Raw genomic sequence first — 230,686 nt, forward strand, 5'->3', positions numbered from 1 at the left:
AAAGTCACGGACAAGTGGAATCGCTTCGTCCAGATGTGTCTCGAGCAGCCAGTGACCGGCGTTGTCGATGAGATGCAGTTCAGCGTTCGGTAAATCGCGTTGATAGGCCAGGCAAGACTCCTTGGGCATGTATCCGTCCTGTGGTCCCCAGACAATCAGGGTAGGGGGTTGGTATTCACGCAGATAAGCTTGGTAACGTGGAAACCACTCCAGATTATGCTCCAGTTTCTCCATAAGCGCGACCGACACAGCCCTGCGAACGGGCGTGTCCATTAACGGCCAGTGCAGTTTCCAAAGGTCCGGCGGCACTTTCGCGCCCACCTCCTTTGACACTTCGCCAATAAACTCTTTTTGAAAGCCTTCTTCGCTGACGGCTTCTTCGAGTGCGCGGTGGTTTTCGGCAGATTTGTCATTCCACCAGGCTTTTATTGTCGAGTATTTTGGTCCCAGAACGTCTTCGTAAATGTCGCCGTTTTGAATGATAAGGGCCGCTATCCTTTCGGGATGCGCGATCGCGTGCCGTAGGCCGATCTGGGATCCGTAATCGTGAAGCCACAAGATATAGCGGCGCAGGTTAAGAGCGTCGGCTACCTGTTCAAGAACCTCGGCATATGCATCGAAATCATACCCGAATGAAGAAGGTTCCGGTGTATGGCTATAACCGAATCCGGGCCAGTCGAAAGCTATCGTTCGCCACTGATCGGACAGGGCTGGCATCAGTCGTCGAAACTGATAGGACGAACAAGGATAACCGTGCGGAAGCAGCAAGGCTGGAGCATCTGCCGGTCCCGCTTCACGCAAGAAAATTCTGTGCCCACCAATTTCGGCATATCGGTGTATAACTGCGTTATGCTGCATATCAATTACCCCAAACCTGGACCATTTAAACGTCAATAAATGGTTGGGGTTCCGTTAAGTACCCTGCAACACGTCAGATCGCTGATTTAATACCCGTATAGTTGGCATCCGCGGGAGCTGTCTTATGAGACATTAAGCTCAATGTGCCCAGTAAAATTGCCACCGCAATGTAAACGGGACCAAGACCAACTTTTCCACCCACAAACCGATGATCGATGGTGCCAGCAAAAGAGTAAGGCAAAGTGCTTCTCAGGCCTTCCGGATATCGTTCGTCGGCGCTATTGAGTTAGCTTGAATTTGTTTTCGGAACGGGATGGTTAAACGTGCGACCTACAGTGCAGGATGTGGCGAGACAGGCCGGTGTCAGCCTTGCTTCAGTTGATAGAGTGCTTAATCAACGCCCTGGGGTGCGCGAGAAAACGATTGCGAAAGTTGAAGCTGCGATTTCGAAGCTCGGTTATATCAGAGACGTCTCTGCTGCGAACTTGGCAAAGCGGCAGATTTATCGCTTCGCGTTTGTAATACCAGAGGGAGCTAACAGCTTCATGCGGGGATTGGAGGCCGAAATCGAAGCAGTAAAGCAACATTCAGCAAATGATCGTACGGAGATTTCGATTTATAAAGTCCCCCCTTTTGATGGGCGGGCACTGGCGGCTACGCTGGATGGCCTGGACCCCGCTCGTTACTCCGGCGTGGCGGTTGTTGCAACGGAAGCTGTGGCTGTAAGAGATGCGCTGGCCCGGTTGCGCCGGAACAACGTTCCAGTCGTTACACTTGTTTCAGATGTACCTTCTTTCCAGTGTGATGCGTATGTTGGCATTGACAATGTTGCGGCTGGACGCACTGCTGCCAGACTCATGGGCAATTTTTTAGGTGAAAAGTCGGGAAAGATTGCGCTGGTTGCGGGGTCAATGCTGGTTCGGGATCACGTGGAACGCCGCATGGGATTTGAGCAGGTCATTCGTAGCGATTATACGCGTTTGGAATGCTTGCCGGTAATCGAGGGCAAGGATGACGGCCAACTGGTCCAAAAATATCTTAGTGAATGCCTGAGGATGCATAGTGATGTCGTCGGCGTATATAATATGGGCGCGGGCAATCGCGGTCTCATTGAGGTTTTGTCAAAGAACGGGGCTAGCAAGGAGCGCGTGGTTGTTGCCCATGAATTGACGGAGCACACACGACGTGCCCTTAATGCTGGCATTGTGGATGCCATCATTCATCAAGATGCCGGTCATGAGGTGCGCAGCGCTCTACGTATATTGAAAGCACGCATTGATAAAACACCTTTGCTTGCCGGCCAGGAAACCATTCGAATTGAAATTTACCTAAATGAAAATTTGTCCTGAACGGTATCGCCAAGAAACCGCTTGAGGAAGTAGCCGAACGAAGCTCGCATTCTTCAAACAGCGATGGATACATTACGTCATCTGTCCTTTGCACGTATGACTGGCGTACCTCAAATAGCGCTAATCTTATCTTTACAGCCTAAAATTAGTTGAGGGTATTTTCATTGCCCCACGGCAAAATAACCCCAGGTTGAGCGAATTGACATTGAAAAATAACGCAATCGTTAGCTTTGCGAGGGATTAACATAAAACGACTTTATGTCTCTAAGGGATTGACGTGCTAAATAGAATGAGGTACGTACCTCAGTATTGTATGGTTTGTTGATTTTCCTGGAAGTGTCGGGGAGAATAGGGCGCATTCTGAGGAAAGAGTCTGGCTTCCGGCATGTTGCTGCTGTGAGACAATCGATTAGGCTTCTTGGGATTCAGATGCATAAGGCCGTGTCTCTGAAATCCGTACCGGGCTGCAAGAGGATCAGCGGCTGGTGCGGTTGGCGAAATTATCATTTTGTGGATTGAAAAAACAACGGACCGGCGCAATCAGGTTTTCCACTTGCTCGTCTTGGTGATGAGCGGGCAACGTCCAGTGTGGGTTCGAAAGTAAGCTTTGTTTGCGTTCAGTTATTGTCGCACCAGCTCTCTAAAATCATGCAATTTGTATATCGTGGGAGGAAGTGATGGTTAAGATAATTGCAATGCTGACGAACAACAATCTGACTGTTGAAAACGCCAGGGAAACGTTCGGACGCCGTCCTGGGATGTGAGCCGGAGACAATCTTAAATGTTTAAAGGCGGTCACCGAGAGAAGTGAGTGACGGATTCTCCCGCACTCACATGCCGCTGACAGCCATTCGAACTGCGCACCAGTACCCAATATGAATTGCTGATGCGCATGAAAACCCGGAAGGTAGCAGAAGTAATGTCAATGACGTTTGGTATTGTAGTTGGAAGCCGGGGATTTTTCCCAGGTCACCTTGCGGCTACAGGTCGTGATCATATGATCAGTGCTGTTGAAAAGGCTGGCCATAAGTGCACCGTCCTTGGCCTCGAAGACACCCAGCATGGTGCCGTGCAGTCATTTGAAGATGCTAGAAAATGCGCAGCTTTGTTCAAGAAGCATGCTGATGATATTGATGGAATAATCGTCACGCTTCCGAACTTCGGGGAAGAGCGGCCAATCGCCGACACCATCCGCCTGTCGGGGCTGAAGGTACCTACCTTGATCCAGGCCACCCCGGATGATCCGCAAAAAATGTCGATTCAGTGGCGCCGTGACAGCTTCTGCGGAAAGATGTCGGCCTGCAATAATCTGCGACAGTACGGCATTCGCTATTCACTCACCAAATCTCACTGCGTAGACCCGCTCAGCGATGAGTTTCAAGATGATCTTGCGCGTTTTTCGGCGACCTGCCGTATTGTTGGTGGTTTGCGGGGCTTGCGGATAGGCGCAATCGGCGCACGGCCACAAGCCTTCAATACAGTTCGTTACAGCGAAAAACTTCTCGAGGCGGCCGGAATTTCGGTCATCACGCTCGATCTTTCAGAGATTTTGGGGCGGGTGTCTCGCCTTGATGATGGCGCTTCGATCGTCACAGACAAGGTCAATGCGATCAAAAACTACATTACAGTTGAAGGTGTGCCTCATCCGGCCATCCTCAGACAAGCCAAGCTTGCGGCGGTGACAGAAGAGTGGATGCGGGAGGTCGATGTTTCAATCAGCGCGATTCAATGTTGGACGTCATTGGAAGAAAACTATGGCGTCGTGCCTTGCACAATGATGAGCATGATGAGTTCCAAATTGATGTCCAGTGCATGTGAAGTTGATGTCTGTGGCCTCATAGGCATGCATATGTTGGCACTTGCGTCCGGGACGCCGAGCGCGCTTCTCGACTGGAACAACAACTATGGAACGAACGCTAATAAAGCCGTGTGTTTCCATTGCAGCAACCTGCCGAAAGAATTCTTTAAAAACTACAAAATGGACTTTCAGGAAATCATTGCCGGGACGGTTGGCAAAGACAATACCTATGGAACGGTGGACGGCTTAATAAAGTCGGGGCACATGACCTATATTCGTGTGAGCACGGATGACACATCCGGGCGCATTTGTGGTTACGTTGGAGAAGGAAAGTTCACCGATGATCCGCTGGAAACGTTTGGTGGCGCTGGCGTTGTTGAAATTCCCAATATGCAAAAGTTGCTGCGTTATATTTGCGAAAACGGCTTCGAGCATCATGTGGCGGCGAATTTTTCTTCCGTCAGTGAGGCCATAATCGACGCTTCACGTCAGTATCTGGGTTGGGATTTCCATCTCCACGAATGAAAAAATTGAAAACCACGCAGGTGGTTGGGAGACGGCGCCAGTCCACCCGTCCGGTTTCTTCTTAAAAGTGTTGAGCGCCACTATCCGAATGTTCTTGATAATGGAGGGTAGCATGACAGCAACGATCCACAAGCCGACGGAGTCGGCAAGATGGTTTTTGCACGTTGGTGTTGCAGATCCGGGCGTATGGGACGAGTTCATTGACGATGACGATGACGATGACGATGACGATGACGATGCGATTGCCGCAGCCTCGATTCAAGCTTTGGTGCTGCATGAATCGGAAGCAACTTCGATCGATGGTAGCTTGCTACCGAAAAGCGATGCAGACACCAATAAATATTTGAGCTGAGCCCATGTTCAAATCAGCACTTCCTGCGGTTCGGCGAACTCTTCGAACACAAATTAGATGGTAGAACAAATGCAAGATCGTATTTTTGGGCAAGTCAACGGTGTCGATATCCATGAGGTCACTCTACGCTCGGATGGGGGTGTGGAGGCAAAGATCCTGACATGGGGGGCCGCAGTGCGCGATTTGCTCATCCCCACGCCTCTGGGAAAACAACGGGTTGTCATCGGCTTTGATACAATTGACGACTATACCGCCGATACTGCTCATGCCGGCACAATCGCTGGTCGTTTTGCCAACAGGATTGCCCAAGGCCGTTTTGAACTGGATGGCAAAGATTATCAATTGCCACTTAATCAAGATGGAAAGCATACGCTACACGGCGGTGGTGACGGTCAAGGCTTTAGCCGCAGGCCTTGGAGGCTCGAGGCGCACGACGCGTCATCGGTAACGATGTCACTTCAATCTCCGGACGGTGATGCCGGTTTCCCCGGCAGCCTGGATGTTCAGTGCGTCTATCGATTGTTGGACCCCGGGACCTTGAAAGTCGAGTTGACTGCCACGACGGACGCGCCGACGCTCTGTAATCTTGCCAGCCACGGTTACTTTAATCTTGAGTTGCCAGTTGGATTCAAAAACGCTCCCGTACCAAGCGCAATTGATCATGAGTTTTTAGCAGAAGCCGACTTTTACACTCCAGTTGATCACGATCTAATTCCAACCGGCGAGATACGCTCGGTTTATGGAACGCCTTTTGATTTTCACAAGCCAAGACCTTTACGAAACCAACAGAAGGTCAACTACGACCTGGGGTTCGTTCTAAGAGAGACGGTCTCCGCAGATAAAAAACTGATACATGCAGGAACGTTGTCCGGGCCCAAGACACGCATGGCCATGGATGTTTATACGACCGAGCCACACCTGCAATTATATGATGGCGGAGCGTTCAATGGCCCGGCTGTGGGTCTCGATGGAGCCCGCTATGGAAGGCATTGCGGTATCTGCCTGGAACCGCAGCGTTATCCGGATAGCCCTAATCGAAGTCATTTCGTCGGTGCGGTGTTGCGGCCGAATGAAACTTATCGACAGGTAACGGAGTACAGATTTCGGACATTTTAACCGCCGATGAACTGACGTTCGACCAACCCATAAGACGCTAGGTTGTGAAAGCAAATGAAGGGACGGAACAGTGGCAAACGAAGACGATGACTTGGTGATGATGTAAGCTGTAGCCGAAGCGACGGCACCGGCGGCTGGACGGCTGGCCATGTCATATTTGACGCAGAATAGACCCTTGGAAATTGAAACCAAGGGACCGCAAGACTTTGTGATAGCGGTTGATAAATCAGTCGAATTGCTGATCCGGAACAGGTTGCATCAAGCATTTCCCCATCACGCCATTTTGTAGTTTGGGTCCTGGACCCCATCGACGGTACTTCGAACTTCATGCGCGCTCGTCCGAGCTGGTGTGTGTCGGTCGGTGCTACCATAGAGGGTAAGCCAATGCTTGGCGTCATCTTCGACCCTGTTAAAGATGAGTTATATAGCGCGGCCGTGGCGACTCGTAACGATGATCCGATAGCGGTCAACAAAGATGCGACCCTCAACAAATCAGTGTTCGGCGTGGGCTTCACATCGGGCAAGAGCGGAACAGCGCATGCCCAGCAGATCAGCCATATTCTGTTTCATGGCTGTGAGTACCGTCGCTTTGGCTCTTCAGCCATGATGCTTGCTCATGTCGCCGATGGTCGGCTGGCCGCTTGTCAGACTAGAATTCTGTTGTGATTTTCTGACTGTTAATAGGTGAAGCGCTTTCGGCTCTACTGATTGCGTACTCCCATGGTTATGGCCGTGTGATCATGGATCTGGCTCTGATCCTTGCTGCCTTTCGATAGGATCGTGGAGTAAGGCCGGTTTCCATTCTGAAATAACGGTTGAAATTGGACAGATTATTGAAGCCCGCTTCGAAGCAGATATCTGTGATCGACATTCCAGTTTCCGCCAGCAAAGTGCGGGCGCGCCAGACGCGCACCGAGCGGCTATAGGTGGAGAAATTCATACCTGTCAGCCGTCCGAAGGCGCGGGAAAAGGCGGAAGGCTCGAGACCCACACGCTCGGCTACCTCGTGCATCTTCGCGCTAGGACTGGATTGCATGATCTGGATGGCTTGATCGATCCTGCGATGACGCCTGTCGGACAATTGGTTGTAGAATGAGATAAAATGCTCACTGGCAAGAAGCCGCTTTTGTGGGGCGGTCTCAATGCTGTTCAGTATTTCGATGAAGAGTCCGAGCCCTGCTGCTCTTTCATGTTCGTGAAGGTCAAGGATTCTTCTACCGATTTCCAGAGCTGCCGGCCCCATGATTTCGATACCGCGTGCGGCAAGTGGTTTCAGACGGTGGAGAACATCAAACTCCGGACAGACCGCGCGTATGTTCATTAGCGCTTCTGCATCGAATTGCAGCACCAGATCGCGTCCCGGCAGATGCGGCGCGCCTGGTGTGATCCAGTTGTGCGGAAGGTTCGTACCAGTCAGCATCAGATGCCCCGGTTTAAAAGGACCGATATAGTCACCGACATAGGCAAAGCCCGAAGCGTCAGGAATATAGTGGATTTCCCATTCAGGATGATAGTTCCAAATGCAGATTGGGTTTGGATAGTCATCCCGGCGGATGAGGTAGGACATGCCGCCAGGCAGGGTGATTTGCTCTCGGGTAGCGGTAAATGTATCCGAAACGGAATGTGGGAAATCTGATGCAATTGGCATTCATCAAGTCACCTTATATGCGAAGAATGTCAAAATAGTATTAGTTCTCAGTCAAAAAGCAAACTAGTTCCGATGACAAGTCCAGTCACAATGGGTCCCGTAGACGGCGAGGGAGTTTTGCCGTTCGAGGGAGGATACCATGACATTCAACAGACTCCGCGCTGGCTGCGCGGCAATTGCAATCTTTACGGCGTCCAACGCCTTTGCCGCTGCTCAGTGTAGCGACGATGTACGCGTCCTCGCCCAGCCACGCGATGGACTAACGCTGCTGGAAGAGCACGTGGACGAATTCGAGAAATTGTCCGGCGCAGGATTTGAAATCAGCTACCTTAACGAAAACGACCGTCGCGCAAAGTCGCAGGCTGACGCATCCACCGTCGGTAGCTTTGACGTCTACTATGTCGATGAGGCAAACCTCGCCCTATTCGCATCTTCTGGCTGGATCGTGCCGCTCGATGGCTATTATCCCGCCGACTACGACTATGCCGATTTCGATGCGGGTATGCGAGCAGCCGCGACCTATGAAGGAAAGCAATGGTTCGCACCCATACAGGGCGGTGGCGATCTGATGGTCTATCGGACGGATCTTCTGGAAAAAGCTGGTATCGCGCCACCAAAAACGTGGGAAGAGTATCTGGCTGCCGTCAAAAAACTGCACGACCCCGACAATGGCGTGTACGGAACGGCTCTGCGGGGACAGCGGGGCTCGGGTGCCAATGTCTGGCGCTGGATGCCATTGTTTAAGGCATATGGCGGGGAGTGGTTCAAAGATGGAAAGCCGGCATTTAACTCAGAGGCCGCACTGAAAGCTACACAGGCTTATTTGGACCTTTTCAAATATTCCGCTCCCGGAACGCAGACCGGATCCTGGGACGAATCGACTGGTGCATTCCGCGCTGGCAAGGTCGCCATTATCATTGAATCCGCCCCCCTTGGCGGCATGTCGGTAGACAAGGCGCAAAGTCAGGTGGCTGATAAAGTAGCCTTCTCTGTGCCCCCAACGCCGCTACCAGGTGGCGGTTATGCCCATGGCTTTGCCATCGCCGCAAAAGCCAATGCAACCGAGGAGAAAAAAGCCTGCGCCGGTCTGTTCATTGCTTGGGCGACCTCCAAAGAGCAGGAAGCGCGCCGTCTGGCGGCGGGGCAACCGGGTGAGTTGACGCGCACCAGCACCTACCAGAGTCCGGAATATGCCGCTACCTTTGGTCAGAATCTTGCTGACGCGATGGCTCAAACGGGAAGCCGAACACAGGTAACCTTCTGGCAAGATCCGCGCTGGCAAGAACTGGGTAATCAATGGGGGATCATGCTCGAAGAGCTCATTACCGGTAGCCGCAAGGATATTAAGGCAACCCTCAACGAGCTTGAGGCTTTCGCCACCAAGCTTTGATACCCGTCAGCCTTTACCAAGGGCGCGCCGTAGACGACGCGCCCGACCCTGTCAGTTGAGGATTTTTGCCATGCGCCGCAGGCGTTCGCTGCCTTACGTTTTTCTCGGCCCAACGTTGGTCATACTGATTGTTCTGGCGCTCGTGCCGACGATCTATGCAATCAATATTTCATTGCAGAACAGAACCCTGGCACAGCCGCAGGCCGATTACGTTTGGTTCGCCAATTATATAGCCTTGTTTTCCGATGCCCGTTTTCTCAATGCTTTGTGGGTGTCGCTCAAATGGGAAGTTGTAAGCGTCACAGCAACTATGTTGACGGGCATCGCGCTCAGTATCGCCATGTTTGAGGCGACTGGTCCGCGGGTGCGGAATATCCTGTGTGTCTTGTTTATAATTCCGGTCCTCTTGCCACGCGTCTGCGCTGCCTTTGTTTGGAAATTCTCTTTTCATCCTTTGTATGGCGCTTTGACCTGGCCTGTACGCGAACTCACGGGCAGTACGCCAGATATCCTTTCCACGCCGCTCGGGGCACTGTTTGCAGTTGCATTCGTCGACGTCTGGCAATGGGGGCTTTTCTTTGCGGTAATTATTCTCAAGCTTCTGGAATCGCTTCCTCCGCAGCCTCTGGAAGCCGCACGCATCGATCGCGCGACGCGCTGGGAAGTCCATCGCTACGTCACACTTCCGATGCTGAAGGCTCCGCTTATCAGCCTGCTTCTGGTCAAGGCGATCGAAAGTCTGCGCTCCTTCGATCTGGTTTATGTCATGACACGGGGCGGCCCAGGCATCTCGACGGAAACACTCGACATGTATGCCTATTCCCAGGGTTTCATTGAATCCGGCAAAATCTCATATGCCTCATCAATGGCAGTCATCATGATGGTACTGACCATCGTCACCTTCACCTTTACCTGGAAGAGGCTGAACCGATGAAACTGTCCACATTGCTCCTCAGGCTGATGCTGATATTAGCGGCTGCCTTCGTGGTCCTGCCGTTACTATGGACTTTGCTCAACGCTTTTAAAACCAATGCCGACCTGCTGGTCAGCACGCCAAAACTCTTCTTCCAGCCGGTCTGGGATAATATGAGCTACGTGCTGAACCGGCGCTCGGTCGCTCGCGCGCTCACCAATTCACTCATCATCTGCACAAGCGCCGTCGTGCTTGGGGCCGTCCTTGGCATTCCTGCCGCCTATGTTATTGCAAGATTCAAAAACCGCCTGACAGCTGAGGCGCAGTTTTTTGTTCTGTCGCTGCGCTTTCTGCCACCGGTGGCGATTGCAATTCCGATGCTGGTTATCTGGCTGGGCCTCGATCTCTACGATACCCGCTTATCCCTGATCGTCACCTATTTGATTGTCACGACTTCAATCACTATCTGGTTGTCGATTCCGGCTTTTGAAGGTGTCAGCCTGCATGTCGAAGAGGCCGCCAGAGTCGATGGATTAGGCCCCTACGCCACTTTCTTCCGCATCGCTCTTCCGATTGTCCGCTTTCAGGTTTTCGGTGCCGTTGCCTTTTCCTTTGTGCTTGTTTGGAACGAGTTTCTTCTCGCCATGATGCTCACTACATCCAAGGCAAAGACTCTACCAATCATTGCATCTGAAATGTCACAGCTCGGCATGAATGTACCTTGGGGCATTCTCAACGCGGCCGTCGTTCTCTTGTCCTTGCCACCTCTCATTTTGCTTGGGGTAATGGCGAGTGGGCTCAATGCCGCATTCTCCAAAAAAACTAATCAAGGTTGAATCTCATGAAAGCACTTGTCCTCGAGCGCGTTGGTGAACTTACGCTGCGCGATATCGATCTGGCCCGAACGATGGGACCAGATGATGTACGCGTCCGTCTCCATACCGTCGGAGTTTGCGGCAGCGACGTACATTATTACACCCACGGCCGCATCGGTAATTTCGTGCTCAATGAGCCTATGGTTCTGGGCCACGAGGCCGCAGGTACCGTGACTGAAGTCGGTGCCAACGTCGCGCATCTTAAGGCCGGTGACCGGGTGTGCATGGAGCCGGGAATTCCCGATCCCTCATCGCGTGCTTCGCGTCTCGGCCTCTACAATGTCGATCCCGCCGTTACTTTCTGGGCAACACCGCCGGTGCATGGTGTGCTCTGCTCGGAAACCGTTCATCCAGCCGGATTTACCTACAAGCTGCCAGACAATGTGTCCTTTGCCGAAGGAGCGATGGTCGAGCCCTTCGCCGTCGGCATGCAAGCCGCAGCACGCGCCCGCATTACCCCTGGCGACACGGCAGTTGTAACAGGTTGTGGTACAATCGGGATCATGGTTGCACTGGCAGCATTGGCCGGCGGCTGCTCGCGGGTGCTGATTTCGGATGTTTCCCCGATCAAATTGAAACTTGCGGAAACTTATGACGGCATCAGTGGGATCAACGTGCGAGAAACGAACCTCGTCGATGCAGTTGACGCTGCCACAGGTGGCTGGGGTGCCGATATAGTATTCGAATGCTCCGGTGCATCAGCCGCTATCGCCGATCTTTTCAAAATCGTGAGACCTGGTGGAACCGTGGTCCTCGTGGGCTTGCCAGTTGAGCCCGTCCCGATGGATATTGCTGCTGCATGCTCACGCGAGTGTCGGATAGAAACCGTGTTTCGCTATGCTAACGTCTTTGATCGCGCCTTGGCTCTCATCGCCGCCGGAAAGGTCGATTTGAAGCCGCTCGTCTCGGGCACGTTCGCATTTGAGGACTCTATTGCGGCCTTCAAGCGCGCTGCCGAAGGACGTCCGGAAGATGTGAAGCTGCAAATCATCCTGGACGGGGAGGGGAACTGATGGCGACCGTTGAATGCCGTGGAATCCGCAAAGTTTATGGTTCGGTAGAAGTCATGCACGATTTCAACCTTAAGATAGATGACCATGAATTCGTCGTCTTTCTCGGGCCCTCAGGTTGTGGCAAGTCAACGATGCTGCGCATGATCGCCGGTCTCGAAGAAATATCGAGCGGTGACCTTCTAATTGGTGGTCAACGTATGAACGACCGCGATCCTGGAGATCGCGGTATCGCTATGGTTTTTCAAAATTACGCGCTCTATCCACATATGAGCGTACGGGAAAATATTGTATTCGGTCTGGAACGTGCCGGCGTTGCAAAAGGCGCGATCAACGAACGCCTTGCTCCGGTTGTCGAGGCACTTGGTCTTGGCATCTACCTGTCCCGCAAACCAACGGAACTGTCGGGCGGCCAGCAGCAACGCGTGGCGATCGCGCGCGCTATGATCAAAACTCCGGAGGTTTTCCTCTTCGACGAGCCGTTGTCTAATCTGGACGCAAAACTTCGCGGTAGCTTGCGTGTCGAGATTGCGCGCCTGCACCGGGACCTTAAGACGACGAGCATTTACGTTACGCATGACCAGCTCGAAGCAATGACACTTGCTGACAAGATCGTCTTGATGAAGGACGGGCGTATCGAGCAGATGGGCACGCCTGAAGAAATCTACCAATCTCCCGCCACCTTGTTTGCCGCCGGTTTCATCGGAACGCCAAATATGAACTTCCTGAAATTGGAGGCGCTTAATGATGGGATTGGCGATTCTGGTGCCAAGTTCAAGGCTCCTTTTGCGATCAGGCCTGGCCCGGTTACCGTAGGGATCCGACCAGGAGCATTTCAACTGACTGATGAAGGGGGTGGGTTACGCGGCCGAGTCGAGCGTAACGAGTTTCACGGAGAGACGAGACTTGTGACATTGCGCAACAATAGCCATGAGATCAGCATTGCTGTACCCGCGGCTACCGCCATCAAGGAAGGTGATGTTGTGGGCATAGATGTTGCCGCTCACGAACTGCACCTTTTTGACCCCGAAACAGAAAAACGATTAGAAGTGCACAAAGTCGCGTGATGAACGGACTAACGTTTGAAGCTTTGGCCCGACAGCTAATAATTTCCCGTCGACAAGCTTCGGTGGTTTGTATCTTCAGTAATATTATAGAAGCCAATGCAGGCCGACGGCCACAATAATCGCAGCTATCGCATTTGCCATAATATTTGGCTCTGAGCATAGGTATTGTGCGGTCGAAAAACGCAACGCAAGAATGAAAGAAAGTTTATGCCTGTTCTGGTGCTCCTTCCGATTATTGTCATTCTTAATTATGCATTGGCGTGGCATGCCACAGGCGGTTTAAGAATAGGCAACGTCCTCGCGGGCACAACATGTCTGCTAGTCTGGCAATGGTATGCGGGCGAAATGTTTTTGATGGATTTTTAGTCTTCGAGCACTTTTTTGCATCCTATTAACGTACTTAGCCGTGCCACAAGTCGCTTTGGCTTTGTTTGGTACGCTTTAGCGTCCGAGTAATGCGCGAAGTCCCGGCACCGTTACCCAGAGTTCTCAAAACGACACAACTTTTGCCCAGAATCCTACTCAACTTAAGGTTGACTGGGAAAGATGAGTATCTTAGTCAAGAAAAGTCGGCGGGGGATTCGCTGGCAGACGCGTAGTGTCAAAAGCTGGGGATTTTTCACGTGGATGTTTTCGCGAGTTTCGATGCTTATCGCCGCAAGGATCGGCACACATACGTAACCTTTTCTGTTTCTCATCCAAGTCTTATTAAACGACGGTTACTATGCCTATCCCGGACGATGTTGGGAGTGGGGATTATTGGTATCTCGTCCGCGCAGGCGCAAGAAAGTGATACCATTCTTCTTGATCCTATTACGCTGCGTGTCGAAAATGCTTGGGGATCTGTCGACGGGTTTGTTGCTACCCGCAGTGCGACTGGCTCCAAAAGCGATACGCCGCTGATTGAAAACCCGCAGTCGATCTCGATCGTTACGGCGGATCAGATGAAGGCACAGCGGGTGGAGAGCCTGGGCAATGCGCTTCGTTACACTGCCGGTGTCGCAGGGGAATTGTGGGGCAACGACACGCGTGGTTATGGTCTGCAAATTCGTGGATTCGGTGTATCGGACGAGGCTTTTTATAAGGATGGCTTGCGGCTGAAGGGAACGGATTTTGCCACCTTCCTGTCGCTTGACCCTTATGGTGCCGAACGCCTGGAAATATTGCATGGCCCAGCCTCTGTCCTTTATGGCCAGAACAGTCCCGGCGGCATTATCAACTATGTAAGCAAGCGCCCAACTGGCGAAACGTTCCGGGAAATCGAAGTCAGTGCCGGTAGCTTCAACCGCTATCAGACACAGTTTGATATGGGAGGTGTCTTCGACAAGGACGGCGTGCTGAGTTATCGGGTGACAGGCTTGTTTCGTAATGGTGAAACCGGTGTAGATTTTGTCAACGACGACCGCATCTTTATAGCGCCCTCGCTGAAGTGGCAGCCCGATGCCGACACCAGCCTGACGCTGCTTGCCACCTACCAACGTGACAAAACAGGCTGGGGTATCCAATTTCTACCCGCCGATGGCACTGTCTTTCCGGGGCTGAACGGCAAGCGTTTGCCGAACAGCCGCTTTGTTGGCGAACCGGGTTTCGATGAGTTTTCTCCAACACTTGCCATGGCCGGTTATGAGTTCGAGCACCGGATGAATGACACATGGCTCGTTCGGCAGAACCTTCGCTATTCTTATCTTAGCAATGATAAGCAGCTTGGCGTGTTCGGCGGCGGGGCCAATCCCAATCCTGATCTTTCTCCTGGCCTTGATCCGGACGGACATACCTACCACCGCTATGTCGACGCCGGGAGCTCAACGCTCGGTAATTTTTCGGTCGACAATCAGGCTCAGGCCGAGTTCGATACAGGGCCGCTTGCACACACGCTGCTGATGGGATTCGACTACCAGTACACCGATTACAAGGATTGGGGTGGCTCGGGAACAGTTGCACCGCTTGATGATATCTTTAATCCCGTCTACGGCGCCCCGGTGTCCGATATCATTTCTTACAAGGATACCAGCACTCGTCAGTGGCAGGCCGGTCTCTACGCGCAAGATCAGATCAAGTATGATAATTGGGCGCTTACATTCGGCGGTCGACAGGATTGGACAAAAAGCACAATACTCGACAAGCTTTCGCACAGCGAAACCGAGCAGTCTGATAGTGCATTCACGGGCCGGGTTGGCCTCGTTTATCTCTCTGACACCGGCCTTGCACCCTATGTCAGTTATTCAACATCATTTTATCCGACATTGGGCACGGGAAGTGGCGGTGAAACCTTCAAGCCGGGAACTGGAGAGCAGTACGAGGTTGGTATCAAATATCAGCCAAAAGGCTGGAACAGCTTCGTAACCGTTGCTGCCTTTGATCTTACCCGTGAGAACGTCTCGCGCACTATTGGCAATGAGCGTTTCCAGACAGGAGAAATTCGCTCGCGGGGTATTGAGGTTGAAGGCGTTGCCAGCCTCGATTCCGGTTGGGATATAAAACTTGCTTACGCCTATACAGATATGGAGATTCGCGATGATGGCGAAGGCACAGGTGGCAATATGCCTTCCGGCGTGCCGCGCCACCGAATGTCGCTGTGGGGCGACTATACGTTCAAAAGTGGCGTGCTCGAAGGTTTCGGCGCGGGTGTTGGCGCCCGCTATATCGGATCAAGCTTTGGCGATGATGACAATTCTTTCAAGGTGCCGTCGGCAACACTGGTCGATGCGGCCATCCACTATGACTGGAAGAACATGAAATTCCAGCTCAATGCCAGCAACCTTTTTGACAAGCAATATGTTGCCTCCTGCTTCAATCGCACGTCCGGTTGCTTCTATGGAGAGGGCCGCAAGATTACGGGCTCGGTGAAGTATCGCTGGTGAACGGGACACGAACATATAACAAACGATCCATTTGCCTCAAATACCCAACACGGCGGCAATGTATCGGAGGGCTTGCGGCAATGTTGGTTGCCCAAATTCCGGTCGCGCGTGCAGCAAATAGGCCGCGAGTGGCTTGCCTTGAATGGGCCTCGGCCGAACTTGTCGTCTCGCTGGGTATCCAGCCTGTAGCGGTAGCCGATCTTAAAGGTTACCATGACTGGGTTGTGGCCCCCCGGCTGTCTGATGACTGTCTTGATTTAGGCTCCCGTGGTGAGCCCAATCTTGAGGTCTTGCTCAAGCTCAATCCTGATATGATCGTCAGCGCTCATGGCTACGGACTCGAGGGAGGTCCATTTGCGAAGATTGCACCGTTGCATACGGTAGCACTTTACGACGGCACCGGCGGGACACCATATGGTCAGGCCGAGAGCGAGACGCTGAGATTAGCCGAGAGGCTTGGTCGGGAAATGCAAGCGCGTGAGGTGATTGAAAACACGGCAGCTACGATTTCCAGGGCCAAAAAGACGCTGGCGGACCAAGGCAGCAGTCCGCTCGCTGTGGTCAGCATGTTCGACGATCGGCATGTGCGTGTCTATGGCAGGTCGAGTCTTTTCCAGGACGTACTGAACAGGCTTGGGCTTATCAATGCGTGGACCGGAGAAACCGGAAGTTGGGGGTTTTCGACGATGGGTATCGAGGAACTTGTGGCGATCGGTAACGCGCGGCTGATCTCGCTCGACCCGATTCCGCCGCATGTGAAGGTCAGGATCGAACAAAGTACGCTGTGGAAGAGCCTCCCTTGCGTCAGGACAGGCAATGTTACAACAATTCCTCCTGTCTGGCCGTTCGGCGGGCTGGCCGCGGCCGCCCGTTTCGCCACGCTGCTTGCGCAAACATGACGGTCATGCAACTGACAAAAAAGACAACGCGGCGGAACACTGGAATATGGTTTCTTCCTTTGCTCGTTGGCATTCCCGCGTTCATCGCCGCATCCCTCAGCATATCCGACCTTCTGCGACTGCTGCCCACCGAGTTCTGGTGGCGTGCGATCAGCAATGCCGACTTTACTGATCCCCGGCAGCTGCTTTACCGCCATGCTTTCCTGCCACGTCTTGCAATCAGCCTGTTGGTTGGGGCTGCACTCGGGCTTGCTGGCACGCTGTTCCAGCAAATCCTGCGCAATCCTCTTGCCGAACCGACAACAATTGGCACCAATGCAGGTGCCAGTGTCGCTTTAACTCTTGCGACCCTCTATGCGCCGTGGATGTTGGAACATGGACGGGAGTGGGTGGCTATCGCCGGTGGCACAATAAGTACACTGATCGTTTTCGCCTTGGCGTCGGGACGCGGTTTTTCTCCAATAAGGATCATTATCGGGGGGCTGATCGTCAGCCTCACCTTCAGCTCTGCAAGTGCCTTCTTGATGGCTGCCAATCGCGAATATTCCCAGGAATTGTACATCTGGCAGAGCGGATCACTTATACAGAACGGCGATGCCACGGCTTTTGCGCTGGCGCCCTGGTTGTTGGCGGGCGCGGCAGCGGCCTTCCTGCTGGTACGCCCATTACAAATTCTTGATCTGGCTGACGAGGGAGCGTCGAGCCTGGGCAACAACCCGACTTTGACACGGATGACGGGATTGGCGGTTGCAGTGATTCTTAGCGCTATCGCCACAGCGGCTGTTGGCGTCATCAGCTTTGTGGCCTTGGCAGCGCCGGTTCTGACTCGGCTTGCCGGTGCGCGGACGTTGCACCAACGCGTGATCTGGGCACCGCTTTTAGGAGCTTCTCTACTGTGGCTGACTGATCGGGTTGTGCAGATATTGCCATTTGTGTCGGAAATTCCTGCCGGTACTGCAACAGCGTTTCTTGGTGCGCCGTTGCTGTTGCTGCTGCTACCGAAGTTGCGCATCGCGCCACACAAAAACGGAGATGCGCCATCAGTGTTCCGCCGGCGCAATGGTTTGCCCTGGTTGCTGACCGGCCTTTTAGTACTCGGTTTTTTCCTCTGTCTGAGCCTTGCCGCCGGGCGTGATATTAATGGCTGGTATTGGGCTACATCCGATGAACTTGGCTATCTCTTGCCCCTCAGGGCGCCAAGGGTTGTTGTGGCACTGTCGGCGGGCATTATGTTGGCGTTTGCAGGTGTAGTAATCCAGCGCATGACCGGCAATCCAATCGCGGCACCTGAGGTGCTGGGCATTTCAGGCGCCGCCGCCCTCGGTGTGCTTTTGCTGTTTGTTTCAATGGCGAGTTTTAGTCGTCCGGCAATGTTCCTGGCTGGATTGGCGGGGGCGCTTGTTAGCCTGCTGCTGATTGCACCGATGGGTTATCGAAAGGCGTTAGCACCCGAGCGACTGCTGCTCAGCGGTGTTGCCGTGGCCACAATGGCATCGGCGGCATCGGCGATCGTTTTGGCCAGCGGAGATCCGCGACTGGGTATATTGTTAGCCTGGTTATCCGGTTCGACCTACACGGCGACAGCAGATGATGCCATCACCGCGGGGATCATCACGGCTATTCTTGTGGGGATTGCACCGCTGACCGCGCGCTGGCTGGAGATATTGCCGCTGGGCATGGCCGCTGCGCGAGGAGTAGGTCTTGGGGTCGATCAGGTACGAATCATCCTGCTCGTTTTGATCGCAACAGCAACAGCGGCGTCGACCTTGATTATTGGACCGCTGAGCTTTGTTGGTTTGATGGCACCGCACATGGCACGCGTCCTCGGGTTTCAAAGGGCCTTGCCTCAACTTGCCGCCGCGGGACTCGTTGGCGGGCTCATGCTCATGCTTGCGGACTGGGCCGGCCGAATGCTCATCTTCCCGTGGCAGATACCTGCCGGGCTTCTGGCTGCACTTGTGGGGGGACCCTATTTCATCGCGCTGATGAGAACGCGTCGTTCGTGATATCGCATGGCCAGAATGAAATTTTGGCTAAATGACTTACAATAACAGCGGGATATTGTTGGGCAAAGTGGCTGATAGCGATGTGCGCTATAATAGCCGGAATTGATGGCATATAGGTTGATAGGCCTCCGGGAATATCTTCAACATTCGAGTGGTTTGCGTAGTTCTGTCCTGACATGATTGTGGGGTGTGAATGTATAAATGGCATAAATTACTATTGGCTGCTTGCATCGCTATTTTGATAGGATTTGGCTATCTGGCCAAATCCGACTACGAAACATCGGATAACAGCGGCAGGGCTTTTTCTACGGCACAGGAAGCGGCTCGAAGCGTTAAATAATCTCCAAGCCCCAGCGCATTTGCCCATTTTCATCGGTTCTGCTGTTCCACAGCAAATCAAGATAGAGCGCCGTCAGCGCCAGAGTGCTTGTTTGAATAACGAGACTATATTTTCACAGCATTGGACGATACTATGAATTTAATTTCATTTTTGCCGAATGCGCGTTCAGCGTTTACTCTTTTAAGGCAGCAGGGCTAAATGAACGAGGATAAATCGAAACTGAGGCGGCCTATTACAGTGCTTCTTGTACAGCCAGACGTTATCCTGAATTTCTTTATCTGCGAATTCCTTGAAGAGGCAGGTTTCAAAGTTTTTGATGTAGCTACGACCGATGAAGCCATGGCCCATTTACAACAGCATACGGAGATCAGTGCCGTTATCGCCGAGTATGCACCAGGGAAAACCACGGACGGTAGCTTCATACAAAGGACAGCTATTCAATTTCCGCAGATGGCGCTCGTTGTTACGATTGACGACGGTATCATTGCAACAGATTTGCCCGTGGACGTAATGCTGTTGGCGAAACCGTTCGAACCGGAAATGGTGGAAGAAATTCTGAGCTATTTCTTAGATAAGTTCCAAACAGGACGAGAGCGGTTCTCTAATTTGCCAATGACCGCGAGCCAAGAGCGGTCTTCATAATTCGTCGCTGAAGTGCGCCCTCTGGTATGCGAGGCAAACGAATTACGTGCCGCTGCCCCCCATGCTCCTGCTTGCAAAAAATTAATCCGTTGCAAATTGTTGCTATAAAATAGTGAAAACGATAATCGCCAAAACACGGCCGGGGCCGCACAATGTTCACAAGTAATTATATGTTTATAGGTGTTTATTCTGACTCGCTGCAGTTTTTCTCAGTTGTTTCGACTCGGCGCCGATCATTTCCAACATTTACAACTTCTGATTTATATGGTTTTTTCGGTCAGAAGTTGGCATGAAGAGTGTCACCGGCTTCAAGCGTCCCGAACGCTAACGAGTTGGCGAACCTTACAATGCTTTTAACCAAGACATTCCAAATCAACGTTGCTCAATGAGGAGTTGCGTATCGCTTGCCCACTTTCCGGCAAGGGAGACGCATGACGTTGAATACAAATTCAGGTGCCCGCCTTACACATGAATACGTCGATAAGTTCTCATTCTCTGGTACATCTCGACCGTTCGAATTCTTCCGGAATATTAAACACAATTCCAGAAAGTGTCGGGCCCAGATTTGAGTCAGCTATCGGCGGAGTTATTAAAGCTACCAGATCAGCAGGCTCAATGAGTTTTCACACGAGCGTGGATTTTGCCAGTATTATGCTTTCGCCGTCACCTGGCATGGAAGCTGCGTTTGCGAGCGACAGGACACATCAATTCAATGCGCCTGCGGGGGCTGTCGTCATTAACCCTGCGGATATCGACCGAACCCTCCGCTGGTCGGGCATGAAAAAGAATGTCGCAGTGGCGTTTGGACGGGATGCCTATGCAGCCTTGGCAGCCACCGAACTTGATGGCAACAGTTGGGATCTCCGCCCTCCAAAATTTGGTCACGTTGATCTTAGGGCACTTCGTATTGGTACCGCGATGGCAAAGGAATTATCCGCCATCGCTGTCAATCCAGTATATCTAGACGCTTTGATGACGGTGCTGGCCGTTCATATCATCCGGACTTACTCGGCACATAAAACAACAAGGCCAATGATGCAGGCGCGGCTTCCCGGGCATCAGGTGAAGCGCATTCGCGAATATATTCATCAAAATATGGCAGAAAATATTTCCATACTTTCGATGGCCAGGATTGTTCAGTCTTCACCCAGTCATTTCATCCGGGCTTTCACGCTAACTTTCGGTATGCCGCCACATCAATATCTTACCAAGGTTCGTCTTGAGGAAGCGGAGACGTTGCTGACGCAAACCAATCTTCCAATCTTTGAAATTGCTCACCGGTCAGGTTTTTCCAGTCAAAGCCATCTCACAAACACAATGAAGCGCCTCAAAAATCTTACACCCGGCCAGATTCGGGCCGCCGGAAATGCCGGGTTCAGCGAGTGACATATTTGTTACTAGATAAATCGAATTAGTTAGAAAAAACTCATTCGAAAGGTTTATTTGCGCACGATTCTGCAATTGCGGCTTTTCTGTGTAATGACTTTGTTCAAAAATTGACCTGTCAATAGCTCCGAGCGGCCATAATGGACCGCGGGGAATTTCGCTTTGCGATGGGGGGCGTATGACAGATTTCTGCAATCATGATTCCAATTGGCTTTGCCAAAGATGAGTCAGATGCAGTCTTCTGACATCGAAGTTTTTGCTCCCAAAATCGAAGCGGTTTGGTCTGTGATTGATAAGCAGTATGCGGGCCGCATGAGCGCAGCAGAGCTTGATCATCTCTTTGCATGTTTTGTTTTGGGGCTCACCACACCGCGGTTTGGAGAGGCCGAACCTGCTTCCCATTATCAAATCTGCCAGTCGCTGGTTTCGATCAAGCTTCCGCCGGAGCGCACCGAGGCTGCGCTTCATACTGTACCGCCAGCGTCCCAACCATGGATCGAAAATGCCCGGTCGCTCATCGAGAGCAAGGGCGAGCGAATAGGAAGCGCGTTGTCTCAACGCGCAAATGTCACCGAAGAACCTGCAGGCGAAGATGCGAATTCCAGCGCCCTGGAACGCCTGGTCAAAAGCGAGGAAACGCAATGATTGAATACATGCAACGTTCTGTTCAGCGTATTTTCTGCCTTGGACTGTCCAGCGACCGGAGCAAAGACAGCGCCTCCCACCGGCGTCGATTGATGGCGATCCTGCGCCTGGCACATCGCGTTCTTGGCGTTCGGCGCAAGGGCCTTGGCCTCGGAATGTTGGGGGTAGGCGGCAATCTGCGTTCGACCACAGCGATCGGCGCGCTGGCGACGATTATCGCACTCGACCTCTCCGGAACTGCCCATGCGCAGTACCAGGCTGGCGGCGGTTCGGCGACAGGCGGCAACGCCGTCGCCATCGGTAACACTGCCACAGCGAATGGCAATAACAGCGTGGCGCTCGGCACCGCGAATTCCGCAACTGGTGACGCGACAATTGCTATCGGCTATTCGATGACTGTCAATGGCCTCAATTCGATCGGCATAGGTGTCTTCGCAGGCGCGAACGGCGTCAACGCGCTGGCCATCGGCGGCAACGCCCAGGCCACAGCGGATGGAGCAACCTCCATCGGCGTCAACTCCGTTGCGCGCGCCGGTGCAGCCGCCTTGGGCCTCAACGCCCGGGCGGACGGCGTGAACTCAACGGCGGTCGGTTATGTCAGCAGGGCAACCGGACTACGCGCCACCGCGCTCGGGTTTGGGGCAACCGCATCCGGACTGGATGCCATTGCCCAAGGCAATTCCGCTGTTGCAAGCAATCAGAACGCCATCGCCATTGGTTTCCAGGCCACCGCGACCGCAATCAACGCCGTCAATCTCGGCAACCGAACTGTTGCAGGAGGGGGCGCCCTTCAGGAGAGCGCCATTGCCATAGGCACGGACGTATTGGCATCTCAGGTCGATGCCACTGCGATTGGCCGCCAAAGCCGGGCGACGGGTACAAGTGCCACAGCAATGGGGCGGAACGCCAGCGCTTGGGGTAATCAGTCCATCGCGCTCGGCCTTGGTGCAATCGCAGGCGTTCAGGCCAACACGGCTCTGCCCAACAGCATTGCGATCGGAACCAATGCCGTTTCATCCGGAAACGCCGGTACCGCAATCGGCACTGCTGCAAATGCAACGGCCGATTTTGGCACAGCGCTCGGCAATCAGGCCCTCGCAAGTGGTGTCGGTGCTCTCGCGGCGGGTTCGGGAGCGCAGGCTACCGCCACCTCCACCACGGCGCTCGGCAACAATGCCACAGCGACTGCCTTGAATTCGATCGCGCTGGGACTGGGCGCTGCCGCCAGCGGAATCAATAGCGCAGCTCTCGGCGTCAGCGCGGTTGCCAATGGCCAGAATGCCGTTGCACTCGGCATCGCCGCATCCGCATCGGGGCTGAATTCCATCTATCTCGGCGCGCGCACTGTTGGAGCAGGCGCCAGCGGGGCGAGCGCCATCGGCATCGGCACGGACGTGACGGCGTCGCAGGCTGACACAATCGCGATGGGACGCGCAAGCCAAGCAACGGCAGCCAGCGCGATCGCCATGGGCAATGCTGCAGTAGCAAGCTCGGCCGACTCCGTAGCAATCGGCACCAGGGCCAATGCAGGCGGCGGCAAGTCGGTGGCTATCGGCGCGGACAATATCGCTTATGGCGACGGCGCAGTGTCAATCGGCGATCCGAGCTATGCCAGCGGCACCGGCGCCTTCACCGGCGGCGCGAACAACATCGCCAATGCGGATGGCACGGCAAGCGCTACAGCAGCCAATATGGCCAATGGCGCGGTAGCAATTGGCAACAGTAACGTTGCAATTGGCCAAGGTTCGGTTGCACTTGGCAATACGAGCCGCGCAGGAGCAGCTGGCTCCGTTGCCCTTGGTGATACAGCGGTTGCTAACAATGCAGACGATGTTGCATTGGGATCAGGTTCCGTCACGGACGTAGCCGTGGGTACGGCCAGTACAGTGATCGCCGGCACCACCTATAATTTCGCTGGAACCGCAACGCCTACCTCCACCGTGAGCATTGGTGCTGCTGGCGCAGAGCGCACACTCACCAATGTGGCTGCCGGTCGCATTGGTGCTGCTTCCACCGACGGCATCAACGGTTCGCAGCTGTTTGCGACTAACCAGGCAGTCGAAAGTGTTGCGACGACGATCACCAATATCAATAATGGTGCCGGCATCAAGTATTTCCATGCCAATTCGACCCTGCCCGACTCGCAGGCAATCGGCATGGATTCTGTCGCAATAGGTCCAAATGCCGTGGCTAATAATGCCGGTGACGTGGCGATAGGCCTCAATTCGGCAAGCGGCGTGACGACAGCAGTTGGCGGCACCACCATCGGCGGCGTGAACTATGCCTTTGCCGGAGGCGCGCCGGCCGGTGCGCTCTCCGTCGGTTCCGCGGGCGCGGAACGCCAGGTGCAGAACGTCGCGGCGGGCCAGCTCTCCGGCGCCTCCACAGATGCCGTCAACGGTTCGCAGCTCTTCGCGACCAACCAGCAGGTAACGACCAATACGACCGACATCGCCAATCTTGGCGACTCCATCGGCGACATCGGCGATACGATCAACAATATCGCAGGCGATACCTCCACTGCCTATACCGACGCCAATGGCGACGGCATCCGCTATGTCCGCACCAATGACCGGACGCTGGCGGTGAGCGACTCGTCGGCACAGGGGGTTGGTTCGACCGCCGTCGGCTACAATGCCACGGCGATTGCCGAAAGTTCGCTGGCACTTGGACGGGAGAGCCAGTCCACCATCGTCGGCGGTGTGGCCCTCGGCTCCGGGTCGGTCTCGGACCGTGCGCTGGCGCCTGCAACGGGCCAGATCGCGGCGGGTCCGACGAACTTCATCGAATACAACACTACCGACAAGTCGCTTCTCGGCGCGGTTTCTGTCGGCACGGCCACATCCTATCGCCAGATCACCAATGTCGCTGATGGTACGGACTCGCAGGACGCCGTGACAATACGCCAGCTGCAGGGCGCCATCGCTTCGGTTGCCGCAACGCCGTCCAAATATTTCCACGCCAATTCGGTCGCCGGCGACTCTCTCGCCGTCGGTGCGGAATCGATCGCCGTCGGCCCGACCACCGTCGTCAATGGCGATAATGGCGTCGGCATCGGCAATGGCGCGATCGTCGATCAAACTGCACCCGGTGGAACGGCGATCGGGCAGGGCGCTCATGTGTTCCTTGCTGACGGCATTGCGCTCGGCACCCAGGCCACAGCGGCCGGTATCCAATCGGTGGCCCTTGGCGCCGGTGCCGCCAGCAACCACATCAACAGCGTCGCCCTCGGTTCGCAATCGGTCACAACGGTCGGGGCACAGACCGCCTATACTGCATTTGCACTTGCAGCTCCGCAAACTTCGTTCGGTGAAGTCTCGATCGGTGCGGTCGGAGCCGAACGCAAACTGACCAATCTTGCGGCAGGTTCCGCCGAAACGGATGCGGTCAATGTCAGCCAGTTGCGCGGTCTGGGCACGCAGATCACCAACAATCTCGGTGGCGGCTCCGTTGTCAATCCCGACGGCACAATCACCGGCCCGACATACAATATCCAGGGCGGGAGCTATACGACCGTCTATGATGGGTTCACCGCTGTGGACGCGAGCCTCACAAACCTGAACAACCAGATCAACAATGGCGGCGGCATCAAATATTTCCACGCCAATTCAACGTTGGCCGATTCATCGGCGACGGGTACGGACAGCGTGGCGATCGGCCCGGAAAGCATCGCCACCGGCACCGACAGCCTCGCGGCCGGCCATGGGGCGGCAGCAACCGGAGTGGGCTCCGTGGCGCTCGGCGAAGGCGCTCAGGCGAACAATGCCAATGATGTCGCCCTCGGCTCTGGATCTGTCACGGAGACGGCTGTCGGAACCGCCGGCACCACCATTCGCGGCAAACAGTATGATTTTGCTGGAACGACGCCTGTGGGGACAGTCAGTGTCGGCGCTGACGGAGCCGAACGGACAATCACAAACGTAGCAGCGGGACGCATTTCCGCGGACAGTACAGACGCGATCAATGGATCACAGTTGCATGCCACCAACTCCGCGATTGAGGATTTAGAAGGCGGAATTGGAAACATCAACAACAACGCCGTCTTTTACGATATCAAAGACGGCAAAAAAACAAATAATATCACCCTTCAAGGAGGTGATGTTAATGCACCGGTTGTCATTTCCAATGTTGGAAAAGGCGTTGCCGACAATGATGCCGTCAATGTCTCGCAGCTCAAGGAAAATGTGACCTACGCCATTAAGACATCGAACGACTACACAGACAGTGTCGCAACGACAACTTTGAATGAGGCCAACAGCTACACGGATCAGAAATTCGGGCAGCTCAATCAGGAGTTTGACTCGATCCGGGACGAAGCTCGCCAAGCCGCAGCCATCGGCCTCGCCGCTGCTTCATTGCGCTATGATGATCGGCCCGGAAAGGTCAGTGTGGCGGTGGGCGGCGGTTACTGGCGCGATGCCGGTGCTCTCGCCTTTGGTACAGGGTATACAAGCGAAAACGGCCGGGTACGTGCAAATCTCTCAGGTACCACGGCCGGCGGCCATTGGGGTGTGGGAGCCGGTCTCAGTTTCACGTTGAACTGAGGCAATGATGCTGCGACGTAGCTCATTCTGGCTCCTCGTTTCGCTGGCGCTCTCCAGCCTGTCCTGTCCGGTTGCGGCAGGGCAGGAGGCTAAGGCGGGCTTCCGGATCAAGCCTTCAGACGTGGTGCCGCCAGCCGATGTCAAGCTGGGCGACTATCAGCGGACCATACGTCCTTTCGAAAACTGGACATTGATCTGCGACGAGAAGGTCAAGGCGCGCCAGAGGGTCTGCAATGTCACGCAGACCATCGAGAACCAGCTGGGGCAGGTCGCCTTCAGCTGGTCGCTCGCCGCAACGAAGGAAGGCAGCCCATACATGATCGTGCGTACTGCGCCGATCGCGGATGCGGATGCGCCATTGGCGCTGGCCTTCGAGGGCCGCAAGGAACCTGTCAAAATACGGCTCGACGGCTGCAACCAGGCCGTCTGCGTTGGCATGCTGCCGGTCGGCCCGATCATGCGCGACCAGATATCGAAGAAGTCTTCCCCAACGATTTCCTATGCGACTAGAACAGGCAAAACAATCAGTTTGGTTGCGCCCTTAAGCGGCCTTTCCGCAGCCGTCGAGGCGATCAATTGAAAAGGTACAGGAATGACCCAGCAATCGATCCATGACAGGATAATGTCGCGAAAGACAAATGCTGAAGCGCCGGCTACCATCGCCGCTGCACCATCGCACAATTGGTGGAAGAAGGCTACGCTTTCGCTGCTCGGTATCACGGTCCTCGGTGCGGCGGGCTATGGTGCGACACGCTACGGCATTCTCGACGCCGTCCTTTCGCCCCCCGCCATCGCCGATACGCCGCAGGCAGGCGCCAATGCCGCGGAGTCACCGTTCCGGCAACATGCCAAACAGGCGCGCCTGCTCGCCTGCTCAAATGTCTTCCCGGGTCTTGGCGCCCTGCTAACAGATGGATCGCAATATGGCGTACAGTCAATCTGGAACAATGAGAAGCCGGACCGGCATGCGGTCCAGGCGCTTGTCGGCATGAACTATGCCACCGAAGGATATACCGGCATCGCGGCGGGTGTCGTCGTCGCGGCGCCGACCGGTTCCGATTGCGAAGGCTCGATGGTGCGGGTAGCGCCTTTCCCCGTGCCATGCGCAGACATGCCGGGCCGGCTGCCCCAGGGCAGCAAGCTCACCAACAATCTCGCTCAGGTCAGTGTCTATGAGCTGCCGAACAATGGCGGCAATGCGATGCTGCTGCCCAGCGGAAATAACTGCGTTGTAATTTCCGTCGCCTCTGCGGCCGGAACAAATGGAGGCAAGCAATGAGATTTCGTTTTGCCATCGGAGTGATGGGAGCTCTCTTACTGTCAACCACCCACTTGGTCGCTGCGGACCTAACTGCGACTGAAGTGCCTGTTCCAGCAGATGTCGAGGAGCGGGGGATCTGGGCTGCTGTTGCCTATTCAGCAGTGGACGGAATACACGGCTTCTTCTGGGGCGCTGACAAGCGCCAGGAGGCAACCGATCTGGCGATGAAGCACTGCGAGAATGACGGCGGTAAAAATTGTGAGGTCGTGGAAGTATTCCGCAACCATCGCCATTGGGACGATGACGATAATACGGGATTTCCATACAAACATTGTGGTGCACTTGCCGTGGCCAAAGAGAAAAAGCTGACTACGGTATGGGGAGCGAGTTCCGCTGTAACCCGCGATGAAGCTGAGGATGCTGCGACGCGTATTTGCGAAGCCGGTGGCGCTACATGCAAAATTCGCGAATGGGTTTGTACATGAGCCGGGCGCTGCTCGCTATTACCGGTCAATCACCACCGAGCCATTCGTTCAATTCAACTTCCGATCGCTCTAGCCCATTATAATTGATCAGCTTGCGCATAAGGGCGACGGCAACTGCACGTGCACGCAGATTGAATCGCCCATCACGGCCGTCTCCGGATGTTTGATAAACCCCAAGTTTCTCGTAAAGTTGCTGCAGCCGGTTTTGCACGCTGCGGAGTGAAATATTGCGACGAGCGGCTATTGCCCGGTCAGTCAGTCCTAAGGCGACATCAATGAGAATTTCGTACTCGATATCATTTACGCCTTTAGCCTGACCAAGGCTTTTTTGCTGCATTCCGCGCACCTCGCGATCAATGACACATTGTGCCTCGATAAAAATGCTGCGAAGTGCCAGTTTCAGGCGTTCCTCCGATGCAGATTTGAGCACATAGCCAAAGGCAGCGCCGTCCGGAACTATGCGAGCAACACCGCGCACATAGGCTTCATCTGAATAATTGGACCAGAAAAGAATCCGCGTGTCGGGCCGCTCTTTCCATATTGTGCGAGCTGCTTCGATGCCGTTTCTGGTCTGCATTTGAAGATCCATGACAATATGAGCTGACTTATGGTCGCGTGCCATTCTCTCGCCGATCATGCCGTTGTCAGCCTCAAAAATGACTTTGCATTCCGGTAGGGCAGCATTGACCGCATCACGCAGATAAGATCGATGGAGTGAATCATCCTCGACGATTAGTATTTGCATCCCATTCTCCTTAAAATTCGCGATCAGGTACAGCGGCTGTTGGCAGATGAACGACGACGCGTGTTCCGACATTGTCCTGGTTGGGTCCGATCGAGAACTTTGCAGAAATCAGCCGGGCTCTTGTCTTCATGTTGTTGATACCGCCGCCCGCGCGGCGGCGCGTTTTTAGGCCGCAGCCGTCATCCACGACTTCTATTGAGATGCCGTCGACCTGTTCAAGCAAACGTACGACAATATTATTTGCACGGGCATGGCGAATAACATTGTTGATCGCCTCCTGGGTGATGCGGAAGAGAGCGATAGATACGGTCTGATCCAGCTGGTCGATAACGCCATTCGTCTCGTCAACCAGTTGCTGCCGAAGCCCGGAGCCACTGTCACGGATGGAACGGTCCAGGTGATTTTCTATGGCTTGGCTGAAACCAAAAAGCTGAAGCACCGAGGGTTTCGCCTCTTCTATAATTTGCCGCAGATCCTGCATGCTGTGCTGCAAACTTCGCGCAACCGATTCAAGTTCGTCACCGGACACGACCTGTTCGCCGGCCAGTCGCTCCAACCAGCGCGCCAAGCGGGTGAGATCGGCCAATGTCTGATCATGCAAGTCCATGCCAATGCGTTGGCGCTCGCGCTCCAATGCCTCCGTAAGGTTCAGAGCGCCGAGACGCAGTGCCTCTTCCCTAACCCTTGCTTCAGCCTCCACGATCGCTGATTTTTGCGCTTGATCGGCAGCACGCAACGCAAAGAAATAGGCAGATAAAAGATCGGCGATGGATCGCGCATTGTCGACGTCTTCCATTGTATAGAAGTGTTTTTGATGGGAAGAACAGCTCAACGCTCCAATAATATCCCCTTCAACTTTTAGAGGGAGGTGGATGCGACTTCGCAACCCCTGTTCGAAGGCGGGTTGAATGAATGCGCCCTTGAAATTAAATCGTGCATCCGTCAGTGCGTCGTCAGTCAGCATATAGGGCACCTCACCCCACAAGAGGGCGCGGATGGGGCTTTGGGAGACCAGTGCAGGCGGATGAGTGCCCCATGCCGTTTCCAGTCCAGTCTCGTAGGCTGTGTGGTATTTTCCTCCATGCCTAATAATGCAGACATCAAGATGATCGTGCGGGATGATATGCGCGATCTCCACTGCCACCGCGCGGATTGCGGAATGGAATTCTAGCTGACCCGCCAGTAGCCGCGAAATTCCGATATAGTGATCAAGCAATGCCGCCGGTGCCATCTTCAACATTCTGCATTCCCTCCCGCAAATGTATTCCTCCGTGGCCCACGGGCTATAGCGAACATCATGTTCATTTGCATAAAGCGCCAACTCATATGGGCCCGTCTTGCGTGATCCCGCATATTTTTCGGCATATCCCGCAAAATGCCTGCCGTAAAACGCCTATACAAGCTCGACAACGTAACTCATCTTGCAGGATCAAAGGGAGAAGAATTCGACAGGAGGAGTTTCGATCAGAAGAAACGCTGATCGGGATCTGTTCGAAAAACTAGCTTAATCTGGGGAGAGAGAAATGAAAACTACCAATGTTCTTTTGGCGACGATAGCGCTCGTCTGTACTGCAGTGCCAAATCTGGCAATCGCAGATACCTCGGCCAAGAAAATTGCCTTGTCAAACAATTATGCCGGCAATTCCTGGCGGCAGGCCATGCTGACGAGTTGGACAAAAGTTGCTGGTGACGCGGCCAAAGGCGGTATTGTTGCCGCAGCTGATCCATTCACGACTGCCGAAAATCAGGCGACGGAGCAAGCAGCACAAATTCAAAACATGATCTTGCAGGGCTACGATGCCATCGTCATCAATGCAGCGTCACCCACGGCGCTAAATGGTGCTGTCAAGGAGGCATGTGATGCTGGCATCACGGTGGTTTCCTTTGACGGTATCGTAACGGAGCCGTGCGCCTGGCGCATTGCGGTAAACTTCAAGGAAATGGGTCGCAAGCAGGTCGAGTATCTTGCCAGTAAAATACCCAATGGCGGCAACCTTCTGGAAATTCGTGGTCTCGCCGGAGTTTCTGTCGACGATGAAATTTCAGCCGGAATTCACGAGGGTGTCAAACAATTCCCGCAATTCAAAATCGTTGGATCAGTGCATGGAGACTGGGCGCAGGATGTAGCCCAGCGTGCTGTTGCCGGTATTCTTCCAAGCCTGCCTGAGATCGTCGGTGTTGTCACGCAAGGTGGTGATGGTTATGGAGCGGCGCAGGCATTCGAGGCCGCTAAACGCCCTACGCCTGTGATTGTCATGGGCAATCGCCAGGACGAGCTTGTCTGGTGGAAAAAACAAAAGGATGCCGGCAATTATGAAACCATGTCGGTGTCGATTGCGCCCGGTGTGTCGACATTGGCATTCTGGGTCGCGCAGCAAATACTTGATGGTAAAGAAGTCAAGAAGGAATTGACCGTACCATTCCTTCAGATAGATCAAGACGATCTGGAAGCCAGCTTGAAAACGACCCAAGAGGGCGGCGTCGCCAATGTGGAGTATTCGCTTGAGGACGCCCAAAAGGTAATTGCGTCGACCAAATAGATTTCGTCATACGATAAAACCAGCTCTGCCTGATTGTTATGTCAGGCCGAGCCTTTCGCAGTATTGAGGATTTTGCCGCGTGACGAATACCAGACCGCAAGATGCCGTGATGGAAGTGAGGGATGCCAGAGTAAGCTTTGGTGCAGTCAAAGCCCTTGACGGCGTAACGCTTGCAATTCAGCCCGGTGAATGCATTGGGCTGGTAGGCCATAACGGTGCGGGAAAATCCACCATCGTCAATGTCATTAATGGCGGTCTCACGCCGCATGAGGGACGCGTTGCACTTGGCGGTAAGTTTATTGAAAAATATAATGTCAAGGTGGCCCGAGACCACGGAGTGCGTTGCGTCTTTCAGGAACTGTCGCTATGCCCCAACTTAACAGTTACCGAAAATACCCGCATCATGCATCGGAGCCTCGCAGGTTGGGGCTGGCGGAAAAAAGCACGTGCTGTCGTTCGCGCAAAGCTTGATGAGATTTTTCCCGGTCATCGCATTCCCGTCGGGGCGCTCGTTGGCGATTTGACCATTGCGGAAAGACAGATGGTGGAGATCGCTACGGCTTTTTCCGAAGTGACGCAAAAGGTAAGGCTTATTATATTGGATGAACCCACGTCATCTCTTGACGCAGGGCTTGCCGCGCAATTGTTGGCATTCGTGCGCGCATTTGTCAAAACCGGTGGTTCGGTCATTTTCATATCGCATATCCTCGGCGAAATACTTTCAACATGCGACCGGATCGTTGTTATGAAGGATGGCAAGGTGGTTGCAGCCAGACCGTCCGAAGGATGCACGGAACATAGTCTGGTCGAATCCATGGGCAGCGTGGTCAAAGGACCGTCCGCAAGGTCCATTCGAGAAATTAATACAGGCGAACCAGTGCTTTCAGCGGTAAGGCGCGCAGGCCAAGGATTGCCACTCAAGGCGCATAGAGGCGAAATCATCGGATTGGCTGGCCTTGGCGGCCACGGCCAGACCGAAACTCTAATCGATATTTATCTCAAGCAGAGCGGCAATTGGGTACGTGAGCGAGCACCCAAGGTCGCCTTTATCGCTGGGGACCGCCGTCTCAACGGTGTATTTCCTTTATGGAGCATCATCAAGAATATGTCGATCGGTCACCTGCCAGACCTTTCAACAAAGGGTTTTATCCGACGGCAGGACGAAGCGAAACTCGTCGAAAATTGGAAATCCAAGATCGAAATACGGACCAAGAATGTGGAAAACGATATCCTGTCGCTATCGGGAGGTAACCAGCAGAAGGTGCTGTTTGCCCGTGCTCTCGCGACAAGGGCGGATGCGGTCTTGATGGATGATCCGACTCGCGGTGTCGATATCGGAACGAAGCAGGAAGTCTATTCAATCTTGCGATCGGAAGCGGACAAGGGGCGTACCTTCGTATGGTATTCCACTGAGATGGATGAAATCTGTCTATGTGACCGTGTTTACGTGTTCAACAGCGGGGTGATTGTTGCAGAATTGACCGGAGACCAGGTAACGGAGAAGAATATTCTTGCTGCGTCATTCAGGAGCGCGGCAGCATGACAAATTGGTTCACACGCGACGCCATTCGTCTGCTGATTCCCGCCCTGTCGCTTACTCTTCTTCTGCTGGTGATCTTTTACCTGCAGCCACGCGCAATGAGCTACAATGGCTTAAATCTGTTGTTCAATCTTGCTGTGCCAATCGCGCTGGCCACGATTGCTCAGATGCTTATCATGACAGTCAACGATCTTGATCTTTCCATGGGAGCCTTTGTCAGTTTTGTGGCGTGCGTTGTGGCCACATTTCTCAATACAAATCCTTTTCTAGGTGTTGCCATTCTGGCCGCCGCAATTCTTGCTTATGCCGCTCTTGGTGTTCTCATCTATGTGAGAAACCTTCCTTCTATCGTGGTTACGCTTGGCATGAGCTTTGTTTGGGGTGGGTTAGCAGTTCTAATTCTGCCCGCGCCTGGTGGACAGTCACCGGTTTGGTTGCGGGCATTGATGGTTTCCAAACCGCCTTTGGTACCCTTGGCAATTATCGCCAGCATTCTCGTTGCTGTTTGCGCCCATTTTCTCATTATGCGCTCCTCACTCGGTGTGGTCTTGCGCGGGGTGGGCGGCAATTTTCGTTCCGTTGAAAGGGCAGGTTGGTCCATTGTACGCGCTCGCGCCATTATCTATGCGCTTGCAGCCTTCTTTGCCATTCTTGCCGGCTCGGCGCTCGTGGGTCTTACAACCTCGGCCGACGCCAATATTGCCCTGCGATATACATTGCTCTCAATCGCTGGCGTTATTTTGGGCGGAGGCGAGTTCGTCGGTGGCAGGGTCTCTCCAATCGGGGCCGTTATTGGTGCGCTGACATTGACACTGGCCGGTTCATTCCTGTCTTTTCTCAGAATATCGCCGGACTGGCAGATTGGCGCGCAAGGCATGATCCTGATTATTGTTCTGGCCCTTCGATTGTTGTTCAACCGGCTTGAACGGCGAGGAAAATCCGCATGATTTCGATTAAGCTCTTGCTGGAAAAGCCATGGATATGGTCCTTCGTCGCAGCGGCAATCGTCTGGTTTGTCACTATCATGTTCACTGGTGGAGCAAGCGCATATGGGCTCTCGCAAGCCGCACTTACCTTCGCGGCATTTTCAATTATCGTCGGCATCGGCCAGATGTTTGTGTCATCACGCTCGGACCAGGCAATATTGATCTCAGCGTCCCGGCAACGATGACGCTGTCAGGTACTGTTGCATTAAAGCTCATGGGCGGCGCGGATTCCATGGTGGTGCCGGGTTTGCTCGTCGCCGTTGCAATCGGTGTCGCTGTTGGCGTGGGCAATTATGGTCTGATCAAATTGCTGCGTATTCCACCAATCATTGCTACGCTGTCGATGAGTTTTATTGTGCAGTCGACGGCAATCTGGACCAATCGCGGACTGCGGATCAAACCACCGGCGATTCTTGCCGATTTTACCACATCCATGACGCTGGGTGTTCCCAACGTTGCCTGGATTGCGCTCGGTCTTTCCATCGTTGCCTATTGGCTGTTGCAAAAGTTGATTTACGGCCGGTGGGTTTCTGCCATCGGACAGAATATACTGGCGGCCCGCATGACCGGGATCCCGGTCGACGGCGTGCGCATTGTTACCTATGTTCTGTGCGCGGTTCTGGCCTCGGTATGTGGCTTCCTGCTGGCAAATTTTTCGGGTGGAGCCGCGCTCAATATGGGGTCGGAATATCTGCTGATGTCCATCGCCGTCGTCGTTATTGGTGGAACAGCAGTTGCTGGCGGAAACTCCAACGTTCCGGGCATATGGGGTGCCTCACTTTTCATGTTTCTCGTTGTTTCGATGCTCAACACCTACGGGTTTGACGCCGGCATTCGCCTGATCATGACCGGTATTATCATCATCGGCGTTATCGTTCTTGCCGGTGGCCACAACTCTGATCAACGTTAAAACTGGTGTACCTGGAATGATCAATACAGCGCTTTATGAAGTCCATGATCAACGCTTTACCGGCCTCATTGTAGGTAGTGCGGTGCTTGAGGAACTGTACTCATCTTGCCGTTGGGCTGAAGGGCCAGTCTGGTTCAATGATAGCAACAGCCTTTTATGGAGCGACATCCCGAACCAACAAATGTTGCGGTGGATTCCTGACGGTGGCGTTTCGGTTTTCCGGTCACCGTCCAATTTTACCAATGGCAATACACGGGACCGGGAAGGCCGCCTCATATCGTGCGAGCACGGCACGCGCCGTGTCACGCGCACGGAAGTGAACGGAGCCATCACCGTTTTGGCCGACCGCTATCTCGGCAAGTGCCTTAATTCTCCCAATGATGTCGTTGTTCATTCGAATGGCTCTATATGGTTCAGCGACCCGACTTACGGAATACTCTCAGATTATGAGGGTTACAAATCTGAACCCGAACAATCGTCACGCAATGTTTATCGGCTCGATCCTGCGAGTGGTGACCTATCTGCCGTGGTGACAGATTTCCTCCAGCCTAACGGTCTTGTTTTTTCGCCCGACGAAAGCTTGCTCTATGTGGCGGATTCCGGTGCAAGCCATACAGATAGCGCCCCAAGGCATATCCGTGTCTTCGATGTTGTGGACGGGAAGACCTTGAGCAATGGTCGCGTCTTTGCTCATATCGATAATGGCATTCCCGATGGCATCCGCGTTGATTTGAATGGGAATCTTTGGTCAAGCGCTGCTGATGGTGTTCACTGCTTTAGTAGTGACGGGACGCTGCTCGGCAAAATAAAGGTCCCGCAAACAGTTGCAAACCTCACTTTCGGCGGGGCGAGGCGTAATCGTTTGTTTATAACTGCAACGCAGTCGCTCTACTCGATCTATGTGACAACGACGGGCGCGCAACAGCCATAGCACGATTGAAACTGAAGATATTCAAACGGCGCTCTGTGCCGGATTTCGTTACTCCAAATCAGCAGGAGCGGTGGATCAATTTTACCGACCAACCGCACCTGACGTATGGATTCCCACTTGCCGCGTAACTCCTATTACAGGAGTAACTATCGCCGGTAGATATAGAAAATTCTGCTATTGATTCAGAATGGGGATACGATAGATCGCTCCATCACCCCACGTGGCCGTGAGCAAGGATGTACCGTCAGGTGCCACGACCAACCCGACCGGACTTCTCAGTCCATCGGCAACGACGCGTAATTTCCCTTCGGGCGATATTTCCTGAATGGTTGTTCCTCCATAGTCGACCACAAAGACACGGCCGGTCTTCGTCATTGCGACGCCAGGGCCGGGTGCGCCCAAAGCCTTACCTGTTTGAATGCGGGAACCGTCCGGGCGCACGAGCGTGATGTCACCGTCGATGTTGGAAACAACATAGCCGCCGTCCGGTGTTTGAACCGCCCCCACCGGCGTTCGCAAGCCCTCGATGATGGGCTCCAGTCGACCGTCGTCATTCACCGCGAGTATTTGATTGGTACGGCGATTGGCAATTAGAAGCTGTCCTGATCTGTCGAAGCCGATTCCGGCTGGTGTCGCAAGGCCTGCTACATATGTGCTTCGTTCTCCCGCTGGCGTGAAACGATAGATCTCGTTGCCGGAATAGGATGCAACATAAATAAATCCGTCGGGTGCGATCGTCAGCCCGGATGGACCGGAAATTCCATCGGCGAAGATTGTACGATTGCCGGCCGGGTCGACCCGGGAGACGCGTCCTGCTCCCCATTCTGCCACGAACAGGTTTCCTGTATCATCAAAAGCCATGCCGACTGGCGAACTGAACCCTTTCCAGAGCTTCACAGGTGCAGCTTTGTTTGCATAGGCGGAAGTTGCCGTTATCTGCAAAAGCAAAACAACTATGGCGAGAGGTGCCAAATAGCCAATTACAGAAGGGCGAATGAGCTTCATCATGCCGTGCGCTCCTGCGTTTTGGGGAAGCGTCGGGCGAATACTTCCTTGGCGGCGAACAACCCGTTAAGTGCTGCCGGGAAACCGGCATAGACGGCCATTTGCATGATGATTTCGGTAATTTCATCTCGGCTCAGTCCGACATTTAATCCGGCCTCGATGTGAACCTTCAATTGTGGACTGGCATTGCCCAGCGCCGTTAACGCGCCAATGGTGGCAATTTCGCGAGCGCGCAGATCAAGGCCAGGGCGGCTATATATGTCCCCGAAAGGAAATTCGAGAATATAGCGAGCAAAATCGGGGGCTATATCCGCCAAGGCAGCGATGACATTGTTTCCGGCTTCACCGTCGATCTCAGCGAGTGCGCGCTGTCCGCGTTCCAGTCGGCTTTCGCCGGCGTTCTGGGAGTGCTGTATCATGTTCCTTCATCCTCTGTTCCTTGCCGGCATATCCGGCAATCTTGGTGTCAAGGATAAGAAGGCAGGCTTGGAGATCGGTAACGTGGGCGCGAACGAGATCGCGATGCTGTTCCAACAGCTTGCAACGCTCCGCTTCTGTTTCGACACCCCGCTCCCTCAAAGCTGCGTAATGCAGCATGTCCCGGATCGTCATTCCAGTCATTTTCAAGCGACCAAGAAACTGAATCCAGATTAGGATTGTTGCGTCGTAGTCTCGTTGCTTCGATTGGTCTCTATCCGCATACGGAAGCAGCCCAATCCGCTCATAGTAACGGATAGTGTGGGCCGATAGTCCCGAACGCTTCGCCAGTTCGCCAATCTTCATTATTACCTTCTTCACCACGACGCATTGGAGGGTAGGGGTTAGAGTATACTCTAAGTCAAGCGACGAAATGACGATTTTAAATATTGCGTTCAAACAATGATTCCAGCGCGATGTGAGCCTAGTCTCCGCCCCCGAGTCCGGGGTTTGTCTTTGCACCGGAGAGATATCTTTGGCTGAGAGCAGACCTGAGCGCGCCGGTCGTAGGCGTCGTCCCTTGAGGAGGGGCGACCACGCACATACTATCTTCCTGCAGCGATTGAGAAAGATTTACCAGTATCGGCGTTCAGTTCAGCCTCTACGTTCTTTTTAATCGCAATGCTTTTGGTAGTCTTGGAGTCATCAGCCATTCTTGCGGCGCGTACATATCAAGGATATCGCTCATGCCCAATCCAATTGTTGTTGGTCTCTCCGGCAACTTCAACCGCCCTTCCAAAACAAGATTGCTCGTCACAAACACCGTCAATCGGATCAGTCGGCAATATGGCCTGGCGGCTGAGATTTACGACCTGATCGACCTGGGAGACTCTCTTGGGTCCGCCCGCCATGTCAGCGAGCTCAGTTCTGAAGCCGGAAAAATTCTCGACAGAATTATAGCGGCTGATATCCTTGTGGTAGGCACACCGACCTATAAGGGCAGCTATGCCGGGCTCTTTAAACATTTCGTCGATTTACTCGAGCCGCTTGCCCTGAAAGGCAAGCCAGTAGTGCTTACGGCTACTGGTGGTAGCGATCGGCATGCGCTAATCGTCGAACACCAGCTGCGACCCTTGTTTGGTTTCTTTATGGCTCATACGCTTCCGACTGGCGTCTTTGCTGTCGATCGCGACTTCCTCAATCATGAGATCATTTCAGAGCATATCCACGCGCGGATCGACCAAGCGGTTGAAGAAGCACGGCCATTTATCGGCCAGTCAGTCGCCGTAAGAACTCTCAGTGCGACGGGGTAGTTCTGAGCTTTCCCGTTTGAATGGAACACTGCATGACGATCGTCGATCAATGGCCTGTTCGAGTGCGATCAGTGCGCTTTCATTTTGGATGTAACCCATGTAGTTTTTCAATCATTTACGGCAGATAACGCGATCAAGTGGGCCCAGTCGATTGAAATCGCACTTTCACAAGCAGATAAAACCCAACGAAGCATTTACCCGCAAAGCAATTGCATCGGATTGCTCGTGGTTAAATATGCCAGAAATAGCCAGCGCTCCGGCCAACCCGGAACTGTATGCAAGGGCTTATTTGTCTGACCCCGTATTCTGGTGGTGGTCAACGAACAGCTATACAGTGGAAGAATGCGGGACCGTACTAAAACGCGTCCTGAGTTTGATTGATCAAGCCCGGCTGCCGGACCATGAACAAGCGCTCGCTCAACTGGGTGTTGGACCGCTGGAAAGTATGATGTCAGAATCCTTGCTTGATATTCTGGAATGCTGGGTGCCATTCAAAGAACCAATGCGTTATGCGCTCAACAGTGTGCGTTTTGAAACCCAACCACTCGCCGTGCAACTGCGGTTTGAGACATTGATGGACCGCTCGCGATAAACCTCGAATGATCCATGACGCGTGTTCGGTAGTGGCGGCAGGTGATGCTCCTGCGATCATCTTGGATGCCCGATTGTATGTTGCAAGCGTCTCGAACAAACCTTTAGACATTATAGTCCTTCCCGTGTCCCATTTGTTTGATGATAGTTGAAACAGGTATGCGCGCAAGCAGTGCCTGAATCCCGCAAAAGCACGGCCGTACGTAAGCCAATTCGAACAATCTCCCTAGATCAGCGTTGGAACAAAGAGAACCAAACTCGGACGATGGCCGAGTTGTGAGCAACTGAGAGTGAGCGTGACGGCTTTATAAGAAGTAGGAGAGGTCAAATGTACGTTATCATGGGTGGTACTGGCCATGTCGGTTCTGCCACAGCAACTGAACTATTGAATTTAGGTCACGCCGTAACAATCGTCACTCGAAATGCCGATCAGGCCGCAGGATGGCGCGCGAGAGGAGCCGACCTTGTTGAGGCGGATGTCGAAGACGTAGCATCGTTGCGAGCAGCATTCCGCCGCGGTAAACGAGCGTTTTTACTCAATCCGCCAGCCGATACGGCACGAGATACGGACGTCATCGAACGACGTACGGTGGCCAATATTCTTGCCGCGCTTGATGGCGCGGGATTGGAGAAGGTGGTTGCAGAATCTACGGGCGGCGCACAACCTGGCTATCGCATTGGCGATCTCAATGTGCTTTGGGAGCTCGAAGAAGGATTGCGTCACCAACCTATCCCCGCGGCGATCAATCGCGCTGCATACTACATGAGTAATTGGGACGGGTTGCTGGATAGTGTGCGGACAAGTGGAACGCTTCCCATCCTGTTTCCCCCCCATACAATGATTCCCGTGGTTGCTCCGAGCGATTTGGGCAAAGTAGCCGCGCAAAGACTTCTTTCCGGCGTCGATGACGTTGATGTTCGTTATATTGAGGGGCCAAAACGTTATTCGCCTGAAAACCTAGCAGAAGCGTTTGCGAATGCGCTGGGTCGGCCTGTTGAACTCGCAATCATACCGCGAAAGGATTGGAAGCAGTCTTTTCTGGAGCTGGGCTTTTCTGACCGTGCCGCAGAATCCTACACGCGTATGACAGAATTGAGCATTGATAAAGGCTTTGATATGCCGGATGATTCGTGGCGCGGTCAAACATCGTTGGAAACCTACATTCGCAGCCGTGTAGAAGTGTTATGACTGAACGACACGATAGGCTCGTGAACGGGCCGAACGGCCATTACATTTTGTGATCGGGGGGCAATCGCGCAACGCATAACCTACCCTGTAATAAAAGCTGCCAACAGAAACACCCTGTTTGACTAGATTTTGTTGCTGGATTTCAGTCAGTTTGTAAAATCGCTTGCTCAGAGAATCTTGCTCCAGTTCATGCCGTTTCAAGCTGATGAGGATCGCATTATTTCCCTGGAAATCTTTCGGCCGAAACCAATAATTGTACATCAGGCTATTTTTACCCAGGACGCCGCTGCCAACCGAACTTTTTATCGGGTCTTTTGACAGGCGATTATAGAAGGCGAGTTGGCTGGCAAGAAAGTATCTGTCCATGCCAATAAGGAGCACGGGTTTGCCGCTCTGATATTCAACCGCGTTTTGAATCAGTCCAACTTCATGCCCCAACTCCTGCCACGCTACGGGAAGGGTACGAATTGTCCCGATGGAATGGGTCATGGGCAATCCGATAGCCAGGTAATGCAGGCCCAACCCATAGATGACGAATGTCGAAGCTACCGTGGGAGCCCACAATCGCCGTAGCGTCACTGCAAACCGAGATCCGTCAGTAGATGGTTTGACGATTGCAGCAGAGATTGCCGGCACGATCGCGAGCCAGACTGGCCCTGTCCAGTTTAACTTGACGCTGTGGAAGAGGCTGAATGCAATGAAGACTGAAAGCGGAACCAGCGTATATGCTAAAACGAAGAAAGACCTGCGGATACTTATCAAACCCTTGCTTTTAAATCGAAATTCAAGATTTATGAGCGTGGAAATTGTCGCAACCAGCCCGAACGGAGTGAGCAGGATTGCGACGCTGCCTATCAAGGCGGGAAATGAAAAATTATACGGGCTCCCCAGCCGCCGCGTGCTCTGGAAAGCGAAGGAAACCCATTCATTTGTCGCGTTCCAAATGATCACGGGTGAGAAGAGTAGCACAGCAATAGCTGCCGCGATGTAGGGCTCTGGTCGTCGCATCCAATGCCGAGAGACAACGTCCAGGCACAGGAAGGCGAGGGTGGCAGGTCCGAGCAGAACAATCGTGTATTTGGAGAGCATTCCAAGACCAACACAGGCACCTACGCCAAACCATGCGCCACGTTTGTTACCCAAAAAAGATCGCTCCAAGAAATAAAGCGCTCCAGCCCAGGCGGCCGTAAGAGGTGCGTCGGGCATCATCATCATGCCGGTTGAAAAGAAAAACGGTAGCGTTGATATGAGAAGTAAGCTGACGAGCGCGGCAGATTTTCCAAACAGATTTCGTGTCAATAGAAAGACAAAGGTAGCTGTTGCGATCCACGCAACATAAGCGCCGATGCGTACACCAAATTCGGTGTTGCCAAATAGACTCGTGCCCAACCAGATCAACCAGGCGACCATTGGAGGGTGATCGAGATATCCAATATCTAGGTGTTGCGCATAATTCCAATAATAAGCTTCTTCCGGGATGAGATCCACAACTCCGAGGAACGTCAGTCGAAGCATAAGGGCGTATCCCGCAATGCCGATGGCGGCTACGCGCCATGAGATATCCGGCGCCAAACTGGATGTAGGGGATGGGTAAACAAAGAAAGCATTGCCGAGATAATTTACGATTGCAGCAACTCCGATAGCGAGGATTAAACCGGCTAAAGGAGGCCAATCGAGGAGGTGAACGGTGCAGGCGATGATGCCGCCTCGTAGCGAGAAAGCCAGCAGGCAGATAGCCGCGAACCGGGCAAGGCGCGTCCAATCCTGCTTCGTGCTTTGAGAAAAGGCCCAACGGGAATTGAGATTATAATTGATAATTGCAGCGGCAGCGAAACTGATCGCGTGAGATTGGCCAAGACTAAAGCCGTAGGCAATCAAAACTTGGAACAACACGATATCCGCTGCGAACCCGATCAGCCCTACGCCTGCAAAACGCCCGGCGGTGCCAAATGAAATATTGCCACCGCCCAAGACCAGCAGACGGCGCATGTAGCTGATCAAATGCTTAAGGCCGATCTTTGATTGCCCTAAAGCTCTGTCATGGAAAATAATAGGTATCTCGCTGACGCGGAAAGTATGCCCGCCAGCTGCAATGACTTCCAGTCCGATTTTGAAACCCGTAGCGTCAGGATCTACCGCTAAAAGATGTTCCTTTCGAACCGCGAAAAATCCGGACATTGGATCGCTTAATTCGGTAATCGGCCAAGCTAATGCGCCGCCAAGACGTGATAAAAGCCGACGTGATCCAGGCCAGCCCGGTGTTGCTCCCCCGGACATATAACGGCTGCCGACAACCATATCGCTCGTGCCTGCTATAATTGGGCCGATCATATTGGCAATCTGATCTGGCGGGTGGCTCAGATCAGCATCCATTACCACAATAATGCTACCATTGGCCCCTCGTGACGCTGCCAATACATCCCCCGCCAATCCTCGCATGCCATCTCCGCAGATGAGCCTGACCGGAGAGTCAAGTTCCCAAGCGCGAACGCGCTCCAATGTCCCGTCTGTTGAACCGCCATCGGCGACAAGAATTTCATATATTGTATCAGCGGTAGGCTGGGAGGTAATCGACGACAATAACACGTCAATATTGTCGACTTCATTGAGTGTAGGGATGATAATGGAGACAGGTTGAATATACTTCATATTGTTTGGACTCAGTAAAGGACAGCAGAAATGCTTCGTTGGTCTTCGATTCCATCACGGGAGCGATGCGAAGCTTGGCGATGAAAATGATTTGACGCGGCGCGCTATTGCGATCCGAGCAGCGTCGCTGGATCTGCGCGACATCGAAATTGCCGTGTGAAGCGCTGATATCTGCTGCGAAGGGGCTGTCTGGGATTTGTCATTTTTACTCACCATTTTTAGTCGCCACAGGGTGGCCTTTTGATGAGTATCCGGCTGGAAGCAGGCTTCTTTCGCGAGATTTTATTTAGATATATTTCATGATGTAGGGATTTGTTTCGGCCGGCAGACAGGTTTTATAGCCGAACAGTAATTTCGTAGTCGCCAATCAGGAGGCGCCGAAAACAATTGTGTGATACCAAGATTATTTTAGCAGCAAGTAGGAGCAAGTTGCTGGAAGCTACGAGAAGCTTGTGTCTGATACTGTCTGATACATCGCACGCAGGCGACGTTGTTTTGAATCAAAAACATGATTCTTTTCAAGTTTTCCCGGATCACATGGCAGACTTATGTGAGCGACCAAGCCAGACGTACTCTTATTCTTCAGAAGAATGGAACCGCCATGACCTTTGACAATATCCTGCACAATTGAAAGGCCGAGACCAAACCCACTCGTAGAACGAGCGGGACTGACTTTGAAGAATGGTTCGAACACTGTGGTTTGAAGCTCCACCGGTAGCCCAGGACCATCATCCGAAACCTCAATTGCCAAGGCACCATCTCCTGATGACACAAGTGACACAACAACATGCGTGCCAAACTTGGTCCCATTGTCTACCAGGTTGGTAATGGCGCGGCTTAAGGCGCGAGGCTTGCAGAGATAGGCCAGACGGTCTGGGCCTGAATAGCTTACATTGAAGCCCACATCTGCGAAATCAGAACAGACGGTACTGAGAAGGCTGGGCAAGTCTGAGCGCAACGGCGCTTCGGAAGATACTTCCTTGCTCAGATAGGTGAGGGTTTCCCTCATCATCCCATTGATCGTGGCGATATCACTTAACATCAATTCGCGTAAAGCACTGTCTTTTGAGCGCTCGACGCGGAGCCGCAAGCGAGTGAGCGGCGTCCTGAGATCATGCCCGATGGCGCGCAGCATCCGGGTTCGGTCATTCATCATGCTGCGCAACCGGCTACGCATGTCATTCAGAGCACGGGCCAGTGCAACAACTTCTTGTGCACCGCGCTCTTCGAAAGGTCGATCAGGACCCTCTTCTGCGCTTAATACCAAAGCGGCTGCGGAAAAACGCGACAAGGGAGCGACGATCATACATCCGGCATAAAAAGCCAGAAGGATTACCGGCACCACAATTGCCAAAACTTTCAAAACAGAATTGAAACGCGTTTCCAGCGACCAGAATTCTTTTGGTTCCGGGCGGATTGCAAAGGCTAAGGATTCAGTGGGAGTTATTTTGACCAGCAGGACATTGTCCACGTCTGCCGATCCCAGCGCCGTGGGGAACTTGCCTGTCAGCGCGTCGCGGACTCGCGTGCCAAGACCGGTTGTCTGATCCATGTTCGAGGCTGCTTTTTCAAACTCAGCATTGCCAACTTTTTCGACTGGTATGTCGCTGTTGGCTGTCACCTGCAAAACTATATTGCGGTTCTCGGGAGTTTTTGCTGCCAGAAACTGATTTACCACAGTTTCGATTCTGATAGCGGTTGAACGGTGATAGGGCACTGAATCATCAAACACGAGAGGCTCTGTCACGACACCCATCGCGCAAGCAATCAAAATAGGTGCAATTGCTAGCGCGATAATCTGTCCGCGAATGGTATCGAGATTGGACGATTGCAGCATTACACACGCTCCACTTTCGGCGTGAAAAGATAACCGGCGAGCCGGACCGTTTTGATGAGACTAGGCTCTCGAACATTTGGCTCTATTTTTTGCCTCACCCTGCTGACATGAACGTCGATACTGCGCTCGACAGGGCCTGCTGCACCGGCATGCGTCAAACTCAAGAGTTGTTCGCGGGTAAGCACCTTGCCGGGATTCCGGCAAAATGCGAGCAGCACGTCAAATTCTGCCGTTGTCATTGAGATGTGGACCCCATTGGGATCACGTACCCGCCGCAATATCGGGTCAATCCGCCATCCTTCAAATTGCAAGGGGTCCTGTGTTTGGGGGCTGGCAGAAGTGTACGACGAGCGTCGAAGCAGGCTTTTAATCCGCGCCAGAAGTTCGCGCGAGTTGAATGGTTTGGTAATATAGTCGTCAGCGCCCAATTCAAGGCCAACGATACGATCAATATCATCACTGAGGGCCGTTAGCATTATGATGGGAGTTGTCGCCTGTGCACGCAGTCTGCGACAAATACTGAAACCGTCCTCACCGGGGAGCATGACATCCAGAATAATAAGATCGAATGATTGCTCGCGAAGCAAAACTTCCATTTCCACCGCAGAACCCGTGGCAACAGCGTTAAAGCCATTGTCCAGCAAGGTTTCTATGACCATGTTCGCGATCTCGGGGTCATCTTCCACGAGAAGCACTCTTGCAGACTGATCCAAGACTGTCACACGCATGTGAATATTCATTCCCCAGCCCCCAAAACCATAATTCGGTGTGAGGGTAAATAATGTCCCATGAATGGCGTTATGGTGTCATTCGGAGCCACATTTGGTTGCGTTGAAAATTAGGATGGAAATCATGTCGAGCGGCGAACTTCGCAAACCGTAACATTGAATAATTTTGTCACCCCCGGGCTAGAATTTATAGCCAAGCATCAGCATCGCTGACGGTTGAAATGCATCTTGTACGATTGGACTGTCTGCCGCGTCACCGACCAGATAACCCACACCTATCTGTCCTTGGATGAGCCAACTTTTCTCCGTGACATAAGTAACGGAAGCTTCAAGGTCGACACGTTTGAAACCTGCGCCTGCATCATATGCGGCAAGACCCGATCGGGCTGACTGCGCTGAGGTCACCCCGAAGTATGATTCCATATGATTGGCATCAGCCCAGGTTGCTGAGGCGCCAGCGGAGAAAAGGAATTGCCTGTAGGAGTGCGAGACACTTGCGCCGACTGTTCCTACCAGACCCTCGCTCCCTCCGATTGTTTTATCGAAAGACGTAAACAGTTCGACCGGTCCTAGCTCGTACGCTAACTTCCCGCCAATTACGGCTCCGGCATCAACGTCGCCCAACCCTTTCAGATGATCGCTGTCATCTTCCTGTCGGCCTGCCTCATATCCGACCTTTGCCGCGAAACTAAAGTTTTGATGACGGTAAACATCGATGGAAATTCCGCGGGGATCGACGGTCACATGCTCGCCAAAAGTTGCTGAAAACATTGGAAAGGGCTGAACTTCAAATTCATCCGATCCTTCAAATTTCGGCGCATAGATACCACCTGCGCCGATTACAACGTTCCATTTGTTAAGGCGATCCTTGACTTTCTCGAAGCGACTTGGATTGATACGTTCCGGGCTCACTTCGTCGAAGGTTTCGGCTGCTGCCTGCAACGGACACAAGCTGATAATACCCATCACGGCGACCGAGAGTGTCAGTCGAATGTCAGAATAAACTTCTTTGGTGATTGGCATACAAAACTGCTCCTGAGATTTCAGAGGGGTATTGCCCAACTCGCGGCCGTCTGCCCTCATTCATCAGGAATACCCCATTTGGTATTTTCAGGGATTTTGTAATGTTAAGAAATGTTGCGCAAATATGGGCTTCATGTGGCAACTTTGGTAGCTCTTGAAGCCATTCTGCTAAAAAAGCGACGGTTGCACAGACGGTAAAATGCCGTGCAACGGTCGCCTGATCAGGCCGGACATTGCAAAAACTTGGTAGCCATCGCAATGGCCGGTTATCTTACTGTGAGAGCCCAGACCTATCGTGATCCATACTGCCTGACTTGCACTGATAATATCCCGATGCGCATGATTTAGCGGCGGGATCGAGATTGACCTTCCTGGGCGTCCAGGAATTGTAACTTCCGCATCCGCTGGCGACCAACGCACCTAAAATCGCTGCGGCTGTAATTAGTTTTCTCATAATTATCTCCCAATCGGCCCGCTGCCGCGATCCCGCATAACAATAGATTTGTTTGTAGTCGAGTCCGGACTTCAAGGTTGGAAGGCAAGTCTGAACCTCTCAGGCTCCTGGGAGGCAAACTTGTCAGTGGGATTTTGGCCAAAACTGTCAGGTAGCGAGCACCAAATGTCTTCCAGGTGATGCTCCAACGTGTGGGGGCACTCCTTATGCATCGGCTCGATTAAATTCCTTCCGAAGCTCATGCTTTGCAGCTTCGAGTACGTGCTTCTGCTTTTCCGGGAGATTTTTGCCTGCCCGATTGATGTAAAATGTCAGCATCGACATCGCTGATCGATAGGGAGACGATTTGCGGCGATCAGATTTTTCTGCCGATAGTTTAAGCGAATATGCAATTTCTTTCGGATCGTCGGATCGAAATATATCTTGTTTAAGATCCAGAGCATCGCTGTGTTCAGTGACATCCTGGGACCACTTTTTCTTTGAGCTGTCTGGCATTTTTTCACCTGCATGACGTTGAACGAATTGGGAATCCAGCATGTGTTTCAGTAGTAACCCGCGCATAGCACAAGTGTTCCCGCTTACCGTTCGCAGGAGCTATCGGAGCTCATGACTGCATGTGGCTGTGAAAGGCAGTAGCGAAGAACGAGGGTTGGAACATATTAGTGGCCGAAGTGGTTAATCAAGCATGGTGAAAACGTAAGCAGATTTGCGATGTCTATACCACTCACCCGTAAGCCCAAACGACCGCCTGCATTTCAAGAAGAACATGCAGAAAGCTCTTCAATCTCAAGTTTGCATGACGATGCAAAAAACTGTGAACGATGCGATCTGTATAAAGACGCCACACAAATCGTATTCGGAGAAGGTCGAGAAAATGCAAAGGTTGTTCTAGTTGGTGAGCAACCTGGCGATCGTGAAGATCTCATGGGAAGACCATTTGTCGGCCCCGCTGGAAGGCTTCTTGACCAATGCCTGCACGAAGCGGACATCGATCGGTCGGCCTGCTACGTGACGAATGCGGTCAAACATTTTAAGTTCGAACAACGCGGCAGGCGCCGCTTGCATGCACGTCCGAATGCCGGTGAGATCAAGCAATGTGCCTGGTGGTTAGGCGGCGAGCTCGCATTGCTTAAGCCCAGACTGGTTGTCGCGCTTGGTGCTACCGCCTTATATTCCTTGATGGGACGGTCGGTTCAACTGACTAAAGAACGAGGCAGGATCCATACTGCGACGGATGGAACGCCTGTCTTGGTGACAATCCATCCTTCTTATTTGCTGCGCATCCGGGACCGGGTCGACAAGGAACAGCAAAGGCATAGTTTTATTAAAGACCTTCAGAGGATTGTTCAGTTCCTTAATTAAACAAGCGGAGGTTGATCACGGAACCGGGTCCCGCTTGAACCATTGGAAGAACGGAAACCCGGTGAGGCAGTCATGTTTGATTTTGTACGTGCCCGGAAGCGGATGGTCGATGTGGATATCACCGGCCGAGGTATAAGTTCACATCATGTGTTGCAGGCCATGCAAAAAGTCCCACGCGAGCAGTTCGTCGATGCTTGGCTTAAGGAAAGCGCCTATGAAGATAGGCCGTTGCCGATCGCGGAGGGGCAAACGATCTCGCAGCCATATATTGTTGCTGTGATGCTTGAGGCCGCCGACATCAAGCCGGAAAGCCGCGTGCTCGAAATTGGCGCGGGCTCAGGATATGCAGCCGCAGTTATGAGTAGAATTGCAGAACAGGTCTACACAATAGAACGGCATGCGGTGCTGGGAGAGTCAGCCCGAAAACGCTTCGAAAAACTTGACTATGACAATATTCAGCTCAGAATTGATGATGGGACAAAAGGGTGGCCAGAAGCTGGGCCGTTCGATGCAATAATTGTTGCAGCCAGTGGACAGAGTGCGCCACAAGCCTTGAAAGAACAATTGAAGATAGGCGGCAGACTCATCATCCCGCTCGGTGACGAATTTCAGTCTCAAGAACTTGTTAGGATGATCCGTATCAACAAAGTTCGATTCGACGAAGAGTCTCTTGGGGCCGTCAGGTTTGTGCCGCTGTTGGGGAAGCGGGGATAGCCCGAATTAGAAATACCGGAAATTCTGAATCGAACGCGTCGCGGGAACTTGTTACAACCGGTCAACGTTCACGTATCAATTCCATTGTATGTGAGCGCCGAATGTCGAAACCTGACCACAATACCCTTAAGCAATCCCACATGCCCTTCAAACATGGTGCGAGTATATTACCCTCAGTAAAAATCGACAGCTACAATCTCCGCATCCGCGATAAAGACGGATTTATTGGCGACAAGGCAAACAAGGCGGCGTTCCTGGAGAAAGTTGATTACTGGCGCAAACAGGTTGACAGTCATGCTGCCGCAAAGCGGCTCAAAATGAAGGACATCTCCAAAACCGATATCGACAAGATACTCGGCGGTGACGACAAATTAGCTCAGGCGATCATCTGGTTGGCCATTCATGATTTTGCAACCGACTTGTCCGACGTAATCAACCGGTTTCTCAAGGAGAAAAAATGGGAAAAAACCGAACGGATTGCCGTGGGAGGTGGTCTTAGCGAAAGTGCAGCCGGACAATTTGCAATTGCCGAGGCGATGGTGCGACTGAATTCCCTTGGTAAAAAAATCGAATTGAGACCGATCGAACATTTGCCTGACGAGGCGGGCCTGATTGGTGCCGTCCATCTTGTGCCTGCGTGGGTGCTGAAAGGCCACGATGCCATGGTTGGTGTCGACATAGGAGGCACAAATATCAGGGCAGGCATAATTACATGGGAGACGCGAAAAAAAAGCCCGGATATCTCGAACGCAAAGGTTTGGAAGATGGACCTCTGGCGCCATGGCGAAGAAGATCCATCACGTGGCAAAGCACTGAAGCGGTTAATTAAAATGATTAAGGTGTTGCTGGAGAGCGCTGAAAAAGAAAAGATAATTGTCGCTCCTATTGTTGGGATTGCTTGCCCGGGGCTCATTGAGAGCGATGGGTCAATCGCCGCGGGCGGTCAAAATCTGCCGGGTAACTGGGAGGGAGAATCTTTCAATCTGGCGCGGGAAATTGCCAGTTCGATCCCAGAAATCCAGGGCAAGGACACGTTTGTTGTAATCCATAATGATGCAGTCGTTCAGGGGCTTTCCCAGATACCGTCCATGAAGGATGTCCGCCATTGGGGAATCCTGACAATTGGAACCGGGCTTGGCAATGCAAAATTCACGCACAACCCATGAGGAATTCAAGTTCTGTTTGCCTGCAGAAGCTTGGCTTGGATCTCATGCCCAAGGGAGTGCTCTTCGGAAGATAAGGCTGCCGGCGTAGCAGCGAGATGCCAACCTAATGCCAGGTCTACCACCATCGCCATGCTCTCGAGATTGGAGCGACTGAGTGTGATGGGGCTCTCAGCAGTTATTTCACCGATTATGGGCTGCAGTTTAAGCGCTCGAATATGTTGAGGGTCGTCGCTATCGGCGAGCCGATGTGCTGCTTCCGCATATAATCTTTTGAGCAAGACGCACTGTGCTTGGTCCAAATTCAATACAGGCATGAAGTCCTCCACTTCATCCAACGAACAAGACAATCTAATGTTCCATACTCGTTGTCGCTGGCTGGCGTAGGTCCTTTCCCGCAGTTGCCATGTCTGAAAGCCATCATGCTCCTGTTTCAGTATCACTTGCAGAAACCGGTTTGGATTCGGGCGATCCTTTGAAGCGGAGATAGATCGAGAGCACGACCAACATTGCTGTTGAAAAGAACTCGGACTGCCAGTTTTGAAAGGATTCAAACCAGAACTGTGAGCTGACGAGATGCTCGATCAACGTCCGGGCCGGTCCATCATGCATGGCAGCTTGGGAATTATGCGATGCATGACTGGCGACAAGATGCCCAATAAATGATGTAACAAACAAAAAGAACAACGCAAGTCCAAGGGAGTAACGATAAATCCAACGTAAAATGTAAGACTGCCGCATCCAGGCCGGATAGGTATCGCGGCTGGAGGTATCCGAAGCCGCATCTTCGGCTGAATCCGGATCGAGCGATTCAGCCGATCCTTTTTGGAACAGCAACGCTGTCAGCGTGACGTAGAAACACATTTGCAGCCATTCGCTTTCCCAGTTTTCAAATAAAGCCGAAAGAAAGGACTCGTCCTTCAGGTAAGCGAGAAGTGACATTGACGGCAGTCCATGACTAGCCAGTTCTGCATTCTCCTGGTGCCAACCCGATATCCACATTCCCAGCATGCTGCCCAGGAAAGCCACTATAAGAACGATGGTCAGGCCATTGTTCTTGAAGAATTTTTTCATTCGAATACTCCCGATGAGTTGGAAGGTATGTCAATGTGAAACAAATCTGCGGCTGTGTGGTTCCGCGCGGAACTAATCGGAAGCTACCAATTTTCCGTAGCTGGATGATTTGGTATTGTTGCGCCACATGTCACCCACGGTAGTCTGGCCTGGTTATTATAATTATATGCGGGAACTGCGAGTTCTGGTTCATCCAGAGTCCCTCCATATAGAGCAACTTCATCGGACTTATCGTAGATCAGTATCAGAGGCGTGCCGCAGGAAAAACAAAAGCCTCTCGTTGCCAAAGGGGAAGACCGGCGCTGTTTGGGTTGCGCTGACACCCAATGGAGATTGTCTGCTTTAACCCAACTGAGAACAGCAAACGCACTTCCGGTTGCACGACGGCACATGTCGCAATGACATAAGTGGGTCCGTTCGATTGCAGCAACGCGATACCGAACTCTCCCGCAGAGACACCCGCCGTGTAAATTTCCCGCCTGGCCGGTCATATGCCTATCCCATCAAGAGGCGCCCATGCTGTGGCAAGGGCGCCTCTGATTTTTACTGCGACATGTACACAACTTTGCGATCTTTGGTCGATACGATTATGGGCCGTTTATCGACATATACGTAACTATAGTCCGGGGCATCCGGAATGGGTACAAGCTCAACATCCTCTGGAACAGCCGTGCCCATAGTCAGGTCTTCTTCAACCACGATGGGGTCGGTCGGATGTGCGATCACATAATCACGCGCAGTCTGGGGCACTTCCACAATAACCGTGTCTTGCGCAAATAGCGGACTGGTACTCAACAACAGGGCAGAAATCGTTACTATAATTGTGCGTTTCATGGTCTTCCTCCTTTTGCTCTCCCTTCGAATTGGAAAACAACCCACATGCGGGAAGGTTCCACCTGTCGGAACATGGCGGGAGGTTGATGTCGTACCGCTATGAGGGTTCGGTAAGAGCCGTTAGGTGCTGTGCAATATTCTGGCGGCTTTGACGGCAGCGGTGGCACGGTTTTCGACGCCCATCTTGATATAGACTTGTTCAAGGTGTTTGTTGACAGTCCTGGCGCTCAATCCGAGAATATCACCAATGTCTCGGTTTGATTTGCCCTTTGCGATCCATAAAAGAACCTCAGCTTCCCGTGCAGTCAATCCGAAGTGCTGGCGCAGCAGTTCATCTGGGCTGGCCTGATTGGCGAGGGTTAGCCGGAACAAATATTCATCTGAGGTGAGGGCACCAAGATAGCTTAGCTGCAGTCCCCCTTGCTCTCCGGGGATTGTAATGGGGTTGGCGTCTTTGTGACTTTGTTGCCGGGTCAGCCATGCCGCGACGCTTACCGAAAGTGCCTTATAGCCCGCTTGTGTGCTGCCCATGGTCAGCTCGATCAGGTGGTTTGCCTGCGGGGTGGACCAGCGCAGTTGGCCATCTTTTCCAATTGCAAGAAGGTGGCGACCAGCGGCATCCAGCGCTATGCGCGCATTTTGGGCGGCGCGAGCATTGGCAAGGTGAACTCTGATTCTTGCCTGTAGTTCATCAATATTGATCGGCTTTGTCAGATAGTCCACGCCACCGGACTCAAGTGCATGGACGATGTGCTGGGTCTCTGAAAGACCTGTCATGAAAATAACCGGCACCTGGGTAACCGAAGCTGTGGTTTTGATTCGTGTGCAGGTTTCAAACCCGTCCATCTCCGGCATTATCGCATCCATCAAGATGATATCGGGTGTTATACGTTCGACAACATTGAGTGCGGCGTGGCCCGACGTTGCAATCAAAACAGAAAAACCCGATTGCTCCAGCGCGTCCGTCAGAAACCCAAGGGTTTGCGGCGAGTCGTCGACAATCAGGACAATATCGCGCGGATTGGTTGGCTCACTCACCTCTGATCGCCTCTTCCTGATTTTCGAATGTGCGAAGGAAACGGTCATATCCTGCCAGATCGAACATCTGAACGAATTGCCCCAGGGCCTCAGTAAACGCCCGGTTGTCTTCGATTTTCGCCAACTCGGCAATCTTTGTCTCAATGCCGCGGATGTACCCAATCTCGCCAAGATTGATCAATTCACGTACATGCGTTTCACCGGGACTGACCAGTTTACGCGGTATGAGAGATGGGGGCGATGTCGCATCAGCATAAACCCACTCCAGGCCCAGAAGCTGTGCGATCTTGTTTTGAAGCTGCCGAAGGTCAAAAGGTTTTGCGAGTGTGTCATTGTGGCCAGTTGGCCCGCCTGTGGGCGCTGCATCGCCTATATTGGCTGAAAGCATAATAATAGGCGAAAGCTCGCCAGCTTCGCGCAGTCGTCTTACCAATTGCCAACCATCCATTTGCGGCATGGAAATATCAATCAGGAACAGGTCAGGGACGACCCCCTCGATAAGCGTAAGGCATTCTGGTCCGCTGGCAGCAGTTAACACGATGAAATCGAGAGGAACGAGTATCTCTCGCACCAATTCACGATGATCTTCATTATCGTCGACAACAACGATAGTGCGACGCTGCCCGGTGTAGCTCCGAATTTTTCGTGGCAAGGGCTGCTGTTGATGCGGGTGTGTTATGGCAGAAAGCATCAGCCTGATCCTGAATGTAGATCCTTGCCCATACGTGCTGGAAACCAAAATCTCGCCGCCCAACGTTTCGGTTAATAGACGGGTGATTGTGAGGCCAAGGCCGAGGCCCGGCATTGGTTGAATGTTCTCGGCCTCTCCTCGCTGAAAAGGCTCGAAGATACGTGGAAGATCTGAGTCTGAAATTCCTCGACCGGTATCCAAAATCGTAAATGTTGCGACCTGACTGCGGTAGGTCACATCGAATAGAACACTTCCGCTTGTCGTGAATTTGATCGCATTGGACAAGAGATTAACGAGGATTTGCCGAAGACGCTTTTCGTCCGTCCGGACATAGGTCGGCAAATTGCTTGAACGTTTATGCTTGAAGATCAGTTGCTTGGCATCAGCCTGTGGTTGAAACATCTGCACGATCTGATCCAGAAAGTCGCTAAGATTGATCTCATTGGAAAAGACCTGCAACCGGCCGGCTTCGATGCGTGAGATGTCGAGCAGTCCGTCAATAAGCCCTGACAAATGATCTGCGCTTCGCTTGATGACGCGAATTGCCGACTGGCGTGGAGCAGGGATTGTTTCGTCTCGTTCCAGTATTTGTGCGTAGCCAAGCACGGCGTTCAACGGGGTGCGCAGTTCGTGACTCAGACCGATCACGTACCTGCTTTTAGCGCGATTGGCGGCCTCGGCCGCGTCCTTTGCGTCCTGAAGAGCGGCGTCCGTTTTCTTATGAGCGGCTATTTCCTTTAACAAAAGGGTGTTCTGGCGCGAAGATTCTTCCTCGGCAACAACACGGCTGTCATGTGCCAGCACATAGAACCAACAGGCTATTCCCGTTACCACTGCGAATACAAAAAATACGATCAACAGCGTCCGGTCTACAACGCCCGATGTTTCAGCTGGCCCTCCCGCCTGATGGGCTATCATGGTGAGAATTATACCGATTGCCGTCAGGGCGATGATGACAGAAGTTCCATACCGCCCCAGTCGCGATGCAAGTGCCTGGATGATGCGTTGCGGCAAAAAAGAGCGAGCCACGATAGCGACCTGTGCGTTGAAATTTGCGTTAGGTTTGCACATGTCATGGCAGCGACTGTCGAGTGAGCAGCAAAGCGAGCAGATCGGAGCGCTGTAGGCGGGACACCAAGCCATGTCCTCGGGTTCAAAATCGTGCTCGCAAATCGAACATTTGAGTGTCTGCAGCGTTTTCCAAGCCCGCCGAGGTTTCCGCACAAGATAGTATTTCCCCTTGGTTTGCCAAGCGATCAGTGGCGAGACGATGAAAGCTACAATAAGCGCTATGAAGGGCGCGAGCGCTGAGGCCATTTCACCGAAAAAACCGAAATGCGCGATCAGCGATATCATTGTCGCCGCAGCCATCGTTCCGAGGCCCACCGGGTTAATGTCGTAAAGATGGGCACGCTTGAATTCTATGCCAGGCGGGGCCAGTCCGAGTCGTTTATTGACAAAAAGGTCAGCAGATATGGCGCAAAGCCAAGCCATGGCAATAAGCGAAAAAATACCTAAAGTCTCTTCAAGCAATCTATAGATGCCAAGTTCCATCAGCAAAAGCGCAATTGCAACATTGAACAGCAGCCAAACCACGCGACCGGGGTGACTATGCGTAAGCCGGGAAAAGAAGTTCGACCAGGCCAATGAACCCGCATAGGCATTCATCACGTTGATTTTAAGCTGCGATACCACAACAAAACCAACCATCAGCATCAACGCCAAAGTTTCGGAGTGCGTGACATAACCGAATGCAGTCAGATACATTTGTGAAGGGTCTGACGCGCGATCAACTGGCACGCCGCTGCTTAGTGTGAGAACCACGAGAAACGAGCCGGCGAGAAGTTTCGGGGCACCGACTAGGACCCAGCCGGGGCCGGCAAGAAATACTGCAATGCGATGTCGCAGTTTTCGCTGCCCTTTGGGCGGCAGAAAGCGCAGGAAGTCAACTTGCTCGCCGATTTGAGCCATCAGGGCCAAGATTACTGCACTGGCTGCACCGAACTGAGCCAACACAAAAGGGGCGCTTGTTCCAGGGACAGCAACCGGCGCATCGACACCTGAAAAAGCCCGCCAAAGATCAAATTTTTCCCAATCCACGAAGGCAATTACGACGAAAGGGAGGATGTTCAATATGATCCAGAAAGGTTGTGTAATCAGCTGAAACTTGCTGATCATCCGAACGCCATAGGTAACCAGAGGAACCACAACCACGGCGCTGATAATATACCCAATCCACAATGGAATTCCGAAAGCCAACTCCAGAGCACCGGACATGATCGACGCTTCGATAGCAAAAAGCAGGAATGTGAACGTTGCATATATCAGAGAGGTGATTGTTGACCCGATGTAACCAAAGCTTGCCCCGCGGGTCAGAAGGTCAATATCAACACCGTGGCGGATGGCATAACGGCTTATTGGCAGCCCAACACAAAGCATAACGAGGCAGGCAACAGCAATCGCAGCTACAGCATTGGTCGTGCCGTAGGATAACGTGACGGCGCCGCCGATAGCCTCCAACGCCAGAAATGAAATTGCGCCAATTGCGGTTTGGGCAATGCGTTGCGATGAATAACGGCGAGCGCTCTTCGCAGTAAAGCGAAGGGCGTAATCTTCCAAGGTCTGATCCGCTACCCAGCGATTATAGTCGCGTCTGATAGGAACGATGCGTTGGCGCGCAACCATTCGCCCTGTTTTCCCCGTGCAATGGTCCGACGTGTAAATCCTAGCGCCGACCGGATGGTGTTTTTCTTACTTAAACACCGGATGCGATACGGAAGAAAGCACTGATCTGCCAACTTAGGTCATCGTCTCTACGTCGTTTAACGTATGTGGGATCGTTGTTGGCTAGCGGATAGTCCCTAAACGCAGCGGATTTGTTCTGCCGCACCTGGATAACAAGGCGCAATCAGCGTCGTTCAAAACAGTGGGGACATAATGATGAATATTAAAGCACACGTTAAAGGCGCTCTGTTAGCCGCCATGCTTTCTGCAACAGCGCTTCAGGGCGCGTTTGCCGCAGAAGATACGATCAAAGTCGGCATACTTCATTCCCTCTCGGGAACGATGGCCATCTCTGAAACCACGCTTAAGGACGCCATGTTGATGCTCATTGATGAGCAAAACAAAAAAGGCGGGATTCTTGGCAAGAAAATTGAGGCTGTTGTTGTTGATCCGGCTTCAGATTGGCCGCTTTTTGCTGAGAAAGCCCGCGACCTCATCGAAAAGGACAAGGTTGCTGCCGTCTTCGGCTGCTGGACTTCCGTATCACGCAAATCGGTGTTGCCGGTTTTCAAAGAGTTGGACAATTTGCTCTTCTATCCTGTCCAGTATGAAGGTGAAGAGAGCGAGCGCAATGTGTTTTATACTGGCGCAGCACCCAACCAGCAGGCAATTCCTGCTGTCGACTATCTTGCTGAAAATGAAGGTGTCGAACGCTGGGTCCTTGCTGGCACCGATTATGTCTACCCGCGCACAACCAACAAGATACTCGAGGCCTATTTGAAGGCCAAGGGTGTTGCGGCTGAAGACATCATGGTGAGCTACACGCCTTTCGGACATAAAGACTGGCAGACCATCGTTTCAGACATTAAGAAGTTTGGTTCCGCGGGTAAGAAGACGGCCGTTGTCTCAACCATCAACGGCGACGCAAACGTTCCGTTTTATAAAGAGCTCGGTAATCAAGGCATCAAGGCTGAAGATATTCCGGTTGTAGCATTTTCTGTCGGCGAGGAAGAGCTTGCCGGACTTGATACGACACCGCTCGTCGGTCACTTGGCGGCCTGGAACTACTTCCAATCGGTCAACACACCGGCCAACGCCGAATTCATCAAGACTTGGAAAGCCTATACCAAGGACGACAAGCGCGTAACAAACGATCCAATGGAGGCCCATTATATTGGTTTCAATATGTGGGTGAAAGCTGTCGAAGCCGCCGGAACCACAGATCCCGATAAGGTCATTGATTCCATTGTCGGCGTGTCGGTGCCCAATCTCTCCGGCGGCTACTCAACGATGATGCCAAACCATCACATCACAAAGCCTGTCCTCATTGGCGAAATTCAATCGGACGGCCAGTTTGAAACCGTGTTCGAAACACCCGGATTGCTGGTAGGGGATGAATGGTCCGACTATCTGCCGGATTCCAAAGATCTTATCTCTGATTGGCGCAAGCCAATGTCATGCGGCAATTTTAATGTCGCAACCGGCAAATGTGGCGGCAAAGGCTCCTAATGATTGAATTGAGTCACGGGCGCTCCAGCCCGTGACTTTCCATTTGCTCGACTAGAGGAGAGGGCCACAGAGCTCTTTCAAAATTCATGTATCGCGCAATCAAAATACTTATGCTCATCATCTGTCTGATCATGCTTGTTCCGGTATCGGAAAGTTGGGCCGATCAGAATAATCGCTTGGGTATAAATGCCTTGGGTCAGGGTAACTTTTCACAGGTTGCCGATAAGATCGCCGAACTATCCCGTACTGGCGATATTGCGCTTGTCCCAGTGTTTGAAGCGCTGGCAGCAGGTGACCTTTATGTGAGAAAAGCCGATAAGACCGTCTTTGTAGTCAAGGAAAATGGTAGTGAACTGAACCTGTCTGATGCTGTAACCGGGGCGTCAGCGGGACAAGGGGCGAAAGCCGATTTCGAGCGCATCAAGGTTAATAATAGTCTGCGTCGCGCTGTCAAAACCGCCATTGGAGCGCTCACGCTGCTCAGCCCGGATAGGGAGATAAGACTTCGGGCGGCCAGTTCAGTTTTTTCCTCGCCGAGCACAGACGCGCTTGAGCTCATAGAGACGGCAATAACAAGCGAGAAAGACACCTATATCAAATCTGTCATGGAGCAGGCGAGGGCCGCTGCTATTTTAAAGTCAGATCGCTCGCTTGATGACAAGCGCGCCGCTGTAACAACAATCGGAGAGCGTGGTGACAGAGATGCTCTTGGCATCTTGAGTGCCGCTCAGGCAAACGCTGATGGCGAGCTTCGGACAGACATAGACAATACCATAAATGCGTTACAGTCTGCTCAGGCGCTTTGGGATGTCGGCCAGAATGTCTGGTACGGCTTGTCTCTTGGATCCGTCCTTTTGCTGGCTGCTATCGGCCTTGCCATTACTTTTGGTGTGATGGGCATCATCAATATGGCCCATGGTGAAATGGTGATGCTTGGCGCCTACACGACGTTCATGGTCCAAGAGATAATCAGGTCGTCCTATCCGCATCTTTTTGACTGGTCATTGATTATCGCACTCCCGGTTGCGTTCGCTATTACGGGTGTCATTGGTCTTATAATTGAGCGTGGAATTATTCGTTTTCTCTATGGGCGACCGCTGGAGACATTGCTGGCAACGTGGGGCGTATCGCTTATTCTGCAGCAGGGCGTTCGTTCAATCTTCGGTCCCAGCAATCGTGAAGTCGGAAACCCGTCGTGGATGTCAGGCGGTTTCGAACTTGGTGGTATGACGCTGACCTATAACCGCATGTGGATTGTGGTGTTTGCTGCAGGCGTATTCCTGACGTTGCTGTTCGTGCTTAAGCGCTCGAGATTTGGGTTGCAGATGCGTGCTGTTACGCAAAACCGAAGGATGGCATCATCAATGGGTATCAAGACCCCTTGGGTCGATGCTTTTACCTTTGCCCTTGGTTCAGGCATTGCTGGGATTGCCGGCGTTGCCCTTTCGCAAATTGATAACGTCTCACCCAATCTTGGTCAAAGCTACATTATTGATAGTTTCATGGTTGTAGTTTTCGGCGGCGTTGGAAATCTCTGGGGCACGCTTGTGGGGGCACTTTCGCTTGGCGTCGTCAATAAGCTCCTTGAACCATATACCGGTGCGGTTCTTGGCAAAATTCTTATCCTGGTTCTCATCATTCTTTTTATTCAGAGGCGGCCACGCGGGCTCTTTGCACTCAAGGGAAGGGCGGTGGAAGCATGATCAGCGCGTTCGTTTTTAAATCGCTCGACAGGAATGTCTCCCTCTGCATTGCAATCCTTCTGGCCATTGCATGCTTGGTACCCGCACTTAATCTTTTAGTGCCAGCCGACAATCTATTTCATATTCCAACCTACGCGATGTCGCTATTTGGAAAATATCTCACCTATGCATTGCTAGCCCTGGCGCTTGATCTTGTCTGGGGTTTTTGCGGGATATTGTCTCTTGGACATGCCGCATTCTTCGCCCTTGGCGGCTATGTCATGGGAATGTATCTGGTTCGCCAGATCGGCGCACGCGGCGTCTATGGAAACCCAAATCTGCCGGATTTCATGGTGTTTTTGAATTGGAAGGAAATGCCTTGGTATTGGTATGGCTTTGACCACTTCTGGTTCGCCGCCATTATGATATTCGCTGTTCCTGGTATTCTTGCTTTTGTGTTCGGCTGGCTGGCATTCCGCTCGCGTGTAACAGGCGTCTATCTGTCCATTATCACGCAGGCGATGACCTATGCCTTACTGCTCGCCTTTTTCCGCAATGAAATGGGATTTGGCGGTAATAATGGCCTTACCGATTTTAAAGACTTGCTAGGCTTCAACATTCAATCGCAAGGCATGAGGGCATCCCTGTTCGCCGCGTCTGCGTTCGCGCTGGCAGTCGCGCTGCTTATCAGTTCAGCTATCGTTCGATCAAAATTTGGGAAGGTTCTGGTTGGTCTGCGCGATGCTGAGAGCAGGACGCGCTTTCTCGGTTACCGACCAGAAAATTACAAGCTCGTTACCTTCACCATTTCCGCAATGATGGCGGGTGTTGCCGGTGCGCTTTACGTTCCGCAGGTCGGGATTATCAATCCCGGTGAATTTGCACCAGCCAATTCGATCGAAGTCGTCATCTGGACCGCCGTTGGAGGACGTGGAACACTCATTGGCCCCATCATTGGGGCTACACTTGTGAATTTCGGCAAGAGTATTTTCACTGCACAGTTTCCGGAAATTTGGCTTTTTGCGCTGGGAGCACTTTTCGTTGCAACCACGTTGTTCTTGCCCAAAGGCATCGTTGGGACCATTCAGCAAATATTGAAATCCAGAAACGATGAAACCAGAGCGCTTTCCTTTAATCGCCTGCCTAAAGCCAAGAATGCCGAAAAGAACGCTGATATCCCTGCTGAACCACTGGCTGCGGAGTAGATCATGTCCGACATCAAACCAAAGAGCCTGTTGTATCTGGACAATGTATCCGTATCATTCGACGGCTTTAGAGCACTGAACGCCTTGTCTTTTGTGATTGCTCCCGGTGAGTTAAGGGCAATTATTGGCCCGAACGGTGCTGGTAAAACGACAATGATGGATATTATCACTGGAAAGACCCGGCCGGACGAGGGTGAGGTCTTCTTCGAAGATAACATCGATCTTACGACCAGAGACGAGGCTGATATCGCTCAGCTTGGCATCGGCCGCAAATTCCAGAAGCCCACAGTGTTCGAAAGCCACACTGTCTGGGATAATCTCGAGCTGGCGCTTAATCGTAAGCGGGGAACCTTTGCGACCTTATTCTACAATCTATCGCCAGAGGATAGCGCTCGTATCGATGAAATTCTTGAAACCGTGCGACTGACCGCACGCAAGGAGGAACTGGCTGCCAATCTTAGCCATGGGCAAAAACAATGGCTGGAAATCGGTATGCTCCTGGCGCATGAGCCCAAACTCTTGCTTGTTGATGAGCCGGTCGCGGGAATGACCGATGCGGAAACTTCTGAAACTGCCGCTCTCCTCAAAGAGATTGCGAAATCCCGGGCGGTCATCGTTGTTGAACATGATATGGGCTTCATCCGCGATCTTGGCGTGCGGGTCACATGCCTCGCTGAAGGCTCGGTACTTGCTGAAGGGTCACTTGATTTCGTCAGTAATGATCCCCGAGTCATAGAAAACTATTTGGGGAGGTGAGCCATGCTGTCTGTTGAACAAGTCAATTTGCATTATGGCGCGGCGCAAGCCTTGCGGGGGATTACGCTGGACGCCAACGCTGGAAAGATCACCTGCGTGCTCGGTAGAAACGGTGTTGGTAAAACAAGCTTATTGAGAGCGATTACCGGCCAGCACAATATCAGCGCGGGTAAAGTGATGTTCGATGGTGTTGAACTCAATGGTATGGCCCCATACACGCGGGCGAAATATGGCATTGGTTATGTACCGCAAGGCCGTGAAATTTTTCCGCTTTTGAGCGTTAAGGAGAACCTTGAAACCGGTTATGCGCAGCTTCCCCGCTCCGAACGAAATATCCCCTCGGATGTTTACAACCTGTTTCCCGTCCTGAAATCCATGTTGTCGCGTCGTGGCGGTGATCTTTCCGGTGGCCAGCAACAGCAACTCGCCATCGGGCGCGCATTGGTCATGCGCCCCAAAATTCTGGTTCTTGATGAGCCCACCGAAGGAATCCAGCCGTCGATAATCAAGGATATCGGTCGCGCCATCGTTTACCTGCGAGATTCTTTCGGAATGACGATACTTCTTGTCGAACAGTATCTCGACTTTTGTCGCGAACTCGCGGACCATGTTTACATCATGGATCGAGGTGAGATCGTCGCCGAGGGCGCTGCGGAAATTCTCGACACGACTGAAGCGCGCCGGCATCTGACGGTCTGACCATTGGGGTTACAATTTTTGGATATGCTCGGCCAGCCGACGATTGTTCAAAACCGGGCGCAGCGCGCATCCGGGGCAGGACGATTATCGGCACGGCGGGTAGAGGGAAAAACGCGGATTTCCACATTGTTTCAGGAGGGGTGTGCGAAACTGCGCTTTCCAGTCAGTTCTGGAACCTATCTGGAAGCAGTCATGATCAACAGTGCAGGTGGTCTTACAGGCGGCGATGCGATGCAGTGGAGTTTTGCCCTCGGCGATCATTGCGCGGCTCAAATAACGACCCAGGCTTGCGAGAAAATCTATAAAGCTGTTTCAGGGACAGTCGCCACCGTCTCGACCCAAATTGACGTTGGACCTGATTCCTATGTTGCATGGCTACCGCAAGAAACCATTCTGTTCGAAAAAGCCGATCTCAAGCGAACGCTAAATGTAAATCTTGCTGCGCGTGCGCGGGCTTTGCTGGTTGAATCCACCATATTCGGGCGAAAGGCCTTTGGCGAGACAATCGAAACTGCGCAGTTTTCTGATCAGTGGCGTATCCGGCAAGACGGCAGACTACTCCACGCCGAGAATTTTTCCATCGGTCCTCAGGCTGGGTCATCATTGAAACGGCCAGCCCTGCTTGGAAGCTATCATGCGGTAGCAACGGTACTTTTAGTTTCTCCGGATTGCGAGCGGTTACTTGATCCGGCGCGTCTAATCATAGGTGATCAAGGAGGCGCATCAGTATGGATGGGCAAGCTTGTGGCTCGCTTGGTAGATTTTGACGCTTACCACCTGCGCAAGCGCCTCATCCCGCTGCTCGGCCTGCTGAATGGCGGCGAAGATCTGCCGCGAATATGGACAACATAAAAGGAAAATCAAACGATGAATTTACTGCCGCGCGAGAAGGACAAGCTGCTGATTTCCATGGCAGCCATGGTGGCGAGGCGCCGTCTGGAGCGTGGTGTGAAACTCAATCATCCCGAAGCTATCGCTTTGATCACCGACTTTGTCGTTGAGGGCGCGCGTGATGGCCGATCCGTCGCGGATCTCATGGAAGCTGGCGCGCATGTGATCACACGTAGTCAGGTGATGGAGGGTATCGCCGAGATGATTCACGACGTTCAAGTCGAAGCAACCTTCCCCGATGGCACCAAGCTTGTCACAGTTCACGAACCGATCCGGTAGTTGGTATTTAGAGAGAAACTCATGAAGAAAATATTGTTATTGACTTTGCCTCTGGCCTTGGCAGCGACCACTCCTGCCCTTGCTCATATCAACCCTGCGGAACACGGCTCGTTCGGTGCAGGTTTTTCCCATCCAATCTCTGGCGCGGACCACATGCTGGCGATGGTAGCCGTTGGGCTATGGGCCGTACTGCTTGGGGGACGCGCCATGTGGCTGGTTCCGGCTGCATTCGTTGGCACAATGATTGCAGGGTTCTTGTTGGCTATCGCCGGCGTGACGCTACCATTTGCCGAGCCTGCAATTCTTGCTTCAGTTGTCGCTATCGGATTGTTTGCTGCCGTGGCACTCAAGGTTCCAACGTCGTTGGCAATGGCTCTCGTCGGTTTTTTCGCACTCTTTCATGGTTATGCCCACGGTAGTGAAATGGGCACGGCCACCGCTGGCAGTTATCTTCTTGGCTTTGCGCTTGCCACAACTTTGCTTCACGTTACGGGGCTGGCTGCTGGTGCTTTATTGGGTGCCGGTATCGGGCGCGCCATCATCCGCGTAGCGGGTGCGAGCACAGCATTCATTGGTCTTTGGTTGGCGCTTGGAGCATGAGTATGATTCCCGGTCAAATTATAACGGTGGCAGGGGACATCGAACTGAATGTCGGAGCCCCCGTCACTGTCTTGAAAGTCGCCAACACAGGTGACCGTCCAATCCAGGTCGGATCGCACTATCATTTTTATGAGACCAATGAGGCATTGGTTTTTGATCGGCAACTGACCCGGGGCATGCGGCTGGATATTGCGGCCGGCACGGCTGTGCGTTTCGAGCCAGGTCAGGAACGCGATGTGACATTGATACCGTTTGGCGGCGACCGCGTGGTTTATGGATTCCAACAGAAAATCATGGGGAAGCTCTGAGATGCCAGCCAGAATAACACGATCTGCCTATGCCCAGATGTTTGGCCCAACAGTTGGAGACAAAATTAGGCTGGCCGACACCGAACTCTTTATTGAGGTTGAGAATGATTTCACAATCTATGGCGAAGAAGTAAAATTTGGCGGCGGTAAGGTCATTCGGGATGGCATGGGCCAAAGTCAGGTCACGCGAGCAGATGGCGCCGTAGATACGGTGATTACCAATGCTCTGGTGGTCGATGTGACGGGAATATTCAAGGCCGATATTGGTTTGCGCGATGGACAGATTGCTGGCATCGGCAAGGCTGGCAATCCGGACACGCAACCAGGTGTAACGATCATTGTTGGGCCGGGAACCGAAGTTATTGCAGGCGAAGGAAAAATTCTCACTGCAGGTGGAATGGACGCGCATATTCACTTCATCTGTCCGCAACAGATTGATGAGGCTTTGATGTCGGGAGTAACCACCATGTTCGGTGGTGGTACGGGCCCGGCTCACGGAACCTTGGCTACGACATGTACACCCGGACCATGGCATATGGCGCGCATGATCCGTTCCTTTGATGCGATACCGATGAACATTGGTCTGTCCGGCAAAGGCAACGCATCACGTCCAGCAGCGCTGGAAGAGATGATCCTCGGAGGCGCGTGCTCTTTGAAGCTGCACGAAGACTGGGGAACAACGCCTGCTGCGATAGACAATTGCCTCACTGTTGCTGACCAGTATGACGTGCAGGTGATGATCCATACCGACACACTGAACGAAAGCGGATTTGTCGAGGATACGGTTGCTGCCTTCAAAGGGCGCACCATTCATGCCTTTCATACTGAAGGGGCGGGCGGTGGACACGCGCCCGACATCATCAAGATTTGTGGGCTTCCCAATGTGATCCCCTCATCGACCAATCCGACACGCCCCTACACGAGAAATACCATTGCAGAACATCTCGACATGCTCATGGTCTGCCACCACCTTTCTCCATCCATTCCCGAAGACGTGGCGTTTGCAGAGAGCCGTATCCGTAAGGAAACGATTGCGGCAGAGGATATTCTGCACGATATCGGTGCGTTCTCGATCATCTCTTCGGACAGTCAAGCCATGGGCCGTGTCGGCGAAGTTCTGATCCGCACCTGGCAGACAGCGGACAAAATGAAACGCCAACGCGGAAGTTTGCCACAGGAACAGGGGGATAATGATAATTTCCGCGTGAAGCGATACATAGCCAAATATACGATCAATCCGGCTATTGCGCAGGGTATTTCCCGTCATATTGGTTCAATCGAAGTTGGCAAGCGTGCCGACCTTGTTTTATGGAATCCGGCGTTCTTTGGGGTCAAACCTGACCTTGTGCTGCTTGGCGGTTCCATTGCTGCTGCTCCGATGGGGGACCCGAACGCTTCGATCCCGACGCCGCAACCGGTGCATTATCGCCCTATGTTCGGGGCCTTCGGCAAGACTGTTACTTCTTCATCTGTGACCTTTGTCAGTAAGGCAGCGGTTGAAAATGGTCTTCGATCGACCTTGGAAGTTGAAAAGGAGCTCGTTGCGGTCGAGAATACGCGCGGAGGCATTTCCAAGTCGTCGATGGTACATAATTCGGCAACGCCGCATGTGGAAGTTGACCCCGAAACCTATGAAGTTCGGGCTGACGGTGAATTGTTGACGTGCGAAGCCGCCGTCACGCTGCCTATGACGCAGCGTTATTTTCTGTTCTGAGCGCGTCAATGAAAGATCATTTTACAAGGCTTGCTCGCTATAACCAATGGGCAAATAAGCAGATCTATGAGGCCGCCGCTCTGTTAGACAAGGAAGATTACTTTGCAGATCGCCGGGCCTACTTCAAATCAATGCACGGCACCTTGAACCACCTGCTTGCGGTCGACAAATTGTGGTTTGGCAGATTTACCGGCAATCTCTACGCATTGCCGTCATATGACGTCATTTTACACGATACCTTCGGCGAACTGCGCACCGCGCGTATCGCATTTGACGAGCATATTATTGACGTTATCCAAGCTATGGAAGAAGCTGACATTTCCGCACCTTTTCACTGGGTTATGCTGAATGGAGCGCCCTTTATTTCGACGCTCGACCGGTGCCTGACACAAATTTTCAATCATCAGACGCATCATCGGGGGCAGGCTCATACGCTTCTGTCGCAACTCACAGGCGCTGCGCCACCGCTGGATTTCTTTATTCGCATGAATGACGATTTTATTGAGGAGTTCGAAATATGAGACGTGTCACAGGGCATGACCATTCAGGTCATTTTGAGGGGATACCTTTCGACACAATTGTTCTTGCGCATGATGAGCGACATTTACGCCGGAAGGTCCTGACGCTGCAGCAGGGCGAACAGATTTTGGTTGATCTGCCGGAGCCTGTTCTGTTTGCCCACGGAGATGTTTTGGTCCTTGAAGATGGAAGTCTTGCGGAGATTGTCGCCGCGGAAGAAGCGCTCTACGAAGTATTGCCGCGCGATCAAAAGCACTTGACGGAACTTGCCTGGCATCTGGGCAATCGCCATCTGGCTGCCCAATTTGAGGAATCTCGAATTCTCATTCTTCAGGATCATGTGATCAAGGCAATGCTGGAAGGGCTTGGTGCACGCGTAGGCGAGATTACGGCTCCTTTTCAGCCCCTACGGGGTGCCTATCATAGTGGACATAGCCACGATCATCACTCCAACGGATCACATCACCATCATGATTGACAATGGGGCATTGCTTCGTTTGATAACTTGGCTTTCCCCCGCTTTCCCGGTGGGCGCATTTTCATACAGCCACGGTATTGAACAGGCAATTCATCACGGGCTGGTTCATGACAGGCAGAGCCTTGAAGATTGGCTCATCGATATTTTAAATGAAGGCTCGGGATGGAATGATGCGGTGCTTTTCGCTCAAAGCCATCAGATTGCCAAAAGCGGCTCCGATTTTTCACAGATCGCGGATTTGGCGGAAGCACTCGCTGGCTCCCGCGAGCGGCACATGGAAACAATGCTGCAGGGCGAAGCATTTTTGAGTGCAGCGCAAGCATGGCCAAATCCAGTGTCGGAAAGGTTGCCCTCCCGAGTTGCCAGTCCTGTTGCCGTAGGCGCGATAGCCGGAGCTCATGGTATTGAGATTGAAGCAGCACTTTGTGCTTTCTTACACGGCTTTATATCCAATCTGATTCAAGGAGCGGTGCGGCTCGTCCCCTTGGGGCAGCGCGATGGCGTCGCGATACTGGCAGGACTGGAAGAACAGATACAGTCTTGTTCAAGCAAGGCAGCAAAATCCACACTGGATAATCTTGGCACCTGTGCCGTGATTTCCGACATCATGGCGATGCGTCATGAAACGCAATATTCCCGGGTTTTCAGGTCATGATTTCAAAGAATGGTCCACTTCGCGTTGGTATTGGCGGTCCCGTAGGATCAGGCAAGACAACTGTCACTGAAATGCTGTGTAAAGCCATGCGTGATCGCTATTCGCTGGCTGTAGTCACCAACGACATTTATACCAAGGAAGATGCGTTGATCCTCAACAGATTGCAGGCACTGCCGGAAGACAGGATCATGGGCGTCGAAACTGGTGGCTGCCCCCATACGGCGATCCGCGAAGATGCAACGATCAACCTTCAGGCCATCGCGGCAATGAACCAGCTACATCCCGATCTCGATATTGTGTTTATTGAGTCGGGCGGCGACAATCTTGCTGCAACTTTTTCCCCCGATCTCGCCGATATAACCCTTTATGTCATATCTGTTTGCCAGGGCGAAAAGATACCGCGCAAAGGAGGCCCGGGAATCACACGTTCAGATCTCCTGATCGTCAACAAAAAAGACCTGGCACCTTATGTTGGCGCCGATCTCGACGTCATGGCCAGTGATACAAAAACCCAGCGCGGGCCGAAACCTTTTGTCTTCACCGACATGTTGCGCAGAGACGGGCTGGATGAAGTTATCCGATTTATCGAGAGTGCAGGCGGACTGCAGCACGCGTGATAAACCGCTTTAATTCTTGGCTGATGGAGATCCGATAAAAACCAGTAACTTGTGACTCAATCTGAAATCACTTGACGACTCAGTCAGACTCAGTTGAATTTACGCTTTGATATCAGAAATTGGATTTTAAGCGTGTATGTTGTCTCCAACTGAAAAAGACCAGAGCCACCGTACCGGCAAGAAAGTTCGCTCGCTTACGCGATTGGTCGAGGCGGACGCAGATCTTCTTAGCGCGCAGCTACGGGAGTTGCGGTCGCGTGCTTTCCCGCCAACTGCAGAAAAAGAATTAAGAAAGTTTACGTCAGGTGAAGCTGCTCGCCTGATCGGTATTACCGACGCCTATATCCGGCATCTGTCATTGGCTGGCGAAGGACCTGAGGCTGAAAAAACCTCTGGCGGTCGCCGTTTATATTCTCTTGAACAGGTTCATGAGATACGGCGCTACTTGGCTAAGTCAAAAAAGAGTTATCTGCCGTCTCGCCAAGGCAACGAACATATGCAAGTCATTGCCGTGACGAACTTTAAAGGTGGCTCGGGCAAGACGACGACCGCGGCTCATGTTGCGCAATATTTTGCAATGCGAGGCTATCGGACGCTGGCTATCGACCTTGATCCACAGGCCTCGTTGTCTGCTTTATTCGGCATTCAGCCTGAATTCGATTTGGAAGACAACGATACGATCTATGGTGCTATTCGCTATGATGATCAGCAGCGGCCGATTGCGGACATTATCCGCAAAACTTATTTCGCTGGGCTCGACATCATTCCCGGCAATTTAGAGCTACAGGAGTTCGAGCACGATACGCCACGTATTCTTGCGGAGCGGCGCCGGGGAACGGAAAGACTTTTCTTTTCCCGCATAGCCAATGCTTTGGCAACGGTAGACGATCGCTACGATGTTGTTGTTTTGGATTGCCCGCCTTCGCTTGGCTTCCTTACGCTATCTGCTCTGTGCGCGGCGCGAAGTGTGCTTGTAACAATTCATCCGCAAATGCTCGATGTCGCTTCGATGTCGCAGTTTCTGCACATGACAGCAGGTCTGCTTGAGGTTGTTGAGCAGGCTGGCGGTGATGCCGATTACGATTTTTTCCGCTATGTGGTTACACGATATGAACCGAGCGATGGTCCGCAAGGCCAAATTGTTGGTTTGTTGAAAAGCCTTTTTGGCGAGCGGGTTCTAACGAACGCACTCTTGAAATCTACTGCGATCTCGGATGCGGGACTGACGAAACAGACATTGTACGAGGTTGGCCGGGAGTATTTCACGCGTGCAACCTATGACAGGGCAATTGAAGCGCTCGATGCAGTGAATCTTGAGATAGAAGAACTGGTGCGCGATGCGTGGGGGAGGGCTCTATGAATAAACGTAGAGACGCTCTTAAAGCTATGATGACGCCCATCAATGATGCGTCACATACCGAACATCGTCATGCCAAGCCTACCCAAAAGTCTGGCTCACTGAAGGCCATGGGATTGTCGTTGCAAAGCCTCTCGGAGGATGCTGATGAGGCGCAGGCATTGCGTGATCAAATTGCTTCTGGTGAGCATATCGTCCAAATCGAGGCGAGTCTGATCGACGGTTCGTTTGTTCGTGATCGACTTGATGATGTCGATGCGGGTGACTTCAATGAGTTTAAAGCCAGCATTGAAGAACACGGCCAGCAAGTTCCAATTCTGGTACGCCCAAATCCACTCGATGAACGTCGTTACCAGGTAGCCTATGGGCACAGGCGCCTTGCCGCGCTTCGTGCCATAGGCAGGCCTGTTAAAGCAATTGTTCGCAATCTTTCCGATGAAGAATTGATTGTCGCGCAAGGCAAGGAAAATCTGGAGAGAAAGGACCTTTCCTTCATTGAGCGTGCACTGTTTGCAGCAAAACTGGAAGCGCATGGCATTGACCGCAACGCCCTTATGGCTGCCCTTGCAGTTCACAAAGGCAATTTGTCGACAATGATCGCTGTAGCAAATTCTCTGCCGGAAGATCTCATTCAAATAATCGGCCCTGCTCCGAAAGTAGGGCGGCCTCGTTGGGAACAACTCTCCCAGCTGCTGCAGAAAGACAATACTCCCTGGAGAGACAGAGTTGATGTGGAGCGGTTGCTTCGCCTTGATAGCGATGCCCGCTTCGCTTTGGTTCTCAAAAGCCTGTCGCCGCGAAAATCCGGTCCTTCGATCCATCCATTGAAGTCCAAAGAAGGCCTGTCCTATGCGCAGATTGAACAAGCCAACGGCAAAACAAAGCTGACTATCGATGAAACCCTGGCCCCTGAATTCGGGAATTATTTAATAACACATCTGCCTGAGATCTATGCCGCTTTTCTTCGCGGCGAAAAAAGTGAACCGCGTATTAGAGAACTCTAACTGGAGAGAAATCGCAAAAGAAAAGGCCCCCGAAACTGACGTCACGGAAGCCCTCTCAAAGTCTAAGCAACTTGAGAATCGCATTTCCGAGAATCACTGTCAAGCGTTTAACGCCGTTTCGGCGAGCAGATTTCTTTTGCCTGATTGAGGGTGAAAGCAATGAACAGGGAAATGACAACGACGCCCTTTGGGCGCCGACCAATGTCGTATGCCATGCTGGATGCGCAAACGGAGGTCAAGAATTGTGACGTCAATGTAGTCGCGGACAAATGGAAACTTTTCCGCATGATTACAGAAGCTCGACCACTGCTGGGCATTTCAGATCGAGCGTTGGCGGTGCTTCACGCATTGCTCAGTTTTCACAAACCGAATGAGTTGGATAGCACAGCGAATCTCATCGTTTTTCCGTCAAATAGGGAACTATCCTTGCGTTGCCACGGGATGGCACCAGTTACGTTGCGCAGGCATCTTGCCTCCTTGGTGGAGGCCGGAATGATCATTCGGCGCGATAGCCCGAATGGAAAGCGCTATGTTCGCCGCGATCAGGAAGGTGAGTTGAAGACCGCATTCGGCTTTGACCTGCTGCCCTTGGTGGTAAAGGCAATCGAGTACGAGCAACTTGCTGCAACTATTCGCGCTGAGGATCTGGCAAGACGCATGTTGCGAGAGCAGGTAAGTCTTCATCGTAGAGACATTGCCAAGATGATTATCTTTGCTGAGGAACAGGCTTTTGAAGGCCCTTGGGATGCCCTCAGTGAGAGATTTATGCCCCTTGCGCGCCCGCTCCTAAGAGGTTTGGACAGGGTAGGTCTCGAGGCATTGGCAGTGAGTCTGGCTGATTTGCGCGCAGATGTTGAGAAGTTATTGGAATTCAATAATAATTCAGCTAAATCAACCGCCAGTGACGTTCAAAATGAACGGCACATACAGAATCAAAACTCAGACTCTAAATTTGACTTTGAACCTGGCTTTAGAAAAGACCAAGGGGCAGATCGTGGTGATCATCCGGATTGGAATGATGAAGCTGATACCAAAGAACTGCTCAGTTCACATCAACCGGTGCGCAGCGGTTTAAAGCCGCCAAAAGCCTTTCCGCTGGGACTGGTCCTAAAAGCTTGCCCTGACATAATCGATTACGCACTCGGCGGGATAAATAGTTGGTCTGATCTCATACAAACCGCAAATCTTGTTCGGGTAACCCTCGGGATTAGCCCTGATGCCTGGAACCAGGCCATGGAGATATTCGGTCCCAATGAAGCGGCAATTGTTGTTTCGGCGATCCTTCAAAAGGGTGAAAGTATTTTAAGTCCGGGCGGATATCTGCGCGCTCTGACAGATAAGGCCCGGGCCGGCTCCTTCTCATCAGGTCCATTGCTGATGGGCTTACTCCGGGCGAGTACAATCAAACATGAGGTGGAGGCTGGATAAAGATGGGTACGAGCAATTTTTTATGATCGCTTGGTGATCGACGGATTTGCAATTGGCATGATAAGCCACTCATTCGATGGAATGACGGAACAGAATATGAGCAGACTCGACAGTTTTATCCGCCGGATGACAGCACAGCGCGATATCCTCAATCATATTTGTGATGGTGTTAAGTATTTGGACGGGCCTGTGATCGAGTTGGGTCTCGGAAATGGTCGAACCTATGACCATCTCCGTGAAAGATTTCCGGACCGAAGAATTATTGCTTTTGATCGTGCTGTCGGATCACACAAGAGTTCTACGCCTCAGCCAGATAACCTGATTATTGGCGAGATACGCGACACGGCACAAACATTCGTCGGCGTGGATGCGGCACTTGTTCATGCTGATATTGGTACCGGATATGACGAGAAGGATGCTGTGACACTGACATGGCTGCCGCAATTGGCGGTGGCGCTTTTGGCGCCGCAGGGAATTGTGGCCAGCGGGCTTGAGCTGCGTCATCCAGCACTCGAACAATTGCCGCTTCCAGCAAGCGTAAAGCCAGGTCGCTATTTCCTATATCGGCGCGTGGAGTAGCAGAATGTCAAACTGAGGTTCGGTAAGCGGGAGAGCAGAAACTTTGATTGCCTCGACGTGATCTTCGCGAAAAATGAGGCAATCCTCATAAAAGCGGCCCAGATACCGCGTGAAAGCGATGGATTGTTCCCGGCCGTAAAATATCGGTGAAAACTCCATATAGAGCGGTACTTTTCTCTTTAATAGCGTCTGCATGGAGTTACAAGCAACCGGTTCGTATCCTTCAATATCCATCCATATAAGGCCGATTTCTTGCGGCAATATATTTGCTTCGGAGAGAATTGTGTCTACGGGTTTTACAGGCACGGTGATTTTATGATCGTGCTTGCTTTTCCTGGAAGTACTGCTTTTCCCGTGATTGTTCTGATGTTGGAAAAAATCAATCTCGCCTTCAACGTCACCAGCAGCGCATTGTATTGGAAGTATTTTAGCCTGCAGATGGTTCTGAGAAATATTGTGTTGCAACAGTTCGAAGTTGCGAGGATCGGCTTCTATGCTGATGATCCGTGAAAATGCCTGGCTCAGTGCAAAATAGATCGTTTGGGTTCCGATGTTCCCGCCAATCTCAAGCAAAGTACTTTCACCGCTCAAAAGCTTCTTTTCCCGGAGAGTTGAAAGTAACCGGTCAACGTGATCTCGCTCAAAATTGCCTTTGCGAAAAACTTTCTTCCCAATGTAGTCGTGTGGAGACACTGTCATGAGATGATCGCCACAATTAACGGTCAAATTAACGACCCGTGGACCAATTGTATTGATCAAGAGCTCGCGGCCATACCTGGTATCGAAGAAGCGGGCGACAAGAGCGAATTTCCACTTATTAAAGCGTCGGACCCACCGGTTTTTCATAGAAAAGAGGCGCTCATCTGTTGAGTAACAACGTAGATTCTGAGTGGTTCGGCTCGTCCTCTCACCGTTATTTCACGGCTTTCGAGCTGACTGGTATCAGAGCCGGCTTTCTCGATTGTCGGTTCTGACACAACAAGCGTTACATTGAGCTCTTTGGCAATTGTTTCAAGTCGGCTTGCAACGTTCACAGTATCACCTATTGCGGTTAAGCTCTTCACATTGCTGTAGCCCATGGCGCCCACAATTGCAGGTCCCGAGTGAACGCCGATTGCGACGCGCAGAGGGATAGCAAGACCTGTCGAAAGTTCATCGCTCAGCCGGTCTATCTCACGAATGATAATTGCGCAGGCCTTGAGTGCCTGCCGACATGCATCTTCGGGTCGCCCTTGCAGTCCAAACAAAGCCATGGCGCCGTCGCCGATAAATTTGTCTAAACGGCCGCCAGCCTGTTCCACTGCTTGGCCTATGATAGCAAAATAGCGGTTAAGCAGGAAAACTACATCGTAGGGTAGCTGCGCTTCGGTAAGAGTGGTGAAGTTACGAATATCACAAAAAAGAATGACGATTTCTTGCTCGCGGCCAGGATTAACTTGCTGGCTATTGGCAGGCAAATTGCTCTCCAGAGTTGGCACCAACAATGGAACAATGCTGATGTTATTCAAGGGACGCAGCTGACAAGCGAGCCGAACATCAGGGTCGGCATTGATGCGGTTCAAGGTTGCCTGTTCAGTCGCCTCCGGATTCAACAGCGTATCGCCACCTTCGATTATTTGGACTCGGCATGTGGAGCAGCGCCCCTTTCCACCACACACTGCATAGTGAGGGATACCGCCGATCCGGCTTGCTTCAAGAACACTAAAGCCGCGGGGAACGCGAACTGTTTGGCCCTCAGGGTAGCGTATCTCGATTTGATCGAAACGTTCGCGCCAACTGCGGATAAGGCGCAGGGTTAACACGCTCAACAGACTCGCAACAAAAAGCCCATAGAGCATGAACTTTATTACCATCAGCTGCTGCGCTGCTGCTGGGCTGACAATACCGCCGCCGTGAGAGCCAATTGGAGAATAACCGCTGCCGTAGCTCGACTGGACAGGTTCGCTGGCAAGAATTCTCCCCGTATAGGCAAAACCCAAAAGGCCAAGAACCGGCAGCAGAATTGCTAGCGTCAAAAAGAATGGAGCTGCTCGGGAATACCAGTCGCGATACCGCAACCAAAAGTGTACGCCAATGCATCCATGCGCCCATACAACCAGAAGCGCCAAGGATTGTCTTAAAGCGTTGCCCGAGGATTCAACCCATAGACTTCTGATGACAAATTCATATGTGTCATGCAGACCGACGATCTCATATCGGATGCGTGTACTGACGACATGTTCAATCAACAGAGCGGGAATTAATAGCCCGAGTATGATTTGGCTGGCTTCTCGCAATGGCATGACCAATGTGCGACGCAGATAAATTGATCTCATGACAAGCGCTACGTGAGTGACTGCAGCTCCGTAAAACAGGATTGTGCCTACCGGATTTCTCCAAATTGCGAGAAACCAGTGACGCCCCTCTTCCGCAGCTTTAAGAGAGATCAGGTTGAGCGAATGGTTGGCCAGATGAAGCATGACAAAAGCGAGCATAATCAGCCCCGAGATCAAGCGTATTCTGCGCAATGATCGTTCGGAACTGATTGTATTGGTGGCAAAAGCTGTCATGAAATCCGTAGCAATTTCTGTCTGGTTAGCTTAGTTGACCCGATGTGGTTTGGCGAGTAGGGCGATGCACTCGCTCTGCCCGTTAAAAATGGCAAGACAAAGCCTTAATCGTTGACGATATTTTGCAGCGACGGCAAACGTCAGCCTCGGGGCCGAGCCCTTGTGAAGCAGTTTATCTTCCCGCATGGTGCGGCAGGTTTGTTGAGAAGGTTATATTGCTTCGCACATGCACATTGCTTTTTATGCTCCGTTGAAATCTCCTAATCATCCTGTTCCTTCGGGGGACCGTGCCATGGCACGGCTTTTAATCCAGGCAATGCAAAGGGCGGGCCACCGCGTAGAGATCGCCTCGGAACTAAGAAGCTTTACCAAAACGCCTGATCAGACTCTTCTATCCACGATCCGCGGCGGTGCAGAACAGGAGCGCGGTCGGCTCGCAGATCTATGGCAATTGGGAAACAAGCCCGATCTATGGTTTACGTACCATCCCTATTATAAAGCACCGGATCTGGTGGGGCCGAGTTTGGCGACTATGTTTGAACTGCCTTACATTACTGCCGAGGCCTCATATTCCAAACGCCGCGATGATGAGGAGTGGGCAGAACAGCAATCATATGTTGTCAATGGCGTTCGGCAGGCCGCAGTAAACATCTGTTTCACGCGAAGAGATGAGGTCGGACTTGAGCAGATCGTATCTAAAAAGCGCTTGAAAAGATTGCCGCCATTTATCGACATTGCGGCTTTTTCCGATGAGCCAACTGCGGTTACTACCAATCAACTTGTTACCGTTGCCATGATGAGGTCGGGTGACAAACTGGAAAGCTACCGGATGCTGGCAGCGTCTCTGGCGCTTCTGGGTGATATGCCCTGGAGATTGAGGATTATTGGCGACGGCCCTGCCAGCGCCATGGTGAAGGCTTGTTTTGCCGGTATAAGAGAAGATCGCATAGAATGGCTCGGGCAACAACAATCCCGGGAAGTCACGAAAATCCTCTATGAATCGGACATATATGTCTGGCCGGGTTTTGGCGAAGCCTATGGAATTGCTTATCTTGAAGCACAGGCAGCTGGCCTGCCGGTTATAGCTCAAGCAGTGGCAGGTGTTCCAGAAGTCGTAAAGAACGGAGTAACAGGAATTCTTACGCCGGAAAACGATGTGGCTGCCTTTAGCAGAGCAATTGAGCATTTATCTCTTAACAAGGAGCGGCGCTTGGTTATGGGAAATGCAGCAAGACAATTTGTTTTCAAAGAGCGTTCGCTTGAACTGGCATCAGCGCAGTTAAATCTCCTGTTGAGATCTTATACGGAACAAGACCGATGATTGAAGATGCCGTTTGGCAACCGTTGCGAGACGAGCTGTCTCGCTGGATAAATGCTAGTCGGAGCGTGCAATTTTGGTTACGCGATGATGATGCCGTGGAGCCTAGCGATGCTCTTAACCGTTTGCTGATGCTGAGCAATGAATATGAGGTCCCCGTACTATTGGCGGTGATACCGTCTTTGGCTGGTGCACCGCTCGCCGACATGTTAAAGCCCGAGCGTTTTGTCGCCGTTGCGACACACGGCTGGTCGCACGAAAACCATGCTGGGAAAGGCGAAAAGAAACAGGAGTTGGGTGATCATCGACTTTTGAAAGTAGTGCTCCACGAACTTGATGAGGGAAGGAGTCGCATCGCTAAGTTGTTCACCAAACAAGCTTTGCCGATACTTGTGCCGCCATGGAATCGTATTGATTCTTCATTGCTACCGCACTTAAACAGTGTGGGATTTGCGGCGCTTTCAGTTTTTGGGAAGGGAAGCGCTGGCCAAGGGCATATTCCGGCCGTGAACACCCACATTGATTTGATTGATTGGCATGGCACTCGCGGCTGTCGGGATCATAATGAGCTGGTCGCCGAAATAGTCATGGAAATGCGTGGACGTTTTGAAGGTGATGACAGTATCATTGGTATTTTGGGTCATCACCTCGTCCACGACGAATCCGCCTGGATTTTCTTGAAGCGGCTGTTCGAAATTACGACTGAGACAGGAGGTTGCCGCTGGGTCTCGGCAGCGGAACTGATTTAAAGCCTTCCTGCTTCAGATGCATAGGCCCTAAAGATCAATGACCTGAAAATCACGTGCCGCAAATGTTTGTTCGAAACGCAACTTTGCAAGTCGTTCAAATTCGTCAATCTCGTCATCCGTCCGGGAAGGCGCGTGATGGAACAAGGCCAGTTTGCCGATTTTTGCAGCTTCCGCCAGCTTGACGCCGTGTTGCCATGTTGAGTGGCCGTAACCAAAGCGCCGCGGCATCTCGTCTTCGGTATACGTACAGTCATAAACAACGAGGTCAGCATCCTGGATGAGCCCGAGAACGGCGGGATCCAATTCGCCATCAACGTGCTCAGTATCGAATATCAGCGCGAGGACACGCCCCGCCCATTCGATCCTGTAACCGACGCAGCCACCCGGATGGTTGAGTTTATCTGTGCGTATGACAACCTTTTCAAACGGAGTGAGAGTGTCCCCGGTACGAAAATCCTGGAAGTTGATACAGGCTTGGCAAATATCGGATTCTATAGGAAACCAAGGCGGACGCATGAACTGCTTGATCATTTGTCCTGTCGTCATTTGCCCTGCCAGATGGCCGGACCAGAGACGGACGCTCATCATGGGATTATAAAGAGGCGTGAAATAGGGCAGGCCGATAATATGGTCGTAGTGACTATGGGTATAAATGATATCGAGCTGTTCGACGCCTTCCCGTGACAAAGCTTCGCCAGCCTGCCGCACACCCGAGCCGGTATCAAAAATTAATCGGCGGTTTCCGCACTGAACTTCAATGCAGGCGGTATTTCCACCATACCTTACGAACTCCGGTCCCGAAACCGAAACACTGCCTCGCGTTCCCCAGAATTTCACCCGAAATACTTGGTCGTTCATTCTGCTCTTTACACCTAGTTCCCCATTTTGGGGGATATCGTAGTCAAACTGTGATCGTTATGCGAGGCTTGTATTCCTTTTTATTGACAGGCTACGCATTAAAAATTCGCTTCTGTTGATATGTAGGCGATAGCAACTTGCTTTTTAAGGTTTATGACAATTAACCAATACAAATAGAATAGTTTATCACTTGAACGGCTCGCTCATGACTTCATCCAAATTTGCTCGTATCGCCGTTATTGCAGATGCTCATTTCCACGATCTCTATGGCGATTATGATTTTGAGGGGATAGAGGTCGAGGGCCGTCGGATGATAGCCCGCAGGCTAACGGATACGATGCGCTCTACCCGCGTTTTCAATGAGAGTTATCAGGTACTAAGGAGTGCGCTTGATAAAATCGTGGCCCGAGGTATCAACCTCGTCGTTTTACTCGGCGACTATTCCGACGATGGTCAAATCAGTACAATTTCAGCACTTAAAAAATTGCTCGACAGTTACAGCAAAGATCATGGCCTCGTTTTCGTCGGAACGGCAGGAAATCACGACATTTTTGGCCAAAACGGCCGTCATCATGCCAAGCGATTTCTCAACGCGAATGGCACCTATACGACCGTCGCCAGCGACAGTGAATTTATCGATGAAGACGCCGAGGCGATGGTGTTCAGCGATAAAATGTACTGTTTGGGATACCCTGCAGGCTTGCAAGAGCTTCCCGATCTAGGCTTTTTTTCAAAAACAGATGCCATCCATTGGGAAACGCCTTTTGGAAGAGATACCGACTGGGAGAGCCGCCTTTATAATGCCTGTTCCGCTGATGGGAAAAATGAATATCAACTGATGGATGCATCCTATCTGGTTGAACCGGTACCAAATCTTTGGCTGCTTATGATAGATGCCAATGTGTTTGAACCTAACAATGGCGATCTTTCAAATGCAGGTTCTGCTGCATTCATAGACAGCACAAATGCGGGCTGGAATGCTATGCTTGTTCATAAGCCTTTCATCGTGGATTGGATGAAAGATGTTTCAGCAAGGGCCAGACTTGAGGGGAAAACACTTCTGGCTTTCTCCCATTATCCAATGATCGACATGATGGATAATACTGCGGCAGACGAAAAGACATTGTTTGGTACGACAAGTTCTGTCAGGCGAACACCGTCCGGAAAGGTCGCTGACACAGTTATAGAAGCTGGAGTGTCCATACATTTCAGTGGCCATCTGCATGTGAATGACACGGCCAGAGTTTCGAACATCAAAGGCACGTTGACGAATATAGGTGTACCTTCCCTTGTTGCATTTCCTCCAGCGTTTAAGATTCTAACGATTGAAGATGAAATGATGAATGTCGAGACAGTTTCATTGTGCGATGTGCCAATAGATAACAGGATCAACCGTCAGTACCGAACTGAAATCGCTGTCACAAAAAAGAATGTCGGCTCTATGCTGGATGCCAGTGACTATGGCGAGTTTCTATCGGCTCACGTGGATCAATTGGTCATACATCGCTATTTGAAGCGGGAGTGGCCGCCAAAACTTGCACAATTGGCTAGGCAGTTGAATCTTGGTGATCTGTTTCTGCTGGCTCGGTCCGAGAAGATCATGGATTGGGACGAAATCATTCCGACATTGAAGGCTGAACGTTCCTGCTCAAATTTGGTGCCGGAAACCCTGGGAAAAATGGATTCCGTGCCAGCTCTCGATATGATTGGCGACTGGTATCGCTTGCGAATGGGCAGCGAGATGGCTTTAGACTGGATATCAGCAGACAGAATGGCGATGTATCGATTGTTGATCGAAGCCTACAAATCCGACACCAGTAAGGATGGGGAACCCAAACGCATGTTTGCCACAATGTTTCGAATGATGGCAGCATATATGTCGGGGCTACCGTCCCGCAATTTCTCTGTTTCGCTTCAAACGGGCCAAGTAATGCGTCAATAGCGGTAATAATTACTTGGAAGCGTGCTGCTTTTGTTTGCTGCGAGCTTCACTGAGTTCGGTTGTTGTATGGCTTAGACGGTCTGCAAGAACGCGCATGATTTCGATCGTCATTTCCGGATAATCGCTCAGGAGCTTGATAAAGTGGTCTTTGCTTATCCGCAGGGCCTCCAGCGGCGAGTTTGCCCTCACCGTAGCGGTGCGGGAGACATCGCAAAGGATCGCAATCTCGCCAACGATTGAATCATGTTCGATCTCGGCGACCTTTATCTCGCCGCTCGGGCTGTCGGCGAGAATGTCAGCTGCGCCTGACAATATCACATAGGCGGCATCAGCTGGATCACCTTGATTGAACAGTACTTGGCCAGACTTGTAGCTTACTCGCTCCGATGTAAATGCGAGAAGTTTCAGTTTTGCGGGAGCAACGCCCGAAAACAGTGGCACCCGCCGCAACATTTCCACTTCGTCTTTGAGCAGCATATGCGTAGCATCCCCTGTGACAGTCATCGGATTTATGAAGCCAATTGTTTAAATACACCGTTTTTCTCCAGAAGAGTAGCATGCGTTCCGTCTTCCACCAGTGCCCCATTGTCAAATACTATGACTCTGTCGAACAGCTTGGCCAGGCTCGTATTGGAAAGCACCCAAATGATCGCCGGTGAATGGCCCTCTTCGTGAAGATTCTCCATAATGTTGTGAGTGATCTTATCCTGAATCCGTTGGTCGAGTGCTGGAAGCGGGCGATTAAAAATCAAATAGTCGGATCGTTTAAGCAGGGCACGCGCCACATTTAATTTCTGACGCTGAACATTTGTCAGGCGCTTGCCGCCTGACCCTACGTCGAAATCAAGGCCAATGGAAAGAACGCTCTCGAAAAGACCGAGCTTATTGAAGATGTCACGCATTATATCGCGCAGTTTGTCGGTACCATCCGCTTGCGCAAATCCAACTCGTCCGAAAAGGACATTGTCCAAGAGTGTTGCGGATGAGATGAACTTCTTTGGGTCATAGCGTTCGATGACTTCCTTGAGGTCCGCAGGTAAGTTTTCATGGAAGCGGGCCCGCGCATCTACAATCTTGGCCATTAGTTCATCATTCAGCAAACCAAAGCGGTGCCTTGGCTCGATATAAGAAAAGCTCAACCGGATAATGTTTGAGCGTTCTTCTGGGGAGGCCGCTTCGAATCCACGGCCCTGCAATTTCTGCAGAAGAATCTGGTAGGCTGGAATGTCGTCAGCCGTCATGAATGTCAGCTGTTGGAAGAACGGGTGATCTGGCGGCAAATCCTGGAACAGCTCCACGGCGTTCGAAGCGATTTCCAGACCCATGAAATACAGATCAATATAAAGGTCGTTCTCTCGCAGAACCGAGCGGAAGTAAGGATGAGCCGCAAGTTTCCGGTTGGTCATCATGGGGCGTTTCATCGTGCCGAACAGAAGATTTTCCCCGATAGTTGCTTGTGGGTTGTACTCTTTCAGCTTGAACGGAACGACCAGATCTTCGAGGCCCTCTTTCTTTAGCCGTTTGCGAAGGGCTTCACGCAGTTCGACGATTCTATCGGTAAGATCGCTATGCGTGGCGGTATTGACCAATGATCGCAGCGCCATATCCTGAATATCCTGCGAAATCATGACCGCATCGAGAACGGGTCGCACTACTTTGAAAAGGTCGTGAGGACCGGTCACACCCGCAGAGGTATAATCCACCCAGTCGCTGTTGAGATCGAGTTCTGGGTTGCCAGCGCGACGTGCCTCATTGATGTTCCATTTATAGTTGATCGCCTGCTTTCCTTCATATTCGACCTTCGTCAAAGGGGCGTGTTTAAGCCCGTAGAGAAGATTGTCGCGAAGTGTTCCATGGAAGAAATAAGTATCAGATGCGGCATAAGCGATCCTGCGGCCCGTGACTGACTCGGGCAGTTCAAGCAAATCGGTTCCGTCAATCGTAATACGTCCTTGATCTGGCCAGACCAACCGGGCAAACGCTTCCGCGAGGGCTTCAGCTCCACTGGCGCTGTTGCCAACGACGGCAACAGTTTCAGAAGGATTTATCTCAACCGAGATATGATTGAGCAGGGGTGCGCCGCTATCGTCCAGAACAGTTAGATTGACTGCATGCAAAGAATGTTCAAGGCGACCTGCCGGAGTAGGCGCGAGAGCTTGAATCCTGGGATCAACCAATCGGTCCACATTAAACTGCTCGACGACCTGAGCGTACTTAACCTGAACATCCTGACGCGCCTGATCCCAATCGATCAACTCTTTCAATGGCCCAGGTAAATCCTTGTATGCATTGATCACGGCAACGAGCTGGCCAATATCCAGTCTGCCCTGCAAAGCCAAAACACCACCGATGGAGTAGAACAAAAACGGTGTGACTTGCGCCAGAAAATTATTGATGAACTTGACCAAAAATTTCCATTGATAAAGATCGTACCGGATCGAGAATATAAGTCCCAGACGCGCCGCTATATCGGCGCGTTCGTAGTTAGAGGTATCATTGCCGTGAATGGTGCCAATGCCATCGACAATTTCACCGACACGACCTGATAACTCGCGAGCCGTCAGCTGTCGCTGCCGTCCAAGCTCCAGCAATCGCTTGCGCATGCGCGGGATAACGACGCCCTGTATGGCTACAATCCCGGCCGCGATCATTCCAAGCCAGAAGTTCTGCATGATGATGAAGACAAGAGCGGTTAAAGCCTGTCCCCCAAGCAAGGCAGGCTGCACAAATGCGTCGCCGGTGAAGCCACCCATCGGCTCAACTTCATCCTTGATCATGGTGGCAATTTCTGCCGACTTTACCCGCTTGAATTGGGACGGGGGAAACCGGAGTACACGATCGATCAGTTCAAAGCGGATACGCCGCAGCATTCGCTCACCAAGGCGGCCTTTATAGGTATTGATATAAAGCTTGAAGAGCCCATTCACGATGACGAGAAGAAGGAAAACCAGGCTGAGCGCCATCAATGTCTCGAAGCGGGTCAGTTCGAGACCGTTAAAGAATGTAACTTCGCCCACGTAAGGAATATCGTACCGGATACGCATAAAGGTCTGCGTCGCTCCAGGCGATTCAAAGCCGGTACCTTGTATGGGACCGTTGACAATCTGCTTTGGCAAGTCGAACGATAGAAAATACGGGATCATTGAAACGGCTACAACGATCAGAATCCATATCTGCTGTAGTCGTGTATTCGACCAGATATACCGAGTTAAACTTTTTTCCATGAACAACCGTAAGCTGTGACGTCAGCAGTAATTTAGATCGTGAAACAGGCGGAGCGGTGGAGATGACCTTGTGGGCTGAATCACCTGAACTTACATCATCAGAGCCAATGACGCCATATAACACGGCACTGTCGGTGCTTATTCTGACAAATCAGTCTCAGAGCATGCGCCGCAATAATGCTGCGGTCTGCTGAGCACCATTCAAGTCCAAGTTGTGTTTTGGCCAATGCGCCTCGTTGACGGCAGATGCAATGGCGCTTGTAAGAATATCGCTGTTCAAGCCGCCTTCCGGTAGTGCAATTGCCAAGCCGAGAGATTCAAGGCGCGTAGCGCGAACACTTTGCTCTGTTTCACCCCCTGCGGTGAACGGAACGAGGATCGAACGGCATTTGGCGCGAAGTATATCGCAAACCGTATTGTAACCGGCTTGGGAAATTGAAAGTCGTGCGTTTTGAAGCAGACCAGGAAAGTCCTGACGAAATCTCATAACGGTGACGTTGTCAGGTGCTTCAGCGGATAGAGCTGCAAAATCAGGCTCGGGAAGATTGGGGCCAGCGATAAGGCACCAGCTGCCCTTAAAACCGGATTGGACGGCGCACTGATATGCGGATCGAAGAAGTTCCGCACCGACAGCACCTCCGCCTGCCGAGACGACAATATCAAAACTGTCATCGGCAGGAGAGGGAGCCGGTCCGGTTACAAGCCCTGTATAAAGAACCTTGTCAGCAATCAGCTCTGCCAATGGAAAAGTGTCGGGCAGAGCTATAAAATTGGGATCGCCATGGACCAGGACGTGATCAAAATGCGATTTGATCAGCGAGACGGTTTCTTCATCGCGTCCCGGCTTTGTCCGCTCCTGAAGTATATCGCGTACTGATGCCAACAATATTGGCCTTGGAGAAGCGGTCTTGATAGCTTCCAACAGCGGCATAAGCTCAAAGCGCATTTGTCTTCGGCCAAAAGGGAAGGCTTCAATTATCACGATATCGGGTTGCACTTCGTGGAAAGCTTCAAGCAGAAGCTTGCGACGATTGTTGAGATAATCGTCGTCGGCAGGCTTGCCATTCCCGTCGACAAGTCCGTTGAAACCAGCATTTCCCGCGAGCAAGGGAGGCAAAGCGATCTGCTTTACGCCGGGTCCAGGAAATCCTCGCACATTTGATCCACCGGTAACCATGCTTACATCAAAGCCGTCATCGACAAGCGCGCGCGAAATATGACTGGCCCTTGCCAGATGTCCTATTCCAAGCAGATGCTGGACGTAAAAGAAGACGCGTGGTGATTTCATGATTTCTGCCACTCATCTTCAAAGAGCCGGGTAAGTTGCCGGATACTGGAAGTATGGTCAAAATGCTCTCGAACGCGGCGCCCTGCAGCCAGACCAAGTCGATGTCTCAAATCTGGCTCGCGGATGGCCCGCTCAATGGCGACGGCCAAAAGACGGGGGTTCTCAGGTGGCACGACAAAGCCGTTTTCTCCGCCGGTCAACAGCTCTGGAATTCCCGAAATATTGGTAGAGATGCAGACGAGATTTTGACTTGACGCCTCGACGAGTACATTGGGCAGTCCATCGCGATCACCGTCTGCAGCTACGCGACATGCCAACGCAAAAATATCTGACTGCCGGTAGTGGCTCAGCACCTCTTCTTGAGCGAGGGCACCTTTCCAAAAGATGCGATCTGATATGCCAAGTGATTCAGCGAGCGGTTTGAGCTTGGACAGTTCATCACCGCCACCGATGTGAGTGAACTGCCAATTGATATCAGGCGATAATTGAGCCAGCGCCTGTAAAAGGATATCATAACCCTTTTTCGGCACCGCACGGCCGACGCTAAGTATCCGCACCGGATCAGACTTATCGGTGCCGTCGCGGTCTGATCTTCGTTGGTCGAAATGCCCAAAACGGGTCAAGTCGAGCCCATGATAGCTTAAATGTACCTCATCTTTTCGATCAGTGAGTTGGCGCATATGCTCGAAACCGGAACGGGTGCAGGTAACACTCCAGCGTGCCTTTGCCAGTTTTTCGGTTAGCTCCCAGTCTGGTGAAGTCCAGATATCTTTAGCGTGGGCGGAACAGGTCCACGGAACGCCGGTCAAAATGCTGGTATAGGCAGTCACTGATGCCGGCGTATGGATAAAATGTGCATGCAACCATTCGCCGGCGTCTGGCCATTCATGGGCCAGTACCAGTGCTTGTCCGAACCGGCGAAAACGATTGCGGGTTTTATCACGCAGGAGATCAGTCCAGAATTGACGAAGCAACGGTCGAAATCCGGGGCGCTTCCAACTACCAATCAGGCCGCGTAATACCCGCAGCGGTTCGTTATGAAGATATTCCGGCAAATAGACGACCCGAGCCTTGATCTCATCATGTATTGGATGGCGTTTCTTATCAGTGGGCTTGCGCATGGATATAAGGGTGAGGTCAAATCCTGCACGTTCAAGCCCCAGCAGTTCCTGCGCGATGAAGGTTTCTGAAAGACGCGGATAGCCCTTCAGAACAACCAGTGTTTTACGTCGTACAGTCAAAATGCTTGCTCTTACTCGGCGACCGCAGGAAGCGGTTGATTTTCTCGATCTTCCAACCATTCGCCAACTATTTCGGAGATGTGCACCAGTCCTTCGAGACGCATGCCTTCACCTTTGCCGCTTTGGGAGGGAGGTGCCCGTTCAGGAAGACGCTTGAGCACTTCTGCAAGTCTTAACGGATCCTCAGCTTCTTCAGGCAGCAGCATCTCAATCAAACCAAGCTCAGCGGCTCGTTTGGCCCGGATCAATTGCTCTTCACGAGGAGCAATACGCGGCACGATCAAGGCGGGCTTATCGAATGACAATATCTCGCAATAGGTATTGTAGCCGCCCATGGCGACTACTGCCTTCGCTCCTGCAATCAATTCCTCCATGCGGTTGTCAAACTCGATAACCTGTATGTATGGAATTTTACTGCCTTTCTTTACCAGCTTCGCCCGTTGTTTGGCAGGCATATAAGGTCCCAGAACGATGAACGCTTTATGTTGTAATGAGGGATCTTGCTGGTAGGCATGAATGACATTGTGAACGAGGTCTGCACCATCGCCGCCACCGCCCGTGGTGACCAGAATATAATCGCCGTCAGGAACATGCACGGAAGCAGCTTCATGCGATACGCTGCGTTGCAAAAAGCCAACAAACTTCATCTTGTCCCGGATAGTCTCCGGTACTTCAAGGTCAACCAATGGGTCATAAAAATCCGGCGGACCATAGACCCATACAGTGTCATAGAGCTGATCGATCTTGTTGATAACCTGATTTTGCTTCCATTCTGCTTCCAGAAGGTGCGGAGCATCCATCACTTCCCGCAAACCAAGGACGAGCGTGGTTCCTCGCGACTTGAGATAGGTTAGAGTTTCCTCAACTTCCCCCTTGAGTCCCATGGGCTCCTTGTCGACGATAAAAATGTCAGGCTGAAACGTTTCTGCGGTATGTCTTATGATGGATTGCCGCATCTTCAGCGTTTCGTGCAGATCAATATGCCGAGCCAGAGATGTATATTCTCCGTTTCGCAATTTGATGACGCTTGGCACCTTAACAAAGTCCACCCGCGCGCGATAATCAAACGCACCCGCAATGGTCGCACCCGATATGATCAGGATGTTCAATCCCCGGTAATCTTCAACAAGCGAATGTGCAATAGTTCTGCACCGCCGCAAATGACCCAAGCCGAACGTATCGTGACTATACATCAGGATCCGTGCATCCTCGAAACGACGCATCATTGTCGGAACTTTCTTTTTTGCGGACAGGCCCGCGCGATATCATTCAAATAGGCGATCAATTGCAAACTACCAGCCTCTTATCTGTATGGATCAGCGGCGTCGCGCAACCCATCTCCCAAGAAATTGAACGCCAGGATAACAAGAATGACTGGAACCATCGGGAAAAGGAGCCAAGGGTAGAACGCTATAACGCTGACGCTTCTTGCCTCCGTGAGTAGTATGCCCCAGCTGGTTATAGGTGGTCTCAAGCCCAGTCCGAGAAAGCTCAGGGCCGTTTCGCCAAGGATCATTCCGGGAATGGAAATTGTGGCAGTTGCAATGAGGTGCGACATAAAGCCTGGAACGAGATGCCGCCCGATGATGCGGCTGCTCTTGGCTCCCATAAGCTGTGCCGCCAAGACATAATCTTCTTCGCGCAGAGCGAGCAGCTTGGAGCGTACCGATCGGGCAAGACCCGTCCAGTCGAGCATGCCAAGAATTATGGTTATGCCGAAATAGATCAGTATGGGGCTCCAGGTCACCGGCATGATGGCTGCAAGAGCCATCCACAGCGGCAAGCTAGGCAATGATTGTAAAACTTCGATAACACGTTGAACGAGCAGATCAAAGACACCGCCATGATAGCCCGCAAGCCCACCAATAATGATGCCGAGAACAAAGCTTATGGTGATGCCGATCAGCCCGATGGTCAAAGATATCCGCGCACCGTAGATGATGCGCGATAGAACATCTCGTCCCAGACGGTCGGTACCAAGAAGAAACATCTGGCCGCCCTTGGCAGGACACACGAAATGGATATTGGACTGTATTAGTCCCCAGAACCGATAATCATCGCCCCTGCAGAAAAAACGGAGCGGCTGCACATCGTCCTTTTTGTTCGTATAGACGCGTTTCAGCGACTGCATGTCCAGGCTCATTTCACGGCCATAGACAAAGGGTCCAACGAAATTGCCATCCTGGAAAAGATGGACGCGTTGGGGAGGCGAATGAATAAAATCGACATTGCGTGTGTGCAGATTATAAGGAGCCAGAAACTCGGCAATGATGATCATTCCATAGAGCAACAGCAGGAATATGCCCGATGCCAGGGCAATTCTGTGGCGCTTGAATTTCCACCACATCAATTTGAGTTGAGAGGCGAGATGAACCTTCGCCTGGGCTTCGGTCATCTCCTCGATCGACATCGGATCGAACGGTGCCGACGATACAAAATGCTGCAGGGGCGCGCCGGGGAGAGGTATTTGATCCGTCACTTCGTGCTCCTGCCAGCAAGCCGGATACGGGGGTCAAGAAAAGCAAGAGCGATATCGGAGATAAGGACACCAATAACGGTCAGGAATGCGAGAAACATAAGAAATGAGCCAGCAAGATACATATCCTGGCTTTGAAGCGCTTTTATGAGCATGGGGCCTGTCGTTTCAAGTGATAGAACGATCGCCGTAATTTCCGCACCGGAGATGATTGCTGGCAGAATGGATCCGATATCGGAGACGAAAAAGTTGAGAGCCATGCGAAGTGGGTATTTAATCAGTGTTTTGAATGGATGAAGCCCTTTCGCCCTTGCCGTCATGACGTATTGCTTTTGCAGTTCGTCCAAAAGGTTGGCGCGTAAACGGCGGATCATTCCTGCAGTTCCAGCCGTTCCAACGATAATAACGGGTATCCACAAGTGTGAAAGAATGGACCGCGCTTTCTCCCAACTCATTGGTTCATTGAGGTATTGCTGGTCCATCAAATGCCCTATGGACGTGCCGAACCATACATTGGCGAAATACATCAAGATCAGCGCGAGCATGAAATTGGGAATGGCAATGCCAAGCAGGCCTAGAAACGTCAAGCCGTAGTCGCTCCAGCTATATTGGTGTGTCGCCGAATACATGCCGATAGGAAAAGCAATCAGCCAGGTGAAAAGAATAGTGACGAAGGACACGAGGATGGTCAGCCACATGCGATCGCCAATGACTTCGCTAACGGGCAATTGATACTCGAACGAGTAACCAAAATCGCCTTGCAGCATGCCGCCAACCCAATAAAAATAGCGCAGCACCGGAGGTTTGTCCAAGCCGTATTGACTGCGCAGTTCTTCCAGATCCTGTATGTTCACCGTCTCACCTTGAGCCTGCATTTCTGCAATTTGGCTATCGATGAAGTTGCCCGGAGGCAGCTCAATGATTACGAAAACGAGCGCGGATATGATCAGCAGAGTTGGGATCATGGCGGCAATGCGCCAGAGTATATAACGGAGCATCTCTAAACTTGCTCCGTCTCAAGCCAGAATGTATCGGGCATATAAATACCCAAAAAGCATGTGGGATCAAAACCATAGAGACCCCGTTCCGGCAGGTTTTGCAACTTGTTCGAATGAAGCACGGGTTGCAACGTGCCATTTATAAGCCCGATCGAGAAAACCTGGCTCGTAAAAATTGAAAGCATTTGATGCCAAATGGCGGTTCGCTCATCCATGCTTCTCGACTCCCGCCAGCCTGTTTGCAGGCGTATCAACTCTTGCGCTTCAGGCAAATCCGGGGCTTGGCCATTCTGGCCGAGCGAAAGGTGATACATGCCCCATAAGGGCCATTGGAGCTGGTCATCTGAGGTCGGCGCTAATTGCTGCGGATTCATATCTGCAGTGGCAACGCCATTCTCGATGCCGTACCAGATCGACATCATAATTCTGCCGGCCTGTGCACGGCTGCGGAAAATATCGCGCTGCGATGTGCGAGTATAAAGTGCAATGCCGATTTTTCGCCAATGATCGGTCACGAGTTCCAGTACATCGGTGTCCAGTGTACTTTCGCCCGGCGTTTCAATGGTAATTTCAGCAAGGCGACCGTCCGGCAGCAGACGAATATTGTCTTCATTGCGTTTTTGCAGGCCAGCCTCGTCGAGCAGAGCATTCGCTTGATCTGGGTCATGGTTGATCCAGGCATTGGCATATTCTGGTTTGTACAGGGGGCTTTCTGGAAGCACCGTATCGGCGCTCGCCGTTCCAAGGCCGTAAAAAACCGCCATATTGATTTCGTGTCTATCAATAGCCAGTGACAGTGCCCGGCGTACGCGCGCATCACGGAATAAACCGCGCCATACTTCATCTTTGCAGTTCAGATTGGGCAGAATTGCCACGCGCGACCCTCGGGTCATCTTCCACAGATTGACCTTTACAGGATAGCGCTTCTCGGCATCTTTCAGGAAAGTATAATCATTAAAATCAATGCCTGCTGCCTGAAGATCGCTTTCTCCCGCACCAGTTTTTGCCGGGATAATGGAAGAGGAACTGACATTCAGAATGACACGGTCGATATAAGGTAATTGTCTGCCATTCTCATCAACGCGGTGGAAATAAGGATTTCGTTCGAAAACAAACTGTTCGGAAGGCGGGGCTGTCGTGTTCCGCCAAGGGTACAGCGTTGGCAGATTGGGATTTTCTGGACGGTATTCACGCGCCATCTTGATATGCAGGTCGGCCCATTTTTTCACCCGGTTTTCCTGCATCAACGCAGAAAGCCTGAACTGGTCCTGGTACTTTTTGTGAAACTGCTTGAGATAGGCCGAGGGGCCATGAATAGCGAGCGGTTGTGGTGCTGCCAGACTGGGCAGAAAATTTGGGTTCGGGGCATCCCAAGAATAGCGCACGGTCAGGTCGTCGACGACTTCAAATCGCGGCAACTTGCCATTGACACGCAGATCAAGTGATCCACCGCCGGGGGTTAGATCTTTGTTGAGAAGTACGTCTTCCCACCAATACCGGAAGTCATCTACCGTCAAAGGCGAACCGTCGGACCAACGATGACCTTCGCGAATGGTAAACGTGAAAACAGTGTCGTTTTCTTCTTGAAATGCCTCGAGAATATCCGGTTGCAGCGTCAGCTTTTCATCATATCCGACGAGCCGGGCATATCCGTAGATCGTCATGAAACGAATGTCTTTGGCGCTACCGATTATAGTGCGGATTGTACCGCCATAACGGCCTGGTACGCGGCCCATTTCCTTGAGACCAATAATGCGAGGGCGCGTGGGCAATCGCTTGACAAGTGGCGGCAAGCTGCGCGCTCTCAACTGATCAGACAGGAATTCGGGCTCCAGATCGCGATCCGCCGCTGACGCGAAATTCGGAGATAGCAGACATCCCAGTCCGCCAAGCCCGATTGTACCAAGCACTTCGCGCCGCGTTATCACGCTCGTAACTCCCTGGCGTCAACATTGCGTCTGGCCAAAACAAGGTGTCCGCCACCCAGATCAGCCTGGGCAAGATCGTTAGAATCGGTTTCGTCAAAAAACTGAGGTCCCCAGGCTCGTTTGTCCGAGGCACCACTCGCCTTGAGGGTTTTAAAATCAAGAGGGCGGTCCAAATCGGGAAAAGGGACAGCCGCGAGAAGGGAGCGGGTATAGGGATGTATCGGATTGCGCAGAATGATTGCGGAAGGTGCTAACTCGACAATTCGACCAGCACACATGACTGCTATCCGATCAGCCATATAGTCGACCACAGCAAGGTTGTGTGAAATAAACAGGTAGGTTAGGCCCAATTTCTTTTGTAGATCCTTAAGCAGGTTCAAAATCTGCGCTTGCACGGAGACATCCAAGGCGGAGACGGGTTCATCGCAAATTAACAATTGCGGTCCAAGCGCCAATGAGCGTGCAATTCCTATGCGCTGACGCTGCCCACCCGAAAAACTGTGCGGATAGCGGTTGAGAAAGCGTTGATCAAGCCCGATTGCCTGTATCAAGGCTCGTACTTTTTCCATGCGATAGGCTCTATCCCCGCGCCCATGTATTTCCAGCGGCTCACTCAGAATGTTCTGGACTGTCATGCGCGGAGACAGGGAAGAAACTGGATCCTGAAAAACCATTTGAATATGGGTTCGCAACTCCATCAGAGCTTCGCCTTGCGCCGCTAGAACGTCAACCTCTCCCTTGCCTTCGTTGAAAGTCACGCTCCCGCTGTCGGGCGTAATGGCACGCATTAAAATTTTGCTCAATGTGGTTTTGCCGCACCCGCTTTCCCCAACCAGACCAAGGCACTCGCCCCGGCGAATGTCGAAACTGACATCATTGACGGCCTTTATGCGTGTCTTGTCCTGCTTGCCAAACATGCCGGATTTGCGAATGGCATAGGTCTTTGTCAGGTTTTTCACGCTCAGCAAAATCTCTGGCGTGTTTTCGGGCTTCGGCTTTTTTGCCCAAAGCGTGTCCGAATTGACCGGAACTTCACGCAAAGCCTTCAATCGTTCTCCTGGCTTCATGTCGAAGTGCGGTACGGCAGCCATCAGCCCTTTTAAATACGGATGCTGCGGATTGCGAAAGATAGCATCGACGGGACCCGCTTCCATGATCTCGCCATGATAGATGACCACAACCTCATCAGCCATATTGGCCACGACACCGAGATCATGCGTGATCAACAGCATCGCCATGTTCAACTTTTGCTGAAGGTCCTTCAACAATTCAAGTATTTGAGCCTGTATGGTAACATCGAGGGCGGTCGTCGGCTCATCTGCGATCAAAAGGGCAGGGCGGCAGATCAAAGCCATCGCTATCATTGCCCGCTGGCGCATGCCTCCGGATAACTCGAACGGGTACATGTCATAAGTGCGTGCAGGATTGTGAAACCCTACCAGTCCCAGCATCTCCTCAGTCTGTGCCCTGCGTTCTTCTTTGGTCGCCTGTGTATGGATTTGCAGGACTTCGCTGATTTGGTTGCCGACAGTATGCAATGGCGACAGGGATGTCATTGGCTCCTGAAAGATCTTAGCCATTCGCTTGCCACGCAGATCTCGCAGCTCAGCACCGTCAGGGCGCATTTGCAATATGTCGCTTGCTCTGCCGTTTAGAGGATCGGTGAAAAGAATTTTACCTGTGACGCTGGCCGTATTGGGCAAAATGCCCATAACCGACTGACTTATAACGGATTTGCCGGAGCCAGACTCGCCCACGAGAGCCGTCACTTTACCTGGCAGGACGCGAAGATTGACGCCCTTTACCACATTCATTCGTCCACCAAGCATCGCAAAAGAGATGCCAAGGTTCTCAATGCGTAATAAATCCGTTCCCGACACCATGCGAGCGACTTAATCCTTAAAGGCTGTCGTTTTCTGTCAACTGGAACGAGACTAGCTTACGCTCTTGTCCGAGTCCAGTTGGTTGAATGGCGATTGCCCATGTAGATCAAATACATACTCTTGTTTACGGTACAGGACAGACGGAAGCATCAAGAACATCGGAACAGCGCGGGGAGCGGCGGAAATTGTCGAAATAAAGCGCCCATTCAGTTTTGTCGGCCGCGCGATACGGGCCAAACTTGAAATATTGATTATCGCCTAGCCCTTTGTCTCCGTGGCCTATGTTTCCTTTGACGGTCACGATCCATTTATTATTGGCAAAAATCTCGACATGGCCCGATCCGTCAGGGCCTGGTTTTGTATATATGGCAAAATCAATCCAACCCGAATCCGGCGTAGGCAGCTTGTTGCCCCTGTCGGTTACAACAATGGCATCAGTGCAACTGTTGAACTGCTTGCCGTCTTGCGGGGTCCATTTATCATCAGTGGCGATAAGCGCACGCATCTGATTGGTGTCAGGTCGATACCAAACCGGCGTCTGTTTGTCGCTGCAAGCCTTTACAGTGCTTGGGCCTGCTGCCTTTGTTGGCGCGATATAATTGGTTTCAATCGTCGCAAAAAGTTTTCCATGATTGAGACGCAATGCCAAAAATGGGCTGAAATCACCCACAGCTTCTGGCCCAATTTCCCTTTTCCACTGCGCGATCAGATAGCGATGATCATCTTTCGGGATCGGATCGGCAAATTTTACCGCGAAGCCATACCAGACGCCTTGGTCATAGGGGACACGATGCTGGGTTTTCTCCCAGACTTCAGCACGCTCGCTGCAGTTTTTTCGCACTTTTGGGCAAAACGGTTTTACGCTTAACTTCAGTGCCCCAGCACCGGTCTGCTTTATCTCGGATTGAAACTCGACTTTACCAGCCTGCTGTTCAAAGTTCTGGCGGTAATAAAGCCCACCTGAGGGGGAGAAATCTTTCCCGTCGAAACCATCAATCAGAACGTCGCCTATGGGTTCTGCTGCCGCACCCGTTGCACTCAAAGCTGCCGCAAGAAAAGCCATAGCGACGTATCTTCCTGTCATTGCATGAATTTCTCTAAAAGGGGACGTTTGGGCGGAGTAGACTTGGCATCTCTGTGAAGTAGCATGACCTGTTCGGCTTCCGAAAGTCCATCATAAGTTATTTCGTCATAGGCATCGTCAAGCTGCGCGGTCTGTCCTGCAGGTTTCGGCAATAGAACCGTTACCTTCTGACCAACACCACGCAATTTTTCCTCGCCAAGAGTGGTCCAATCGCCTCCACAATATGTGGCAAAGGCCTGGCTGGCCACGACTTCGCGGTCATATTTCTTTGTTAGGCTTTGAAGTCTTTGCACCTCATTTACGGCCGATCCGAAAGCCGAAAATGTCAGCCTGTCCTTCAATCCAACATTCCCGAACATGACATTGCCCACATGCAGTCCAATTCCATATTTAATGGCGCTGAGGCCTTCTTGCTGCCGCATGATGTTGAGTTCGGCAACGCGTGCTTGAGCCTTGGAAACAGCAGACAGGGCGGACTGACACGCGACTTTGGAAGGGTCCTTGTGCCTGCCGCAAGGATAGACGGCAAGAAATCCATCGCCCATAAAGCTCAAAATTTCGCCGCCACCACGGTTGAAGGGCGCGGCGATCGCATCAAAGAAATGGTTGAGGGTATCAATATAGGCCTGCCGCCCTTCTTTTTCTGCGAGCACTGTTGATTGACGCATGTCGCCCATGACCAAGGCGGCGCGAATAGTCTCGCCATCACCCCGGCGAATCTGGCCATTGAGAACGCGCTTGCCAGCATTACCACCAAGGTAAGTGGTCAACATATTGTCGGCGAGTTTTCCCAGAACGGCCATTTTTGCCGCAACAGCAAGATGGTTCTGCAAACGCAAGAGTTTGGCAATCATTGGGTCGCTGAAGCCTTCACTGGAATCAGTTGCCCACGATCCCATCATGCCTTGGGTCGATTGGCCGCCAAAGGACTGCAAAAACGCAAGATAGTCAGTCATGCCTTCAAGTCTGAGTTCATCCAGAACCGGGAACTCCGATGGCCCATCAAGATCAATGCGCCGCCGCAGATGCTCAAGATTGTTGCTGAGCAAATAGAAATAAGGGCTGAGAAGAAACCGTTCGGGTTTTTCACCAGGATTATGGCGGTAACCTTCCACAGTCATGCCACTTGAACGCTTCCAGGTAAAACCGAGAGCGTCGTAAAGGGGGTGAAGCATTGAAAAGGAAAGATTGACGCGGGCTATTGGTAGGCCCGCCGCTGCAATGCGCTCGCAAAATCCGCGCACGATTACTTCAAGGCTGTCTCCAGCCAATGCTGACTCTGTAACCCAGTCTGCCACCTTGTCGAGAAGAATTGTGGAAATATCCGCTTGGGTCGCGCTCATCCCTCGTCCTTACAAATTCGAGCTACGTCCATTTTCCGCGTATGCCATTTGTCGAACGTGTCAACTACGCTCGAACAGGAGAATAATAACAACAGGATGAGTGAATCCGGATGCAGTGTCAACGCTGGCAAACAATCCACCTGTGGGGTCGATCCGCCAATTACGCTGGACTTTCGCAGGTAAACAGACAGGCGCCCTCTAATTAATTACATTGACATTGGTTAGATGGGCATTTCCCCAATCTGAAACAATAGGGCGTTGTCACTTGATTGTGACGTAAGTGGTGAGGTTGCGGTCGCTTGACAGCTATCCGTATAGCAGCCATCTACGAACGAAGGCGCAGGCCAGATAAGACTGGAATATCACGTGACCAATACTGCTTTTACCGACCTTTCGAAAAAACTCCTGACACAACAGGCAAAAGCCGGAGTAATCGGACTTGGATATGTTGGACTCCCGCTGGCGATTACGCTTGCACGCAGCGGATTGCACGTAACTGGCTTTGATGTCGACCCGGCAAAAATTATCGCGCTGGACGCCGGAAATTCCTATATCGAAGCGGTTAGCAATGCCGATCTAGCCAGAGAGACTTCAGCAGGAAGATTCCATTCTTCGGATGATTTCGGGCAACTCGCGTTATGTGACGTGATTGTCATCTGCGTTCCGACGCCCCTGACAAAACATCGGGACCCTGATCTTTCTTATGTTGAGGCAACGAGCCGTTCAATTGCAGCCACGCTTCGAAGGGGTCAGCTTATAGTGTTGGAGTCGACGACTTATCCCGGCACAACGGACGATATTGTCAAAACCATTCTGGAAAAGACCGGGTTGAAGTCAGGTCAGGACTTTTTTCTAGGGTTTTCGCCAGAAAGGGAAGATCCGGGCAATCGCGACTTTGATACGTCCAGCATTCCAAAGATCGTCGCTGGCGATGGTGCTGAAGCCAGTGAGTTGATGCAGGCCTTCTATGGGCAAGCCGTCAAGACTGTTGTGCCCGTCTCATCCAATGCGACGGCTGAAGCAGTAAAACTTACAGAGAACATTTTCCGGGCCGTGAATATAGCGTTGGTCAATGAACTCAAGACACTTTACGCTGCAATGGGGATCGATATCTGGGAAGTAATCGAAGCCGCAAAGACAAAGCCCTTTGGCTATATGCCATTTTACCCTGGGCCCGGCCTTGGGGGTCATTGTATTCCCATCGACCCTTTTTACCTGACCTGGAAATCGCGGGAATATGAATTGCCGACGCGATTCATTGAGCTTGCAGGCGAAATAAACTCGGCTATGCCGCGTTATGTGATCAGCAAATTGTCGGAAGCACTGGATATCCGTGAGGGGAAAGCCCTCAGCCGTTCGCGCATCCTGATCATTGGTTTGGCGTACAAGAAAAATGTTCCCGATATCCGCGAAAGCCCCTCATTACGACTGATGGAAATTATCCACGAGCGTGGCGGCACTGCCGATTATCACGATCCATATGTCGCTGAAATTCCCACGACGAGGGAATATATGGCTTTGAAAGGTCGACAATCAATCGATCTTACAAAGGAAACTGTCCAGTCTTACGACGCGGTTTTGATTTCGACAGATCATGATTGCATTGATTATGCATCAATAGCCGCATGGTCACCGTTAATCGTTGATACTCGCAATATTTTCACGAAACGTGGGCTCATGGCAGACCATATAATAAAATCATAAGTGCTACCGTGCCCAACAGCCAAGCCGCGTCACCCTCAGACGAGTTTGGCTTTAAGGTTGCTTGCAGCCATTGCATAACCGCCAGAGGCACCGTCGATGAAGTGGATATGGTCATGCGCCAGCGGCGTGGGAACCAGACAGGTTATCAAAGCCGAGCTTTGCCTGTGTAAACCGTACTGACAGATTCCCTCTTTGGCTGCGTCTTCCAGCCGCTCTTCAATACGTGTCAACCGCGCAGCATCAATGTCGATGGTCATCTTGAGTCCATCATCGAACTTGCGGAAATCAGAATTTTGAACCAGTTCGCGCTTATACGCTTTGGGATCAAATCCACCGGCTGTCAGACCCAGTTTTTCCAGCATTATCGTCAGTCCGATCTGAGCGAAAATGGCAAACTTTTTATAGAGCCTTTTCCCAGCCGGAGCAGTTGCCCTTGCCTCGGTACTGATGCCCTGCAATGTGAATTCAATCTGTGGTCCTTCTTCCGGAATTGGGTGGGCGCCGCGCGCTTGCTCGGCAGCTATGGCAACAACATCAGCCACCAATTGCTGGAAGCGGGCGTCTGCTCCCGATGCCCCGGGCACTGCAATAATGGAAACAATCTCACCGTTGTGGGCGTGGACCGGATTCCAACGGCAGGACAGGCCCGTCAGATCAGGACGCGAGCCCGAGGGCGCTGGTTTGATCAGAAATTTACCCGCTTTCATTTGAGCTTCAGCCCAACTTGCTCCTCCGCCGGCGAACATCGCATAAGAGAGCTCCGAGCTGACTTTAAATCTGGCCACGCGTACATCAAGACCTTGAGCGCGCACCGCCGCCATTGGAACAATGGCCGCTCTCAGGTTCAACTGCAATTCATCCGCCACCCAGGCTTGTACTGCCGCAAGTGCTTTGCGAGCCTCCAGCTCCTCGGAAGCAGGAAGAGCAACCAAAGCTCCATCGCCTCCGAATATAAATGGATGGTTTTGCTTCCCTAATGCGTTGAGGAGAGCCGATATGACGCTTGCGCCCGCCACGTTGACGGCCTTGTAGCGTCCCTGTTTTATGGCTTCGGTTGAACCCACTATGTCTGCAGTGGCCAACACCCAGTCAGCGGGAAGCGCCTTGTAATTGGCGTTGTCCGCAACGCCTTCAAATTGCTCGAAAACAGGCAATGTCTCAAAAAAATTGTCGTTCTTTTCAGTCGTCATAAGCGACAGTAACACAGGCCGATTGTGCAGGCGATGCACACTTATCCATCGGGCTGCTCAATGCACAATAACGGCAGTGCCTGTTAAATATGTGAAAAGTTGAAAATACAATTGTTCGCGGCTTGTGTGTCCCGTGAACGGTATGCAACGATATAACTGCTGCCGATTCTTGCCCATCAAATCGAGCCATTCCTTGAGAGTGCTAATAACATGCCGGCATATCGTGCCCGCAGGGGGACTAGTTTGTTATCCGATGCATTTTGATTTAGCCCATTTCCCGGATTTTCAGGAAGGATTTTTCGGTATCTCTGCCAAGAGAGATGTGCTCGAGATGCTGATTGATATCCGGGAGCAGTTGGATTGTCTCCACATAACCCATATCGGCTACTCCAACCAGACCGCTCCCAACAAGGGCTCAACTCCAGACGTTTCTGTTACCACAACCCTGCCTTTCAGCTGGGCGATGCGCTATTCGGCAAAAGGTTATTACAAGTTGGATCCGCTGCTTGATGCCGTGGTTATGCCTCGGCGCCCTGCCCAGGCAGCAGGAAGCATACGAAATCTGGCAGATGAAGTCGCCTTGTCATCCGAGGTAGAAAAATACTTTTGGGACCGCGAGATGCGAAACACTGGTAGCCTGTTTCTTGCAGTAGGTGCTTCCAATCCCCACGGCTTCAAAGGGATTACAGAATTTACGTTCAACGTCGGCAAATCTGAACAGGCAGGCTTCATCGAGCGGATGCGCCAACGCCTTGTTGCATGTTCATCGCGTCTGCACACCGCACTCCACGGAAATCGCAATCCGGTCCTTGCTGCCGTTGTTGCCAAGCTGCTGACAAAACGAGAACTGGATTGCCTCTATTGGGCTGCCAATGGAAAGACGGACGGCGAAATCGGCGAAATTCTTGACATCGCGCGCTGGACGGTAGTGACGTACTTGCAAAACGCAAAAAACAAGCTTGGTTGCGCCAATCGCACCTCAACCGTAGCAACTGCTTTGGCATTGGGCGTTATCGAAATGCCTGTTATCGCAAACAGGTTCTAGTCGGTGCTCTCGGAAGCTGTGAATTGAGGCAAATGGGCATCTGCAAAAGCTGCTTCAAGCAAAGCCGTGTTTTCCGCCGGGCTTCGGCCCGTTTCAGCAAAACGCAAATGATGAAGGTCAATTTCAGTGGAATGGGCTGAGAGGATCAAGCGAAAATATGCATTGACGCCCATGTTGCTGAATTCCAGATCAAGTGTCACCGTGGGCGTCGAGTTCCAGTCGAGGTGATACTCACCTCCGTGCCCGAAAGTCAGCGTATTGGGATAAAAGGTCAACTCGGTGGCCGAGTTTACGATGTCGGCAATATTGCCGAACAGCTCACAGCGGATGAAGGCAATATAGTCGGCCACGTCAACGAGCAGAAGGTCTTTGATAACCTCCGTCAGATGCCGCTCTAGAATCTCGACGCGTCTCGCGGAATACTGGGTTTTTTTCATATATTCATCCGACTATCGATAATTATACTATTTTCGGCGGGTATTAACAAATTGAATAAGTTCGGCGACAGCCTTGTAGAATTCCGGCGCGATTACATTATTAACCTGCACCTGTTTGTAGAGTGAACGTGCCAACAGGACATTCTCGAAAATCGGCACATCATTTGCCTCTGCGACTTCTCTTATCTTTAGTGCGATGATGTCCTGACCCTTGGCGACAACGACGGGAGCGGGATCCTTTGCCGGATTGTAGCGAAGTGCAACCGAGAAGTGTGTCGGATTTGCGACGATAAGAGTGGCGGTCGGAACTGACGCAATCATCCGCTGCCGCGCGCGATCGCGGCTGAGGGATCTCAACCGTGACTTGAGCAAAGGATCGCCTTCAGCCTGCTTGTGTTCGTCCTTGATCTCCTGTCGTGTCATGCGCAGTTCATTGCGCCAGTGAATGCGCGACCAGGCAATGTCGAATGCTGCCAGCACAGTTACTGCGATCGCTATCGAAGAAAGCAGGCGGGTTATATGGGCCCTAATAAGCTCCGGAAGCTGCCCGGGTTCAGTGATTATGGCATCAACAAAAAAATGGCTGTCGCGAAAAAAAATCATGAAAACAATGATGCTGGCCGCGGCAAATTTGAAGGTTGATTTTAGAAACTCAACGCGTCCGGCAGACCCGAAAATACGCGACCAGCCTTTGGCGGGCGACACCCTCGACGCTTGTGGCTCGACACGGTTGAAAACAATTCGCGGAGCGTTTTGCAGAACCGATGCAAGGATGCCTGCACCGGGGATCAGGATCATAATGGGAAGCAGCGCAAGACCGACGGCTGCTCCAATTATTCCGAACAACTGCCGCGCATCATCTGCGCTGTTCAAACGCCAGTCATCTGATTTGTCAAAGAGTTCAGAAAGGAAGGATGAGAGTTTTGCACCGCTTGGTATCGCTACAAACACCAGAATGATGATAAGCGCGATGATCGAGGCAAGGATGGGTGCTTCGCGAGAGAAGGGCAGGTTGCCTTTCTCCATTGCATCGCTGATTTTCTTTTCAGTCGCCTCCTCGGTTTTGCTCTCTTTGTCGGTCTCGTCTGACATCTAGCAGGACTGCTCCGTTAAGGTCCGACCTGCTCGGGCTCAAGGCGAAGATCGCCGCGTTCAGCCAAAGCAATTGCGGTACGTGCGATAGAGCGCCTGGCCTCCGTTACAGCATTGGCATTGATATTGTTCGGGCTGGAGAGTTCTGTCTCAACCATGCGGCGCCCGCGTGTCGATAGCGACTGAAGAATGAGTTCTTGGAGCTGCGGCTCGCAACCATGCAAGGCTGTGGTAACAACATCGGTCTGAATGTCATCGAACAGAACAAGTCTCGAGCGTTGCGACAGACGGGCAATATCCTCGAAGGTGAACAATTTCGCCTTGATCTTTGCAAGGTCGTCCGCACCGAGATCCGTCAGATCGCCAAGCAGTTCGTCGATCTCGGATTTTTCCAGCTGATTGATAATATTCGCGATCGTGCCGTGATGGCTCTTTTCGGAAGCCGTATTGTCTTTTCCTGTTACCTCACGTTGAAGAATGGCTTCGAGCATGGCGGAGACAGCTGGGGCAACTTTGCGGATATGCAACGTGCGCTGGATCAAGGCGCTGCGCGTCGTTGGTGAAAAACGGATAAGCAACTTTGCTGCGATATCGGATGGCAGGCGGGAAATCACATAGGCTGTGACCTGCGGATGCTGATTAACAAGATAGGCGTGCAAGATCTCGGCGGGAATTCGCGGTAATTGATCCCAAACGGACTCCTGAGCCAAAAGTTCGGGCCGGCGGTTTTCGATAACGGCACTTGCTTCATCGGCGGTGAGGGATTCGCGCAGCAGGCCCTCAAAGCGCATCCCGGCTTCGGATACCGGCGCACCGTCGGCAAATGCATTCTCGAACTGCTTTACCAGTTCTTCGAAGTCGCTGGGCGTGATGGGTTCGAGCTTGCGAGCGTGTACCGCCAGTGAACGCAAATCATCCGCTGTGAAATGCTTGAGGAGGCGGGACGCGGATGGCCGTCCGATGGCGACGAGCAATGCCGCCACTTTTTCAGGTCCTGACAAATCTTGGATGGCGCTTGATGCCTCTTCGGTTGCGTGATCGCTCATCTCGCCACGCTTAATTGCCGCTGCCGATGACTTCGGTCAGGCTGACGCCAAACCTTGAGCTGTCATCTTCAAGGACGATCACTTCACCGCGGGCGATAACGCGGCCATTGACGACAATATCGACCGGATCGCCGATTTGCTTGTCTAGTGTCACGACAGAACCACGTCCGAGCTTCATCAGATTTGCGACCGGCATGGACGTACTTCCCAGAACAACCTGCACGTCAACTGGGATACCCATGATCAGGTCGATATTGGGCTTGGACCCGGCTGTTTTTCGGGTCGGTTGCGGCTCGTCGCGCTTGAGGTCTTCGATGGCCTCGTTCAGTTCGTCTTCGATCGAGTTCTTGTCGGATATGGCCATGATGCGAATGATCCCGAGTGCGGAGTAGGTTTAAAGAACGGCGCCAGCAACGTCGCTGGCACGAACGATACGATTGACAAAAACTGGCAAGGGGCGCGCTGGTTCGAACGGAGCAACTTGCGTTGGCGTTACAGATTTGAGCTGATCTGTCATAAAGTGATTGATGGAACTGATTTTGACTTCCGGTGGAGCTACGTGTGACGCAGCTGCCGGTTGCTGCATGGCAGCGGCAACAAGTGCATCTTCATTCAGATCCAGCCGCGCTCGCTTTATAAGCTCCATTGCGCGGGCCATTTCAGAGCGCACACGATCAGAATCTTTCAGGCGCGCTTCAAGCCGTATGCTTTCGTCCCGGCAGATCTCCCGCTCTGCCTGAAGGATTGCCAAGGCTTTTTGAAGATTGTTTGCAGAGCTTGCTACCTGATTTGCCATCAGCCGGCTCATTGCTGTCAGTCTGCTCGCTTTGCGCAGCGCCGCAAAAAATACGATCAAGGAAATGGCACTCAAACCCAGTGAGATCAGATTAACCAGCAGCAAGCTCATCAAGGAGGTCCTCTTCTTCGTTGACGGGATCGGTGATGCGAACAGTGAATACGCTTCCCGCCTTGCCGAGACGGCATTTGTAAAGGGCCTGATCGCCACTGCGCAGACGGACTTGATCAATTGCGTCCTTGGGTAAGTGCAGAATTTGTCCCGGGCGCAGTAAAGCGAGTTGCTCAAGAGTCATTGAACCTTGCTGCAAATAGGCCTCGACCTCGATATGCGCGCGGCTGACTTCCAGTCGCAGCTTCTTTGCCCAGCTGGGATCAAGATGATGTGCGGGCTGCCGCAACAAGCGGGCGATTGCGTCCTGCATCGGCCGGAAAGCGGAGCGCGGCAACAGAATGGAGACGTGACCGGAGCGGCCCGTTACATTCAAGCCGATAGTGCAGGCAATCATTCGGGCCTCGGAAACGGTGCCCGGCGCAAGGTGCGCAGCTTCGCTAAGTTCGCCCATCTGGAAAAGCGGATCGCCGCCGGAGAACATATGATCGAGCGAGGATGTGATATCGCTGAAAGTCTGCCGCGCGATTCCCATATCCACTGACGTGAAAGGCCTAATCGTCGTCGCCATCTCGGAACTTCCGCCAGAACCGAAGAGAGCCTCAATTCCACAGTCGACAAAGCTCCGGTCGGCGGCCAGCAGGATTCTTGAGCCCCATTTGGGCACGGAAACCGTTCCCACCAAGGCCGAACCCTGGACTGCGTCGGTCACGGCTTCTTTCTCGAGGGAACGAATATTAAGGAACTCAGCGGTGACGGCTGCATCGGTTTGCGCGGAAATCCTTGCGCCAAATGTCGAAGCTAAATCGCGGAATACCGTTTCGAATGATTTCAGATCATCGACAGAAAGGCCCGCCGCCCGCAGGATACTATCCGCCAGCGCGTCAGGTTTTTTTTGCTCGGCCTCGACCTCCATCACAGAACCTTAAGCCGCTTGCTGCAGGGGCGTTGGGGAGAGAGTTTCCTGCTCCACAACGTCAATGGATGGACGATCATAGGCGGAAATAGTCTTGCGGCCATATTCGAGCGCGATTTGGGGCAGAGCACCATTCATATATGCCAGCAATGTCTGCTTTACGATGATGTAAAGCCTGTTTTGCTTCTCGCGCGTTGTCTTGATCTTGGTGGCGATCGGCCCCACGACACCGTAGGACAGGAAGATGCCCGCGAAGGTCCCGACAAGTGCTGCGCCGATGAGATGTCCAAGAATTTCAGGCGACTCATTGAGCGCGCCCATGGCTTTGATGACGCCAAGAACAGCGGCGACGATGCCAAGGGCGGGCAGTCCCTCCGAGACGCTGACCATTGCATGATAAGGCTTGAGCTTGTCGCGTGAAATGGTGTGAATTTCTTCATCCATCAGAGCTTCGATTTCATGCGAACGCGCATTGCCGATGATGATCAGGCGGCAATAGTCGCAGATGAAATGCGTCAGGTCATGGTTCTTGAGAACGCTCGGAAATGCTTGGAAAATTGTCGATTCATTCGGGTTATCGATATGAACTTCCACCTCATTACGCGATTTTGCGCGCAATTCGCGCATCAGGGCATAGAGAACACCGAGCACATCGAGATAGTCACGCTGCTTTGGCACCTTGTTGGTGAATGCCTCCATGCAGGCGCGACCGGAATCCTTGACTGCCGAGAAGGGATTGGCCACCAGGAAAGTGCCGAGTGCGGAACCGCCGATAATCACAAATTCCCATGGCTGCATCAGAACGCCAACGTGCCCGCCCATGGCGATAAAGCCACCAAGCAGACAACCCATTGTTACGACCAGTCCGATCAGAATACCCAAAACCTGCTCCTGCATGTTCGCCAGTGTTCCAGAGCTATCAAGGTCGGCTTGCGTGAACCTTGCAGCCGGAACGGAGTTTGATTTCAAAGAGCAGCTGCATGTCTTCCTTTTGTAGTAAGACAAGGAGGCTCAGCTAGCCACCGAACGCCATTTGCTACATGCCATGGGCTAGCTTGCGCCGCTTAAAATGAAAGAGAGTGGGTTGCAATGACAGTCGCCAGTGTTGCAAGGGCTAGTTCCTTACAATCAATCTCTTCCTCATGGTGAGTCCTCCTGAGCGAAGGACAAACCCGCGCACACTATCAACTGGCGTTTCTCCATCAGCTTCAGGCAAGCTTGATTTGCGACAAATACGCAAAAGCTTCTGAAAGGCGCATCATGACCAGTACGATGACGAGCTACCGTTTGATTGCTGCGGATCTGCCGCGCTCACTTGCGCGCATTGCCAAGGAACCAATGGTACAGCGCGACAGCGACTATTATCTGAAGAACATTGGCAAGGTGAAAACCATCGATGATCTGATGAAGGATACCAAGCTATATAATTATGCGTTGAAAGCCTTCGGGCTTGAAGACATGGCCTATGCCAAGGCATTCATCAAAAAAGTTTTGACCGAAGGGGTCGAGAACAGGGACAGTTTTGCCAATAAGCTGACTGATACCCGCTACAAGGAATTTGCTACGGCTTTCAACTTTGCCAAACTGGGCGACAAGACGACTGAAAGCCCGGCCGTATTAAAGCCCGTCGTCGACAGCTATGTTCAGATGACACTTGAACAGGAAACCGGTAAACAAAGCGACGGCGCGCGCCTGGCGCTTTATTTTTCCCGCAAGGCTTCGTCCATTACCAATGCTTATGAGATCCTTGGCGATAAGCGCCTGCTTGCAGTCTTCCAGACAACCTTCAATATTCCCAAACAGACATCCGCACTCGACATTGATCGTCAGGCCAAGATGGTTGAAGAGAAACTTGATCTCAAGGATTTGCAGGATCCGGCGAAGGTCGAGAAACTTCTTGTCCGCTTTACAGCCATGTACGACATGGCCAATCCCAGCACGAATATGGCGCCGTCAGTGCAGTTGTTTGGCGGTGCGGCGGAAATCGGCATATCGCCCAGCATTCTTGCAACCCTGCAATCATTCAAACTTGGAGGGCGCTGATGGAAAATTCCATTTATGTAGGGCTTTCGTCACAAATATCGCTGGAACGCCGGCTTGATGTGCTGGCGCATAATGTGGCGAATATGTCGACGCCCGGATTCAGGGCAACAGGCATGAAATTCGATGCGATGGTCTCGAAGGCCGCCGAGAACTCGAGCTTCGTCAGTGCTGGCGAAAGCTTTATTAAGACGGAGGCCGGACCGATCAATCAGACTGGCAATCCGCTTGATGTTGCCGCCAAGGGGAATGTCTGGTTTTCATTGCAGACGCCAGCAGGTCAGGTGTTTACCCGTGATGGCAGAATGAAAATGTCGACCACGGGAGAACTGCTATCGGTTAAGGGATACCCAATCCTCGACGCCGGAGGCCAACCGTTGACAATCGACCCCAATGGGGGCCCGCCGGAGATAGCATCGGATGGTGCGGTTTATCAAAATGGTCGTCAGCTCGGTGCCATTGGATTGTTCACGATCGATCCTGGTGCAAAACTCAGTTATTTCGATAATTCTGCAATCATACCGAGCGTTGCTGCCCAACCAGTAATCGACGATCCGGACGCAGGTGTCATTCAGGGTGCAATTGAGGGATCAAACGTTGATGCGATCAGCGAAATGACTCGGCTCATGAATGTTACGCGCGCCTTTGAACGCGTCAATGCCTTGCTCAGCGGCAGTGAGTCGACGTTCACGAGCGCCATCAAGACCCTCGGTTCGTCCTCTTGATGTCCTGCGATTCATGACCGCGCTGGACAGTGCCCTACAGACCATGAACACCGGAACGGTGAGGCTCGACAGCCTGGCGCGCCTGTTGTCACAGGCCAACCGGGAATGTGGGTCTGTTGCTGTCGGCGGATACGTCAATGAAGTATCGCGGTCGGCAATCGGTGTAAGGGGTATCTCGGACAAGGTGCAGCTTGGGGATCTCGTGATGATCCGATGTGATCAGCATCTTCATCCCGCCGAAGTGGTGCGGCTTGAACAAACTCAAACATTGATCAAACCATTTGACGACCGGATTACGCCATCGCTCGGCAGCCCGGTGTTTCCCGAAGGCCAGTTTCGTATTGCACCTGCACCAGACTGGAAGGGCAGGGTTATCAATGCGCTGGGCGAGCCGCTCGACGGCAAGGGATTGATGACCGCCGGAGCCGAACCAGTGCCTGTGGACTGTGCAGCACCTTCTGCGATGAACAGGAACCGGGTGGAAAAAGGCCTGCGAAGCGGCGTCAATGTCGTCGACGTCTTCGTGCCCATGTGTTTCGGCCAGCGTATGGGCATTTTTGCCGGTTCCGGCGTCGGTAAATCCACGCTGCTTGCCATGATGACCAAAGCGGCGGACTTCGACACAGTCGTTCTTGCACTGACAGGCGAGCGCGGCCGCGAAGTGCGCGACATGCTTGAAGACACAATGGCTGGCAAACTGGATAAGACCATTGCCGTTATTGCCACGGGTGATGAAAGTCCGATGATGCGACGGCTTGCTCCCAATACGGCCACTGCGATTGCCGAGTATTTCCGTGATCGCGGCGACAATGTACTTTTGATCGTGGATTCGATTACGCGTTTTGCCCATGCCGCACGCGAAATAGCCATTGCCGCCGGTGAACCGCCGGTATCACGCGGTTATCCGCCGAGCGTTTTCAGCCAGCTGCCGCGCCTGCTTGAACGGGCAGGGCCAGGTCTTGAAGGCCAAGGCACAATTACCGGGCTTTATGCTGTTCTCGTTGATGGCGATGATCACAATGATCCCATTTCGGATGCCATTCGTGGTACTCTTGACGGTCATATCGTTCTCGATCGAACCATAGCGGCTCAGGGGCGGTTTCCGGCTGTCGATATTCTGGGATCGATATCACGTCTGGCACACCATAATTGGTCTCCGGATCAGGCAAAACTTGCGACGGGTCTGCGCAGCCTGATTTCAAGGTTCGAGGAAACGCGCGATCTTCGGATGATCGGCGCTTATCAGACCGGCAGCGATCCGCAGATTGATCAGGCCGTCCATCTCGTACCGCTGATATACGGGACAATGCAGCAGACGCCAGCCTCCCCACTATCTCAGGACCCTTATAGCGACCTTGCCACCGCCTTGCGGCCAACGGAGCCATCATGACAAAACAACAAGCAAACGCGGCAAAACCCGGATCGGTCGATATCGAGACAGCCCTAGCGCCCAAACAACGCGACAAGCGTTTTGACGGCTATCTTAAAACGGCAGGCTTCGGGTTGGCCGTGGTCTCCTTCGTGCTGCCATTCGTCATGTATTACGATATTCTGGATGCGCGCCCAAAGCCCGAGGCTTCCGGTATTCAGGTGCGCGATCCTCTCAACCGTGCCAACCAGAAGGTTGTACGCGAGACACGGGGCAAGATTGCTTCAACATCACCCAATTCGAGCGAAGAGCTTGATCCGATGACGACAGCTACAACGTCGGAGCTGACAGCTGACAGGTTCGCGAAGATGGAGGATGCCAGCAAACAGCCTTTTCCGGGTAAGCCGCAATTCCTTGTCCGCGAAGTTGTAGGCGGACTGGTGATGATTGAGGACGAAACAGGATATTGGTTCGTCGAGAAGGGCTCACCACTGCCGGATGGCAGCACATTGGTGGCTATACAGCGCGGAGCAGCGCCCGGAAGCTGGAATATCAAGACCTCCGACGGGACTGTGATCGACAGGACGTTCTAGCCAGATCGACTGAAGCTGACGCTGCCGCAAGTCTCACGCAAGCCTGACCACATATATTAAGAGCGGGTTAATCGGTTCGGCTGCGGGGAAGCACATGCAAGGAATTCATCTGTTCGATCTGGCGTCACGTCAGGCCGAGTGGCTGTCAGTAAGGCAGGCAGCGGTTTCAGGAAATGTTGCGAATGCAAATACTCCAGGGTTCAAGGCTCGCGATGTCGAACCATTCCATGACGTCCTTGCCCAGTCGCAACTGACAATGGCGGCCACCAATCCGAAGCATCTGGAAATCGATGCCTCAGGCATTGCGGCAACCGCCCTGCGCAAGGACGCAGTGACCGAACAAAACCACTCCAAGAACACCGTTAACCTCGAAATGGAAATGGTGAAATCCGGCGAGATCAATCGCGAATTCGCGCTCAACACCAGCATCGTCAAGGCGTTTCACCGCATGATGATGTCATCTGTGAAGGCTTAAGCGCATGAGTGATCCGCTACAGGCCGCCCTTAAAGTCGCAGCATCCGGCCTTTCCGCCCAGTCAACACGTTTACGCATCGTTTCGGAAAATCTTGCCAATGCGCAATCGACCGGCAAGACAGCCGGCAGCGATCCCTATCGGCGCAAGACGGTTTCCTTCGCGACCGAGCTTGATCGTACGACCGGCGTCGAAACGGTTAAAATTGCCGAGGTCGGCAAGGATACTTCCGCCTTTGTCGAAGAATATGAGCCAAGTCACCCGGCGGCAGACAGTCGCGGCTATGTCAAATATCCCAATGTCAGCATGGTCGTTGAAATGGCGGATATGAGAGAAGCCAATCGCTCTTATGAAGCCAATCTCCAAGTCGTCAAGCAAGCGCGCGAGCTGATTGCCATGACCGTCGATCTTTTGAGGAATTCCTGATGATAGACCAGCTTCTCAGCGTTTCTACCCGTAACGCCCTTTCCAAACTGACCGAGACTGTCAATCAGGGGGCCGCCTCTGCTGCATCGCAAGTTGCCGCACCCGGTCAGCCATCCTTCGATCATGTGCTTTCAGAACTCGCCAGCTCCGTGAGCGGCAAGCTGCAAACCGCAGAAGCTGTGTCCATGAAAAGCATGACGGGCGACGTGCCGACCCGCGACGTGGTTAATGCGGTCATGGACGCGGAACAATCGCTGCAAACCGCGATCGCCATTCGCGACAAGATCGTGCAGGCCTATCTCGAAATCAGCCGCATGCCGATTTAGCTGGATAAGGAATCCCAATGAAAGCGCTCACTATCGCAGCCACCGGCATGAATGCCCAACAGCTTAATCTGGAAGTCATTGCGAATAATATCGCCAATATCAATACGACCGGATACAAGCGCGCCAAGGCTGAATTTTCTGATCTCTTGTATCAGGCAGAGCGGACAGCCGGCGTTCCCAATGCTGCCAACCAAAGCATTGTTCCCGAAGGAGCCATGGTTGGTCTTGGTGTGCAGACAGCTGCGGTGCGCAATCTGCATATACAGGGGCCGCTCAACCAGACCGGAAATCCTTATGATGTCGCGCTGGTAGGCCGTGGATGGTTCCAGATACAGAACCCTGCAGGCGACACCTTATACAGCCGCGCCGGAGCGTTCAACGTCAACGGGACGGGTCAGCTTGTGACCCTTGATGGCAATCTCGTTGAACCGAATATCGTTGTTCCTACCGATGCGATTGAGGTCAAGATCACTGAGAGTGGACAAGTGTTCGCTAAAATGGCGGACCAGACCCAGCTGGTTAATCTGGGGCAGCTGCAAATCGCAAACTTTGCCAATGAAGCCGGGCTGGAGCCGCTAGGCAACAATCTTTTCCGGCAAACGGATGCCTCCGGTGATCCCGTTGTGGGTGTTCCGGGTGATCCGGGCTTTGCAACGTTGAAGCAAAATTATCTTGAAAGCTCAAACGTCGATCCGGTGAAGGAGATCACGGATCTTATCACGGCGCAGCGGGCCTATGAGATGAACTCGAAAGTCATTCAGGCCGCCGACGAAATGGCTTCGGTCGTTTCGAAGAATCTGCGTTGAGGGTGATGATGACAGCCATTGGAGCGATAAAGAATCTGTTGCGGGCCAGTGCTTTTGCCACGGCCTTCTTTGTTGTGTCGTCGGCCCTGGCCGACCGCATAACTTTTATCGTCCCATCGCAGATCATCTATCCCGGACAGGCCATCGGCGGCAACGAGCTGCAAGAAAAGATGTTCACGATCAAGTCCAGTGCGGCGGGAAGTTATATCCTGTCCGCCGATCAGCTGATCGGCAAGGTCGCGCGCAAGACCCTCCTTCCGGGAAAACCCATTCTGGTTACAGCCGTGAACGAGCCGGATCTTGTTCAGCGCGGAGTTTCTGTTCCAATCGTCTACGATACGGGCGCACTGGTTATCACTGCCAAAGGCATACCAATGGAGGCCGGCCGTTCCGGTGATTTCGTAAAGGTCCGCAACATTGATAGCGGCATTATTGTAACTGGAACCGTGCTTGCCAATGGAAGCATCCAGGTTGGTATGCAATGAAGCTGCTGCGTGTCCTCATGGCATTTGTCGGCTTGATGCTTGCAGCATCACCCGCTGGCTATGCAGCTGAGCCGTCGGCCAATGCCAAGGACTACAAAACGCCTGGGCAAGCGCGGGCAGCCTTTCAAAAAGAGCTTGATGATGGCCGCTGGGGAGGTGCCTCATCACAGCTTGGCGAGGGTGGAGCAATCGCCCGCTTGAAGGATATCGCCAATATTCAGGGTGTGCGCGAAAACCAGCTTGTCGGCTATGGTCTTGTCATCGGCTTGAACGGCACGGGTGACAGCTTGCGCAGTGCGCCCTTTACCGAACAGTCCATGCGCGCCATGCTGGATAATCTTGGCATTAGCCCACCAGCCGGTGCCTCCCGTACCAAAAACATTGCCGCCGTGATCGTAACGGCCAATCTGCCGCCTTTCGCTGGGCGTGGTTCGCGGATCGATATCACAGTCTCGTCATTGGGCGATGCGACTTCTTTGGCTGGCGGTACGCTGGTCATGACTCCCTTGGCCGCAGCCGATGGCCAGACCTATGCGGTTGCACAAGGCAACATGATTGTTTCCGGCTTTACGGCTTCAGGACAGGCCGAAACCGTAACGCAGGGGGTGCCGACAAGCGGCCGCATTCCCAATGGCGCGCTGGTGGAAAAGGAAGTCACCGGTAATTTTGGCCATGATGAGCTGATTGTCGAGCTGCGTGAACCCGATTTTACCACCGCGGTACGCATTACCGATACGATCAATGCCTTTGCAAAACGCCGCTACAAGCAGGCTGTTGCCAAAGAGCGGGATTCCAAATCAATCCGCCTGCGTAAGCCTGCCAGCATTTCAGCGACGCGTTTTCTTGCCGAAATTGAGGGGCTTCCGGTCGTCACAGATGAAGTCGCCCGTGTAGTCGTTGACGAGCGGACAGGGACAGTTGTCATTGGAGAAAAAGTGCGCATCTCCCGCGTTGCGATCAGCCATGGCAGCCTGTCAGTGCGCGTGACTGAACGTCCGACGATTGTGCAGCCCGAACCATTTTCGGACGGCGAAACTGCGGTCGAGCCAAATACCGAAATTGATGTAAACCAGACATCGAAAATCGGGGTGCTTGGGGGCACCGATCTGGAAAGCCTTGTCAAGGGGCTGAACCAGATTGGAGTGAAACCACAGGGTATCATCGCGATTCTGCAAGGCATCAAGACCGCCGGCGCCCTCCATGCCGAACTGGTGGTCCAATGAACGTGTCCGGATTTCTCAAAGCATCTGTTGCAGCTCTTGCTTTCAGCCTGGCGCTGCTTTTGCCGGCGGCTTACGGCTTTTCCCAGGAAACAGCCAGAACGCAGGATGATACCGGACAGGAGATTGACCGGTATTGCTCCAATATTACCGACAAGGCCGCTGATGCCCGTTATGCGATGCAAACACGCGAGCTTCAGCAATTGCGTGAGGATATAGATAGCCGTATCGAACTTCTCGACGCCAAGCGTCAGGAATATGAAGTCTGGCTGAAACGCCGTGACGAATTTATCGATAAGGCTGAAGACTCACTTGTCGGCATCATATCCAAGATGCGGCCCGACGCTGCCGCAGCGCAAATGGCACTGCTGGGCGATGAAGCCGCTGCGGCGCTCCTGCTGAAACTCAACCCACGGGTTTCCAGCGTTATTCTCAACGAGATGCCCCCGGAGAAATCATCCAAGCTGGCGCGGGTGATTGTCGGTTCGCGGGTTGTGACGACAAAAGAAAGAACCGCACAATGAAAAAAGCGGCAATGCCGATGGCTTTGGCAAGCGTACTTCTGGTTTCAGGCTGTGCAATGAATCCGCGTGATTTTAATCGACCGCCGGAGATGACGCCGGTCGGCACGGGCGTAGGACACAATTTTACGGTGAGCGACCCATCAAACTACCCGGTACAGCCTCGTCCGCAGAAATACTCGCTGTGGCAGGACAGACAGGCCAGTTTTTTTCGCGATCCGCGCGCCACTAATCCGGGTGATGTGCTGACAGTCGTTATCTCGATTGATGACCGGGCGAAGCTTGACAACAAATCTGACCGCTCACGCGTCGCTTCGGGCATTTATGGCGCCAAGGCGGATCTGGGCGGGAGCGGAATCTCGGTAAGCAATATTGGCGGCAATTTAGATTATGATTCAGATAGCCGCACCAAGGGCGAGGGCAAGATTGAACGGTCGGAGAAAATCGATCTGTCGGTTGCTGCAATCGTGACCGACATTTTGCCGAACGGAAATCTCATCATTCGCGGATCGCAGGAAATCCGCGTCAACAACGAGCTTCGCGTACTCAATGTGGCCGGTGTTGTAAGGCCGCGCGACATTTCAGGATATAATACGATTTCCTACGAGAAGATTGCAGAAGCGCGCATTTCCTATGGTGGTCGTGGTCGCCAAAGCGAAGTGCAACAGCCGCCATGGGGCCAGCAGGTCCTTGATGCGGTCTCGCCGATTTAGAGCCCCACAATGAGCGCTGCCACCGAAGATACCGTTCAGACACGCAAGGCGCCTTCAATGGCTGCCCTGGCAGTTGTCGTCGTCGTGTTGACACTCATTGCCGGTGCGGGAGGCTGGTTTCTTGGTGGTCAACTGGGTCTGGCGGTACCTGTGGCTGCCTCCGGTGCGGCGGAGAAAAAAACTCCGTCGGTGGAGGCAATGCCCGACGGCAGTGTTGTCGTACTGAAGCCGATCCTCACCAATGTCAAAATCCCTCAGGATGTCTGGATCAGGCTGGAGGCAGGATTGATTGTCCGGCCGGGAGAAACAATTTCCGACGAGCTGACAACCGCCGTTTCCGCCGACTTCATGGCCTTCCTTCGCACGGTAAACCTGATGCAGCTGCGGGGACCAGCTGGACTGGAATATTTGAGAACTGATCTGCAGGAACGTGCGCGCATGCGGACTGACGGCAAAGTCGATAAAGTTTACATCTGGGCGCTGGTGATGGAATGAAAAGACGTTATCTGACGCCGGTGCTTCTGGCCGGGTTATTATTTGGTCTTGGTGGAACGGCCATGGCTCAACAAGCGTCTTTACTTGAAGGATTGATACCGCAAGGCAGTGCATCATCCAGCGGCCAGATCATCCAGATGCTGGCGGCATTGACCGTTCTGTCGATTGCACCGGGCATTCTCATCATGGTCACGAGCTTTACCCGGTTTGCCATTGCATTTTCGATGTTGCGGGCCGGGCTTGGACTGCAGACTACGCCCGCCAATCTGGTAATGATCAGCCTTGCCTTGTTCATGACATTCTATGTGATGGCACCTGTCTTTGACAGAGCCTGGCAAAATGGTGTGCAGCCGCTGGTCAACAACCAGATCACTCAGGATGTGGCGATCAATGAAATCACCACGCCGTTTCGCGAATTCATGCTGCGGCAGGTCCGCGACAAGGATTTGCGATTGTTCGAAGACCTGGCCGACGAATCATTTCGCACACAGGCGAATCAAGTTGTTGACCTGCGTATCCTCGTACCCGCATTCATGATCTCCGAGCTGCGTCGCGGATTTGAAATCGGCTTTTTGATCGTTCTGCCATTCCTGGTGATTGATCTGATCGTTGCAACGCTTACAATGTCGATGGGTATGATGATGCTGCCGCCAACCGTGCTGTCGCTGCCGTTCAAAATACTTTTCTTCGTCCTCATCGATGGCTGGAACATCCTTGTTGGCAGTCTTATCCGTTCCTATTCTTAGCCGGATACAGGTGCGCTAACCAACTTTGAAAAATTAATCATGAACGTTATTGAAACCGTAACATTTTTGGCATACTCATCACGCACATAACGGGTTGTCGCAATGACAATAGGCATGATGCCGCTCCGTTATACCGGTCAGTCCGGTATGTCCCAAATAATATCTCATCAGGGACTTCATCCTATGGCTAGCATTCTTACAAACGCGTCAGCAATGACTGCGCTGCAGACACTTTCCGCAACAAACAAGAACCTTGCAACAACGCAGGACCGTATTGCTACCGGTCAGCGCGTTTCGACAGCTTCCGACAATGCTGCATACTGGTCAATCGCAACCGGCATGCGCACGCAGAACTCGGCTCTTTCTGCTGTTAAGGACGGTCTTGGTCTTGGTGCTTCCATCGTCGACACTGCCTATACTTCATTGACGAAAGCTATCGACCTCGCTCAGAAGATTCAGGCGAAATATGTTGCCAAGGAAACTCCAGGCACAGACGGCGCCATCATTGATGCCGACATTGCCCAGTTCAAGGCTCAGATCGTTGAAATGGCAAAGGGCGCGACATTCCAGGGCGTTAACCTGCTCAAGACAGGTGGCACAGCCCAGAACATCGTTACCGGTTACGAGGCTGGCACTGGCGTAACAACCATTGCTGTTGCTGCATTCGATCTCGAAGCTGCTCTGACCGCCGCTACGACATCGGCAACCGTCGGTACAGCCATCGACACGATGAAAGCTGCTGCTGCGGGTCTCGGCTCCGCAAAGACCCGTATCGACACGCAGGTAAGCTTCACCAGCTCGCTGATGGACGCGATTGATCGCGGCGTAGGCCAGCTCGTTGATGCTGACATGAACGCAGAATCAGCTCGTCTGTCTGCTTTGCAGGTTCAGCAGCAGCTCGGCATTCAGGCACTCTCGATTGCCAATTCCGGCAACCAGAGCATCCTGTCGCTCTTCCGCGGCTAATAAGAACAGTTCTGCAAAACTCAATTGGCCACGCTTCGCGCGTGGCCTTTTTGTTTTCTGGCAATAGCTTTGAGCAACGCCACTCTAACTTCGCGCAAGCTTCAGCATCTATGGTCGGCCCAAGGTGTTGCGGTGGGAATTGATGGAAAAGAACCTAAGACAGACTTTTGAGCAGCTGGGCGCAGCGTTGAAAAAGCTTGGAGCCCGGCGGCTTATTGCGCTGGGCATCATCGGTGTGACGCTTTTTGCCACTATTCTTGCCTCTAGTTTTTATCTTAACCGGCCGCAATATGAGACACTCTATGTCGGGCTGAGCCGCGATGACGTTAATCGCATGGGTATGGCCTTGGGCGAAGCGGGCATACCGTTCGATGTCAAGTCAGACGGAACATCGGTTCTGGTGCCATTCGGCAAGGCCGATCAGGCGCGTATGTATCTTGCAGAAAAGGGCCTGCCGACAAGCAACAATGCCGGTTACGAACTTTTCGACAATATGGGCTCGCTGGGCCTCACATCCTTCATGCAGGAAATCACGCGGGTGCGCGCGCTTGAAGGCGAGATATCGCGGACCATTCAGGCCATACGCGGGATCAAGGCATCGCGAGTGCACATTGTCTTGCCGGAGAAAGGCAGTTTCCGTCGCAGCGATCAAGCTCCTTCCGCGTCGGTTGTCATCCGCACCGAAGGCGATTTCGCAATTGAATCCGCGCAATCCATACGCCAGCTTGTGGCAGCGGCCGTTCCGCAATTGACTGCCTCGGAAGTCACGATCCTCGATACGAATGGCAGGCTGCTGGCTTCCAAGGATGACGGTACCAATGCCGGTGCTGTCATGTCCGCCACGCTTGAGCAAAATGTCTCGTCATCCGTTGACGAAAACATCCGCAAGGCCCTAGCGCCCTATCTGGGTGTTGGACATTTTCAGACAAGCGTTCAGGTGGCATTGGATACGGATCGTCGCCAGACAAACGAGACAGTATTCGATCCTGAATCGCGCGTGGAACGCTCGGTTCGCGTGGTTCGTGAAAGTGGTGATTCTAAAAATTCCACCAGTGACAATGCGACAGGTGTTGAACAGAACATTCCGCAGGAAGAAATTGCCAGCAGAAATGGTGATAGCGCCACGGAAAAGACCGACAAGCGCGAAGAGCTGACCAATTACGAGTTGAACTCGAAGACGGTTTCGACCACGAGCGACAGCTATCAGATCAAGCGTCTTTCGATTGCGGTGGTGGTTGATCAGGCGCGGCTGCTGGCGACCGCCGGTGAGACTCCGCCGCCGGCCAACTTTGTGGATCAGCAGATTGCCAAGATTACGCAATTGGTCGCAACCGCCGCCGGTCTTGATACCAAGCGCGGCGATGTGATCAATGTTACAGCGGTGAACTTCCTGGAAGCGGCCGACGAGCAACTGCAACCGGCTTCAACACCCATATCGGAATTGATCTTCCGGCAGACAGGTACGCTCATCAATGCTGCGGCGCTGATTGCGGCGGTCGGTTTGGTACTCTGGTTTGGCGTGCGTCCATTGATGCGCGAAATGAGCAATCAGCAGAACGCTTTGCAGCTGGCGGACGAGCCGGGTTTCGCTGTGCCGGGTCTTGCACCGGCAAACAATCTTCCTGCTGTTGCTGCTGCAAATGCCGAGCAAAGTGCGCCCTATGATGATCTCAGCGAGTTAAGACGCCGCATGCGCGTTCCGGCCCAGAACAGGCTGGAGCAGATGATCGACATGGATGAGGAGCGCGTAGCTGCCATCCTCAAGCAATGGGTGCATGAAGCGGCATGACGGCATCCCAACCCAGATCCATTGCCAGCATGCTGACGGATTTCACGCCGCAGCATGTGCCTGCCGATCGCGTGACGGTATTTACCGCACCTGGCGAGCGGATAACAATCAAAACCGATATTGACGATTCTCCTGAAGAGGTAGTCGAACTCATCGACTACGAACTCAAGATCAAGGAGGCATTTGCTGCGGGCAGGGAGTCGGGGCAGGTCGAAGCTTCGGTTCTGTTCGAGGCTGAAAAGGTCAGGCTGGAGCGGGAGTTTCAGGAACAACTTGCCGGAGCTGAAGTGACGTTTCTGGAGCAGACGGGAGCGCGCATTTCAGCGCAATTGGATGAAGGGCTGAAGATGATTGCGTCTGATCTTTCCGGCTCGCTTGCTGCGGTGCTTGTTCCACTGATTGAAGTCAATATGCGGGAGCGTGCGGTAAGTGCGTTCGCAAGCGAAATAGAGCGACTGACCATGGGATATGAAGGGATTACCGCGAAGATCAGCGGCCCATCGCATCTTCTGGACGTGCTTCGCAACCGGCCCGGCTTTGATCTTACGCGTTTTTCTCTGTCAGAGGCAAACCAGGCAGAGCTGTCCCTGCGGCTTGACGAGACGGTTATCGAGACACGGCTTGGCCGTCTGATCGATAGTTTGAGAGATCACATCCGATGAACATTGATCCCGAAACGCATCGCGAAATTGTTATCGTGCGTCGTGGCCGAGGCGATGGCGAAGACAGTCATCACGGCGGTGTCTGGAAGATTGCCTATGCGGACTTCATGACGGCAATGATGGCATTCTTCCTCGTCATGTGGCTCATCAATGCTGCTAACGAGGAAACCAAAGCGGCTGTTGCCAGCTATTTCAATCCCGTAAAATTGATGGACCGTAACGCCAGACCAAAGGGTATTCAGGACTCTGACGAGGAAAAGGGCAAGGTCCGCTTCGAACGTCCCGATTCCACCGATGCGGAAACAAAGAGTTCTCGCAACGACCGTGATACTGAGACGCAGCCAGAACGCGAAGAGCGGCAGATATTCAAAGATCCCTATGCGGTTCTTGCGGAGATCGCCACGGATTCTGGTGTCCTCCAGAACCGGTCCGTCGCGGGTGCCGGTGGCATTAATCGTGCTGGTCCAATGACCGGTGCGGAAGGCGGTGAGGCCTATCGGGATCCCTTCAATCCCAACTATTGGACTAACCGGGCGGATGATGAAATTTTCCCTCTGACGGATAGCCCGCCCGTGCCACCCCCATCCTATGAAAAAAGCGCTAGCGTCAAAAAGGACGCCTCCAAACAGGAGTCGGTAACGATTGAACAGGCATCGCTGGCACAGCGGCTGAGCGCTGGCGATATAAAACCCGATCCCGCCGCCAAGTCTGTCGAGGACAAGAAAGCTGCTGGTCAGACGGGCACGGAAGGCAAGCGGGAGATGAGTCCAGCTGAGATTGCCCAAAAGCTTGCTGCGGAAATCGCAAAGACCGGCATTGCAGATGAGAAAAATGCGCCGGAGGTGACAGTGGTCCCCACCAATGAAGGCGTTATGATTCAGCTGACTGACAAAGTTGACTATGGCATGTTTGCCATTGGCTCGGCAAAGCCTGACAAGCGCGTCGTGCAGGTGCTGGATGAGATCGGCAAGATCATCGCCTCCCGCAAGGGTGATGTTGTCATCAGCGGTCATACCGATGCGCGACCGTTCAAGAGTGATAGCTATGACAATTGGCGTTTGTCCTCGGCGCGTGCCCATATGGCCTATTATATGCTAACGCGGGGCGGTCTCGATGCAAAGCGTATTCTTCGAATTGACGGTTATGCGGATCGCGACCCAAAGATTGCGTCGGATCCCTATGCAGCTCAAAATCGCCGGATCGATATTTTTCTTAAAACGGTTGGCAGATGAGAGTGAGGCGCTATCATCTTGTGTTGATACTGGGTTTGCTCGGTTTGATGCAGGCACAGGCGCGAGCGGATATGCTTGCACGAGAGCCATATCTTCTGGTGCGGTCAATGCGCATGTTGCAGGACCAGGTAGCATCTGGAAAGCCGGAAGCGCTGCCGATGCTCAACCGGGTTCTTGCGCATGTTTCTCGTCAGTTTAAAGAGGCCAAACCGGAGGCTTGGGACAAGCCGGCCAATGCCTATGCGCTTTTCATCTATCTGCTGAATGGTGGCAATCCTGATGTTGTACGCGGCATCATTGCCACGCTGAAGCCTGATCAGATCGATCCTAAACTTATCGCCGGATCATTGGCCTATGCAGATGGCGATGCGCTTCGCATTGTCGAGAACTTTCAGGAACTGCCGCCAAATCTGCCAGCAGAACTCAACGCTTCGATCTATTTGGTAACGGCATCTCAACTCGCTTCGATTGATGCGATTACAGCTCTCAAGCGCCTCGACTATATACGGCTGAATGCGCCAGGAACGCTGCTGGAGGAGGCAGCCCTGCGCCGCGGTCTCAGCATCGCCGCTGGTCTTGGCGAGAAAGACAAGCTGCTATATCTGTCCAGAAACTACCTGCAACGCTTTGAACGATCACCATATTCGGAAGATTTCTATCGCCAGCTTGTCGACGCCTTGCTGAAGCTGAAGGACAAAATCAGCGAGGAGGAAATCAAGGATCTGGCAGTGCTGGCTTGGCCGGGCGCCCGGATGCCATTTTACTTGCGCCTCGCCCGTGGCTCTATTGTTAATGGTGATCTGGTCCGTGCCCGGTTTGCCGCGCGGGAAGCGGAAGAACTGGCCACTGCGCTCAAAGCCGACAACACACAGGCAAGGCTTTACCTTGCTGTGAGCAATGTCGGTTCCGATGAGACCGGAGAAGCGGGCAGAATATTGTCCAGCCTGCCAAAGGATCGTCTGCATGGCCGCGACGTAAACCTACTTGAAGCGGCCATGGCCATGGCGGGGAAAATAACCGAACAACCGCGTGTGACGTCAGCTGCCATGGAGCCCCAAACTATCCCCACGCCAGAGATCGCCACGCAGACGCCGCAAAAGACGCGCCAGCCGCCAGCCGTCGATACGGAAGATGCGATGATTACAGAAACGCGCAAGAAGCTCGATGCGATCGATGCAATTCTTGGAAAGGCCGGGAAATGACGATCGGATCCAATATGCCTTTCAAGCTGAAGTTGCAGACGCCGGTGCGGGCTACAAAGGAAGAGACGCAAGGCAACTTCCAGGAAATGCCTGGAGCCAAAGAGCTGCAACCTAATTTTGGATCGCTTTTGGAGGCCGTCAAGCCACACCGGAAAAGCGTTTTAAACCACATTCCTGGTGACGAAAAAAGCGCTGGGCCAGACAGCCCGCCCGATCACAGGGATGAGGAATCCATGTCGCTTACACAGAGTGCTTTCCCGCAACCAATTATTGCGTTGGAGCAAATGCTGGATAGGCGGCAAGGTGATAAAACCGCTTTTCCCCCCGATACCTTGATTGACCAGCAGGGCTTGCAAGGAGCAGTGTCCGTGACAGATTCGGATGCTGCTGAATTGACGCTGGGAAACGATGACATCCCGCCACAGACAGATGCTGCAGATGTTCTTGCAGACAAAGAACAAGCGCCGAAGCAAGTGCCAGAGCGCTCAGGCAGACTTTCCGTCTCATCCGCGCCTCCTATACCCGAACAAGCCTCATCCGAGCCCGCAATGCCATCTCCTGTCTCCGCAAAGCAGCAGGAGATCAATGGCGCCAGTTCTGCCATAGCGTCAAAAGCGGTAAAACCGGAGAAACAGAATTCCAATCCGGTGACGGAGACATTGCAGGACGTGATTGCGGCGTCTGACACGAACACATTCCAGCAGGCTGCTCCTTCATTGCCACAAGCCACGGCAAAACCCTTGATGGGAAATATCGCGATGGTTACGGTACCGGCCAATTCCCCGGCTGTCACCGGCATAGAAGTGGTTTCTGATCGCACCACGGGTGCTGCAAGGACGTTGGTCATTCAATTGCAGCCCGTCGAACTTGGCACTGTAACCGCCAGACTGCGCCTGACATCCGAGGGAATGCATATCCAGATTGCTGCGGCGAGCACTGCAATGGCCGAGCATCTATCCAATGATCGTGAGGCTTTGGGCAAAGCGCTGCACAGCGCGGGCGTTACGGATGATGCATCCAATGTCACAATATCCATTATAGACCGCTCGCAGGCAGGTGCTGGAAACCCTCAAGCCGGTCAGCAAAATCTTAACGGGCAAGATCCGCAACAGCTCGGCGCGCGCGGCAATAATCAGGGCCAATCGGGTTTCCAGAATACGCCGGAAAATCGAACGACCCATCAAAGTTTTTCCGCAGACGTTGCACCGGATGACCATGTCGAATTACCGGCAAAGCCAGGCGCTCAAATTCGTTCTTTGCGCGGGCTCGTCGTTTAATTCGCACCTGACTGTCGGTTTGCCTATGCCGTCACCAGTCCGTGGGGACCAGGCCGCGTGCGCGCACGCCATGATTGCACCAAAACGAAGTTGGCAGCGAGGCATTGCTGGGCGGGCAATGAACATCATGCAGAAAAATTATGTTTGCCGGGTAATGGCACATATGACGCAAGCGAGCGCAAAAACTGGACTCCTGGCATGCGCATCTTTTGCAATAAGGGACCACGTTAATACACGGTAATAAAACGTGAATTTTATTTCCCGTTGGCAATTTGTTAAACTTATTGCGTCAGCTTTGCTACAGCCGCCGTGTCGGCTTTTCCCCCAAGTCCAGCTATTATACCACTTCATTCCGACTCCCAATTAATTAGGAACAATTAGTTGGGGATTGTCGACAACTCCTTACCACCGCTACGTGTGTCGTGCTTGGGGTTAAGTTACTGATTCGGAAGGTGGGGTTGTGATTGTAGTCGTCGACGAACGAAGTCTGGTGACGAGTGGGTATTCTGCATGGTTCGCCCGAGAGGGCATAACGACAACCGGGTTTTCTCCGAACGATTTTGGTGAGTGGGTCGCCACCGTTCAGGAGCAAGATATTATGGCAGTGGAGGCATTTCTGATAGGGGAGTGCGCGAACCGCAGCCAGTTTCCACATAAAATTCGTGAACGTTGCTCGGCTCCCGTGATCGCTGTCAACGACACCCAATCGCTGGAAAACACGCTGGAGCTTTTCCAGGCTGGCGTCGATGATGTTGTGCGCAAGCCCATGCATGTTCGCGAGATTTTGGCCCGGATCAATGCAATTCGTAGACGTTACGGCAATGGCAGCAGTGGAACCCAGATCGGGCCGATCAAGATTTTCTCCGACGGGCGCGATCCGCAGGTCAATGGGGTTGATTTTTCCTTGCCGCGCCGCGAACGCCGTATCCTTGAATATCTGATTGCCAACCGCGGACGGCGGTTGAACAAGGCCCAGATATTCAATGCGATCTATGGAATCTTCGATAGTGAAGTCGAAGAAAGCGTTGTCGAGAGCCATATCAGCAAGCTGCGCAAGAAACTGCGTGAGCAGCTTGGATATGATCCGATCGATTCAAAACGCTTCCTTGGCTATTGCATAAATCTCGACTGAAGACCGGCGAGTGCCGCCGATCTTGATCAATCGAAATTTTTTTAGCTTCTCTCAGTGATTCCCCACGTCAGCTTCGCGCAAGTATCGAGGCATAACGATTCTGGACTGAATCGCGCTTTAGGAGACGGAAATGAGCCTTTACGGAATGATGCGAACCGGCGTGTCGGGTATGAACGGTCAAGCCAACCGGCTGTCCACGGTATCCGAGAATATCGCCAACTCGAGCACGACCGGCTATAAGCGCGCGAGCACCGAGTTTTCTTCGCTTGTTCTTCCCAGTTCCGGCGGCTCCTACAATTCCGGTGGGGTCGAAACTACCGTTCGCCACCATATTTCTGATGATGGCCCGCTGCGTTTCACGACATCCTCTACTGATCTTGCCTTGAAAGGCAGGGGCTTCTTCATCGTCAGCAATGCCAATGGAACACCTTACCTGACACGTGCCGGTTCGTTCGTTCCTGATGCTGCCGGAAATCTGGTCAATACTGCCGGATTTTACCTGATGGGGTATCCCATTACCAACGGCAACGTAAATCCAGTAGCCAATGGCTATCAGGGTCTGGAGAAGATCAATCTCTCGCAAAACGATCTGATCGCTGACCCGAGCCGCAAAGGCGTCTTTACGGCGAATTTGCCGGCAGGCGCTGAGATTATACCCGCTGCCGACCGGCCACCTGCAAATACAACGGCTACGGCAAAATTTACCGCCAAATCGTCGGTTCAAACCTATGACAATCTGGGCAATGTCGTTGTTCTGGATATTTACTACACCAAGACGGCGGACAACCAATGGGAGGCCGCCGTTTATAACAAGGCCAATGCATCGGCAACGGGCGGGTTCCCTTATACGCCAGCGGCTCCGCTAACAACCGAGACATTCAACTTTGATGCCCTGACAGGCAAGCTCACATCGGCGGACAAGTCGATTTCCGTTGTCGTTCCAAATGGCCAGCCGCTCGAAATCGACTTTTCCGGCACGAAGCAACTGGCTGGCGACTACAATCCCATTCAGGTCAAGATCGATGGCAATTCGCCCAGTCCGATTGAAGACGTGACGATCGGCGCCGATGGTATCGTGGTGGCCAACTACAAGAACGGCACAACCCGTCCGATCTACCAGATCGCGCTCGCGGATGTGCCCAGCCCCGACAACCTTCAGGTTCTGTCAGGCAATGTGTTCTCGACCAGTGCCGATTCCGGTGAAGTTCAGGTGGGCTTTGCCGGCAAGGGAAGCTTTGGCAGCATCACGTCAGAAGCCCTTGAGGAATCCAATGCGGACATTGCGCAGGATCTTACGGAAATGATCGAAGCGCAGAGAAACTATACGGCAAACTCCAAAGTCTTTCAGACCGGTGCGGACTTGATGGACGTGCTGGTCAATCTGAAACGATAGCTGAACTTATAATGGGAATTGGACAAAGGGCATGTCACTAACTTCAGCGCTCCTTACTGCTCAGAGTGCTCTCAATACCGTGTCAAAGCAGACCGCGGTCGTCTCCCGCAATATTGCGGGTGCCAACGATCCAAATTTCACGCGGCGCATAGGGTCAGTGGTAAGCGGTGCCGGTGGCTTGACCTATATGTCGGTGAAACGCTCGGCAGATGAGGCCCTTCTTTCCAAGTTCGTGGAAGCCAACAGCTTTCTGGGAGCATCCGACACTTTGAAAGGCGGTCTTGATCGCCTTTCGGGCATTTATTCAGCCAGTAATGCGTCTGATTCACCGCGAGCCCTTCTTGGCGATTTACGGGATTCACTCCAGCTTTATGCCTCTCAGCCTGGCAATAGCTCGGTGGGGGAATCCGCCGTTGCCAAAGCCGTGTCGCTTGCCAATAGCCTTAACCGGGGAACGCAGGAAACGCAGAAGCTTCGCCAGGATGCCGACAATGATATTGCGGACTCGGTCAACAACGTCAACGACCTCCTGGCAAAGTTCGAGGCGGTCAACAATCGGGTGGTCAGTGGCACAAGGGCTGGGTCTGATGTCTCGGATGACCTTGATGAACGGGACGGCCTGCTAAAGCAGATATCCGGTGAAATCGGTATCACGACCTTAAAGCGTGATGACAATGATATGGTCATTTTCGCCGAGTCAGGCGTCACGCTTTTTGAAAAATCTGCACGAACTGTGACGTTTACACCGACAAGTGCGTTTAGCGCTTCAACGGGCGGCAATGAGGTCTATGTGGACGGCGTACCGCTGTCGCACGGCACATTTGATCAACCCTATGGCACCGGACGGCTGAGCGGTCTCTTGCAATTGCGGGACCAGACCGCGCCGGCCTATCAAAAGCAACTGGATGAAATTGCCCGCAGCCTCGTCAGCATGTTTGCTGAAAAAGGCACAGGCGTACCGACAGTCCCTGGCCTGTTTACCTATTCGGGCGCACCGGCGATGCCGGCCGATGCCACGGTCCTTCCGGGAATCGCGGGGTCACTTAAAGTATCATCTGCCTATATTTTGTCGGAAGGCGGCAATCCTGCGCTATTGCGCGATGGCGGCCCGGCAGGAACACCTTATGTTCAGAATCCGGATGGTTCTGCAGGCTATTCTGATCGACTGCAAAGTCTGATTGGGGCGATCGGCGCACCGCGAACTTTTGACGTTGATGCGGCAGCAGGCAACAATAAAAGCCTGCTTGATTTCGCCGCCGCATCGATCAGCTCGCTTGAGGAAAAGCGCAAATCCGTGACGGATACGAACGATTACAACAAAATTCTCTCGTCCAGAGCGAGTGATGCGATTTCCAATGTCAGCGGCGTGAACATCGATACCGAGATGCAATCGCTGTTGGACCTGGAGCACTCCTATCAGGCGTCGGCCCGCATATTGTCGACAGTAGACTCCATGTTCCAAGAACTCTTCCGGGCGGCGTCATAAACATGAAAACACAATCGGTCTCTTCATACGTCCTTGCAAACGCAACCCGGAGCATCATTTCAAAGGCGCAGGCTGATCTGGTCAAGGCGCAACAGGAAGCAACGACGGGCTTTGTATTTGATACCGGTCTGGCGCTGGGCAGCCGCACCGGGCAATCGCTTTCGTTGCGAAAGGAACATGACCGGCTGTCAGTCCTTACGGATTCCAATAAATTGCTGGCCGAGCGTATGACGACATCGCAAAATGCGCTGAGCAATGCCATGAAGGGTTCGCAGGGCTTTTTAGGAACGATCATCGCCATGCGCGGTAGCGGACAGGGCCATGAGGTTGCAGCTAATGCCGCAACAGGGCTGATGCAGACGGCGACATCTTTGATCAACACCAGTTTTAACGGCGAATATGTCTTTGCCGGCGTCAACACTGACGTAAAGCCGCTTGGCGATTATGATGCAGCAGGCAATCCGGCACGCGCGGCAGTCCTGCAGTCCTTTGAAGACCATTTCGGCTTTCCGGTTACTGATCCGCAGGTTTCAACAATCAGCGCGAACGATATGAAGGCCTTTCTGGACGGCCCATTCTCGGCAGAATTCGATGCTGCCTCATGGTCCGATAATTGGTCATCTGCTTCCGATACGCTCATGAAAAGCCGCATCGCGCCAACCGAGCTGGCCGAGACCTCGGTCAGCGCAAACAATGCCGGTTTTCGCAAGATGATGATGAGCTACACGATGGTGGCGGAGTTTGCCAATATTGGTTTGAACCAGGGCGCTTTCGATGCCGTGATCACAAAGGCGATCGAGACCACCACAGAGGCCAATTCAACGCTGCCCGGCGTGCAATCCGTTCTTGGAACAGCCCAGGCGCGAACGAAAGACGCAACGGATCGTTTGGAAGTGCAATTGAAAGTGCTCAACAGCTCAGTGATCGGCCTTGAGGGCGTCGACCCCTATGAAGCCGCCAACAGGGTGGAGGCACTGCGAACACAGATTGATGCCTCCTATGCACTGACTGTGAAGATGCAAAGTCTGAGCTTGCTGAATTACCTGAAATAGACCTGACCTTGCGTGCAATCCGCATGCATCGAAACTTTGAGAAGACAATGTACCAGGCTCGATACGACGATATCATCAATGACGGCGCGACGAGCGCCAAAGAGCGTGAACGGTCATTATTCGATCAATCGATCATGATGCTTGAGGCAGCGCGTGACGAGGACGGCTATTCGTTCAAGGGAATTGAAGCCGTCCAGTTCACGTCCCGTCTGTGGATGATTGTGATGGAAGACCTTGGCGATCCGGCAAACCAGTTACCGCAGGAATTGCGCGCATCGCTGATATCCATAGGCATATTCATTCTGAAGGAACTGGAAGCCATCCGACAGGAAAGGTCGGTCGATTATGACAGCATAATCGACATCACAAAAACCATTCGCGACGGAATTTGAATGCCATGAAAGTGTCCTTGCGCGCTGGCGAAAAAATATATGTGAACGGGGCTGTTCTGCGCGCTGACCGCAAAGTCGCGCTCGAATTCATGAATGATGTGAGCTTCCTTCTGGGAAGCCATGTGCTTCAGGCTGACGAAACAACGACGCCGCTGCGGCAGCTCTATTTCGCGGCGCAGATCATGCTGATCAACCCATCGGCAAAGGACGAGGCGAACCTGGCTTTCAAGCGCATGCTGACGGCGCTTCTCGGCACGTTTTCCAACCAGCAGATGCTAAAAGAGCTGAAGCTCATCGATGAGGTGGTCTGTAATGACCGCATCTTCGAAGCGTTAAAATCGATCCGTGGGCTTTACGCGCTGGAAGCACAAATCATGTCGGGTGGTTCAGGCGCTGCCATTCCTGCACAAACGGGCCAGGTAAGGCCGGAGGCGACAGCATGACCACTATTCCGCCCGTAGGCACGGAACAAACAAATCAGACCAACACACCAAAAGCTGTTGCGGGCGCTGATTATCAGACCTTTTTGAAGCTGCTCGTGGCCCAGATGAAAAATCAGGACCCGACCAAGCCCATGGACGCAACGCAGCAGGTGACGCAGCTGGCGCAATTCTCCAGTGTTGAACAAGCTGTTCAGATGAACGCCAAACTTGAACAGCTACTGGCAAGTTCGTCACTGTCTCAAGCGGATGGTATCATCGGACGGACCGTGACCAGCCCCGATGGCAAAGTCTCTGGCGTGGTCGAATCCGTGCGCATCTATAGCGATGGCATGGTAGCAAAGCTCAAGGGCGGGGCGGAGCTGATCATTACGGCCGGTATCGTCATCAGCTGACCATGAACGAAGCTGATGCACTGGATATTGTCAATCAGGCGATCTGGACGGTTATCGTAGCCGCCGGCCCGGCGGTCGGTGCAGCGATGCTTGCAGGTGTCGGCATTGCCTTGTTTCAGGCCCTGACGCAGATTCAGGAGGTCACCCTGACATTCGTGCCGAAGATACTGGTTATTCTTGCAGTGCTTGCTCTGACCGCACCTTTTGTCGGCTCGCAGATCAATACGCTGACGCTGCTGACCTATTCGCGGATTGAAAAGGGTTTTTGATCCAAAGCTCTAACGCGCGGGCTTCGCGTAAGCTTCGTCTCCTATGGTCCATCCGACAATAGGAGAAAGCCGTGCAGCAGGCAGCAGTAAAACGACTGGGTGATAAGGGCTACCTGACCGGCAGTGATGTCGGTCTTGCGCTCGGCATCGTCATTATTCTGACGGTACTATTCCTGCCGGTTTCCCCGATGGTTCTTGATATCGGACTTGCCTTTTCGATCGCCCTGTCCGTGTTGATCCTGATGGTTTCGCTGTGGATACAGCGTCCGCTTGATTTCTCTGCATTCCCCACTGTGCTGCTGATCGCGACGATGATGCGTCTTTCGCTCAATATCGCAACAACCCGCGTTATTCTAACCCACGGCGACGAAGGTTATGCCGCGGCGGGACAGGTCATCCATGGCTTTTCGCAATTCGTCATGGGCGGTGATTTCGTTATCGGTCTGGTGGTCTTCGCAATTTTGATCATCGTGAATTTTCTCGTCATCACCAAGGGTGCAACGCGTATTGCCGAAGTAGGGGCACGCTTTACGCTCGATGCCATACCGGGCAAACAGATGGCGATTGACGCGGACCTGTCCTCCGGACTTATTGATGAGAAGGAAGCACAGCACCGCCGCCGCGAATTGGAAGAGGAAAGTGCCTTCTTCGGGTCGATGGACGGCGCATCCAAATTCGTGCGCGGCGATGCGATTGCCGGCTTGATCATAACCGCAGTCAATATTTTTGGTGGCATCATTATTGGTGTGACCCGGCACGGTATGGAAGTCGGCGAAGCTGCTGACGTATTCACCAAACTGTCTGTCGGCGATGGTCTGGTTACGCAAATACCGGCATTGATCGTATCGCTGGCAGCGGGTCTGCTTGTCTCCAAGGGGGGCACCCGGGGATCGACGGACAAGGCTGTGTTCGGACAGTTGGGCGCCTATCCAAAAGCTCTTTTCGTAGCTGCTCTTCTGCTCTTTGTGCTCGGTATATTGCCGGGTCTGCCAGCATTTCCATTCTTTATCCTTGCCATCGGTTTGACCGCAATTGGCATTTCTGTACCCCGCAAGCTGGCCAGGGTTGCCGCCGCGGCGCAGGCTGAACTGGCGATCAAGCAGAAGACCGCCGAGGACGAAGATCGCAATTCTGTCAAGGCATCGCTGGAAACAGCACAAATCGAACTTTGCCTTGGCAAGCAACTTTCTTCGCGGTTGATGTCCTCGCAATTGGAACTGGCGCATCGCGTCAACAAAATGCGCAAGAAATTCGCGGTCGAATACGGCTTTGTCGTGCCTGAAATAAAGGTTACGGACGATTTTCTGCTGCCACCGAAAACCTATCGTATCAAAATTCACGGAACCGTAGTGGCGTCGCATGAGCTACGCGTCGGCGAAATCCTTGTCATTCCCGGAGATCGGCCGCCGCCACACGTTCCCGGCGAAGAAGTGCGCGAACCGGCTTTCGGTATGAAGGCTTACTCAGTTCCCGAAACATTCGCGGCAGAACTCAAGCGCGACAACTATATGACTGTCGATAATCTTTCGGTCCTGCTCACGCATCTGAGCGAGATCGTGCGCAATAATCTCTCGCAATTGCTGTCCTACAAAGATATGCGGGCGCTGCTCGACCGGCTTGGCCCGGAATACAAGAAGCTGCTTGATGATATCTGCCCTGCCAATCTCACTTATTCCGGCTTGCAGGCGGTTTTGAAGCTTTTGCTCTCGGAACGGGTCTCGATCCGCAATCTCAATTTAATCCTTGAGGCTATCGCTGAAGTGGCGCCGCATGTCCGGCGGTCGGAGATGATCGTCGAGCATGTGCGTATGCGCATGGCACAGCAGATTTGCGGCGATCTTGCCGACAATAGCGTGCTTTCCGTGTTGCGCCTGGGCAATCGCTGGGATCTGGTTTTCCATCAAAGCCTCAAGCGGGATGCCAAGGGGGAGGTCACGGAATTCGACATTGACCCGCGTTTGCTTGAACAGTTTGGAACGGAAGCGACCACCGCAATTCGCAAACATCTCGATGCGGGAGAGCGTTTTGTTCTGGTCGCTTCGCCGGAAGCGCGGCCCTATATCCGCATGATCATCGAGCGCTTGTTCACAACCCTATCGGTTCTTTCCCATGTGGAAATAGCCCGGGGTGTTGAGGTCCGCTCCCTTGGAACGATCTCGTGAGCTCTAATGCTTCCGCTCAGTGATACGGCACTTGCCGGATTTCTGGTGTTCGCGCGCGTTGGTGCTTGCCTGCTGATCATGCCGGGCATTTCCAGCCCGCGCATCCCCGTTCAGATACGGCTTTTTCTGGCCCTGGCATGTTCGCTCATGGTGGTTCCATTGGTGCTGACCCAGGTGGCTCCAGCAGCAAAAGCCGCTCCGCTCGTTTTGATGCGGATCATTGTGGTGGAAATTATTGTCGGCGGGCTGATCGGTGTGCTGGCCCGCATGTATTTCTGGGCCTTGCAGTTCATGGCCAATACGATCGCAATGACTGTCGGCTATTCCGGGGCACCGGCCGGGTCGATTGAAGGTGAGGAGCCGCAAGCAGCAATCGCAAGCTTTGTTACGCTATCGGCGCTCTGTCTTTTCTTCATCACTGATTTACATCTGGAGGTGTTTCGCGCGCTCCTGTCATCCTATACCGCGATCCCGGTAGACGGCATTTTCCAGCCGGGCACAGCCATGGTCAATCTGACAGACACGCTTTCAAAGGCGTTCATGAGCACCATCCGCATAGCTGCACCGTTCATTGTTTTTGCAGTTGTCGTGAATGTTGCTGTTGGGCTGATCAACAAGCTGACGCCTGCCATTCCTGTCTACTTTATCTCAATGCCATTCGTTCTGGCTGGCGGTCTCATGCTGCTCTACTTCGCCATGCCGGACCTGCTCAGATTGTTCACAAGCGAAGCCGGCTCTTATCTGAGGACATTTTGATGGCAACCAGCAAGCGTGCTTCATATCTTGCCTTGATCCGATTGCAGAAACTGGCAAAGGCCCGGTCCGAACTGACCATTGCCGGTCTCAATGCGCAATTAGTGGCGATTGGGGATGAGAGCGAGGCGCTATTCAAAATGCAGGATGACAGATTCAAACCCGGCGCTGATCTGGTTCCTCCAGACCTCATCATACGACGACTGGAAACGAACAGAATGAGAGCAATTCATCTGACGGATCAGATGGCCGTTCAACGCAAGAACCTGTTGAAGATTTCAAGAACGCTGGATGTCCTGAACGACCGGTTGCGATCCCATGAAAGCGAACAACAACGCCACCATGCCACTGTCGAAATCGATGAATATATCAGCCAGTTGCTCGGAAAAGCCGCGAATTAAAGACAAGCCCCAAATGAAGGCTCAAGCCTCAGTCAAGTTTGAACAGCTAGTGTCACAAACATGAAACAGTTTGGGTCTGTCTTTTATGTCTATTAATTCGCCTTCTGATTTGGTGTTGGATGCGACGAAGGCCGCTGATCCGCAGGCCATGCGGGCAGCGATGGAAAGATTGCGAAGCGTGGCTGCTGATCGGGCTGCGGCACAAACCCCGCTGTCCGGCGAGAGTTTTGCCCATTTGCAGGCAGGGAGGGTCAGTTCCGAGGGTGTGCAATCAAACACACCTGTTTCAAATCCGGCCTTCAAAAAGTTTGAAGCCGTCATGCTGCAATCCTTCATTGAATCAATGTTCACCGGCGAGAATCAAGCGGTCTATGGCGAAGGCATCGCAGGGGGATATTGGAAGTCGATGATGTCCGAAGCCCTTGCCAATCAGATGGCAGACGCAGGCGGAATTGGAATTGCACGCATGCTGGAAGAGCAAAGTGCCAAACGAATTAAAAACGAAGTGGCTCAGCCTCTTGGCACCACTTCGCCAATTTCTACGAAAGAGCAGGGTTGAAACCCGGTATTTTACCAGATCGAACGGCTGCGGCCGAAAGATTGGAAGGAATGAATATGGAAACCGTCAACGACAACAAGCAGCATATAGGTCTTAATCCATCGCTTGGTCCTGTTCTCATCGCCATCCAGCGATTGGAAGATGTTATTGAGTATGAGACAGATCTGCTCATGGAAGGCGGGGCTGTTGATCTTGCCGATATCAATGCAAGCAAAAGCCGTGGATTGCGGGATTTTAACAAGGCCCTGGGAAAGGCTGTGAAATCGGTCGATAACCCAGCGCTCAAGACACTTCAGCCGGTTCTTGACAGTCTGAGGCTCAAGCTGGAGCGTAATTGTGAAGCGTTGAAATTGCATCTGCGGGCTGTCAGCGAACTGACGGGAATAATCCGCGACGCGCTGGAAACACATGAAGCTGATGGCACTTATACGGCGCGGCAAATGCGGGACGGCCTTGGCGCATGATACGCATCGTCATCATCGGATTGTGGATATGCGCTGTTGCTCTCGGCTCGCTTTATTTTGCTGTTCAGCAAAACTCAGCCACTGCTGCAGTGACTTCGCATGATGCCCAGCCGCTTGATGACGGAAAGACGGAAGTTTTCAGTGTTCCAATTATTATCGACGGTGCCGTTCAAGGCTATGTTGTGACCCAGCTTATTTATACGATCGACAGCGCTGTAAAAGCCTCCGTCAAAACACCGGTATCGTTTTTCATCAATGATGAGGTATTCCGGCAGTTTTACGGTCACTACTCCGATGTGAAGGAGGTGGAGGCGGTCAAGTTCGAGGACGTAAAACAGGCCATTATCGATGGGGTCAATGCGCGTTTCCCCGAACCGCTTGTTAAAGATCTCCTGGTTCAGCAATTCAATTATATTTCATCCAAGGAAATCCGCGATCAAAACACCAAAGGTATCAGCCGCGGTTGATCCCGTTTTAGCCGAGTGAATAATATTTGCCCGACAATGCATGAAGCACGCTTTCGCTCAATGGAGCGACGGTTGAATCGGGCGCAAACCGCACCCCAATATCCAGATTCTTGCGCCAGACAATGTGTGTGATGAGCGCGCCGCAATATTGATCGTCAAATAACCAGAAACGCTCAGGTATGTCGCACTGGCCGATGATCCTTATGCGGGCTCCGCCTTTGGCCAGATCCTGAAAATGGCACTCGGTGAGGAATTGTCCATCCAAGCTCACAAGTTTACCCGAGCGCAATCTTGTCCGTTTGCGTTCCAGTTCTCTTTGTTCTGATTTGCCGGACACGGACATGGACACTACTCAACGCAATCATAAAGCCGGTTTCAAACCGAAGTCTGCAATCTGGCATTGTGTACTCTGAAACAATTGCAAATCCGTTATGAACTGGAGCGCTCACGAGTTTATGTATCTAATGCCAGCTCGCGATTGGTCAGTTGACGCTTCTCGGCAGTTGACCTGACAAAAACTCCACGACGGCCCGGACGCTGGGCAATTGACCGCGACGATGGGGCATCAGCAATGTGGTTGTCACAGTTCCGGCTGACCAGCCGGGTAAAACGCGGACCAAATCTCCACTTCGGATTGCGCTGGCGCAAATTGACGAGGGCAGACATGTCAGCCCTAGTCCGGCAATAGCCGCCTTGATCAAGGCTATCGATTCATTGGCCATCATTCTCCGGATCGGTTTTGCCGCTACCGCCACGCCAGTGTCAGAAACAAGGTGCCAGGTTTCTGCTCCGGGAGCAGTTAACAAACCAAAGTGATTGATCAAGTCGTGCGGGGTGGCGGGAGCACCTCGTGCGGAAATATATCCGGGAGACGCAACGACAAATATCGGTTCGAGCATCAACTGTTTCTGGATGAGGTCCGAATCCGGCAAGGGTGCAAAGTGACTGCGAATTGCCAAATCGTAGCCTTCCTGGACAAGATCGACGAACCGGTCGCTCGCATGCATTTCCAGATTTATCTTGGGGTACGTGCCGGCGATTACCGGAAGGAAGTCCGCCAGATAAAACTGTGTCGCAGGAATGGAGGCCGTCAGCCTCACCGTGCCGCTCGGTTCGGCCATGCGGCTTCGAACGATATTCTCTGCCGCTTCCGCTTCAATCAACGCACCACGGGCATGATTAAAAAAGTCACGGCCAGCGTCTGACAATGAAAAACTGCGCGATGTGCGGTGGATAAGGCGCGCACCCAGCTCCGTTTCAAGCTCGGCTATACGCTTGCTGATTGTCGATTTGGGAATACCGAGACGTCGCCCGGCTTCCGAAAAGCTCCCGCCTTCAACGGCCTGAACAAAAAGATAAAGATCATTGAGATTTATCATCCGCATCACCCATAGTCCACATATGTAGACGATAGGTTGCAAAATTGCAGCCTACCGAAAGATCGTCCAATAGTAATAACTAATAGGCGTGAAGGCGGAAGAGCCTTGAATGGAAAAACAGGAAACAATCATGACACAAATACTTTTTTACGGGGTACCCGAGGGCTGTTCTTTCGGTTCGATTGTCGCGCTGGAATGGTCTGGGCAACCCTATCAACTCTCGCGCATTGCAATGCCGGAAACCGTTACCAGCGAGGCTTACCGGCAGATCAATCCTATTGGGGAGACACCGACTCTGCGTACGGCAAGCGGCGAGTTTATCAGCGAAAGCATGGCAATCCTCAACCATATCGGAGCCGGAGCTGTTGAACAGGGAATAGCCTTCAGGCAGGGCACGAAAGACTTTGATCGCCTGAACCAGATGCTGGCGTTTTTGAACACCACCTTTTTCAACGCATATGCATCGCTTTGGTATGCACTTGAACATGCAAGCGATGAAAACGAAAGGGAGGTGCTGGTTGCTTATGGTAAGACAAAGGTAGCCAAGGCTCATGATGACTTGGAACTCCTGCTTGGAAACCGGCCATGGCTGTTGGGTGATAACCGGACATTGGCAGATGCATACTTTATGGGAATCGCCCGTTGGAGCGATTTTCACAAGACAGCAAGCTACGCTAACTATCCCGGTCTGAGCGCGCTTCACCAAAGATTGGAAGCTGATGCAGGCGTAAGGTTCGCCCATGCGATCGAGCATGAAGAACAGGCAGTCTCCGCTGGTGGCTTTGCAGGACATGTAAGTTTTGACGATGCCCTGAGAGCTACTCGCAAAGCAGCATAAGCAACCGGAAAAGCGGCATTTCTCCACGCTGTTGACGTGTCGTCAGTTCCATAGAGTTACCAGGGAAGCGATCCCGTTTTTGCTTTCCTGGTATAATGATGAAAAAGCTTCTTTACTTTAGGGCAAAATTCTCAGATTGAGATTGGCAAGCTTTTTCATCATACTCGGGGGAGTCCTACCATTGAAAAAACAAGTTGTTCTGACTTTACTGTTTGCGGTAGTCGGTGTTTCGGCAAGTCATGCGCAAACTTGCGAAAGTAACTTTAAGGTGACAGGAGTTCCCTTAATAACGGCAATGAATTACAAAACCTCATATGTTTTTCCAAAGGTCAAAGCAGATCAGGTTTTGAAAACACTTGCTCAGGCGGTGGCTGCGGAAGGTTTTTTGGGAATACAGGTCGACAAGTCCTTGGGCGCAATTGACGCTTACCAAGAGACCACGGGCTCCGGTCGCGAACAAACCTTGCGGATAGTGGCTCGCAAGAAGGGCGCGGGTACACGGGTCGATGCCATGTTCAACATCCAGCAGGGGCAGGTAACGTCGGAAAAAATCGTGCGCAAAGGACTCTGCGATATTGTTATGTCCGCTGCCGACTGACCAAGTCTGCTGACAGGGCATGCAAGAATCGGATTGAATTTCTTATCGAAGTCCACGATTCTTTAGGCAGAACGAAGTTTGAGGCTGCCTCCATGAACGAGACGATACATCACTATTGTGTTTTCGATACCGCAGGCGGATTCTGCGGTATCGCCTGGAACGATATTGGTATTACGCGGTTTCAGTTGCCGACGAAAAGCGCCGAGGCGACAGAGCGCATTCTGCTTCGTCGCTTGCCCCAAGCACTATCCAGCGAACCGACAGCGCAGGTTGCGAAAGTAATTGCTGCTGCAAAGCGTTACTTTGATGGAGAAGAAACAGATTTCTCCGGTGTTGCAGTAGACGTTGGTGATCAGGAGCCGTTTTTCGAGCAGGTCTATACGGAAACGAGACGGCTCGGCTGGGGCAATACCACCACATACGGCACAATCGCAAAAGAACTTGGAGCAGGCCCGGAAGCCGCAAGAGACGTTGGTCAGGCCATGGCGAAAAACCCGATTCCTCTGATTATCCCATGCCATCGGGTTTTGGCCGCCGGAGGTAAGGTCGGTGGCTTTTCAGCGCCTGGCGGTTCGGTCGCGAAGGCACATATGCTTGAATTGGAGGGCGTCCATCTTGGTGTTCCACCTGCAGCGCAGCAGTCATTTGGGTTTTGAGAATTTATCCTGATGACAAGGCTGCGAGGCGCGACTTGAGAAAGCGCAACTCTGCAGGTTGACGCGTCAGCGCTATGGCGCGCTGATAAGAATCGACGGCGGCTTCCACCATCCCTAGCTGTCGTTGCATATCGGCACGGGCTGCATAGGCCAATGGATAATTCTGGAGTTGTCCTTGCTGAATAATTGCTTCGATGGCAGCAAGACCCGCTTCAGGTCCATCACGTTTTGAAAGTGCTGCAGCACGGTTTAAGGCTGCTATAGGGGATGGGTCCACACGCAGCAGGACATCATATAGCGTAACGATCTGCGCCCAGTCCGTGCCCTCGGTTGTCGATGCGTTGGCGTGGACGGTAGCAATGGCAGCTTGAAGGACGTAGGGACCTATATTGCGGGCGGCAAATGCCTGCTCCACCAGTGCTCCAGCTTCGTTGATCAGGCGACGATCCCAGAGCGACCGGTCCTGGTCCTCCAGCAATATGATATCTCCTGCTTGATCGATACGGGTGTGATATCGTGCTTCATGCAAAAGCATCAATGCCAACAGGCCCATAGCTTCCGGGTCTGGCAGTAAATCAACCATAAGTCGACCGAGCCGAATTGCTTCGGCGCAAAGGTCGGCCCGTGTCAGCCCCGGTCCTTCAGTAGCGGCATAGCCCTCGTTGAAGATGAGATAAATAACCCGCAAAACGCTTTCGAGGCGTTCTGGAAGTTGGGCATGGCTTGGCACTTCATAGGGAATAGCATCTTCACGAATTTTACTCTTTGCCCTGACAATACGCTGGGCGATGGTCGGGGCAGGAGCGATATAGGCCCGCGCAATCTCCTCCGTCGTCAGTCCCGCAACTTCGCGCAAGGTGAGGGCGATACGTGCGTCGGCGGCAAGTGCCGGATGACAACAGGTGAAGATCAGCCGTAGCTCATCATCGCTGATATCTTCTGGCACTGCAGGTTCATAGAGTTCATCGGCAAGGGCAGTAAGCTCGGGCATGGCAGCAGCGAGCCGCGCCTGTTTGCGCCAGCGATCAATGGCCTTGAATCGTCCCGTAGAGACGAGCCAGGCATAGGGATTTTGCGGAATACCATCGCGCGGCCAACGCTCTGCGGCGGCGGTGAAGGCCTCTTGCAAGGCCTCCTCCGCCGCTTCAAATCCGCCGAGAAGACGGATCAATGTTGCAAGGACGCGGCGCTTTTCGGAACGATAGATGGTTTCAAAGGCGGCGTTTGCACCCGGCCGGTTCACAGTTCTGGCGGCGGCGTGCTGAAGTCGACAACCGGGCGGACTTCGATGGAACCGATCTTTGCCAAGGGATGTCCCGATGCGGCACGCACCGCGTCATTAAGATCGTTGGCTTCAATCAGGATAATCCCGCCCAGCATTTCTCTGGTTTCCATGAAGGGCCCATCGACTGCTGACATTTTGCCATCGCGGACCTGTAAGGTCATGGCGTTTTCAGGCAGTTCCAGGGCTTCACCCATGACGAAATGGCCGCTTTCCTTCAGTTTTTCATCATAGTTGGCACATTCGGAAAGTGCGGCATTGGCTTCAGGACTTCCGCCAAAGAGTGTTTTTGCATTGTAATAGATGAGACAGGCGTAACGCATAATCTGATTTCCTTCAGTTAGCTTGTTGAACACCCATAATCGTTTGGGGAAGGTCCGATTCGACAAAGCTACAAAATTATTTTCACGATAGCGCAAAAAATGTTGCTGACGCCGTTCAGGTCACGCGCCGTTTTTCCAGCTTCCGGGCCAAGGTACGCCGGTGCATGCCCAGCCGCCTGGCTGTTTCGGAAATGTTGAAGTCCGTTTCAACAAGCATTTGATGAATACGTTCCCATTCCAGCGTCTTGATTGAGGTGGGGCGAGCAGTCAGTGCTATATCGGCATTGCCCGACGCCTTGCTGAACGCCTCCTCAATATCATCCGTATTGGATGGCTTGGCGAGATAGTGACAGGCGCCAAGCTTAATGGCCTCGACAGCGGTCGCAATACTTGCGAACCCGGTCAAGACAACGATCAGCATCGATGCGTTATGGCTGTGCAATGCCTCGACACATGCCAGACCAGATGCGCCCGCCAGCTTCAGATCGACGACCGCATAACCGGGTGAATTCTCTTTCAGAATCTCGGTGAGCTCCTCCAGACTGGACGCCAGCAGGACATCATAGTCGCGTCGTTCGAAGGAACGTTTCAACGTCTTGGCGAAAGCGATGTCATCTTCGACAATAATCAACCGACGCTTATCGGACATGGGAACGTGCTCCAATTGCAAGCGAGGCGAGTGGCAGACTCATTGTTACTGCGGCCCCACCTTGCGGCAGATTTCTGGCGGACACGACACCTCCAAGTTTCCTCACCGCATTGACCACGAGGAAAAGACCAAGCCCGCCGCCAAGCCTGCCCTTGCTTGATTGATAGGGCTTGCCAAACTGTGCCAGCATCTCGGCGGCAAATCCAGGTCCGGCATCGCTGATACGCAGCACAAGGGTATCGCCATCGCGTTCTGCCATAAAACCTATCCAATTAGGGGAGGCGTCGAAGGCATTGTCAAGAATGTTATAGATGACCTGTTTCAATGCGGAGTCGGACACAATGGCAATATCAAGCCCAAATGCGTTACCATAAGACAGCCTCGCGCCGGATCTGGCTGCTCGCCACTCACTGACAAGTTCATCGAGAAAAGTATTTACCGTTGTGATTTTGGGAGACTCGCCCCGCGCCTCTCCGGCAGATAGCAGGATACCGGTCACAATTGCCTTGCAGCGCTGAACCTCAGCCTGCATCTCGTCTATCTCCTGCAACATTGAAGGGTCGCGGGACAAAGCAGGCATACGTCTCCAGTCACCCAATATCACCGATAGCGAAGACAGTGGTGTACCCAGCTCGTGCGCTGCACCTGACGCGAGAAGTCCCATGCGGACGATATGGTCTTCCTCCGCAGCATGTTGTTTGAGCGCCGCAAGATTGGCGTCCCGTTCACGCAAATTGCGACTGATCTGGGCAATGAAGACAACAAGAAGCGCGGCATCAAGTATGAAACATAAAAGCATTCCGAATATATGGAGCCGGAACAGTTCATCAGGCGCATGACCCGGCAAGAGCAATGGCCTGTAGAATATTATCAGCCCGGCAAAGCTTACGCTGGCGATGGCGACGATGGCGGATGTCAATCTTGCATCAAGCAACACTGCGCCGAGCGTCACCTGAAGAAGATAGAGGAAGATGAATGGATTGGTTGCCCCGCCGCTCAGGTAAAGCTGCACGGTGAGGGCGGCAACGTCCAGGACCAAAGCAATGAACAAGGCTGCCGCCGTAACGCTCCGACGCCGACGCAGCCACAATATGCTTGCAAGATTGAGAACGACCAAAGCGCACAGAACGACACCCATCGCGACAATGGGCAGGGTTATTTTCATAGCCGAATGCACCACGGTAATGGTGACGATCTGGCCAATGACAGCGATCCAGCGCAGCTGCACCAGCAGCGTCATGTTTTTCCAGTTTGCTGTGTGATCAGCGGGAGGAAAAATAGAAGCACTGATGTCGGATTGATCCGGCAGTGTGGCGATAGGAGCCGTCTTGGTCTCGCTCATGCTTTCAACCCGATCTGTATTTTGGGCGCTGCCGGGCTCGCCATTCATTTCGCCCGATAATAGCCGAGGCAGCGCCCAGCAAAAGCGCCATGCCAAACCAGGTCAGGGCATAGACCAGATGGTTGTTCGCGAAGGAAATGACAGTAAGCCCTCCAATCGGGAGCGCGTTTGGATCAGGATTTGCATCGGCATCGATAAAATATGGAGCAACAGGGCCGATATTGTGAGCTGCTGCCATAGCCATGACATCACGCGAATACCAACGGTCTCCGACCGGGTCATTGTTGCGTAGGAACCCGCCCTTGGGCTCCGTTAAGCGCAACAGTCCGGTTATGGTGATTGGCGGCAGATGGTCCGCCCGCCATTCATCACGGGCTTTATCCGTTGGAACGAAGCCGCGATTGATGAAAACGGTAAATCCATCTGTACTTTGAAAAGGGCTCAGCACCCAAAATCCGCTGCCGCGCGCTGTTACCGCCTGTACAAGCGCAGCCGGCTTGTCGAGAAATTTTCCGCTGGTCGTGACGTGGCGATATGCAAAATCCTTGGCATTGATCCCGGCCCATATATCGGGGCCGGGGGCCGCCGTAGCCGGAGCATTCACTCTTTGCTCAACCTGGTTGATCAGATCAAGCTTCCAGACACGGCGTTGCAGTTGCCAGATACCAAGGCTGGTAAGCACGATGATGCAGAAAAGGACAAGGCCGCCGATCAATGCCAGTTTGATTGAGGGCAGGCGCCTATCGTCTTCGCGCGAATTGTCTGTCTCCCCGACCCGCTCGCCGCTTGCGGCAAGCCCGCGCGCGGCCAGGGCTTTTTTCATGGCATCTGTCTCATATCCATGCTGGGCATCATGTTCGTATCCAGATGATACATAACCCAAAGCGAACCGGTGAGCGTGATAATGACCAGCACAAGCGTGAAGATGAGTGCCATCATTGTCCATCCATTCTCGGAGCGGACATTCATATGAAGGAAGAAAATCATGTGAACGACAATCTGCACCACGGCGAATGCCATAATGACGAGGCCGGTGGTTTGCTTGGAATCCAACGCACCGCTCATGACAAGCCAGAAGGGTACGGCAGTCAGGATCACGGATAAGCCAAACCCGATCAAATAGGATTTGAGCGAGCCGTGAGAATGGGCTTCATCATGATTGTGGCTGTCGTGGTGGGCCTTTGCCTTTATGCTCATCGTAGCATTCCCATCAGGTAAACGAACGTAAAGACACCAATCCAGATGACATCAAGAAAGTGCCAGAACATGCTGAGACACATCAGGCGCCGCATGTTCGCTTGGATCAGCCCATAGCGGGCAACTTGTACCATCAAGGTAACAAGCCAAATCAAGCCAATGGTGACGTGAAGCCCATGCGTTCCGACCAATGTGAAAAAGGAAGAGAGAAAGGCGCTGCGCTGGGGCGTGGCACCTTCATGAATCATATGGGCAAATTCGTAAAGTTCGATGCAAAGGAATGCCGCACCAAACAGACCCGTAAGGGCGAGCCACGCTTGTGTGGAGCCCACCCGGCCTTTTGCCATGGCGAGCATGGCGAAACCATAAGTAATCGATGAAAAGAGCAGCATCGACGTATTGACCGCGACCAGTGGCAAATCAAACAAATCTTTGGGCGCAGGACCGGCGGCATAATTTCCGCCTAATACGCCGTAGGTCGCAAACAGCACAGCAAAGATGAGACAATCACTCATCAGGTAAATCCAAAAGCCGAACATGGTGCTGCCGCCTTCGGCATGGTCATGTTCCTCAGTCAGATAAAACACAGGATCTTCAGTGGTCACATGCGCGGCTGCTCTGCTCATGATTTCAGCCCTACAGCAAGAAGTTCGGTACGGGCATTTTCACTCGATACAACCTCATCTGCCGATATGTGGAAATCGCGCTTGTAGTTGAATGTATGCCCAATCGATACCGCCACCAATGCGATAGCCGTTGCTGCCGCGAGCCACCAGATGTACCAGATCATCGCAAATCCAAAAACGATGCTTATTCCAGCCAGGATTATTCCGGTGCCCGTATTGCTTGGCATATGGATGGCTCGGAAACCGTTTTCAGGGCGCTTGTAACCGCGTTTTTTCATGTCGTACCAGCTGTCGAGATCGTGAATCACTGGCGTGAAAGCGAAATTATAGGCTGGAGGGGGTGAGGCCGTGGACCATTCCAGGGTGCGACCGTCCCAAGGATCGCCAGTCAAATCGCGCAACGCTTCGCGATTACGAATGCTGACAAAGATTTGGATGAGGAATGACAGAATGCCGATAGCAACGAGAAATGCACCAAAACCGGCGATCATGAACCAGATCTGCAAGGACGGATCTTCGAATGTGCGCAGGCGTCGTGTCACGCCCATCAGGCCCAGTATATAAAGCGGCATGAAGGCGAAGTAGAATCCCACGACCCAGAACCAGAAAGACATCTTGCCCCAAAATGGATCGAGCCTGAAACCAAAAGCTTTCGGGAACCAGTAATAGATACCGGCAAAAAGCCCGAACAGAACACCGCCGATGATCACATTATGGAAATGCGCAACAAGAAACAGGCTGTTGTGCAGCACAAAGTCAGCCGGAGGCACGGCGAGCAGAACGCCTGTCATGCCACCAATGACAAAGGTCAGCATAAAGGCGATCGTCCACATCATGGGCAGTTCAAATCGAATCCGCCCGCGATACATCGTAAAGAGCCAGTTGAATATCTTCGCCCCGGTTGGAATCGAAATAATCATCGTGGTGATGCCGAAGAACGAATTCACGCTCGCGCCCGAACCCATGGTGAAGAAGTGGTGAAGCCAGACCAGATAGGCAAGAATGGTAATAACGATGGTGGCATAAACCATCGAGGTATAGCCAAACAGACGTTTGCTGGCGAAGGTCGATGTCACTTCGGAGAATATGCCGAAAGCGGGCAGAATGAGAATATAGACTTCCGGATGACCCCAAATCCAGATGAGGTTGACATACATCATCGGATTGCCGCCAAAGTCGTTGGTGAAGAAGTTCGTGCCGACATAGCGATCGAGAGTGAGCAAAGCCAGCACTGCCGTCAGGACAGGGAAGGCGGCCACAATCAGAACGTTGGTGCAAAGAGCGGTCCACGTAAAGATCGGAAGCTTCATCATGGTCATGCCCGGCGCGCGCATCTTGACGATGGTTGCGAGCAGATTGACGCCCGACAGCAGTGTACCTATGCCCGCTATTTGCAGCGCCCATATGTAGTAGTCCATACCGGCGTCCGGACTGTATCCGATACCCGAAAGCGGCGGATAGGCCAGCCAGCCGGTCCTGGCAAACTCGCCCACAAACAGCGACATCATTACAAGTGCCGCGCCAGCGGCAGTCATCCAGAAGCTGAAATTGTTGAGGAATGGAAAAGATACGTCCCGGGCACCGATCTGCAATGGGACAACAAAGTTCATCAAGCCGGTAACAAGAGGCATTGCCACGAAGAAGATCATGATCACGCCATGCGCGGTGAATATCTGATCGAAATGATGGGCGTTGAGATATCCTTCGGACCCATTAAACGCCATTGCCTGTTGCAATCGGATCATGATGGCGTCGGCAAAGCCTCTCAGCAACATGATGATGCCGAGGATCATGTACATTATGCCGATGCGCTTGTGGTCAACTGTTGTGAACCACTCATGCCAAAGATAGCCCCAAAGGCGGAAATAGGTAAGCGCGCCCACCACGGCGATGCCTCCGAGCGCGACTACGATAAATGTCACAACAAGGATAGGTTCGTGCAGCGGGAAGGATTCCAGCGTGAGCCTACCGAAAACCAGCTTTATAAGTTCGGGATTATCAAACATATCGGGCTCGTTTCGTTCAGCTATTAGACGGTCGGCGCTGTAGACCGAACAGTTGGGTTGGTGAGGGGCGGGGGAGACCCGCACCAACAAACGGAGAGGTATTGAGGGGCGGCAGCGTCTGTATATTCATGCTGGCCTGCAGGGCTTCTTCCGTGGTGCAGATGCCGACAACAAATGCAGGATCAGGGCCAAAGACAGCGCCGCCACGCCTTGTGTACTTATCGTATTCCAACGAACGGGTATTATAGATGCCGGCCATCCCAAGGCCACCCTTGGCATCGATTTCATCCATCTCGCTCATGCACATCTTGCCGCGTTCCACACATCGGTTGAGAACTGCGCTGAACAGTTCCGGATCAACACTTGCATAATGCTGTACCGGTACTTTTTCGCTGGGCTGTTCCAGGTGCAGATAGGTCATCCGATCAAGAGTGGTGCCTTTTGACTTGACGTCGGCAATCCATTTTTCAAAACCCTCATCCGGCAGGCCGTGAAAAGCGAAGCGCATACCGGAAAAACCGGCGCCACTGTAATTGGCCGAAAAGCCCTCATATTCGCCGGGGTGATTGATGACGGCGCTCAGCTTCGTCTGCATGCCCGGCATAGTGTATATCTGCCCGGCTAGCGCAGGAATATAAAACGAGTTCATCACCGCCGAGGAGGTCAGCCGGAAAGCGATGGGCCGATCGACGGGAGCGGCCATTTCATTGACGCTGGCGATACCATATTCCGGATAGATAAAGAGCCACTTCCAATCCAGCGCGACCACTTCGACCTGCAATGGCTTGACCGTTTCGGAAACTGCTTTGCCGGGGGAAATGCGTCCAAGCGGACGATAGGGATCGAGCAAATGTGTCGCCATCCAGGTGACCGCGCCAAGGCAGATGATGATCAGCAGCGGCGCCGCCCAGATGATCAATTCCAGCTGGGTGGAGTGATCCCATTCCGGGTCATAAGGCGCATCCGTGTTTGACTGCCGGTATTTCCAGGCAAAGAACACGGTGAGCACCATCACTGGAATGATAATGACAAGCATGAGGACGGTAGAAATAATGATCAGGTCGCGCTGTTGCACGGCGACGTCGCCTGAGGGGCTCATGACAACAGCATTGCACGCGCTAAGCAATGCAAGCAGTGGAAGCAGGGCGATGGCAAAAAAACGGTTCAAGAGACTTCCTGTCAATGGAAACAGCGCCTAGTTGCGCCATCACTAGCTGCACCATAGTCAGAGCGACATTGGACAATTTGCCCAATCCTCCCGTAGTGTGTCACAATGATAAAGGATACGCTAGCAGTGACCGCAAACGAGCAGACCTGAACGGTTTCAATATTGATCGAGGAGCGCACCGGGCAATGAGCGCGAAAACAGGAGCGGCATCTTCGACAACGCTTGAGCAGGACGCAACGCGCCTTCACTCGCGACATGACGACGTTAACGTTGGCGAGATTGCCATCGGCGTGATTATCGGCAGAACGTCCGAATTCTTTGACTTCTTCGTCTATGCTATTGCCTCCGTGCTGGTCTTTCCGAAACTGGTGTTCCCCTATGTTGATGCTCTGACGGGCACGATCTATTCGTTCGGTATTTTTGCGCTGGCCTTTCTTGCGCGACCGATCGGCACGGTTATCTTCATGCAGATCGATCGCACTTACGGCCGTGGCGTGAAATTGACGATTGCCCTGTTCCTGCTTGGTAGCTCGACCGTTGCGGTGGCGTTCCTACCCGGTTATGCCCAGGTCGGTTGGGCATCTGCAGCGCTTTTGGCACTGTTCCGGATAGGACAGGGGCTTGCGCTGGGCGGTGAGTGGGATGGCCTCGCATCGCTTCTGGCGCTCAATGCACCCAAGCAACGCCGTGGCTGGTATGCGATGATACCGCAACTCGGTGCTCCCTTGGGGCTTATGGTTGCGGCGGGGCTGTTCGCATTTTTCGTTGCCAATCTTTCCGCAGAAGACTTCCTGGGCTGGGGCTGGCGCTATCCGTTTTTCGTTGCTTTCGCTATTAATGTGGTGGCGCTGTTTGCACGGTTGCGAATGGTTGTTACGCCGCAATATGCAAAATTATATGAAAGCAGAGAACTGCAGCCAACGACGGTGGCCAACACATTACAGCATGAAGGTCGCCACGTGGTCATTGGTGCTTTTGCACCGCTTGCGAGCTTTGCGCTCTTTCATATGGTAACGGTATTTCCACTGTCTTGGGTCTTCCTGTTTACGGATCAGGGCCCGGCTCGCTTTCTTTTGATTGAAGCATTCGGAGCGGCTGTGGGCGTCATTACCGTGTTTGCGTCGGGCACGATTGCCGACCGCGTCGGACGCCGGAATCTGCTGGGCGGCACCGCCATAGCCATTGCTGTGTTCAGTGGATTTGCTCCTCAATTGCTTGATGGCGGCGACATCGGCGAACTGATCTTCATGATCCTTGGATTTATTTTGCTTGGTCTGTCCTTCGGCCAGTCATCCGGCTCAGTGGCCTCGCGGTTCTCAAAGAAGTTCCGCTATACCGGCTCGGCATTGACCAGCGATATGGCATGGTTGTTCGGGGCGGGTTTCGCACCGCTGGTCGCGCTGCTGCTATCCAGCCATTTCGGCCTGATAGCTGCGGGCGGCTATCTGCTCTCCGGTGCTGTGTGCACGCTTATAGCCCTCAGCTTGAATCGTCAGACCGACAATCCGGACGTGTAGTCCCTTCCTCACTCATTCCATTTTCGTGCGGAGCGCCAAATTGATTGGCAGCTGTGCATAGTTTCAATTTTGGTTTGATCTAGCTGTTGACGGATTTTTAACATCCACTACTATATATAGTGTTCAAGGTTCTTCCGATTCGTGAGAGTGGGAAGCTAAGACGGGAATACGGTGAGTGGTGCCTTTAGGTACTGTGATGCCGGAGCTGCCCCCGCAACTGTAAGCGGCTAGCACGTGTTCGATACTGTCACTGGAGCTCTAGGCACCGGGAAGGCAAGAATAAGTGCGTTGATCTGCGAGCCAGGAGACCTGCCTTGATCTGATGAGTCCACCGGCGGGGTGCCGGAGCGGTCGCGCCAATGCACGGGGATTTTCCGTGTAAAACGCTTCCCTGCCCCTCCACGAGCGAGCTACAGGGTGAAGTGCATGAGAAACCTATCCAGCGCATTGATTGTGGGCGACCCGCCGTAAATCGGGCGGCACTTAAGTAAGTCATACAGTTCTAAACCAAACTAGCTGGCAGCACTCAGAGCTGCCAGACCATGTTCTCACGACCAAAATCAAATGAGGAAGTCATGAATATTGTCGTTTACAGCAAGCCGGCCTGCGTCCAGTGCACCGCTACGACCCGAGCTCTTGACCGGCAGGGTATGGAGTATGACGTTATTGATATTTCCAACGATCAGGATGCTCTCGAACTTGTTCAAAGTCTCGGCTACCGCCAGGTACCTGTGGTTGTCGCCGGCGAAAAACACTGGGCCGGTTTCCGCCCGGATATGATCAGCACCCTTGCCTGACTGGGATGGGTGTCATGAGTGGGATCGTCTATTTTTCGAGCAGGTCGGAGAATACCCACCGTTTTGTTTCCAAGCTGGGCTTCACCTCACAACGGATACCGATCGGCTCTCGTGAAGAGCTGAAGATCAACGCACCCTATATTTTGATCGTGCCAACTTATAGCGGCGATGGCGGCAAGGGTGCCGTTCCAAAACAGGTGATCCGCTTCCTCAACCAGGCGGAAAACCGTTTAAATCTCCGCGGCGTGATTTCCGCGGGTAACAGTAACTTCGGAGCGACCTTCGGGATTGCCGGCGACATCATCTCTGCCAAATGCCAGGTGCCTTACCTTTACAGGTTCGAGCTGATCGGCACGGAGCAGGATGTCGTAAACGTCAAACATGGATTGGAACGATTTTGGACACGCTCACGCTCGAACGACCAGTGAAAGCCAACGAACCAGTGCTGGATTACCACGCGCTGAACGCGATGCTGAACCTTTATGATGAGGAGGGCAACATCCAGTTCGATCAGGATCGTATGGCGGCGAAGCAGTATTTTCTGCAGCATGTGAACCAGAATACGGTGTTCTTTCACAATTTGCGCGAGAAGCTCGATTACCTGGTAACCGAAGGCTATTATGAGCGCGCGGTGCTTGATCAATATTCCTTCAATTTCATGCGCGATCTGTTCGACCATGCCTATGCGAAGAAATTCAGGTTTCCAACATTTCTTGGCGCATTCAAGTATTACACCAGCTACACGCTGAAGACCTTTGACGGAAAACGCTATCTTGAGCGTTACGAGGACCGCATCTGCATGGTGGCGCTGACGCTGGCGCAAGGAAGTGAAATCCTGGCGCGGGATATGGTTGACGAGATCATTTCCGGGCGTTTCCAGCCTGCAACTCCCACCTTTCTCAATGCTGGAAAGAAACAGCGCGGCGAGCTGGTGTCCTGCTTTCTGCTCCGAATTGAAGACAATATGGAATCAATCGCGAGGGGTATCAACTCGGCCCTGCAGCTCTCCAAACGCGGGGGCGGCGTTGCATTATCGCTCACCAATATCCGTGAAGCGGGCGCGCCGATAAAGCAGATTGAAAATCAGTCATCCGGCATCATTCCAGTCATGAAGCTTTTGGAGGATAGTTTTTCCTATGCCAACCAGCTTGGTGCAAGACAGGGGGCAGGTGCGGTCTATCTGAACGCACATCATCCCGACATAATGCGTTTCCTCGATACCAAGCGCGAAAATGCGGATGAGAAAATCCGTATCAAGACGCTGTCGCTCGGCGTTGTCGTGCCGGATATTACTTTCGAATTGGCGAAGAACAATGAGGATATGTATCTGTTCTCTCCCTATGACGTAGAGCGGGTCTACGGCGTGGCCTTTACGGAAATTTCGGTGACAGAAAAGTACCGTGAAATGGTCGCAGATTCGCGTATCCGCAAAAAGAAAATCAAGGCTCGCGACTTCTTTCAGGTCTTGGCCGAAATCCAGTTCGAAAGCGGCTATCCCTACATCATGTTCGAGGACACAGTGAACCGCGCCAACCCGATTGCAGGGCGTATCACCATGAGCAATCTGTGCTCGGAAATCCTTCAGGTCAGCGAGGCGAGCGAATACAATGCCGATCTGTCCTATAGCCATATGGGCAAGGATATCTCCTGTAATCTCGGCTCGCTGAATATTGCCGCCGCAATGGATTCAATGGATTTTGGCAAAACCATCGCAACGGCCATCAGGGCGCTGAGCGCCGTCTCGGACATGAGCCATATCTCGTCGGTGCCTTCTATCGAAAAGGGTAATGATGACAGCCATGCCATCGGCCTTGGGCAGATGAATCTGCATGGTTACCTGGCCCGCGAACGCATTTATTACGGCTCTGACGAAGGTATCGATTTCACCAATATCTATTTCTACACCGTGACCTATCACGCCGTTCGCGCATCCAATCGCCTAGCGGTTGAACGCGGCCAAAGCTTCAAGGGCTTCGATAACTCGAAATATGCATCTGGAGAATATTTCGACAAGTATACGGCGCAGGAATGGCTGCCAGCAACCGAGCGCGTAAGAGAGTTATTCGAAGCCGCGGGCATTGCGATCCCGACACAGGAAGATTGGCTGGCGCTGAAGCAGGCGGTGATGACCTCCGGTCTTTACAATCAGAACCTGCAGGCTGTGCCGCCCACGGGCTCCATTTCCTATATCAATCACTCAACCTCCTCGATCCATCCGATCGTGTCGAAGATCGAAATCCGTAAGGAGGGCAAGATCGGCCGCGTCTACTACCCGGCCGCGTTTCTGACCAATGATAATCTTGATTACTATCAGGACGCCTATGAGATTGGCCCGGAAAAGATCATCGATACCTATGCTGCAGCAACGCAGCATGTCGATCAGGGCTTGTCGCTGACGCTCTTCTTCCGCGATACCGCGACCACGCGCGATATCAACAAGGCGCAGATCTATGCCTGGAAGAAAGGCATCAAGACAATCTACTATATCCGTCTTCGTCAAATGGCTCTGTCCGGCACGGAAGTGCAGGGCTGCGTATCCTGCACGCTTTGATTTCCGGGGAAACAATGAACATTCAAATCAAGAATAAAGCTGTAAAGCTTCCTGCAGCCGTTCGCGCCATCAACTGGAACCGCCTTGAGGATGACAAGGACCTTGAGGTCTGGAACAGGCTTACCGGAAATTTCTGGCTGCCGGAAAAGGTGCCGCTGTCGAATGATATTCCGTCCTGGGCTGCACTCAAACCCGAGGAACAGCAGCTTACCATTCGCGTGTTCACGGGGCTGACCCTGCTCGATACAATCCAGACCAGCATTGGCGCGCCAAAACTCATGGAAGATTCGATCACTCCCCATGAGGAAGCAGTCTATTCAAACATCTCCTTCATGGAGGCCGTGCATGCCCGTTCCTACTCGTCCATTTTCTCCACATTGTGCTCGACACCTGACGTTGATGATGCCTATCGCTGGTCCGAGGAAAATGAGCATTTGCAGAGGAAGTCCGCGCTGATCCTCGAACATTACCGCAATCCCGATCCTCTCAAGCGCAAGATTGCCAGCGTGTTCCTGGAGAGCTTCCTGTTTTATTCCGGCTTCTATCTACCGATGTTCTGGTCGAGCCGCGCCAAGCTGACCAATACTGCCGACATGATCCGCCTCATCATCCGGGATGAAGCTGTGCATGGCTATTACATCGGATATAAGTTTCAACGCGGACTGGAACGTCTTGGTGAGGAGCGCCGTTCGGAAATCAAGGATTTCGCTTTCGATCTTCTGCTTGAACTCTACGACAATGAGGCAAAATACACCGAGACACTCTATGATGGCGTCGGCCTGACCGAGGACGTGAAGAAATTCCTTCATTATAATGCCAATAAAGCACTGATGAACCTCGGCTACGAGGCTCTCTTTCCTGCGGAAGCCTGCAAGGTCAACCCGGCAATTCTTTCAGCGCTATCCCCGAATGCTGATGAAAACCATGACTTCTTTTCCGGTTCCGGCTCTTCCTATGTCATAGGCAAAGCGATCGCCACGGAAGATGAGGACTGGGATTTCTGATCGGTTAGGCTTTTTAGTTAAAGTAGATGATGAGCGACTTAAACTGGAGGATTGTAATTTGCAGAAAAATCAATCCAAAACAGCTAGTTATAGCGTTTAGTTTCGGCCATCTCTGCATTGATCAGCCTAGCTGCCCAGTATCGTTTGCAATGCGGAAATCAGCTTTGCGCATTCGGAATCTGTGCCTATGCTGATGCGTAAATAGTCGTTTGTCCTCTCGCCGGGCAGGTGCCTTACAAGAATGGCCTTTGTTCTGAGTTGTGTAAAAATTTCCTTTGCAGAGCAGGCAGGGTGATGGACAAACAGAAAATTTGCCGAGGAGGGCAGGACTTCAAAGCCAAGGCCGCGCATGGACAAAGCCAATCTGTTGCGTGTCGCCATAATGTTATTGCGGCTTTCTTCAAACCAAACTGTATCCTGCCAGGCGGCGATAGCGCCGACGATGGCCAGTCGATCCAGCGGATAGGAGTTGAAGCTGTCTTTAACGCGATTTAACGCTTCAATAAGAGAAGACTCTCCAACAGCAAAGCCAACGCGAAGCCCCGCCAGTCCGCGCGATTTTGACAAAGTTTGGACAACCAGCAAGTTTGGGTAGTTCCTGACGAGAGGAATAGCGCTTTCAGCGCCAAAATCGACGTAGGCTTCGTCGATGACGACCACCTGATCAGGATGCTCGATGAGGAGTTTTTCAATTTCCGATAGTGGCAGTGCTGTACCGGTCGGCGCATTTGGGTTTGGTAAAATGATGGCACCGCAATTTCGCCGGTAATCGGATGTGCGAACTGACATTATGTCATCGAGTGCGATTTCGTCGAAATCAATTCCGTAAAGACGGCAATAGGTAGGATAGAAGCTGTAGGTAATATCCGGAAACAGCAACGGTGCATCGTGCTTCAACAAAGCTTGAAAAGTATGTGCCAGCACTTCATCGGAGCCATTGCCGACGAAAACATTGCTTTCGTCAAGACCGTAACTTCTGGCAATTGTTGCCCGCAATTGCAGCGCCGTGGGATCGGGATAAAGGCGAAGTGAATCTGTCGTTTCCGCAGCAATCGCCTTCAACACAAGCGGTGATGGCCCATATGGATTTTCATTGGTGTTGAGTTTAATCAGATTACCAAATTTGGGCTGCTCTCCTGCTACATAGGGGGACAACTCGTGAACAATCTGGCTCCAGAAACGGCTCATAAAACATCCAGCGCTGAAAAATTACTTGTACTCTTCCATAGCAAAATCAAGCTTATGCGCTAGCCTAAACTTATGACCCACCCCACTTGGGTGTTGCAATTGTTTTTGTCAAAACTTCCTCTAGTCTGTTTTGAACAGCTTCCCATAATCCAACGTAAACCCAGGGAGAGAAAAATGAGACGTCTCATGAAGGCAGATCTATTGCTGCTTGCTATTTGTCTGATTGCGGGTTCCGCATCCATTCAGGCCGTTCAGGCGCAAGAGAGTTGGCAAGGGAGCTGGGGTGCCAGTCCCGCCTTTCCTGTTGGGCCAGAATTGAATAACTCGACAATACGGCAATATATTCGAATGAGCGCTGGCGGTTCCAAAGTCCGGTTCCGGTTTTCCAATGAAACTGGTACGCAGCCGCTCGTCATAGGAGCGGCGCGTGTGGCGCGCCCTGGCAATGCACAAGGGTCAATTGATCCTGCCAGCAGTAAAGCATTGACCTTTGGCGGAGAGAGCTCAATAACCATACCGGCTGGTGCCCCTGCAATTTCTGATCCCGTGGACGTCAGTGTTGCGCCGTTTGATACACTGGCGGTCAGCCTGTTTCTCTCACGCTGGACAGGACCTTCAGTCGTCCATCCGCTTGGTGAGCACACAGCTTATCTATCTGAGACGGGTGACAGTACGGAAGCGTCTGTACTGCCAGATGCAAAAACCTCTACCATGCGATTTGTACTTTCGAGAGTTGAGGTGGCCGGAGAGGGCGGTACGCTGGTGACGCTCGGAGACTCGATCACAGATGGGTACAGTTCCGGGGTCGATGCGAACATGCGCTGGCCCGACGTGCTGGCTGAGCGGCTTGGCAAAGCCGATGGAGCAAAGGTCGGCGTCGTCAATGCCGGTATTAGCGGTAACCGAATCCTGCACGACCAGCCGGAAGCGATGTTTGGTCCAAGTGCGCTTTCGCGTCTCGACCGGGATGTCCTGTCTGTACCAAATCTACGCTGGGTCGTAATCATGGAAGGCATTAACGATATCGGCCATTCTACCTCTGCCGGACTATCTGAACAGAGTGTCACGTCAGACGAGATTATTGGCGGACTGAAACAGCTTGTCAGTAGAATTAAGGGCCATGGAGCAAAGGCCTATTGTGCAACGCTAACTCCCTATGAGGGGACTGTTTTCGCCAACTACTATAAATCGGAAGGTGAAGAAAAGCGTCAGGCTGTCAATGATTGGATCAGGACCAGCAAGGGTTGCGATGCAGTGATCGACTTCGATGCCGCTGTTCGCGATCCGGAAAACCCGAAAAGGCTTCGGGCGGAATTTGATGAAGGAGACCACCTCCATCCAAACGCGAAAGGTTATAAGGCGATGGCCGACTCCATCGATCTGAATTTGTTTCAGTAGATAACAACAATGAAAGATTGGTCGATTCGGGAGGGCGAGTCGTCAAAACCTTTGGTTCGTTTGATACAAGCAATGGTATGCTTGTATCAAACGCGACACTTCCGCAGAGCTGGTTTACAGTTCAGATCACCTTGCCGGGATTCATGATGCCGTTGGGATCGAGCAGAGATTTGAGCGAAAGCATCAGATCGAGCTTGACCGGATCAGCAAGCCTCGCCAACTCCGTTTTCTTGTCCAGTCCAATTCCGTGTTCCGCAGAAAACGATCCGCCCATTTCCCGCAAGGTAGCATAGATCAGCGACTTTACTGCTTTCTTGTCGGATATTCCGGCGACGCCAATATGCAGATTTCCGTCTCCCAGATGGCCAAAGGCAAAACCGTGAACATTTGGCCCGAGCATCGCAATTCCTTCGTGGAATTGTTTCAGCCAGGATTCCAGATGCTGTAGTGGGACGGAAATATCAAACCAGTGACCGTTCGGGTGGACGCGATCAATGACACTGCTGTCTTCGCGTATGTTCCAGATCTCACGGCGTTCCTTCTCGCTCTGCGCAAGAATTGCATCAAGAACCAAGCCGTCTTCTATGGTCAGCGCCAGAGCATTTTCCAGAGCAGATTGCGCTGATGCCTGATCGGCAGCATCGGTTTCGATGATCAGGTAAATGGGAGCCCGGGCGATAGAAGCGAGCGAGGGCGGTCCAAGATGATCGACTGCCACCACGAAATAGTCGTGCGCCATGAATTCGGCCCGCAGCAAATGCACGTCATGATTCGCCTGCAATTGATGGAACAGTAAAACCGCGGCAGTCGCCGATTGGCAGGCGACGAGCGCAGTTGCGGTCAATGCGTCGGGAGGCGCAAGTTTAATCACCGCACGCGTTACGATGCCGAGCGTGCCCTCCGCGCCAATGAATAATTGTTTTAGGTCATATCCCTCATTTGATTTCGGCACCTGCGCCATATCGCTCATGACGCGCCCGTCGGGGAGGACCACTTCAAGACCGAGTACGCGCTGGCGCATGACACCGTGCCGGAAAGCCTCCATGCCGCCGGCATTGGTCGAGATCATTCCGCCTATCGTGGCAGTGCCGCGTGATGCAATGTCTATGCCTGTGGAAAGATGATGATGTGCCGCCGCTTCCTGTAGCGCAAACAATGTGACACCGCCTTGAACGATTGCTGTGCCGGCGGATGCAGACACCATCTCGATAGTGTTCATTGATGATAAAGAGAGGATGATTTGTCCAACCAGGGATACGGCTCCACCCACTAATCCTGTCCGCCCGCCATGGGGAATAACTGCAATCTGCTGTTCGTTGCACAAACGAAGGACAGCAGAAACTTCCCGGGTGGTTCGGGGTGTCACCATTATGGTGGCATCGAGATTACGCTCGTCGGAACCCGGATGGATCATGGCGAGGGCTTCTCCGGTCTTTAGCCCGCTGGCACCGACGATGAGTTCAAGTTTGGCAAGGATATTTTCGGGTATCATTGAGGGTCCGTAGCCTTGCGCCGGTCAATGATAATTCTAAAGGCAAGTATGGCGGCAGTGACAAGGATCAGAAGAACCGAAATTGCGGCAATGGATGGATCAATATTGTCGCGCAGACCCATCCACATGAGCCGGGGAAGGGTGATTGCATTGACGCTGGTAATGAAGAGGGTGACACCGATTTCCTCCCAGGAAAGGACAAAGGAAAGAAGCGCCGCTGTCGCTATGCCAAATTTGATATTGGGGATGATGACTTTGAATGCGCGGGTGGCCAGATTGGCGCCGAGACCGCGAGCCGCAAGATCTATGCGACGGTCAACCTGAAACAGGGAAACAAGAATGAGGACGACCGCAAAGGGCGTTATCATCACAGCATGGGCGAGGGCAACGCCGAGCCAGGTATCATATCCGATCCAGTTGTTAAAGCTCGACAGGGTGGTCATCAGGAAATAAAGCGTCATGGCTGAAACAACTGGCGGAACAATGAGCGGCAACAGCACGAAGCCGATCAGCAAGGCTGAAAAACGTGGCTGGAACATCCAGATTCCAAGTCCGAACATAGTCGCCAATGCTGTTGCTAAAATGCTCGACACAATGCCGATGCGCAGACTGAGCAGAATGCTCTGGAGCCAGGCCGGATTATCGAGAAGAGCCTGATAATGGCGAAGCGAGACATTGCCGGATGGCATAGAAAGAAATCGGGCAGGGGTGAATGAAACCGGTATCACCGCGACAAGCGGCATCAGCAGGAAGAGTGCGACGGCTGTAGCAAGAATAAGAAGTACGGGACCGGGGCGTGAGGATTGCATGACTCTACCCCACCATATGCGCGGGTTTGATAAAGCGCCGCAGCAGTGCCAGCAAAATCGCGATAAACAGCACCAGTACCACGCTGATTGCGGCGCCAAGTCCCCAGTCAGGGCTCTGGAAGATGCGAAGATAAACCAGCTCCGCCACCATAACGCTTCGACCGCCGCCGAGGATCGCCGGTGTGACGAAAAACCCAAGTGCAAACACGAAGACGATGAGCGCGGCACCGATCAATCCGCCATAGGTCAAAGGCAAAAAAACTGTCCAGAACGTGCGGCTCCTGGATGAGCCCATGCCCCGCGCCGCCAGCAATACACGCTCATCGATGCTGCGCATGGCGGATGCGATGGGAAATACAGCAAAGGGAATGAGGAAATGCGTCATACCGACAATGACGCCAAACTCATTGCGGGCGAGTGCAAGCGGTTCACTGATGATACCGGCCGATTGCAGCCATGTATTGATCAGCCCGCGATTGGACAGCATCGCCAGCCAGCCAAAGGCGCGGGTAAGCACGGAAATCCAGAAGGGCACAAGAATACAAAATTCAGCGAGCGCGCGTTGGACTGAGCTGCCGCGCACCCAGACATAGGCGATTGCGTAAGCTGTGATGAGCGAGGCGGCGGTTACAATCAGGCAGATGCGCAGTGTGCGAACGAAAACAGACTGGACGAGCGGATCGGTAAACACGGCTATATACTGACCAAAACCGGTCTCGGGCAAGGTAAAGCTCCAACGAACCACACCCAGAAAAGGCACGACATAGGCGAGCCCCAGAAACAGGAGCAATGGTCCCAATAGCAGGAATTTTCTGGAGGTTGCCGAGCCCATTCAACGTCCCTTGTTGCAGTGTGTGGAAAATGGCGCGGGATCATTGATCACGCGCCATTTTTCCTCAGGCTGAAATGACTTTTGTATATTCGTCGAATGCCTTGCCATAATTTTCGGCATACCATTCCATGTCCAGCGGGACCTGCTTGGCCATGTTGGCTGGATCAACGCAGTTTATCCGCTTCTTCTCGTCCGGTATCAGCGCATCGGTTGCCGGATTTGCTGGGCCTTGGCCCAGGAGATTGAACATTTCAAGTTGCCGCTCAGGGGTCTGCGCGCTGGCGATGAATTTCATCGCATTGTCCTTGCCGCCGGGGTTGTTTTTCATAACGGCCAAAGCACCGGGTGAGATCAGGCCCTGATCCCAGACGAATTTGATCGTGCCGCCTGAATCCTGCTCGATAAGCTGCGCGCGCGTCGACCAGATCAATGCCATGGAGGCTTCACCGTCGATCAAAACGGATTGGCTTTCTGCGCCGCCGCCCCAATAGGCCACAACATTTTCCTTGAAAGCAGCAATCTTGTCGTGGGCACGCTTGAGATCAAGCGGGTAAAGTTTTTCCGGTGCAACCCCATCAGCCATCAAAGCCGCTTCCCACATGGCCGCACCCCATTTGTACATGGAGCGTTTGCCGGGAAACTTCTTCACGTCGAAGAAATCTGCCATGCCGGTGGGTACCTGATCGCCAAATTTCGAAGAGTCATAGGCAATGATGTATGAGAAGAAATAGGTTGATGCCGCTGTGTCCCAGCCAAAGCCGGGGCGCATCTTGTTCTTGTCTACAATAGCGTAATCGATTGGCTCAAGCATTCCCTGCTTGCCGAGTGAAATACCGGAGAAAGGATCGATATCAAGGAGGTCCCAGCTCGGTTTGCCGCTCTTGAACTGTGCTGTGACCGCTCCTTCCGTGGGGCCTGAACCGTCCATCTTGACGGTAACACCGCTTTCCTTGGTGAAGGGCTGGCCATAGGCCTTGTCATAGGCAGTCATGGCATCACCACCCCAATTGACCAGCACAAGCTCCTTGGCCTGAGCATAAGAACCGGTGGACCGGAGAAGCGCTGGGGCACCCGCCAGAAATATCGCAGCCATCTGCGTAAAGCGCCTGCGGCTAATCTCGCCCCGCTCGACTTTGCTGGCCAGTATTTCGAGGCAGTCTTTTTGAAATGCGTGATCCATTTTGTTTCCCTCTGGATTGTTGTTGTCACATTCCTGAATGCAGCCTAACTCCCATTCGGCAGCAAAAAGCCCTGATGCTCCGGCCATGACACCCACACATTCGTGTTGGGTTCTATGGGCGAGGTCGTCGCTGTCGGCATTGAAACCGCCAGGCTCGTTCCGGTGCGTGTTCGTAAATGATACTTGGTCGAAGCGCCAAAATATGTTGCTCCTTCGACCCGGCAGGTGATGGCGTTGCAATTGTCTTTCCGGTGCTCCACAGAAATGACCATGTGCTCAGGCCGTATGGCCGCCAGCGCTGCCCTGCCTGCAAGTGCGGATGATTTATTTACAGTGATTGTCTGGTCTTCAAATCTGCCGGCGGCACGCTCACCATCCAATTGAACAGTATCGAGCGGCAGAAGGTTGATCTCGCCAAGGAATTCGGCAACAAAACGGTTTGCCGGTCGCTCATAGACCTCCTGCGGTTTGCCTGCCTGCAGCAGTTCGCCATGATTGAAGATGGCAACGCGGGATGACAAAGCAAGCGCTTCGGATTGATCATGCGTAACGAAGACAAAGGTTGTGCCGGTTTCCTGATGCAGCCTCTTGGCTTCTTCCTGCATCATTTCACGCAAATTTTTGTCAAGGGCCGAAAATGGCTCGTCCAGCAGCAGTACGGAAGGCTCAAACGCCAAAGCACGGGCAAGGGCAACGCGTTGCTGCTGGCCGCCGGAAAGTTTGGCTGGCAGTTTCTTCTCATGGCCAACTAGGCCGACACGCTCAACCATTTCACCGACCCTACGCTTGATATCGGCAGCAGATTGGCGGCGTACCTTGAGCGGGAAAGCGATGTTCTGCTCGACAGTCAGATGCGGGAAGAGGGCGTATCCCTGAAAGACCATACCATAGGAGCGATCTTCAGCGGGTATATTGGTAATGTCTTTGCCGTCCATCACCAGTTTGCCGGATGTTGGGGCAAGGAAGCCCGCCAGTATCATCAGAAACGTGGTTTTGCCCGACCCCGAAGGCCCCAGAAGAGTCAAAAATTCGCCGCGCTTGATGTCGAGCGACAGGTCTTTGAGCGCATGAAATGCGCCAAATGTTTTGCCAATAGATATAGCCTTGATCTCGGCGGCTTTCGCGTCGCCCGGCTGCATGCTTTGAGGCATTGATTGAACCTCTTTCCCCTTCTTTTTAATGAAGCCTAGGCACAATCTGCAATAACGACAATTGAATTATATTACCCTGACACGTGAAAATAATTCACGCCACCGCCGAATCTATCCCACGATGCGTTTTAGGCGTTGCGGGTTTGAGAAAGCCGGGACTTCAGCCATTCAGTAAAGGCGAGCTGCGCCGGATGATCCATTCTCGCATAATCGGTAACAAGAAAATACGACTTTGGTGATTTGATAGCGAGATCGAACGGCTGAATGAGCTGGCCGCCTCTCATTGCCTTCCGGCATGTCAGCTTGTCGCCGATTGCAATCCCCTGCGCCGTGATCGCTGCCGAAAACACAAGGTTCATATCGGAAAACACAATTCCGCGCTCTGAGTCAGGGTTGTCGACATTTGCCAAGGCCAGCCAGAGCGTCCAATCCTCGAAATCGACCAGATGCAGCAAGGGTGCCCGCAATATATCCTTGGGTTCGGCCAGCCCACCCAATTTGTTGAGCAGAACAGGGCTGCACAGCGGAGTAAACTCGATCTCGCAAAGCAGATCGACGGCCCTGTTGGGCCAATTGCCATCACCAAAAGCGATAAAGAGGTCAACGCCCGGCGCAGTTACGTCATCAAGTTTGCGCGGAGTGACAATCCGCAGGGCGATATCGGGATATTTCTCCTGAAACTCCGCGATATGTGTGCAGAGCCAAAGCGATGCGAAGCCGGACGTGCAACTGACAGTCAATGTCCCGCCAGTGCTTGCAGGGCTATGTCGCCCGCCAGCATCGTCGATGACGATGAGCGCCTTGCGTACATCATTGGCATATTTTCGTCCCCTCGGCGTAAGGGTAACACCCTTGCCATCCCGCTGCAAAAGCTCGAATCCAAGGTCGCGTTCCAACAGACGAAGCTGGTGGCTGACCGCGCTTCTGGTCAGGTGCAGTTCTTCCGCAGACCGCCAAACGCTGCCATGTCTGGCAAAGCTTTCAAGTGCGCGAAGCGCCTGAGTTGAGGGTATTCTCATGCGATGCCTTCGATAAGAGGTGAATAGAATTTGCACGTTTTGAGAAAACATATCACTTTTTCTCCCTGCATCCAGATGATTATCTGCCGTCTAACGGGAGATAATTGTGGTCACGGAAGCATCGGTCTCAGCACTCAATTTCATTGATGATCACAAGGCTGATCTCTCGGCATCGGCACGCACTATTTTTGATTTCGGAGAAACCGCCTGGCGCGAGTACCGATCTGCAGACTGGTATGTTCGTCGCTTGCGGCAGGAAGGCTTTGATGTAGAGGCCGGTTCTGCTGGCATGCCGACTGCATTTTGTGCGCATTGGACCAATAAAGCAGGAATGTCGGGACAGGCGCCAACCATTGGCATGTATGCAGAGTACGATGCGGTGCCCGGCAATTGCCAGGCTGCTGTCACGTCGCGGCAACCGCGCTCCGGACTGAGCGAGCATGCTGGTGGTCATACTGACCCGCATTCGGGACTCGGAATATCTGCTCTTGGAGGTCTCTTGGCCACAAAGGCGGCAATGGAAAAACACGGTATTGCCGGAACCCTGCGATTTACCGGAGAGCCGGCAGAGAAAGTGCGCGGCTCCAAGCCTATCCACGCAGCCAAAGGTTATTATGACGGATTGGACGGCATGATCTCGTTCCATCCGTTCTATATGCTGCCTCTGTGCAACACTGTCCGGTGGGATACGCATTGTGGCGCCGCTTATTCGATGATCTATCGATTCATCTGCGATCAGCCTGAACTTTGGGGGTTGAGCGATGGCGCTCCCATTCCGCAATCACATTCCGCTGTGCGTGCGCCCGGAGCCAATGATGCGCTGATGATGATGTATATGGCATCAAAAGCCTTGCGCGATTCCATGTTGCCGCATCAGGGCGGCTGGTCGATCAGCGAGGCAATTCTCACTGCAGGGCAGGCAACAGCTGACAATCTGCCCGCTGGGCTTGCCGAAATTCAGTATATGATGCGCGTTCCGACTATCGCCATGGCTGAGAAGATTGCCGCCGCGTTGGATCGAAACGCCGAGCATGCTGCGGCAATGTCCGGTTGCAGGGTTGAGCGGCATTGGGTCTGTAAGTCTCGGCCCGGTCTTGCCAACCACGCAATGGCAAATATTACCTGGGAAGCGCTCAAATATGTTGGTGCTCCGCAATGGGACGAGGCTGCAAAAGCAATCGCGCGAGAGATTCAAGTCAATGCCGGTATTGACGCCATGGACGACCCCTTTCTGGATGAGTGCGAGCGTTTGATTTCACCGCAGGATGCAGAAGCCATATTACGGCGTGACTTGCCCCCCTCGCAGTTGAATTCGACCTCCGATGACTACACCGACATGACCTGGCATGCGCCGACAGTGCGCTTCTACGTGGCTCGTCCGGCGTTGAAAGCGCCAAAGGGTAAAGCCTATCCGGGCTGGGTCATGAATGCCCTTGGCGGAATATCGGAAACGATTGATCCGATGATTGTTTGCGCCGCAAAGACAGTGGCCCTGACGGCATTGCGCTTGCTTGAAGATGGCGAGGCCCGTCGTGGGGCAAAAGATGAGTTTATTGAACGGACAGGCGGCGGTGTCGGCGGTTCCAAATGGATCGCGCCGCTATGCGATTACGAACCGCCAATTCATTTCCGTTGGCCCGAATACATAACAACCGCGCGCGGAACCGAGTGGTGGATACCAAACGCCGCATAATGAGGAGAAAGCAATGACACGTCACGAGAATGGTTTTGATGCCGATGCTTTCACATTGAAACGGCGAAACCCCAATGGCGCTACAAAGCCGCTTGTCAATTGGGGGTTTCGCAACGAGACCGATCCGCTGACTGATGTGTTGCTGGGATCGCCGGCATTTCTACGTCATATGGCAACCAGTTCACTTTCCCGAAAACACTTGCGTGAAGCTCCCTGCAATATTCAAACCGCGCAGGCGCAGCATAAGGAGCTGGTGGCCGCCTACGAACATTTCGGCGTGAATATTCACTGGCACGAGCCGGAACCTGAATTGCCCATGCAGGTCTATTCAAGGGACTCCAGCGTCATGACGCCCTATGGCGCAATCATCACCGCCATGGCGAACTGGTGGCGACGCGGAGAAAACTACGCGGCGATCCGCACCTATGAACGGCTGGGTATTCCGATCTACGATATGGTCACAGCCGGAACCTTTGAGGGTGGCGATTTTAACGTCATTGAAGAAGGCTGCGTCCTGATCGGATGCGGCGGTGCGCGGACGCAGGAAGAGGGGGCACGCCAAGTCGAGGAGTGGTTCCGCAAAGAAGGTTGGGAAACACGGCTTGCCTTTATCGACGAATATTATGTCCACATTGATCTGATGGTCGTGCCGATCGCGCCAAAGCTCACTGCCGTTTGCCTTGCCTGTACGGAACCTGGCATTGTCGATTGGCTCAAAGCAAAGGGACATGAAATAATCGATGTGCCTTTTCAGGATACGATGAATCTTGGGTGCAATTTTATGTCGCTCGGCAAGGATCGCATCATCGCACCGACATCAAGCAAGACGTTGATCGAAAAGCTGAGGGCGACAGGATTTGAAGTTGCGGCAGTCGATATGAGCGAGATTTCCAAAACCGGCGGCGGAATCCACTGCATGGCGCAGGCACTGCTGCGGTCCCCAGCGTAACAAGAGAGGTCAGCTGATCTGATATTGAGGTGCACACGGCACGGCATTCAATCCGGCATTGAGATTCTGGTTGCATTTAGTGGTAAGCGTTCTTATCGAAACTTTGGGCTGAAATAGCCTGGGGCTCGCGCTTCATAGTTTCACTTATCAATGCAATCTGGAACGCCAAGGGTTGATGTGCACAGCGAAGTAGCTTTGATCTCGACAGTTGCCGTCAGCTTCGTGGCCGCAGCTATTTGCGGCTATCTGGCTGACAGATTATGGTTGCCGCCGCTGGTGGGCTATCTTTTCGCAGGCATTCTTCTGGGGCCTTTCACGCCCGGCTTTATTGCCGATAGCGGACTTGCGGGCCAACTTTCCGAAATGGGCGTCATACTGCTCATGTTCGGCGTGGGGTTGCACTTCTCCGCATCGGAGCTTCTGGCCGTCCGCAATATTGCTGTGCCGGGCGCGATCATCCAGATACTCCTTGCCAGTTTGTTGGGGATTGGCCTTAGTTCTTTTTTCGGATGGGGTATTGGTGCCGGGGTTGTTTTCGGGCTTAGCCTGTCCGTCGCGAGCACGGTCGTGCTTCTCAAAGCGCTGGAAGAGCGCAATCTCGTTAACAGCGCGAGCGGGCGCGTTGCAGTTGGTTGGCTGATTGTTGAAGATTTGGCCATGGTTCTGGCCCTGGTTCTGCTTCCTGCATTGGCTGAAGTTCTCGGTGCAACCGGCACGGGCATTAGTGGAACACAGCTTGCGCTTAACCTTGCAATTACGCTGCTGAAAGTTGCAGCCTTTGCGATAATGGCGGCCTATCTTGGCCCCAAGGTCGTGCCGTGGCTTCTTACGCTGATCGCACGTACGGGTTCGCGCGAATTGTTCACGCTTTCCGTGCTGGCAATCGCCTTGGGAATTGCGTTCGGTTCTGCCGAAGTTTTTGGTGTGTCATTTGCGTTGGGCGCCTTCTTTGCGGGCGTCGTCATGAGTGAGTCGAATCTCAGCCACAGGGCTGCTGCCGATTCACTGCCGCTCCAGAATGCTTTTTCGGTTTTGTTTTTCATATCAGTCGGGATGTTCTTTGATCCTTCCATTCTGTTGCGCGAACCATTGGCGGTCATCGGAACTCTGCTGATCATTATCCTTGGAAAATCCGTTATCGCTTTGGGGATTGTGCTGGCTCTTCGTTATCCGATCGGCCTTGGCCTGACAGTTGCAGCAGGACTTGCCCAGATCGGCGAATTTTCCTTCATTCTTGCAGGGCTTGGCGTTTCGCTGAAGCTTCTTCCCAAGGAGGGGCAAGACCTTATTCTGGCTGGAGCAATCCTTTCGATTACTCTCAACCCGCTGATTTTTGCTGCCGCCGAAAGGCTTAAGAAGACCGCCCTGATCAAGTGGCCCATCTGGTGCGACCGGCATGGGAAAATGAAGCATGAGAAGCTGGAGCGCGAACTGGCCATTATAAGGGTCGCGGGTGAAGAGCGCGACAAGAAGCACCAGCAGGAGCTTAAGCAGCTTATTGAAACGTTTCCACTTTTCTCGCAGCTCGACAAGACATCGCGCGAAGAGCTGTTCCTGCTGTTCAGACCCAAATCAGCATCTCCCGGCGAGCGCGTCATTCGCGTCGGCGATCGTGGTGACGGCATGTATTTCATCGTTGCTGGTGCTGTGGAAGTCCGGCTGGACAGCGGTGATGTTCCGTTGAATGCCGGTGCATTTTTCGGCGAAATGGCGCTCTTGAGCGGCGGACGTCGCACTGCGGATGTCGTGGCGATCGATTTCTGTCAGTTTCTGGTCCTTGACCGCCGGGATTTCAATATTTTCGCCTCGCGATATCCGGGACTTCGCTCCGCCGTTACCACCATGGCAAGAGAGCGTACGGAGATGAATGTTTCACGCCAAAAAGCAGATGACTGACACAGCGTCGTTCTGGCTGCCTTGATATTACAACATTCCGCACCTAGTTTTGGGGGGACATACGCAGGAGCTTACGACAATGAAAATTACAACCGAAACTTCATTCGCCTTATCCGCAATTGAATTATCGGTTGGTCATGTCAGCTCTTCTCATTCTGCAGAATGTTTCCCACACCACGGCTGAAGGCCGCGAACTCTTCAAATCCCTGGACCTCAGTCTTGAGCGTGGTTGTACCGGCCTTGTCGGGCGCAATGGTGTGGGCAAATCCACTCTTTTAAAACTCGTCGCGGGTGACTTCGCCCCGCAATCCGGCACGGTCAGTCGAACAGGCTCTCTTGGCCTTCTTGAACAATCTGTTCACAACTCAGATTTCAGAACGGTTGTCGACGCGATGGGCGTTGCCGAAGCCTATCAAACGATATGGCGGATTATGGCTGGCAATGGCACGCCCGCCGACTTTGAGAAGGCGGACTGGACTCTCCAATCACGGTTGATCGAGGCATTGGCACAAGTGGGAATGCAGGAATGTGACCCGCTACGTGATCTGTCGACATTAAGTGGCGGACAAAGAACCAGAATTGCACTTGCCGCCCTGATCTTCAGCAAGCCTGATCTTATTCTGCTTGATGAGCCTACCAACAATCTTGATCGTGAGGGCAGGGAGGCCGTGACGGACTTTCTCCTCCATTGGAAAGGAGGGGCATTGGTTGTCAGCCACGACAGGCAGATACTTCGCCAGATGGACCGGATCGTCGAATTATCCGGCCTTGGCGTAAAAACATATGGCGGCAATTGGGACGATTATAAAGAACAGAAAGGCCGGGAGGTAGAAGCAGCAGAACGCGAATTGATCGTTGCCGAACGCGATGCCGCGCTGCTCTCCCGCAAGATACAGATTGCTGCAGAGCGCAAGGCCAAAAAGGATTCTGCGGGAAAACGTTCACGCGGCAAAGCGGGCCTCAGCAAGCTCATTTTGGACGCACGTGAAGATCGCGCGGAGCAAAGCTCAGGACGTGGCAAGCAATTGGCAGACAGGCAGCGTCAAAAGGCTGAACAGAAACTGCAATCGGCCGTCTCGAACATTGAGCGCCTAAAGTCACTCTCCTTCGAGATCGGGGCATCCCGCACACCGGCTGGAAAAATTGTACTTGCGTTTGATGAGGTATTCGGTGGGCCGGACATGCGGGCTCCGATAATCAACGAGCTCTCCTTTACAATAACTGGCTCCGAACGCATGGCCATTACAGGGCCCAATGGTTCAGGCAAAACCACACTCCTTCGTCTCGCAATGGGCGAGCTTCTTCCCACAAGCGGAAGACTTCACCGCTCGGGGCCATTCGCCATGCTGGACCAGTGTGTCAGCCTGCTTGATCCTGCAAGCACGATTTTGGAAAATTTCAAACGCCTCAATCCCGACAGTACGGACAATGATTGCCGTGCTGCATTGGCACGGTTTCTCTTCCGGGCCGATAGTGCGCTACGGCTGGCCTCCTCCTTAAGCGGGGGAGAGATACTTCGCGCCGGGCTGGCTTGTGTGTTGGGCAGTAACGCACCTCCTGATCTGCTGATTCTCGATGAACCTACAAATCATCTTGACCTTATGTCGGTTGAAGCAATCGAAACGGCACTGAATGCTTATGACGGTGCATTGCTTGTCGTTAGTCATGATGAAGACTTTCTGGCGGCAATTGGCATTGAAAAATGGCTAGCACTTTAGCCATTCGGCAATGCCGCGCCCTGCTGCGCGGCCCGTAGCCAGGCAAGCCGTGAGCAGATACCCCCCTGTCGGCGCTTCCCAATCAAGCATTTCTCCGGCAGCGAAGAGACCGGGGATTGCTTTAAGCATGTAGTTTTCGCCAACACTGTCCCAACGAATACCGCCTGCGGAGGATATTGCCTCTGCTATCGGGCGGGGTCTTGAAACAGAGATAGGCAAATGCTTGATGAGCCGTGCGGTACTTTCAGGGTTTGTCAGATCGGTGTCGTCAGCGAAATGACGCAACAAAGCCAACTTCACGCCATCAATTCCCGCGCCCTTTCTCAGGCGGTTCGAAAAGCTTGATTTGCCGCCTTGCCGCGCCAGATCTTTGACCAAGCGTTCCAGCGTTCGGCCCGGCACAAGGTCCACCAGAAGCGCAGCTTCGCCCTGGGATGCCAGTCGCTCGCGCAGGTTCGCTGCATGCGCGTAGACGAGACTGCCCTCAATGCCGTGGCGGGTAATCACGAATTCGCCGGGAATTATACCGGCATCGGAAGTGGCTGTCACGGATTTGACGGGCGCACCGGCAAAACGTTCCCGGAACATGTCATCCCAAGCGACCTCAAAGCCGCAATTGGCCGGTTGAAAGCTAGCAACATTCACACCGGCATTTTGCAGCCATGGGAGCCAACTGGCATCGGAGCCAAGACGCGGCCAGCTTGCACCACCAAGTGCAAGCAAAGCTGCATCCGGCTGTATCATTTTTTGACCATCCGGCGTATCAAACAGATAGTCTCTCCCAGAAAACCCGGTCCAGCGGTGGCGTGTACGAATTTTTATACCGCATGTTTCCAGCCGTTTTAACCACGCTCGCAGGAGAGGGGAAGCCTTCATCGCTGTTGGAAATACGCGGCCGGATGTGCCAATGAAGGTTTTAACGCCGAGCTCTTCTGCCCATGCCCGAACGGCTAGCGGACTGAAAGCGTCAAGCGCCGGGCGCAAACGATCTGACGCCGAACCAAAGCGCATCACAAATTGCCCATAGTCTTCGGCATGGGTGAGATTCAGCCCTGACTTGCCGGCCAGCAGAAACTTCCGGCTGAGCGTTGGCATGCTGTCATAGACAGTTATCGAATGACCGGAAAAAGACAGTACCTCTGCTGCTGCCAGACCGGCGGGGCCACCCCCGATAATCGCGATCTCTTTTGGTTTCACACGCAGCCTGCTCGAGTTTGGAGAAATCAGGCGTCGAGTTCCTTTCGCCTGATGAGCTCGTCCCGTATCAGCTTCTTGGCAATTTTTCCATATGCGGACTTTGGCATTTCTGGCCAGAAAACAAGACGCTTGGGCAGTTTGTACCGCGCCATCTTGTTTCCAAGCCAATCGATAATGGCCGCGCCGTCGGGCGCCGCGCCAGCTTTTGCCACGCAGATCGCAAGCCCGACCTCGCCCCATACGGGATCGGGAATACCGATCACCGCTGCTTCGCTTATATCTGGATGAGTGAGGATTTTTTCTTCGATCTCACGGGGATAAACATTGGAACCGCCCGAAATATACATGTCAGAGGCGCGCCCAGTGATGAAAAGAAAGCCTTCCTCGTCCAGATGGCCGAGGTCGCCAGTCCGGAACCAGCCATTACGAAATGCTTTCTCATTGGCTTCGGGATTGTTGTAATAGCCCGCAAATACCGCAGGGCCTATGACGCAGATCTCGCCCGTTGCACCGGCGCTGACTTCGTTGCCATTATCATCCTGAATGGATATCTGCATTCCGGTGCGGGCAAATCCGCAAGTGCCGATTTTTGCCTGCGTATTGTCTTCTGCAAAATGATATGCGGGCGGTAAGACAGTGATGTTTCCCGTTACTTCCCCGAGGCCGAAATATTGGACAAGGACCGGCCCCAGCGTCTTGAGTGCGTGGATCTGGTCGGTGCGATACATTGGAGCGCCAGCATAAATCACATAACGCAACGATGAATGATCATAGGTTGCGACCGACTGGTTTTCGGTCAGAATCTTGAGGATCGTCGGAACGGTGAACATGTTGCTCACCTTCCATTCTTCCACCAGTCGCCAAGCTTCCGCCGCATCGAACTTTTCCGTAGGCAGCAAAATGGTTTTCGAGCCTCGCGCCACCTGCGTGAGCTGATGGATACCGGCACCATGAGACAGAGGAGCAACGACGAGCGAAGCGTCCTTATGTGTTGTTCCCGGCATCAGGTCGCAAAGGTGATTTGTGATGACAAAAGCCATTTGCCCATGGGTTAAAATGGCGGCCTTCGGTCTGCCGGTTGTGCCGGAGGTGAAGAAAAACCAGCAGGGGTCGTCGTGATTAACCAAAGCCATTTGCGTTGTCTGGCCGGAAAATGCGTCAACCAGATCATCATACTCATCGCCGAACTTGCTCGTGCCAATACTGACGATGAATTCCAGTTCGTTGCTTGAGGCGCGGCATGCAGCGGCATGGTCGGGAAAGGCGTTAGCGCATATCATGCCCTTTGCCCCGCTGGCACTGGCAAGATAGGCTACTTCCTCCGGTGTTTGCCGGAAGTTTGCCGGTACCCATACGGCCCCAAGCCTGAAACAGGCAAACATTGATTCAAACATCTGGTTACAGTTTTGCGACTGGATGAGAATGCGATCGCCCCGCACAACGCCAAATTTGCTTTGCAAGGCTGTAGCCATCGCATTGACGCGCTGGTCAATCTGCGACCAGGTCCAGCTTTTATTTCCCCAGACAAACCCGATTTCTTTGGGAAACCGCCGCGCGGCCTCACTCAGGAAATTGGCAAGGTTCATCACCCGCTTGCTCATAGGCAAAATAGCCAGTCCCTCAGCCTGCGCCATTAATTTGCTCCCTCGACCTTTGTTCCCAGCCTTGCTGGATTGACAGGACGTTTTATCCGTCCATTCAAAGGTTGAAGATGGGCGAGCCGCGCCTCAATCTTCCTTGCCTCCACCTGCATAAGCGCGACAAGCTCGATCTGCCTGGCGGGCTGCATACGGCTATCGATGGCGGCAATGCTTAAAGCGCCCGCAGGACGCCCATCAGGATGGTGTATCGCAAGCCCGATTGCCCAGGAGTTTGCAAGGATTCGGCCCGGATTGAGCGCAAAACCAGCTTCCCGGGTTGTCGCAACATCATCCCGGATTTGAGCGGGTCCCAGATTGGGGTATTCCGCTTGCAATACCGGATCGTTTGCTTCGAGTATGGCTTCGATTTCCTCGTCTGGCAAAGCTGATAAAATGGCCAAAGAACCGGCGCCTACGCCAAGCGGATGGCGATAGCCCGCTTGCAAGGCATGGGTGCGAATTTGGTATGTGCCTTCCTCGCGGTGCAGGCATACGGAGGACGTTTCCCGCTGAATTGAAAGGAAGCTTGTGTCTTCGGTCTTGGCGGAGAGCGTTGTCAGGCTGTCGCGGGAAATTTGGAGCAGGCCATAGCGGCGCGAAGCCAGTGTGCCAAGAATGTAAGCCTCCTCACCGAGAAAATAACGCCGGGTCATCTCGTCCTGCTCCAGCATGCCCGAACGCATCAATGCAAGCAGCAGGCGGCGCGTCGTCGGCTTGTTCAAGCCGCCTTGTTCAACAAGCTCGCTAAGGGTCGAGCCCTGATCTCCAAAATAGCTGACGAGGCTTAGCAGACTAAGCGCCCTGTCTACGCTTTGTGCACCGCTAAGGCCGGATGTCGACGCGACACGCTGTTCCATCTTCCGTTTCCCAAAAGGTCCATAATGTGGATCAAGATTCAATCTTATAAGACAATGCCATAAAAAGGATTGCAAGACCGCTTTGTTTGTTTATGATTTTCCAGGAACGAGGAGAGAGCGCATTCTATAATATGGATCGCAGTGTCGATATGGCAATGGAGGTTGCCCTATCCGGCAGGTTCGCAGAACTGCAAGAGATACCCGGGAGGAACTTCAATGAACAATTTTTCACGTCGCCAGATCTTGCTGGCTGCTGGCTCAACACTGGTTGCCAGTCCATTTATTATGAGACGCCCGGCCATGGCTGCTGAGTTCTCTTATAAATATGCCAATAACCTGCCTGTTTCCCATCCAATGAACATTCGAGCCAAAGAAGCCGCTGACAAGATCAGGGAAGAGACAGGCGGCCGGTTTGAACTGTCGATCTTTCCCTCAAGCCAGCTCGGTTCTGACACGGATACATTGAGCCAATTGCGTTCCGGTGCGGTCGAGTTCTTCACCCTGTCTGGACTTATTCTTTCGACCCTCGTGCCCGCCGCGTCAATCAACGGTATCGGTTTTGCCTTTCCCGATAGTGCAACGGTCTGGAAGGCCATGGACGGTGAACTTGGCGCCTATGTGCGTACGCAGATCGAGAAGTCCAATCTCTTTGCCATGGACAAAATCTGGGACAATGGTTTCCGCCATATCACATCAAGCACAAAGCCAATTGTAACGCCCGACGATCTCAAGAATTTCAAGATTCGCGTACCGGTCAGCCCCTTATGGACATCTATGTTCACGGCTTTCCAGTCATCGCCAGCCAGCATTAACTTCAATGAAGTCTACTCATCGCTGCAGACAAAGGTGGTGGACGGGCAGGAAAATCCGCTCGCCATTATTTCGACTGCGAAGCTTTATGAGGTCCAGAAATACTGCTCCTTGACCAGCCATATGTGGGATGGGTTCTGGTTTCTGTCGAACCGCCGCGCCTGGGAAGCGCTTCCGGACGATATCAAGGAAATTGTTTCCAAAAACATCAATGCTGCCGGTCTGGCCGAGCGCGACGATGTTGCCAAATTGACTGAGACCTTGCAGGCGGATCTTAAGTCCAAAAACCTCGAATTCAATACGCCCGATCCTGCTCCATTCCGTGAGGCATTGCGTAGCGCCGGATTCTATTCCGAGTGGAAGGGCAAATATGGCGATGAGGCTTGGGGACTTCTGGAAAAAGTCGTCGGACAGCTGGCCTGATTGAAGAGCCGCAGACGATGACCGGAATCAAAATAACCGAAGGCGCGGTCGCTGCAGGCGAGGAGAGTATTCTATCTCCTGCACAACGCGGCGACCAATCTTTTCTCTCAAAATGTGACCGGCTTCTCGGCCATCTGGTCGAATATCCGGTGGCTGTCCTGGTGGTTGCCGAAGTGGTCATTCTCTTCGCAGGCATCGTCGCGCGTTATGTTTTGCATCGTCCTTTGATCTGGTCAGACGAGCTGGCGTCGATCCTGTTTCTTTGGCTTGCCATGCTCGGTGCAGTGGTAGCCTTCCGGCGCGGCGAGCATATGCGCATGACTGCGCTGGTTGGCATGATGAACCCGGCAAGGCGCGCATTTTTCGACGTGGTTGCGGTGGTCGGTGCGCTGGCGTTCCTTCTGTTGATCATTTACCCGGCCTATGATTATGCCCATGAAGAAACCTATATAACCACGCCTGCGCTGGAGATTGCCAATGCATGGCGGGCGGCGGCACTGCCGGTTGGTGCAGCCCTTATGATTGTTTCATCACTGATCAAGCTTTTTCAGGTTTCCAATCTGCGCAATGTCTTTACCGCCGTGGTTCTCATCGGTACTATTGCTTTGGTCTTGTGGCTGCTTGGTCCATCCTTGAAGACGCTTGGTAATCTCAATCTGCTGATATTCTTCGTCGGGATTGTCGCTGCGCTTGTATTGAGCGGTGTGCCGATTGCCTTTTCCTTTGGTTTGGCGACATTTGGCTATCTGTCTTTGACGACAAGTGTCCCGATGCTGGTTGTCGTAGGGCGCATGGACGAAGGCATGTCGCATCTCATTTTGCTCGCGGTTCCGCTCTTCGTTTTTTTGGGCGTGCTCATCGAAATGACCGGCATGGCGCGGGCGATGGTACAGTTTCTCGCCAGCCTGCTTGGGCATGTCCGGGGTGGATTATCCTATGTGCTCATCGGTGCCATGTATCTCGTCTCCGGCATTTCCGGTGCAAAAGCGGCCGATATGGCTGCTGTTGCGCCCGTTCTGTTCCCGGAAATGAAAGCACGCGGCGCAAAACCGGGTGAGCTTGTTGCGCTACTTTCCGCAACGGGGGCCCAGACCGAAACCGTACCGCCAAGTCTTGTGCTGATCACAATTGGCTCAGTGACTGGCGTTTCAATTGCCGCGTTGTTTACTGGAGGATTGCTGCCCGGGGTGGTGCTTGCCATCATGCTGTGCTTTGTCGTCCGGCACCGCTACCGCAATGAGGACCTTTCCCACGTAACCAAGGCAACTGGCAGCCAGATTGGCCGCGCATTCCTGATTGCGTTGCCGGCTCTGGCCTTGCCATTCATCATCCGCGCGGCTGTCGTGGAGGGCGTGGCGACGGCGACAGAAGTATCCACCATCGGCATCGTCTATGCTGTTCTGGCGGGCCTGCTGATTTACCGGCAGTTCGACTGGAAGCGCCTGAAGCCGATGCTCGTCGATACGGCGTCATTGTCAGGCGCGATCCTTCTTATCATCGGCGCGGCAACGGCCATGGCCTGGGCCTTGACGCAGTCAGGTTTCTCGCGTGACCTCGCTGCAGTCATGAGCGCATTGCCCGGCGGTCCCATAACATTTCTGGCGGTTTCGATTGTCGCCTTCATCATCCTTGGCAGTGTGCTTGAAGGTATTCCTGCAATCGTCCTTTTCGGCCCGCTGCTGTTTCCCATTGCGCAACAGGTTGGCGTGCACGAGGTCCATTATGCAATGGTGGTTATTCTCGCCATGGGCATTGGCCTTTTCGCGCCGCCATTTGGTGTTGGCTATTATGCCGCTTGCGCCATTGGCCGCGTCAATCCGGATGAGGGCATGAGACCGATCTGGGGTTACCTTGCCGCGCTTGTGATCGGGACTATTCTGGTTGCAGCCATACCTTGGATTTCGATTGGATTTCTTTGATGGCAGACAGACTGAAAGACAAGATCGCGATTGTTTTTGGCGCGGGTTCATCAGGCGAGGGTTGGAGCAATGGCAAAGCCACGGCTCTGGCCTATGCCCGCGAGGGCGCCACGGTTTTATGTGCCGATTTGAGCTTTGATTCTGCGAAGGAAACGGCCGAAATCATTTCGGGCGAAGGGCTGGCGGGCATCGCAATTGCGGTTGATGTCACAGATACCAGTTCTATAAACGCAGTCGTCGATACAGCCATTCGGCAATATGGCAGGATTGATATCCTTCATAACAATGTCGGCGTGGTGACGGCAGGCGGTCCGGAAGAGCTCGGCGAAGAGGCTTTCCGGGCATCACTCGATATTAATGTCGGCTCGGTTTTCCGTACGGCAAAGGCTGTCCTGCCCCATATGATGGCGAGGAAATCCGGCGCGATCATCAATATCTCGTCATTGGCCGGGATCCGTTGGACTGGATATCCCTATTTCGCCTATTATACGGCCAAGGGCGCAGTCAATCAGGCTACAGTGGCACTCGCCATGCAATATGCAAAACATGGAATTCGGGCCAACTGCATAATGCCGGGACTGATAGATACGCCCCTGATCTATAAACAGATTTCAGGCAATTACGCTTCCGTTGAAGATATGGTCAATGAGAGAAACCGGCTTGTGCCCATGGGCCATATGGGAACGGCTTTTGACGTGGCCAATGCGGCGGTCTTTCTCGCATCCGACGAAGCACGGTTTATCACCGGCGTCTGCCTCCCCGTTGATGGCGGGCAAAGCTGTTCGGCGGTTGCGGGTGTCTGATCGCAGTCTGATACAACCGGGTCCGGTTGCAGCGCAGCGGTTCGAAAGCTTCGAGGGCAAGGGCCGTAAGTTAGAGTTCACTCTTGCCCCTGGCCTCAGCATCAACGACGCGATTGCGCGTCCATTGCTTGCAGAAAATATCCGGGCAGCGGCGCTGGCCATTGAGGATGGCTCATTTGCCCCGCTTCACTATCTGATGCCGGCTCTATCGACCGATGGTGTTCATGCGGCATGGTATAGCGGTCAATATTCGCCGATGGATGAAACGGAACTCGAGCGCGGCAATGTCACCTTTGGCGAACGCGATGGCGCACCATTCATTCATTGTCACGCGATCTGGAACGAGGCGGATGGCAGTCGCAATGCGGGCCACATCCTTCCGCACGAGACAATTGTCAGTCAGCCGATCCGTGCCACGGCTTGGGCTGTTGATAGTATCGCAATGGTGTCCGAGCCTGACGAAGAAACCGGCTTTACGCTGTTTCATCCCGTACCGTTGAATGAACTGAAAACGGACCAACAGGGGCCGCGCATGGTGTTTGCCCGTATTGCTCCTAATGAGGACATTATTGAATCCTTGGAAGCCATATGCCGCAAGCATGGCATCGAACATGCATTGGTTCGTGGCAGCGTTGGCAGTCTGATCGGTGCCCGCTATCTGGGTGGGAGCATTGTCGATGACATTGCCACGGAAGTGTTTGTTCTTGAGGGAATTGTGAGCGAGGGCGCCGCTGCGACCCGGCTGGAAATCGCAATGGTTGATACCCATGGAACCATTACGCGCGGCTTTCTGGAGCGTGGTGATAACCCTGTCTGCATCACATTTGAGCTATGCTTGGAAGAAATTGCCCGCCCGATGTGGTGAGGGCATGACCCTATAACGAAATTGCAATAAGTTTCGATGCTGCACCGGCAACTGGCTGGGCAACACCTATTGCTTACGCTGGATAAGGGGCGCACATTCTCCCTCCCGCTGTCTTACATAATAATAAATACGGGGACAGGACAGCTCGATCACCTAAGGAGGAATAGTGTGAACAACGTTCTTAAAAGCATGATCTTTGGAGCCTTGGTTCTGGCAACATCCACCGCCGCTCAGGCTGGCACAACGCTTGACCGCGTTATGGAAAAGAAGGCTATGGTCGTCGCTACCAACAGCAGCTGGCCGCCACAGAGCTATCTTGACGATAACAATGAAATGGTCGGTTTCGATATCGATATGGCCAAAGAAATCGGCAAGCGTCTTGGTGTGGAAGTCTCGTTTCAGACGCCGGATTGGGCAACTTTGACCGGCGGACGCTGGCAGGGACGCTATGATGTCGGCGTGGGTTCAGTGACGCCAACCAAAGCGCGTGCGCAGGTTATCGATTTCGCATCGGTCTATTATTACAGCCCCTATGTCTATGTGGTGCACAAGGACAGCAAGGCGAAGTCCGTCGATGATCTGAACGGCAAGGTAATCGGCGTTGAGACCGCGACGACCTCCGAAGATTTTATCCGCCGCCAGCTAGAGATTGACGCGCCAGGATTGCCACCTGTCAAATACAAGATCGAACCGGGCGAAATTCGCACCTTTGCCGATTCCATGCTGCCATTTGACGATTTGCGCCTCGGTGACGGCGTGCGTCTTGATGCTGTCATTGCGCCGGAACAGACAGCGCAGAACGCAGTGAAGAACGGCTATCCCGTCCGGATTCTTGAAGGTGGCTATGCTTTCCGCGAACCACTCGTGGTTATTGCAGAAAAAGGTGATCCGGAATGGACAGCAAAGGTTGGCGAAATCATCACTGCCATGCGTGCTGACGGTACGCTCGCGACCCTGACGACCAAATGGTACGGCAAGGATTATAGCGCCAACTAAGGCTGCGTAAGCTGCGCGCCGCCGAAAGGCGGCGTTGCCCCTCTGCTTCTTCGAGCAATGAGAATCCAATGAACTATATCGATACTTTTTATCGACGCACCATCGCCGATGATAAATCCTTTTCTGCCTTGTCCGGAACTGTCGAGTGCGACACCTGCATTATCGGCGGGGGGCTGGCTGGTCTGACGACCGCGCTGCAACTCGCCCGCGCGGGGCAGGCCGTTGTCGTTCTTGAAGCACAACGTATCGGGTGGGGTGCATCGGGCCGGAACGGCGGCTTCGTCAGTCCGGGTTTTGCCAATGACGGGGAAGCGATCGCACGGGCGACAGGTGTCGAAAATGCAAAGAAATTGCATGGGCTTTCCATTGAAGGTGTGCGGTTTGTTCGCGACACCATAAACGAATTGAATATTGCATCCGCTGCGCCCGTTAATGGGATCATGAGTGTCCTGCGCTATAGCGACGAACAGGCGATGAAGCAGCGAGCCGAATATCTCCACCGGACCTTCGACTATCCAGTTGAATATATGAGCCGGGAACAGGTGCAGGCGAAACTCCGCTCGGAGCGATATTTTCAGGCATTGCGGGACCCGCAGGCCTTCCATATGCATCCCCTCAATTACCTGCGCGCCCTGGCGCGGGAAATCGAGCGCCTGGGAGGCAAAATCTTTGAATCCAGCACTGCAAGCTCAACTGAATTTTCCAAGCCGGAGAAGGTTGTCAGCACTGATATGGGTAAGGTTAAAGCGCGAAATGTCGTCATCACGACCGGCGGTTATACATCCGGGCTGATCGGCAAGCTCAAGCGCAGTTATCTTCCCATTGCTACCTATGTCATGCTGTCCGAAGAGGCACCGGACCTGATCCGGACGGCTATCCAGACGACAGATGCAGTTGGCGATAATCGCAGAGCAGGGGACTATTACCGCGTTGTCGAAGGCGGCAAACGCCTGCTCTGGGGTGGGCGCATCACGACCAGAGCGGCATCCTCTGCCGCCGTTGCTGCGGAGCTCCGTAGGGAAATGGTCGGCACCTATCCGCAACTTGCCGAACTGAAAACCGAAATATCCTGGTCGGGCCTGATGTCATACGCACGTCATTTGATGCCCCAGATCGGTCAGTTGCAACAGGGCGTCTGGTACTGCACCGCCTTTGGCGGCCATGGGCTGAATACGACTGCCATGGGCGGCAAGGTGATTGCGGAAGCAGTGCTTGGACAATCGGAGCGTTACAGGCTTTTCCAGCCATTTGGCCTTGTTTGGGCCGGTGGGCTGGCAGGGCTTTCCGTTGCGCAGCTGACCTATTGGAAACTGCAGGCACAGGATTGGTGGCGGGAACGTCACGCGTAAAATTACTGTTTTTGAATTGGGGGAATTGATATGATTGCCACGCTCATCCTGTCACACCCGAAAGCCGTGAAACGTGTCGGCGCTACCCTCGCCATTCTGGTGGTTGCCGTGCTGCTCTACTGGATGGGCATCGGTGGAGCTTGGGTTGCCAGCATATTCCCCTCGCTTCTTCCGGGCATGGAAGCGTCACCCCAAACCACGCGTGCCGTTGCCGCAATCATTTTCGCGTTGCTGATAGCCGTTAACTGGAAGCTCCTTGGACTTTTGCCGCGCACCTATCAAATCGGTGCCGTTTGGGCAGAGTTGTTTTGTTTGCTGCTTTTATTTTTCTACTCCTTTAATCTGAGTTTCTCTTTCATTGCCAAAAAGATCGGCTTTCTCATCACGCAAGGTGTCGTGACGACGCTCTATATCTCGGTCATTTCAATATTCATCGCCACCGTGATTGCACTTATCGGAGCGATCGCCAAACTTTCGAAAAACGGCGTCGTCTATGGCCTTGCCAGCTTCTACACCTCTCTGTTTCGCGGTTTGCCGCTGTTGATGCAGATTTACATTATCTATCTGGGTCTGCCCCAGGTCGGCTATGTCATCGGCGCTATTCCGGCGGGCATTCTGGCGTTGTCGCTGTGTTATGGTGCCTATATGACAGAGATTTTCCGCGCCGGTATCGAGAGCATACCGCGCGGACAAAGCGAAGGCGCAACAGCACTCGGACTGCGACCCAATCACACGATGTTTCTGGTCATTCTACCGCAAGCCATGCGCGTGATCATTCCACCAACGGGCAACCAGTTTATCGCAATGTTGAAAGACTCCTCGCTTGTATCGGTCGTCGGTGTTTGGGAGATCATGTATCTCGCTCGCACAATGGGTCAGAAGGAGTTCCGCCACATTGAGATGCTGATCACAGCGTCGATGATCTATTGGCTCCTGTCCATTGGCCTGGAGATTATCCAAGCCCGTATCGAAGAGCGCTTCGGCAGGTCACTGAAACGCTGATGTCCTCTTTTGAAGGAAATGCCATGACACTACCCATAGTTTCCGCCGGTGAAATTGAACTGAATGGCGTCCACAAATGGTTCGGCACTTTCCATGCGCTGGATGATATAAATCTTGTCATAGCGCCGCAGGAAAAAGTAGTAATCTGCGGCCCTTCCGGCTCAGGCAAGTCGACGCTTATCCGCTGCATCAACCGACTTGAATCGCATGAGCAAGGAAAGATTGTTGTTGGCGGAATAGAGCTGACGGAAGATGAGGACCAGATTGACGAAGTCCGCCGCGAAGTCGGCATGGTCTTCCAGCATTTCAATCTTTTCCCGCATTTGACGATCCTGCAAAACTGCATCCTTGCTCCCATGTGGGTGCGTAAAATTCCAAAGAAACAGGCCATCGAAACCGCGATGCATTTTCTGGATCGGGTGCGTATCCCTGAACAGGCAGGCAAGTTTCCGGCACAGCTTTCAGGTGGACAACAGCAGCGAGTTGCGATTGCCCGCGCGCTCTGCATGACGCCTAAAGTCATGCTCTTCGACGAGCCAACATCGGCGCTCGATCCGGAGATGGTCAAGGAAGTGCTCGATACAATGGTCTCTCTTGCAAAAGAAGGAATGACGATGGTCTGCGTCACCCATGAGATGGGATTTGCCAAACAGGTCGCAGACCGTGTCATATTCATGGATCGCGGACGGATCGTTGAAGAGGGCAAGCCGCTCGAATTCTTCGACAATCCTCAAAACGAGCGAAGCAAATTATTCTTGAGCCAGATATTGCATTGAGGTCGAACTCCTACGCGAGATAAATCACGCAGGCGATGATGGCAATGAGCGCCGTTAAGACGGCCGCTGCGACGTATCGCGACTTGGCGGATGGGGCCGGTTTGGCGTCTGCGTTCTGTATGGCGGGTGCTATGTTGGAACGGATGTCCACCGATGAAGATTTGTCAGGCGGCAACGAAGTCTGGGGTGGAGCGGCAAGAGGTTTCTGATCGATTGATTTCGAACTGGCACCCAGCTCTACCGAATTTGGCCTTTGCTTGTCGTCGAGAATTTCGTGTTTGCGTTGGCGTGTGGCACCGTCCGCCGCGCGTTCGAATTTTCGCATGGCATTTTCATCATTCCAATTGCTTTCGAGCGCCTGCTGCGATCCCGCATTGTTGATGGACTGAACCAAGAAACCGTCCTTTCTGGATAGTTATGGCTGAACGTCTTACCTCTGCTGTTGGAATGATGGCGAGAACCTGTCTGATTGGCAAATATATTTTGTCAGGCCGTCAATTCTAATTTGCCCTATGTCATAAAACTGTGAGGCACATCTTCCATGTTTCTCCTGCCGTTGCCGGTGAGTCCCACGCGTTCTTTCGCGTAGCAGCAACATTCCGATTTCCCGATCAGGCAGGAGAACGCGATGTCTTTTCGTATAGATGTAGATGGTAAGAACCGCTTTGATGCCAATGGCAACAAGATACCGCTGACCTCTACGCAACAACAGCAACTCTTCGTGGAGCAAATCAGGCAGGCTGTGCGCGAACGTGCGCAGGCAGGCGGGCCAAGCTCATTCGACCCCGACAAAGAAAAGCTGATCGTGGTTCAGCCGGGTGATAGTCTTTGGGAAATCGCCAAGGATAACAATGTGCGGTTTGGCGACGTAGTTGAGGCAAACAAGGGACTTCACGACAATCAAGTCGATTTGGTCAATCCGAATGACATCATCATCATTCCTCATATTGCGCCGGATCTGGCTGCGGACACCGTCAAGGACAGCAAGGGCGTACCGGCGGGCGAGGCTGCTTTCAAGAACGAGCTTTATGAGCGCGGAAATAATCTTCAATATGCAGATGATCCATCCAAGACCGATTTTCCTGGTGAAACCAAAGGCATACAGCAGGATGTAGGGGCCTATCTCGATGGGCTTCCGGCAGGTGAACGGCAGGCCGCCGTTTCAAGGCTCATTGGAAACAAAAGCGATTGGCAGGATGCAAGTCCGGCGCTGAGCGCGATAGAAGCCGCTGCCACAGAAAGGCAGTTGATCGCCGATCCTCAGGAAGCCTTTGCAAAGGAAATCTATGCGACAGGCAACAAGCTGCAATATTCCGATAATCCAAACACTGACTATAAGGCCGGAACCGCAAATATTGCAGCGGATGTAAAGGACTATCTTCAAGACATTCCGGAAGGCGAGCACACCAAATCCCTTCAGGCGCTTTACGATCACGACTGGACCGATGCGGGACCGTCGCAAGTCGCGCTGGAAAACACGGCCAAAGAGCTTGGCATAACACTGCGTCCTTCGACCCATCATGGACCCGAAATCGAGTCGCAGGCACGGCGGATTATTGACGATGCGAAGGCAGCGGGCAAACCGGATGAAGCGTTCAATGCGTTAAATGCCGCCTATGGCAAAGCGCCGGCAGAAGTGCAGGCTGCAATTGACGGCAATGCCGATGCCAAAGGGCTCATAAGCACTGCTGCGACTTGGGCGACAGAGAGGCTCAAGGATTATGATCCTGAAAAGGCGATCAGCGATCAAGGCGATAGTGCGGAATCCATGCGCAAACTGGAAGCCTTGACCAAAAATGCGGATCCACAGCTGGCAGCGCAATTGATGCTTGATGCTTTGCCGACGATAGAGGCTGCAAACGCACGCAAGCAGGAGAAGATTGGTGGTGACCTCATTGGCCTGGAGGGGCAGCAAAATCTCAATATGATTCTTGGTCGAATCGGTGACACGCCAAAAGGCCAGATCGTCATCGACCACTTTATAGACATGGATGTTGGAAACCCCACATCGATGCGTATGGCGATCATTTCAGGCTCAGGCCTTGATTTTCCGATCGAACGAGCTGCGACGTCTCCCTCAAGTGCCTATCTGGAGAACACGATCCTCCCGAGTGTCGTTGAATTCTCCAAAGGTTCTGTGAATGGCAGTGTCGACAAATACTCCGCCCATATGCAGGAGCTCCAATGGCTGATCGCAAATCACGGCGCCACAATGACGCCGGAACAGCTTGAGAAAGCTATTACGGATTATGAAGCGGAGAAGGGTCAGGGCTGGACAGATCAGAAGCTGGCGCTGGAAAATGATGTTGCCGCAAAGGGCAATCAACTTCTCAATCAGATAAGCCAATTGGGAAATCTGCCGCCGGAGCTGTCTGCTCAACAGGGCGCTGCCGATGAAAAAATCAAGGAAATCCTTTCCGACGACAAATCAGTCATGGCTATGCAGGTCGCGCTGAAGAATGATCCGGCGCTACTGGATAAACCTGCTGTTGTTTCCCTGTTATCCCATCAGGCACGCTTGACGGATCGTGGCCGGAAACTTGCAGAAGAAGCAATGACGCAGATCGTGCGCCGGACGGTCTTGCCGTCATTCGGGAATCTCAATCCGAACGACCCTGCCAGCATTGAGCGAGCCAAGGCTGGCATAGCCTCTTTGCACAATTCTCCTGCTGCCAAATTGCTTGGCATACCCGACGATGAATTCAAGAAAGCACTGAGCGCAGTCGAGGAGGCACTTCCGGCAGCGGGTGATACTGAAGCCCAAATGGTCCAGAAGTTGAAAAACCTCGACGCCAGGTTGACTGACACAAATGATGGCATGAAGTCGTTCAAGAATACGACAGTTCCCGGCCAGATGTTGCGCTTGATTGGACTGGCCGCCGTGGGCGTGGGGTTGGCCTCGACATTAAGTCGAACGGGTGAGGACCCATTGATGAAGTTCAAGGTCTTCATCGATGCTGCCGGTGTGGGGCAGCGCACGATCGAATTGCTCAATGGCTTTCAGCAGATCAACCCGGATTCAATGGCCGTGAAACATTTCGGCAGCAGCAGCACGACCGCCGCAAAGTGGTTGGGGTCGGTTGGTGCAAGCTTCGATCTGGTGCTGGCGACGCGCTCCTATATGGGCGGTGACTGGCAGATGGGTACATTGCAGGCCGCCGCTGGTGCAGGTGGTATACTCGCCGCTTTCGGGACTGGATCTATGGCAGGACCGGTTGGTCTGGTCATTGTAGGAGCTGCGGTCATTGGCCAGATGCTTCTTACGAATACCCGCCAGTCGAATATCTATATGACAGACACCTCCATGCGGTTTTTGCAGCACGCCCAATTATCGCAAGAAACCGCGAAGACACTGGTTGATCAGAGCGGTGAAGGGTTCAGTCCTGTTCCATTGCTTGTGAAATATGCAGAGCTGAAGGGCTACAAGCTTGATCAGCCCGCAGACCTTCAAAGCTTCGTCAACTGGCTCAATGCCATACCGCAAGACAAGCTCGCTACACTGCGTGATAATCTGCATCATACGCTTGATGGTCTGAATGGGGACGTTTCCCGCTTTCCCGCCACCGCGGAAGGGGATGCAAACTACACTGATCCGCAAAAGCTCAATCACCGCACACAAAGCGCCTCGGGCAAAGCCGCGGTGACGCTTCCAAGTCTTGCCGACAAGATCAATGACGGTGATGCGAGCCCTCAATCCGTAGCGCAGATTGATGCCACCCTCCGGCAACTTGGCATATCCGTGGCCTGAGGCTATGAGCCTCAGGGTGCTTTTTGGGGTACGCCATCCACGAGCGAACGCATGATGTCCGAGGTTCCCCGGAGGTCCTTTAACTCTGACATCATGTAGGGCACCAGATAGGAAATATAGAGCACCATCAACACGGCAAAAAGCAGGTTCTTGATGGCAAGCGACAGATCGAAAACATGCAGCTGCGGCGACATGCGCGAAAGATAGGCCAGCATCAAATCAGTCAAGAGCAGGGCAAGAACGATAGGTGCAATCAAAATGACCGCGATTTGCATGATGCGGTCCAGAACCCCAAGCAGGGCGGGAATGGCATTCACGTTGATCACCGGGGCGAATTTGACCGCGGGCCACAATTCATAGCTTTTATAGAAGCCATCGACGAGCAGCAGAAACCCGCCTGACATAAAGAAACAGCGCGAGCAGGGCAAAGACAAGAAGAGTTCCGGCAATGCTGGTTTCGCTCACTTGCAAAGGGTCGATCAACTGTGCCGATGTCGAGCCACGTTGCAAATCGACCAGATCGCCTGCAACCTCTGCGCCCCAGAACGGGATGCCGAAGGCGATGCCGATGATCATGCCGACAATCAGTTCTTTAACGAGCAGACCGGTAATAAGCAGGCTGCCGAGCTGCCCTTCGGCAAGAATTCCATTCAGCACCCCGGGGACAGCCGGAATACAGATCGCCACCGCAACGCTGGAGCGGATCATTCCAGTCAGTCCCAGCCGGATGAAGGCGGGCGTGACCATGATCATGCCCAGCGCGCGGGCAACGCTTATGGCCATTGCAACGAGCAAGGGATAGGCGAGGGCAAGGAAGGACGATGTGCTGGAGATAGCGTCCATATTCCACTAACGCGTCATTGCCGGAAAACTGTCAAGCACATGACTTGCCAGATTGGCGACCTGCACGGCAAGTGTCGGCCCAAGCACAATGAGGGTAAGCATGACGGCAACAAGCTTCACCGCCTGTGGCAATGTCTGATCCTGAATCTGTGTCAGCGCCTGTATCAGGCCCACACTGATGCCAATGATAATGGCGATCCCCAATGCCGGTGCCGAAGCAAGCAGAACCGTCAAAAGCGCATTCTGCATCTGTGCAAGAAAAGCGGTCTGACCCACAGCTACGTGCCTCCATAACTTAGTATGAGACCATGCATCAGGCGGGACCAGCCATCGACTGCCACAAAGAGAAAGATCTTCAAAGGTATCGAGATCAGGGTCGGCGACACCATCATCATGCCCATCGCCATCAACACGTTCGAGACGATCAGATCGATGACCAGAAACGGCAGATAAAGCAGGAAGCCGATCTCGAATGCGCGAGTGAGTTCCGAGCTTACGAACGCCGGAATGAGCACAAGCAGACTGTCCGGCTTGAGGTCAGCGCGCGCTTCAGGCGACCACACATTCTCGGTTGCCTGCAGGAAGAACTGACGCTCGTTTTCATTGGTGAACTTGGAAAGATGAGCTTGCAAGGGCGGTCGCAGGGCTTCTGCGGCAGCCCTCATACTATCCATTGATTGCGTGTCGACCTGCTGGGCTTCCAGAATGCGATACATCTCGCCCACGAGCGGCGTCGTTACATATACGGTCAGGATCAGTGCGATGCCGTACAGGACCAGATTGGGTGGCGATTGCTGGATACCCAAGGCGTTGCGAATGAGAAACAGCACGATGGAGATTTTGAGAAACCCCGTCATTGTCACCACGGCAAGCGGGATCAGCCCGATAACCGAGACAACAATGATGATCGGTATGAGATTGGTCTGATACTCACCCAAGCCGGACGACCCTTACGCCCAGTCCAGCGCCGATCTTGACCAGTTCGCCGCTGCCAACCAGACGGCCATTGGCCAATATGTTCACGGCATTTGAAGTGCTGGCGGCAGCGGGCAGGACACTGCCTTCACCGAGCTTGCGAATTTCACTCAAAGGCAGTTCGCAGCGGCCGATTTCAAAGACCAGCTCTACCGGGAGGTCGTCAACTTGTTCGAATCCTGCCGATCCGGAAGGGTTGGTATAGGATTGCGACATGGTGGAAGTCTCCCCGTTCTTTGCGGGCAGGCTCCACCCGCTGGTAAGTCTGTGTGCCTGTCCGTCCGGTGAAATTGAAGCAGTGAACCGTCCCGAGAGAATGGCAATGGGATCGGCCTCCGATGATTCCCTGCGCAGGATCACATCACCGGCTTTGAGACCGCGCAATTCTGCCATCGTCAGGACCTGCGTTCCGGCGCAAAGCTGCACCGGAAATTCGATACGCGACAGCAGTTCCGTCGCCTCGGAAGCATGAGTTTGCTTGATCGCACTGCCAAGAAGCTTTGCGGAATCACGCGTCAGGTGCAATTCAGCATTACGCGGGTAATCGTCGAAATCGAGAACCCACGGCAAGATGATGTCGTAATCCGCGACCTCCTCCTGATCGCCGAAACGAATGGGATATCCGATAATCTCCTCAAGCCGGTCCAATTGTTCCGAAAGAACATGTTCGATCAGGATGGTACGCTGGCGTGGCTCAAGACCGGCAATCATTTTGGTGATGCCGAATCCCTGAACAAGACGCTCAAGCGTGCCTGCCGACAATACCAGTTTACAGGCCCATGGCCCTATGGCGACCGGCACCGTAACTGGATTGAGAAGGAGCGAAGCATTGTCGGCCAGATACATGCCGATTTCAGGCCCGCTCCTGGTCAACTGTACGGAAATGGGCTTCCTCGGAAACATATTCAAAATGGCCATATGATCCGGGTTGACTGAAGGTAGCCAGTCAAGGGGTTCCTTTGCGTCCAGGGGCCGGGTTTTTGAGAATGTTTGCGTCTCTGCGAGCATGTTCATCCTCAAAGTCCCTTGTGAACTGATGATGCGGGCCTCTGCTGGTCCTCATCCTCCAGTTCCGTCATCAAACCGGCGCGTTTGTCCTTTTTGACGCCCTGTTTCTCGAGAAGAAGCTCGAGCTTGTCATGCTGCCGGAGCCTGGCAAGATGTTCGGCGGCTTTTTCGCGGGCTTTATCTGCTTCTTCAACCAGTTTGACCTTTGCCTGCGCCTCCATCTGCTGGAGATGGGCCGCCTGATAGGTCAATGCGGACAGAGCGTCCTGATAATCATCAAGTGCCTGACGACCGAGCAAACCGCCGGACATTTGGTCATACATTGCCGTTTCGCGGCTGAGACGACTTTCATCATTCTGGATGATGCGCTCTGCTGCCGCGTCCACGGCCATTGATGCAGTTCTCTCGGCATTTTGCTGACGAATGGAGGCCTCTTCGGCAAGTCTTGTGCGCAATTTGCGCAGCTCCATGAGCTTTTTCAGGTTCTTTTCCTGGCTCATGCGAGAAGTCCCTGCAATTGCAGTTCAGTCTCGGCAAGTCCGAAATGTTCGTCGCTGCCTTGCCGGAGAAATTGTTCGATCCGCGCATGGCGGTCCAGCGCTGCGTCCGAGCGCGGGTCTGCTCCGCGCTTATATTCCCCGACGCGCAACAGCAGTTCTATATCTTCATAGCGCGCCATGAGATCGCGGACTTGTGCGGCGTTGGCACGGTGGGTTTTACTGGCAACCGCATCCATCAGGCGGCTGCGGCTTCGCAAAACATCAATGGCAGGAAAATGGTTGCGTTGGGCAAGTTCACTGCTCAGAACAATATGTCCGTCAAGAATAGCCTTTGTTTCTTCGGCCACAGGATCAAGCGTTCCGTCGCCTTCGGTGAGCACCGTGTAAAGACCGGTAATGGATCCACCAAGGCCCGGCCCGGCGCGCTCAAGCAAGCGCGGCAAAGCGGCAAACAGGGAAGGGGGAAAACCTCGCCGCGTCGGTGGTTCCCCTGCCGCAAGTCCGATCTCGCGCTGCGCACGGGCAAAGCGGGTCACGCTGTCCATCAGCAGCAACACATGCTGGCCCTGATCCCTGAAATATTCAGCGATTGCCGTGGCGCCATAGGCTGCTTTGACCCGCTCGATGGCAGGACGATCAGAGGTTGCAACAACAACAACGGAACGTTTCCGGCCTTCTTCGCCGAGCTGAATATCGATAAATTCCCGCACCTCGCGTCCGCGTTCGCCGATCAGCGCGATCACGATAACGTCTGCCTGTGTGCCGCGTACAATGCTGGAAAGCAGCGATGATTTACCGACGCCAGCTTCACCGAATATGCCGATGCGCTGCCCGCGTGCCACTGTAAGAAGACCATCAATAGCCTTCACACCCAGCTGCAGCGGATATTGGATTAGGTCGCGTTGCAATGGCTGGAGAGGAACATTGTGCGTGGGATAATAAGTGCCGGTATGCAGGGCTGTGGGCAGGCCCGTGCGGCTGAGAACTTCACCAAGCGGATTGAGAACGCAGCCCAGCAATTCCGGTCCTACCGGAATCTGCAATGTATGGCCGGTGGGTATCACCTCCGCCCGTGTCGACATGCCGTCGAGATCGCCGATTGGCGTGAGAACGGCCTCCTCGTCATGAAAGCCAACCACCTCGGCGGGGACAATTTTTCCCGACACGGGGTCACGCAGATGGCAATATTCACCAATGCGCACCATCGAAACCGTTGCATGCACGATAATGCCGGTAATCTTGCGAATACGGCCCCGGACAGGGCGCGTATCAGCCTTGGCTGCAGTGTCCTGCAGCCGGCCCATGAGTTGGCTGAGGTCGGGCGGATTGAACTCGCGCTTCATTCCGCCGCTCCGTCCTGTCGCTGGGGTGCGACAAGGGCCTCACGGATGGCGGCAAGTTGCGTTTCCAGTCCCGCATCAACAACTGCTATCGCATTTGAAAGCACACATTTGGTGCCGCTCAAACGGGGGTCGGGAAGAACCGTGATGTTCAGCGAAGGATTGACATAGTCAGAGGCGATCCGCCGGGCTACGTCTTCGGCAATGTCCGGAGCGACAGTTATCGTGATGTCCCGCTCACGTTGAAATCCCTGCAATGCATGTTGTGCAAGTTTTGCAACCAGTTCCGCATCGTCGAACTTGCCGAAAATCCTTGAGATGATGGAAAGGCTGAGGTCAACAAGCTGCCGGTCAAGCCCGGCAACATAATCATTGACGCGGGCAGTTGTTGTCGTCAGCAAGGCCGAAGCCTCAAGCGCCCCTTGCTGGAATCCCGCCTGATAACCCTCCTTGCGGCTTGTCTCTTGAATCCCATGGATCTTTTCCATCTGGGCAATAGCTTCGGCTCTGGTCGCTTCGACAAAAGCAAAGCCGTCGATCCAGTGCTTAACATCCTGCTCGCGAATAATCTTTGATCCGGGCATCGTCGGCAACTGGCTCATCACACTGCCTCTTGTGCGGGTGAAGAGTCTGGATTTACCACAAGCCTTCGCATGATCGCTGCGCCAAGGGCACGCTGTTTTGCGTCCGGAAATGGGATGAGAGAACGGTCATTGGCATGTTTCAGGCGGGCCCATGCGCCGATCGCCGCCGGCAGTGCTGCATGCCAGCTCGCAAGGCATCGATAACCATCGGCCTCAAGATTGGCTTCCAAAGCATCGAGGCTGTCCGGGGAAGGCAGGTTGCCTGCCAGATCGCGGTTGGCAAGCGCTGCCTGAAACGCGACCTCACCGATGCGCCGCTTTATCCCGGTTACCTCATTGGTGCGGATTTCGCTGGCCAGAAATTGTGCCCATAAGACTGCACCGGCAAGAGGGATCAAAGCCGCAATCTGATCGGCCGGGATAGAAATCAGATGAACGTCAGCCGGGTCAATGCTCATCGGCGCTGGCAATTCCGGCAATGCGAAACGATCCATCAGCAGTGATGTCAGCTGCCTCTGTACCCTTCTCGATGCCTGAAGTTGCGCCGCTACGTCTGATGAAATCACACCGTCATAGCAGGCAACAATACGCTCCGGGTGGACGAGCTTCGCGGGAGTTGAAATAAGACTGTTCCAATCCGACTGTCCGGATGGAGCGCTTGCTGCTTCGTTGGCCGAACCCAGACCCTCGCTCACTTGGCGGGTCCCACAGGTACAAGCGGATAGACCCGTCTGCGCTTCTTTTGCCAGAACAGGTAGCCGAGCGCTCCGCCAAGACCGAGGACCGCGATGAGCAAGAGACCGAAAAGCCATTTGGCTTTCGCGGCGCTGGCCGGGAGCATCCATATGCCGAGGAATGATGTGAGTTCAGTATTGGTGCCTATAGTGGGACTTGTCACTGCGACCACAGGTATGACGGACACTTTTTCATAGGTAAGTCCGGCAATACCATTTGCTACAAGGGTTTTGATCTGCGGTATCAGCGTATTGATATCCAGATTGGGTTCGTGCCGGATAAAAACCGAGGCTGAAGCGGGAACTGCATTGCGTTGCAGCGGATCATTATCCGGCAGAACCACATGGACCCGGGCGGAAACAACCCCATCAATCTCCGACACAGTGCGGGATAGTTCCTCGCTCAGCGCAAAGATCATCTGCGCTCTTTCCTGGACAGGAGAGGCGACGAGTCCTTCCTGTTTAAAGACGCTGCCCATCGTCGCAAATTGCGTTTTGGGGAGACCGGCCTCGTTGAGAACTGAAACTGCCTGCGCGAACTGGTCTTCATCGACCGTCACAGAAAGCTTGCCATTCTTTTGCAGAACGCGGCCTGCGGGGATGCCCTTCTGGAGCAGGGCGGCAACCATGGCATTGGCCTCCCGCTCTTCGAGATTGGTATAAAGATCCTCTTTACATGCCTGCAGGGCGAGGCAAGTCATCGCCACGATCAGGCATCGTTGTACCGGGCTAATCTCCATGCGAAGCTTACTGACCTTTGACAAGTGTATTTGCTGCGCCTGTTATTTGCGTTGTTCCACGCACGACCATCTGTGTTTCAATCGAATGATCGAACACAGTGCCCAATTCCTGTACGACACGGGCAATGGCATCGCCTTCCACCTTGGCGGATTTTTCGCCATTGCTTCCCGTGCTGGTGAAGGATTGCAGCGAGGTGCCCTTATCCGTTTCATTTGTGCGATTGACGAATTTCCCGCTGCGCTCGACAAACCCTTTCAGGTCCTCAACCAGTGAGCGCCCGAGGTCGGCCGGACTTGCACCCTGTGGCAGCGTCTGGATATTGCGGGACATATGCTCGAAAAGATTTTGCGAAGCGACAGATTGGGTCGCTGTCGCATCTGCCGGCACTGTTGCGGCTACGGCTGCCGAGACTGCTGTCATAACAAATTCTCCATCTGATCCGGACTTTCAGCGATAGGGCTCATTCGTCCTCGGACATGGCTTCGTTCAACATTTCATTGGCGATTTTCATCATTTCCTGGCCGATCAGCGAGGTGCCGCCACTCATCACAGCTTGATTCAGCGCTTCTTCAAATTGCTGCTGTTGTTCCGAAGGTGTCGGCTGATTGGCTGGCTGCTGCGTAACATTGGAAATCTGTGGGGTAGCCATTACTGCTCTCCTGTCTGCTGTTCGGCACCCGCTGATATTTGTCGGCGCGCGCTGTTCTGTCCTGTATTTCGCGGTTCGGATTGGGCAACTTCTTCTACGACTTCGTTTTTCTGTCCGCCGCGGAACACGCGTACGCGAGGATCGTCCGCTGTGGCTTGGGGTGGTGGCTGAACTGTCGAAACGACCTGCTGAACCATGGCGATAAAAGCGGGAGGGCCGGAAACGCGCAGCGCCGGGGCGTTCGGGGTGGACTTGATGGAGAAGCGATCATCCATGAGATCAAGACGCTGAACCTCATCAACAACCATCCCGCCATTTGCCCGGCCAAGGTCGATAATCTGGGTGGCGAATTCTTCGTTGGAATTCATGTGAAGTATTGATCCGTCATAGTACCAGATCAATCCGTTTGCTTCGGCCAGGCGTGTCAGGAAAGCGCCGGCTGTATCGGCGCGCACTTCACCTCGCACCTGACCGCGTATCTTGTCCGAAAGCGCAACGGGAACACCGAGGTTGCGGCCAAATTCTTTCAGCGCGTCGCGAATATCCTGATTGATCAGCACATAGGAATATCGCTTGCCGAACCATTCGGATGCCGCTGCAAATGCCAAACCGCAGGACGTAAAAACGAGGCCTGCTGTGGCTATCGACACAACGAGCCTTCGCATATGCCCAACGGTCATCGGAAAAGTCATGCGAAAGCACCCTCTAATGCGAAGTGTCACATTTACCTCTATAACAGCAATGAATCAGATGCAACGCAACTATAAACTAAATGTAGTTTGACCCTACTGACATTTTTTGTCAGTAGTAACACCATGTATTGCAAATAGTTCAAATTTTGAATTAGTTTTGATCTTGCGGTGCAAAAAATTGTACTGATACGATTCCGAGATCAACTATCGTTACGTTTTGTAATATGAACTGAACTTTGTTAAATTGCCTTCTCTATTTTTTCATACTATCACCGATTACTAGCCAGTTCGCTTAATCTTCTGCCCCGGCTGGCGCCGAGACAGTATAATTCGGTTTGGATTTCTATAGATGAGTGTCAATCTCAAGGAGAAATAGCATGGCTGTTCAAGGTGTTGGTGGAGCGACGGGCTCGGATGCTTCAATCGGAAAGATGGAAGCAGCTTTTGACAAGGCGATCGAAAAGTCCGCAAAAATCACCGAAATCACGACTGAAAAGAAGGTCGCACTTGATGCTGCCAAGCAGCGTCCAAACAACTGATTTTTAAAATTTGCGCAGGTGGCAAATGTGTCATCTGCGCAAATTTCCATTGCCGGTCGGGCGCCTTTTGCCAGTTTGAGCCCGATGTAAAGACGCATGCGAATACTTCAAATACTTTACAAACGAGGCAAACGTCATGGGCTCCATTGTTCGATTTCAAGAACCAAAACCAGCATTGTTACTCCGGGTAACGGCGGGTGTTCATGATGGCGTACTGCTCCCGCTGGAAGGCAATGCCTATCGCCTGGGATCAGCGGCAGATTGTGACCTGACGCTTAGCGACCGCGATGTCGGTGCTCATCACATGACGCTCCAGCTTCAAGGTTCGAATGTACTGATCGAGGCCATTGACGGCGATGTCGTCATTGATGATGACACGCTTGTGCCAGCTGGCCATGGCGTGCGTTCTCCCTTGCCTTTCGAATTTCAGATCGGTGGCGCAACGATCGAACTGTCCTCACCCGTGCCTGAAGGCGATTCATTGCGGAAAATGCCAAGAGCCAGTTGGATCGCCATTGGCGGCGGCGCGCTGACGCTTTTGACAATTGCTGCCGTCCAGGCAGGGGTCGGTGATTTCCTTGGTTCGAATAATGCTGCTGTTGCCCATCTTTCGGCCAAACATGGTCAAGTTATCGAGAGCGTTCATGCTCCTGCTGCTGATGAGCCGGTGGCGGCGTCGCTCAAGACCAGACTTGCAGAAAATGGCCTCTCCGGTCTCAAGGTTGATGCGGACGGGACGCGTTTGACAGTGTCGGGCGAGTTGACCGCAGACGAGAACAAGGCCTGGGCCAATATCCAGAACTGGTTCGATCGCACCTACGGCGGAACCTATGTGCTGACCAGCATGGTCGGGGCTATGGCGCCCAAAGTGCAACCCAAATTCAATTTGCAGGCTGTGTGGTTCGGGGATGCGCCTTACGCCATCAGTTCAGATGGAACGCGGCTCTATAAGGGAGCTGCGCTCGAAGATGGCTGGATCATCAAGGACATTCGTGACGGACGCCTGACCGCGGCCCGTCAGGGCGAAGAGTTTGTCCTGACGTTCTAGAGTTCTGCCTTAATGCGCATAACCCCAGGAATTGTAAATGATTTTTGGAAGGACTTATGCGCCGGATAAATAATTGCTGCGTCTTTTGTATGTGGAGACAAAACGCAGTGATGGGGGATGCGAATGGCACTTGACGTTCGTCGGCAGGAAGATCGGATTCGGGCGCAGCTCGGGTCAGTTTCCGCACGTCCCGATGCCACGAGGGTCGAGCAGGCACAATCCAAAGCATTCGACGCATCCCTGGCTCGCTCCGAGCAGGCAGCGCGGCGCGCCAAAGAACCATTCATCGGCCAGATAGGACGGCTGCGAAAGCCGAAACTGGCAAATCCCGGCGTGTTCGATCTGGCGCGATCGCAGGAGATTCTGGACTATCTCATCAATGATCTGCTGCCGGAGCTGGATATTGACGAGGAAATCGCTGCCATCACCGCATCAATGCTGACGGAAGAGATAGAGAGCAGGCGTGAATTGCAGGAACGGCTCAGTCTTGCGCAAAATCAGGCATTGGGCCAGTGACTCAGCAGCGCCGGGACAGTGTCGAATTTCTTCATGGGCTCGGTTATCTCTATTGCAGGGCGGGGCAGCCCGAACGCGGATTGGTGTTTCTGCTGCTGGCCGCAAAGATTGCCCCGCATGAAACGTCAATCCTCAAATCCCTGGCGGCGGTCTTTGTCGAAACCGAATCCGCCACGCGCGCGCTGACTGCCATTGATCGAATCGAAGATATTGAAGGGACAGTTGCCCCTAGTCTTTCCCTTCTCAAAAGCAGGGCGCAATGGCTTCGCGGCGAACATGACCGGGCCCGCGAGACGTTTCAGGATTATGTAGAACGAAGGCGGTCGGCATGAATATTCTCGCCTCGCTCAATCGCTTTGCGCGGGTGGCCTCCAAGCGCTCGGACATTGTCATTGCGGCTTTCATGCTGATTGCCATCATCATGATGATCATTCCGCTGCCGACATTTCTTGTCGACATGTTGATTGGTATGAACATCGCTTTCAGCCTGCTTATCTTTGTTGTGGCCTTCTATATCTCGAAGCCCGTGCAGTTTTCGGCTTTGCCGTCAATTATCCTGCTCGGCACGCTTTTTCGTCTTTCGCTTTCGATTACCACGACGCGTTTGATTCTGCTTCAGGCCGATGCCGGCCAGATCGTTGCCGCCTTTGGTGATTTCGTTGTGGGCGGCGAGGTCGTGATCGGTCTTGTAGTCTTCCTGATCATCACCATTGCCCAGTTCGTCGTGATTACAAAAGGCGCCGAGCGCGTGGCCGAAGTCGGTGCGCGCTTTGCTCTTGATGCCATGCCCGGCAAACAGATGAGCATTGATAGCGAGGCGCGCAGCGGCGATATAGATCAGGCCGAGGCAAAGCGCAGGCGTCAGGGTCTCGAGCGCGAGAGCCAGTTCTATGGCTCCATGGACGGCGCCATGAAATTCGTCAAAGGCGACGCAGTTGCCGGGTTGATCATCATTGCGATCAATCTCATCGGCGGCCTTGCCATCGGTACATTGCAACATGGCCTGCCGTTCGGCGAGGCAGCGCATACCTATTCGCTGCTGACTGTCGGCGATGGTTTGATTTCGCAAATACCGGCGCTGATGATGGCGGTCGCCGCAGGCATGGTGGTGACCCGAGTAACCTCTGACCGGGACGAGGATCTGGGCAGCGAGATCATTGGCCAGCTGGGTGCAAACCATCGTGCTCTTGCCCTGGCGTCGGTTATTCTTTTCGGCTTTGGCGTCGTTCCGGGGTTCCCGACCTTCGTGTTCTGGACACTCTCGGCACTGGCAGGCGGACTTGCCTATGTCGTGCACAAGAGGGCTGGCGGCCAAGATAGCGATGACGACAATGCCGGCAATGTCGTTCAGATCGGCAATATAACCAAGCCGCCACTGACACTGGCAGACGGGCAAACAGGACTTCTGCCCGGTTCGCAGCGCCTGGTCCTTTGCCTTGGTTCGCATCTGGCGGAGACTGCGGCGCTTCCGGTATTGCAAGAGAACATTGAACAGGTCCGCGCCAACGTCCTTACCGATATCGGTGTGCGTGTTCCGCAGATCGGCATTCGCACCGATCCGACGCTGGAACCTGACCAGTTCCGCATCGATCTTGAAGGTGTTCCGGTGACGGACGGAATAATCTTTATCGATCAGATTCTGGTGACGGATGAAACAGTTCATCTCGAACTCATGTCCATCCCCTATCAGGTGCGCCCCGTTCTTATTGGACGGAACGATTCCGTATGGGTTATGCAAAACCACAGGCAGACATTGGAAGATGCCGGCATAACATTCCATGAGCCCGCTGCGGTTTTGATGGAGGTTCTGACCCGCTCTGTGCGCCGTTATGCATCCGACTTCATTGATGTGCAGGAGGTTCGTTTTCTCCTGTCGCAGGTTGAGGAGGATTACGGCGATCTGGTCAAGGAAGCCGTAGGCGTTTCATCTCTGCAGAAAATCTCCGAGGTTCTTCGCAGGCTGGTTGAAGAGGATATCCCGATCACCAATCTGCGTGTTATTCTGCAGGCCATCGTCGAATGGGGACCGCAGATCCAAAGCCCCTATGTGCTGGCCGAGTATGCGCGTATCGGATTGGCAAGGCAGATTTGCCACCGGCATTCGGAAATGAACCGGATCGTTTCTGCCTATCTGCTGACGCGGGAAACCGAAGATGCAGTCCGTGCCAGCGTGAATCAGGGGCCGGGCAACCCTTCGATCAATATTCCCGAAGATATATCCCGTCCCATCATCGAGCAGCTGAAAAGCCGGTTCAATGGCAGGGATACGGATATCGTCAGAACAGTGCTGACAACAATGGATATTCGCCGTCCTATCAGAAATCTCCTGATACGAAACGATATCAATCTGCCGGTTCTTTCCTACCAGGAAATCTCGCCGGAATTCAGTGTGCAGTCTCTTGGCTATATCTCGCTACCGGCCTCCGGCCAGATGCGGCAGATCGGGGCAGGGGCAAATGAGTAAGCGTTCAGTCAGTTTCCGTAACCAGCAACATCAGAATGTGGTGGACAATTACCCTATGCTCATACTGAATTCCTTTAAAAGGATCCGGCCGGCACGTTTGCCGGCGCCCATATTTATGCTCGCTGTGCTCTTTTCGTTTCTTGCCTGTCTGCATCCAGCTTCCGCTCAGGTCAAAGTGGATGCCACTGCGGGACAGGTGCTCAAGCTCAGCATGGGACAGGGACAGATATTGCGTTTCGACCAGCCGGTTGAATCGGTCTTTCTGGCCGATACGACCATTGCCGATGTTCGGGTCGTCTCGCCTGGAGCGGTCTATATTTATGGAACGAAAATCGGCAACACCAATCTGATCGCGCTCAGCCCCGATCAGGGCACGCGCGGGACTGTCCAGATACGTGTTGTCGGCAATCCAAAAGAAGCGCAGCAGTCGGCCAAGGTGCTGCAACCGACCTCCACGGTGGATATTACCCTGTTCGGTGAGCAATATGTCGGCAAAGGCCAGACGAACAATGTGGGCGAGGCGCTGGACACGGACAATGTGCTTCAAAGCTATTCCAAACCTGACAAGCCCGCGCTCAACAATACAACAATTTCGGGTCCAAATCAGGTCAATATCCGCGTGCGGTTTGCCGAAGTGGCACGCAATGAGCTTGCGCGCTATGGTGTCGATTGGAGTGCGGTCGTCAATAGCGGCTCGTTCTCCTTTGGTCTTGTCAGAAGCGGTAATGTTGCCAGCCGGGATGGTGCAACTGCAATTGGTGTGAATAGCCGCAACGTCAATGTCGGCGTGCTTCTGGATGCATTGAAGGACAATGGCGTCCTGACGATCCTTGCAGAACCCAATATCACCGCCGTCACGGGACAAACGGCAAGCTTTCTTGCCGGTGGTGAAATCCCGGTTCCGATTCCGGTAGGAAACGACCAGATCGGCATCGAGTACAAGCAGTTCGGCGTGTCCTTGCAATTCACACCGACACTTCTGCCAAATGATCGCATTGCCTTGCAGGTGAGGCCGGAAGTCAGCAGCGTTTCGCAGGATAGCGTGGTGTCCATCGGCGGACTGGTTGTGCCATCCCTGCGCATCAGGCGTGCCGATACCACCGTGGAAGTCGGAAGCGGCCAGACATTTGCCATTGCCGGTCTGTTCCAGCGCCAGGAAACGCAATCGATCAACAAGACACCGGTCGTCGGTGATGTGCCGATCCTCGGAGAATTGTTCAAGTCGAAGCGTTTCCAGCGCAACGAGACGGAGCTGGTCATTTTGATCACGCCCTATCTCGTCGAGCCTACATCCTCCCGCAATCTAAAAACGCCGCTGGACAGCCCGTCGGGTGCAATCTCGTCGCCGCGCAAAAAGTCCAGGAAGGTCGTCAATCAGGGGTATGGTTTCTATGTTGAATAATCGACCAATGTCCCCCAATTGCTTTGGCCTCAAACTGTTGCTTCTGACCGGTGTGGTGGTTCTTTCCGGCTGCATGGGTACCAAGATCCAGCCCTATTCGCCAAACTACAGCTATATCGACGCTGGCGGGACATCGCGGCCGGGTGTGGTTAGAAAAGGGTATGACAGTGAACGGGCCGCCATGCTCGTTCCCGATGCCTGTATCACGCCCGATACGGGTGAATACCCGATGTATCTGCCGTCGGGCTGCGCAAACAATCTCAATTTGCAGCACATGGCGGCCAAGAAGCAGGACTTGATGCGTGGCCGGGAGATGGGGCCAGCCATGGCTGCGCCTGTCGCCCGCGCCGCACAGAATTACATTGAAGGAACCGACCCTGAAACCAGACGCCGCCGCCTTTCGGCGGATGAGGCAAACCGGTCAACCCAATGAGGATTATCGGCATGATCAAATTATATCGGGGAGCATCAATATGATCATGAAACATCTTGTTGGCGGTATCTTGCCCGTCCTGACCTTGGGGCTGGCAGTAACGGGCTGCATGTCCGGCACAGCGGAGCAAACAGCAGCCAAGAAGCCTGTCAGCGAGCAATCCAGATTGATGAAGATTGCCAGGGATATTGATGCAAAGGGCGAGAGCGGCACAGCTTTGGCGCTATATGAACGCGCTGCCGAAATGTCCGAAAATGATTCGACCGTCCATGTCAGGCTTGGAAATGCCAGGATGAAAGACGGTGATCCGGACGGGGCGGAACAGGCCTACCGTTCTGCATTGCAGATCAATCCGCAAGACGCCAATGCCATGCTTGGGCTTGGAACAGTGCAGTTGCAGCGCGGCGATGCGAGCGCTGCCGCCCGAATTCTGGCGTCGGCTGCGCCAGCGGTAAACACCGTATCGGCCTATAACAAACTGGGAACCGCCATGGTTCTGAGCGGCGATGGCGCGGGAGCGGAAGGAGCCTTCGCCAAGGCGCTGGCGCTGCAACCGGGAAATCTTGATACCAAAACCAATCTGGCATTGGCGCAGGCCCTGTCGAACAAACTGCCCGACGCATCGACAAGCATGAACAGTGTCGTGACATCGCCACTCGCCGAGAAGCGTCATTTCATCAATTACATGATCATTCTCAGCATGTCGGGAGATTCGGCCGGAGCACGTGCAATCGACGTGCCTGACATGGCGGTGAACCAGAAGAATCAGATTTTGGCGAAAGCTGCAAAATTACGCTCGATTCAGGATCCGGCGAAGCGGGCACAGGCCATTGGCCTGCTCGCTTCGGCGTAATCAAGGACGAAAGATGTGAGCCAGACCAGCGAAGAAAAAACACTTCCAGCGTCAGACAAGAAGATCGAGGACGCCCGCAAGAAGGGTCAGGTGCTGCATAGCCCTGACATGGTTTCCGGCGTGATCATTCTCTCCTGCACCATGTTCCTCATCTACATCGCTCCGGTTCTGCGTGTGAAAGTTGGTGCTCTGCTTGAGGAAGCTTCGCATATTTACGACCGTCCTTTTGCCGAAGTCTGGTACCGGTTGATCACAATTTCGGTCCAGAGCCTGCTCACGGCCACCATACCCATACTCCTTATCACCATCTTCGCAATTCTGATTACCAACGTCGCGGTGACGCGCGGCTTTGTCTTTTCCGCCAAGCCCATTGAGCCCGACTTTGACCGTATTAATCCGGCGACGGGGTTGAAGCGTATATTCTCGCTCAAAAGCGTCGTTGAGTTCTGCAAGGCCCTGTTCAAGATCATTGCCGTGACAACCGCTTTTGTCTTCGTCTTTCAGGCCGGGCTGAAGGCCCTGTTCGAGTCGCCATCCTGTGGCGGGCTGTGCATGCAGGCGACATTCTTTGCCATGTTGAAGCCATTGGCTGCGATAGCCGTCGGCGCATTCCTGATCCTCGGTTTTTGCGACATTTTCCTGCAACGCTGGCTGTTCCTGCGCGAAATGCGAATGACGAAGACGGAGAGCAAGCGCGAGCACAAGGATATGGAGGGTGACCCGCTGATCAAGCAGGAACGCAATCGCCAGCGCCAGGCCATGACCGGTGGCAAGACCGGGCTGAAAAGTGCAGTTCTGATCATTGGCGACCCAGCCGATACAATTGTCGGAATCCGCTACGTGCGCGGTGAAACGCCGGTTCCCATCGTCGTTTGCCGCTCGTCCGGTGCCGGTGCCATGCAGATGAGCCGGCAGGCTGGCGATCTCGGGATTCCCGTATCGTTGGATGGCGACCTTGCCCGTCAGATCGCCAAGACTGCCAGCATAGGCAATCCGGTTCCCGAACGCGCCTTCCAGCCCGTCGCAAATGCTCTTGTCGCAGCGGGGTTGATTTGAATGTTTCAGGATTTTGCACGGCCAAAGCACGCAATGCTCTCAATGGAGGTATATTTTTCATGATGACCCTGAAGTCCGGCTTCGGAGCATTGACGATTATTCTGGCTTGTCTTGGCAGCGTCGGCGCGGGTGAGAAAGTGCTCCCGACCGAGCCATCACCGCCCATCCTCGACCAAAAGAACCACAAGGTCTGGATTCAGCAAGGCTATCTCGATTTCCTGATGGAGCCGGAAAGCTATCCGCCTCGCCATGCGCGTCATGGCGCTGTGGCAGTGGACAGGCTCCAGCCTGCCGCCCCGCGCAGCGTCGTGAGCTACGAGACCCATGAAAAGCCGGGCACGATCATTATAGAGACGGAAAACCGCTCGCTTTATCTCGTGCAGGGCAATGGCCGTGCACTGCGTTACCCTGTTGGTGTCGGCCGGGAAGGCTATGGCTGGCGTGGGACCGAGCGTGTGTCGAGCAAGAAGGAGTGGCCGGATTGGCGGCCTCCCTCCGACATGCTTGCCCGGCGGCCTGACCTGCCACAACGCATGGCTGGCGGACCGGAAAATCCGCTTGGTGCACGCGCGCTTTATCTGGGAGACACACTTTACAGGATTCACGGCTCGAACGAGCCTGAAAGCGTGGGGCAATCATCCTCATCAGGATGTTTTCGCATGACGAACGAAGACGTCGTCGATCTCTATCGCCGCGTAAAAATCGGAACAAAAGTAGTTGTTTTGTAAGGAGGCAATACAATGGCATTTGTCGTGAAATTTGATGGAAAAAGCTTCAGCCTGAAGAGTGCAGATGGCGCTCAGACTTACAATGTCAGCCCGGCACAATCGCAATCCTGGCAAGCGGCGCTGGAAAAGCAGGCCAAGATGCAGGGCTTTAAAAGTACAACCGAGTTGCTCGACACCTTTGTGGTGACGGTGCCAAACGCCGGTGACTCCCAGTATAAGATCGCCGATCAGTTTGGTATAGGGCCCGAAGGGGCGCAGGCGATGGTGGAGGGCAATGTGCAATTTGCCGATCCTGATCTGATCCATACCTATCATGAGGGCGATCTCAATCCTGATTTTGTTACGGTTCCCGTACAGCCCGAGGCGGATAAGCCCATTTCGAATAAAAACCCGGATGGACCAGTTCCCTCATCAGACGAGCCAACGGGGCAAACGGATGGTGTCAAGAAGCAGAGTGCGATCGATACGCTGAAGAATCCCAGCGCTACCTCAGAACAGCGCAAGACTGCCATTGCGACCTATCTCGATGGGCATAGTGGCAGCGTAGAGGACCGTACCAAGGCGGCGATTGAGCTGCTTGATCCCAATCAGGATTATGGCGAAGAAAAAGTGAGGACGGCCAAACGTCAGGAGATACTGGATGTTCTCGTGGAGCCATCCAAGGACAATGACGCCAAGAAAAACGTCTTTGACAGCCTGCTGGAACACAATTGGGTTTCGAAGAGATTTGACGACAAGAGCATGGACAAGCTGATCGGCGAGCACGCCAAGAACAAATACAATATCGATTGTGATCCGGTGAAGTGGAATCGCTGAGGTCTGGCCCTGGCTTTTCTTTGAAACAACGGACTGCGATGTCCGATTTCGGAAGGAAATAAGATGTCTTTTGGTGCAAATAATATCTTTCAGCGCTGGCGGGCCCAGCCTGCGAATGTAGACAATAAATTCGATACTGCCCTCACGCAAAGTGCCAAGGCAGCACCGCCACCGGCGACCCCGCCAAAACCGCCTGTGGCACCGCACGGATGGAATGAAGGCCCTGCCGGTATTTCACAGCACCGCACGGAACCCGGTCTTTGGCCTTTCCGCATCTATGACAAGGCGGGAATAGACCCGACGGATAATAAGGCATTGCACGATCAGCTCGTTGCCACGCCGCAACTGGATCCCAAAGCCTTTGGCAATAGGCCAGCTGCGCCAGCGGATGCCGACAAGGCTTTGGAGAACTGCGATACGATCAATGTTCTCAGCCCTGAGCGACTTGCATTGCTTGAAGAACAGCGCACCGCATTGGCGACGGTAAGTGATAGCTCAAAGACCCAAGTTGAAAGAGACGGGGCAAAAGACGATCTGATTGTCGCCATCGGCAATGAGATTGAATTGGCCACGGTAGGACAGGGCGTGCCGAAGCTTGGCACTGACAAGAATGGCGACAAGAAAGTCGACGTCAATGAAGCAAGCGATGTTACAAAGCCCATCCTTGAACGCGCGCCAAATGATCCTGTGTTTGTTGATGCCTTCAATCAGGCGAAAGAACTGAAAGAATCCGCGTGGAAGGCCGATGGCCGCACGGACGATCAGATTGGTGTGATTGCCAAGGCAGGCGACGCCAAGGATTATGACAAGGTAACCAGCGAAACCAAGACGCAATTGGTTGACCTCGCACTCGCAGCGGGCCCCACCGAGGCCCAGCAGATAACAGCGTTGAGCAACCGCGCCGATATTTACATGAACTTCAGTGCAGGCGATCCTGAAAAATATCAGGCAGCGCTTCAAACCGGTGCTGAACAGGCGATCAAGGAAATTCGCGTTGATCGTAAGGTTGGGGAACTGACCAACGCCTTTGGCAAGGGCGATCTTGGTGGTGCTCAGGCATTCATGGCCAAACTGCGTGAGCAAACCGGTACGAAGGACACGCTTCCGGGAAGCGGTTCGCTTCTGGCTTCGGATCCCCGGGTCATGTCAATGCTCGATAAGTCAATTGATGCGATCGCCGGTGCCGGCCCGCGTGATGGTGACATGAAAGCGAAAACCCAGGCAGTTGTCGATCTGGCCGAGGCCAGCCAGAACATTCTTTACAATGATGGCGACAAACCCGGCAAGGGCAAGGACTTCGTTGATCATGTTGCGAAATATGTGATCGACAAGATGCGCACGGAGTTACCGGGCGATCATCTGAATGTCTTCAGCCAGAATAAATTCTTCAGCATTGCCAGCCGCGAGGATTTGCAGGGGCGTGGCACATCCCTGCTTTCGGCGACTTCGGCCTATACCGCAGTTGAAGCTGACAAGCAGAAGGATAAGACTATATCACTCGAAGACTATGATAATAGTTTTCAGGGGATCAATTCCAATGCGCAATGGGCGACCCGTCGCAGCATCGAAAACTTCGGCTCGGCGGCCAAATCGCTCAATGAGGAAATAAACACCAAGTACAACGAGCTTTATCACGGGCTCTCAGGCTGGGGTTCCAATGTCAAAGCCGATAACGGGATTCCTCCGGAAGCCCAGCTTGCCGAGGATATGAAGGCAATCGACAATATGTCGCCGGAGAACAAGAAGAAGTCCGAGGAGCTGGTTGATCTGGGTGAAACCAAACAGAAGCAATGGGAGATTCAGGACAGTATCGAGCTTGGTGTCAAATTGTACAGTAATGACAACAAGAAGGTCGATGGACAGGATACAGAAGCGCCCATCCCGATGTTGTTCGGTACCGGCATCATGATGACCAAATCCAAGTCGACCAAGGAAGCACTGGCGGACCTGCCGGAGCGTCCGAAGGAAATGACCACCACCGAACAAAAAACCCCAGGCACCGTCTGGGTGCAGCGTGCGACCCGTGCTTTGGCGACAGAAGCCATCACCCAAACTCTTAAAGGCCGAGTCGGAGATATCACTGCTGCAATGGGAGAGAATCGTTTCCAGGAGATATTGAAAGGAAACACCCTGCCCACAATGGCCGAAGCGCAGGCAATTCTCAAAGCTGACAAGCTGAGGCCTGCCGATGCTGCCTTCTTGAAGGATGTTAAATCAATCCTGGGCGAGTCGAAAGTCCATGATATCGTGTCCGGAAAAGTCGTTCCCACTGATGAGGAGCGCAGGCAAATTGCGAGCGTACAGCGCCTTGATCACGGATTTGGCAGAGTTACACGCTTCTCCTCCGGGTTAAGTGCAGGCCTGTTTGGCAAGAACATAGACGGCCTGACGGGTACTCCAGACGATTTGGTGTACTACGTGCCGCATACGATAATGATGTTGACCGCGGCACAGACGGCTTTGAATCCCAATGCCAAGTCAATCTTGTCGACTCCGTCTGCTACCGGAAATCCGCCTGACGTGGCCGAGATCAATGGGCATGTTAACAACGATCCGACGCTTGATTCAAAACAAAAGGAGAGGTGGAACAAGACCTCTCATATGCTCACGAGGGCGGGTGGCGTCGATACTCTTTATGTCGCCGCCGACATGACAAACATGATTTTGAATACAGTGGGGACTGACTCCGTCAAGCAGGATACAGTCAAGGCCTGGGGCTATGGCATTGCTACGGTTAGCGATGCGATGTTTGCGGTTGCCGCCTCAACGGGGAAGGTAACCACAGGTGCCGCAGAGGCTGCTTTGGTCAAAGAAAGCGGAGCGGCTAGATTAATGACGCGCCTTGGATTTCTCAGGGTCACAGGTGTTGCAGCAGTACTGCAAGTCGCCGGTGCCGGTATCGTTGGCGGGCGAGGCGCTTATAACGCTGCTCATACCTATGACAAGGCGGATGCTGATGCCATCCAGGTTCTGTATGGAGTCAATGATCGCAAGACTGCGGAAATGCTCGCCGAACATAATGATCTTCTGGATGAGGGTCTTATGGGCATACTCCAGACCGTGCTTCCGGGCGATAAGTATCTGATGGGCGGCGATGAAGGCACACGCAGTGCAAATAATGTTCTGACCGGCACCTATGCCGATCTTGATTACAATCGGGCGCGGCTCGGCAAGCTGTTCAACAGTTGGACACCGGAAGAGGCCAGGGAAGTGTCCGAGACAATTCGCAACATGACAACCAATGACGACCACAAGTTGAAGGATACGCAGGACGATCTTCAATATCTGCAATTGCCTTTCGATCCGGCCAAGGCAGATTTGGCTAAGTATCCGAATATCAAATATGACGCTCAGGAAAAACGGTACGAAGACTCGCAGACTTCCATGTATTGGGACGGAAACAAATGGTGGGCTCCTCCCAAGAAGGTCGATCCCAACGCTCCAATGACGTACCACATATTATGGTACGATCCTGCGGCGGGCCATACAATGCGTAATGATGGCTTCGCCCGTGAGGTTAAACCCGACAGCACAGAAGGGCTCAAGGCCTGGTTGAAAAACAAAGGCTATCTTGATTGACCACAAAAGGCCGGCGCTGAGCGCCGGCTTTTTTCTAGAGTGAGAGGCCGAGCGTGCTCAATCTTTTCTGCACGTCTTTCTTGCGATCCGGATGAACCGCCAGAATATTGGCAACCCTGCCTGATGGAAACGCAGCATCGACTTCCGCGGCGTTTTTAAGAGGTGCGATTGAATCGATATCGACCTCCCATACCCCATATCCCCAGCTTGTCAGAATGTCGCAAATTTTACCCGGCGTCACGCGGGACAGGTTCCACAGCACATCCCGGTTTATCTCGACGAGCATGGTTGGATGCGATGATTGGATCGTATGGGCAGCGCCCATGAAGAACATGCCTTCGGCGCCCTCAATATCCACTTTGATCGTATCCGGCCTGATGCGTTTGGCGATGGCATCGAGCGTTTCGACCCTTACACTGCGATCTGAATGGCGGTTTTGCGAACCAGCAACGAGACTGGTCGCACCGGCATTGACGGTTTCGTCCGCTCTGTTGAGTTCCATCGTGCCTGGAACATCTGCAAGAGCGATCTGATGAACCGTGATTGTTTTTGAAAGCTTGTTTTCTTTGATCGACTTGCTGAAAAGCGTCCATAAATGGGGGAGAGGCTCGAAGGCCACCACCTTGCCTGAAAAACCGGGCTTTGTGGCAACTGAAAGCGAATAATAGCCCACATTGCCGCCGACATCGAAGAAGGTCCCATTGTCCGGTGTGATCGCCTTGATAATATCAATGTCGAACTTCTCATAGCCGCCGCTAAAAATGCCGAAGGTCATGTGATATTGGCGCAGGTCGAGATAGATTTTGAACCCGTCCTTGGTTTCGTACATGACTTCAATGCTCTTGGGCACGAAATTATTGAACAGCAGTTCGGCGTGCCTCTGGTGAAATTCGACCGAACTCATGAACCTTCTTCGATGCTCCGTCAGGGGCAATTCTGAAATGCTGAACAGGTTCTCGGAAATGATACGGGTTTCTTCAACGTTCACATCACGCCCGAGGATGTACTTATACGAATTGAGAATGTCGTTATAGCTCGTCATTACGCTTTCACTCATTTCCCGGAATGGTTGGCACTGGTTTGTCTGTCTGCATTGCTTTTTTGACGTGCTGCCGCGTCCAGCAACTCGTCGAGTTGATCAAAGTGCTTTTCCCACTTTTGCAGTGTCAGGGGCGCGCGACGGCGATGCTCCGCGGCGTGGGTTTCGATTGCTTCGCGCCATCCGAGACCATCGAGCGGATCAAGAAAGATTGCATGCTCTCCGGCTATTTCCTTATGCGAGGGAATATTGGAAGCAATAATGGTCGTGCCGGTTGCCATGGCCTCGGCCAAGGGCATGCCATAGCCTTCTGCAAATGAGGGGGCGAGCAGGGCGGTCGCGCCTGCCATGAGATCGGCGAGGGCTGCATCTCCAAGATCTGGAGCTTCGATGACAATATCGCGCAATTGAGGGCAACGTTCGAGGGTGGCAAAGACCTGCGCGTTCTCCCAGCCGCGCTTTCCGGCGATGACGAGGCGCGGTGTATCCTTACCGTGCTCGTCAACCAATGCGCGCCAAAGTTGCAGGATCATCGCATGGTTTTTGCGCGGCTCAATGGTTCCGACCATCAAGAAATAGGGTCGCTTTGAACGGCGCGCGGCTCTGCTGGCAACGTTGAAACTATGTTCGACGCCGGGCGGGAGAACGGCAATTGGGGGAACCGCACGGCCTTGCTCTTCGGCAAAGGTTTCAAATGAACGAGCGGTGGTTTGCGAGTTGCAAAGAACCAGCCCGGCATGTTTCAGCACCGTTTCCATGCGTTGTAGGTGTCGCTGCGGCTCGTTCTTGCGGACAAACTCCGGATGGGTGAGCGGGATGAGGTCGTGAACGTAGAATATGCCGTTGCTGCGTTGAGCATCCAGCCAGGAAAAGGCGGCAGGACGATGCAGATTGGTGTGTGACACATGCACAAAGGGTGCGCTGGTGGCCAAGCGGCTCATTGGTAATATGGTGCGCAGCACCTTGCCGGCATTCATGCCCCATTGTTGAAGCTTGGATTTATTCTTCGTCGGCACGATGCTCTTTAACTGTGACCAGGAGAGACGGCCGTCTATTGCCGCATAGATCTGTTCCAGTTCTGTCGATTGCGATTGGGTCAAAGCAGCCGTTGACCATCTCTGTTCCAATTCACTGATCAATCCATTGGCGCGGCCACGGTTTATCTCGATTGGCTTTGTCCGTCCCATTTCAATGAAATAGGAGCTGCGCGCCTTTGCCCAATTGGCGTATTGAAGCTCGAAGCGATCAATCCCGGTGGGTGTCGAGAAATGCGACCTGTCAATCAGCCGGGAAATATCCATCGCAATTGCATTCATCATGACCATCCCATCATGCGCAGAGCCGTCTTCAATAAGGATGGCCCTGCCGGCGCCTCGCCATGCAGTTCTTCGATCACGTCTTCCACTTCGCAAAGAAGGTTTGTGCGGGCGGAAAAATAGAGCGGGTAAAGGATCAGCGCTCCGGCAACCAAAGCATCCAGTGTCAGATATTTGCGTGGGCGCAGCGGGGATACACAATCATGCGTCAGCCCCCAGCCTGCATAGAAGGGTAGGCCGTGACACCAGACCGGACGGCCCCGCATCAATGCTTCGAACCCGATCAGGGATGTCGCAACGTGGATCTCGTCACAGGCGCGCAGCAAGCTATCTACCGACACATTGCCGACGACCAGATCCGCAAACTGCGCAAGCTGGGCTGGGTCTGAAGCCATCCCGCGCTTTCCCGCGAGCATGTCGGGATGTTCCTTGAATATGATGAAGGCTTGCGGACGTTGCGCGCGGACAGCTTTCAGCAGATCCATGTTTGAAACGCTGTTGGTCAAGCCAAACCGTAGCGATGCATCGCCCGGCACCTGTCCTGCAACAAGGATGACAGGTTTTCCAGCTGCCAGATGACGGTAGTCTGGAGTGATCGCGCCCTGAAGATTATATTTGGTAATGTTGTGCTGGATTATGCTCTGGCGCAGGCGGGCAGCCCGGCTCAGCAAAGCAGGCGTGAAGTTGGTATTGAGCAGCAATCGTTCAAGATCGCTCTCGCGTGTCGCATCGAAATATATGCCATCCCGGTCGAGGCAAAGCGATGAAGCCGGAACCAGATGTGAGCCAAGCCCGACCGAGCGAATAAAACCATCTTCCATGCGCAGGGTGGGGACGGAACGGGCACTCCTGTTAGTGACGGCAGCCTCTTCCTGCCGACCCCAACGGACGAGATAATCTGCCTGTGCAAGCGCTTTGGCATCTGGCTTGGAATTGATGAACCGGACCGTCGACCATGGACCGGAAAGAAAGCGTTTGACGCTGCGGTGCTTGTGCTTGGAAAAGCCGACGCACAGATAATTACCGCGCCGCGCCAAGGCATGATGCCGCCAGGCAATGAGCCGTTCGATTGCCTTCTCGGCTGTGGTTGCTTTCCCGCTGACCGGGTCGACATAGCGGGAATAATGCAGCAATGCGGCTGCAACAAAACTATCCAGGTCCGGTCGGCTAGTCCGGCGCGAAAAGGCAGCGCGTGCAACCGGACCGTCAGCCCAGTCAGTGGTAAGCCCCCAGCCTGCATAAAACGGGACGCCAAATGTCTTGACGGGCACAGACCGGATCAAAGCATCGAAGCCGAACTGGCTTGAAACAGTCCACACCTCGTCCACGACATCAAGCAAGGCGTGGGGAGAAACATTATCGCTTATAACGTGAAGATTGGCCTCACCGGCAAGGTGTGTGAGATAGCCCCTGGCAAATCCTGCAACAATATCCGGGTGGCTTTTAACGAGAACAGTGGCGCCCGGCACAGCCTGTGCTTCCTGCAACATCTGGTGGAAACTGTGCTCATTGGCACCCGCACCGCTGACCGAATAGTCCCCCATGACCTGGTCGATCAAAAGAATCCTGCGGCCGGAGGTTGGCACGAGAGAAAATGGATAGTCCGGCAGATGGTTATATTTGGTCAGTCTGTGTTCAATGATTTGCTGCTGCAGGGCGCGGCTTCTGCAAAGATCCTGCTCGCCAAAGCCGCCTTGTACAAGAAGCTCCAACCGCGATGGTTTTGCTGCGTTGAAGTAAATGCCGGTGTCGTCGGCAACGATTGCAACCCCCGGCGCGCCAGCCTTGCCAAGTCCAACAGACCGCAGGAAACCGTCTTCCAATGCCCAGTAGGGTAGCCCGCGCAACTTTGCCAACCGGCGGGCCATGCGTGCCAGCGGTTTTTCGCCCCAGCCGACAATGCCGTCTGCCGGTCTGGCCGCCAATTCGGCACTGCATATGCGCGATGTATTCAAGGCAACCCCGATCAAAGGAAACCGCAGGCGCGTTGGCGTGAAAGCCAATAGCCGCGCATTCTTCTCTGGCAGCCAGTTCGGCGCTGCTTCACGCACTCGAAAATCATCCAGAACCACCGGGGCAGAATGTGCAATGGGAGGTGGCGGGATTACGCTCATGGCATCAATTCACCGCATCTGCTGAAACAGAAGCACCGACGGTTGCTGCTTCTGTTGTCGCGGTGGTTCTGTCTTGTGCGGAAGGCATTGTCACCAAAGACGAAGCTTCATCAATCGGGACAATCTTCAGCTCCAGCTGAATTCGTTTCACGACTCTTTTGGCAGTCGCCTCGAGCAGATTTCGAAGATAGAAACTGCCATTGACGAGGCTTTCGTCGTGCATTCTTGCGTTGAATGCATTTACCGCCGTTTTGTCCGGTGCCTCCGGCGAGGCCCAGAATGCATCCATATTGCTGGCAACAGCACCCTTTTGAGGGTCGTGTGCAAACGACAATCCCTGACCGCTATACAAGGCATCCCCCAATGCCAATAGCGGTTTGCCGTGGTTTAGCGCCAGCAGGCCCGATGTGCTGTTGACTGTCACCAGCCCAAGCGAATGGCGGATCAGCAGACCGATTGAGCCGTCATCAACAATGTGAACCCGGTCTTCGCAGCCGGCAATGCGGGCCAATGCCATGGCAAAGGGACGGTAGCTCTTGTGGCCGCGGTCCATTGGATGAATCTTGATGACAAGGTGATGATTGCTCGCCGCATGCCGTTCGAATGAGCGCAGGCTTTCGGTGATCAACCTCTCCATCGTCCACCCACGACCGTGGCGAAGCAATTGCTGGTCATCATGGACCTGAAGCGCGACGACAAAATACTGACCCTCGAGATTCTCGATCAGATTGAGCATCAGTTCATTATTTGCCGGATAATAGCGAAGCTTCCGGTAGAAGTTGCGCGTCCATAGAATGGATTCGGAAATGATGCCGCGGCTGCGATGGTGCGCATTGCCGCGAAAGAACACGGTCCCCGCCGTTTTTGCCAGATAATAACGGATGGCAAGGAAGGTCATGGCGCGGAAGAGATTGCCTTTTACCTGTTCCGGAGGCAAAGCGGGGCCACGGGCAACAAGACGCGGCGTGTGTGTGCGCAAGGGAGACATGGCATTATTGCCACCCCATTCGAGCGTAATGAAGTTTGGCCGAACATAGCCCTCTTCGAATGAAGCGACAGGAATACCGGCCTGCTGCGCCACTCGAATGGCCTGGCGGTGATAGGGCCGGCTGTCGCCGAAAAGAACGATGGTCTCCGGTTTGCGGCCGCGGATAAAATCGCTCAGCCAATCGCTCCATGCCTCTGTCGTTCCGGAAAAATGCAACGTTTTCGATCCGCGAAAATAGGACCAGTCTCCGCCGTTGAAATTGACTTTGAGAACGTCATAGCCCTCGGCTTCGAGTTCTGTGGAAAGAACACGGAAAAACGGACCGACAGGACCTTGCAGGAGAAGAATGAGAGGTTTTTGTGTGGGCTGCGTATGGCCTGTACGCTCCGGAAATGAAACGATCAGGCCCAATTGGTCGGATTCATGGCGTCCGATTTTATGCCCCACAGGTCTTCAAGCCCCTTTACAACGCTTACTCTGGGTCAAAACTCTACTCAGAGCATAAAATTGATGCTTTTCAGAGAGTTATTTCATCCGCAACCATTGGGCGCCATACTAATTACGCCAGAACAAGTAAAAAAACGCCAATTACCCACTAAATTTATCTATTATGGTTTCTATTCTAAAATCTATTTACTTAGTTGCGTTTATATAAATGTTTACAGTGGTTTATAATTGCGACTAATGTTTTTTCATTATATGCTTCACTTTAATTAGTGCCGATAACGCACGTTTTTAGTGCACATATTGGAGCGTAATTTGGCTTGGATATCCTCTAGACACCGGTTCTACGCAGCATGACGCGCGTTAGTACAAATGATGAGTTTACCGACTATCTGACGTTGGTGGATATTCATGCCGGAGATGTTCCTCCCGAAACGAAATCTGTCACTGATCGGGCGCTTTCCTGGATTCGTAACCACATTCTCGTCTTGATCATGGTTGCATTGCCGACCAGCCTGGCCACCATTTATTATATTGCAATCGCATCGGACCAGTATGTTTCCGAAACGCGGTTCGTCGTGCGCAGTCCCAACAGAAACGCCGCCGGGCTGCTCAGCGGTTTCCTTCAAAGCACAGGCTTTGTCCGGGCTCAGGACGACAGCTATGTCGTCATGGAATTTATCGAATCGCGCGCAGCCTCCGGCGATCTGGCGGAACACAGCAATTTGCGCGAAGTATTGTCCCGTCCGGAGGCAGACTTTCTTGCCCGCTTCCCCTCACTCTGGAGCAAGCCCACCGAAGAGGCGCTGTTTGAGCACTATCTTGATTTTGTGACAATCGAGACCGATTCCGGTGGCGGGGTTACAACATTGCGGGTGCGTGCGTTCCGTCCGGAAGATGCGCAAATGCTGGCGCAAGCACTTTTGGATCGCGCTGAAATGCTTATTAATCGGCTTAATGATCGCGCGCGTCAGGATGCGGTTCGCTTTGCGCGTATTGAGGTTACAGACAGCGAAAAACGGCTCGGTGACCTGCAGAAATCCCTGACGGATTTCCGCAACAAGGTTGCGATGATTGATCCGAGCAAGCAATCCACCGCCATGTTTGAGATGATTGCAAAATTGTCGGATGACGTTGCGCAAAGCAAGGCACAGCTCGCTTCCCTGATGCAACAGACACCGCAAAGCCCTCAGATACAGGCGATGCGCAGCTCCATTGATGCCAAGGAACAACAGATTATCGAAGAGCGTGCCAGGATCGTTGGCGATGACGCTTCCATGGCGCCGCTGATTGCCGAGTACGAGCAATTGCTGCTGCAGCGCGAGCTTGGCATGCGGATGCTGGAATCGTCGGCGACATCGCTTGAGAATGCCAAACTGGAGGCGCAGAGGCAGCAGCTTTATCTCGAGCGCATCGTTAGTCCCAATCGCCCCGATTACGCCATGTACCCAAAGCGTATTAAATCCATTCTGATGGTATTGGCCCTGTGCTTTGCCGCGTTCTGGATTGTTCGCTTTTTCCGCAACCAGATTTACGATCATTCAGAGACATGAATACAGAAGGCACAATCACGTTCCATGGTGGCAAGGACGGTCTCCCGCCCTCATTGGCCGCTAGCCGACCCGCCAAGACCGGTGCTGTTTCTGTTCGCAATATCATCAAGGAATATCCCATGAATGGGGGCACACGCCGTGTGCTTGATGACATAAGTTTTGAGGTGAAGGCCGGCGAGAAAATTGCTGTTCTTGGTCACAATGGTGCGGGTAAATCAACGCTTGTCAGGCTTATTGCGGGGATGGAGCCGCCGACCTCGGGTGAGATTACCAGAACCATGTCGCTATCCTGGCCCATTGCATTGAGCGGCGGGTTTGGCGGATCGATGACCGGCATAGACTGCATGCGGTTTCTGTCGCGCGTTTATAACAGGCCTGTCGACGAAATCCGCGATTGTGTGGAGACGTTCAGTGACCTTGGCAAATATCTGCGCATGCCGATCAAAACCTATTCCTCGGGCATGCGTGCGCGACTGGCGTTCGGGCTTTCCCTTGCGATTGATTTCGATTGCTATCTGATCGATGAGGTCGTTGCGGTTGGCGATCAACGGTTCCAGCGTAAATCTTTTGAAGAACTGTTTGTGAAGCGACGCGATCGGGCAATGATCATTGTCGGTCACAGCCTGGATGTCATCGCCGAACATTGTTCATCAGCGCTTGTGCTCAAGAATGGGCGGGGCAAGGTGTTCAATGATGTAAAATTTGCCTTCGACATCTACGCGTCGCTGTAGGAGGGGGCATGCAAAGCAAAGCCCCAAAGCTTCATCAGGCACCACTACTCGAACTTGATGTGATCGCGCACCCGTTCGATCAGGTAAAAGCCTATGGCGGTGGTGATCAGGCAGCAGGAGAAAATATACGAGATGTCGTAATGGGCGACGATTGTATCGCCGAATGTTCCGGACCTAAACATTTCGAAGCAGTGTACGAGCGGCACATAAAGCGCCAGTTTCTGAATGTCGGAAGGCAGCCACGAAACCATGAAGAACATGCCCGAGATGGGCAAGGTCAGATATTGCAATGGCGCAATGAGTTTCTCGACAAATTCGAAGAACTCCGCCAGAGCCGCCAATATCATGCCGACCCCGAAGGCAAACCAGGCCATGAAGAACCAGCCCGCCATCACCAGTCCGAGATCGTGATAGGGCTCCATGAGACCAGCCAGGCGTGTCCCGGTGTAAACAATAATCAAAGCAAGTGTGGTGCCGCCAACCTCCAACAAGGCACGTGCCATCAGCGTATCCGCCATACGGATTTGGCGATGATACATCAGAGGCAGATTGTGCTTCAGGCAGGAAACCAGCTGGGACGAGACGTGGCGCCAAAGGGTCAGTGGCATATACCCGCTCAACACAAACGCAATAATGCCAAGGCCATGCGACTCGTGTTTCAACAAAGTCCACATAGCCATGACGCCAAGCGTCAGGATCATGGGTTCAAGAATGAGCCACAGAAAACCCGACATTCTCGCGACCATAGCGTGTGATCATCTCACGCATGACAAGCGCACCAAGGACGCGCAGCTGGGTACGTATGCCCGTAAGCATCGTCGTTTTCAATGTGGGTTTTGCCGGAGCAGCTTCCATTCTATCGCCTTGGTATTAACCAGAGGAGTTCGTTGACGAATATATACATACAGTAGTATTCTGCAATAGAAATAAGAATAAACTTTGCCTATGTTAAATAGATAAAGTTTAAATAGGTAATGATGCTCAGTATATTTACTGCGCTTCTGCATGTGCATAAAGGGGAATCGCCATTAATAGTCTTGCTCCAGGTCTGTTTACACCGGCACCCGCGCCTCGGCCCATATATGCACGCGCAAAATTTGTGCCGCGCCTGCTCGCTATCCTGTTCATTGGCCTGCCGACTTTGCTGGTGAGCCTCTATTATATTTTCATTGCATCACCCATGTTTGTGTCGGAGTCGGCCTTTGTCGTGCGAATGGCCACGCCGCCATCCTCATCAAACCTTGGCTCCATGTTGCAGAACAGCGGCATCACGAGATCGCAAGACGACACTTTTTCCGTTCAGGAATATATACGTTCCCGGGATGCTCTGACTGTTGTGCAGGATACTCTGCCCCTGCGAACCTATTTTGATAGCAGCCATGGAGATGTGCTGGCACGGTTTCCAGCTCCGTGGGAAAGCGGGCTTTTCGAGGAGTTGTTCCGCTATTACGGCAAGCGTGTCCAGATTGTGCATAATGACACGACAGGCATAACCCTCCTGCGGACCTCGGCATTCCTGCCGCAGGACGCTCTGGCCCTGAACAAGACACTTCTGGATATCGGCAATGCGCGTCTGATCAAGATGAATGAACGGGCGAGGGGGGATGCGGTACGTTTTGCTACTGCGGAAGTTGAAAGTGCGGAGCAACGGATGATCGAAGCGCAGAAGAACATAACGCTCTTTCGCAACAAGGAGCTTATGATCGATCCCAAGCTCAACTCCGTGTCCATGGTCGAACTCATGAGCCGGATCAGTTCGGAGCTGGCTGTTTCCCGCGCCAATCTTGCAGAAACCAGATCCACGGCTCCCGATTCAAGCTCGATCCCCTTTATGACGAGCCGCATTGATGCACTCGAAAAGCAGTTGGTCATGGAGCGGAGCAAAGTGGCGGGAGAGGACGGTTCGATTGCGCCGCGAATAGCAGATTATGAAGCCTTGATGCTGCAAAGGGAATTTTCCAACAAGGCGCTCCTGTCAGCATTGGATTCGCTGAAAACGGCGCGTGCCGATGCACGCCGGCAGCAGCTTTATCTGGAAGTGGTCGTCTCGCCCAATTTGCCAGACCAGGCCGAGCTTCCTCTGGCCTTGAAGAATATTGCGATCGTATTTCTGGTCACATCGATCGGATATCTGCTTGGCTGGCTACTGCTTACCGCGATCCGCGATCACGACAGTTGAGTTTAGACAGGAGCGCTCAGGCGGGTGGTGCAAAACAGGTGTAAATCTCGCTGATGCACGCTTGAATTTCGTTCTCTATAGAACCTGTCTGGTCAATATACCCGGATCGTTGCGCTCTCACATTGCGCGCCAGAATATAGTGCGACAGTGCTGTTTTGTAGTCGCCATTCAATTTGTGTAAATGCCCAAGCTGAATCTCTACGTCTTCCAGACTGTTTTGGTCAAAAGCTTCCGCATAGGCGCGATATTCGCCATAGAGTTTCTTGGCTTCGTCAAAATCCCCGTCTTCTTTGGTTATATTGGCGTAGACGGCAATCATGTCCCGCTCATTGTCCTCGGTAACAAGTTCGCGCAGCAGTTGGCGTGCGCGAGACCAATCCTGCTGTTCAACATATTTCATTGCTTCAAGGCGCTTGAGCTGAACACCGGGTTTGCCGGACCGGCTGCGTGCAATATTTGTGTGGCGGATCAATTCCTCGTCCGCAGGCGCCAGTTTTAAACCCTTCTCGTACCATTCAAGGGCTTTTTGTGACTCACCCGCCCGGCTGAAGAGGTGTCCCAGCTGTAGATACACATCCGCATTGTCAGGGTTCATGCCGACAAACTTCCGATATGCCGTTTCGGCCCGATCATAATTGCCGAGTTCCTTTTCGGCGTGACCCAGCTGCACAAGCAAACCCGTGCGTGCGGGATCGGCGGCAATAGCCTTGGTGTAGAGCGCTGCGGCCTCAGCCCAGTTGCCTTTGTCGCGAGCGGCATCGGCCTGCTGGGAAAGGTTTCTGGGGCTGGCCGAGCTGTCGGCCACCGCAGCAAGCTGCACTGCAATACGCCGCGTCCGGTCCGAGAAAGGCAGTTTGATCATGAGTTTTCCAGCCCCTGCTTGCTCCGGATCATGGAGACATCGCGCAGTTTGATCCAGGGCGTTGTGTCGGGCGTTTCGAGTATTTTAAGCCGGAGTTCCACAAATCTATGCTCATTGCGGATATTCACGCACAGGCTTCCGACGAACGAACCGGCAATGATCAATTCCTGCAAGGTGTCGAGTCCGGAATTGGCGCTGACCTGTAGGGCAATTCTGGCTGCCGGATCCTGCACGAGATCCAGCCGGACCATCCACGTGCCGGCTTCCAGACTGCGTTTTGGTCCGGTAATCAACCAGCCAGGCGAAACACTCCATCCGCCATCGACAACATTGACCGGCTGGTGCAGCAGGTCCGGGCCGATCATCCAGCCTTCGCCTGGCACTTCGCGAACAAAAATCAGTGTCTGGTTGCCATCAATATCATAGGAAAGGCCTGCCGGCAGGGTGCGGGCGGAACTGGGATCAACCGGCTTGTTACCCGAGTGCTGGGTCACCGGTTGTTCCAACGTATCCCAGAGCGAAATTTGGCCGTCGCGGCGTGCAATGGAGACAACCCGTTTGACGATATCTTCACGCGTCGTCACATTGCGCCGCAGGTCGAACTCCATGGTGAGCCGTTCCTTGTCGGTGGGGTCACGACCGCAAATCTTGTCGAATGTATAGCGCAGGAAGGCGACGTTATTGTCTGGTGCAAAGCGGGTGAAGCTTTCGATGATGGCATATTGGTCCGGCGAGCGGCGCAGCACCTGTGCCTCGTAGTCGATAGGTTGTTCTTCGCCGCCGGATGATATTCCGCGCAGGGCATCAATGATCTTCAGGCGGTTCGTACCGTTGCGGATGGCTTTCACAAAATTTTGCCTTTCTTCATCACTGAGGTCATCGGCAGACAAGTTGAAAGCAGTTGCCCAAGCATCCACAAAGGCTTCACCGGACAGGGAAAAGACGTCCTTGGGCACAGCTTGAAGCGGGATTTTATGCAGCTCGGCGATTGTCATGTTTTTGATCCAGCATCTGTTCGATAAGGGCGGCATGTCTTGCGGCTACGCGCGGATAGGAATTCCACTGCACGGCCTGACGCCGGTCGGGATCTCGCAGCCCAAGCAGGACAGGATTTTGTGCAAGACTGATTATGGCTTCGGCAACGCAATCTATATCCACGGAACGAACCACATGGCTGATCGGCCACATGTCGCGCAGGACGGTCGAGCGTGAGCACAGAAGTGGCCGGTCGGCACTCATTGCAATGCGAGCCGCTCCCGTCGCCGTTTCGTTCGAGGGACCATAGAGAAAGGCCAGAAGATCGGACTGTGCCAATTCGCGGGCAAGTTCATCCTGTTCCACGAAATCAAATCGTGCAGAGGCTACATCGTGCAGATTGAAATGGGAAAACAGGTTTTCAATGACAACCCTGACTTCCCGCGATTCATCATTGGGAAGCATGCAATTGAGAAGCTTCAAGCGCAAGCGTGGTTCAAAGACCCGCGCCCGGGCAAAGGCCTGTACCAGGAGGTCGATATTCTTGTGCCGCGTCAGAAATCCGAATGATCCTATGGTAAAAACCGATGGATCGGGGCGGATATCGTCTTCCGGTATCGGAATGACGCCATGGGGCATGACAACGGGATTGGGATGCCCGGCTTTTGCCAAAAGGCCCGCATCCTCGGCAGAATGCACGAATACAATGTCGAACAGCTTCGTCCATTCGAGATGACCGTGGCGAAGAACCTCCTTCACACTGTGCATCGTAATAGCGCGCAATTTATGCCGGGTATTTGCCAGCGTATTGTTGACAAGTTCCATATCGGGTGTCGAGAAATGTCCCGGATGATGCTGTATCCACAGCACGTCTCCCCGGGCATTTTCGATTTCCGAAATGAATCTTGTCAGTGATGTCAGATCATATCCCCAGGAGCGGGAAACAAGATGCTGCGCGGGAGCATGTTTTGCCTGTGCGGAAGGCGGCAACTCATCATTGAGCAGGCGTCTTGCATAGATGTGCGAAAATCTGTCGGCAAATGCCGGGGTGGAATAGAGATGTTCCGAATAGGTAGCGATGCCGCATTGCTGATGCCAGGACGAAACCAGGTCCAAGCTCCAGGGTTTGCGCGCTGTGGCTGCGCTTTTCTTGACCTTGGCGATTGATGCAAGCACGCGCCCTGCTACAGCACCCCAGCTCAGGTGATCGGCCAGAAGTCTTTGGGCGTTTTTACTTCGCAAGCGAGCGTCTTCGTGATTCGTCAGGGCCGCCCGCATCTGCGCGCCAAGATGTTCAACAGAAGGATCAGCCCAAATGCTCAAAGGCCCGGAAACATGGGTTTGTGAGGGGGCCATTTGATAGTCCACCATCCATGCGGTCTCGGGCGTACAAAAATCCACCTGCCCGCTATAGGCCGTGGTGACAACCGGTATATCAAGGCGCATCGCCTCAGCCAGAGGCAGGCCAAAACCTTCGCCTCTGCTTGGCGCGGCAACAAGCGAGGCTGTGCGATAAAGCGCCAGCAGCTGCTCGGAAGTGTAAAGATCATTGATGATTGTTATCGGTGCAGCAGTGGCGAGCCGATCACTGAACTTTTCCATGACCGACGACAGAATATTGTCCGGGTTTGGAAAGGTCTTGATGACAAGTTCAACCTGTTCGTTTTGCTTGAATGTCTGTGTAAAGGCATCCACAAGCACATCAATTCCCTTGCGCGGAAAACAGGATGAGACATGCAGAATGCGTTTCTTGCCGGTGGCGGGCAGGGGCGAGGGCGTGTTCAGGCCCGCATCAAGCGCAACATGGTCCGTGCCATTGCCGACAACTTCAACAGGGACCGTCAGGCCAGATTGCACGAAAGCCTGTTTCACAAAATTGGCCGTTACCATGACCAGATCAAGGTCGCGGTTAAAACGCTCGATCATATATTGGGGAACTTCCAGTTCTTCCCAGGCGAAGTTCACATAGGCGTTGAAGCGCCCAATCATGTCATGCGTGGCTGGCGGCCATGTGTTACGCAAATGGATGTCGTATTTCTCGGTCGGATAGCCGGGCAGCAGCAGGCGTTTCACCTCGGGAGCGGCGTTGAGCCTTGCATCGCTCTGCCAATCGGATTCGGGCGTATAACAGTGAAGATCGACACCGGCCTCAACAAGCGCTTTTGCCAGAAGCCGATTAACGATGGCAAGGCTGTAATCGCCTTTGAACACACCGTCGAAGAAAACACGCTTACCGGCAAATGCCTCGCGCGTGAACTTCAAATTTTTATCATCAAGATCAATAGTATAAGGCGACACGATTGGCGCACTGCGCATACACTTTTCTCCAGAACATCTGCCGGCCAGATGTCATACTGAATGTGAAAAACTTCTAATGCGTAAATCGACCTCTACCTTGCACAGTAAAGGTCGATTCTAGATTAAAGAAGTATGTGAGGCGCGTTGACTGGAGTAAACGCGCCCCACAATTATCAGGAAACCTTGGCTTCTTCGGTTTCGTAGCCAAGCTCTACTTCGCGCTCGGTGATAATTGCGCGCGCTGCATCCACAGCCGGACCCGAATAGGCAAGCGGGTAGCATGCCTTCGCGTCATATGCCTTGGGCGAGGTGAATTGCAGTACACCTGGCTCAAGGAATACATGACGGTTGCCGAGATCAAGATAGGTCTCAGCCATGGCACCGTTTGCCCAGATCACGTCATGCTGCTCAAGTTCGATATGATAGTAATCGACTGGATTGAGTGTGATCGGCTGGCTGACGGTTGTCCCGTTGATCAATAGTTTTGCCGGCACAAGAGATCCATTGACGAACATGCAATGGTCCGGCGAGACGTAGAGGTCGCGCGAGGGCATGTCTTCCGCAATCGCACCGGCAAGGATGCGGATTGGCAGATCATTGCGTGGCTTGTCCAGTGTCTTTGGATCAATGGATCGATTGCCAACCCATTTCACGGCAACCGCGCCATTGTTCAGGCTGGAGATGACCGTCCCTGCCTTAAGGCGTTCAACCGCGATTTCGCCATCCGGAGTAGCGATAAGTGTGCCGCGAACGAAGCAAGGAGTCAGGAAGGTCAGCGTGTCTGTGGCGTTGTTGTACGTATAAGTAGCGCCGGCAGGAATGTCATAAGACGCGATAGGCTGCAGGATGCCCAAAGGTCCATAGAACGTTACTGTGTTTCCTACTTGCTGGACACTGGCCGAGTCGATCACTGTTACGCGATCGCCATTGTCCACATTTATAATGTCCGGTGGGTTGCTAATGTTAAGATTAACCAACCCGGCATCATAGATGAAGTGTCCATTGCCATTGGCATTCAGGAAGTCAACGGTTGTGCCGTCAAGAATGGAAGCATTGATCGCCGCGGCCTGAATTTCCAGACTTGTGCCGTCACCAATCATATAATGGAACGTCGAGCCCGCCGTCACACCGGCAAGAGCCGTATCAACGACAAGATCAGCGCCGTTTTGCAAGATGATGGTGGTGCTTGTCAGGACACCCCCACCGATGAGGTTCGTCAGTGTAAGATCGACGCCATCGATGATCAGCGTACCATTGGAGACCAGGCCCAATTCGAGGGTATCGCCGTCCTGGGCGCCGCTACCGGCATCAATGGTCTGCGTGGTATTACTGATCAGATCGAGATTAATAACAGCCATAGTTATCCCCGCTCCTGTTAAGAGTTAATTTATCATAGTAATGCTGTCTAATTGGGATCAGAACTTGTAGTTCAGACCCACACGAATGCTATGAAAGTCTGGTGAAGCCCGTGTCGAGACACCTTGGCTTTCAACAGTATAATCGCCGAAGCTGACATACTGATATTCAAGCTTGGCGGTCACATGGTCGGTGAATGCATGTTCAACACCTGCACCGGCAACCCAGCCAGCGCGGGTCTTATCCTCGTCCATGAACTGCACGCCATCTGCGGACATCTTGTAGTTGACGCGGCCATAGGCCAAACCGCCCGTACCATAGATCATGGTGCGATCCCAGGCATAACCGAGACGGGGACGCAATGTGCCGTACCAGTCGATGCTGGATTTGGCATGGAGATCAACCCCAGATAGTGTTCCTGATGTAGAGTCATCAAGGCCTGCGCCCTGGAAGTCGGCTTCAATACCGAGAACAAAATTGTTCATCTGGTAGTTATAGCCGATCTGGGCACCGCCGATAAAACCATTCTGCTCGATCTTCCCGATATTTCCAAGAAAAGTATCGCCGACCCGGACGCCAACGCGGTCATCGCCACCGAAACCGTAACCGGCATTCACACCCGCATAAAAACCTGTCCAGACAAAGCCCGGATCAGCCATAACAGCTTCGGGAGCAGCTTCAATGACAGCATCGGCGGCATGCGCGCCCCCCGAAACAACCAATGCCGACAAGAATAGACCGATAACGTTAGATTTCCGCATGAGATTCACCTTTGAATGTGCAACTTCAACTGATATTTGCACAGAATAAACCTTGGGAATACAATATAGTTAGGTCAGTAATGCTAAAGATATTCGTTAAATGTGATTAATTGACGTAATTTGTATTGAACAGAAATGCGTTTGACTATTGAGCGTCCGCGGGCTGATTTTCTTTCGATTTGAAACGTTCTGATGGCGACAATGCCCGCTCGTTTTCAAAGTAATTTCCCGTATCGCCAAAGCGTTGCGCCGGGAGAGATTCTTCTGGAATCAATTCAACCGACCAGTGGGCGATTGAACCTTCTATGGCGCCGCTTTCGGTAAACAGGCGCACCTCTATCGGTTCCTTGGCACGTTCGATCTGAAACTGAGCTTGAGCAACAAATGATCCGGTTTGCGAGGGGCGGATTCTGATTTTGCTTAGCAGCTCTGAATTGTGAATTTCGATGGTGAATATCTGGCCGTAGATTTCATTGTCGATGCGCATGGAAAAACGAGCAGTCCATTCCCCCGGAGGCAGGTGAAAATAGGGACCATAAACGACACAGCGTGCCCGCCCCACCAACTTAATTTCGCTGACAATATTGGCCCCTGCCTTATCGGCGAGCAAGAAGGTCTGCAATGGCCAGGTCACGTTGGTAATAGGGGTTCGCATGATCGAACCATCCAGCGGTCTGAGCACATCAAGTGCGATAGCACGTATTTCGGGCGAAATTGCTTTGAGCTCGGTGCCGGGTGGCAAATAATGAGGGTCAAGCTTTTTGGCGGAAACTTCGAATGTGGGAATGCGCGAAAGGTCCGGCGCTGGTCCTGAAAAATCTGTTCCCAGTTTTTCAAGACAACGGATAATTCCTTCCTTGGAGAGATTGATCCCAAGTGTCCGGCAAAAATGGCCAAGTATTCTATGGATTTGCACCGGACCCATTTTCTGCCGCTGTACGGCAAGGATCGATGGATGCGTGCGTATTTGAGAGATGCAGGCAAGACTTGCCGACATGGCCCGTACAAGCGGAATATCAGTTGTCCCCGTCGTTTTCGCCAACCAGTTTAGAGAGTCCATCACGTTTTCAGTGAAAACGAGATAGGGCGCTTTTGACCGCATAAGAAAAGCGCAGAGCTCCTGATCCGGGTAGTGGGAGGTAATAATCATTGCTTCGCTGGTGCGGTTTCGCCAGGCATCCTGCAATTGCGGCAGGGTCTCTACTTTCACAGTGTTGCAATCGCCATAGATCTCGCAGGCAATGGCCTCGAGCGCTGCAGTGCCCCAGGAGAACATCGTGCCGGGCAATCCAAAGGCGACGAAGAGTGTCATCTACCTCCTAGCTCCCCAAAAGATCGTCATAGAGTGTGGCGATCTTTTGCTGATACCGTTCCGGCGAGAATTGAGCGGCCTGCGCCGGGCCAAGTTCTGCAAGATGGTCGCAAAGGTCTTGATCATTGGCAAGCGCACGCACCGCATTACGCAGGGATTGAGTATTATAGGGGTCAATCAGCAGTGCGGCATCGCCAGCAATTTCCGGAACGGAGCCTTCTGTGGATGTCAGCACCGGTGTACCCAACTGCATGGACTCCAGAACGGGCAGACCGAATCCCTCATAGAGCGAAGGAAACAGGACGGAGCGGGCGCCCCGGATCAGACTGACCAGCAGATTATAAGAGACGAAATCGAACCGATGAATCCGCCTGCCGGGAATGATGCGATTATCCTGCTGAAGGAAGAAGCGAAAGCGGTCATCTTCAATCAAAAGCTGCGTCTGATCGCCCTTCCATCCCGGCGCGCCGACAATGATCAAGGGATAATCGACCTTGGCCGAAAGATAGGCTTCAACCAGACGGGATAGGTTCTTTTTGGGTTCAAATGCGCCGAAAAAGAGAAAGTATTTTTTCCAGTCCAGATTGAATATTCCGGCAATTTCGTCCTCGGCCACATCTTGCGATTTTTCGCGCAGTTCCAGCGGCACGTGAACAGCCTGATAGGTATTGGTTATCCGGCTTTCTTCCACGCCGAGAAACCGGATAATGTCCTGCCGCGATGTTTCGGACACCGTAACAATGTGGTCAACGGATTTAACCAGATGCTTTAGCATCTTGTAGTGGTAGCGTTTGTTGTCCTCGGTAAGGTAGGGCAGGCGTAGCGGCACCAGATCGTGAATGGTGCATACATTCAGTGCTTTTCTGGCTCGCATCGGTATTGGATAGGTGCAATGAAGAAGATCGGGCTTGTGCGCAAATGAAAGCGGCAGGCTCTTGCCGAAATTCTTGAAGTGATGCCGTGCCGTGGCAAACAGATCATTATTTGCGTAAAGATAATCCGAGTCCAACACATTGCCCTGCAGGGATTTCAGGATAACGGTCCCGGTCAGTTCAACATGGGTTGGTGTTACGCCGAATGGTGCGCCAACGCGCCGCCGCGCCCAGCGTTTGCCCAGAGCTACGGGTCCTAATTTCCTGTTCGAATTATCGTCAAAGAGCACCACTTCGCGCAAAGCCGGATTGCGGGGCAATTTGCTTTGGACACTGTGTACAATACCTGTTTGATAACCAAGACCCCGCACTGTCTGAATCAAACCACGTGTATAGGTGGCAACGCCGGTCCCCTTTTGCAGGGATAAATTGAGTCCATCGTAGAGGATGGTTTTTACCAAGGCGGCATCCTTTCAAGCCATATTTCAAGGCACTATGACCTCATGCAGGTTCGTTATCCGAAAGCACAAGCAGCCAGTCCTGGCCATAATTCTGCGTCATCAAATCATTGGCCGTAACGGGCCGGGCAAAGCCTTCAAAATCGAGACGCCGTATCTTTCCGTAAATTTTCGTGAGCTTTTCGACGAACTGAGCGCTGTTCTCCGAACGGGCAGCGTTGAACTCGACCACGATCATCGGCCGGTGACGTTGTATCGTCTCGCTCATGGCAGAAAAAATATCTTCTTCCGCACCCTCCGCGTCGATTTTGATGAAATCAACCCGTTCGAGCGGCATGCATAATGCATCCATGGTAGCGGCCGGAATTTCGATAAGGTAACCGCCATGCTGCCGGGCATTTTCGGCATTGAAAGCGGCAGGCACAACAGTTGCATTTTTCGGCTCGTGATCGCGGACGAAGAGCTTCGCGCTACTGGATTCTGTGCCGCCAAGCACCTTTTCTATAACCTGGCTGCGCGGAGTAAACCCGTTCAGGTCGAGGCTTCTTTTGAGGAAGTCTGCCGCGTGCGGATTGGGCTCGACAGCGATCAGCTTTCCTTTCTCCCCAACGAGTTCGGCAAGCAGCACTGAATAATAGCCGAAATTGGCGCCGACATCGATGGCTGTCATCCCGGCCCGGACATTGCGGGCGCAAAACTGTGTCAGCCAAATTTCCCAAAAACCATCGAGCAGAATATGCGAGCCGAAGCCGCGGTCCCGCGTATCGATATAAAGCTTATATCGGCCAAGCACGCGGGCAATCGCAGTGTGATCCCCCAGATAGGCACTGTTTGCGAGTGCCAATATCGCAGCCTCAAGATCAAGGCGCTTCAATTTCGCTATCTCGTGCAAGTGAAGCAATGATGGCATGCGATATCTCATTCCAGTACGCGGTAGTAGACAAAAACAGTTTTCACAGACGGCTGGCACTCAGACCAAGTGAGGTTGCGCTCATTGCAGGAGAACTTACACCTTGGAAAATCGCCATGACTTTCTGCAGATCTGCACCCGCCGCATTGGCAACGTAAATCACGTCGCGCGGTTGGATTTCGAAACGCTGCATGGAAAGCATCACATTCGTGTCACGCATATTGAAGCGATAAACCACGGGAATGTATTCACCCCTGCTGAGGAGCGGACTGCCTGCCGGGATGAAGTGTCTCGCGATAGACGCCAGCTCGTATCGCAAAACGAATACACCGCTCGCATCCGCCCGCTGGTCATTCAGACCTGCGGATTTTGCCAAGGCATCAGCCATTGTTATGCGGGACGCGTCGAATGGAACTTCTGCATTACGGCCAGCGGCGCCGAATACCAGAAATGTACGTGGTTCGCGCACCACTGTTATCAGATCACCGGAGCGCAAACGGATATTTTCTTCCGGGTTTTCCAGCATGACGTCGAAGGGTACTCGTGCGACGACGCCGTTGCGCGTTAGCCCAACTATGCTGTCGCTTGCTGTCGCACGAAGGCCACCTGCACTTGCGATGGCATCAAGGACCCGTTCCCCGGCACCTGTCAGCGATACTCTGGCGCCTGCAGCCACTTCGCCGGTTACGGTCACTGCATTGGCCGTGCTGCGCTGGATGGTGACCAGCGCCTGCGGCTGAACTGCCTTGCCTTCAAGCGCCTTGGTTATCTGTTGTTCGACCTGTGTCGGCGTATTACCAATGACCTTTATGCGGCCCGCATAGGGTACAGCGATCGTTCCATTGCCGGAAACCGTCTGGGGCGGAATTGTGGCTGAGCTGCCTGATGGCTGCTGAAAACCGGCCATGGTGATGTTTCCGCCAAAGAGACTGCCGGGAGGCGCTTCCCAAATGTTGACGGCTACAACATCACCCACAGCGATGCGCAGATCACTGGAACGCGGCCCGGCGCCAAATTTGGCAGCAAGACTTGCCCGCGGACGGGTCCCGGCATAGGTCAATATATCCTTGCCTATGTCGACGAGCGCGTAATTCAGGTTGGTTGACGTCTTCCGCTGATTGAGAACGTCACCCGTTGTTGGCCCCGAGCGGGGGAGGCAACCGGAAACCGAAACCGCTATTGCCAGCATAAGTGGTAAAACGCTTATCCTGGCCAGGGTGAGTGGTTTTGAGGAAGGCAGGCTACGCAAGGTACAAACTGGCATTCGCAACATGTGTCAGGTATTCTTTTCATGAAAGCGCATCATTGCCGACGGGCTCATTCCATAGGCATTGCGGTATAGTGACGAGAAGCGTCCGGGATTGGAAAATTGCAGGTGGATGGCAAGATCCGTAACATTGCGCGCACTGCCACTCAGGATAGCCTCATGTGCCGCAGATAATCTGTACTCGCACAAAACATGCATCGGGCTTGTATCCCGATATTCCTTGAACATTCTCTGCAGCGCCCGCGCACTGCACCCTGCTGCATCTGATATATTATCGAGTGTTACAGCATTATGGATATTTTCGCGCATGAATGCCTCGGCGCGCTGCAGGTAGCGCGGCGATATCCGGCGACCTGCCAAATTGTTGAGCGTGTTTACATTGTCGGGTTTTGTCATGAACAGTTTCGCCAGCAGTAAGCGTTCATAGACGTTAGTCAGAACGTCTCGTGTCGAATTGGTCGCATTGGCGAGATCTTCACTGACGTAACACAGCGTTTGATACAGAGCCGCCGCACTACCGGAGCGAAAATCATGGAGGGGCGCAAAAGCCTGCTCCTGAAAATAGGGCCGGTGCATCAGGCGTTCGAAATATTCCCGCAGCGTGGTGATCGGCACCCGATAGGCTACCCAGGAAGACCCGGGGTGGATTTTGGCTTTCACATCTGCCCGGTCGATGATGCTGGTTGCATTGCCGGCTACCAATGTCTGTATTTTTCTCTTTTTCATGTCGACCAGGTCAATAGTTCCCTTGATGACAAAGAGAAAACTGAGCGTTGATGAAGCTCCTTTGGAGATCATTTCTAGTCGGCCATGGGTATCGCCGTACATAATCGTGGTTTGTTGCAGTTTATAAAGGTTGCGACTGTAGCCAATATTGCCCTTATCATCGCTATAAGAAGACCAACGCCACTTCTCATCCGGAGCCTCTGCATCCCGATCAGTATCATCTGCTACGGTCAAAGACCTGTAATCAGATTTACCTAGAGAATTGTCGTACATGTGTCCCCCAATTACCTAAACCGTGTTAACCAGTTTCATACGAAACTAAAGTTCAGTTATTGAATTAAAAGGATTTATTTCCAATTTTAACAATATTACAAGAATCTATAAGACTAGACGTGTTCCAAACCTCTAAATAATCCGATTTACCACTCTCTTTTTTAGACACTGCTTCATCGCCTTACATATGGCAATATTTTTTTTTGAATAATACGCAAACAAAGTGATTTTGATCCAAGATGTTTGACGAGACATTACTTTTTGGCGCTTATAATACTTTATTGTCGTAAAATGTATGTTTGAAATCCGGTCAACAACCGGATGAATACAAGAATATAATATTCAAGTTTGAAACTCCGGGCGGATTTTGGCTAAAAGAATCGCAGCCTATATTGCTTCGGCGCTTTACGTCCGACGCAATCTGTCCTGAGTGGGATGTCTCGTCAGAAAAACGGTTTTACGCCTTTACGCCTGATTTTCAGGGTTGAGAGGGGAGGCCTCTATCGCCGCCTGAATGGTTCGCGAGGTCACAGAGGGGCGCGCGCGGTTAGCCGCATCGATCATTTCATTCGTCGGGTTACGAAGAACATCATAGACAACGGGGAGCGCAATATTGGCATAATCGCGATAGGTTTGACGGATGAAGTCGGGGATTTTGTCCCACTCCTGGCTACCAGTACTGCGGTAAGCATGAATAGCCTGGGCTACTGCTTCAATAAGTTTTTCGTGTCCCGTCATGGTTCAATTCTCATTTTCGACCATACCCCACCACCGAAATGGTCACTCCTCAGATTAATTTAGTCCGCAATCGATTAATTATAGTGGGAATCGTTTATCTATTTTCAATATAGGCAAGCTTGTCTTTGCCAATTAACGCATAATATGGTTATTGTTGACTGGTTTAGATGGTGTCGCTTCAAGACGTTCTTCCACGAGCGATGCCTGCATTCTTTATTCATTTAAAGCTTACTCCTTGTGGAGTGCAATTATGCAGAAGCTCGGCCAAGAGATCATATGTCACGAGTGCAAAACCAGTCATATGACAGTTCCGATTGAAGAAGAGGACGAGGCGCCCGTGCATTGTTCCGAATGCGGTGCCTTAATGTGCTTCTGGCGCGATGTGGTTGCCGACGAGACGCCGGCCATGAAAAAGGCATGAGCCCAGCAATCTGGCGCGCCAAGCTTTACAGTATTGGGCAATGAAAGCGCTCTCCCCTTTTATTGTTCTTATCTGCTTTTCTGAAGTATTCACGCACAAATCAATTGTACAAAGTTAGCCCGCATTTTTGCGGTCTGTCATCCCCGATTTGAAAAATAGAAGGATGAACTGTCGCAGATTTGCGACAGTTCAGGACAAATTCCGAAATTCAATCATAGTGGCCCTTTGAATACGAAGAATGCGCCGCCACAAATCATGGCAAAACCGACAGCGTGGTTGATTGTGATTTTTTCGCCGAGATAAGCCACCGAAAAGCCTGCGAAGACCAGAAGCGTGATGACTTCCTGGATCGTTTTCAGCTGGGCTGCGGAATAAACCTCATGCCCGTAGCGGTTGGCCGGAACGGCAAGGCAATATTCGAAGAAGGCGATCATCCAGCTGACAAGAATGACCAGCATCAAGGATTTATTGCCAAATTTGAGATGCCCGTACCACGCAAATGTCATGAATACATTTGATCCGAGGAGCAGGAGGATAGGACGGATATAATCGAAAGACGGCATGGAGGGTCTCTTTGGTTGTGGGATTTAACGGTGATATCAGAGTACGGGTCGCCGGACGACGGGCGATAAGCGCCCGCTCCCGGTTTTTCCGGCACTGCATCTTTTGCGCAACGGATCAGAGATAGGAATTGAAGGCGACGCCGAGCAGATCGGTCTGGGTGACCAGCCCGAGAACATGGCGGGAATCGTCTATGATGATCACCGCATGGGTCTTGCCGTCAGTCAGCATGGGCAAAAGCTTCATGGCATGGTCGTCAGGCTTGGCAGTGACAGCAGCGGTGATTGACCCTTTGATTGCCGCCCCGGCATTTGCCAATTCGCGCAAGCCGATCGTGCCAAGCAGGCATTCTGAAAGGTCAAGAACGGGCAGGGCACGCACATTGTGTTCAAGCAGCAGGGTCCGTGCGGTATCCGCACTGGCATCCTCAGAAACCTTGATCACGTCGCGTGACATGATATCGCTGCACAGCAGTGCCCGGTGCCGCCGTATAGCGGCCTGAACCTGCACTTCCCGCAGCAGAATATCGATATCGCTTCGTTCAATATCGAATGTCTCATCAAGTGCTTCCAGCGCGTTATCGACATCTTCGCTTTGAAAGCCCGAACGCAATGGGGCTGGCGGGTCCTGTGTCCCATGTATATTGGCAACAGGCGCGGCTGCCTTGTGTGGATAGGTTCTGCCAGCCAGCCTGTGAAACAGGATACCCAGCACAACGAGCAGCACGGAATTCAGCGCAACCGGCACGAATGGAAAGAGAAAACCCGCCGAAAGAACCGCTGGCCCGCCGATAACAGCTGTCAAAGCGGCAGCGCCACCTGGCGGATGCAGACACCGTGCCACCGACATCACTGCGATTGCACATGCAACAGCCAGAGCAACAGCCAGTTCCGGCTGATGTACGAAATGAGCCACTGTCACGCCGACCAGGGCGGAAATTGTATTGCCGCCGATGATTGGCCAAGGCTGTGCCAGAGGGCTGGCCGGAACGGCAAACAGCAGGACCGCGGATGCGCCAACAGGCGCGACGATGAGCGGCACGGCGGGGCCAGCACCGAACATGATGCCGCAAATCCAACCGGTCAGGCCAATGCCGATCAATGCCCCAATGCAGCCGATAATTCTCTCGCGCAATGTCGCCCCGGCGAGGATCGGCACGAAGAGACGAAACCGCTCCGTCCCATCGGGGCCTTTTGAATATAAAAACTGGCGCATTTGGAAAATTCCGGGCGACTTTCGATATAATACCCGCATCTACGGCGGACGGGAGCCAATGAAAAGGGAAATAATTCTCTAAATCGGCGATTATCCGTAAAAACTTTTTCCCTTTGCCATGGTAACGAAATACCAAGGAAGCCCTGTCAAATTAGGAATATCGCGACTCGATATTTCCGACTTTTATCCAGTCACCCCATGATGGACTGAAAACGGCAGGACTCAATGGCTCAGAAAAAGCGCCGCACTCGTTCAACTTCGCGCTCTCCGAAGCGATCTTCCTCGCGGTCGTCGCAGCGTTGGTCTCCTATCGGGCTGCTGCTTGCAGTGGCGGTATTGGGTGGTGTCGGGTTGTTGGCATTCTGGACAAAGGAACAGGCGAAAAACCCATCTGCAACAAACACCAGATCCCCCGTGGCTACAGCTTCCAGAGCGCCGTCTGCGGTGCCCAGACCCGAGAAAGAGGTGAGGTCGCCGGCAAAAACAGCGCTTCGCGAGGAGAGCGGACGGACAGAGATAGCACGAGCGCCTGTGCCGCGACCCTCCGTTCCCGTGGGCGTGCCGCAACAAAATCCTGCTGCAACCAAGCCGACGCAGCAAGCATCATTGCAGCGTCCGCAGGGGCCCATTGGCAAAGCAATTGGCGAGCCACCGCGCGGCACCAATGTGCCGGGCATGGCGCCATCGGTAGTCTATGCTCGTGACAGGCTGGTTTTACGGCGTAGCGCATCGCAAGCTTCCGCCTCGATAGGCTCTGTCGAAAAAGGGCGTGAAATGCGCTCCTACAGCAAAGCGGGCAAATGGCATCATATTGCAG

At 53.0% G+C, this 230,686-nt stretch carries 218 protein-coding genes, 3 pseudogenes and 1 riboswitch (2 of these 222 only partly in view); of the genes and pseudogenes, 127 read left to right on the top strand and 94 right to left on the bottom strand.

Annotated features, from left to right (window positions below; translation table 11 throughout):
* Positions 1 to 858 carry the 5' portion of an alpha/beta fold hydrolase gene (locus tag QFZ34_RS03495; RefSeq protein ID WP_307278897.1) on the bottom strand. It extends 24 nt beyond the left edge of the window, so only the first 858 of its 882 coding nucleotides appear in the window; it begins with the start codon at positions 856 to 858; its stop codon lies off the left edge, out of view.
* Between the two features lie 323 nt (positions 859 to 1,181).
* On the opposite strand from QFZ34_RS03495, the gene QFZ34_RS03500 reads away from it, so the two are divergent.
* From QFZ34_RS03500 to QFZ34_RS03520, 5 genes and pseudogenes are all read left to right on the top strand, one after another.
* Positions 1,182 to 2,207: a LacI family DNA-binding transcriptional regulator gene (locus tag QFZ34_RS03500; protein WP_307277013.1), complete on the top strand. Its 1,026-nt coding sequence runs from the start codon at positions 1,182 to 1,184 to the stop codon at positions 2,205 to 2,207.
* Between the two features lie 919 nt (positions 2,208 to 3,126).
* Positions 3,127 to 4,530, top strand: a complete 1,404-nt coding sequence (locus QFZ34_RS03505) for an L-fucose/L-arabinose isomerase family protein (RefSeq protein WP_307277016.1) — start codon at positions 3,127 to 3,129, stop codon at positions 4,528 to 4,530.
* Between the two features lie 112 nt (positions 4,531 to 4,642).
* Complete coding sequence (locus QFZ34_RS03510) at positions 4,643 to 4,882, top strand: hypothetical protein (protein ID WP_307277018.1); 240 nt, start codon at positions 4,643 to 4,645, stop codon at positions 4,880 to 4,882.
* A 69-nt stretch (positions 4,883 to 4,951) separates the two neighbouring features.
* The gene (locus QFZ34_RS03515; protein ID WP_307277022.1) at positions 4,952 to 5,998 is read left to right on the top strand and encodes an aldose epimerase family protein; all 1,047 of its coding nucleotides are present in this window, start codon (positions 4,952 to 4,954) and stop codon (positions 5,996 to 5,998) included.
* Between the two features lie 148 nt (positions 5,999 to 6,146).
* A pseudogene (locus QFZ34_RS03520) lies at positions 6,147 to 6,664 on the top strand (inositol monophosphatase family protein).
* A 58-nt stretch (positions 6,665 to 6,722) separates the two neighbouring features.
* Here QFZ34_RS03520 and QFZ34_RS03525 read toward each other — a convergent pair.
* On the bottom strand, positions 6,723 to 7,646 hold the full coding sequence (locus tag QFZ34_RS03525; protein WP_307277025.1) for an AraC family transcriptional regulator: 924 nt from the start codon (positions 7,644 to 7,646) through the stop codon (positions 6,723 to 6,725).
* A 139-nt stretch (positions 7,647 to 7,785) separates the two neighbouring features.
* Here QFZ34_RS03525 and QFZ34_RS03530 point away from each other — a divergent pair, with 139 nt between their 5' ends.
* The 15 genes from QFZ34_RS03530 to QFZ34_RS03600 all read left to right on the top strand — a co-directional run bounded on the left by QFZ34_RS03530 (position 7,786) and on the right by QFZ34_RS03600 (position 27,970).
* On the top strand, positions 7,786 to 9,036 hold the full coding sequence (locus QFZ34_RS03530; protein ID WP_307277029.1) for an ABC transporter substrate-binding protein: 1,251 nt from the start codon (positions 7,786 to 7,788) through the stop codon (positions 9,034 to 9,036).
* Between the two features lie 70 nt (positions 9,037 to 9,106).
* Positions 9,107 to 9,970, top strand: coding sequence for a carbohydrate ABC transporter permease (locus QFZ34_RS03535; protein WP_115054904.1), 864 nt, complete (start codon positions 9,107 to 9,109; stop codon positions 9,968 to 9,970).
* On the top strand, positions 9,967 to 10,785 hold the full coding sequence (locus QFZ34_RS03540; protein WP_307277033.1) for a carbohydrate ABC transporter permease: 819 nt from the start codon (positions 9,967 to 9,969) through the stop codon (positions 10,783 to 10,785). The genes QFZ34_RS03535 and QFZ34_RS03540 overlap by 4 nt, the downstream gene beginning before the upstream one ends.
* A gap of 5 nt (positions 10,786 to 10,790) precedes the next feature.
* Positions 10,791 to 11,837 (top strand): NAD(P)-dependent alcohol dehydrogenase, encoded by a 1,047-nt coding sequence (locus tag QFZ34_RS03545; protein WP_307277036.1) that lies wholly within the window; start codon positions 10,791 to 10,793, stop codon positions 11,835 to 11,837.
* Positions 11,837 to 12,901, top strand: a complete 1,065-nt coding sequence (locus QFZ34_RS03550) for an ABC transporter ATP-binding protein (RefSeq protein WP_307277039.1) — start codon at positions 11,837 to 11,839, stop codon at positions 12,899 to 12,901. Before QFZ34_RS03545 ends, QFZ34_RS03550 begins: the two co-directional genes overlap by 1 nt.
* Positions 12,902 to 13,641: 740 nt before the next feature.
* Positions 13,642 to 15,762: a TonB-dependent siderophore receptor gene (locus tag QFZ34_RS03555; protein ID WP_370878677.1), complete on the top strand. Its 2,121-nt coding sequence runs from the start codon at positions 13,642 to 13,644 to the stop codon at positions 15,760 to 15,762.
* Positions 15,763 to 15,842: 80 nt separating this feature from the next.
* A complete protein-coding gene (locus tag QFZ34_RS03560; protein ID WP_307277045.1) occupies positions 15,843 to 16,661 on the top strand; it encodes an ABC transporter substrate-binding protein in 819 nt (272 codons plus the stop codon).
* 5 nt (positions 16,662 to 16,666) lie between these two features.
* Positions 16,667 to 18,667 (top strand): Fe(3+)-hydroxamate ABC transporter permease FhuB, encoded by a 2,001-nt coding sequence (gene fhuB, locus QFZ34_RS03565; protein ID WP_307277048.1) that lies wholly within the window; start codon positions 16,667 to 16,669, stop codon positions 18,665 to 18,667.
* Positions 18,668 to 19,205: 538 nt separating this feature from the next.
* Positions 19,206 to 19,649: a response regulator gene (locus QFZ34_RS03570; RefSeq protein ID WP_307277051.1), complete on the top strand. Its 444-nt coding sequence runs from the start codon at positions 19,206 to 19,208 to the stop codon at positions 19,647 to 19,649.
* A 615-nt stretch (positions 19,650 to 20,264) separates the two neighbouring features.
* A complete protein-coding gene (locus tag QFZ34_RS03575; protein ID WP_307277054.1) occupies positions 20,265 to 21,035 on the top strand; it encodes a helix-turn-helix domain-containing protein in 771 nt (256 codons plus the stop codon).
* Positions 21,036 to 21,266: 231 nt separating this feature from the next.
* Complete coding sequence (locus tag QFZ34_RS03580; protein ID WP_307277058.1) at positions 21,267 to 21,680, top strand: hypothetical protein; 414 nt, start codon at positions 21,267 to 21,269, stop codon at positions 21,678 to 21,680.
* Complete coding sequence (locus QFZ34_RS03585; RefSeq protein ID WP_307277061.1) at positions 21,677 to 26,224, top strand: YadA-like family protein; 4,548 nt, start codon at positions 21,677 to 21,679, stop codon at positions 26,222 to 26,224. Before QFZ34_RS03580 ends, QFZ34_RS03585 begins: the two co-directional genes overlap by 4 nt.
* A gap of 7 nt (positions 26,225 to 26,231) precedes the next feature.
* Positions 26,232 to 26,804 carry an invasion associated locus B family protein gene (locus tag QFZ34_RS03590; RefSeq protein ID WP_307278904.1) on the top strand — a complete coding sequence of 191 codons (573 nt, stop codon included), beginning with the start codon at positions 26,232 to 26,234 and terminating at the stop codon, positions 26,802 to 26,804.
* A 12-nt stretch (positions 26,805 to 26,816) separates the two neighbouring features.
* Positions 26,817 to 27,503 carry a hypothetical protein gene (locus QFZ34_RS03595; RefSeq protein ID WP_307277064.1) on the top strand — a complete coding sequence of 229 codons (687 nt, stop codon included), beginning with the start codon at positions 26,817 to 26,819 and terminating at the stop codon, positions 27,501 to 27,503.
* Complete coding sequence (locus QFZ34_RS03600; RefSeq protein ID WP_307277067.1) at positions 27,500 to 27,970, top strand: DUF4189 domain-containing protein; 471 nt, start codon at positions 27,500 to 27,502, stop codon at positions 27,968 to 27,970. The genes QFZ34_RS03595 and QFZ34_RS03600 overlap by 4 nt, the downstream gene beginning before the upstream one ends.
* Positions 27,971 to 27,995: 25 nt before the next feature.
* Here the strand turns inward: QFZ34_RS03600 and QFZ34_RS03605 are convergent, their stop codons facing one another.
* Both QFZ34_RS03605 and QFZ34_RS03610 read right to left on the bottom strand, forming a co-directional pair.
* Positions 27,996 to 28,715, bottom strand: coding sequence for a response regulator transcription factor (locus tag QFZ34_RS03605; protein ID WP_307277070.1), 720 nt, complete (start codon positions 28,713 to 28,715; stop codon positions 27,996 to 27,998).
* Between the two features lie 10 nt (positions 28,716 to 28,725).
* Positions 28,726 to 29,955 carry a sensor histidine kinase gene (locus QFZ34_RS03610; protein ID WP_307277073.1) on the bottom strand — a complete coding sequence of 410 codons (1,230 nt, stop codon included), beginning with the start codon at positions 29,953 to 29,955 and terminating at the stop codon, positions 28,726 to 28,728.
* 283 nt (positions 29,956 to 30,238) lie between these two features.
* Between QFZ34_RS03610 and QFZ34_RS03615 the strand changes: the two genes are divergently transcribed.
* The 5 genes and pseudogenes from QFZ34_RS03615 (at position 30,239) to QFZ34_RS03635 (ending at position 35,622) form a co-directional block, all read left to right on the top strand.
* A complete protein-coding gene (locus QFZ34_RS03615; protein ID WP_307277076.1) occupies positions 30,239 to 31,255 on the top strand; it encodes an ABC transporter substrate-binding protein in 1,017 nt (338 codons plus the stop codon).
* Between the two features lie 109 nt (positions 31,256 to 31,364).
* Complete coding sequence (locus tag QFZ34_RS03620) at positions 31,365 to 32,798, top strand: sugar ABC transporter ATP-binding protein (protein ID WP_307278909.1); 1,434 nt, start codon at positions 31,365 to 31,367, stop codon at positions 32,796 to 32,798.
* Positions 32,795 to 33,742, top strand: coding sequence for an ABC transporter permease (locus QFZ34_RS03625; RefSeq protein ID WP_307277078.1), 948 nt, complete (start codon positions 32,795 to 32,797; stop codon positions 33,740 to 33,742). Before QFZ34_RS03620 ends, QFZ34_RS03625 begins: the two co-directional genes overlap by 4 nt.
* Positions 33,739 to 34,691 (top strand): annotated as a pseudogene (locus QFZ34_RS03630) (ABC transporter permease). Before QFZ34_RS03625 ends, QFZ34_RS03630 begins: the two are co-directional and overlap by 4 nt.
* Before the next feature lie 16 nt (positions 34,692 to 34,707).
* Positions 34,708 to 35,622, top strand: coding sequence for an SMP-30/gluconolactonase/LRE family protein (locus QFZ34_RS03635; protein WP_307277080.1), 915 nt, complete (start codon positions 34,708 to 34,710; stop codon positions 35,620 to 35,622).
* 174 nt (positions 35,623 to 35,796) lie between these two features.
* Here QFZ34_RS03635 and QFZ34_RS03640 read toward each other — a convergent pair whose 3' ends face one another.
* From QFZ34_RS03640 to QFZ34_RS03650, 3 genes are read right to left on the bottom strand one after another with little or no spacing between them, the layout of a single operon-like run.
* Entirely contained in the window at positions 35,797 to 36,630 is an 834-nt protein-coding gene (locus QFZ34_RS03640) for an NHL repeat-containing protein (RefSeq protein ID WP_307277082.1), read from the bottom strand.
* The gene (locus tag QFZ34_RS03645; RefSeq protein ID WP_115054918.1) at positions 36,627 to 37,046 is read right to left on the bottom strand and encodes a carboxymuconolactone decarboxylase family protein; all 420 of its coding nucleotides are present in this window, start codon (positions 37,044 to 37,046) and stop codon (positions 36,627 to 36,629) included. The genes QFZ34_RS03640 and QFZ34_RS03645 overlap by 4 nt, the downstream gene beginning before the upstream one ends.
* Entirely contained in the window at positions 36,982 to 37,410 is a 429-nt protein-coding gene (locus QFZ34_RS03650; RefSeq protein ID WP_307277088.1) for a MerR family transcriptional regulator, read from the bottom strand. The genes QFZ34_RS03645 and QFZ34_RS03650 overlap by 65 nt, the downstream gene beginning before the upstream one ends.
* A gap of 380 nt (positions 37,411 to 37,790) precedes the next feature.
* Here QFZ34_RS03650 and msuE point away from each other — a divergent pair, with 380 nt between their 5' ends.
* The 3 genes from msuE (at position 37,791) to QFZ34_RS03665 (ending at position 40,137) form a co-directional block, all read left to right on the top strand.
* Positions 37,791 to 38,357, top strand: a complete 567-nt coding sequence (msuE, locus tag QFZ34_RS03655; RefSeq protein ID WP_307277091.1) for an FMN reductase — start codon at positions 37,791 to 37,793, stop codon at positions 38,355 to 38,357.
* Between the two features lie 235 nt (positions 38,358 to 38,592).
* Entirely contained in the window at positions 38,593 to 38,949 is a 357-nt protein-coding gene (locus QFZ34_RS03660; protein ID WP_307277094.1) for a hypothetical protein, read from the top strand.
* Positions 38,950 to 39,276: 327 nt separating this feature from the next.
* The gene (locus QFZ34_RS03665; RefSeq protein ID WP_307277096.1) at positions 39,277 to 40,137 is read left to right on the top strand and encodes an NmrA family NAD(P)-binding protein; all 861 of its coding nucleotides are present in this window, start codon (positions 39,277 to 39,279) and stop codon (positions 40,135 to 40,137) included.
* Here the strand turns inward: QFZ34_RS03665 and QFZ34_RS03670 are convergent.
* From QFZ34_RS03670 to QFZ34_RS03690, 5 genes are all read right to left on the bottom strand, one after another.
* Positions 40,132 to 42,786 carry a glycosyltransferase family 39 protein gene (locus QFZ34_RS03670; RefSeq protein ID WP_307277099.1) on the bottom strand — a complete coding sequence of 885 codons (2,655 nt, stop codon included), beginning with the start codon at positions 42,784 to 42,786 and terminating at the stop codon, positions 40,132 to 40,134. The two genes, QFZ34_RS03665 and QFZ34_RS03670, sit on opposite strands and share 6 nt — an antisense overlap.
* 439 nt (positions 42,787 to 43,225) lie before the next feature.
* The gene (locus tag QFZ34_RS03675; RefSeq protein ID WP_307277103.1) at positions 43,226 to 44,623 is read right to left on the bottom strand and encodes an ATP-binding protein; all 1,398 of its coding nucleotides are present in this window, start codon (positions 44,621 to 44,623) and stop codon (positions 43,226 to 43,228) included.
* Positions 44,623 to 45,363, bottom strand: a complete 741-nt coding sequence (locus tag QFZ34_RS03680; RefSeq protein ID WP_307277106.1) for a response regulator — start codon at positions 45,361 to 45,363, stop codon at positions 44,623 to 44,625. Before QFZ34_RS03680 ends, QFZ34_RS03675 begins: the two co-directional genes overlap by 1 nt.
* A gap of 168 nt (positions 45,364 to 45,531) precedes the next feature.
* A complete protein-coding gene (locus QFZ34_RS03685; RefSeq protein WP_307277108.1) occupies positions 45,532 to 46,374 on the bottom strand; it encodes a MipA/OmpV family protein in 843 nt (280 codons plus the stop codon).
* Between the two features lie 658 nt (positions 46,375 to 47,032).
* The gene (locus tag QFZ34_RS03690) at positions 47,033 to 47,323 is read right to left on the bottom strand and encodes a DUF3175 domain-containing protein (RefSeq protein ID WP_307277112.1); all 291 of its coding nucleotides are present in this window, start codon (positions 47,321 to 47,323) and stop codon (positions 47,033 to 47,035) included.
* A 216-nt stretch (positions 47,324 to 47,539) separates the two neighbouring features.
* Here QFZ34_RS03690 and QFZ34_RS03695 point away from each other — a divergent pair, with 216 nt between their 5' ends.
* The 3 genes from QFZ34_RS03695 to QFZ34_RS03705 all read left to right on the top strand — a co-directional run bounded on the left by QFZ34_RS03695 (position 47,540) and on the right by QFZ34_RS03705 (position 50,070).
* Positions 47,540 to 48,190 carry a UdgX family uracil-DNA binding protein gene (locus QFZ34_RS03695; RefSeq protein WP_307277115.1) on the top strand — a complete coding sequence of 217 codons (651 nt, stop codon included), beginning with the start codon at positions 47,540 to 47,542 and terminating at the stop codon, positions 48,188 to 48,190.
* A gap of 72 nt (positions 48,191 to 48,262) precedes the next feature.
* Positions 48,263 to 48,904: a protein-L-isoaspartate(D-aspartate) O-methyltransferase gene (locus QFZ34_RS03700; RefSeq protein ID WP_307277120.1), complete on the top strand. Its 642-nt coding sequence runs from the start codon at positions 48,263 to 48,265 to the stop codon at positions 48,902 to 48,904.
* 101 nt (positions 48,905 to 49,005) lie between these two features.
* Entirely contained in the window at positions 49,006 to 50,070 is a 1,065-nt protein-coding gene (locus QFZ34_RS03705) for an ROK family protein (RefSeq protein WP_307277123.1), read from the top strand.
* Positions 50,071 to 50,075: 5 nt separating this feature from the next.
* On the opposite strand, the gene QFZ34_RS03710 is transcribed toward QFZ34_RS03705, so the two are convergent.
* The 6 genes from QFZ34_RS03710 to QFZ34_RS03730 all read right to left on the bottom strand — a co-directional run bounded on the left by QFZ34_RS03710 (position 50,076) and on the right by QFZ34_RS03730 (position 56,389).
* Entirely contained in the window at positions 50,076 to 50,384 is a 309-nt protein-coding gene (locus tag QFZ34_RS03710) for a hypothetical protein (protein ID WP_307277126.1), read from the bottom strand.
* 103 nt (positions 50,385 to 50,487) lie between these two features.
* On the bottom strand, positions 50,488 to 51,141 hold the full coding sequence (locus QFZ34_RS03715; protein WP_307277129.1) for a DUF6766 family protein: 654 nt from the start codon (positions 51,139 to 51,141) through the stop codon (positions 50,488 to 50,490).
* Positions 51,142 to 51,224: 83 nt separating this feature from the next.
* A complete protein-coding gene (locus QFZ34_RS23295; protein WP_370878678.1) occupies positions 51,225 to 51,632 on the bottom strand; it encodes a GFA family protein in 408 nt (135 codons plus the stop codon).
* Positions 51,633 to 51,684: 52 nt separating this feature from the next.
* Positions 51,685 to 51,975, bottom strand: coding sequence for a DUF1236 domain-containing protein (locus QFZ34_RS03720; RefSeq protein WP_307277133.1), 291 nt, complete (start codon positions 51,973 to 51,975; stop codon positions 51,685 to 51,687).
* A gap of 120 nt (positions 51,976 to 52,095) precedes the next feature.
* The gene (locus QFZ34_RS03725; protein WP_307277136.1) at positions 52,096 to 53,013 is read right to left on the bottom strand and encodes a response regulator transcription factor; all 918 of its coding nucleotides are present in this window, start codon (positions 53,011 to 53,013) and stop codon (positions 52,096 to 52,098) included.
* Positions 53,006 to 56,389 (bottom strand): hybrid sensor histidine kinase/response regulator, encoded by a 3,384-nt coding sequence (locus tag QFZ34_RS03730; RefSeq protein ID WP_307277139.1) that lies wholly within the window; start codon positions 56,387 to 56,389, stop codon positions 53,006 to 53,008. Before QFZ34_RS03730 ends, QFZ34_RS03725 begins: the two co-directional genes overlap by 8 nt.
* Before the next feature lie 255 nt (positions 56,390 to 56,644).
* On the opposite strand from QFZ34_RS03730, the gene urtA reads away from it, so the two are divergent.
* From urtA to QFZ34_RS03820, 18 genes are all read left to right on the top strand, one after another.
* Positions 56,645 to 57,937 (top strand): urea ABC transporter substrate-binding protein, encoded by a 1,293-nt coding sequence (gene urtA / locus QFZ34_RS03735; RefSeq protein WP_307278912.1) that lies wholly within the window; start codon positions 56,645 to 56,647, stop codon positions 57,935 to 57,937.
* Between the two features lie 86 nt (positions 57,938 to 58,023).
* Positions 58,024 to 59,640: an urea ABC transporter permease subunit UrtB gene (gene urtB / locus QFZ34_RS03740; protein ID WP_307277142.1), complete on the top strand. Its 1,617-nt coding sequence runs from the start codon at positions 58,024 to 58,026 to the stop codon at positions 59,638 to 59,640.
* Complete coding sequence (gene urtC, locus QFZ34_RS03745) at positions 59,637 to 60,824, top strand: urea ABC transporter permease subunit UrtC (RefSeq protein ID WP_307277145.1); 1,188 nt, start codon at positions 59,637 to 59,639, stop codon at positions 60,822 to 60,824. Before urtB ends, urtC begins: the two co-directional genes overlap by 4 nt.
* The gene (urtD, locus tag QFZ34_RS03750) at positions 60,825 to 61,580 is read left to right on the top strand and encodes an urea ABC transporter ATP-binding protein UrtD (RefSeq protein WP_307278915.1); all 756 of its coding nucleotides are present in this window, start codon (positions 60,825 to 60,827) and stop codon (positions 61,578 to 61,580) included.
* A gap of 3 nt (positions 61,581 to 61,583) precedes the next feature.
* Entirely contained in the window at positions 61,584 to 62,279 is a 696-nt protein-coding gene (gene urtE, locus QFZ34_RS03755) for an urea ABC transporter ATP-binding subunit UrtE (RefSeq protein ID WP_115054936.1), read from the top strand.
* Between the two features lie 24 nt (positions 62,280 to 62,303).
* Positions 62,304 to 63,131, top strand: a complete 828-nt coding sequence (locus tag QFZ34_RS03760) for an urease accessory protein UreD (protein ID WP_307278918.1) — start codon at positions 62,304 to 62,306, stop codon at positions 63,129 to 63,131.
* A gap of 15 nt (positions 63,132 to 63,146) precedes the next feature.
* Positions 63,147 to 63,449: an urease subunit gamma gene (locus QFZ34_RS03765; protein WP_008121015.1), complete on the top strand. Its 303-nt coding sequence runs from the start codon at positions 63,147 to 63,149 to the stop codon at positions 63,447 to 63,449.
* A 21-nt stretch (positions 63,450 to 63,470) separates the two neighbouring features.
* Complete coding sequence (locus QFZ34_RS03770; protein WP_307277159.1) at positions 63,471 to 64,049, top strand: HupE/UreJ family protein; 579 nt, start codon at positions 63,471 to 63,473, stop codon at positions 64,047 to 64,049.
* 2 nt (positions 64,050 to 64,051) lie between these two features.
* Positions 64,052 to 64,357: an urease subunit beta gene (locus QFZ34_RS03775; protein WP_115054939.1), complete on the top strand. Its 306-nt coding sequence runs from the start codon at positions 64,052 to 64,054 to the stop codon at positions 64,355 to 64,357.
* A gap of 1 nt (position 64,358) precedes the next feature.
* Positions 64,359 to 66,071 carry an urease subunit alpha gene (ureC, locus tag QFZ34_RS03780; RefSeq protein ID WP_115054940.1) on the top strand — a complete coding sequence of 571 codons (1,713 nt, stop codon included), beginning with the start codon at positions 64,359 to 64,361 and terminating at the stop codon, positions 66,069 to 66,071.
* 8 nt (positions 66,072 to 66,079) lie between these two features.
* Entirely contained in the window at positions 66,080 to 66,592 is a 513-nt protein-coding gene (locus QFZ34_RS03785; RefSeq protein WP_307277162.1) for a DinB family protein, read from the top strand.
* Positions 66,589 to 67,068 (top strand): urease accessory protein UreE, encoded by a 480-nt coding sequence (gene ureE / locus QFZ34_RS03790; RefSeq protein WP_307277165.1) that lies wholly within the window; start codon positions 66,589 to 66,591, stop codon positions 67,066 to 67,068. The genes QFZ34_RS03785 and ureE overlap by 4 nt, the downstream gene beginning before the upstream one ends.
* The gene (locus QFZ34_RS03795) at positions 67,061 to 67,723 is read left to right on the top strand and encodes an urease accessory protein UreF (RefSeq protein WP_307278922.1); all 663 of its coding nucleotides are present in this window, start codon (positions 67,061 to 67,063) and stop codon (positions 67,721 to 67,723) included. Before ureE ends, QFZ34_RS03795 begins: the two co-directional genes overlap by 8 nt.
* Positions 67,720 to 68,340 (top strand): urease accessory protein UreG, encoded by a 621-nt coding sequence (gene ureG, locus QFZ34_RS03800; RefSeq protein ID WP_115054944.1) that lies wholly within the window; start codon positions 67,720 to 67,722, stop codon positions 68,338 to 68,340. The genes QFZ34_RS03795 and ureG overlap by 4 nt, the downstream gene beginning before the upstream one ends.
* Positions 68,341 to 68,476: 136 nt before the next feature.
* On the top strand, positions 68,477 to 69,700 hold the full coding sequence (gene repA, locus QFZ34_RS03805; protein ID WP_115054945.1) for a plasmid partitioning protein RepA: 1,224 nt from the start codon (positions 68,477 to 68,479) through the stop codon (positions 69,698 to 69,700).
* Positions 69,697 to 70,701 (top strand): plasmid partitioning protein RepB, encoded by a 1,005-nt coding sequence (repB, locus tag QFZ34_RS03810; protein WP_307277174.1) that lies wholly within the window; start codon positions 69,697 to 69,699, stop codon positions 70,699 to 70,701. The genes repA and repB overlap by 4 nt, the downstream gene beginning before the upstream one ends.
* A gap of 171 nt (positions 70,702 to 70,872) precedes the next feature.
* Entirely contained in the window at positions 70,873 to 72,129 is a 1,257-nt protein-coding gene (repC, locus tag QFZ34_RS03815; RefSeq protein ID WP_307278926.1) for a plasmid replication protein RepC, read from the top strand.
* Positions 72,130 to 72,225: 96 nt separating this feature from the next.
* Positions 72,226 to 72,708 (top strand): class I SAM-dependent methyltransferase, encoded by a 483-nt coding sequence (locus QFZ34_RS03820; RefSeq protein WP_115054948.1) that lies wholly within the window; start codon positions 72,226 to 72,228, stop codon positions 72,706 to 72,708.
* On the opposite strand, the gene QFZ34_RS03825 is transcribed toward QFZ34_RS03820, so the two are convergent.
* Positions 72,688 to 73,554, bottom strand: a complete 867-nt coding sequence (locus QFZ34_RS03825) for an FkbM family methyltransferase (protein ID WP_307277179.1) — start codon at positions 73,552 to 73,554, stop codon at positions 72,688 to 72,690. The two genes, QFZ34_RS03820 and QFZ34_RS03825, sit on opposite strands and share 21 nt — an antisense overlap.
* The gene (locus tag QFZ34_RS03830) at positions 73,551 to 75,257 is read right to left on the bottom strand and encodes an adenylate/guanylate cyclase domain-containing protein (protein WP_307277182.1); all 1,707 of its coding nucleotides are present in this window, start codon (positions 75,255 to 75,257) and stop codon (positions 73,551 to 73,553) included. Before QFZ34_RS03830 ends, QFZ34_RS03825 begins: the two co-directional genes overlap by 4 nt.
* Positions 75,258 to 75,483: 226 nt before the next feature.
* Here QFZ34_RS03830 and QFZ34_RS03835 point away from each other — a divergent pair, with 226 nt between their 5' ends.
* Complete coding sequence (locus QFZ34_RS03835; protein ID WP_307277185.1) at positions 75,484 to 76,578, top strand: glycosyltransferase family 4 protein; 1,095 nt, start codon at positions 75,484 to 75,486, stop codon at positions 76,576 to 76,578.
* Positions 76,575 to 77,324 carry a polysaccharide deacetylase family protein gene (locus QFZ34_RS03840; RefSeq protein WP_307277189.1) on the top strand — a complete coding sequence of 250 codons (750 nt, stop codon included), beginning with the start codon at positions 76,575 to 76,577 and terminating at the stop codon, positions 77,322 to 77,324. Before QFZ34_RS03835 ends, QFZ34_RS03840 begins: the two co-directional genes overlap by 4 nt.
* 27 nt (positions 77,325 to 77,351) lie before the next feature.
* Here the strand turns inward: QFZ34_RS03840 and QFZ34_RS03845 are convergent, their stop codons facing one another.
* Positions 77,352 to 78,182: an MBL fold metallo-hydrolase gene (locus tag QFZ34_RS03845; protein ID WP_307277192.1), complete on the bottom strand. Its 831-nt coding sequence runs from the start codon at positions 78,180 to 78,182 to the stop codon at positions 77,352 to 77,354.
* A 205-nt stretch (positions 78,183 to 78,387) separates the two neighbouring features.
* Between QFZ34_RS03845 and QFZ34_RS03850 the strand changes: the two genes are divergently transcribed.
* Positions 78,388 to 80,124, top strand: coding sequence for a metallophosphoesterase family protein (locus tag QFZ34_RS03850; protein ID WP_307277195.1), 1,737 nt, complete (start codon positions 78,388 to 78,390; stop codon positions 80,122 to 80,124).
* A gap of 9 nt (positions 80,125 to 80,133) precedes the next feature.
* Here the strand turns inward: QFZ34_RS03850 and QFZ34_RS03855 are convergent, their stop codons facing one another.
* The 11 genes from QFZ34_RS03855 to QFZ34_RS03905 form a co-directional block, all read right to left on the bottom strand.
* On the bottom strand, positions 80,134 to 80,601 hold the full coding sequence (locus QFZ34_RS03855; RefSeq protein ID WP_115055113.1) for a cyclic nucleotide-binding domain-containing protein: 468 nt from the start codon (positions 80,599 to 80,601) through the stop codon (positions 80,134 to 80,136).
* Positions 80,602 to 80,633: 32 nt separating this feature from the next.
* Positions 80,634 to 83,348 carry an ABC transporter ATP-binding protein gene (locus QFZ34_RS03860; RefSeq protein ID WP_307277200.1) on the bottom strand — a complete coding sequence of 905 codons (2,715 nt, stop codon included), beginning with the start codon at positions 83,346 to 83,348 and terminating at the stop codon, positions 80,634 to 80,636.
* 157 nt (positions 83,349 to 83,505) lie between these two features.
* A complete protein-coding gene (locus tag QFZ34_RS03865; protein ID WP_307277203.1) occupies positions 83,506 to 84,636 on the bottom strand; it encodes a glycosyltransferase family protein in 1,131 nt (376 codons plus the stop codon).
* Positions 84,633 to 85,877 (bottom strand): glycosyltransferase family 4 protein, encoded by a 1,245-nt coding sequence (locus QFZ34_RS03870; RefSeq protein ID WP_115054956.1) that lies wholly within the window; start codon positions 85,875 to 85,877, stop codon positions 84,633 to 84,635. Before QFZ34_RS03870 ends, QFZ34_RS03865 begins: the two co-directional genes overlap by 4 nt.
* Positions 85,878 to 85,888: 11 nt before the next feature.
* Positions 85,889 to 87,103 (bottom strand): glycosyltransferase family protein, encoded by a 1,215-nt coding sequence (locus QFZ34_RS03875; RefSeq protein ID WP_115054957.1) that lies wholly within the window; start codon positions 87,101 to 87,103, stop codon positions 85,889 to 85,891.
* Between the two features lie 77 nt (positions 87,104 to 87,180).
* Positions 87,181 to 88,356 carry an ABC transporter permease gene (locus tag QFZ34_RS03880; RefSeq protein ID WP_307277211.1) on the bottom strand — a complete coding sequence of 392 codons (1,176 nt, stop codon included), beginning with the start codon at positions 88,354 to 88,356 and terminating at the stop codon, positions 87,181 to 87,183.
* Entirely contained in the window at positions 88,353 to 89,351 is a 999-nt protein-coding gene (locus QFZ34_RS03885) for an ABC transporter permease (RefSeq protein ID WP_115054959.1), read from the bottom strand. Before QFZ34_RS03885 ends, QFZ34_RS03880 begins: the two co-directional genes overlap by 4 nt.
* A gap of 2 nt (positions 89,352 to 89,353) precedes the next feature.
* Entirely contained in the window at positions 89,354 to 91,249 is a 1,896-nt protein-coding gene (locus QFZ34_RS03890) for an ABC transporter substrate-binding protein (RefSeq protein WP_370878711.1), read from the bottom strand.
* 26 nt (positions 91,250 to 91,275) lie between these two features.
* The gene (locus QFZ34_RS03895) at positions 91,276 to 93,162 is read right to left on the bottom strand and encodes an ABC transporter ATP-binding protein (protein WP_115054961.1); all 1,887 of its coding nucleotides are present in this window, start codon (positions 93,160 to 93,162) and stop codon (positions 91,276 to 91,278) included.
* Between the two features lie 124 nt (positions 93,163 to 93,286).
* Positions 93,287 to 94,246: a polysaccharide lyase family 20 protein gene (locus tag QFZ34_RS03900; RefSeq protein WP_370878679.1), complete on the bottom strand. Its 960-nt coding sequence runs from the start codon at positions 94,244 to 94,246 to the stop codon at positions 93,287 to 93,289.
* Positions 94,243 to 95,589 (bottom strand): adenylate/guanylate cyclase domain-containing protein, encoded by a 1,347-nt coding sequence (locus QFZ34_RS03905; protein ID WP_115054963.1) that lies wholly within the window; start codon positions 95,587 to 95,589, stop codon positions 94,243 to 94,245. Before QFZ34_RS03905 ends, QFZ34_RS03900 begins: the two co-directional genes overlap by 4 nt.
* 366 nt (positions 95,590 to 95,955) lie before the next feature.
* On the opposite strand from QFZ34_RS03905, the gene QFZ34_RS03910 reads away from it, so the two are divergent.
* Positions 95,956 to 97,293, top strand: a complete 1,338-nt coding sequence (locus QFZ34_RS03910) for a nucleotide sugar dehydrogenase (RefSeq protein ID WP_307277221.1) — start codon at positions 95,956 to 95,958, stop codon at positions 97,291 to 97,293.
* 35 nt (positions 97,294 to 97,328) lie between these two features.
* Here the strand turns inward: QFZ34_RS03910 and QFZ34_RS03915 are convergent, their stop codons facing one another.
* On the bottom strand, positions 97,329 to 98,483 hold the full coding sequence (locus QFZ34_RS03915; protein ID WP_307277227.1) for a DUF3095 domain-containing protein: 1,155 nt from the start codon (positions 98,481 to 98,483) through the stop codon (positions 97,329 to 97,331).
* Positions 98,484 to 98,736: 253 nt separating this feature from the next.
* Here QFZ34_RS03915 and QFZ34_RS03920 point away from each other — a divergent pair, with 253 nt between their 5' ends.
* Entirely contained in the window at positions 98,737 to 99,528 is a 792-nt protein-coding gene (locus QFZ34_RS03920; protein WP_162802621.1) for a helix-turn-helix transcriptional regulator, read from the top strand.
* Here QFZ34_RS03920 and QFZ34_RS03925 read toward each other — a convergent pair.
* The 7 genes from QFZ34_RS03925 to motA are packed head-to-tail and all read right to left on the bottom strand — an operon-like array spanning position 99,525 to position 104,808.
* The gene (locus QFZ34_RS03925) at positions 99,525 to 99,965 is read right to left on the bottom strand and encodes a BspJ family T4SS effector nucleomodulin (RefSeq protein WP_307277232.1); all 441 of its coding nucleotides are present in this window, start codon (positions 99,963 to 99,965) and stop codon (positions 99,525 to 99,527) included. The two genes, QFZ34_RS03920 and QFZ34_RS03925, sit on opposite strands and share 4 nt — an antisense overlap.
* A 27-nt stretch (positions 99,966 to 99,992) precedes the next feature.
* Positions 99,993 to 101,057 (bottom strand): flagellar biosynthesis protein FlhB, encoded by a 1,065-nt coding sequence (gene flhB / locus QFZ34_RS03930; protein WP_307277235.1) that lies wholly within the window; start codon positions 101,055 to 101,057, stop codon positions 99,993 to 99,995.
* Between the two features lie 17 nt (positions 101,058 to 101,074).
* Positions 101,075 to 102,103 (bottom strand): flagellar motor switch protein FliG, encoded by a 1,029-nt coding sequence (locus tag QFZ34_RS03935; protein WP_115054969.1) that lies wholly within the window; start codon positions 102,101 to 102,103, stop codon positions 101,075 to 101,077.
* 10 nt (positions 102,104 to 102,113) lie between these two features.
* A complete protein-coding gene (gene fliN, locus QFZ34_RS03940; RefSeq protein WP_115054970.1) occupies positions 102,114 to 102,467 on the bottom strand; it encodes a flagellar motor switch protein FliN in 354 nt (117 codons plus the stop codon).
* Between the two features lie 30 nt (positions 102,468 to 102,497).
* On the bottom strand, positions 102,498 to 103,010 hold the full coding sequence (locus tag QFZ34_RS03945; RefSeq protein WP_307277239.1) for a BAB2_0123 family type IV secretion system effector: 513 nt from the start codon (positions 103,008 to 103,010) through the stop codon (positions 102,498 to 102,500).
* On the bottom strand, positions 102,991 to 103,926 hold the full coding sequence (locus QFZ34_RS03950; RefSeq protein WP_307277242.1) for a FliM/FliN family flagellar motor switch protein: 936 nt from the start codon (positions 103,924 to 103,926) through the stop codon (positions 102,991 to 102,993). The genes QFZ34_RS03945 and QFZ34_RS03950 overlap by 20 nt, the downstream gene beginning before the upstream one ends.
* Before the next feature lie 9 nt (positions 103,927 to 103,935).
* Positions 103,936 to 104,808, bottom strand: a complete 873-nt coding sequence (motA, locus tag QFZ34_RS03955) for a flagellar motor stator protein MotA (RefSeq protein ID WP_115055114.1) — start codon at positions 104,806 to 104,808, stop codon at positions 103,936 to 103,938.
* 378 nt (positions 104,809 to 105,186) lie between these two features.
* Between motA and QFZ34_RS03960 the strand changes: the two genes are divergently transcribed.
* The 34 genes from QFZ34_RS03960 to QFZ34_RS04125 all read left to right on the top strand — a co-directional run bounded on the left by QFZ34_RS03960 (position 105,187) and on the right by QFZ34_RS04125 (position 133,357).
* Positions 105,187 to 105,969, top strand: a complete 783-nt coding sequence (locus QFZ34_RS03960; RefSeq protein WP_307277246.1) for a DUF1217 domain-containing protein — start codon at positions 105,187 to 105,189, stop codon at positions 105,967 to 105,969.
* A complete protein-coding gene (gene flgF, locus QFZ34_RS03965) occupies positions 105,966 to 106,691 on the top strand; it encodes a flagellar basal-body rod protein FlgF (protein WP_307278936.1) in 726 nt (241 codons plus the stop codon). Before QFZ34_RS03960 ends, flgF begins: the two co-directional genes overlap by 4 nt.
* Before the next feature lie 13 nt (positions 106,692 to 106,704).
* Entirely contained in the window at positions 106,705 to 108,081 is a 1,377-nt protein-coding gene (gene fliI / locus QFZ34_RS03970; protein ID WP_307277249.1) for a flagellar protein export ATPase FliI, read from the top strand.
* A complete protein-coding gene (locus QFZ34_RS03975) occupies positions 108,078 to 108,653 on the top strand; it encodes a hypothetical protein (RefSeq protein WP_307277253.1) in 576 nt (191 codons plus the stop codon). Before fliI ends, QFZ34_RS03975 begins: the two co-directional genes overlap by 4 nt.
* Positions 108,654 to 108,747: 94 nt before the next feature.
* Positions 108,748 to 109,128 carry a flagellar basal body rod protein FlgB gene (flgB, locus tag QFZ34_RS03980; RefSeq protein ID WP_115054976.1) on the top strand — a complete coding sequence of 127 codons (381 nt, stop codon included), beginning with the start codon at positions 108,748 to 108,750 and terminating at the stop codon, positions 109,126 to 109,128.
* 4 nt (positions 109,129 to 109,132) lie between these two features.
* Positions 109,133 to 109,552, top strand: a complete 420-nt coding sequence (flgC, locus tag QFZ34_RS03985; RefSeq protein ID WP_115054977.1) for a flagellar basal body rod protein FlgC — start codon at positions 109,133 to 109,135, stop codon at positions 109,550 to 109,552.
* A complete protein-coding gene (fliE, locus tag QFZ34_RS03990; protein ID WP_307277261.1) occupies positions 109,552 to 109,878 on the top strand; it encodes a flagellar hook-basal body complex protein FliE in 327 nt (108 codons plus the stop codon). The genes flgC and fliE overlap by 1 nt, the downstream gene beginning before the upstream one ends.
* 17 nt (positions 109,879 to 109,895) lie before the next feature.
* The gene (flgG, locus tag QFZ34_RS03995) at positions 109,896 to 110,684 is read left to right on the top strand and encodes a flagellar basal-body rod protein FlgG (RefSeq protein WP_115054979.1); all 789 of its coding nucleotides are present in this window, start codon (positions 109,896 to 109,898) and stop codon (positions 110,682 to 110,684) included.
* A gap of 8 nt (positions 110,685 to 110,692) precedes the next feature.
* On the top strand, positions 110,693 to 111,169 hold the full coding sequence (gene flgA, locus QFZ34_RS04000; protein WP_336441442.1) for a flagellar basal body P-ring formation chaperone FlgA: 477 nt from the start codon (positions 110,693 to 110,695) through the stop codon (positions 111,167 to 111,169).
* Positions 111,166 to 112,392: a flagellar basal body P-ring protein FlgI gene (locus tag QFZ34_RS04005; RefSeq protein WP_307277269.1), complete on the top strand. Its 1,227-nt coding sequence runs from the start codon at positions 111,166 to 111,168 to the stop codon at positions 112,390 to 112,392. Before flgA ends, QFZ34_RS04005 begins: the two co-directional genes overlap by 4 nt.
* Positions 112,389 to 112,913, top strand: a complete 525-nt coding sequence (locus QFZ34_RS04010; RefSeq protein WP_307277272.1) for a MotE family protein — start codon at positions 112,389 to 112,391, stop codon at positions 112,911 to 112,913. Before QFZ34_RS04005 ends, QFZ34_RS04010 begins: the two co-directional genes overlap by 4 nt.
* A complete protein-coding gene (flgH, locus tag QFZ34_RS04015) occupies positions 112,910 to 113,623 on the top strand; it encodes a flagellar basal body L-ring protein FlgH (RefSeq protein ID WP_307277277.1) in 714 nt (237 codons plus the stop codon). Before QFZ34_RS04010 ends, flgH begins: the two co-directional genes overlap by 4 nt.
* A 9-nt stretch (positions 113,624 to 113,632) precedes the next feature.
* Positions 113,633 to 114,118 (top strand): flagellar basal body-associated FliL family protein, encoded by a 486-nt coding sequence (locus QFZ34_RS04020; protein WP_307277280.1) that lies wholly within the window; start codon positions 113,633 to 113,635, stop codon positions 114,116 to 114,118.
* Positions 114,115 to 114,864 (top strand): flagellar type III secretion system pore protein FliP, encoded by a 750-nt coding sequence (gene fliP, locus QFZ34_RS04025; protein WP_115054984.1) that lies wholly within the window; start codon positions 114,115 to 114,117, stop codon positions 114,862 to 114,864. The genes QFZ34_RS04020 and fliP overlap by 4 nt, the downstream gene beginning before the upstream one ends.
* 183 nt (positions 114,865 to 115,047) lie before the next feature.
* On the top strand, positions 115,048 to 115,830 hold the full coding sequence (locus tag QFZ34_RS04030) for a flagellin N-terminal helical domain-containing protein (RefSeq protein ID WP_115055116.1): 783 nt from the start codon (positions 115,048 to 115,050) through the stop codon (positions 115,828 to 115,830).
* A 142-nt stretch (positions 115,831 to 115,972) separates the two neighbouring features.
* On the top strand, positions 115,973 to 117,619 hold the full coding sequence (gene fliF, locus QFZ34_RS04035) for a flagellar basal-body MS-ring/collar protein FliF (protein ID WP_307277287.1): 1,647 nt from the start codon (positions 115,973 to 115,975) through the stop codon (positions 117,617 to 117,619).
* Positions 117,616 to 118,281 (top strand): hypothetical protein, encoded by a 666-nt coding sequence (locus QFZ34_RS04040; RefSeq protein ID WP_307277291.1) that lies wholly within the window; start codon positions 117,616 to 117,618, stop codon positions 118,279 to 118,281. Before fliF ends, QFZ34_RS04040 begins: the two co-directional genes overlap by 4 nt.
* The gene (locus QFZ34_RS04045; RefSeq protein ID WP_307277294.1) at positions 118,278 to 119,513 is read left to right on the top strand and encodes a MotB family protein; all 1,236 of its coding nucleotides are present in this window, start codon (positions 118,278 to 118,280) and stop codon (positions 119,511 to 119,513) included. Before QFZ34_RS04040 ends, QFZ34_RS04045 begins: the two co-directional genes overlap by 4 nt.
* A gap of 2 nt (positions 119,514 to 119,515) precedes the next feature.
* Positions 119,516 to 120,715, top strand: a complete 1,200-nt coding sequence (locus QFZ34_RS04050; RefSeq protein ID WP_307277297.1) for a MotC family chemotaxis protein — start codon at positions 119,516 to 119,518, stop codon at positions 120,713 to 120,715.
* Positions 120,712 to 121,992 (top strand): flagellar hook-length control protein FliK, encoded by a 1,281-nt coding sequence (fliK, locus tag QFZ34_RS04055; protein WP_307277300.1) that lies wholly within the window; start codon positions 120,712 to 120,714, stop codon positions 121,990 to 121,992. Before QFZ34_RS04050 ends, fliK begins: the two co-directional genes overlap by 4 nt.
* Positions 121,993 to 122,452: 460 nt before the next feature.
* Entirely contained in the window at positions 122,453 to 123,124 is a 672-nt protein-coding gene (ftcR, locus tag QFZ34_RS04060; protein ID WP_115054989.1) for a flagellar transcriptional regulator FtcR, read from the top strand.
* A 130-nt stretch (positions 123,125 to 123,254) separates the two neighbouring features.
* Positions 123,255 to 124,517: a flagellar hook protein FlgE gene (locus tag QFZ34_RS04065; RefSeq protein WP_115054990.1), complete on the top strand. Its 1,263-nt coding sequence runs from the start codon at positions 123,255 to 123,257 to the stop codon at positions 124,515 to 124,517.
* Between the two features lie 31 nt (positions 124,518 to 124,548).
* Complete coding sequence (gene flgK, locus QFZ34_RS04070; RefSeq protein WP_307277304.1) at positions 124,549 to 126,003, top strand: flagellar hook-associated protein FlgK; 1,455 nt, start codon at positions 124,549 to 124,551, stop codon at positions 126,001 to 126,003.
* 2 nt (positions 126,004 to 126,005) lie between these two features.
* Entirely contained in the window at positions 126,006 to 127,055 is a 1,050-nt protein-coding gene (locus QFZ34_RS04075; RefSeq protein WP_307277307.1) for a flagellar hook-associated family protein, read from the top strand.
* A 47-nt stretch (positions 127,056 to 127,102) separates the two neighbouring features.
* Entirely contained in the window at positions 127,103 to 127,447 is a 345-nt protein-coding gene (flaF, locus tag QFZ34_RS04080; protein WP_115054993.1) for a flagellar biosynthesis regulator FlaF, read from the top strand.
* Between the two features lie 5 nt (positions 127,448 to 127,452).
* Positions 127,453 to 127,890: a flagellar biosynthesis repressor FlbT gene (gene flbT / locus QFZ34_RS04085; protein ID WP_115054994.1), complete on the top strand. Its 438-nt coding sequence runs from the start codon at positions 127,453 to 127,455 to the stop codon at positions 127,888 to 127,890.
* A complete protein-coding gene (gene flgD, locus QFZ34_RS04090; protein ID WP_115054995.1) occupies positions 127,887 to 128,282 on the top strand; it encodes a flagellar hook assembly protein FlgD in 396 nt (131 codons plus the stop codon). The genes flbT and flgD overlap by 4 nt, the downstream gene beginning before the upstream one ends.
* 2 nt (positions 128,283 to 128,284) lie before the next feature.
* A complete protein-coding gene (locus tag QFZ34_RS04095) occupies positions 128,285 to 128,551 on the top strand; it encodes a flagellar biosynthetic protein FliQ (protein ID WP_115054996.1) in 267 nt (88 codons plus the stop codon).
* Between the two features lie 71 nt (positions 128,552 to 128,622).
* Positions 128,623 to 130,713: a flagellar biosynthesis protein FlhA gene (flhA, locus tag QFZ34_RS04100; RefSeq protein ID WP_115054997.1), complete on the top strand. Its 2,091-nt coding sequence runs from the start codon at positions 128,623 to 128,625 to the stop codon at positions 130,711 to 130,713.
* A gap of 6 nt (positions 130,714 to 130,719) precedes the next feature.
* On the top strand, positions 130,720 to 131,469 hold the full coding sequence (fliR, locus tag QFZ34_RS04105; protein WP_307277319.1) for a flagellar biosynthetic protein FliR: 750 nt from the start codon (positions 130,720 to 130,722) through the stop codon (positions 131,467 to 131,469).
* Positions 131,469 to 131,867 carry a hypothetical protein gene (locus QFZ34_RS04110; RefSeq protein WP_307277321.1) on the top strand — a complete coding sequence of 133 codons (399 nt, stop codon included), beginning with the start codon at positions 131,469 to 131,471 and terminating at the stop codon, positions 131,865 to 131,867. The genes fliR and QFZ34_RS04110 overlap by 1 nt, the downstream gene beginning before the upstream one ends.
* 85 nt (positions 131,868 to 131,952) lie before the next feature.
* Positions 131,953 to 132,426, top strand: coding sequence for a rod-binding protein (locus QFZ34_RS04115; RefSeq protein WP_115055000.1), 474 nt, complete (start codon positions 131,953 to 131,955; stop codon positions 132,424 to 132,426).
* 56 nt (positions 132,427 to 132,482) lie between these two features.
* Entirely contained in the window at positions 132,483 to 132,890 is a 408-nt protein-coding gene (locus QFZ34_RS04120) for a flagellar protein FlgN (protein ID WP_307277325.1), read from the top strand.
* Positions 132,887 to 133,357, top strand: coding sequence for a hypothetical protein (locus tag QFZ34_RS04125; RefSeq protein WP_307277328.1), 471 nt, complete (start codon positions 132,887 to 132,889; stop codon positions 133,355 to 133,357). Before QFZ34_RS04120 ends, QFZ34_RS04125 begins: the two co-directional genes overlap by 4 nt.
* A gap of 7 nt (positions 133,358 to 133,364) precedes the next feature.
* Here the strand turns inward: QFZ34_RS04125 and QFZ34_RS04130 are convergent, their stop codons facing one another.
* On the bottom strand, positions 133,365 to 133,700 hold the full coding sequence (locus QFZ34_RS04130; RefSeq protein ID WP_115055003.1) for a PilZ domain-containing protein: 336 nt from the start codon (positions 133,698 to 133,700) through the stop codon (positions 133,365 to 133,367).
* 139 nt (positions 133,701 to 133,839) lie between these two features.
* Positions 133,840 to 134,742, bottom strand: a complete 903-nt coding sequence (locus QFZ34_RS04135; protein WP_307277330.1) for a LysR substrate-binding domain-containing protein — start codon at positions 134,740 to 134,742, stop codon at positions 133,840 to 133,842.
* 124 nt (positions 134,743 to 134,866) lie between these two features.
* Between QFZ34_RS04135 and QFZ34_RS04140 the strand changes: the two genes are divergently transcribed.
* From QFZ34_RS04140 to QFZ34_RS04150, 3 genes are all read left to right on the top strand, one after another.
* Positions 134,867 to 135,574 (top strand): glutathione S-transferase family protein, encoded by a 708-nt coding sequence (locus QFZ34_RS04140; protein WP_307277333.1) that lies wholly within the window; start codon positions 134,867 to 134,869, stop codon positions 135,572 to 135,574.
* 181 nt (positions 135,575 to 135,755) lie between these two features.
* Positions 135,756 to 136,172 carry a hypothetical protein gene (locus QFZ34_RS04145; protein WP_307277335.1) on the top strand — a complete coding sequence of 139 codons (417 nt, stop codon included), beginning with the start codon at positions 135,756 to 135,758 and terminating at the stop codon, positions 136,170 to 136,172.
* Positions 136,173 to 136,264: 92 nt separating this feature from the next.
* Positions 136,265 to 136,828, top strand: a complete 564-nt coding sequence (locus QFZ34_RS04150) for a methylated-DNA--[protein]-cysteine S-methyltransferase (protein WP_307277338.1) — start codon at positions 136,265 to 136,267, stop codon at positions 136,826 to 136,828.
* A gap of 4 nt (positions 136,829 to 136,832) precedes the next feature.
* Here the strand turns inward: QFZ34_RS04150 and QFZ34_RS04155 are convergent, their stop codons facing one another.
* The 9 genes from QFZ34_RS04155 to cyoA form a co-directional block, all read right to left on the bottom strand.
* Positions 136,833 to 138,071 (bottom strand): RNA polymerase sigma factor, encoded by a 1,239-nt coding sequence (locus tag QFZ34_RS04155; protein ID WP_307277341.1) that lies wholly within the window; start codon positions 138,069 to 138,071, stop codon positions 136,833 to 136,835.
* Positions 138,068 to 138,433, bottom strand: a complete 366-nt coding sequence (locus QFZ34_RS04160; protein ID WP_307277344.1) for a YciI family protein — start codon at positions 138,431 to 138,433, stop codon at positions 138,068 to 138,070. Before QFZ34_RS04160 ends, QFZ34_RS04155 begins: the two co-directional genes overlap by 4 nt.
* Positions 138,434 to 138,548: 115 nt before the next feature.
* Complete coding sequence (locus tag QFZ34_RS04165) at positions 138,549 to 139,082, bottom strand: response regulator transcription factor (RefSeq protein WP_307277347.1); 534 nt, start codon at positions 139,080 to 139,082, stop codon at positions 138,549 to 138,551.
* Positions 139,072 to 140,424, bottom strand: coding sequence for an ATP-binding protein (locus QFZ34_RS04170; RefSeq protein ID WP_307277348.1), 1,353 nt, complete (start codon positions 140,422 to 140,424; stop codon positions 139,072 to 139,074). Before QFZ34_RS04170 ends, QFZ34_RS04165 begins: the two co-directional genes overlap by 11 nt.
* A gap of 4 nt (positions 140,425 to 140,428) precedes the next feature.
* On the bottom strand, positions 140,429 to 141,247 hold the full coding sequence (locus tag QFZ34_RS04175; protein ID WP_307277351.1) for an SURF1 family protein: 819 nt from the start codon (positions 141,245 to 141,247) through the stop codon (positions 140,429 to 140,431).
* Positions 141,244 to 141,621, bottom strand: a complete 378-nt coding sequence (gene cyoD, locus QFZ34_RS04180) for a cytochrome o ubiquinol oxidase subunit IV (RefSeq protein WP_307277354.1) — start codon at positions 141,619 to 141,621, stop codon at positions 141,244 to 141,246. The genes QFZ34_RS04175 and cyoD overlap by 4 nt, the downstream gene beginning before the upstream one ends.
* Positions 141,618 to 142,247, bottom strand: a complete 630-nt coding sequence (gene cyoC / locus QFZ34_RS04185) for a cytochrome o ubiquinol oxidase subunit III (RefSeq protein ID WP_307277356.1) — start codon at positions 142,245 to 142,247, stop codon at positions 141,618 to 141,620. Before cyoC ends, cyoD begins: the two co-directional genes overlap by 4 nt.
* Positions 142,244 to 144,253 (bottom strand): cytochrome o ubiquinol oxidase subunit I, encoded by a 2,010-nt coding sequence (gene cyoB, locus QFZ34_RS04190; protein ID WP_307277360.1) that lies wholly within the window; start codon positions 144,251 to 144,253, stop codon positions 142,244 to 142,246. The genes cyoC and cyoB overlap by 4 nt, the downstream gene beginning before the upstream one ends.
* Before the next feature lie 16 nt (positions 144,254 to 144,269).
* A complete protein-coding gene (cyoA, locus tag QFZ34_RS04195) occupies positions 144,270 to 145,421 on the bottom strand; it encodes a ubiquinol oxidase subunit II (RefSeq protein ID WP_307277364.1) in 1,152 nt (383 codons plus the stop codon).
* Between the two features lie 185 nt (positions 145,422 to 145,606).
* Between cyoA and QFZ34_RS04200 the strand changes: the two genes are divergently transcribed.
* The 5 genes from QFZ34_RS04200 to nrdF all read left to right on the top strand — a co-directional run bounded on the left by QFZ34_RS04200 (position 145,607) and on the right by nrdF (position 151,290).
* Positions 145,607 to 146,938 (top strand): MFS transporter, encoded by a 1,332-nt coding sequence (locus QFZ34_RS04200; protein WP_307277367.1) that lies wholly within the window; start codon positions 145,607 to 145,609, stop codon positions 146,936 to 146,938.
* A gap of 109 nt (positions 146,939 to 147,047) precedes the next feature.
* Positions 147,048 to 147,269: riboswitch (cobalamin riboswitch) on the top strand.
* A gap of 244 nt (positions 147,270 to 147,513) precedes the next feature.
* Complete coding sequence (nrdH, locus tag QFZ34_RS04205; RefSeq protein ID WP_307277369.1) at positions 147,514 to 147,735, top strand: glutaredoxin-like protein NrdH; 222 nt, start codon at positions 147,514 to 147,516, stop codon at positions 147,733 to 147,735.
* A gap of 14 nt (positions 147,736 to 147,749) precedes the next feature.
* Positions 147,750 to 148,163, top strand: a complete 414-nt coding sequence (nrdI, locus tag QFZ34_RS04210; RefSeq protein ID WP_307277372.1) for a class Ib ribonucleoside-diphosphate reductase assembly flavoprotein NrdI — start codon at positions 147,750 to 147,752, stop codon at positions 148,161 to 148,163.
* Positions 148,133 to 150,286 (top strand): class 1b ribonucleoside-diphosphate reductase subunit alpha, encoded by a 2,154-nt coding sequence (nrdE, locus tag QFZ34_RS04215; protein ID WP_370878681.1) that lies wholly within the window; start codon positions 148,133 to 148,135, stop codon positions 150,284 to 150,286. Before nrdI ends, nrdE begins: the two co-directional genes overlap by 31 nt.
* A 14-nt stretch (positions 150,287 to 150,300) precedes the next feature.
* On the top strand, positions 150,301 to 151,290 hold the full coding sequence (gene nrdF, locus QFZ34_RS04220) for a class 1b ribonucleoside-diphosphate reductase subunit beta (RefSeq protein ID WP_115055017.1): 990 nt from the start codon (positions 150,301 to 150,303) through the stop codon (positions 151,288 to 151,290).
* Between the two features lie 126 nt (positions 151,291 to 151,416).
* Here the strand turns inward: nrdF and hisC are convergent, their stop codons facing one another.
* On the bottom strand, positions 151,417 to 152,478 hold the full coding sequence (hisC, locus tag QFZ34_RS04225; protein ID WP_307277379.1) for a histidinol-phosphate transaminase: 1,062 nt from the start codon (positions 152,476 to 152,478) through the stop codon (positions 151,417 to 151,419).
* A 174-nt stretch (positions 152,479 to 152,652) separates the two neighbouring features.
* Between hisC and QFZ34_RS04230 the strand changes: the two genes are divergently transcribed.
* Positions 152,653 to 153,876: an SGNH/GDSL hydrolase family protein gene (locus QFZ34_RS04230; protein WP_307277382.1), complete on the top strand. Its 1,224-nt coding sequence runs from the start codon at positions 152,653 to 152,655 to the stop codon at positions 153,874 to 153,876.
* A gap of 121 nt (positions 153,877 to 153,997) precedes the next feature.
* Here QFZ34_RS04230 and QFZ34_RS04235 read toward each other — a convergent pair whose 3' ends face one another.
* From QFZ34_RS04235 to QFZ34_RS04260, 6 genes are all read right to left on the bottom strand, one after another.
* Positions 153,998 to 155,368, bottom strand: coding sequence for an FAD-binding oxidoreductase (locus tag QFZ34_RS04235; RefSeq protein WP_307277384.1), 1,371 nt, complete (start codon positions 155,366 to 155,368; stop codon positions 153,998 to 154,000).
* Entirely contained in the window at positions 155,365 to 156,177 is an 813-nt protein-coding gene (locus tag QFZ34_RS04240) for an ABC transporter permease (protein WP_307277387.1), read from the bottom strand. Before QFZ34_RS04240 ends, QFZ34_RS04235 begins: the two co-directional genes overlap by 4 nt.
* A 4-nt stretch (positions 156,178 to 156,181) precedes the next feature.
* Positions 156,182 to 157,009, bottom strand: a complete 828-nt coding sequence (locus QFZ34_RS04245; RefSeq protein ID WP_115055020.1) for an ABC transporter permease — start codon at positions 157,007 to 157,009, stop codon at positions 156,182 to 156,184.
* 64 nt (positions 157,010 to 157,073) lie between these two features.
* Positions 157,074 to 158,189 carry an ABC transporter substrate-binding protein gene (locus QFZ34_RS04250; RefSeq protein WP_115055021.1) on the bottom strand — a complete coding sequence of 372 codons (1,116 nt, stop codon included), beginning with the start codon at positions 158,187 to 158,189 and terminating at the stop codon, positions 157,074 to 157,076.
* A gap of 44 nt (positions 158,190 to 158,233) precedes the next feature.
* Positions 158,234 to 159,340, bottom strand: coding sequence for an ABC transporter ATP-binding protein (locus QFZ34_RS04255; RefSeq protein WP_115055022.1), 1,107 nt, complete (start codon positions 159,338 to 159,340; stop codon positions 158,234 to 158,236).
* Positions 159,341 to 159,468: 128 nt separating this feature from the next.
* Positions 159,469 to 160,359, bottom strand: coding sequence for a LysR substrate-binding domain-containing protein (locus QFZ34_RS04260; RefSeq protein ID WP_115055122.1), 891 nt, complete (start codon positions 160,357 to 160,359; stop codon positions 159,469 to 159,471).
* 103 nt (positions 160,360 to 160,462) lie between these two features.
* Here QFZ34_RS04260 and QFZ34_RS04265 point away from each other — a divergent pair, with 103 nt between their 5' ends.
* From QFZ34_RS04265 to QFZ34_RS04280, 4 genes are all read left to right on the top strand, one after another.
* A complete protein-coding gene (locus QFZ34_RS04265; RefSeq protein ID WP_307278941.1) occupies positions 160,463 to 162,052 on the top strand; it encodes a zinc-binding metallopeptidase family protein in 1,590 nt (529 codons plus the stop codon).
* 13 nt (positions 162,053 to 162,065) lie between these two features.
* Positions 162,066 to 163,001 (top strand): dimethylarginine dimethylaminohydrolase family protein, encoded by a 936-nt coding sequence (locus QFZ34_RS04270; RefSeq protein ID WP_115055024.1) that lies wholly within the window; start codon positions 162,066 to 162,068, stop codon positions 162,999 to 163,001.
* A 177-nt stretch (positions 163,002 to 163,178) separates the two neighbouring features.
* On the top strand, positions 163,179 to 164,897 hold the full coding sequence (locus QFZ34_RS04275; RefSeq protein ID WP_307277395.1) for a cation:proton antiporter domain-containing protein: 1,719 nt from the start codon (positions 163,179 to 163,181) through the stop codon (positions 164,895 to 164,897).
* 137 nt (positions 164,898 to 165,034) lie between these two features.
* Entirely contained in the window at positions 165,035 to 166,615 is a 1,581-nt protein-coding gene (locus QFZ34_RS04280) for an ABC-F family ATP-binding cassette domain-containing protein (protein WP_307277397.1), read from the top strand.
* On the opposite strand, the gene QFZ34_RS04285 is transcribed toward QFZ34_RS04280, so the two are convergent.
* From QFZ34_RS04285 to QFZ34_RS04295, 3 genes are read right to left on the bottom strand one after another with little or no spacing between them, the layout of a single operon-like run.
* Positions 166,604 to 167,812, bottom strand: coding sequence for a TIGR03862 family flavoprotein (locus QFZ34_RS04285; RefSeq protein WP_307277399.1), 1,209 nt, complete (start codon positions 167,810 to 167,812; stop codon positions 166,604 to 166,606). The two genes, QFZ34_RS04280 and QFZ34_RS04285, sit on opposite strands and share 12 nt — an antisense overlap.
* A gap of 26 nt (positions 167,813 to 167,838) precedes the next feature.
* Complete coding sequence (locus QFZ34_RS04290) at positions 167,839 to 169,446, bottom strand: acyl-CoA synthetase (protein ID WP_307277400.1); 1,608 nt, start codon at positions 169,444 to 169,446, stop codon at positions 167,839 to 167,841.
* A complete protein-coding gene (locus QFZ34_RS04295; protein ID WP_115055028.1) occupies positions 169,446 to 170,309 on the bottom strand; it encodes an IclR family transcriptional regulator in 864 nt (287 codons plus the stop codon). Before QFZ34_RS04295 ends, QFZ34_RS04290 begins: the two co-directional genes overlap by 1 nt.
* Positions 170,310 to 170,525: 216 nt before the next feature.
* Here QFZ34_RS04295 and QFZ34_RS04300 point away from each other — a divergent pair, with 216 nt between their 5' ends.
* From QFZ34_RS04300 to QFZ34_RS04335, 8 genes and pseudogenes are all read left to right on the top strand, one after another.
* Positions 170,526 to 171,542: a TRAP transporter substrate-binding protein gene (locus tag QFZ34_RS04300; RefSeq protein WP_115055029.1), complete on the top strand. Its 1,017-nt coding sequence runs from the start codon at positions 170,526 to 170,528 to the stop codon at positions 171,540 to 171,542.
* Between the two features lie 17 nt (positions 171,543 to 171,559).
* Positions 171,560 to 173,461 carry a TRAP transporter large permease gene (locus tag QFZ34_RS04305; protein ID WP_307277401.1) on the top strand — a complete coding sequence of 634 codons (1,902 nt, stop codon included), beginning with the start codon at positions 171,560 to 171,562 and terminating at the stop codon, positions 173,459 to 173,461.
* Positions 173,461 to 174,264, top strand: coding sequence for an SDR family NAD(P)-dependent oxidoreductase (locus tag QFZ34_RS04310; protein WP_307277404.1), 804 nt, complete (start codon positions 173,461 to 173,463; stop codon positions 174,262 to 174,264). Before QFZ34_RS04305 ends, QFZ34_RS04310 begins: the two co-directional genes overlap by 1 nt.
* Positions 174,257 to 175,129 (top strand): PCC domain-containing protein, encoded by an 873-nt coding sequence (locus QFZ34_RS04315; RefSeq protein ID WP_307277407.1) that lies wholly within the window; start codon positions 174,257 to 174,259, stop codon positions 175,127 to 175,129. The genes QFZ34_RS04310 and QFZ34_RS04315 overlap by 8 nt, the downstream gene beginning before the upstream one ends.
* A gap of 189 nt (positions 175,130 to 175,318) precedes the next feature.
* Positions 175,319 to 176,125, top strand: a complete 807-nt coding sequence (locus QFZ34_RS04320) for a transporter substrate-binding domain-containing protein (RefSeq protein WP_307278944.1) — start codon at positions 175,319 to 175,321, stop codon at positions 176,123 to 176,125.
* A gap of 68 nt (positions 176,126 to 176,193) precedes the next feature.
* Complete coding sequence (locus QFZ34_RS04325; protein ID WP_307277410.1) at positions 176,194 to 177,474, top strand: NAD(P)/FAD-dependent oxidoreductase; 1,281 nt, start codon at positions 176,194 to 176,196, stop codon at positions 177,472 to 177,474.
* A 30-nt stretch (positions 177,475 to 177,504) separates the two neighbouring features.
* On the top strand, positions 177,505 to 178,476 hold the full coding sequence (locus QFZ34_RS04330) for an amino acid ABC transporter permease (RefSeq protein ID WP_307277412.1): 972 nt from the start codon (positions 177,505 to 177,507) through the stop codon (positions 178,474 to 178,476).
* Positions 178,477 to 178,529: 53 nt separating this feature from the next.
* Positions 178,530 to 179,252 (top strand): annotated as a pseudogene (locus QFZ34_RS04335) (amino acid ABC transporter ATP-binding protein); the annotation flags it as partial.
* 10 nt (positions 179,253 to 179,262) lie between these two features.
* On the opposite strand, the gene QFZ34_RS04340 reads toward QFZ34_RS04335, so the two are convergent.
* Positions 179,263 to 179,646 carry a hypothetical protein gene (locus tag QFZ34_RS04340; protein ID WP_307277417.1) on the bottom strand — a complete coding sequence of 128 codons (384 nt, stop codon included), beginning with the start codon at positions 179,644 to 179,646 and terminating at the stop codon, positions 179,263 to 179,265.
* A 234-nt stretch (positions 179,647 to 179,880) separates the two neighbouring features.
* On the opposite strand from QFZ34_RS04340, the gene QFZ34_RS04345 reads away from it, so the two are divergent.
* A complete protein-coding gene (locus QFZ34_RS04345) occupies positions 179,881 to 183,000 on the top strand; it encodes a LysM peptidoglycan-binding domain-containing protein (protein ID WP_307277419.1) in 3,120 nt (1,039 codons plus the stop codon).
* 11 nt (positions 183,001 to 183,011) lie between these two features.
* Here QFZ34_RS04345 and QFZ34_RS04350 read toward each other — a convergent pair whose 3' ends face one another.
* From QFZ34_RS04350 to QFZ34_RS04410, 13 genes are read right to left on the bottom strand one after another with little or no spacing between them, the layout of a single operon-like run.
* On the bottom strand, positions 183,012 to 183,404 hold the full coding sequence (locus QFZ34_RS04350) for a flagellar biosynthetic protein FliR (protein ID WP_307277421.1): 393 nt from the start codon (positions 183,402 to 183,404) through the stop codon (positions 183,012 to 183,014).
* Positions 183,364 to 183,843, bottom strand: coding sequence for an EscT/YscT/HrcT family type III secretion system export apparatus protein (locus QFZ34_RS04355; protein ID WP_307277423.1), 480 nt, complete (start codon positions 183,841 to 183,843; stop codon positions 183,364 to 183,366). The genes QFZ34_RS04350 and QFZ34_RS04355 overlap by 41 nt, the downstream gene beginning before the upstream one ends.
* A 6-nt stretch (positions 183,844 to 183,849) precedes the next feature.
* Positions 183,850 to 184,119 carry an EscS/YscS/HrcS family type III secretion system export apparatus protein gene (locus QFZ34_RS04360; protein WP_115055039.1) on the bottom strand — a complete coding sequence of 90 codons (270 nt, stop codon included), beginning with the start codon at positions 184,117 to 184,119 and terminating at the stop codon, positions 183,850 to 183,852.
* Between the two features lie 2 nt (positions 184,120 to 184,121).
* The gene (gene sctR / locus QFZ34_RS04365) at positions 184,122 to 184,781 is read right to left on the bottom strand and encodes a type III secretion system export apparatus subunit SctR (protein WP_115055040.1); all 660 of its coding nucleotides are present in this window, start codon (positions 184,779 to 184,781) and stop codon (positions 184,122 to 184,124) included.
* The gene (gene sctQ / locus QFZ34_RS04370; RefSeq protein ID WP_307277428.1) at positions 184,774 to 185,832 is read right to left on the bottom strand and encodes a type III secretion system cytoplasmic ring protein SctQ; all 1,059 of its coding nucleotides are present in this window, start codon (positions 185,830 to 185,832) and stop codon (positions 184,774 to 184,776) included. The genes sctR and sctQ overlap by 8 nt, the downstream gene beginning before the upstream one ends.
* Before the next feature lie 2 nt (positions 185,833 to 185,834).
* Positions 185,835 to 186,326, bottom strand: a complete 492-nt coding sequence (sctO, locus tag QFZ34_RS04375) for a type III secretion system stalk subunit SctO (protein WP_115055042.1) — start codon at positions 186,324 to 186,326, stop codon at positions 185,835 to 185,837.
* Entirely contained in the window at positions 186,323 to 187,669 is a 1,347-nt protein-coding gene (locus QFZ34_RS04380) for a FliI/YscN family ATPase (protein ID WP_307277432.1), read from the bottom strand. Before QFZ34_RS04380 ends, sctO begins: the two co-directional genes overlap by 4 nt.
* Positions 187,666 to 188,268, bottom strand: a complete 603-nt coding sequence (locus tag QFZ34_RS04385) for a FliH/SctL family protein (protein WP_307277435.1) — start codon at positions 188,266 to 188,268, stop codon at positions 187,666 to 187,668. The genes QFZ34_RS04380 and QFZ34_RS04385 overlap by 4 nt, the downstream gene beginning before the upstream one ends.
* Positions 188,268 to 188,945, bottom strand: coding sequence for a type III secretion protein (locus QFZ34_RS04390; RefSeq protein ID WP_307277438.1), 678 nt, complete (start codon positions 188,943 to 188,945; stop codon positions 188,268 to 188,270). The genes QFZ34_RS04385 and QFZ34_RS04390 overlap by 1 nt, the downstream gene beginning before the upstream one ends.
* Entirely contained in the window at positions 188,942 to 189,748 is an 807-nt protein-coding gene (gene sctJ / locus QFZ34_RS04395; RefSeq protein WP_307277441.1) for a type III secretion system inner membrane ring lipoprotein SctJ, read from the bottom strand. Before sctJ ends, QFZ34_RS04390 begins: the two co-directional genes overlap by 4 nt.
* A complete protein-coding gene (locus tag QFZ34_RS04400; protein WP_115055047.1) occupies positions 189,732 to 190,145 on the bottom strand; it encodes a hypothetical protein in 414 nt (137 codons plus the stop codon). The genes sctJ and QFZ34_RS04400 overlap by 17 nt, the downstream gene beginning before the upstream one ends.
* Before the next feature lie 40 nt (positions 190,146 to 190,185).
* Complete coding sequence (locus tag QFZ34_RS04405; RefSeq protein WP_115055048.1) at positions 190,186 to 190,374, bottom strand: hypothetical protein; 189 nt, start codon at positions 190,372 to 190,374, stop codon at positions 190,186 to 190,188.
* Positions 190,374 to 191,066: a type III secretion protein gene (locus QFZ34_RS04410; protein WP_307277446.1), complete on the bottom strand. Its 693-nt coding sequence runs from the start codon at positions 191,064 to 191,066 to the stop codon at positions 190,374 to 190,376. Before QFZ34_RS04410 ends, QFZ34_RS04405 begins: the two co-directional genes overlap by 1 nt.
* Before the next feature lie 377 nt (positions 191,067 to 191,443).
* On the opposite strand from QFZ34_RS04410, the gene QFZ34_RS04415 reads away from it, so the two are divergent.
* The 12 genes from QFZ34_RS04415 to QFZ34_RS04470 all read left to right on the top strand — a co-directional run bounded on the left by QFZ34_RS04415 (position 191,444) and on the right by QFZ34_RS04470 (position 204,500).
* The gene (locus QFZ34_RS04415; protein ID WP_307277448.1) at positions 191,444 to 191,605 is read left to right on the top strand and encodes a hypothetical protein; all 162 of its coding nucleotides are present in this window, start codon (positions 191,444 to 191,446) and stop codon (positions 191,603 to 191,605) included.
* Positions 191,606 to 191,741: 136 nt separating this feature from the next.
* Positions 191,742 to 192,653, top strand: coding sequence for a SctD/MshK family protein (locus QFZ34_RS04420; protein WP_307277450.1), 912 nt, complete (start codon positions 191,742 to 191,744; stop codon positions 192,651 to 192,653).
* Between the two features lie 123 nt (positions 192,654 to 192,776).
* Positions 192,777 to 193,169, top strand: coding sequence for a hypothetical protein (locus QFZ34_RS04425; RefSeq protein ID WP_307277453.1), 393 nt, complete (start codon positions 192,777 to 192,779; stop codon positions 193,167 to 193,169).
* Positions 193,166 to 193,501: a type III secretion protein gene (locus QFZ34_RS04430; protein ID WP_115055052.1), complete on the top strand. Its 336-nt coding sequence runs from the start codon at positions 193,166 to 193,168 to the stop codon at positions 193,499 to 193,501. The genes QFZ34_RS04425 and QFZ34_RS04430 overlap by 4 nt, the downstream gene beginning before the upstream one ends.
* Complete coding sequence (sctV, locus tag QFZ34_RS04435; protein ID WP_307277458.1) at positions 193,498 to 195,633, top strand: type III secretion system export apparatus subunit SctV; 2,136 nt, start codon at positions 193,498 to 193,500, stop codon at positions 195,631 to 195,633. Before QFZ34_RS04430 ends, sctV begins: the two co-directional genes overlap by 4 nt.
* Before the next feature lie 115 nt (positions 195,634 to 195,748).
* Complete coding sequence (locus tag QFZ34_RS04440) at positions 195,749 to 197,035, top strand: type II and III secretion system protein family protein (protein WP_307277461.1); 1,287 nt, start codon at positions 195,749 to 195,751, stop codon at positions 197,033 to 197,035.
* Entirely contained in the window at positions 197,025 to 197,468 is a 444-nt protein-coding gene (locus QFZ34_RS04445; protein ID WP_307277464.1) for a hypothetical protein, read from the top strand. The genes QFZ34_RS04440 and QFZ34_RS04445 overlap by 11 nt, the downstream gene beginning before the upstream one ends.
* A gap of 40 nt (positions 197,469 to 197,508) precedes the next feature.
* Positions 197,509 to 198,321 carry a tetratricopeptide repeat protein gene (locus QFZ34_RS04450; RefSeq protein ID WP_115055056.1) on the top strand — a complete coding sequence of 271 codons (813 nt, stop codon included), beginning with the start codon at positions 197,509 to 197,511 and terminating at the stop codon, positions 198,319 to 198,321.
* A 15-nt stretch (positions 198,322 to 198,336) separates the two neighbouring features.
* A complete protein-coding gene (locus tag QFZ34_RS04455; RefSeq protein ID WP_307277472.1) occupies positions 198,337 to 199,377 on the top strand; it encodes an EscU/YscU/HrcU family type III secretion system export apparatus switch protein in 1,041 nt (346 codons plus the stop codon).
* Between the two features lie 59 nt (positions 199,378 to 199,436).
* Positions 199,437 to 200,105, top strand: a complete 669-nt coding sequence (locus QFZ34_RS04460) for a L,D-transpeptidase (RefSeq protein ID WP_115055125.1) — start codon at positions 199,437 to 199,439, stop codon at positions 200,103 to 200,105.
* Positions 200,106 to 200,117: 12 nt separating this feature from the next.
* Positions 200,118 to 200,921: a hypothetical protein gene (locus QFZ34_RS04465; protein WP_115055058.1), complete on the top strand. Its 804-nt coding sequence runs from the start codon at positions 200,118 to 200,120 to the stop codon at positions 200,919 to 200,921.
* A 63-nt stretch (positions 200,922 to 200,984) separates the two neighbouring features.
* The gene (locus tag QFZ34_RS04470) at positions 200,985 to 204,500 is read left to right on the top strand and encodes a hypothetical protein (RefSeq protein ID WP_307277479.1); all 3,516 of its coding nucleotides are present in this window, start codon (positions 200,985 to 200,987) and stop codon (positions 204,498 to 204,500) included.
* A gap of 34 nt (positions 204,501 to 204,534) precedes the next feature.
* Here QFZ34_RS04470 and QFZ34_RS04475 read toward each other — a convergent pair whose 3' ends face one another.
* Genes QFZ34_RS04475 through QFZ34_RS04490 form a run of 4 tightly spaced genes read right to left on the bottom strand, consistent with a single transcriptional unit; the run spans position 204,535 to position 210,404 of the window.
* A complete protein-coding gene (locus tag QFZ34_RS04475; RefSeq protein ID WP_115055060.1) occupies positions 204,535 to 205,542 on the bottom strand; it encodes an FkbM family methyltransferase in 1,008 nt (335 codons plus the stop codon).
* 11 nt (positions 205,543 to 205,553) lie between these two features.
* Positions 205,554 to 206,858, bottom strand: coding sequence for a glycosyltransferase family 4 protein (locus tag QFZ34_RS04480; protein WP_307277483.1), 1,305 nt, complete (start codon positions 206,856 to 206,858; stop codon positions 205,554 to 205,556).
* Entirely contained in the window at positions 206,855 to 208,969 is a 2,115-nt protein-coding gene (locus QFZ34_RS04485) for a capsule polysaccharide biogenesis protein (protein WP_307277486.1), read from the bottom strand. The genes QFZ34_RS04480 and QFZ34_RS04485 overlap by 4 nt, the downstream gene beginning before the upstream one ends.
* A gap of 4 nt (positions 208,970 to 208,973) precedes the next feature.
* On the bottom strand, positions 208,974 to 210,404 hold the full coding sequence (locus QFZ34_RS04490; RefSeq protein WP_307277489.1) for a capsular biosynthesis protein: 1,431 nt from the start codon (positions 210,402 to 210,404) through the stop codon (positions 208,974 to 208,976).
* Between the two features lie 350 nt (positions 210,405 to 210,754).
* Here QFZ34_RS04490 and QFZ34_RS04495 point away from each other — a divergent pair, with 350 nt between their 5' ends.
* Positions 210,755 to 211,954 (top strand): KpsE/RkpR family capsule polysaccharide export protein, encoded by a 1,200-nt coding sequence (locus tag QFZ34_RS04495; RefSeq protein ID WP_115055063.1) that lies wholly within the window; start codon positions 210,755 to 210,757, stop codon positions 211,952 to 211,954.
* Positions 211,951 to 212,685: an ABC transporter ATP-binding protein gene (locus tag QFZ34_RS04500; protein WP_307277491.1), complete on the top strand. Its 735-nt coding sequence runs from the start codon at positions 211,951 to 211,953 to the stop codon at positions 212,683 to 212,685. The genes QFZ34_RS04495 and QFZ34_RS04500 overlap by 4 nt, the downstream gene beginning before the upstream one ends.
* A gap of 44 nt (positions 212,686 to 212,729) precedes the next feature.
* On the opposite strand, the gene QFZ34_RS04505 is transcribed toward QFZ34_RS04500, so the two are convergent.
* Entirely contained in the window at positions 212,730 to 213,419 is a 690-nt protein-coding gene (locus QFZ34_RS04505; RefSeq protein ID WP_307277493.1) for an ABC transporter permease, read from the bottom strand.
* Positions 213,391 to 213,540 (bottom strand): hypothetical protein, encoded by a 150-nt coding sequence (locus QFZ34_RS04510; protein WP_307277495.1) that lies wholly within the window; start codon positions 213,538 to 213,540, stop codon positions 213,391 to 213,393. Before QFZ34_RS04510 ends, QFZ34_RS04505 begins: the two co-directional genes overlap by 29 nt.
* A gap of 244 nt (positions 213,541 to 213,784) precedes the next feature.
* On the opposite strand from QFZ34_RS04510, the gene QFZ34_RS04515 reads away from it, so the two are divergent.
* Entirely contained in the window at positions 213,785 to 214,864 is a 1,080-nt protein-coding gene (locus QFZ34_RS04515; RefSeq protein ID WP_307277498.1) for a KpsE/RkpR family capsule polysaccharide export protein, read from the top strand.
* Between the two features lie 16 nt (positions 214,865 to 214,880).
* Here the strand turns inward: QFZ34_RS04515 and QFZ34_RS04520 are convergent, their stop codons facing one another.
* From QFZ34_RS04520 to QFZ34_RS04570, 11 genes are all read right to left on the bottom strand, one after another.
* Positions 214,881 to 215,726 carry a tetratricopeptide repeat protein gene (locus QFZ34_RS04520; protein WP_307277502.1) on the bottom strand — a complete coding sequence of 282 codons (846 nt, stop codon included), beginning with the start codon at positions 215,724 to 215,726 and terminating at the stop codon, positions 214,881 to 214,883.
* Positions 215,723 to 216,721 (bottom strand): hypothetical protein, encoded by a 999-nt coding sequence (locus QFZ34_RS04525; protein ID WP_307277503.1) that lies wholly within the window; start codon positions 216,719 to 216,721, stop codon positions 215,723 to 215,725. The genes QFZ34_RS04520 and QFZ34_RS04525 overlap by 4 nt, the downstream gene beginning before the upstream one ends.
* Positions 216,699 to 219,017 carry a glycosyltransferase family 4 protein gene (locus tag QFZ34_RS04530; protein WP_307277505.1) on the bottom strand — a complete coding sequence of 773 codons (2,319 nt, stop codon included), beginning with the start codon at positions 219,015 to 219,017 and terminating at the stop codon, positions 216,699 to 216,701. Before QFZ34_RS04530 ends, QFZ34_RS04525 begins: the two co-directional genes overlap by 23 nt.
* 155 nt (positions 219,018 to 219,172) lie before the next feature.
* Positions 219,173 to 220,357 carry a Hint domain-containing protein gene (locus tag QFZ34_RS04535; RefSeq protein WP_307277507.1) on the bottom strand — a complete coding sequence of 395 codons (1,185 nt, stop codon included), beginning with the start codon at positions 220,355 to 220,357 and terminating at the stop codon, positions 219,173 to 219,175.
* 57 nt (positions 220,358 to 220,414) lie between these two features.
* Entirely contained in the window at positions 220,415 to 221,116 is a 702-nt protein-coding gene (locus tag QFZ34_RS04540; RefSeq protein ID WP_307277509.1) for an outer membrane protein, read from the bottom strand.
* Positions 221,117 to 221,261: 145 nt separating this feature from the next.
* Entirely contained in the window at positions 221,262 to 222,428 is a 1,167-nt protein-coding gene (locus QFZ34_RS04545) for a hypothetical protein (RefSeq protein ID WP_307277512.1), read from the bottom strand.
* A 7-nt stretch (positions 222,429 to 222,435) separates the two neighbouring features.
* On the bottom strand, positions 222,436 to 223,761 hold the full coding sequence (locus QFZ34_RS04550) for a glycosyltransferase family 4 protein (RefSeq protein WP_307277516.1): 1,326 nt from the start codon (positions 223,759 to 223,761) through the stop codon (positions 222,436 to 222,438).
* 40 nt (positions 223,762 to 223,801) lie between these two features.
* Positions 223,802 to 224,668 (bottom strand): FkbM family methyltransferase, encoded by an 867-nt coding sequence (locus tag QFZ34_RS04555; RefSeq protein WP_307277519.1) that lies wholly within the window; start codon positions 224,666 to 224,668, stop codon positions 223,802 to 223,804.
* A gap of 43 nt (positions 224,669 to 224,711) precedes the next feature.
* Positions 224,712 to 225,857, bottom strand: a complete 1,146-nt coding sequence (locus tag QFZ34_RS04560) for a polysaccharide biosynthesis/export family protein (RefSeq protein WP_307277522.1) — start codon at positions 225,855 to 225,857, stop codon at positions 224,712 to 224,714.
* 87 nt (positions 225,858 to 225,944) lie between these two features.
* The gene (locus QFZ34_RS04565; RefSeq protein ID WP_307277526.1) at positions 225,945 to 226,934 is read right to left on the bottom strand and encodes a helix-turn-helix transcriptional regulator; all 990 of its coding nucleotides are present in this window, start codon (positions 226,932 to 226,934) and stop codon (positions 225,945 to 225,947) included.
* A gap of 465 nt (positions 226,935 to 227,399) precedes the next feature.
* A complete protein-coding gene (locus QFZ34_RS04570) occupies positions 227,400 to 227,672 on the bottom strand; it encodes a hypothetical protein (RefSeq protein ID WP_307277529.1) in 273 nt (90 codons plus the stop codon).
* Positions 227,673 to 227,922: 250 nt separating this feature from the next.
* Here QFZ34_RS04570 and QFZ34_RS04575 point away from each other — a divergent pair, with 250 nt between their 5' ends.
* Positions 227,923 to 228,093, top strand: coding sequence for a hypothetical protein (locus QFZ34_RS04575; protein WP_162802623.1), 171 nt, complete (start codon positions 227,923 to 227,925; stop codon positions 228,091 to 228,093).
* A 212-nt stretch (positions 228,094 to 228,305) separates the two neighbouring features.
* Here the strand turns inward: QFZ34_RS04575 and QFZ34_RS04580 are convergent, their stop codons facing one another.
* Together QFZ34_RS04580 and QFZ34_RS04585 are read right to left on the bottom strand one after the other, a co-directional pair.
* A complete protein-coding gene (locus QFZ34_RS04580; protein WP_115055076.1) occupies positions 228,306 to 228,656 on the bottom strand; it encodes a DMT family protein in 351 nt (116 codons plus the stop codon).
* A gap of 115 nt (positions 228,657 to 228,771) precedes the next feature.
* The gene (locus QFZ34_RS04585) at positions 228,772 to 229,869 is read right to left on the bottom strand and encodes an HPP family protein (protein WP_307277535.1); all 1,098 of its coding nucleotides are present in this window, start codon (positions 229,867 to 229,869) and stop codon (positions 228,772 to 228,774) included.
* 225 nt (positions 229,870 to 230,094) lie between these two features.
* Here QFZ34_RS04585 and QFZ34_RS04590 point away from each other — a divergent pair, with 225 nt between their 5' ends.
* Positions 230,095 to 230,686: the 5' portion of a hypothetical protein gene (locus QFZ34_RS04590; protein WP_307277537.1), read on the top strand. It continues 149 nt past the right edge of the window; the window shows 592 of its 741 coding nt (coding positions 1–592); it begins with the start codon at positions 230,095 to 230,097; its stop codon lies off the right edge, out of view.

It is taken from the genome of Phyllobacterium ifriqiyense (assembly GCF_030817885.1).
Lineage (GTDB): Bacteria > Pseudomonadota > Alphaproteobacteria > Rhizobiales > Rhizobiaceae > Phyllobacterium > Phyllobacterium ifriqiyense.

What these genes read in the sequence shown, in the direction of transcription:
- QFZ34_RS03845 (WP_307277192.1), bottom strand. Translation starts at nt 78,182, where the DNA reads ATGAACGACCAAGTATTTCGGGTGAAATTCTGGGGAACGCGAGGCAGT.
- QFZ34_RS04485 (WP_307277486.1), bottom strand. Translation starts at nt 208,969, where the DNA reads ATGAGCGTAATCCCGCCACCTCCCATTGCACATTCTGCCCCGGTGGTT.
- fliN (WP_115054970.1), bottom strand. Translation starts at nt 102,467, where the DNA reads ATGGCCATATCCGACAAGAACTCGATCGAAGACGAACTGAACGAGGCC.
- QFZ34_RS03645 (WP_115054918.1), bottom strand. Translation starts at nt 37,046, where the DNA reads ATGATACAGCACTCCCAGAACGCCGGCGAAAGCCGACTGGAACGCGGA.
- QFZ34_RS03650 (WP_307277088.1), bottom strand. Translation starts at nt 37,410, where the DNA reads ATGAAGATTGGCGAACTGGCGAAGCGTTCGGGACTATCGGCCCACACT.
- QFZ34_RS03730 (WP_307277139.1), bottom strand. Translation starts at nt 56,389, where the DNA reads ATGGTTGCGCGCCAACGCATCGTTCCTATCAGACGCGACTATAATCGC.
- QFZ34_RS03695 (WP_307277115.1), top strand. Translation starts at nt 47,540, where the DNA reads ATGTCTATACCACTCACCCGTAAGCCCAAACGACCGCCTGCATTTCAA.
- QFZ34_RS04385 (WP_307277435.1), bottom strand. Translation starts at nt 188,268, where the DNA reads ATGAGCCAGTTGCCGACGATGCCCGGATCAAAGATTATTCGCGAGCAG.
- QFZ34_RS03560 (WP_307277045.1), top strand. Translation starts at nt 15,843, where the DNA reads ATGTTGGTTGCCCAAATTCCGGTCGCGCGTGCAGCAAATAGGCCGCGA.
- QFZ34_RS03555 (WP_370878677.1), top strand. Translation starts at nt 13,642, where the DNA reads ATGTTGGGAGTGGGGATTATTGGTATCTCGTCCGCGCAGGCGCAAGAA.
- QFZ34_RS03765 (WP_008121015.1), top strand. Translation starts at nt 63,147, where the DNA reads ATGAATTTACTGCCGCGCGAGAAGGACAAGCTGCTGATTTCCATGGCA.
- QFZ34_RS03895 (WP_115054961.1), bottom strand. Translation starts at nt 93,162, where the DNA reads ATGGTGTCGGGAACGGATTTATTACGCATTGAGAACCTTGGCATCTCT.
- QFZ34_RS04270 (WP_115055024.1), top strand. Translation starts at nt 162,066, where the DNA reads ATGACACGTCACGAGAATGGTTTTGATGCCGATGCTTTCACATTGAAA.
- flgH (WP_307277277.1), top strand. Translation starts at nt 112,910, where the DNA reads ATGAAAAAAGCGGCAATGCCGATGGCTTTGGCAAGCGTACTTCTGGTT.
- QFZ34_RS03540 (WP_307277033.1), top strand. Translation starts at nt 9,967, where the DNA reads ATGAAACTGTCCACATTGCTCCTCAGGCTGATGCTGATATTAGCGGCT.
- QFZ34_RS04065 (WP_115054990.1), top strand. Translation starts at nt 123,255, where the DNA reads ATGAGCCTTTACGGAATGATGCGAACCGGCGTGTCGGGTATGAACGGT.
- QFZ34_RS04040 (WP_307277291.1), top strand. Translation starts at nt 117,616, where the DNA reads ATGACGGCATCCCAACCCAGATCCATTGCCAGCATGCTGACGGATTTC.
- flhB (WP_307277235.1), bottom strand. Translation starts at nt 101,057, where the DNA reads ATGTCAGACGAGACCGACAAAGAGAGCAAAACCGAGGAGGCGACTGAA.
- QFZ34_RS03620 (WP_307278909.1), top strand. Translation starts at nt 31,365, where the DNA reads ATGGAAGTGAGGGATGCCAGAGTAAGCTTTGGTGCAGTCAAAGCCCTT.
- QFZ34_RS04440 (WP_307277461.1), top strand. Translation starts at nt 195,749, where the DNA reads ATGCTCGCTGTGCTCTTTTCGTTTCTTGCCTGTCTGCATCCAGCTTCC.
- QFZ34_RS03760 (WP_307278918.1), top strand. Translation starts at nt 62,304, where the DNA reads ATGCTCGGCCAGCCGACGATTGTTCAAAACCGGGCGCAGCGCGCATCC.
- QFZ34_RS03960 (WP_307277246.1), top strand. Translation starts at nt 105,187, where the DNA reads ATGACCAGTACGATGACGAGCTACCGTTTGATTGCTGCGGATCTGCCG.
- QFZ34_RS03830 (WP_307277182.1), bottom strand. Translation starts at nt 75,257, where the DNA reads ATGACAGCTTTTGCCACCAATACAATCAGTTCCGAACGATCATTGCGC.
- QFZ34_RS03525 (WP_307277025.1), bottom strand. Translation starts at nt 7,646, where the DNA reads ATGCCAATTGCATCAGATTTCCCACATTCCGTTTCGGATACATTTACC.
- QFZ34_RS04310 (WP_307277404.1), top strand. Translation starts at nt 173,461, where the DNA reads ATGGCAGACAGACTGAAAGACAAGATCGCGATTGTTTTTGGCGCGGGT.
- fliP (WP_115054984.1), top strand. Translation starts at nt 114,115, where the DNA reads ATGAAAAGACGTTATCTGACGCCGGTGCTTCTGGCCGGGTTATTATTT.
- QFZ34_RS03660 (WP_307277094.1), top strand. Translation starts at nt 38,593, where the DNA reads ATGCCAGAAATAGCCAGCGCTCCGGCCAACCCGGAACTGTATGCAAGG.
- QFZ34_RS03595 (WP_307277064.1), top strand. Translation starts at nt 26,817, where the DNA reads ATGACCCAGCAATCGATCCATGACAGGATAATGTCGCGAAAGACAAAT.
- QFZ34_RS03865 (WP_307277203.1), bottom strand. Translation starts at nt 84,636, where the DNA reads ATGAAATCACCACGCGTCTTCTTTTACGTCCAGCATCTGCTTGGAATA.
- QFZ34_RS03505 (WP_307277016.1), top strand. Translation starts at nt 3,127, where the DNA reads ATGTCAATGACGTTTGGTATTGTAGTTGGAAGCCGGGGATTTTTCCCA.
- QFZ34_RS04230 (WP_307277382.1), top strand. Translation starts at nt 152,653, where the DNA reads ATGAGACGTCTCATGAAGGCAGATCTATTGCTGCTTGCTATTTGTCTG.
- QFZ34_RS03785 (WP_307277162.1), top strand. Translation starts at nt 66,080, where the DNA reads ATGAAAGATCATTTTACAAGGCTTGCTCGCTATAACCAATGGGCAAAT.
- repA (WP_115054945.1), top strand. Translation starts at nt 68,477, where the DNA reads ATGTTGTCTCCAACTGAAAAAGACCAGAGCCACCGTACCGGCAAGAAA.
- QFZ34_RS04585 (WP_307277535.1), bottom strand. Translation starts at nt 229,869, where the DNA reads ATGCGCCAGTTTTTATATTCAAAAGGCCCCGATGGGACGGAGCGGTTT.
- QFZ34_RS03920 (WP_162802621.1), top strand. Translation starts at nt 98,737, where the DNA reads ATGCATTTTGATTTAGCCCATTTCCCGGATTTTCAGGAAGGATTTTTC.
- fhuB (WP_307277048.1), top strand. Translation starts at nt 16,667, where the DNA reads ATGCAACTGACAAAAAAGACAACGCGGCGGAACACTGGAATATGGTTT.
- QFZ34_RS03580 (WP_307277058.1), top strand. Translation starts at nt 21,267, where the DNA reads ATGCAGTCTTCTGACATCGAAGTTTTTGCTCCCAAAATCGAAGCGGTT.
- QFZ34_RS03590 (WP_307278904.1), top strand. Translation starts at nt 26,232, where the DNA reads ATGCTGCGACGTAGCTCATTCTGGCTCCTCGTTTCGCTGGCGCTCTCC.
- QFZ34_RS04470 (WP_307277479.1), top strand. Translation starts at nt 200,985, where the DNA reads ATGTCTTTTGGTGCAAATAATATCTTTCAGCGCTGGCGGGCCCAGCCT.
- QFZ34_RS03840 (WP_307277189.1), top strand. Translation starts at nt 76,575, where the DNA reads ATGATTGAAGATGCCGTTTGGCAACCGTTGCGAGACGAGCTGTCTCGC.
- sctO (WP_115055042.1), bottom strand. Translation starts at nt 186,326, where the DNA reads ATGAGCCAGGAAAAGAACCTGAAAAAGCTCATGGAGCTGCGCAAATTG.
- QFZ34_RS03820 (WP_115054948.1), top strand. Translation starts at nt 72,226, where the DNA reads ATGAGCAGACTCGACAGTTTTATCCGCCGGATGACAGCACAGCGCGAT.
- QFZ34_RS04325 (WP_307277410.1), top strand. Translation starts at nt 176,194, where the DNA reads ATGAACTATATCGATACTTTTTATCGACGCACCATCGCCGATGATAAA.
- QFZ34_RS04520 (WP_307277502.1), bottom strand. Translation starts at nt 215,726, where the DNA reads ATGATCAAACTGCCTTTCTCGGACCGGACGCGGCGTATTGCAGTGCAG.
- QFZ34_RS04540 (WP_307277509.1), bottom strand. Translation starts at nt 221,116, where the DNA reads ATGCGGAAATCTAACGTTATCGGTCTATTCTTGTCGGCATTGGTTGTT.
- QFZ34_RS04280 (WP_307277397.1), top strand. Translation starts at nt 165,035, where the DNA reads ATGTCAGCTCTTCTCATTCTGCAGAATGTTTCCCACACCACGGCTGAA.
- QFZ34_RS03770 (WP_307277159.1), top strand. Translation starts at nt 63,471, where the DNA reads ATGAAGAAAATATTGTTATTGACTTTGCCTCTGGCCTTGGCAGCGACC.
- cyoC (WP_307277356.1), bottom strand. Translation starts at nt 142,247, where the DNA reads ATGAGCAGAGCAGCCGCGCATGTGACCACTGAAGATCCTGTGTTTTAT.
- QFZ34_RS04465 (WP_115055058.1), top strand. Translation starts at nt 200,118, where the DNA reads ATGGCATTTGTCGTGAAATTTGATGGAAAAAGCTTCAGCCTGAAGAGT.
- sctV (WP_307277458.1), top strand. Translation starts at nt 193,498, where the DNA reads ATGAATATTCTCGCCTCGCTCAATCGCTTTGCGCGGGTGGCCTCCAAG.
- QFZ34_RS03570 (WP_307277051.1), top strand. Translation starts at nt 19,206, where the DNA reads ATGAACGAGGATAAATCGAAACTGAGGCGGCCTATTACAGTGCTTCTT.
- urtA (WP_307278912.1), top strand. Translation starts at nt 56,645, where the DNA reads ATGAATATTAAAGCACACGTTAAAGGCGCTCTGTTAGCCGCCATGCTT.
- QFZ34_RS03860 (WP_307277200.1), bottom strand. Translation starts at nt 83,348, where the DNA reads ATGGAAAAAAGTTTAACTCGGTATATCTGGTCGAATACACGACTACAG.
- QFZ34_RS04405 (WP_115055048.1), bottom strand. Translation starts at nt 190,374, where the DNA reads ATGGCTACCCCACAGATTTCCAATGTTACGCAGCAGCCAGCCAATCAG.
- QFZ34_RS04525 (WP_307277503.1), bottom strand. Translation starts at nt 216,721, where the DNA reads ATGACAATCGCCGAGCTGCATAAAATCCCGCTTCAAGCTGTGCCCAAG.
- cyoB (WP_307277360.1), bottom strand. Translation starts at nt 144,253, where the DNA reads ATGTTTGATAATCCCGAACTTATAAAGCTGGTTTTCGGTAGGCTCACG.
- QFZ34_RS04580 (WP_115055076.1), bottom strand. Translation starts at nt 228,656, where the DNA reads ATGCCGTCTTTCGATTATATCCGTCCTATCCTCCTGCTCCTCGGATCA.
- QFZ34_RS04045 (WP_307277294.1), top strand. Translation starts at nt 118,278, where the DNA reads ATGAACATTGATCCCGAAACGCATCGCGAAATTGTTATCGTGCGTCGT.
- flaF (WP_115054993.1), top strand. Translation starts at nt 127,103, where the DNA reads ATGTACCAGGCTCGATACGACGATATCATCAATGACGGCGCGACGAGC.
- QFZ34_RS03585 (WP_307277061.1), top strand. Translation starts at nt 21,677, where the DNA reads ATGATTGAATACATGCAACGTTCTGTTCAGCGTATTTTCTGCCTTGGA.
- QFZ34_RS04330 (WP_307277412.1), top strand. Translation starts at nt 177,505, where the DNA reads ATGATTGCCACGCTCATCCTGTCACACCCGAAAGCCGTGAAACGTGTC.
- QFZ34_RS03575 (WP_307277054.1), top strand. Translation starts at nt 20,265, where the DNA reads ATGAGTTTTCACACGAGCGTGGATTTTGCCAGTATTATGCTTTCGCCG.
- QFZ34_RS03935 (WP_115054969.1), bottom strand. Translation starts at nt 102,103, where the DNA reads ATGAGCGATCACGCAACCGAAGAGGCATCAAGCGCCATCCAAGATTTG.
- QFZ34_RS04260 (WP_115055122.1), bottom strand. Translation starts at nt 160,359, where the DNA reads ATGAGAATACCCTCAACTCAGGCGCTTCGCGCACTTGAAAGCTTTGCC.
- QFZ34_RS03835 (WP_307277185.1), top strand. Translation starts at nt 75,484, where the DNA reads ATGCACATTGCTTTTTATGCTCCGTTGAAATCTCCTAATCATCCTGTT.
- QFZ34_RS04200 (WP_307277367.1), top strand. Translation starts at nt 145,607, where the DNA reads ATGAGCGCGAAAACAGGAGCGGCATCTTCGACAACGCTTGAGCAGGAC.
- QFZ34_RS03885 (WP_115054959.1), bottom strand. Translation starts at nt 89,351, where the DNA reads ATGCTCCGTTATATACTCTGGCGCATTGCCGCCATGATCCCAACTCTG.
- sctQ (WP_307277428.1), bottom strand. Translation starts at nt 185,832, where the DNA reads ATGAACATGCTCGCAGAGACGCAAACATTCTCAAAAACCCGGCCCCTG.
- QFZ34_RS04110 (WP_307277321.1), top strand. Translation starts at nt 131,469, where the DNA reads ATGGCAACCAGCAAGCGTGCTTCATATCTTGCCTTGATCCGATTGCAG.
- QFZ34_RS04345 (WP_307277419.1), top strand. Translation starts at nt 179,881, where the DNA reads ATGTCTTTTCGTATAGATGTAGATGGTAAGAACCGCTTTGATGCCAAT.
- QFZ34_RS03855 (WP_115055113.1), bottom strand. Translation starts at nt 80,601, where the DNA reads ATGCTGCTCAAAGACGAAGTGGAAATGTTGCGGCGGGTGCCACTGTTT.
- QFZ34_RS04075 (WP_307277307.1), top strand. Translation starts at nt 126,006, where the DNA reads ATGAAAACACAATCGGTCTCTTCATACGTCCTTGCAAACGCAACCCGG.
- urtB (WP_307277142.1), top strand. Translation starts at nt 58,024, where the DNA reads ATGTATCGCGCAATCAAAATACTTATGCTCATCATCTGTCTGATCATG.
- QFZ34_RS03530 (WP_307277029.1), top strand. Translation starts at nt 7,786, where the DNA reads ATGACATTCAACAGACTCCGCGCTGGCTGCGCGGCAATTGCAATCTTT.
- QFZ34_RS03905 (WP_115054963.1), bottom strand. Translation starts at nt 95,589, where the DNA reads ATGAGCGCGACCCAAGCGGATATTTCCACAATTCTTCTCGACAAGGTG.
- QFZ34_RS04505 (WP_307277493.1), bottom strand. Translation starts at nt 213,419, where the DNA reads ATGTCGGGTTTTCTGTGGCTCATTCTTGAACCCATGATCCTGACGCTT.
- nrdF (WP_115055017.1), top strand. Translation starts at nt 150,301, where the DNA reads ATGAACATTCAAATCAAGAATAAAGCTGTAAAGCTTCCTGCAGCCGTT.
- QFZ34_RS04120 (WP_307277325.1), top strand. Translation starts at nt 132,483, where the DNA reads ATGGAAACCGTCAACGACAACAAGCAGCATATAGGTCTTAATCCATCG.
- QFZ34_RS03600 (WP_307277067.1), top strand. Translation starts at nt 27,500, where the DNA reads ATGAGATTTCGTTTTGCCATCGGAGTGATGGGAGCTCTCTTACTGTCA.
- msuE (WP_307277091.1), top strand. Translation starts at nt 37,791, where the DNA reads ATGCCCAATCCAATTGTTGTTGGTCTCTCCGGCAACTTCAACCGCCCT.
- QFZ34_RS04460 (WP_115055125.1), top strand. Translation starts at nt 199,437, where the DNA reads ATGATGACCCTGAAGTCCGGCTTCGGAGCATTGACGATTATTCTGGCT.
- QFZ34_RS04425 (WP_307277453.1), top strand. Translation starts at nt 192,777, where the DNA reads ATGGCACTTGACGTTCGTCGGCAGGAAGATCGGATTCGGGCGCAGCTC.
- QFZ34_RS03665 (WP_307277096.1), top strand. Translation starts at nt 39,277, where the DNA reads ATGTACGTTATCATGGGTGGTACTGGCCATGTCGGTTCTGCCACAGCA.
- flgA (WP_336441442.1), top strand. Translation starts at nt 110,693, where the DNA reads ATGACAGCCATTGGAGCGATAAAGAATCTGTTGCGGGCCAGTGCTTTT.
- QFZ34_RS03615 (WP_307277076.1), top strand. Translation starts at nt 30,239, where the DNA reads ATGAAAACTACCAATGTTCTTTTGGCGACGATAGCGCTCGTCTGTACT.
- QFZ34_RS03795 (WP_307278922.1), top strand. Translation starts at nt 67,061, where the DNA reads ATGATTGACAATGGGGCATTGCTTCGTTTGATAACTTGGCTTTCCCCC.
- QFZ34_RS04450 (WP_115055056.1), top strand. Translation starts at nt 197,509, where the DNA reads ATGATCATGAAACATCTTGTTGGCGGTATCTTGCCCGTCCTGACCTTG.
- QFZ34_RS04175 (WP_307277351.1), bottom strand. Translation starts at nt 141,247, where the DNA reads ATGAAAAAAGCCCTGGCCGCGCGCGGGCTTGCCGCAAGCGGCGAGCGG.
- QFZ34_RS04350 (WP_307277421.1), bottom strand. Translation starts at nt 183,404, where the DNA reads ATGTCAGGCGGGTTTCTGCTGCTCGTCGATGGCTTCTATAAAAGCTAT.
- QFZ34_RS04010 (WP_307277272.1), top strand. Translation starts at nt 112,389, where the DNA reads ATGAACGTGTCCGGATTTCTCAAAGCATCTGTTGCAGCTCTTGCTTTC.
- QFZ34_RS03605 (WP_307277070.1), bottom strand. Translation starts at nt 28,715, where the DNA reads ATGCAAATACTAATCGTCGAGGATGATTCACTCCATCGATCTTATCTG.
- QFZ34_RS03685 (WP_307277108.1), bottom strand. Translation starts at nt 46,374, where the DNA reads ATGCCAATCACCAAAGAAGTTTATTCTGACATTCGACTGACACTCTCG.
- ureE (WP_307277165.1), top strand. Translation starts at nt 66,589, where the DNA reads ATGAGACGTGTCACAGGGCATGACCATTCAGGTCATTTTGAGGGGATA.
- QFZ34_RS03670 (WP_307277099.1), bottom strand. Translation starts at nt 42,786, where the DNA reads ATGAAGTATATTCAACCTGTCTCCATTATCATCCCTACACTCAATGAA.
- nrdH (WP_307277369.1), top strand. Translation starts at nt 147,514, where the DNA reads ATGAATATTGTCGTTTACAGCAAGCCGGCCTGCGTCCAGTGCACCGCT.
- ureG (WP_115054944.1), top strand. Translation starts at nt 67,720, where the DNA reads ATGATTTCAAAGAATGGTCCACTTCGCGTTGGTATTGGCGGTCCCGTA.
- QFZ34_RS04305 (WP_307277401.1), top strand. Translation starts at nt 171,560, where the DNA reads ATGACCGGAATCAAAATAACCGAAGGCGCGGTCGCTGCAGGCGAGGAG.
- fliE (WP_307277261.1), top strand. Translation starts at nt 109,552, where the DNA reads ATGATAGACCAGCTTCTCAGCGTTTCTACCCGTAACGCCCTTTCCAAA.
- QFZ34_RS03690 (WP_307277112.1), bottom strand. Translation starts at nt 47,323, where the DNA reads ATGCCAGACAGCTCAAAGAAAAAGTGGTCCCAGGATGTCACTGAACAC.
- QFZ34_RS04500 (WP_307277491.1), top strand. Translation starts at nt 211,951, where the DNA reads ATGAATACAGAAGGCACAATCACGTTCCATGGTGGCAAGGACGGTCTC.
- QFZ34_RS03975 (WP_307277253.1), top strand. Translation starts at nt 108,078, where the DNA reads ATGACAAAACAACAAGCAAACGCGGCAAAACCCGGATCGGTCGATATC.
- QFZ34_RS04320 (WP_307278944.1), top strand. Translation starts at nt 175,319, where the DNA reads ATGATCTTTGGAGCCTTGGTTCTGGCAACATCCACCGCCGCTCAGGCT.
- QFZ34_RS03610 (WP_307277073.1), bottom strand. Translation starts at nt 29,955, where the DNA reads ATGTTGAAGATGGCACCGGCGGCATTGCTTGATCACTATATCGGAATT.
- QFZ34_RS04355 (WP_307277423.1), bottom strand. Translation starts at nt 183,843, where the DNA reads ATGGACGCTATCTCCAGCACATCGTCCTTCCTTGCCCTCGCCTATCCC.
- QFZ34_RS04150 (WP_307277338.1), top strand. Translation starts at nt 136,265, where the DNA reads ATGAACGAGACGATACATCACTATTGTGTTTTCGATACCGCAGGCGGA.
- QFZ34_RS04160 (WP_307277344.1), bottom strand. Translation starts at nt 138,433, where the DNA reads ATGCGTTACGCCTGTCTCATCTATTACAATGCAAAAACACTCTTTGGC.
- flgG (WP_115054979.1), top strand. Translation starts at nt 109,896, where the DNA reads ATGAAAGCGCTCACTATCGCAGCCACCGGCATGAATGCCCAACAGCTT.
- QFZ34_RS04495 (WP_115055063.1), top strand. Translation starts at nt 210,755, where the DNA reads ATGACGCGCGTTAGTACAAATGATGAGTTTACCGACTATCTGACGTTG.
- hisC (WP_307277379.1), bottom strand. Translation starts at nt 152,478, where the DNA reads ATGAGCCGTTTCTGGAGCCAGATTGTTCACGAGTTGTCCCCCTATGTA.
- QFZ34_RS03710 (WP_307277126.1), bottom strand. Translation starts at nt 50,384, where the DNA reads ATGCCTGTATTGAATTTGGACCAAGCACAGTGCGTCTTGCTCAAAAGA.
- QFZ34_RS04170 (WP_307277348.1), bottom strand. Translation starts at nt 140,424, where the DNA reads ATGAGCGAGACCAAGACGGCTCCTATCGCCACACTGCCGGATCAATCC.
- urtE (WP_115054936.1), top strand. Translation starts at nt 61,584, where the DNA reads ATGCTGTCTGTTGAACAAGTCAATTTGCATTATGGCGCGGCGCAAGCC.
- QFZ34_RS04095 (WP_115054996.1), top strand. Translation starts at nt 128,285, where the DNA reads ATGAACGAAGCTGATGCACTGGATATTGTCAATCAGGCGATCTGGACG.
- QFZ34_RS03545 (WP_307277036.1), top strand. Translation starts at nt 10,791, where the DNA reads ATGAAAGCACTTGTCCTCGAGCGCGTTGGTGAACTTACGCTGCGCGAT.
- QFZ34_RS04480 (WP_307277483.1), bottom strand. Translation starts at nt 206,858, where the DNA reads ATGATGAATGCAATTGCGATGGATATTTCCCGGCTGATTGACAGGTCG.
- QFZ34_RS04475 (WP_115055060.1), bottom strand. Translation starts at nt 205,542, where the DNA reads ATGACGAGCTATAACGACATTCTCAATTCGTATAAGTACATCCTCGGG.
- QFZ34_RS03950 (WP_307277242.1), bottom strand. Translation starts at nt 103,926, where the DNA reads ATGGAGGTCGAGGCCGAGCAAAAAAAACCTGACGCGCTGGCGGATAGT.
- QFZ34_RS04530 (WP_307277505.1), bottom strand. Translation starts at nt 219,017, where the DNA reads ATGCGCAGTGCGCCAATCGTGTCGCCTTATACTATTGATCTTGATGAT.
- flgD (WP_115054995.1), top strand. Translation starts at nt 127,887, where the DNA reads ATGACCACTATTCCGCCCGTAGGCACGGAACAAACAAATCAGACCAAC.
- QFZ34_RS04510 (WP_307277495.1), bottom strand. Translation starts at nt 213,540, where the DNA reads ATGGAAGCTGCTCCGGCAAAACCCACATTGAAAACGACGATGCTTACG.
- QFZ34_RS04130 (WP_115055003.1), bottom strand. Translation starts at nt 133,700, where the DNA reads ATGTCCGTGTCCGGCAAATCAGAACAAAGAGAACTGGAACGCAAACGG.
- QFZ34_RS04575 (WP_162802623.1), top strand. Translation starts at nt 227,923, where the DNA reads ATGCAGAAGCTCGGCCAAGAGATCATATGTCACGAGTGCAAAACCAGT.
- QFZ34_RS03550 (WP_307277039.1), top strand. Translation starts at nt 11,837, where the DNA reads ATGGCGACCGTTGAATGCCGTGGAATCCGCAAAGTTTATGGTTCGGTA.
- repB (WP_307277174.1), top strand. Translation starts at nt 69,697, where the DNA reads ATGAATAAACGTAGAGACGCTCTTAAAGCTATGATGACGCCCATCAAT.
- QFZ34_RS03850 (WP_307277195.1), top strand. Translation starts at nt 78,388, where the DNA reads ATGACTTCATCCAAATTTGCTCGTATCGCCGTTATTGCAGATGCTCAT.
- fliI (WP_307277249.1), top strand. Translation starts at nt 106,705, where the DNA reads ATGACCGCGCTGGACAGTGCCCTACAGACCATGAACACCGGAACGGTG.
- QFZ34_RS04295 (WP_115055028.1), bottom strand. Translation starts at nt 170,309, where the DNA reads ATGGAACAGCGTGTCGCGTCGACATCCGGCCTTAGCGGTGCACAAAGC.
- QFZ34_RS04560 (WP_307277522.1), bottom strand. Translation starts at nt 225,857, where the DNA reads ATGCTGGCAATAGCGGTTTCGGTTTCCGGTTGCCTCCCCCGCTCGGGG.
- QFZ34_RS03945 (WP_307277239.1), bottom strand. Translation starts at nt 103,010, where the DNA reads ATGAGCTTGCTGCTGGTTAATCTGATCTCACTGGGTTTGAGTGCCATT.
- QFZ34_RS04545 (WP_307277512.1), bottom strand. Translation starts at nt 222,428, where the DNA reads ATGACACTCTTCGTCGCCTTTGGATTGCCCGGCACGATGTTCTCCTGG.
- QFZ34_RS03925 (WP_307277232.1), bottom strand. Translation starts at nt 99,965, where the DNA reads ATGAAAAAAACCCAGTATTCCGCGAGACGCGTCGAGATTCTAGAGCGG.
- QFZ34_RS03875 (WP_115054957.1), bottom strand. Translation starts at nt 87,103, where the DNA reads ATGATGCGTCGTTTCGAGGATGCACGGATCCTGATGTATAGTCACGAT.
- QFZ34_RS04290 (WP_307277400.1), bottom strand. Translation starts at nt 169,446, where the DNA reads ATGGCGCAGGCTGAGGGACTGGCTATTTTGCCTATGAGCAAGCGGGTG.
- QFZ34_RS04380 (WP_307277432.1), bottom strand. Translation starts at nt 187,669, where the DNA reads ATGAAGCGCGAGTTCAATCCGCCCGACCTCAGCCAACTCATGGGCCGG.
- QFZ34_RS04555 (WP_307277519.1), bottom strand. Translation starts at nt 224,668, where the DNA reads ATGCCATCATTGCTTCACTTGCACGAGATAGCGAAATTGAAGCGCCTT.
- repC (WP_307278926.1), top strand. Translation starts at nt 70,873, where the DNA reads ATGACAACGACGCCCTTTGGGCGCCGACCAATGTCGTATGCCATGCTG.
- flbT (WP_115054994.1), top strand. Translation starts at nt 127,453, where the DNA reads ATGAAAGTGTCCTTGCGCGCTGGCGAAAAAATATATGTGAACGGGGCT.
- QFZ34_RS04030 (WP_115055116.1), top strand. Translation starts at nt 115,048, where the DNA reads ATGGCTAGCATTCTTACAAACGCGTCAGCAATGACTGCGCTGCAGACA.
- QFZ34_RS04410 (WP_307277446.1), bottom strand. Translation starts at nt 191,066, where the DNA reads ATGACTTTTCCGATGACCGTTGGGCATATGCGAAGGCTCGTTGTGTCG.
- QFZ34_RS03635 (WP_307277080.1), top strand. Translation starts at nt 34,708, where the DNA reads ATGATCAATACAGCGCTTTATGAAGTCCATGATCAACGCTTTACCGGC.
- QFZ34_RS04415 (WP_307277448.1), top strand. Translation starts at nt 191,444, where the DNA reads ATGGCTGTTCAAGGTGTTGGTGGAGCGACGGGCTCGGATGCTTCAATC.
- urtC (WP_307277145.1), top strand. Translation starts at nt 59,637, where the DNA reads ATGATCAGCGCGTTCGTTTTTAAATCGCTCGACAGGAATGTCTCCCTC.
- QFZ34_RS03515 (WP_307277022.1), top strand. Translation starts at nt 4,952, where the DNA reads ATGCAAGATCGTATTTTTGGGCAAGTCAACGGTGTCGATATCCATGAG.
- QFZ34_RS04445 (WP_307277464.1), top strand. Translation starts at nt 197,025, where the DNA reads ATGTTGAATAATCGACCAATGTCCCCCAATTGCTTTGGCCTCAAACTG.
- QFZ34_RS04420 (WP_307277450.1), top strand. Translation starts at nt 191,742, where the DNA reads ATGGGCTCCATTGTTCGATTTCAAGAACCAAAACCAGCATTGTTACTC.
- flgK (WP_307277304.1), top strand. Translation starts at nt 124,549, where the DNA reads ATGTCACTAACTTCAGCGCTCCTTACTGCTCAGAGTGCTCTCAATACC.
- QFZ34_RS03625 (WP_307277078.1), top strand. Translation starts at nt 32,795, where the DNA reads ATGACAAATTGGTTCACACGCGACGCCATTCGTCTGCTGATTCCCGCC.
- QFZ34_RS03510 (WP_307277018.1), top strand. Translation starts at nt 4,643, where the DNA reads ATGACAGCAACGATCCACAAGCCGACGGAGTCGGCAAGATGGTTTTTG.
- QFZ34_RS04240 (WP_307277387.1), bottom strand. Translation starts at nt 156,177, where the DNA reads ATGCAATCCTCACGCCCCGGTCCCGTACTTCTTATTCTTGCTACAGCC.
- QFZ34_RS03775 (WP_115054939.1), top strand. Translation starts at nt 64,052, where the DNA reads ATGATTCCCGGTCAAATTATAACGGTGGCAGGGGACATCGAACTGAAT.
- QFZ34_RS04235 (WP_307277384.1), bottom strand. Translation starts at nt 155,368, where the DNA reads ATGATACCCGAAAATATCCTTGCCAAACTTGAACTCATCGTCGGTGCC.
- QFZ34_RS04565 (WP_307277526.1), bottom strand. Translation starts at nt 226,934, where the DNA reads ATGTACGACAATTCTCTAGGTAAATCTGATTACAGGTCTTTGACCGTA.
- QFZ34_RS03915 (WP_307277227.1), bottom strand. Translation starts at nt 98,483, where the DNA reads ATGACGACTGAAAAGAACGACAATTTTTTTGAGACATTGCCTGTTTTC.
- fliK (WP_307277300.1), top strand. Translation starts at nt 120,712, where the DNA reads ATGACGATCGGATCCAATATGCCTTTCAAGCTGAAGTTGCAGACGCCG.
- QFZ34_RS04255 (WP_115055022.1), bottom strand. Translation starts at nt 159,340, where the DNA reads ATGCCTCAAAGCATGCAGCCGGGCGACGCGAAAGCCGCCGAGATCAAG.
- QFZ34_RS04020 (WP_307277280.1), top strand. Translation starts at nt 113,633, where the DNA reads ATGAGCGCTGCCACCGAAGATACCGTTCAGACACGCAAGGCGCCTTCA.
- QFZ34_RS04245 (WP_115055020.1), bottom strand. Translation starts at nt 157,009, where the DNA reads ATGGGCTCGGCAACCTCCAGAAAATTCCTGCTATTGGGACCATTGCTC.
- QFZ34_RS03535 (WP_115054904.1), top strand. Translation starts at nt 9,107, where the DNA reads ATGCGCCGCAGGCGTTCGCTGCCTTACGTTTTTCTCGGCCCAACGTTG.
- ureC (WP_115054940.1), top strand. Translation starts at nt 64,359, where the DNA reads ATGCCAGCCAGAATAACACGATCTGCCTATGCCCAGATGTTTGGCCCA.
- QFZ34_RS03700 (WP_307277120.1), top strand. Translation starts at nt 48,263, where the DNA reads ATGTTTGATTTTGTACGTGCCCGGAAGCGGATGGTCGATGTGGATATC.
- QFZ34_RS04115 (WP_115055000.1), top strand. Translation starts at nt 131,953, where the DNA reads ATGTCTATTAATTCGCCTTCTGATTTGGTGTTGGATGCGACGAAGGCC.
- QFZ34_RS03675 (WP_307277103.1), bottom strand. Translation starts at nt 44,623, where the DNA reads ATGCTGCAATCGTCCAATCTCGATACCATTCGCGGACAGATTATCGCG.
- QFZ34_RS04400 (WP_115055047.1), bottom strand. Translation starts at nt 190,145, where the DNA reads ATGACAGCAGTCTCGGCAGCCGTAGCCGCAACAGTGCCGGCAGATGCG.
- QFZ34_RS03715 (WP_307277129.1), bottom strand. Translation starts at nt 51,141, where the DNA reads ATGAAAAAATTCTTCAAGAACAATGGCCTGACCATCGTTCTTATAGTG.
- flgC (WP_115054977.1), top strand. Translation starts at nt 109,133, where the DNA reads ATGAGTGATCCGCTACAGGCCGCCCTTAAAGTCGCAGCATCCGGCCTT.
- QFZ34_RS04570 (WP_307277529.1), bottom strand. Translation starts at nt 227,672, where the DNA reads ATGACGGGACACGAAAAACTTATTGAAGCAGTAGCCCAGGCTATTCAT.
- flgB (WP_115054976.1), top strand. Translation starts at nt 108,748, where the DNA reads ATGCAAGGAATTCATCTGTTCGATCTGGCGTCACGTCAGGCCGAGTGG.
- QFZ34_RS03720 (WP_307277133.1), bottom strand. Translation starts at nt 51,975, where the DNA reads ATGAAACGCACAATTATAGTAACGATTTCTGCCCTGTTGTTGAGTACC.
- QFZ34_RS04535 (WP_307277507.1), bottom strand. Translation starts at nt 220,357, where the DNA reads ATGGCTGTTATTAATCTCGATCTGATCAGTAATACCACGCAGACCATT.
- QFZ34_RS03825 (WP_307277179.1), bottom strand. Translation starts at nt 73,554, where the DNA reads ATGAAAAACCGGTGGGTCCGACGCTTTAATAAGTGGAAATTCGCTCTT.
- QFZ34_RS03640 (WP_307277082.1), bottom strand. Translation starts at nt 36,630, where the DNA reads ATGATGAAGCTCATTCGCCCTTCTGTAATTGGCTATTTGGCACCTCTC.
- QFZ34_RS04250 (WP_115055021.1), bottom strand. Translation starts at nt 158,189, where the DNA reads ATGGATCACGCATTTCAAAAAGACTGCCTCGAAATACTGGCCAGCAAA.
- QFZ34_RS04165 (WP_307277347.1), bottom strand. Translation starts at nt 139,082, where the DNA reads ATGTCCGATAAGCGTCGGTTGATTATTGTCGAAGATGACATCGCTTTC.
- cyoD (WP_307277354.1), bottom strand. Translation starts at nt 141,621, where the DNA reads ATGAGCATAAAGGCAAAGGCCCACCACGACAGCCACAATCATGATGAA.
- QFZ34_RS04005 (WP_307277269.1), top strand. Translation starts at nt 111,166, where the DNA reads ATGAAGCTGCTGCGTGTCCTCATGGCATTTGTCGGCTTGATGCTTGCA.
- QFZ34_RS03900 (WP_370878679.1), bottom strand. Translation starts at nt 94,246, where the DNA reads ATGACAGGAAGATACGTCGCTATGGCTTTTCTTGCGGCAGCTTTGAGT.
- QFZ34_RS23295 (WP_370878678.1), bottom strand. Translation starts at nt 51,632, where the DNA reads ATGACCGGCCAGGCGGGAAATTTACACGGCGGGTGTCTCTGCGGGAGA.
- nrdI (WP_307277372.1), top strand. Translation starts at nt 147,750, where the DNA reads ATGAGTGGGATCGTCTATTTTTCGAGCAGGTCGGAGAATACCCACCGT.
- QFZ34_RS04140 (WP_307277333.1), top strand. Translation starts at nt 134,867, where the DNA reads ATGACACAAATACTTTTTTACGGGGTACCCGAGGGCTGTTCTTTCGGT.
- QFZ34_RS03705 (WP_307277123.1), top strand. Translation starts at nt 49,006, where the DNA reads ATGTCGAAACCTGACCACAATACCCTTAAGCAATCCCACATGCCCTTC.
- QFZ34_RS04125 (WP_307277328.1), top strand. Translation starts at nt 132,887, where the DNA reads ATGATACGCATCGTCATCATCGGATTGTGGATATGCGCTGTTGCTCTC.
- fliR (WP_307277319.1), top strand. Translation starts at nt 130,720, where the DNA reads ATGCTTCCGCTCAGTGATACGGCACTTGCCGGATTTCTGGTGTTCGCG.
- fliF (WP_307277287.1), top strand. Translation starts at nt 115,973, where the DNA reads ATGGAAAAGAACCTAAGACAGACTTTTGAGCAGCTGGGCGCAGCGTTG.
- QFZ34_RS03680 (WP_307277106.1), bottom strand. Translation starts at nt 45,363, where the DNA reads ATGAATATTCACATGCGTGTGACAGTCTTGGATCAGTCTGCAAGAGTG.
- QFZ34_RS04135 (WP_307277330.1), bottom strand. Translation starts at nt 134,742, where the DNA reads ATGCGGATGATAAATCTCAATGATCTTTATCTTTTTGTTCAGGCCGTT.
- QFZ34_RS04300 (WP_115055029.1), top strand. Translation starts at nt 170,526, where the DNA reads ATGAACAATTTTTCACGTCGCCAGATCTTGCTGGCTGCTGGCTCAACA.